221 protein-coding genes, 1 tRNA gene and 1 riboswitch (2 of these 223 only partly in view) are annotated in these 226,246 nt (G+C 63.7%); of the genes, 89 read left to right on the top strand and 133 right to left on the bottom strand.

The window, feature by feature from the left end:
• On the bottom strand, positions 1–406 hold the 5' portion of the coding sequence (gene gcvA, locus JN279_RS02900; protein ID WP_202351944.1) for a transcriptional regulator GcvA. 569 nt of this gene lie to the left of the window's left edge; the window shows 406 of its 975 coding nt (coding positions 1–406); the start codon lies at positions 404–406; its stop codon lies off the left edge, out of view.
• 209 nt (positions 407–615) lie between these two features.
• On the opposite strand from gcvA (JN279_RS02900), the gene speB reads away from it, so the two are divergent.
• From speB to JN279_RS02880, 4 genes are all read left to right on the top strand, one after another.
• Complete coding sequence (gene speB / locus JN279_RS02895) at positions 616–1,677, top strand: agmatinase (protein WP_140889893.1); 1,062 nt, start codon at positions 616–618, stop codon at positions 1,675–1,677.
• Between the two features lie 81 nt (positions 1,678–1,758).
• Positions 1,759–2,568 carry a transporter substrate-binding domain-containing protein gene (locus JN279_RS02890; RefSeq protein ID WP_202351943.1) on the top strand — a complete coding sequence of 270 codons (810 nt, stop codon included), beginning with the start codon at positions 1,759–1,761 and terminating at the stop codon, positions 2,566–2,568.
• A gap of 6 nt (positions 2,569–2,574) precedes the next feature.
• Positions 2,575–3,231: an amino acid ABC transporter permease gene (locus JN279_RS02885; RefSeq protein ID WP_202351942.1), complete on the top strand. Its 657-nt coding sequence runs from the start codon at positions 2,575–2,577 to the stop codon at positions 3,229–3,231.
• The gene (locus JN279_RS02880) at positions 3,228–3,875 is read left to right on the top strand and encodes an amino acid ABC transporter permease (RefSeq protein ID WP_202351941.1); all 648 of its coding nucleotides are present in this window, start codon (positions 3,228–3,230) and stop codon (positions 3,873–3,875) included. The genes JN279_RS02885 and JN279_RS02880 overlap by 4 nt, the downstream gene beginning before the upstream one ends.
• 444 nt (positions 3,876–4,319) lie before the next feature.
• Here the strand turns inward: JN279_RS02880 and JN279_RS02875 are convergent, their stop codons facing one another.
• The 4 genes from JN279_RS02875 to JN279_RS02860 form a co-directional block, all read right to left on the bottom strand.
• Positions 4,320–5,129, bottom strand: coding sequence for a metallophosphoesterase family protein (locus JN279_RS02875; protein ID WP_096452520.1), 810 nt, complete (start codon positions 5,127–5,129; stop codon positions 4,320–4,322).
• A gap of 15 nt (positions 5,130–5,144) precedes the next feature.
• Positions 5,145–6,071 (bottom strand): diacylglycerol/lipid kinase family protein, encoded by a 927-nt coding sequence (locus tag JN279_RS02870; protein ID WP_096452522.1) that lies wholly within the window; start codon positions 6,069–6,071, stop codon positions 5,145–5,147.
• On the bottom strand, positions 6,068–6,670 hold the full coding sequence (locus JN279_RS02865; RefSeq protein ID WP_244734383.1) for a phosphatase PAP2 family protein: 603 nt from the start codon (positions 6,668–6,670) through the stop codon (positions 6,068–6,070). The genes JN279_RS02870 and JN279_RS02865 overlap by 4 nt, the downstream gene beginning before the upstream one ends.
• A gap of 377 nt (positions 6,671–7,047) precedes the next feature.
• Positions 7,048–8,451 (bottom strand): MATE family efflux transporter, encoded by a 1,404-nt coding sequence (locus tag JN279_RS02860; protein ID WP_096452526.1) that lies wholly within the window; start codon positions 8,449–8,451, stop codon positions 7,048–7,050.
• Between the two features lie 252 nt (positions 8,452–8,703).
• Here JN279_RS02860 and JN279_RS02855 point away from each other — a divergent pair, with 252 nt between their 5' ends.
• The 6 genes from JN279_RS02855 (at position 8,704) to JN279_RS02830 (ending at position 15,151) form a co-directional block, all read left to right on the top strand.
• A complete protein-coding gene (locus JN279_RS02855) occupies positions 8,704–9,621 on the top strand; it encodes an AraC family transcriptional regulator (RefSeq protein ID WP_096458277.1) in 918 nt (305 codons plus the stop codon).
• A gap of 240 nt (positions 9,622–9,861) precedes the next feature.
• Positions 9,862–11,136, top strand: coding sequence for an ABC transporter substrate-binding protein (locus JN279_RS02850; RefSeq protein WP_096452528.1), 1,275 nt, complete (start codon positions 9,862–9,864; stop codon positions 11,134–11,136).
• 189 nt (positions 11,137–11,325) lie between these two features.
• The gene (locus JN279_RS02845) at positions 11,326–12,192 is read left to right on the top strand and encodes a carbohydrate ABC transporter permease (RefSeq protein ID WP_096452530.1); all 867 of its coding nucleotides are present in this window, start codon (positions 11,326–11,328) and stop codon (positions 12,190–12,192) included.
• The gene (locus tag JN279_RS02840; RefSeq protein ID WP_096452532.1) at positions 12,189–13,001 is read left to right on the top strand and encodes a carbohydrate ABC transporter permease; all 813 of its coding nucleotides are present in this window, start codon (positions 12,189–12,191) and stop codon (positions 12,999–13,001) included. Before JN279_RS02845 ends, JN279_RS02840 begins: the two co-directional genes overlap by 4 nt.
• A gap of 15 nt (positions 13,002–13,016) precedes the next feature.
• Positions 13,017–14,063 carry an NAD(P)-dependent alcohol dehydrogenase gene (locus JN279_RS02835; RefSeq protein ID WP_096452534.1) on the top strand — a complete coding sequence of 349 codons (1,047 nt, stop codon included), beginning with the start codon at positions 13,017–13,019 and terminating at the stop codon, positions 14,061–14,063.
• A gap of 2 nt (positions 14,064–14,065) precedes the next feature.
• The gene (locus JN279_RS02830; RefSeq protein WP_202351940.1) at positions 14,066–15,151 is read left to right on the top strand and encodes an ABC transporter ATP-binding protein; all 1,086 of its coding nucleotides are present in this window, start codon (positions 14,066–14,068) and stop codon (positions 15,149–15,151) included.
• Between the two features lie 9 nt (positions 15,152–15,160).
• On the opposite strand, the gene JN279_RS02825 is transcribed toward JN279_RS02830, so the two are convergent.
• The 9 genes from JN279_RS02825 to gcvA (JN279_RS02785) form a co-directional block, all read right to left on the bottom strand.
• Positions 15,161–16,747 carry an FGGY-family carbohydrate kinase gene (locus JN279_RS02825; protein ID WP_096452536.1) on the bottom strand — a complete coding sequence of 529 codons (1,587 nt, stop codon included), beginning with the start codon at positions 16,745–16,747 and terminating at the stop codon, positions 15,161–15,163.
• Positions 16,744–17,427 carry an HAD-IA family hydrolase gene (locus tag JN279_RS02820; protein WP_096452538.1) on the bottom strand — a complete coding sequence of 228 codons (684 nt, stop codon included), beginning with the start codon at positions 17,425–17,427 and terminating at the stop codon, positions 16,744–16,746. Before JN279_RS02820 ends, JN279_RS02825 begins: the two co-directional genes overlap by 4 nt.
• A 15-nt stretch (positions 17,428–17,442) precedes the next feature.
• Positions 17,443–18,921 carry a mannitol dehydrogenase family protein gene (locus tag JN279_RS02815; protein WP_096452540.1) on the bottom strand — a complete coding sequence of 493 codons (1,479 nt, stop codon included), beginning with the start codon at positions 18,919–18,921 and terminating at the stop codon, positions 17,443–17,445.
• 140 nt (positions 18,922–19,061) lie between these two features.
• Entirely contained in the window at positions 19,062–19,832 is a 771-nt protein-coding gene (locus JN279_RS02810) for an L-iditol 2-dehydrogenase (RefSeq protein ID WP_096452542.1), read from the bottom strand.
• Positions 19,833–19,834: 2 nt separating this feature from the next.
• A complete protein-coding gene (locus JN279_RS02805; protein WP_096452544.1) occupies positions 19,835–20,833 on the bottom strand; it encodes an ABC transporter ATP-binding protein in 999 nt (332 codons plus the stop codon).
• 50 nt (positions 20,834–20,883) lie between these two features.
• On the bottom strand, positions 20,884–21,708 hold the full coding sequence (locus JN279_RS02800) for a carbohydrate ABC transporter permease (protein ID WP_096452546.1): 825 nt from the start codon (positions 21,706–21,708) through the stop codon (positions 20,884–20,886).
• Positions 21,709–21,719: 11 nt separating this feature from the next.
• Positions 21,720–22,592: a carbohydrate ABC transporter permease gene (locus JN279_RS02795; protein ID WP_096452548.1), complete on the bottom strand. Its 873-nt coding sequence runs from the start codon at positions 22,590–22,592 to the stop codon at positions 21,720–21,722.
• Between the two features lie 141 nt (positions 22,593–22,733).
• Positions 22,734–24,044 carry an ABC transporter substrate-binding protein gene (locus JN279_RS02790; RefSeq protein ID WP_095203035.1) on the bottom strand — a complete coding sequence of 437 codons (1,311 nt, stop codon included), beginning with the start codon at positions 24,042–24,044 and terminating at the stop codon, positions 22,734–22,736.
• Between the two features lie 202 nt (positions 24,045–24,246).
• The gene (gene gcvA / locus JN279_RS02785) at positions 24,247–25,152 is read right to left on the bottom strand and encodes a transcriptional regulator GcvA (protein ID WP_096452551.1); all 906 of its coding nucleotides are present in this window, start codon (positions 25,150–25,152) and stop codon (positions 24,247–24,249) included.
• A 111-nt stretch (positions 25,153–25,263) separates the two neighbouring features.
• Between gcvA (JN279_RS02785) and JN279_RS02780 the strand changes: the two genes are divergently transcribed.
• Positions 25,264–25,449: a hypothetical protein gene (locus tag JN279_RS02780; RefSeq protein WP_095203037.1), complete on the top strand. Its 186-nt coding sequence runs from the start codon at positions 25,264–25,266 to the stop codon at positions 25,447–25,449.
• Between the two features lie 58 nt (positions 25,450–25,507).
• Here JN279_RS02780 and JN279_RS02775 read toward each other — a convergent pair whose 3' ends face one another.
• Entirely contained in the window at positions 25,508–26,467 is a 960-nt protein-coding gene (locus JN279_RS02775) for a sugar-binding transcriptional regulator (RefSeq protein ID WP_096452553.1), read from the bottom strand.
• A gap of 245 nt (positions 26,468–26,712) precedes the next feature.
• On the opposite strand from JN279_RS02775, the gene JN279_RS02770 reads away from it, so the two are divergent.
• The gene (locus JN279_RS02770) at positions 26,713–27,345 is read left to right on the top strand and encodes an HAD family hydrolase (protein WP_202351939.1); all 633 of its coding nucleotides are present in this window, start codon (positions 26,713–26,715) and stop codon (positions 27,343–27,345) included.
• On the opposite strand, the gene JN279_RS02765 is transcribed toward JN279_RS02770, so the two are convergent.
• From JN279_RS02765 to ureC, 8 genes are all read right to left on the bottom strand, one after another.
• Entirely contained in the window at positions 27,342–28,109 is a 768-nt protein-coding gene (locus tag JN279_RS02765) for a class II aldolase and adducin N-terminal domain-containing protein (protein ID WP_202351938.1), read from the bottom strand. The two genes, JN279_RS02770 and JN279_RS02765, sit on opposite strands and share 4 nt — an antisense overlap.
• Positions 28,110–28,196: 87 nt before the next feature.
• Positions 28,197–28,838 carry an urease accessory protein UreG gene (ureG, locus tag JN279_RS02760; protein ID WP_202351937.1) on the bottom strand — a complete coding sequence of 214 codons (642 nt, stop codon included), beginning with the start codon at positions 28,836–28,838 and terminating at the stop codon, positions 28,197–28,199.
• Complete coding sequence (locus tag JN279_RS02755; protein ID WP_202351936.1) at positions 28,835–29,275, bottom strand: DUF3995 domain-containing protein; 441 nt, start codon at positions 29,273–29,275, stop codon at positions 28,835–28,837. Before JN279_RS02755 ends, ureG begins: the two co-directional genes overlap by 4 nt.
• Complete coding sequence (locus tag JN279_RS02750; RefSeq protein WP_202351935.1) at positions 29,272–29,943, bottom strand: urease accessory protein UreF; 672 nt, start codon at positions 29,941–29,943, stop codon at positions 29,272–29,274. The genes JN279_RS02755 and JN279_RS02750 overlap by 4 nt, the downstream gene beginning before the upstream one ends.
• The gene (gene ureE / locus JN279_RS02745; protein ID WP_096452565.1) at positions 29,936–30,532 is read right to left on the bottom strand and encodes an urease accessory protein UreE; all 597 of its coding nucleotides are present in this window, start codon (positions 30,530–30,532) and stop codon (positions 29,936–29,938) included. Before ureE ends, JN279_RS02750 begins: the two co-directional genes overlap by 8 nt.
• The gene (locus tag JN279_RS02740) at positions 30,529–31,134 is read right to left on the bottom strand and encodes a glutathione S-transferase family protein (protein WP_202351934.1); all 606 of its coding nucleotides are present in this window, start codon (positions 31,132–31,134) and stop codon (positions 30,529–30,531) included. The genes ureE and JN279_RS02740 overlap by 4 nt, the downstream gene beginning before the upstream one ends.
• 44 nt (positions 31,135–31,178) lie before the next feature.
• A complete protein-coding gene (locus tag JN279_RS02735) occupies positions 31,179–31,772 on the bottom strand; it encodes a hypothetical protein (RefSeq protein ID WP_202351933.1) in 594 nt (197 codons plus the stop codon).
• Between the two features lie 81 nt (positions 31,773–31,853).
• Positions 31,854–33,566 (bottom strand): urease subunit alpha, encoded by a 1,713-nt coding sequence (ureC, locus tag JN279_RS02730; RefSeq protein WP_446720392.1) that lies wholly within the window; start codon positions 33,564–33,566, stop codon positions 31,854–31,856.
• A gap of 167 nt (positions 33,567–33,733) precedes the next feature.
• Here ureC and JN279_RS02725 point away from each other — a divergent pair, with 167 nt between their 5' ends.
• Both JN279_RS02725 and JN279_RS02720 read left to right on the top strand, forming a co-directional pair.
• Positions 33,734–34,111, top strand: a complete 378-nt coding sequence (locus JN279_RS02725; protein WP_202351932.1) for a hypothetical protein — start codon at positions 33,734–33,736, stop codon at positions 34,109–34,111.
• Between the two features lie 114 nt (positions 34,112–34,225).
• Positions 34,226–34,720 (top strand): hypothetical protein, encoded by a 495-nt coding sequence (locus JN279_RS02720; protein ID WP_202351931.1) that lies wholly within the window; start codon positions 34,226–34,228, stop codon positions 34,718–34,720.
• 68 nt (positions 34,721–34,788) lie between these two features.
• Here JN279_RS02720 and JN279_RS02715 read toward each other — a convergent pair whose 3' ends face one another.
• Genes JN279_RS02715 through JN279_RS02695 form a run of 5 tightly spaced genes read right to left on the bottom strand, consistent with a single transcriptional unit; the run spans position 34,789 to position 37,161 of the window.
• Positions 34,789–35,094, bottom strand: a complete 306-nt coding sequence (locus JN279_RS02715) for an urease subunit beta (protein ID WP_202351930.1) — start codon at positions 35,092–35,094, stop codon at positions 34,789–34,791.
• Positions 35,095–35,100: 6 nt separating this feature from the next.
• Positions 35,101–35,688 carry a HupE/UreJ family protein gene (locus JN279_RS02710; RefSeq protein ID WP_202351929.1) on the bottom strand — a complete coding sequence of 196 codons (588 nt, stop codon included), beginning with the start codon at positions 35,686–35,688 and terminating at the stop codon, positions 35,101–35,103.
• A 34-nt stretch (positions 35,689–35,722) separates the two neighbouring features.
• Complete coding sequence (locus JN279_RS02705) at positions 35,723–35,977, bottom strand: DUF1272 domain-containing protein (RefSeq protein ID WP_202351928.1); 255 nt, start codon at positions 35,975–35,977, stop codon at positions 35,723–35,725.
• Between the two features lie 10 nt (positions 35,978–35,987).
• Positions 35,988–36,290 (bottom strand): urease subunit gamma, encoded by a 303-nt coding sequence (locus tag JN279_RS02700; protein ID WP_095203050.1) that lies wholly within the window; start codon positions 36,288–36,290, stop codon positions 35,988–35,990.
• Positions 36,291–36,318: 28 nt separating this feature from the next.
• Positions 36,319–37,161, bottom strand: coding sequence for an urease accessory protein UreD (locus tag JN279_RS02695; protein ID WP_202351927.1), 843 nt, complete (start codon positions 37,159–37,161; stop codon positions 36,319–36,321).
• 202 nt (positions 37,162–37,363) lie between these two features.
• On the opposite strand from JN279_RS02695, the gene JN279_RS02690 reads away from it, so the two are divergent.
• The 3 genes from JN279_RS02690 (at position 37,364) to JN279_RS02680 (ending at position 39,762) form a co-directional block, all read left to right on the top strand.
• A complete protein-coding gene (locus JN279_RS02690) occupies positions 37,364–37,618 on the top strand; it encodes an acyl carrier protein (protein ID WP_010912831.1) in 255 nt (84 codons plus the stop codon).
• 4 nt (positions 37,619–37,622) lie between these two features.
• On the top strand, positions 37,623–38,831 hold the full coding sequence (locus JN279_RS02685; RefSeq protein WP_202351926.1) for a beta-ketoacyl-[acyl-carrier-protein] synthase family protein: 1,209 nt from the start codon (positions 37,623–37,625) through the stop codon (positions 38,829–38,831).
• A gap of 226 nt (positions 38,832–39,057) precedes the next feature.
• Positions 39,058–39,762: a glutathione S-transferase family protein gene (locus JN279_RS02680; RefSeq protein ID WP_202351925.1), complete on the top strand. Its 705-nt coding sequence runs from the start codon at positions 39,058–39,060 to the stop codon at positions 39,760–39,762.
• 47 nt (positions 39,763–39,809) lie between these two features.
• Here the strand turns inward: JN279_RS02680 and JN279_RS02675 are convergent, their stop codons facing one another.
• The 4 genes from JN279_RS02675 to JN279_RS02660 all read right to left on the bottom strand — a co-directional run bounded on the left by JN279_RS02675 (position 39,810) and on the right by JN279_RS02660 (position 44,073).
• Positions 39,810–40,118 carry a hypothetical protein gene (locus tag JN279_RS02675; RefSeq protein ID WP_202351924.1) on the bottom strand — a complete coding sequence of 103 codons (309 nt, stop codon included), beginning with the start codon at positions 40,116–40,118 and terminating at the stop codon, positions 39,810–39,812.
• Positions 40,119–40,211: 93 nt separating this feature from the next.
• The gene (locus JN279_RS02670; protein ID WP_202351923.1) at positions 40,212–40,823 is read right to left on the bottom strand and encodes a nucleoside triphosphate hydrolase; all 612 of its coding nucleotides are present in this window, start codon (positions 40,821–40,823) and stop codon (positions 40,212–40,214) included.
• A 96-nt stretch (positions 40,824–40,919) separates the two neighbouring features.
• Positions 40,920–42,014 (bottom strand): hypothetical protein, encoded by a 1,095-nt coding sequence (locus JN279_RS02665; RefSeq protein WP_202351922.1) that lies wholly within the window; start codon positions 42,012–42,014, stop codon positions 40,920–40,922.
• Between the two features lie 244 nt (positions 42,015–42,258).
• A complete protein-coding gene (locus JN279_RS02660; RefSeq protein WP_202351921.1) occupies positions 42,259–44,073 on the bottom strand; it encodes a methyl-accepting chemotaxis protein in 1,815 nt (604 codons plus the stop codon).
• A gap of 391 nt (positions 44,074–44,464) precedes the next feature.
• Here JN279_RS02660 and JN279_RS02655 point away from each other — a divergent pair, with 391 nt between their 5' ends.
• The 3 genes from JN279_RS02655 to JN279_RS02645 all read left to right on the top strand — a co-directional run bounded on the left by JN279_RS02655 (position 44,465) and on the right by JN279_RS02645 (position 47,012).
• Positions 44,465–45,358 (top strand): D-alanyl-D-alanine carboxypeptidase family protein, encoded by an 894-nt coding sequence (locus tag JN279_RS02655; RefSeq protein WP_202351920.1) that lies wholly within the window; start codon positions 44,465–44,467, stop codon positions 45,356–45,358.
• Between the two features lie 395 nt (positions 45,359–45,753).
• Positions 45,754–46,677 (top strand): DUF1003 domain-containing protein, encoded by a 924-nt coding sequence (locus tag JN279_RS02650; protein WP_202351919.1) that lies wholly within the window; start codon positions 45,754–45,756, stop codon positions 46,675–46,677.
• Positions 46,678–46,935: 258 nt separating this feature from the next.
• Positions 46,936–47,012, top strand: a tRNA-Arg gene (locus JN279_RS02645).
• A 38-nt stretch (positions 47,013–47,050) separates the two neighbouring features.
• Here JN279_RS02645 and JN279_RS02640 read toward each other — a convergent pair.
• The 7 genes from JN279_RS02640 to JN279_RS02610 form a co-directional block, all read right to left on the bottom strand.
• The gene (locus tag JN279_RS02640) at positions 47,051–50,170 is read right to left on the bottom strand and encodes a type I restriction endonuclease subunit R (RefSeq protein ID WP_202351918.1); all 3,120 of its coding nucleotides are present in this window, start codon (positions 50,168–50,170) and stop codon (positions 47,051–47,053) included.
• Complete coding sequence (locus JN279_RS02635; RefSeq protein ID WP_202351917.1) at positions 50,170–50,685, bottom strand: hypothetical protein; 516 nt, start codon at positions 50,683–50,685, stop codon at positions 50,170–50,172. Before JN279_RS02635 ends, JN279_RS02640 begins: the two co-directional genes overlap by 1 nt.
• Positions 50,682–51,095 carry a restriction endonuclease subunit S gene (locus JN279_RS02630; RefSeq protein ID WP_202351916.1) on the bottom strand — a complete coding sequence of 138 codons (414 nt, stop codon included), beginning with the start codon at positions 51,093–51,095 and terminating at the stop codon, positions 50,682–50,684. The genes JN279_RS02635 and JN279_RS02630 overlap by 4 nt, the downstream gene beginning before the upstream one ends.
• A gap of 76 nt (positions 51,096–51,171) precedes the next feature.
• Complete coding sequence (locus tag JN279_RS02625) at positions 51,172–52,050, bottom strand: restriction endonuclease subunit S (RefSeq protein ID WP_202351915.1); 879 nt, start codon at positions 52,048–52,050, stop codon at positions 51,172–51,174.
• Positions 52,047–53,882 (bottom strand): type I restriction-modification system subunit M, encoded by a 1,836-nt coding sequence (locus tag JN279_RS02620; protein WP_202351914.1) that lies wholly within the window; start codon positions 53,880–53,882, stop codon positions 52,047–52,049. Before JN279_RS02620 ends, JN279_RS02625 begins: the two co-directional genes overlap by 4 nt.
• Before the next feature lie 105 nt (positions 53,883–53,987).
• Entirely contained in the window at positions 53,988–54,584 is a 597-nt protein-coding gene (locus tag JN279_RS02615) for a hypothetical protein (RefSeq protein WP_202351913.1), read from the bottom strand.
• Between the two features lie 128 nt (positions 54,585–54,712).
• The gene (locus JN279_RS02610) at positions 54,713–55,816 is read right to left on the bottom strand and encodes a LacI family DNA-binding transcriptional regulator (protein ID WP_202351912.1); all 1,104 of its coding nucleotides are present in this window, start codon (positions 55,814–55,816) and stop codon (positions 54,713–54,715) included.
• Between the two features lie 606 nt (positions 55,817–56,422).
• Here JN279_RS02610 and JN279_RS02605 point away from each other — a divergent pair.
• From JN279_RS02605 to JN279_RS02580, 6 genes are all read left to right on the top strand, one after another.
• Positions 56,423–57,385: a sugar-binding protein gene (locus tag JN279_RS02605; protein WP_202351911.1), complete on the top strand. Its 963-nt coding sequence runs from the start codon at positions 56,423–56,425 to the stop codon at positions 57,383–57,385.
• A 172-nt stretch (positions 57,386–57,557) separates the two neighbouring features.
• The gene (locus JN279_RS02600) at positions 57,558–59,096 is read left to right on the top strand and encodes a sugar ABC transporter ATP-binding protein (RefSeq protein WP_202353626.1); all 1,539 of its coding nucleotides are present in this window, start codon (positions 57,558–57,560) and stop codon (positions 59,094–59,096) included.
• Positions 59,097–59,156: 60 nt separating this feature from the next.
• Positions 59,157–60,152, top strand: a complete 996-nt coding sequence (locus tag JN279_RS02595; protein WP_096452611.1) for an ABC transporter permease — start codon at positions 59,157–59,159, stop codon at positions 60,150–60,152.
• Between the two features lie 83 nt (positions 60,153–60,235).
• Positions 60,236–61,015: an SDR family NAD(P)-dependent oxidoreductase gene (locus JN279_RS02590; protein WP_202351910.1), complete on the top strand. Its 780-nt coding sequence runs from the start codon at positions 60,236–60,238 to the stop codon at positions 61,013–61,015.
• Entirely contained in the window at positions 61,012–61,602 is a 591-nt protein-coding gene (locus tag JN279_RS02585; RefSeq protein ID WP_244734381.1) for an SDR family oxidoreductase, read from the top strand. Before JN279_RS02590 ends, JN279_RS02585 begins: the two co-directional genes overlap by 4 nt.
• Positions 61,603–61,731: 129 nt before the next feature.
• On the top strand, positions 61,732–62,763 hold the full coding sequence (locus JN279_RS02580) for a substrate-binding domain-containing protein (RefSeq protein WP_244734380.1): 1,032 nt from the start codon (positions 61,732–61,734) through the stop codon (positions 62,761–62,763).
• 147 nt (positions 62,764–62,910) lie between these two features.
• Here the strand turns inward: JN279_RS02580 and JN279_RS02575 are convergent, their stop codons facing one another.
• Genes JN279_RS02575 through JN279_RS02560 form a run of 4 tightly spaced genes read right to left on the bottom strand, consistent with a single transcriptional unit; the run spans position 62,911 to position 66,740 of the window.
• Positions 62,911–64,098, bottom strand: a complete 1,188-nt coding sequence (locus JN279_RS02575; protein WP_202351909.1) for a mandelate racemase/muconate lactonizing enzyme family protein — start codon at positions 64,096–64,098, stop codon at positions 62,911–62,913.
• An 8-nt stretch (positions 64,099–64,106) separates the two neighbouring features.
• Complete coding sequence (locus JN279_RS02570; protein ID WP_202351908.1) at positions 64,107–65,096, bottom strand: transketolase family protein; 990 nt, start codon at positions 65,094–65,096, stop codon at positions 64,107–64,109.
• Positions 65,093–65,941, bottom strand: coding sequence for a transketolase (locus JN279_RS02565; RefSeq protein WP_202351907.1), 849 nt, complete (start codon positions 65,939–65,941; stop codon positions 65,093–65,095). The genes JN279_RS02570 and JN279_RS02565 overlap by 4 nt, the downstream gene beginning before the upstream one ends.
• 4 nt (positions 65,942–65,945) lie before the next feature.
• Positions 65,946–66,740: an SDR family NAD(P)-dependent oxidoreductase gene (locus JN279_RS02560; RefSeq protein WP_202351906.1), complete on the bottom strand. Its 795-nt coding sequence runs from the start codon at positions 66,738–66,740 to the stop codon at positions 65,946–65,948.
• A 119-nt stretch (positions 66,741–66,859) separates the two neighbouring features.
• Here JN279_RS02560 and JN279_RS02555 point away from each other — a divergent pair, with 119 nt between their 5' ends.
• The 11 genes from JN279_RS02555 to JN279_RS02505 all read left to right on the top strand — a co-directional run bounded on the left by JN279_RS02555 (position 66,860) and on the right by JN279_RS02505 (position 80,270).
• Complete coding sequence (locus JN279_RS02555; protein ID WP_202351905.1) at positions 66,860–68,080, top strand: mandelate racemase/muconate lactonizing enzyme family protein; 1,221 nt, start codon at positions 66,860–66,862, stop codon at positions 68,078–68,080.
• 139 nt (positions 68,081–68,219) lie between these two features.
• A complete protein-coding gene (locus tag JN279_RS02550) occupies positions 68,220–70,613 on the top strand; it encodes a thiamine pyrophosphate-dependent enzyme (protein WP_244734379.1) in 2,394 nt (797 codons plus the stop codon).
• A 31-nt stretch (positions 70,614–70,644) separates the two neighbouring features.
• Positions 70,645–71,655 (top strand): C-terminal binding protein, encoded by a 1,011-nt coding sequence (locus tag JN279_RS02545; RefSeq protein WP_202351903.1) that lies wholly within the window; start codon positions 70,645–70,647, stop codon positions 71,653–71,655.
• A complete protein-coding gene (locus JN279_RS02540; protein ID WP_202351902.1) occupies positions 71,652–72,380 on the top strand; it encodes an E3 binding domain-containing protein in 729 nt (242 codons plus the stop codon). The genes JN279_RS02545 and JN279_RS02540 overlap by 4 nt, the downstream gene beginning before the upstream one ends.
• 82 nt (positions 72,381–72,462) lie before the next feature.
• Complete coding sequence (locus tag JN279_RS02535) at positions 72,463–73,227, top strand: GntR family transcriptional regulator (protein WP_202351901.1); 765 nt, start codon at positions 72,463–72,465, stop codon at positions 73,225–73,227.
• Positions 73,228–73,519: 292 nt separating this feature from the next.
• Positions 73,520–74,584 (top strand): sugar ABC transporter substrate-binding protein, encoded by a 1,065-nt coding sequence (locus JN279_RS02530; RefSeq protein WP_202351900.1) that lies wholly within the window; start codon positions 73,520–73,522, stop codon positions 74,582–74,584.
• A gap of 163 nt (positions 74,585–74,747) precedes the next feature.
• On the top strand, positions 74,748–75,815 hold the full coding sequence (locus JN279_RS02525) for a substrate-binding domain-containing protein (protein ID WP_202351899.1): 1,068 nt from the start codon (positions 74,748–74,750) through the stop codon (positions 75,813–75,815).
• A gap of 68 nt (positions 75,816–75,883) precedes the next feature.
• On the top strand, positions 75,884–77,386 hold the full coding sequence (locus JN279_RS02520) for a sugar ABC transporter ATP-binding protein (RefSeq protein WP_244734378.1): 1,503 nt from the start codon (positions 75,884–75,886) through the stop codon (positions 77,384–77,386).
• Between the two features lie 36 nt (positions 77,387–77,422).
• Complete coding sequence (locus JN279_RS02515; protein WP_244734377.1) at positions 77,423–78,421, top strand: ABC transporter permease; 999 nt, start codon at positions 77,423–77,425, stop codon at positions 78,419–78,421.
• Positions 78,418–79,386, top strand: a complete 969-nt coding sequence (locus JN279_RS02510) for an ABC transporter permease (RefSeq protein WP_202351896.1) — start codon at positions 78,418–78,420, stop codon at positions 79,384–79,386. The genes JN279_RS02515 and JN279_RS02510 overlap by 4 nt, the downstream gene beginning before the upstream one ends.
• Before the next feature lie 2 nt (positions 79,387–79,388).
• Entirely contained in the window at positions 79,389–80,270 is an 882-nt protein-coding gene (locus JN279_RS02505; RefSeq protein WP_202351895.1) for an SMP-30/gluconolactonase/LRE family protein, read from the top strand.
• A 103-nt stretch (positions 80,271–80,373) separates the two neighbouring features.
• Here the strand turns inward: JN279_RS02505 and JN279_RS02500 are convergent, their stop codons facing one another.
• From JN279_RS02500 to JN279_RS02450, 11 genes are all read right to left on the bottom strand, one after another.
• Positions 80,374–80,589 (bottom strand): hypothetical protein, encoded by a 216-nt coding sequence (locus JN279_RS02500; RefSeq protein WP_202351894.1) that lies wholly within the window; start codon positions 80,587–80,589, stop codon positions 80,374–80,376.
• The gene (locus JN279_RS02495; protein WP_096452645.1) at positions 80,586–81,341 is read right to left on the bottom strand and encodes a COG4280 domain-containing protein; all 756 of its coding nucleotides are present in this window, start codon (positions 81,339–81,341) and stop codon (positions 80,586–80,588) included. Before JN279_RS02495 ends, JN279_RS02500 begins: the two co-directional genes overlap by 4 nt.
• 178 nt (positions 81,342–81,519) lie before the next feature.
• Positions 81,520–82,149 carry a phosphonate metabolism protein/1,5-bisphosphokinase (PRPP-forming) PhnN gene (gene phnN / locus JN279_RS02490; RefSeq protein ID WP_202351893.1) on the bottom strand — a complete coding sequence of 210 codons (630 nt, stop codon included), beginning with the start codon at positions 82,147–82,149 and terminating at the stop codon, positions 81,520–81,522.
• Positions 82,146–83,285, bottom strand: a complete 1,140-nt coding sequence (locus JN279_RS02485) for an alpha-D-ribose 1-methylphosphonate 5-triphosphate diphosphatase (protein ID WP_202351892.1) — start codon at positions 83,283–83,285, stop codon at positions 82,146–82,148. Before JN279_RS02485 ends, phnN begins: the two co-directional genes overlap by 4 nt.
• A 31-nt stretch (positions 83,286–83,316) precedes the next feature.
• A complete protein-coding gene (locus tag JN279_RS02480) occupies positions 83,317–84,024 on the bottom strand; it encodes a DUF1045 domain-containing protein (RefSeq protein ID WP_202351891.1) in 708 nt (235 codons plus the stop codon).
• A 152-nt stretch (positions 84,025–84,176) separates the two neighbouring features.
• Positions 84,177–84,989, bottom strand: a complete 813-nt coding sequence (gene iolB, locus JN279_RS02475) for a 5-deoxy-glucuronate isomerase (RefSeq protein WP_202351890.1) — start codon at positions 84,987–84,989, stop codon at positions 84,177–84,179.
• 4 nt (positions 84,990–84,993) lie between these two features.
• Positions 84,994–85,212: a DUF3329 domain-containing protein gene (locus JN279_RS02470; protein ID WP_202351889.1), complete on the bottom strand. Its 219-nt coding sequence runs from the start codon at positions 85,210–85,212 to the stop codon at positions 84,994–84,996.
• A 43-nt stretch (positions 85,213–85,255) separates the two neighbouring features.
• A complete protein-coding gene (gene iolE / locus JN279_RS02465) occupies positions 85,256–86,173 on the bottom strand; it encodes a myo-inosose-2 dehydratase (RefSeq protein ID WP_202351888.1) in 918 nt (305 codons plus the stop codon).
• An 82-nt stretch (positions 86,174–86,255) separates the two neighbouring features.
• Complete coding sequence (gene iolD, locus JN279_RS02460) at positions 86,256–88,106, bottom strand: 3D-(3,5/4)-trihydroxycyclohexane-1,2-dione acylhydrolase (decyclizing) (RefSeq protein WP_202351887.1); 1,851 nt, start codon at positions 88,104–88,106, stop codon at positions 86,256–86,258.
• Between the two features lie 33 nt (positions 88,107–88,139).
• Complete coding sequence (locus tag JN279_RS02455) at positions 88,140–90,074, bottom strand: bifunctional 5-dehydro-2-deoxygluconokinase/5-dehydro-2-deoxyphosphogluconate aldolase (RefSeq protein WP_202351886.1); 1,935 nt, start codon at positions 90,072–90,074, stop codon at positions 88,140–88,142.
• Positions 90,075–90,231: 157 nt separating this feature from the next.
• On the bottom strand, positions 90,232–91,077 hold the full coding sequence (locus JN279_RS02450; protein ID WP_096458306.1) for a MurR/RpiR family transcriptional regulator: 846 nt from the start codon (positions 91,075–91,077) through the stop codon (positions 90,232–90,234).
• A 238-nt stretch (positions 91,078–91,315) separates the two neighbouring features.
• Here JN279_RS02450 and JN279_RS02445 point away from each other — a divergent pair, with 238 nt between their 5' ends.
• A complete protein-coding gene (locus JN279_RS02445; protein WP_202351885.1) occupies positions 91,316–92,425 on the top strand; it encodes a Gfo/Idh/MocA family protein in 1,110 nt (369 codons plus the stop codon).
• A gap of 12 nt (positions 92,426–92,437) precedes the next feature.
• Here JN279_RS02445 and JN279_RS02440 read toward each other — a convergent pair whose 3' ends face one another.
• Positions 92,438–93,133, bottom strand: a complete 696-nt coding sequence (locus JN279_RS02440; protein WP_096452664.1) for a helix-turn-helix transcriptional regulator — start codon at positions 93,131–93,133, stop codon at positions 92,438–92,440.
• A gap of 128 nt (positions 93,134–93,261) precedes the next feature.
• Between JN279_RS02440 and JN279_RS02435 the strand changes: the two genes are divergently transcribed.
• The gene (locus JN279_RS02435; protein ID WP_096452666.1) at positions 93,262–93,897 is read left to right on the top strand and encodes a LysE family translocator; all 636 of its coding nucleotides are present in this window, start codon (positions 93,262–93,264) and stop codon (positions 93,895–93,897) included.
• 48 nt (positions 93,898–93,945) lie between these two features.
• Here the strand turns inward: JN279_RS02435 and JN279_RS02430 are convergent, their stop codons facing one another.
• From JN279_RS02430 to JN279_RS02415, 4 genes are all read right to left on the bottom strand, one after another.
• Entirely contained in the window at positions 93,946–95,037 is a 1,092-nt protein-coding gene (locus JN279_RS02430) for a 3-deoxy-7-phosphoheptulonate synthase (protein WP_096452668.1), read from the bottom strand.
• A gap of 206 nt (positions 95,038–95,243) precedes the next feature.
• Positions 95,244–95,534, bottom strand: coding sequence for a hypothetical protein (locus tag JN279_RS02425; RefSeq protein ID WP_202351884.1), 291 nt, complete (start codon positions 95,532–95,534; stop codon positions 95,244–95,246).
• Positions 95,535–95,549: 15 nt separating this feature from the next.
• Entirely contained in the window at positions 95,550–95,972 is a 423-nt protein-coding gene (locus JN279_RS02420; RefSeq protein ID WP_096452671.1) for a type II toxin-antitoxin system VapC family toxin, read from the bottom strand.
• Positions 95,969–96,235, bottom strand: coding sequence for a type II toxin-antitoxin system Phd/YefM family antitoxin (locus JN279_RS02415; RefSeq protein ID WP_096452673.1), 267 nt, complete (start codon positions 96,233–96,235; stop codon positions 95,969–95,971). The genes JN279_RS02420 and JN279_RS02415 overlap by 4 nt, the downstream gene beginning before the upstream one ends.
• Before the next feature lie 76 nt (positions 96,236–96,311).
• On the opposite strand from JN279_RS02415, the gene JN279_RS02410 reads away from it, so the two are divergent.
• Entirely contained in the window at positions 96,312–96,455 is a 144-nt protein-coding gene (locus tag JN279_RS02410) for a hypothetical protein (RefSeq protein WP_202351883.1), read from the top strand.
• On the opposite strand, the gene JN279_RS02405 is transcribed toward JN279_RS02410, so the two are convergent.
• The 6 genes from JN279_RS02405 to JN279_RS02380 all read right to left on the bottom strand — a co-directional run bounded on the left by JN279_RS02405 (position 96,419) and on the right by JN279_RS02380 (position 102,671).
• A complete protein-coding gene (locus JN279_RS02405) occupies positions 96,419–97,213 on the bottom strand; it encodes an SDR family oxidoreductase (protein ID WP_202351882.1) in 795 nt (264 codons plus the stop codon). The genes JN279_RS02410 and JN279_RS02405 overlap by 37 nt on opposite strands.
• Positions 97,214–97,243: 30 nt before the next feature.
• On the bottom strand, positions 97,244–98,239 hold the full coding sequence (gene iolG / locus JN279_RS02400) for an inositol 2-dehydrogenase (protein WP_096452677.1): 996 nt from the start codon (positions 98,237–98,239) through the stop codon (positions 97,244–97,246).
• Positions 98,240–98,352: 113 nt separating this feature from the next.
• A complete protein-coding gene (locus tag JN279_RS02395; RefSeq protein ID WP_096452679.1) occupies positions 98,353–99,120 on the bottom strand; it encodes an ATP-binding cassette domain-containing protein in 768 nt (255 codons plus the stop codon).
• Between the two features lie 2 nt (positions 99,121–99,122).
• Positions 99,123–100,199, bottom strand: a complete 1,077-nt coding sequence (locus JN279_RS02390) for an ABC transporter permease (protein WP_202351881.1) — start codon at positions 100,197–100,199, stop codon at positions 99,123–99,125.
• Positions 100,200–100,299: 100 nt separating this feature from the next.
• Positions 100,300–101,241 (bottom strand): sugar ABC transporter substrate-binding protein, encoded by a 942-nt coding sequence (locus JN279_RS02385; protein ID WP_096452683.1) that lies wholly within the window; start codon positions 101,239–101,241, stop codon positions 100,300–100,302.
• Positions 101,242–101,639: 398 nt separating this feature from the next.
• Positions 101,640–102,671: a LacI family DNA-binding transcriptional regulator gene (locus JN279_RS02380; protein WP_202351880.1), complete on the bottom strand. Its 1,032-nt coding sequence runs from the start codon at positions 102,669–102,671 to the stop codon at positions 101,640–101,642.
• Positions 102,672–102,837: 166 nt separating this feature from the next.
• Between JN279_RS02380 and JN279_RS02375 the strand changes: the two genes are divergently transcribed.
• The 3 genes from JN279_RS02375 to JN279_RS02365 all read left to right on the top strand — a co-directional run bounded on the left by JN279_RS02375 (position 102,838) and on the right by JN279_RS02365 (position 105,571).
• Positions 102,838–103,929: a fatty acid desaturase family protein gene (locus JN279_RS02375; protein WP_202351879.1), complete on the top strand. Its 1,092-nt coding sequence runs from the start codon at positions 102,838–102,840 to the stop codon at positions 103,927–103,929.
• Between the two features lie 92 nt (positions 103,930–104,021).
• Positions 104,022–104,336 (top strand): MocE family 2Fe-2S type ferredoxin, encoded by a 315-nt coding sequence (locus JN279_RS02370; RefSeq protein WP_096452689.1) that lies wholly within the window; start codon positions 104,022–104,024, stop codon positions 104,334–104,336.
• Positions 104,336–105,571 carry an NAD(P)/FAD-dependent oxidoreductase gene (locus JN279_RS02365; protein WP_202351878.1) on the top strand — a complete coding sequence of 412 codons (1,236 nt, stop codon included), beginning with the start codon at positions 104,336–104,338 and terminating at the stop codon, positions 105,569–105,571. The genes JN279_RS02370 and JN279_RS02365 overlap by 1 nt, the downstream gene beginning before the upstream one ends.
• Positions 105,572–105,578: 7 nt before the next feature.
• On the opposite strand, the gene JN279_RS02360 is transcribed toward JN279_RS02365, so the two are convergent.
• The 5 genes from JN279_RS02360 to hslV form a co-directional block, all read right to left on the bottom strand.
• A complete protein-coding gene (locus JN279_RS02360) occupies positions 105,579–106,538 on the bottom strand; it encodes a DUF1402 family protein (protein ID WP_202351877.1) in 960 nt (319 codons plus the stop codon).
• 172 nt (positions 106,539–106,710) lie between these two features.
• A complete protein-coding gene (hslU, locus tag JN279_RS02355; RefSeq protein WP_096452693.1) occupies positions 106,711–108,021 on the bottom strand; it encodes an ATP-dependent protease ATPase subunit HslU in 1,311 nt (436 codons plus the stop codon).
• 3 nt (positions 108,022–108,024) lie between these two features.
• On the bottom strand, positions 108,025–108,624 hold the full coding sequence (locus tag JN279_RS02350) for a DUF2585 domain-containing protein (RefSeq protein WP_096452695.1): 600 nt from the start codon (positions 108,622–108,624) through the stop codon (positions 108,025–108,027).
• A gap of 4 nt (positions 108,625–108,628) precedes the next feature.
• The gene (locus JN279_RS02345) at positions 108,629–109,150 is read right to left on the bottom strand and encodes a GNAT family N-acetyltransferase (protein WP_202351876.1); all 522 of its coding nucleotides are present in this window, start codon (positions 109,148–109,150) and stop codon (positions 108,629–108,631) included.
• Positions 109,140–109,691, bottom strand: a complete 552-nt coding sequence (gene hslV, locus JN279_RS02340; RefSeq protein ID WP_202351875.1) for an ATP-dependent protease subunit HslV — start codon at positions 109,689–109,691, stop codon at positions 109,140–109,142. Before hslV ends, JN279_RS02345 begins: the two co-directional genes overlap by 11 nt.
• 225 nt (positions 109,692–109,916) lie before the next feature.
• Here hslV and hisB point away from each other — a divergent pair, with 225 nt between their 5' ends.
• Genes hisB through coaA form a run of 8 tightly spaced genes read left to right on the top strand, consistent with a single transcriptional unit; the run spans position 109,917 to position 115,415 of the window.
• The gene (hisB, locus tag JN279_RS02335; protein WP_010912875.1) at positions 109,917–110,516 is read left to right on the top strand and encodes an imidazoleglycerol-phosphate dehydratase HisB; all 600 of its coding nucleotides are present in this window, start codon (positions 109,917–109,919) and stop codon (positions 110,514–110,516) included.
• 3 nt (positions 110,517–110,519) lie between these two features.
• Positions 110,520–110,996 carry a DUF2628 domain-containing protein gene (locus JN279_RS02330; protein ID WP_202351874.1) on the top strand — a complete coding sequence of 159 codons (477 nt, stop codon included), beginning with the start codon at positions 110,520–110,522 and terminating at the stop codon, positions 110,994–110,996.
• A gap of 1 nt (position 110,997) precedes the next feature.
• Positions 110,998–111,648, top strand: coding sequence for an imidazole glycerol phosphate synthase subunit HisH (gene hisH / locus JN279_RS02325; protein ID WP_096452703.1), 651 nt, complete (start codon positions 110,998–111,000; stop codon positions 111,646–111,648).
• Between the two features lie 50 nt (positions 111,649–111,698).
• Positions 111,699–112,448: a 1-(5-phosphoribosyl)-5-[(5-phosphoribosylamino)methylideneamino]imidazole-4-carboxamide isomerase gene (gene hisA / locus JN279_RS02320; RefSeq protein WP_096452705.1), complete on the top strand. Its 750-nt coding sequence runs from the start codon at positions 111,699–111,701 to the stop codon at positions 112,446–112,448.
• A complete protein-coding gene (locus JN279_RS02315) occupies positions 112,445–113,281 on the top strand; it encodes an arginase family protein (RefSeq protein ID WP_202351873.1) in 837 nt (278 codons plus the stop codon). Before hisA ends, JN279_RS02315 begins: the two co-directional genes overlap by 4 nt.
• Positions 113,278–114,072, top strand: coding sequence for an imidazole glycerol phosphate synthase subunit HisF (gene hisF / locus JN279_RS02310; protein WP_202353623.1), 795 nt, complete (start codon positions 113,278–113,280; stop codon positions 114,070–114,072). The genes JN279_RS02315 and hisF overlap by 4 nt, the downstream gene beginning before the upstream one ends.
• A gap of 35 nt (positions 114,073–114,107) precedes the next feature.
• The gene (locus JN279_RS02305; RefSeq protein WP_095203115.1) at positions 114,108–114,431 is read left to right on the top strand and encodes a phosphoribosyl-ATP diphosphatase; all 324 of its coding nucleotides are present in this window, start codon (positions 114,108–114,110) and stop codon (positions 114,429–114,431) included.
• Positions 114,432–114,455: 24 nt separating this feature from the next.
• Positions 114,456–115,415 carry a type I pantothenate kinase gene (gene coaA, locus JN279_RS02300; protein ID WP_095203116.1) on the top strand — a complete coding sequence of 320 codons (960 nt, stop codon included), beginning with the start codon at positions 114,456–114,458 and terminating at the stop codon, positions 115,413–115,415.
• A gap of 73 nt (positions 115,416–115,488) precedes the next feature.
• Here coaA and JN279_RS02295 read toward each other — a convergent pair whose 3' ends face one another.
• The 4 genes from JN279_RS02295 to JN279_RS02280 all read right to left on the bottom strand — a co-directional run bounded on the left by JN279_RS02295 (position 115,489) and on the right by JN279_RS02280 (position 120,003).
• A complete protein-coding gene (locus JN279_RS02295; RefSeq protein ID WP_202351872.1) occupies positions 115,489–117,030 on the bottom strand; it encodes a DegQ family serine endoprotease in 1,542 nt (513 codons plus the stop codon).
• Positions 117,031–117,227: 197 nt separating this feature from the next.
• Entirely contained in the window at positions 117,228–117,947 is a 720-nt protein-coding gene (locus JN279_RS02290; RefSeq protein WP_202353622.1) for an MBL fold metallo-hydrolase, read from the bottom strand.
• Between the two features lie 35 nt (positions 117,948–117,982).
• Positions 117,983–119,149 (bottom strand): diphosphate--fructose-6-phosphate 1-phosphotransferase, encoded by a 1,167-nt coding sequence (locus JN279_RS02285; RefSeq protein WP_096452713.1) that lies wholly within the window; start codon positions 119,147–119,149, stop codon positions 117,983–117,985.
• A gap of 86 nt (positions 119,150–119,235) precedes the next feature.
• Complete coding sequence (locus JN279_RS02280; RefSeq protein ID WP_202351871.1) at positions 119,236–120,003, bottom strand: L,D-transpeptidase; 768 nt, start codon at positions 120,001–120,003, stop codon at positions 119,236–119,238.
• A gap of 240 nt (positions 120,004–120,243) precedes the next feature.
• Between JN279_RS02280 and JN279_RS38645 the strand changes: the two genes are divergently transcribed.
• Complete coding sequence (locus JN279_RS38645; RefSeq protein WP_274608645.1) at positions 120,244–120,366, top strand: hypothetical protein; 123 nt, start codon at positions 120,244–120,246, stop codon at positions 120,364–120,366.
• 148 nt (positions 120,367–120,514) lie between these two features.
• Entirely contained in the window at positions 120,515–121,138 is a 624-nt protein-coding gene (locus tag JN279_RS02275) for a LysE family translocator (protein ID WP_202351870.1), read from the top strand.
• A 51-nt stretch (positions 121,139–121,189) separates the two neighbouring features.
• Here the strand turns inward: JN279_RS02275 and JN279_RS02270 are convergent, their stop codons facing one another.
• Complete coding sequence (locus JN279_RS02270) at positions 121,190–124,036, bottom strand: autotransporter family protein (protein WP_202351869.1); 2,847 nt, start codon at positions 124,034–124,036, stop codon at positions 121,190–121,192.
• A 227-nt stretch (positions 124,037–124,263) separates the two neighbouring features.
• Here JN279_RS02270 and JN279_RS02265 point away from each other — a divergent pair, with 227 nt between their 5' ends.
• Entirely contained in the window at positions 124,264–125,586 is a 1,323-nt protein-coding gene (locus JN279_RS02265) for a tetratricopeptide repeat protein (protein ID WP_202351868.1), read from the top strand.
• An 81-nt stretch (positions 125,587–125,667) separates the two neighbouring features.
• Positions 125,668–127,122 carry a xylulokinase gene (gene xylB / locus JN279_RS02260; RefSeq protein ID WP_202353621.1) on the top strand — a complete coding sequence of 485 codons (1,455 nt, stop codon included), beginning with the start codon at positions 125,668–125,670 and terminating at the stop codon, positions 127,120–127,122.
• Between the two features lie 191 nt (positions 127,123–127,313).
• On the opposite strand, the gene JN279_RS02255 is transcribed toward xylB, so the two are convergent.
• Positions 127,314–127,676, bottom strand: a complete 363-nt coding sequence (locus tag JN279_RS02255) for a nuclear transport factor 2 family protein (protein ID WP_202351867.1) — start codon at positions 127,674–127,676, stop codon at positions 127,314–127,316.
• A gap of 113 nt (positions 127,677–127,789) precedes the next feature.
• Between JN279_RS02255 and xylA the strand changes: the two genes are divergently transcribed.
• The 3 genes from xylA to JN279_RS02240 all read left to right on the top strand — a co-directional run bounded on the left by xylA (position 127,790) and on the right by JN279_RS02240 (position 130,343).
• Positions 127,790–129,115: a xylose isomerase gene (gene xylA, locus JN279_RS02250; RefSeq protein ID WP_096452729.1), complete on the top strand. Its 1,326-nt coding sequence runs from the start codon at positions 127,790–127,792 to the stop codon at positions 129,113–129,115.
• 202 nt (positions 129,116–129,317) lie between these two features.
• Complete coding sequence (locus JN279_RS02245; RefSeq protein ID WP_096452731.1) at positions 129,318–129,521, top strand: hypothetical protein; 204 nt, start codon at positions 129,318–129,320, stop codon at positions 129,519–129,521.
• A gap of 48 nt (positions 129,522–129,569) precedes the next feature.
• On the top strand, positions 129,570–130,343 hold the full coding sequence (locus tag JN279_RS02240) for a TIGR01458 family HAD-type hydrolase (protein WP_202351866.1): 774 nt from the start codon (positions 129,570–129,572) through the stop codon (positions 130,341–130,343).
• Here the strand turns inward: JN279_RS02240 and JN279_RS02235 are convergent.
• Positions 130,324–131,304 carry a GlxA family transcriptional regulator gene (locus tag JN279_RS02235; protein WP_096458315.1) on the bottom strand — a complete coding sequence of 327 codons (981 nt, stop codon included), beginning with the start codon at positions 131,302–131,304 and terminating at the stop codon, positions 130,324–130,326. The genes JN279_RS02240 and JN279_RS02235 overlap by 20 nt on opposite strands.
• 79 nt (positions 131,305–131,383) lie before the next feature.
• Here JN279_RS02235 and JN279_RS02230 point away from each other — a divergent pair, with 79 nt between their 5' ends.
• From JN279_RS02230 to JN279_RS02200, 7 genes are all read left to right on the top strand, one after another.
• Positions 131,384–132,307, top strand: coding sequence for a 3-keto-5-aminohexanoate cleavage protein (locus JN279_RS02230; protein ID WP_032933947.1), 924 nt, complete (start codon positions 131,384–131,386; stop codon positions 132,305–132,307).
• Positions 132,308–132,322: 15 nt separating this feature from the next.
• The gene (locus tag JN279_RS02225) at positions 132,323–132,952 is read left to right on the top strand and encodes an HD domain-containing protein (protein ID WP_096452735.1); all 630 of its coding nucleotides are present in this window, start codon (positions 132,323–132,325) and stop codon (positions 132,950–132,952) included.
• Positions 132,949–134,061: a carnitine 3-dehydrogenase gene (locus JN279_RS02220; RefSeq protein ID WP_096452737.1), complete on the top strand. Its 1,113-nt coding sequence runs from the start codon at positions 132,949–132,951 to the stop codon at positions 134,059–134,061. Before JN279_RS02225 ends, JN279_RS02220 begins: the two co-directional genes overlap by 4 nt.
• 4 nt (positions 134,062–134,065) lie before the next feature.
• Positions 134,066–135,229, top strand: a complete 1,164-nt coding sequence (locus JN279_RS02215; RefSeq protein WP_096452739.1) for an acyl-CoA dehydrogenase family protein — start codon at positions 134,066–134,068, stop codon at positions 135,227–135,229.
• A 64-nt stretch (positions 135,230–135,293) separates the two neighbouring features.
• Entirely contained in the window at positions 135,294–137,372 is a 2,079-nt protein-coding gene (locus tag JN279_RS02210; RefSeq protein ID WP_096458318.1) for an acetate--CoA ligase family protein, read from the top strand.
• Positions 137,365–138,147, top strand: coding sequence for a carnitinyl-CoA dehydratase (locus tag JN279_RS02205; protein ID WP_096452741.1), 783 nt, complete (start codon positions 137,365–137,367; stop codon positions 138,145–138,147). Before JN279_RS02210 ends, JN279_RS02205 begins: the two co-directional genes overlap by 8 nt.
• A 216-nt stretch (positions 138,148–138,363) precedes the next feature.
• Positions 138,364–139,302: an alpha/beta hydrolase gene (locus JN279_RS02200; RefSeq protein ID WP_096452745.1), complete on the top strand. Its 939-nt coding sequence runs from the start codon at positions 138,364–138,366 to the stop codon at positions 139,300–139,302.
• A 34-nt stretch (positions 139,303–139,336) separates the two neighbouring features.
• Here JN279_RS02200 and JN279_RS02195 read toward each other — a convergent pair whose 3' ends face one another.
• The 5 genes from JN279_RS02195 to JN279_RS02175 all read right to left on the bottom strand — a co-directional run bounded on the left by JN279_RS02195 (position 139,337) and on the right by JN279_RS02175 (position 144,391).
• Positions 139,337–140,995, bottom strand: coding sequence for an FAD-binding dehydrogenase (locus tag JN279_RS02195; RefSeq protein WP_096452747.1), 1,659 nt, complete (start codon positions 140,993–140,995; stop codon positions 139,337–139,339).
• A gap of 40 nt (positions 140,996–141,035) precedes the next feature.
• A complete protein-coding gene (locus JN279_RS02190; RefSeq protein WP_096452749.1) occupies positions 141,036–142,025 on the bottom strand; it encodes a Gfo/Idh/MocA family protein in 990 nt (329 codons plus the stop codon).
• Positions 142,026–142,106: 81 nt separating this feature from the next.
• Positions 142,107–142,682 carry a YceI family protein gene (locus tag JN279_RS02185; protein WP_096452751.1) on the bottom strand — a complete coding sequence of 192 codons (576 nt, stop codon included), beginning with the start codon at positions 142,680–142,682 and terminating at the stop codon, positions 142,107–142,109.
• 69 nt (positions 142,683–142,751) lie between these two features.
• Positions 142,752–143,324, bottom strand: coding sequence for a cytochrome b (locus JN279_RS02180; protein WP_096452753.1), 573 nt, complete (start codon positions 143,322–143,324; stop codon positions 142,752–142,754).
• A 176-nt stretch (positions 143,325–143,500) separates the two neighbouring features.
• Entirely contained in the window at positions 143,501–144,391 is an 891-nt protein-coding gene (locus JN279_RS02175) for a LysR family transcriptional regulator (RefSeq protein ID WP_096452755.1), read from the bottom strand.
• Positions 144,392–144,488: 97 nt separating this feature from the next.
• On the opposite strand from JN279_RS02175, the gene JN279_RS02170 reads away from it, so the two are divergent.
• Positions 144,489–145,484 (top strand): aldo/keto reductase, encoded by a 996-nt coding sequence (locus JN279_RS02170; protein WP_202351865.1) that lies wholly within the window; start codon positions 144,489–144,491, stop codon positions 145,482–145,484.
• A 222-nt stretch (positions 145,485–145,706) separates the two neighbouring features.
• Here JN279_RS02170 and JN279_RS02165 read toward each other — a convergent pair whose 3' ends face one another.
• From JN279_RS02165 to JN279_RS02135, 7 genes are all read right to left on the bottom strand, one after another.
• A complete protein-coding gene (locus JN279_RS02165; RefSeq protein ID WP_202351864.1) occupies positions 145,707–146,309 on the bottom strand; it encodes a nucleotidyltransferase family protein in 603 nt (200 codons plus the stop codon).
• 83 nt (positions 146,310–146,392) lie between these two features.
• Positions 146,393–148,801: a phenylalanine--tRNA ligase subunit beta gene (gene pheT, locus JN279_RS02160; protein ID WP_202351863.1), complete on the bottom strand. Its 2,409-nt coding sequence runs from the start codon at positions 148,799–148,801 to the stop codon at positions 146,393–146,395.
• The gene (locus JN279_RS02155; RefSeq protein WP_096452763.1) at positions 148,798–149,220 is read right to left on the bottom strand and encodes a GFA family protein; all 423 of its coding nucleotides are present in this window, start codon (positions 149,218–149,220) and stop codon (positions 148,798–148,800) included. Before JN279_RS02155 ends, pheT begins: the two co-directional genes overlap by 4 nt.
• Complete coding sequence (gene pheS, locus JN279_RS02150) at positions 149,217–150,314, bottom strand: phenylalanine--tRNA ligase subunit alpha (protein WP_202351862.1); 1,098 nt, start codon at positions 150,312–150,314, stop codon at positions 149,217–149,219. The genes JN279_RS02155 and pheS overlap by 4 nt, the downstream gene beginning before the upstream one ends.
• Before the next feature lie 147 nt (positions 150,315–150,461).
• Entirely contained in the window at positions 150,462–150,863 is a 402-nt protein-coding gene (rplT, locus tag JN279_RS02145; RefSeq protein WP_006201247.1) for a 50S ribosomal protein L20, read from the bottom strand.
• Between the two features lie 92 nt (positions 150,864–150,955).
• Positions 150,956–151,159, bottom strand: a complete 204-nt coding sequence (rpmI, locus tag JN279_RS02140; protein WP_006201248.1) for a 50S ribosomal protein L35 — start codon at positions 151,157–151,159, stop codon at positions 150,956–150,958.
• A 182-nt stretch (positions 151,160–151,341) separates the two neighbouring features.
• Complete coding sequence (locus JN279_RS02135) at positions 151,342–151,968, bottom strand: methyltransferase family protein (RefSeq protein ID WP_202351861.1); 627 nt, start codon at positions 151,966–151,968, stop codon at positions 151,342–151,344.
• Positions 151,969–152,036: 68 nt separating this feature from the next.
• Between JN279_RS02135 and JN279_RS38640 the strand changes: the two genes are divergently transcribed.
• Positions 152,037–152,162 (top strand): hypothetical protein, encoded by a 126-nt coding sequence (locus JN279_RS38640; protein WP_274608644.1) that lies wholly within the window; start codon positions 152,037–152,039, stop codon positions 152,160–152,162.
• Positions 152,163–152,191: 29 nt separating this feature from the next.
• On the opposite strand, the gene infC is transcribed toward JN279_RS38640, so the two are convergent.
• Positions 152,192–152,728, bottom strand: a complete 537-nt coding sequence (gene infC / locus JN279_RS02130) for a translation initiation factor IF-3 (RefSeq protein ID WP_010912915.1) — start codon at positions 152,726–152,728, stop codon at positions 152,192–152,194.
• 220 nt (positions 152,729–152,948) lie between these two features.
• Here infC and JN279_RS02125 point away from each other — a divergent pair, with 220 nt between their 5' ends.
• The 4 genes from JN279_RS02125 to JN279_RS02110 all read left to right on the top strand — a co-directional run bounded on the left by JN279_RS02125 (position 152,949) and on the right by JN279_RS02110 (position 156,338).
• A complete protein-coding gene (locus JN279_RS02125) occupies positions 152,949–153,734 on the top strand; it encodes an alpha/beta hydrolase (protein ID WP_202351860.1) in 786 nt (261 codons plus the stop codon).
• Positions 153,735–153,736: 2 nt separating this feature from the next.
• Positions 153,737–154,879, top strand: coding sequence for a benzoate/H(+) symporter BenE family transporter (locus tag JN279_RS02120; RefSeq protein ID WP_202353620.1), 1,143 nt, complete (start codon positions 153,737–153,739; stop codon positions 154,877–154,879).
• Positions 154,880–154,996: 117 nt separating this feature from the next.
• Positions 154,997–155,479: a DUF2852 domain-containing protein gene (locus tag JN279_RS02115; RefSeq protein WP_096452769.1), complete on the top strand. Its 483-nt coding sequence runs from the start codon at positions 154,997–154,999 to the stop codon at positions 155,477–155,479.
• A 100-nt stretch (positions 155,480–155,579) separates the two neighbouring features.
• Positions 155,580–156,338: a M48 family metallopeptidase gene (locus tag JN279_RS02110; RefSeq protein WP_096452771.1), complete on the top strand. Its 759-nt coding sequence runs from the start codon at positions 155,580–155,582 to the stop codon at positions 156,336–156,338.
• Here JN279_RS02110 and JN279_RS02105 read toward each other — a convergent pair whose 3' ends face one another.
• Positions 156,339–156,557, bottom strand: a complete 219-nt coding sequence (locus JN279_RS02105; RefSeq protein ID WP_202351859.1) for a hypothetical protein — start codon at positions 156,555–156,557, stop codon at positions 156,339–156,341.
• Positions 156,558–156,678: 121 nt separating this feature from the next.
• Here JN279_RS02105 and JN279_RS02100 point away from each other — a divergent pair, with 121 nt between their 5' ends.
• The 6 genes from JN279_RS02100 to JN279_RS02075 all read left to right on the top strand — a co-directional run bounded on the left by JN279_RS02100 (position 156,679) and on the right by JN279_RS02075 (position 162,449).
• Positions 156,679–157,338, top strand: coding sequence for a phosphoribosylanthranilate isomerase (locus JN279_RS02100; protein WP_202351858.1), 660 nt, complete (start codon positions 156,679–156,681; stop codon positions 157,336–157,338).
• An 87-nt stretch (positions 157,339–157,425) separates the two neighbouring features.
• Positions 157,426–158,676, top strand: a complete 1,251-nt coding sequence (gene trpB / locus JN279_RS02095; protein ID WP_202351857.1) for a tryptophan synthase subunit beta — start codon at positions 157,426–157,428, stop codon at positions 158,674–158,676.
• A 2-nt stretch (positions 158,677–158,678) separates the two neighbouring features.
• On the top strand, positions 158,679–159,518 hold the full coding sequence (gene trpA, locus JN279_RS02090) for a tryptophan synthase subunit alpha (protein ID WP_096452779.1): 840 nt from the start codon (positions 158,679–158,681) through the stop codon (positions 159,516–159,518).
• 48 nt (positions 159,519–159,566) lie between these two features.
• Positions 159,567–160,493 carry an acetyl-CoA carboxylase, carboxyltransferase subunit beta gene (gene accD, locus JN279_RS02085; protein WP_096452781.1) on the top strand — a complete coding sequence of 309 codons (927 nt, stop codon included), beginning with the start codon at positions 159,567–159,569 and terminating at the stop codon, positions 160,491–160,493.
• 181 nt (positions 160,494–160,674) lie between these two features.
• Entirely contained in the window at positions 160,675–162,000 is a 1,326-nt protein-coding gene (locus tag JN279_RS02080) for a bifunctional folylpolyglutamate synthase/dihydrofolate synthase (RefSeq protein ID WP_096458327.1), read from the top strand.
• A gap of 29 nt (positions 162,001–162,029) precedes the next feature.
• Positions 162,030–162,449, top strand: coding sequence for a VOC family protein (locus JN279_RS02075; RefSeq protein WP_096458330.1), 420 nt, complete (start codon positions 162,030–162,032; stop codon positions 162,447–162,449).
• Positions 162,450–162,491: 42 nt separating this feature from the next.
• Here the strand turns inward: JN279_RS02075 and JN279_RS02070 are convergent, their stop codons facing one another.
• The 13 genes from JN279_RS02070 to JN279_RS02010 form a co-directional block, all read right to left on the bottom strand.
• A complete protein-coding gene (locus JN279_RS02070) occupies positions 162,492–162,773 on the bottom strand; it encodes a cupin domain-containing protein (protein ID WP_096452783.1) in 282 nt (93 codons plus the stop codon).
• Between the two features lie 134 nt (positions 162,774–162,907).
• A complete protein-coding gene (gene trxA, locus JN279_RS02065) occupies positions 162,908–163,231 on the bottom strand; it encodes a thioredoxin (RefSeq protein WP_096452785.1) in 324 nt (107 codons plus the stop codon).
• A 77-nt stretch (positions 163,232–163,308) separates the two neighbouring features.
• Positions 163,309–166,821, bottom strand: coding sequence for a double-strand break repair helicase AddA (addA, locus tag JN279_RS02060; RefSeq protein ID WP_096452787.1), 3,513 nt, complete (start codon positions 166,819–166,821; stop codon positions 163,309–163,311).
• The gene (addB, locus tag JN279_RS02055; protein ID WP_096452789.1) at positions 166,818–169,952 is read right to left on the bottom strand and encodes a double-strand break repair protein AddB; all 3,135 of its coding nucleotides are present in this window, start codon (positions 169,950–169,952) and stop codon (positions 166,818–166,820) included. The genes addA and addB overlap by 4 nt, the downstream gene beginning before the upstream one ends.
• A complete protein-coding gene (locus JN279_RS02050) occupies positions 169,949–170,674 on the bottom strand; it encodes a nucleotidyltransferase family protein (RefSeq protein ID WP_274608643.1) in 726 nt (241 codons plus the stop codon). Before JN279_RS02050 ends, addB begins: the two co-directional genes overlap by 4 nt.
• Positions 170,671–172,182 carry a tRNA (adenosine(37)-N6)-threonylcarbamoyltransferase complex ATPase subunit type 1 TsaE gene (gene tsaE, locus JN279_RS02045; protein WP_096452791.1) on the bottom strand — a complete coding sequence of 504 codons (1,512 nt, stop codon included), beginning with the start codon at positions 172,180–172,182 and terminating at the stop codon, positions 170,671–170,673. Before tsaE ends, JN279_RS02050 begins: the two co-directional genes overlap by 4 nt.
• An 8-nt stretch (positions 172,183–172,190) precedes the next feature.
• A complete protein-coding gene (locus JN279_RS02040; protein WP_096452793.1) occupies positions 172,191–174,746 on the bottom strand; it encodes a sensor histidine kinase in 2,556 nt (851 codons plus the stop codon).
• 199 nt (positions 174,747–174,945) lie between these two features.
• Positions 174,946–176,346: an adenosylhomocysteinase gene (ahcY, locus tag JN279_RS02035; RefSeq protein WP_027040652.1), complete on the bottom strand. Its 1,401-nt coding sequence runs from the start codon at positions 176,344–176,346 to the stop codon at positions 174,946–174,948.
• A gap of 181 nt (positions 176,347–176,527) precedes the next feature.
• Positions 176,528–176,824, bottom strand: coding sequence for an HPr family phosphocarrier protein (locus JN279_RS02030; RefSeq protein ID WP_096452795.1), 297 nt, complete (start codon positions 176,822–176,824; stop codon positions 176,528–176,530).
• A complete protein-coding gene (locus JN279_RS02025; RefSeq protein ID WP_027032585.1) occupies positions 176,821–177,222 on the bottom strand; it encodes a PTS sugar transporter subunit IIA in 402 nt (133 codons plus the stop codon). Before JN279_RS02025 ends, JN279_RS02030 begins: the two co-directional genes overlap by 4 nt.
• A 164-nt stretch (positions 177,223–177,386) precedes the next feature.
• Entirely contained in the window at positions 177,387–177,848 is a 462-nt protein-coding gene (locus tag JN279_RS02020; RefSeq protein WP_095201014.1) for an HPr kinase/phosphorylase, read from the bottom strand.
• Positions 177,849–177,992: 144 nt separating this feature from the next.
• On the bottom strand, positions 177,993–179,774 hold the full coding sequence (locus JN279_RS02015) for a sensor histidine kinase (RefSeq protein ID WP_096452797.1): 1,782 nt from the start codon (positions 179,772–179,774) through the stop codon (positions 177,993–177,995).
• Positions 179,775–179,858: 84 nt separating this feature from the next.
• On the bottom strand, positions 179,859–180,560 hold the full coding sequence (locus JN279_RS02010) for a response regulator transcription factor (RefSeq protein WP_010912942.1): 702 nt from the start codon (positions 180,558–180,560) through the stop codon (positions 179,859–179,861).
• A 343-nt stretch (positions 180,561–180,903) separates the two neighbouring features.
• On the opposite strand from JN279_RS02010, the gene JN279_RS02005 reads away from it, so the two are divergent.
• Positions 180,904–182,514: a phosphoenolpyruvate carboxykinase gene (locus JN279_RS02005; protein WP_096452799.1), complete on the top strand. Its 1,611-nt coding sequence runs from the start codon at positions 180,904–180,906 to the stop codon at positions 182,512–182,514.
• Between the two features lie 81 nt (positions 182,515–182,595).
• Positions 182,596–183,033 (top strand): alternative ribosome rescue aminoacyl-tRNA hydrolase ArfB, encoded by a 438-nt coding sequence (gene arfB, locus JN279_RS02000; RefSeq protein ID WP_056569055.1) that lies wholly within the window; start codon positions 182,596–182,598, stop codon positions 183,031–183,033.
• A gap of 78 nt (positions 183,034–183,111) precedes the next feature.
• Here arfB and JN279_RS01995 read toward each other — a convergent pair whose 3' ends face one another.
• Positions 183,112–185,229, bottom strand: coding sequence for a TonB-dependent siderophore receptor (locus JN279_RS01995; RefSeq protein WP_244734376.1), 2,118 nt, complete (start codon positions 185,227–185,229; stop codon positions 183,112–183,114).
• Between the two features lie 321 nt (positions 185,230–185,550).
• Between JN279_RS01995 and JN279_RS01990 the strand changes: the two genes are divergently transcribed.
• Complete coding sequence (locus tag JN279_RS01990; protein ID WP_096458339.1) at positions 185,551–186,168, top strand: alpha-ketoglutarate-dependent dioxygenase AlkB family protein; 618 nt, start codon at positions 185,551–185,553, stop codon at positions 186,166–186,168.
• A 234-nt stretch (positions 186,169–186,402) separates the two neighbouring features.
• Here the strand turns inward: JN279_RS01990 and JN279_RS01985 are convergent, their stop codons facing one another.
• The 9 genes from JN279_RS01985 to JN279_RS01945 all read right to left on the bottom strand — a co-directional run bounded on the left by JN279_RS01985 (position 186,403) and on the right by JN279_RS01945 (position 195,891).
• Positions 186,403–187,995, bottom strand: a complete 1,593-nt coding sequence (locus JN279_RS01985) for a hypothetical protein (protein WP_202351856.1) — start codon at positions 187,993–187,995, stop codon at positions 186,403–186,405.
• Between the two features lie 219 nt (positions 187,996–188,214).
• A complete protein-coding gene (locus JN279_RS01980; protein WP_202351855.1) occupies positions 188,215–189,684 on the bottom strand; it encodes a nucleotidyltransferase family protein in 1,470 nt (489 codons plus the stop codon).
• Entirely contained in the window at positions 189,677–190,357 is a 681-nt protein-coding gene (locus JN279_RS01975) for a glycosyltransferase family 2 protein (protein WP_202351854.1), read from the bottom strand. Before JN279_RS01975 ends, JN279_RS01980 begins: the two co-directional genes overlap by 8 nt.
• Positions 190,357–191,112: a glycosyltransferase family 2 protein gene (locus JN279_RS01970; protein WP_096452809.1), complete on the bottom strand. Its 756-nt coding sequence runs from the start codon at positions 191,110–191,112 to the stop codon at positions 190,357–190,359. Before JN279_RS01970 ends, JN279_RS01975 begins: the two co-directional genes overlap by 1 nt.
• Positions 191,112–191,849 (bottom strand): glycosyltransferase family 2 protein, encoded by a 738-nt coding sequence (locus JN279_RS01965; RefSeq protein WP_244734374.1) that lies wholly within the window; start codon positions 191,847–191,849, stop codon positions 191,112–191,114. The genes JN279_RS01970 and JN279_RS01965 overlap by 1 nt, the downstream gene beginning before the upstream one ends.
• Positions 191,850–191,863: 14 nt before the next feature.
• Positions 191,864–192,913 carry a serine kinase gene (locus JN279_RS01960; protein ID WP_202351852.1) on the bottom strand — a complete coding sequence of 350 codons (1,050 nt, stop codon included), beginning with the start codon at positions 192,911–192,913 and terminating at the stop codon, positions 191,864–191,866.
• A 32-nt stretch (positions 192,914–192,945) separates the two neighbouring features.
• On the bottom strand, positions 192,946–193,374 hold the full coding sequence (locus tag JN279_RS01955; RefSeq protein ID WP_096452813.1) for a PqqD family protein: 429 nt from the start codon (positions 193,372–193,374) through the stop codon (positions 192,946–192,948).
• Between the two features lie 146 nt (positions 193,375–193,520).
• Positions 193,521–194,621: a hybrid-cluster NAD(P)-dependent oxidoreductase gene (locus tag JN279_RS01950; protein ID WP_202351851.1), complete on the bottom strand. Its 1,101-nt coding sequence runs from the start codon at positions 194,619–194,621 to the stop codon at positions 193,521–193,523.
• 22 nt (positions 194,622–194,643) lie between these two features.
• A complete protein-coding gene (locus JN279_RS01945) occupies positions 194,644–195,891 on the bottom strand; it encodes an aromatic ring-hydroxylating oxygenase subunit alpha (RefSeq protein ID WP_202351850.1) in 1,248 nt (415 codons plus the stop codon).
• 116 nt (positions 195,892–196,007) lie between these two features.
• Positions 196,008–196,208: riboswitch (cobalamin riboswitch) on the bottom strand.
• Between the two features lie 495 nt (positions 196,209–196,703).
• Between JN279_RS01945 and JN279_RS01940 the strand changes: the two genes are divergently transcribed.
• The 3 genes from JN279_RS01940 (at position 196,704) to JN279_RS01930 (ending at position 197,495) form a co-directional block, all read left to right on the top strand.
• Positions 196,704–196,901, top strand: coding sequence for a DUF680 domain-containing protein (locus JN279_RS01940; RefSeq protein WP_096452817.1), 198 nt, complete (start codon positions 196,704–196,706; stop codon positions 196,899–196,901).
• A gap of 73 nt (positions 196,902–196,974) precedes the next feature.
• Entirely contained in the window at positions 196,975–197,187 is a 213-nt protein-coding gene (locus tag JN279_RS01935; protein WP_096452819.1) for a DUF680 domain-containing protein, read from the top strand.
• Between the two features lie 68 nt (positions 197,188–197,255).
• Positions 197,256–197,495 carry a DUF680 domain-containing protein gene (locus JN279_RS01930; protein ID WP_096452821.1) on the top strand — a complete coding sequence of 80 codons (240 nt, stop codon included), beginning with the start codon at positions 197,256–197,258 and terminating at the stop codon, positions 197,493–197,495.
• A gap of 103 nt (positions 197,496–197,598) precedes the next feature.
• Here JN279_RS01930 and JN279_RS01925 read toward each other — a convergent pair whose 3' ends face one another.
• The 5 genes from JN279_RS01925 to JN279_RS01905 all read right to left on the bottom strand — a co-directional run bounded on the left by JN279_RS01925 (position 197,599) and on the right by JN279_RS01905 (position 204,140).
• The gene (locus JN279_RS01925; protein ID WP_202351849.1) at positions 197,599–198,711 is read right to left on the bottom strand and encodes an ABC transporter ATP-binding protein; all 1,113 of its coding nucleotides are present in this window, start codon (positions 198,709–198,711) and stop codon (positions 197,599–197,601) included.
• A gap of 29 nt (positions 198,712–198,740) precedes the next feature.
• Positions 198,741–200,405 (bottom strand): beta-galactosidase BglA, encoded by a 1,665-nt coding sequence (gene bglA, locus JN279_RS01920; RefSeq protein ID WP_202351848.1) that lies wholly within the window; start codon positions 200,403–200,405, stop codon positions 198,741–198,743.
• Between the two features lie 4 nt (positions 200,406–200,409).
• Positions 200,410–201,564, bottom strand: a complete 1,155-nt coding sequence (locus JN279_RS01915) for a carbohydrate ABC transporter permease (RefSeq protein ID WP_096452827.1) — start codon at positions 201,562–201,564, stop codon at positions 200,410–200,412.
• Position 201,565: 1 nt separating this feature from the next.
• Positions 201,566–202,579, bottom strand: a complete 1,014-nt coding sequence (locus tag JN279_RS01910) for a carbohydrate ABC transporter permease (protein WP_096452829.1) — start codon at positions 202,577–202,579, stop codon at positions 201,566–201,568.
• Positions 202,580–202,784: 205 nt separating this feature from the next.
• A complete protein-coding gene (locus JN279_RS01905; protein WP_202351847.1) occupies positions 202,785–204,140 on the bottom strand; it encodes an ABC transporter substrate-binding protein in 1,356 nt (451 codons plus the stop codon).
• 121 nt (positions 204,141–204,261) lie between these two features.
• On the opposite strand from JN279_RS01905, the gene JN279_RS01900 reads away from it, so the two are divergent.
• Entirely contained in the window at positions 204,262–204,486 is a 225-nt protein-coding gene (locus JN279_RS01900) for a hypothetical protein (protein WP_202351846.1), read from the top strand.
• Between the two features lie 16 nt (positions 204,487–204,502).
• Positions 204,503–205,525, top strand: a complete 1,023-nt coding sequence (locus tag JN279_RS01895; protein WP_096458348.1) for a substrate-binding domain-containing protein — start codon at positions 204,503–204,505, stop codon at positions 205,523–205,525.
• Positions 205,526–205,551: 26 nt separating this feature from the next.
• Here the strand turns inward: JN279_RS01895 and JN279_RS01890 are convergent, their stop codons facing one another.
• From JN279_RS01890 to puuE, 14 genes are all read right to left on the bottom strand, one after another.
• Positions 205,552–206,997 carry a S8 family serine peptidase gene (locus tag JN279_RS01890; RefSeq protein ID WP_096452833.1) on the bottom strand — a complete coding sequence of 482 codons (1,446 nt, stop codon included), beginning with the start codon at positions 206,995–206,997 and terminating at the stop codon, positions 205,552–205,554.
• Positions 206,987–207,655: an anti-sigma factor gene (locus tag JN279_RS01885; protein WP_202351845.1), complete on the bottom strand. Its 669-nt coding sequence runs from the start codon at positions 207,653–207,655 to the stop codon at positions 206,987–206,989. The genes JN279_RS01890 and JN279_RS01885 overlap by 11 nt, the downstream gene beginning before the upstream one ends.
• On the bottom strand, positions 207,652–208,218 hold the full coding sequence (locus JN279_RS01880) for a sigma-70 family RNA polymerase sigma factor (protein ID WP_096452837.1): 567 nt from the start codon (positions 208,216–208,218) through the stop codon (positions 207,652–207,654). Before JN279_RS01880 ends, JN279_RS01885 begins: the two co-directional genes overlap by 4 nt.
• Positions 208,219–208,339: 121 nt before the next feature.
• A complete protein-coding gene (locus tag JN279_RS01875; protein WP_096452839.1) occupies positions 208,340–209,179 on the bottom strand; it encodes an alkaline phosphatase family protein in 840 nt (279 codons plus the stop codon).
• 84 nt (positions 209,180–209,263) lie between these two features.
• Entirely contained in the window at positions 209,264–210,850 is a 1,587-nt protein-coding gene (locus tag JN279_RS01870; protein ID WP_096452841.1) for an ABC transporter substrate-binding protein, read from the bottom strand.
• 108 nt (positions 210,851–210,958) lie between these two features.
• Positions 210,959–212,614 (bottom strand): ABC transporter ATP-binding protein, encoded by a 1,656-nt coding sequence (locus tag JN279_RS01865; protein ID WP_096452843.1) that lies wholly within the window; start codon positions 212,612–212,614, stop codon positions 210,959–210,961.
• Positions 212,614–213,438: an ABC transporter permease gene (locus JN279_RS01860; protein ID WP_096452845.1), complete on the bottom strand. Its 825-nt coding sequence runs from the start codon at positions 213,436–213,438 to the stop codon at positions 212,614–212,616. Before JN279_RS01860 ends, JN279_RS01865 begins: the two co-directional genes overlap by 1 nt.
• 9 nt (positions 213,439–213,447) lie before the next feature.
• Positions 213,448–214,407, bottom strand: a complete 960-nt coding sequence (locus JN279_RS01855) for an ABC transporter permease (RefSeq protein WP_096452847.1) — start codon at positions 214,405–214,407, stop codon at positions 213,448–213,450.
• 16 nt (positions 214,408–214,423) lie between these two features.
• Positions 214,424–216,010 (bottom strand): ABC transporter substrate-binding protein, encoded by a 1,587-nt coding sequence (locus tag JN279_RS01850; RefSeq protein WP_096452849.1) that lies wholly within the window; start codon positions 216,008–216,010, stop codon positions 214,424–214,426.
• 153 nt (positions 216,011–216,163) lie between these two features.
• A complete protein-coding gene (locus JN279_RS01845) occupies positions 216,164–218,149 on the bottom strand; it encodes a CocE/NonD family hydrolase (RefSeq protein WP_096458351.1) in 1,986 nt (661 codons plus the stop codon).
• A 95-nt stretch (positions 218,150–218,244) separates the two neighbouring features.
• The gene (locus tag JN279_RS01840) at positions 218,245–218,838 is read right to left on the bottom strand and encodes a nucleoside deaminase (RefSeq protein ID WP_096452851.1); all 594 of its coding nucleotides are present in this window, start codon (positions 218,836–218,838) and stop codon (positions 218,245–218,247) included.
• A 15-nt stretch (positions 218,839–218,853) separates the two neighbouring features.
• Complete coding sequence (locus JN279_RS01835; RefSeq protein ID WP_038651561.1) at positions 218,854–219,345, bottom strand: ureidoglycolate lyase; 492 nt, start codon at positions 219,343–219,345, stop codon at positions 218,854–218,856.
• Positions 219,342–220,205 (bottom strand): bifunctional allantoicase/(S)-ureidoglycine aminohydrolase, encoded by an 864-nt coding sequence (locus tag JN279_RS01830; RefSeq protein ID WP_096452853.1) that lies wholly within the window; start codon positions 220,203–220,205, stop codon positions 219,342–219,344. Before JN279_RS01830 ends, JN279_RS01835 begins: the two co-directional genes overlap by 4 nt.
• 10 nt (positions 220,206–220,215) lie before the next feature.
• The gene (gene puuE / locus JN279_RS01825; protein ID WP_096452855.1) at positions 220,216–221,634 is read right to left on the bottom strand and encodes an allantoinase PuuE; all 1,419 of its coding nucleotides are present in this window, start codon (positions 221,632–221,634) and stop codon (positions 220,216–220,218) included.
• Between the two features lie 185 nt (positions 221,635–221,819).
• Between puuE and uraH the strand changes: the two genes are divergently transcribed.
• The 4 genes from uraH to xdhC all read left to right on the top strand — a co-directional run.
• Entirely contained in the window at positions 221,820–222,194 is a 375-nt protein-coding gene (uraH, locus tag JN279_RS01820) for a hydroxyisourate hydrolase (RefSeq protein ID WP_096452857.1), read from the top strand.
• A gap of 3 nt (positions 222,195–222,197) precedes the next feature.
• A complete protein-coding gene (xdhA, locus tag JN279_RS01815; protein WP_202351844.1) occupies positions 222,198–223,679 on the top strand; it encodes a xanthine dehydrogenase small subunit in 1,482 nt (493 codons plus the stop codon).
• Positions 223,679–226,024, top strand: coding sequence for a xanthine dehydrogenase molybdopterin binding subunit (gene xdhB / locus JN279_RS01810; RefSeq protein WP_202353619.1), 2,346 nt, complete (start codon positions 223,679–223,681; stop codon positions 226,022–226,024). The genes xdhA and xdhB overlap by 1 nt, the downstream gene beginning before the upstream one ends.
• Before the next feature lie 62 nt (positions 226,025–226,086).
• Positions 226,087–226,246: the start of a xanthine dehydrogenase accessory protein XdhC gene (gene xdhC, locus JN279_RS01805; protein WP_202353618.1), read on the top strand. The gene runs 749 nt beyond the window's last position; only the first 160 of its 909 coding nucleotides appear in the window; it begins with the start codon at positions 226,087–226,089; the stop codon falls past the right edge of the window.

Here is a 226,246-nt window from a genome sequence, read left to right as displayed (position 1 = left end):
TATCCTTGGGGTCGTTGGAGGGGATGAGCGTCAGCTGGATATCGGGATATTGCGCGGTGAAGCTGCCGAGCCTCGGCGTCATCCACAAAAGCAGCAGCGCCGGCACGCAGGACACCGACAGCGCGCCGCTGCTGGCCGGCCGCGTCAGCCGCTGCGTGGCGGCGGCGATGCCGTCGAAGGCCGTCGATACCGCCGGCAACAGCTCCGCGCCATGCGGCGTCAGCCTGACCCGCTGGCCGACGCGCTCGAACAGCTTGACGCCGAGCGACTGCTCCAGCGCCTTGATCTGGTGGCTGACGGCGCCATGCGTGACATTGAGCTCACTCGCCGCCTTGGTCAGCGAGCCATGGCGCGCCGTTGCCTCGAAGGCGCGCAGCGGGTTCAGGGGTGGCAGGCGCTTGACCATGGATGCCCGGCTTCGTTGTGAGATTTTCTCACAGGAAACACCCTAACAATATCAATTGATTTTTCAATGCGGCTGCCGGACACTTCGGTGGAAAATAGCATCAAGACTTGAAATCTGCAGGCAGCCAGCGGGACAGCGACCCGGCCGGATGACGGTCGGTTCGCCAAACGTCAACGGTGGGCTGGCGGCATCAATCGAGGAGGACGGATATGGGTTACGATCGCGGCAAGCTCGACGCCTTGCGTCGCAAATATGGCGAGAGCCATGGCGGCGAGATGTTCGACCCGAAATTCCGCAAGGTCGCCGACAAGATCTTTTCCAAGTCGGGCACCAGGCTGGCGCCCTATTCCGGCATCCCGACCTTCCTCGCCGCGCCCTACCGCGAAATCGCGGCCGAGAATCCGGATTTCGGCGATTTGCAGGTGGCAATTATCGGCGTGCCGATGGATCTGGGCGTCACCAACCGGCCGGGCTCGCGCTTCGGGCCGCGGGCGCTGCGCGCCATCGAGCGCATCGGCCCCTACAATCACGTGCTGGAATGCGCGCCGACGCATGAGCTTCGCGTCGCCGACATCGGCGATACGCCATTCCGCAGCCGCTATCGGCTGGAAACCAGCCATGAGGACATCGAGCGCCGCACCAACCAGATCGTCGATGCCGGCGTGCTTCCCCTCTCTGTCGGCGGCGACCATTCGATCAGCCATCCGATCCTGAAGGCTGTCGGCAAGAAGGCTCCGGTCGGCCTCATCCACATCGACGCCCATTGCGACACCAGCGGCCTGTTCGACATGACCAAGTTCCACCACGGCGGCCCGTTCCGCAACGCGGTGCTGGACGGCGTGCTCGACCCGACGCGCACCATCCAGATCGGCATCCGCGGCTCGGCCGAGTACCTCTGGGAGTTCACCTACGAGTCCGGGATGACCGTGGTCCACGCCGAGGAGGTGACCGGTCTCGGCATCCCGGCCATCATCGAGAAGGCGCGCAAGATCGTCGGCGACGGCCCGACCTACGTCTCCTTCGACATAGACAGCGTCGATCCGGCGTTCGCGCCGGGCACCGGCACGCCGGAAGTCGGCGGGCTGACGACGCGCGAAGTGCTTGAGCTGCTGCGCGGCCTCAAGGGCCTCAACATCGTCGGCGGCGACGTCGTCGAGGTGGCGCCGCAATATGACGCCACCACCAACACGGCGCATGCCGGCGCGCAGGTGCTGTTCGAGATCCTGAGCCTGATGGTGTTCAGCCCGGCCATCACGGGCAAGGGCGCCTGACAGCTGAAACGAAAAGGCAGCCGCCGCGCTGGAGCCGGCGGCCGCCTCAAACGATCAAAAGCTTCCAGAAGGGGAATACCAATGACAATCCACTCGACACTGAAATCGTCCATCGCCGCCATCCTGGTGGTCGGCGCCGCCGGCCTCGGCATCGCCACCCAGGCGGCCAATGCCGACGCGCTGGCCGACATCACCAAGGCCGGCACCATCAATGTCGGCGTCTTCGCCGACTTCCCGCCCTTCTCCTCGGCCAGCGCCGATATGAGCCTCAAGGGCTATGACATGGATGTCGCGCAATACATCGCCGACACGCTGAAGGTGAAGCTCAATCCGGTCGCCGTCACCGGCCAGAACCGCATACCCTATCTGAACGACCATCGCGTCGACATACTGATGAGCGTCGGCTACTCCAAGGAGCGCGAGCAGGTCATCGACTTTGCCGCCGCCTACGCGCCCTACTACATCGCGGTGATCGGGCCGGCTGCGATGACGGTCAAAGGCAAGGAAGACCTTGCCGACAAGTCGATCGCCGTCAATCGCGGCACGCTCGAGGACACCTCGCTCACCGAGGCCGCACCTGCCTCGGCCGACATCAAGCGCTTCGACAACTACAATTCGGTCATCCAGGCCTTCATCTCCGGCCAGACCCAGCTGATGGTCGTCGGCAACGACGTCGGCGCCCAGGTTCTGGCCAAGCAGGATGCGCTGAAGCCGGAGCAGAAATTCCAGCTGCTGACCTCGCCCTCGCATATCGGCCTCAACAAGAACGAGGACGGCTTGAAGAAGGCGGTCAATGACGCCATCGCCAAGATGCTGGCCGACGGCAAGCTGGACGAAAGCTCGAAGGCCTGGCTGAAGACGCCGCTTAACCCCGACAACCTCAAGGATTGAGTTTCCGTGGCCTTTGCCTGGCTCCCGGGTGCCTTGGGCGACATCGCGCATGGTGCGGTCACGACGATCCTGCTGATCGCCGTGACCACGCTGGCCGGGACGCTGCTCAGCATCCTCGGCGCCGCCGGACGGCGAAACGGCCCCGCGCTGCTCAAGCGGGCCATCGCCTGGTATGTCGAGGTGATGCGCAACACGCCGTTCCTGGTGCAGCTGTTCTTCATCTTCTTCGGCCTGCCGAGCCTCGGCATCAGGCTCGACCCGATCCTGGCCGCCATGCTGGCGATGACGCTCAACATGGCGGCCTATACGATCGAGATCGTCGGCGCCGGCCTTGACGCCGTGCCGGGCGGGCAGACGGAAGCCGCCCTGGCCTTGGGACTCAGGCCCCGCCAGGTGTTCATCAAGATCGTGCTGCCGCAGGCGCTCAAGATCATCTATCCGGCGCTGACCAGCCAGATTGTCATCATGATGCTGGAATCGGCCGTGGTCTCGCAGATCGCGGTGCGCGAGCTGACCTATGAGGCCGACATGCTGCAGGCACGCACCTTCCGGTCCTTCGAGACCTATTTCGTCGTGACGCTGGTCTACCTCGCAATGTCGATGGCCTTGCGCCGGCTTCTGGTCACCGGCGGGCGCCGCGCGCTCGGAGCCGGCGTGTCATGATCGAATTCACCTTCTGGGATATCGTGCGCAACCTTCTGCTGGCTGCCCGCTGGACCGTGCTTTTGTCGCTGGCTGCCTTCATCGGCGGTGGCATCGTTGGCATGGTCGTGCTGTTCTTCCGCATCGCCAAGAATACATGGGGCCGGCGCATCGCCTCCGGCTACATCGCCCTGTTCCAGGGAACGCCGCTGCTGATGCAGCTCTTCCTGATGTTCTTCGGCCTGCCGATGCTCGGTCTGCGCATCGAGCCATGGACCGCGGCGGTGCTCGGCCTCACCTTCTTCGCCAGCGCCTATCTCGCCGAGATCTGGCGCTCCGGCGTCGATGCCTTGCCGCGCGGCCAGTGGGATGCCGGCGCCAGCCTCGGCCTGCATTATCTGCAGGAACTGAGGCTGATCATCCTGCCGCAGGCGTTTTCGATCACCCGCGCGCCGACAGTCGGCTTCTTGGTGCAGCTGATCAAATCGACGGCGCTGACCTCGATCATCGGCTTCGAGGAGCTGGTGCGGACCTCCAACGCCATCAACAACGCCACCTTCGAACCGTTCAAGGTCTATGGGCTGGTGGCGCTGATCTTCTTCCTCATGTGCTTCCCGCTGACGCAATATGCCCGTTCACTCGAACGGCGCGCGGCGACCCGCTGAGCCACGAGGATATCGCATTGACTGGAATCGGCGGCCACTGCAAACCAGGTAGCTGTCTCCACGGTTAGGGCTCAAATGCGTTCTCTGGGTCGGAGCCGGACATTGGCGAATGGCAGGTCCCGATCCATAGGCGAACTTCGTGAGGTCCTCACCCAACAGCGGCTTCGCGCCTCTTGTCGGCCGTTCAGAGCGGCTTACGGCAATCCCGATAGCTGCCGTTGGAGTGGAAAGAATTATGGCCCGAAGCTTGTCGGGGATCGCGCCATGCACGTTCAGCCGCAGTCGAAGTCGTATTGAGCGTCACAAGGATGGCGCGAAGATTGTCAGCGCTATGACATCTCGCAAGTCGGTTGGAGATTGTACGCGAGCCTTCTCAGGGCTGGGGCAGCGACATAACGCGGTGTCTCCCTTGCGGATGAGTAAGACGCTGTGCCTGATCGCCCTTCAAGCAGCTTCCCACCCGCTTGGACCGTGCCGAAAGGAATAACTGGCTGAGATTTCGAACCCGGCCCTCGAAGGCTGCCAGGCTCGACATTCGACGGAGATCCTTGGGTGGTCGATGCGAATGATGTTAAACGAATTTGCAGCGTGGCGAAGCCGCGATGAAACCGCCGTTCCCGCTTGAATTAGCAGCGCGGCATAGCCGTCGATAAGGTAACGCCTTGCGCTCGAGCCGGTGCGGTGAAGATGCTGGTGGCCAGACAATATGATGTCTACGCCGCTGCGCGAGAAGGCATCCATTGCCAGATCCGCGCGGCCAACGATGCCTTCGTCGCTTTCCAAATCCAGCCCTTCAAAAGGATGATGAGTGACCACTACCCGGGTAATGTCGTCGGACATATTTGAGAATTTCTCTGTCGCCGCCTCGAGCTGGCGAACATTGATCCTGCCATCCTTGATCGTCAGGGATCGTGCTGTGTTGATCCCGACGACAGCGACTTCGCTGTCGGCATAGAACGGCTCGGTGTCCGCCTCGATGTAGCGCTTGTAACGCGATAGAGGCGTCCATGCGCGCGCGAGGACATTCCAAAGCGGCACATCGTGATTGCCGGGCACTACGATGCGGGGGCCAGGAAGGGAATCAAGGAAGGCCCGCGCCTGCAGGAATTCGTCTTTCCGGGCGCGCTGCGTCAGATCCCCGGATACGACGAGCAGATCAGATTCGACGGCGCGAACCTCGGCCGCGATCGCTACCACAAGCTGGCTCTCTGTTCTTCCGAAGTGCAAATCCGAAAGGTGCACGAGGGTTTTCACTGAGGTTCTCCGCTTTCAGCCACGTCCACCAGTTCTGGTCATTTTGGCAGGTGCAAGGACCTGCAAGGCCGCTGGTCGAATCTGAAAGTTCAGGGGCATGTCGATACTGACGGCTTCGCCGTCCAGGGAAACCAGCATGGCGTGGCGATGCGATGTGATTTGGAGTGAACTAGCCCGATAGATTTCAAGATCTCGTGTGGAGTCGATCATGCCAAACGCGATTTTGAACGGAAGCAATGCCAGTCCAAACCAGGACTGCTGCTTGACGACGTAAACGCACAGCTCTTTTGACGACAGGCTGCGGCGGCGGCCAAGATCAGCGATGTCGTAGAAATTGTTGCCAACAAACACACAGGGCGTCCGAAGTCTTTCGCGGGTGCCCTGAGCAGCGACGTGGACAGCCTGCCACGAGGCGGATCTCAACGTTCTCATGAGAGCGGGTCCGATGGCGGCGAGCTTGCCGAACCCGCGGCGCCGCTGCTCGGCTGAACGCTTTGCAACAAAGAAGGGATAGATCCCAATCGATGAGTTGTTAAGAAAGACGCGGCCGTTGACCTCGGCGACATCGACTGCGAGAGGCTTACCTGTCGCGATTGTATCGATCGCCGCTGTGAGGTCGAGCGGCACACCCAAATCCCGGGCAAAGTGGTTTAATGTGCCGAGCGGAAGAACACCGAGCAACAGATCAGTCCCCACCAACGCCGAGGCCGCGCTGCTGAGGGTGCCGTCGCCACCGCCCACGACCAATATTGATCCACGACCGGACCTCGACTTGTTTTCGCTAACAAAGCGCCGAGCTAGCTCTCCAACCTCTCGTCCGTCCACCAATCGCACATCCGCCTCAATGCCACGTTCGGCGAACCCATCCCGTACGGCTCTCTCTATGTCGCCCTTGCGTGCCGCAGCGCCGGCATTTTTGTTGATGAGGGTCAGAACCTTCAAGTTTCCGGCCCCCGTTTGGGCCTTTCCTGGAACCATAACGCGACTGTCCAACACAGGATCGCCCAGCCAGAACCAATGCACCACCCGGCCAAGACATCCGTGGGATAGTGGACCGCGAGATAGACCCGGCTTATCCCAACGGCCACCGTCAGAAACACGGCGATCGACATGAAATACGCTTTGAGACGCAGCTCCTGATTTGCGTGTGAAAGGAGTGCGCCCACGGTCAGGAACGCGATAGCCGAAAGCATTGCATGTCCACTCGGGAAGCTTGCCGTGAATACTCGCGTGACATGAGGGATCTCCGGCCTGGGCCGGTTGAAGCTCAGCTTTAGGATTGTGCCGAGCAGTTCGCCGCCAACCACCGCCACCGCCATCCAGATGGCGAGAGCCCGCTTGTGGATGAGAAGAAGATAGACAACTCCTGCCAGCAACACGAAGCTAAGAAACACCACGCTGCCGACTGAGGTCACATCCCTGGCCGCTTCCTGAAGCCATGGTGGACCTATCGGAGAGGCCGGATCGGTCGCGCGAAGAGCCGACATAATGGCAAGGTCAAATTTGGTCGTGTCGCCTTCCAGGACGTCCTCGGCGAGCACCCCGAAGCCGACAACGGGGCACGATACGAGCATCCCCGCAACAAGCCTGTTCTTGCCTTGCGCGGACGCACTGCTAATTCGGCACGGCGGGCGAGGCCGGTGACTCCCTAGGCGCCCACGCTCGGTATCTGGGACTGGTTCGTTCAAGCGCAGGACCTCGATCTATAGCCCACAACGGCTTCGCATGAACCGGGTTCCCCAATCATCAATGCGGTCCACGCCCCGGTCCATGCGTATGGCCGGCCGGCTGCATGGAGCTGAGGTCAAGATTGCGGCTGCGGGCGCACCCGGCTAGCTATTGGTCAGTCTCCGAAAAGGCTCCGTTTAACGAGATGTAACTTCAGGACATGACGACCGCAAACCGACGGCCGTTAGGTTCAATGCCCGAACGCCAGCTGCGGCGCGATGCGATCCCGCCGCAGCCAGCGCGCCAGGAGCAGCGCCGCCACCACGGCCAGCCCCGTCGATAGGCCCATCCAGATGCCGACGCCGTGGAAGCCGAAATGGAAGGCGAGCAGCACGCCGAGCGGCAGGCCGACGCCCCAATAGCCGATCGCGGCGTAGATCATCGGCACCTTGGTGTCGTGCAGGCCGCGCAGCATGCCGGCGGCAACCGCCTGCGCACCGTCGAAGACTTGGAACAGGGCGGCGAAGGCCAGGAACGAGACGGCAAGCGTGATCACCCGGGCATTGGCCGGGTTGGCGAGATCGATGAAGGCGCTGATCAGCGGATGCGGCCACAGGATCATCACCAGCCCCATCAGCGCCATGAAGGAGACGCCGAGGACAAAGGCCGTCCAGCCGGCGCGCGATACGCCTTCCGGATTGCCGGCGCCATGCGCCAGCCCGACGCGCACCGTCACCGCCTGGTTGAGGCCGAGCGGCACCATGAAGGAGATCGAGGCGATCTGGATGGCGATCGCATGCGCGGCCAGCGAATCCGCGTCGATCAGGCCCATCAGCAGGGCAGCCGCGTTGAAGATCGTCACCTCGAAGGCGAGGATGCCGGCAATCGGCAAGCCAAGCCGCAACAGGCCCTTGAAGCGTGGCCAGTCGGACCGCCAGAAGCGGCCGAACAGGCGGTAGCGCCGGAACTTCTTCTCCAGCATCACCACCGCAGCCATGCCGATGAACATCAGCGTGCTGGACAGCGATGTCGCAAGGCCCGAGCCGGCAATGCCCATGGCCGGGAAACCGAGATTGCCGAACATGAACACCCAGTTGAAGACGGCGTTGCAGGCGACGGCGACGAAAACGATGATCAGCGCCCAGCCCGGCCGCTCCAGCGCCGAGATGAACGAGCGCAGCACGATATAGCCGTAGAAAGGCAGCACCGCCCATTCCAGCCAGCGCAGATAGATGCCGGCCTGGTGCGCCAGCGCGGGTTCCTGGCCCATGGCCAACAAAATCGCCTCGCCGTGCCAAAGCACGAGCCAGATCGGGATCGAGATCAGGATCGCCAGCCACAGGCCTTGGCGCACGGTGCGGCGCAGATCGCGCACCGAATGGCGGCGGCGGCCAAGTTCGGTGGCGATCATCGGCGATGTCGCCAGCATCAGCCCAAGGCCGAAGATCAGCGGCATGAAATAGAGGTTCGCGCCAAGCGCGCCGCTGGCCAGCGTGTCCGGCCCGAGCCTGCCCATCATCATCACGTCGGTGGCCGTCATCGCGGTCTGGCCGAGATTGGTCAGCACCATCGGCCAGGCCAACGCCAGCGTCGCCCTGATTTCCTGACGCCAAAGATTTTCCGGCGCGCGAGCGCCGGCTTCGATCGCAGACATTGTTCCGCTCTTTCCAGGCGCGGCACGTCGGCAAAAGAGCCGGAAGCCGCATGACAAACGGCGAAACCTTCGGTTTCGCGGCGTTTGCGTCAGCTTTTGGACGAAACGCGACATGAAGGCAAGGGAGGAGGAGCGGGCACCGATTGAGCCAGCGCCCTTCCAGGGGGGCCGTTGCCGCGTTCCCTTGCCGGCAATGGGCTGCTACGGATTGCCTTGGAGATCGGCAGCCAGCGGACCCGCCGGGAGAAATGGATGGCGTTCAGACAGCGAAAGAACACGGCCGCGATCCCGCGCACGGCGCCGGCCTTCGAACATATCGTCACCGAGGCCAGCGACAGCTTCCTGTGGCGGCTGGATGACTATCCCTGGGAGCGCAATGTCTGGAACTTCCATCCGGAATACGAGATCCATCTGCTGCGGAAATCCTCCGGCGTGGTTCTGGTCGGCGATCACATCGGCGAATTCGGGCCGGGCTATCTGACCATCGTCGGCGGCGGCCTGCCGCATGACTGGGTGACGGCGGTGCAGCCGGGCGAGTTGATCGAAGGCCGCGACATCGTCCTGCAATTCGACGCGCAGAGGTTGCGCGGCTCGGCGGGCCTGTTGCCGGAACTGCGCGAACTCGAGCCGTTCCTCGAGCGGTCGCTGCGCGGCATGGTCTTTCATGGCCGCACGGCGCTGGAAGGCGCCGAGCTGATGGAGCGGATGGGAACGGTGCATGGGCTCGCCCGCCTCTGCCTCTTCCTCGAACTGGTCGACCTCCTGGCCAGGACCGACGAATACGAGCTCCTGTCATCGCCGGATTTCTCGCCGGTCCTCGACGCCGCCTCGCTCGACATCATCCAGCGCACGCTGACCTATCTCTTCCAGCATTTCGCCGAGGATCTGAAGCTGCCTGATGTGGCCGAACGCGCCGGGATGAGCGAGAGCACATTCTCGCGCTTCTTCCAGAAGAACACCGGCAACGCCTTCAGCGACCACCTCGCCAAGCTCCGGCTCTGGCAGGCCTGCAAGCTCCTGGCCGACACCGATATCGCGATCACCGACATCTGTTTCCAGGTCGGTTACATGAACATCTCCAACTTCAACCGCGCCTTCCTGCGCAAGCACAAAATGACGCCGTCCTCCTATCGCAAGCTGTCGCGGCAGCGGCTGACGATGCGCGCATAAGCACACCCTAAATCAGCGGCTTGGACAAAATCGATACTCATGTGACGGAAGCCGTGGATGGTTGCCGTATTTTGCGCTGCACAATGCATAAAAGTACATGTTTGCTGCAACGGGGCTTCTAGCTTGCCCCGGTTGAACGCCGCATTTTGGCGATGGGTGGCATGTCATTCGGGCGATGGTGAGGATCGCAGACCCCGAGGACTTCCGCTTCCTGCGAGTGTTCCTGGAGGAGAAAAATCAATGAAACCAATTCGGCTCGCTGCGGGCTTGGGCGCAGCTTTCATGCTTTCCGCTACCGTATCAACCATCGCGCTGGCGCAGGCGCCGGTCTGCTCGGCGCCGGTCAAGGTGCTGGCGCAGCCGCGCGACGGCCTGACGCTTCTGGAGGACTCCAAGGCCGAGTTCGAGAAGCTCGCCGGGGCGGGCTTCCAGATCGACTATCTCAACGAGAACGACCGCCGGGCAAAATCGCGCGCCGATGCGTCCACCGTCGGCAACTACAACGTCTACTATGTCGACGAAGCCAACGTCGCTCTGTTTGCCTCGTCGAAATGGATCGTGCCGTTGACCGATTATTATCCGGCTGACTATGACTATGCCGACTTCGATCCCGGCCGCCAGAAGGTCGCCACCTATGACGGCAAGGTCTGGTTCGCGCCGCTGACCGGCGGCGGCGACCTGATGGTCTACCGCAAGGACGTGCTAGAGGCCGCCGGCATCCAGCCGCCCAAGACGCTGGACGAGCTGATCGCCGACGTGCCGAAGCTGACCAATGCGGACAAGGGCATGTATGGCATCGCGCTGCGTGGCGCACGCGGTTCGGGCGCCAATGTCTGGCGCTGGATGCCCTTCTTCAAGGCTTATGGCGGCCAGTGGTTCGATGGCGACAAGCCGGTCTTCAACTCGGACGCCGCCATCAAGGCGACCGAGACGTACCTCAAGCTGTTCAAGGATTCGGCGCCCGGCACGCAGACCGGCAGCTGGGATGAATCGACCGGCGCTTTCCTGTCGGGCCAGGTCGCCATCCTCGTCGAATCGACGCCGCTGTCGGGCATGGCGGTCGATCCGAAGACCTCGCAAGTGGTCGGCAAGATCGGCTTCCTGCCACCGCCCTCGCCGCTGCCCGGCGGCGGTTACGGCCATGGCCTTGCCATTGCGGCGAAGGCCAATGCCGACGACGCCTCGAAGAAATGCGCCGGTCTGTTCATCGCCTGGGCGACATCGAAGGAAAATGAGAAGCGCCGGCTCGATGCCCACCAGTTCGGCGAGCTGAACCGCACCAGCATCCTGTCCAGCAAGGAATTCGCCGACATCTACGGCGCCGATCTGGGCCAGGCGCTGGCAGAGACCGGCAAGGTCACTGCGGTCAACTTCTGGCAGGACCCGCGCTGGCCCGATCTCGGCGACCGCTGGGGCATCATCCTCGAGGAACTGGTGACCGGCACCCGCACCGACATCAAGGGCGGCCTCAACGAGCTCGAGGCCTATGCCACCGAGCTGGCGAAGAAGAAATAGAGCCCATCCTCCCGCCCGTGGCGCGCGGTCCGCGACATTGTCCGCAATGCCGGGACCTGCGCGCCGCGGGGACTTTGCTCCCTAGAGCAATTCCAGGAAAAGTGTGATCGGTTTTCCGTCCGGAATTGCGTCAAAACTCTAGGAGAAACCATGCCGACACGATCGAGACGCAAGCGAGGATAGATGCCAATGGCCCGACGCACGTCGCTCCCTGTCACCTTCGTCGTTCCGACCATCGCCATCCTTCTGGTGCTGTCGATGGTGCCGACGCTCTACGCCATCGTCATCGCCTTGCAGAATCGCGAGTTGAGCACGCCTGATTATTCCTGGGTCTGGCTGTCGAACTTCAGCGACCTGTTCCTCGACCGCCGCTTTCTCAACGCGGTCTGGGTGTCGGTGAAATGGGAGATCGTCACCGTCGTCGCGACCATGGTGGTGGCGATCGGGCTGGGGGTGCTGATGTTCGAGGTCGCCAGCCCCCGTCTGCGCAATGCCTACTGCCTGCTGTTCATCATTCCGGTGCTGTTGCCGCGCGTCTCGGCCGCCTTCGTCTGGAAGTTCGCCTATCATCCGCTCTACGGCATCGCCACCTATCCCTACAGGCTCATTACCGGCGGGCTGATCTTCGACCCGCTGTCCAAGCCGGCGACGGCCTTGTTCGCCGTCGCGTCGGTCGATGTCTGGCAATGGGGGCTGTTCTTCGCCGTCATCGTGCTGAAGCTGCTCGAAACCCTGCCGCCGCAGCCGATCGAGGCGGCCCGGCTCGACCACGCAAAACGCTGGCAGATCCACGCCTATGTCACCTTGCCGATGCTGAAGGCGCCGCTGATCAGCCTGATGTTCGTCAAGATGATCGAATCGCTGCGCTCCTTCGACCTGATCTATGTGATGACCCGCGGCGGACCGGGCGTGGCCACCGAAACGCTCGACATGTACGCCTTCTCGCAAGGCTTCATCGAGTCCGGCAAGGTCTCCTACGCCTCGGCCATGGCCGTGCTGATGATGATCGCCACGGTCATCACCTTCACCATGCTGTGGAAGCGGGTGCAGGCATGAAGCCCGGCAGGCTCATCGGCAGGATCGTGCTGGCCTTTGCCGGCTTCATGGCCGTGTTCCCGCTGTTGTGGACGGCGCTCAATGCGCTGAAGAACAATGTCGACATCATCACCCGCGTGCCGCGCCTGGTGTTCACGCCGACATGGGCCAATATCGGCTATATCCTCGGCCGCGACAGCGTGCTCACCGGGCTCTACAACTCGGTCGTCGCCTGCGGCTCGGCCGTGCTGATCGGTGTCGTGCTCGGCCTGCCGGCAGCTTACGCGGTGGCGCGCTATCCCAACCGCTGGGCCGGCGACATACAGTTCTTCGTGCTGTCGCTGCGCTTCCTGCCGCCGGTGGCGGTCGCCATCCCGCTGATGGTGATCTGGCTGCAGGTCGGCCTCTACGACACTTTGCCGGCGCTGATCATCACCTATTCGCTGCTCACCATCTCGGTGATCATGTGGCTCGCCATCCCCGCCTTCCAAGGCGTGCCGAAGGAGATCGAGGAAGCCGCCTTCGTCGATGGCTACGGCGCCTATTCGGTGTTCTGGCGCATCGCGCTGCCTGTCGCCGCCCGCTCCCTGGCAGGCGCCGTCGCCTTCAGCTTCGTGCTGGTCTGGAACGAATTCCTGATCGCCCTGATGCTGTCGAGCTCCAACGCCAAGACCTTGCCGATCGTCGCCTCCGAACTCTCCCAGCAAGGCATGAATGTGCCATGGGGCATTCTCAACGCCTCGGTCGTGCTGCTGTCGCTGCCGCCGCTGCTGTTCCTTGGCGTGCTCAGCGGCTTCCTGAATTCCATTTTCCGGCAAAAAAAGAGTTGATGTGAGGATTTCCCGATGCGGGCACTGGTGCTTGAGAAAAAAGGCGAACTGTCGCTGCGCGAGGTCGCGCTGCCGCTCGATGTCGGGCCGGACGACGTCAAGATAGCCATCCATACTGTCGGCGTCTGCGGCAGCGACGTGCACTATTACACCCATGGCGCCATCGGCAGCTATGTCGTGCGCGCACCCATGGTGCTCGGCCACGAAGCCGCGGGAACCGTCGTCGAGACCGGCGCCAATGTCGTGACTTTCAAGGTCGGCGACCGCGTCTGCATGGAGCCGGGCGTGCCGAACATGTCGTCGCGCGCGACAAAGCTCGGCATCTACAATGTCGACCCCGACGTCCGTTTCTGGGCGACGCCGCCGGTGCATGGCGTGCTGGCGCCCTATGCGGTGCATCCCGCCGCCTTCACCTACAAACTACCGGACAATGTCTCCTTCGCCGAGGGCGCGATGGTCGAGCCCTTCGCCATCGGCATGCAGGCGGCAAGCCGTGCCCGCATCGTCCCCGGCGACGTCGCCGTCGTCGTCGGCTGCGGCCCGATCGGCATCATGATCGCGCTTGCCGCCCTGGCCGGTGGCTGCTCGAAAGTGCTGATTTCCGATTTCTCCGCGCCCAAGCTCAAGATCGCCGCGCAATATGCCGGCATCGTGCCGGTCAACATAGGCGAGCAGTCGCTGGTCGACGCGGTCGCGGCGGCGACCGACAATTGGGGTGCCGATATCGTCTTCGAGGCCAGCGGCAGCCCGAAAGCCTTCGCCGACCTGTTCGATGTCGTGCGGCCGGGCGGCGCTGTGGTGCTGGTCGGCCTGCCGGTTGAGCCGGTGGCCCTCAACGTGCCTGCGGCGATCTCCAAGGAAGTACGCATCGAGACGGTGTTCCGCTATGCCAACATCTTCGACCGCGCCTTGCAGCTCATCGCCTCCGGCAAGGTCGACCTCAAGCCGCTGATCACCGGCACCTATGACTTCGCCGACAGCATCGAGGCCTTCGAGCGGGCCGCCCAAGGCAATCCGGAAGACGTCAAGCTGCAGATCCTGCTCAGCGGCGAGAAGGGATGATCATGTCCGCGATCGTTTGCTCCCATGTCGACAAGGCCTATGGCGCCACCACGGTCATCCGCGACCTCAACCTCTCGATCGAGGAACATGAATTCGTCGTGTTCCTCGGCCCGTCCGGCTGCGGCAAGTCGACCTTGCTGCGCATGCTGGCAGGGCTGGAGGACATCAGCGGCGGCGAGGTCTCGATCGGCGGCAAGGTGGTCAACGATCTCGATCCGGGCGACCGCGGCATCGCCATGGTGTTCCAGAACTACGCGCTCTATCCGCATATGACGATCTTCGACAACATCGCCTTCGGGCTGCGCCGGCAGAAGGTGCCGGCGGCCGAGATCCACAAGCGGGTCGAAGCGGTGTCGGGGACACTCGGGCTGCAGCCCTATCTCGGCCGCAAGCCGGCCGAGCTTTCCGGCGGCCAGCAGCAGCGCGTCGCCATCGCGCGGGCGATGATCAAGACGCCAAAAGTGTTCCTGTTCGACGAGCCGCTTTCCAATCTCGATGCGAAGCTGCGCAACCATATGCGTGTCGAGATCGCGCGCCTGCACCAGTCGCTGAAGACCACCACCGTCTATGTCACCCATGACCAGCTCGAGGCGATGACGCTCGCCGATCGCATCGTGCTGCTCAAGGACGGTGTAATCGAGCAGATCGGCTCTCCGGCGGAAATCTACCGTCGGCCCGGAAACATGTTCGTGGCCGGTTTCATCGGCACGCCGAACATGAATTTTGTCGATGTGACGGTCAGCCGGGCCGGCAATGGCTGGACATTGACTGGCGCCGGAACGGTGCTTTCGATAGATGGCTCGGGCTTTCATCTTGAGGCAGGCCACCGCGCCGTGCTGGGTATCCGGCCGCCGGACCTGAAGACGGCCGGCGCCGGGACCGCCGGCATCTTGCAAGGCACGGCAGATCTCATCGAATTTCACGGCAATGACGCGCTGGTGACGTTCGGCTCCGGCGGCAAGGAGGTCAGCGCGCTGGTTCCGGCCCGCGAATGCCCGGTGCTGAATGCTCCTGTCCGCTACACATTCGAGGAAGAAAGCATCCATTTGTTCGATGCGACGTCGGGCGCGTCGCTGCGCAAGCAATAGCGCAAAGACCTAACGGATCGCGTCGAGCGCCTGGCGCTGGCGGTGCATTTCCAGGAAAATCCGGTAGTCGCGATCAAATCGAACGCCGGCGGCCTTGTTGGCGGCACGCGTCTTGCCGCCCTGCTGCATGGCAAGACAGGCGGCGTTGAGGTCGGGGAAAAGCCCCGCGGCGGTGGCGGCGACCATGCCGGTGCCGAGCAGCACCGCCTCGTCGGCCAGCGGCTCGACCACCGTGCAGCCGGTGGCGTCGGCATAGAGCTCCATCAGCAGCGGGTTCTTGGTGTGGCCGCCGGTGACATGCAGCGTGTCGATCAGATAGCCGTTCTCGTTCAGCGCCTCCAGCACATGGCGCACGCCGAGCGCGATGCCGACGGCGGTGCGCCAGTAGAGCTTGCACAGGCTGTCGAAGGAGGAATCCAGCGTCAGCCCGCTGACGACGCCGACGGCATGCGGGTCGGCAAGCGGCGAGCGGTTGCCGTGAAAGTCCGGCAGGACATGCAACCGTGCGGCGAGGTTCTCGCCCTCGGTGGCGCGCAGTTCGGCAACCCGCCTGGCGATCTTGGCATGCATGGCGGCATCCGGCTCGCCGCCGGCGCCGTGCCAGCGGATGATGTGGTCGAGCAGGGCGCCGGTGGCCGACTGGCCGCCTTCCGACAGCCACAGCTTCGGCAGCGCCGCGCCGTAATAGGGACCCCAGACCCCGGCGAAAGGCTGCGGGTCGGGCGACATCGCCATCACGCAGCTCGACGTGCCCGCGATCAGCGCCAGATGCCGGCCGATATCCTGCTCGTCGCCGGCAAAGCCGCCAAGCACGCCAAGCGCGCCGGCATAGGCATCGATGACCCCGGCGCCGACCCGGCAGTTTTCGCTCAGGCCGAGCTCCGCCGCCGCTTGCGCCGTCAGCGGACCAATGTCGGCGCCGACCGGGCTGGCCCGCTCCGGCAGATTGCCGTGCTCGAAGAGATCGCCGAGACCGACGATTTCGAAGAAATCGCGCTGCCAGGCGCTTTCCTCATGCGCCAGATAAGTCCATTTGGCGGTCAGCGTGCATTGCGAGCGGGCCAGCGAACCGGTTGCCTGCCAGGTCAGGAAATCGGCCAGGTCGAATAGATAGCCGGCTTCCTTCCAGGTATCAGGCAGATTGCGCTTCAGCCACATTAGCTTCGGCGTCGCCATCTCCGGCGACATCACGCCGCCAATATAGTTGAGCACCTCGTGGCTGCTCTCTGTGCATTCGTCGGCTTCGGCAATGGCGCGGTGGTCGAGCCAGACGATGGTGTCCCAACGCTTGTCGCCGGTGGTCGAGACGCTGAGCTGATCGCCTTGCCGGTTTCGGACAACAAGCGAGCAGGTGGCATCAAAGGAGATGCCGACAATGTCTTGTGTCGCGACGCCGGCCTTTTCGCGGGCGGCGCGCACGGCGGCGCAGACGGCCGACCAGATATCGCGCGAATCATGCTCGGCGTGATCGGGCTTTGGCTGGTTCATGGCGATCGGCCGATCGGCGCGGCCGAGCAAGGTACCACTGGCGTCGAGAATGCCCGCGCGAGCGCTCCCGGTGCCGACATCGACCGCGCAAACAAACTGTTTCGTCAAGATGCTCTAACTCTCGCTCCCAGGCCTGCAATCAGATCGGGCAATTGCAGCATGTCAGCGAATATAAAGTCCGGTTCACTCGACGCAAGCCGCGCTTTCAGTGCGGGGTTGCCGGCGTGTGCGCCACCGGTGAAGGCAAAGACGCGCATGCCCGCCGCGCGCGCCGCCGCGACACCGGCCGGGCTGTCCTCGATGACGAGGCATTTGCGCGGATGCGCCCGCATGCTGGCGGCGGCATGCAGGAAAAGGTCGGGCGCCGGCTTTCCCTTGGCGACCATGGCGGCGCTGAACAGATGCGGTTCCATCAGCCCGAGCAGGCCGGTGACCTCGAGCGCATAGCGGATGCGTTCCAGCGTGCCGGAGGAGGCGACACAAAACGGCAGGCCAAGCTTCGGCAACATTTCCTTGATGCCGGGAATCGGCCTCAGCTCCTCGCGGAACTTTTGCATCAGGTCGACGCGCATCGCGGTCAGATGCTGATCGGTGATCTCCAGGCCGAAGTCGCGGCCAAGGATCTCGCGCACGCTTTTCATGCTCTTGCCGAGGAAATGCTCGTAGGCGGCGTCCTCACTGACGCTGCCGCCGGCAAGTTCGATCATGCCGAGCAGCGCCGAGACGGAAAGTGCTTCGCTGTCGACCAGCACGCCGTCGCAGTCGAAGATGACCAGTTCAGGCGTCATGATGGCTGATAGCTCTCAGAGCTTGCCGGCGATGTAGCGGGTCAGCGTGGCGCGCGCGCCATTCGCCCACAGCACGTTGAGCGCATGGCCGAAGGCCTCGACGAAGGCTGTGGCGCGGCCGACATCGCCATAGATGTCCTCCATGGCGAGCCAGGCGGCGGGGGCGTCCTTTGCCGCCCTTGCCGTCGCCTGCAGCCGGTCCCAGCTCGGGTCGTTGGGTTCGATGACGGCGCCGCTGTCGGTCGTGCCGAAGCAGTAGCGGCACCAAAGTGCTGATTCCAGCGCCAGGCCGGCAACACCTTTTCCGGCCTTCAGCCGGTCGGCGATGGTCGGGATGATGAATTTCGGCTGGCGGTTGGAGCCGTCGAGGCAGAGCCGGCGGACGGTGTCGCCGATCTTGGGATTGGAGAAGCGCTTCTCGATGAGCTGGTAATAATCCTCCAGCACCGTGTCCGGCACCGGCGGCACCGTCGGGATGATCTCGTCATGCTCGAGCTTGTCGAGAAAGCCGCGCACCAGCGGCTCCTGCATTGCCTCATGCACGAAATGGATGTCCATCAGCCCGGCCGGATAGGCAATGGTGGCATGGCCGCCATTGAGGATGCGGATCTTCATCAATTCGTAGGGGGCGACGTCCTTGACGAACTGCACGCCGACCTTTTCCAGCGGCGGACGGCCATCGGTGAAACGGTCCTCCAGCACCCATTGCCGGAACGGCTCACAGAACACCGGCCAGGCGTCCTCGACGCCGAAATCCTTGGCCAGGATGCCGCGCTCGCGGTCGGTGGTGGCAGGCGTGATGCGATCCACCATGCCATTGGGAAAGGCGACATGGCCGCTGACCCAGCTGGCCAGATCCTCGTCGATCAGCCGCGCCAGACCGATGACGCCGTCCGAGGTGACATGGCCATTGTGGGGGATGTTGTCGCAGGACATCACGGTGAACGGCACGGTGCCTTCGTCGCGCCGGCGCACCAGTCCGGCGAGGATGATGCCGAACACCGTCTTTGGCGTCGCGCCGGGCTGCGCGTCGGCAACGATATCCGGATGGGCCGGGTTGAATTTGCCCGACGCCGGATCGATGAAATAGCCGCCTTCGGTGATGGTCAGCGAAACGATCTTGATTGCAGGATCGGCCAGGCGATCGATGATGCCGGCCGCATCGCCCGGCATCAGGAAGTCGATCATCGCGCCGGTAACGCGTGCGCTCATATGGCCGTCATCCTGCTCGACCACCGTGGTCAGCCAGTCCTGCGCTTCCAGCTTGCCGCGCCCGATCTTCTCGCCCTCGAACACGCCGGCGCCGACCAGCGCCCAGTCATGGCCGATGCCCGCATTGAACAGATCGTCGAGATAGACGGCCTGGTGCGAGCGATGGAAATTGCCGACGCCGAAATGCACGATGCCGGCCTTCAGCCTGGCACGGTCGTATTTCGGACCCGCGACCTTGGCGGGGAGGTTGGCGAGAGTGGCGGAAGAGAGTTTCACGGTCATCTGTTTTACCCTTTGGCCGGGATCCGGCCTCTTTAACTCCGCCTCTCCCCGTTCTGTCGGGAGAGGCTAAGGGACGGCACATGCCTCTGATGTTGGCCTCTGCTCCCCGCGGAGGAACGAGAAGCAGAGGCCGTCCCCCCTCAACTCATCCACTGGCCGCCATCGACATTGTAGGTCTGGGCGACGATGTATTCGGCGTCGGCGCTGGCCAGGAACACCGCCATGCCGGCGAGGTCTTCCGGTTTGCCCATCCGGCCGTAAGGCACGCCCTCGCCAACCAGTCTCTTCTTCTCGCCCTTCGGCCGGTTCTCGTATTTGGCGAACAGCGAATCGACCTCATCCCACATATCGCTGTCGACGACACCGGGTGCGATACCGTTGACGTTGATGCGGTGCTTGATCAGGTCGAGCCCCGCCGACTGGGTCAGCGAAATGACCGCGGCCTTTGTGGCGCAGTACACAGCCACCAGCGGCTCACCACGCCGTCCGGCCTGGCTCGCAATGTTGATGATCCTGCCGCCCTTGCCCCGCGCGATCATCGAGCGGGCGGCAGCCTGCAGCATGAACAGCGTGCCGGCGACATTGACGGAGAACAGTTTCTCGTAGCTTGCCCGCGAGATCTCGACGATCGGCGCCAGGTCGAACAAGGCGGCGTTGTTGATCAAGATGTCGAGGCCGCCGGCCTTGCTCTCCACCGCCTTCACCGCGGCGTCGATGGAGACCTGATCGGTAACATCGAGTTTGACGGCATAGGCATTGGCGCCGATCTCGGAGGCGGTCTTTTGCGCGGCCTCAAGGTTGATGTCGGCGATGGCAACCGTGGCACCTTCGCGCGCATAGGCCTCGGCAAACGCTTTGCCGATGCCACGGGCCGAACCCGTGATCAGCGCCGATTTGCCGGCCAGGCGCATGCTCACATTGCCTTTCCGTCGGCACCGAAGCGATGCAGCTTGGCCTTGTCGGGCGTCAGGTAGATGGTGTCGCCGTGATGGACGGCGAGCTCGCCATCGGCGCGCACCGTCAGCGGCCCGACGCCGTCAGTTTGAACGTGCAGGAACGTGTCGGAGCCCAGATGCTCGGCAACGCCGACGGTGGCTTTCCATTCGCCCGCCGTGGTCGAGATTTCCATGTGTTCCGGACGGATGCCGATGGTCTTGGCGCCGTATTTGGCCGCCGGCGCGCCTTCGATGAGGTTCATCTTTGGCGAGCCGATGAAGCCGGCGACGAACAGGTTCTTCGGCGTCTTGTAGAGTTCCATCGGCGAGCCGACCTGCTCGATATTGCCGGCATTCAGCACCACGATCTTGTCGGCCATGGTCATGGCCTCGACCTGGTCGTGGGTGACGTAGATCATGGTGGTCTTGAGCTGATGATGCAGCTCGCTGATCTCCAGCCGCATCGTGCCACGCAAGGCGGCGTCGAGGTTGGACAGCGGTTCGTCGAACAGGAAGGCGGTCGGCTGACGCACGATGGCACGACCGATGGCGACGCGCTGGCGCTGGCCGCCGGAAAGCTGGCCAGGCCGGCGTTCCAGGTAGTTGGTGAGGTTGAGCACCCGCGCCGCGTCTGCCACCTTCTTGTCGATGGTGGCCTTGTCTTCACCGGCCATCTTCAGCGGGAAGCCGATGTTCTTGGCCACCGTCATGTGCGGATAGAGCGCGTAGGACTGGAACACCATGGCGAGCTTGCGTTTGGCCGGCGCTTCGCCGGTGACATCACGGCCATCGATGTTGATGCTGCCGCCGCTGGTGTCCTCCAGCCCGGCGATCAGCCGCAGCAGCGTGGACTTGCCGCAACCCGACGGGCCGACGAAGACGACGAACTCGCCATTCTCGATCACCAGGTCGAGGCCGGGGATGATAGACGTCGCCCCGAAGGACTTGGAGACGTTCTTGAGCGTGATGTTTCCCATGGTTTCCTCCCCGAGGGGTTATTGTCCGTCGTCGGTTGCGTGCGGCGGTATTATTTCACGGCGCCAAAGGTCAGGCCGCGCACCAGCTGCTTTTGGCTGAACCAGCCCATGATCAGGATTGGCGCGATCGCCAGCGTCGAGGCGGCCGAAAGCTTGGCCCAGAACAGGCCTTGCGGGCTGGAGAACGAACTGATGAAGGCGGTGAGCGGAGCGGCATCCGTGGTGGTCAGGCGGATCGTCCAGAACGCCTCGTTCCAGGCCAGGATGATGTTCAAGAGCATGGTCGAGGCAATGCCGGGCACCGCCATCGGCGTCAGCACATAGATGATCTCGTTCCACAGCGAGGCGCCGTCCATGCGCGCCGCCTCCAGGATCTCGCCGGGGATCTCGCGGAAGTAGGTGTAGAGCATCCACACCACGATCGGCAGGTTGATCAGCATCAGCATGACCATCAGGCCGACGCGGCTGTCGAGCAGGCCGGTGTCGCGGAAGATGAGGTAGATCGGGAACAGCACCGCGACCGCCGGCATCATCTTGGTGGACAGCATCCACATCAATATGTCCTTGGTCCGCTTGGTCGGCGAGAACGCCATCGACCATGCCGCCGGTATGGCGACCAGCAGGGCCAGGATGGTCGAGCCGACCGAGAGCAGCACCGAATTGAAGAAGAACTTGAAGTAGCCGCTCTGCGCCTGGACCTCTGTATAGCTCTCGAATGTCCCCGACGGGATCAGGGCGAAGCCCTGGATCGCCTCTTGTTCCGACTTGAACGAGGTGATGATCGTGTAGAGGATCGGGAAGAAGATCAGCAGGGCGACGATCCAGGCGGCGCCTGTCGCAATGACCTTGTGTTGGGTGGTGACTGCACGTGCCATCTTATCCTCCCTTACTTGTCGAGGTTCTTGCCGACCGCGCGCATGGCGAAGAAGGCGACGATGTTGGCGAGAATGACGGCGATCACACCGCCCGCGGATGCCTGGCCGATTTTGAACTCCAGCAGTGCCTTCTGGTAGACGAGGAAGGGCAGGTTGGTGGAGGCATAGCCGGGGCCGCCATTGGTGGTGACCAGGATCTCGGCATAGACCGAGAGCAGGAAGATGGTCTGGATCAGGATGACCACGGTGATGGCGCGCGACATGTGCGGCAGCGTCAGATAGATGAAGCGGCTGATGAAGCCGGCGCCGTCCATTTCGGCGGCTTCCTTCTGTTCGCCGTCGAGCGATTGCAGCGCGGTCAACAGGATCAATGTCGCGAAAGGCAGCCACTGCCAGGCGACGATGATAATGATCGCCGTCATCGGATGTTGCCCGAACCAGTCGATCGGTTGCGCCCCGAAGAAGCGCGCTATGTCGGCGAACACCCCGTATTGCGGGTGCATGATCATGTTCTTCCAAACCAATGCGGCCACCGGCGGCATGACGAAGAACGGTGAAATGACGAGGATGCGCACGATCCCCTGTCCCCACATCGGCTGATCGATCAAAAGCGCCAGCAGGATGCCGCCGATCACTGTGATCAACAGCACGCTGACCACCAGGATCAAAGTGTTGAGGATCGATTGCAGGAAGGCGGGGTTGGAGTAGAACAGCGCGTAGTTGGAGAAACCAACGAAGCCGTCGCGGATCGGGTTGAGCGGATTGTACTGCTGGAAGGAGAACCACAGCGTGATGACCAGCGGCACGATCATCCAGACGAACAGCAGCACGACGGATGGCGCCATCATGAAACGGGCAAGCGAACGGGTCTGCTGAGTAGCCATGACGGTCACCCTCCAAAGGTCAGCTGGATTTTTAGAGTTGTGCCAGAAATTCCAGGATTGTGAAGATGGCCGCCCGAACTGGGACTCGGGCGGCCACTGCCGGTCATGGTGCGCGACCGGCATTCGGCACCGGGAGGAGCCTTACTTGATATACCCGCCTTCGGTCATTGCCGCGGTGGCAGCGTCCTGGGCCTGCTTCAGCGCATCGTCGACGCTCGACTGGCCGGCAAGAGCCGCCGAGAAGAGCTGGCCGACAGTGGTGCCAAGACCCTGGAACTCAGGGATGGCGACGAACTGGACGCCGACATAGGGCACCGGCTTGACGGTCGGATGCGTCGGGTCGGCGGCGTTGATCGAGTCCAGCGTCATCTTGGCGAACGGAGCCGCCTTCTGGTACTCGGCATTGGCGTAGAGCGAGGAACGCGTGCCCGGAGGAACGTTGGCCCAGCCTTCCTTCGAAGCGACGAGTTCGGCGTAATGCTTGCTGGTCGCCCAGGACACGAACTTCTCGGCGGCGTCGGCCTTCTTGGTGCCGGCCGGAATGGCCAGCGACCATGCCCACAGCCAGTTGCCGCGCTTGCCCAGGCCATTGTCGGGCGCCAGCGCATAGCCGACCTTGTCGGCGACGGTCGAGTTCTTCGGATCCGAAACGAAGGACGCCGCGACGGTGGCGTCGATCCACATGCCGCACTTGCCCTGCTGGAACAGCGCCAGGTTTTCGTTGAAGCCGTTGGAGGACGCGCCTTCCGGGCCGTCGGCCTTCATCAGGTCGACATAGAACTGCAGCGTGTTCTTCCATTCGGGCTGGTCGAATTGCGGCTTCCAGTTCTCGTCGAACCAGCGGGCGCCGAAGGAGTTCGACATGGCGGTCAGGAAGGCCATGTTCTCGCCCCAGCCGGCCTTGCCGCGCAGGCACACGCCGTTCACGCCATTGGCGCGGTCGGTCATCTTGTCGGCGGCCTGCTTGATGAAGTCCCAGGTCGGCGCATCGGGCATCTTCAGCCCGGCCTTTTCCATCAAATCCTTGCGGTACATGACGAAGGAGCTTTCGCCGTAGAAGGGCGCGGCATAGAGCTTGCCGTCGACCGAAAGGCCGCCGGCAATGGCCGGGATGATGTCCTTGGCGTCATAGTCGTCGCCGAGCTTGTCGAGCGGCAAAAGCCAGCTCTGCTTGGCCCAGATCGGCACTTCGTATGTGCCGATGGTCATCACGTCATACTGGCCACCCTTGGTGGCGATGTCGGTGGTAACGCGCTCGCGCAGCACGTTCTCTTCGAGTGTGACCCAGTTGAGCTGGATGTCGGGGTTCGCCTTGGTGAAGTCTTCGGTCAGCTTCTGCATGCGGACCATATCGCCATTGTTGACGGTGGCGATGGTGATGGATTCGGCATGTGCGGCAAAAGCGAGAGCGCTGGCCGACAACAAGCCCAGGGTGAGCGTGCGCAGTTTCATCAAATTCCTCCCATGAACCAAGATGAGCATTTGCCTTGGCTATGAGCAATTACTCACTTGCCGTGAATTATGTCAAGCCGGATTCGATGCTGCAGCGCAGCACTCGGCCAGCCGATAGACCGACGACAAGCAGTCCGCGTGCCGGATATCAGGCGACGGGATAGGGAGGGCGTGGAGGCTTGGATCGAGTGAAAAGCGCCTCTCAGCAGGCGATCTCGGCCAGCAGCCAGTCGCGGAAGGCGCGGATCTTCGGCACGTTGCGGCGCGCTTCGGGATAGACCAGCCAGTAGGCATGGCCATCGTCGCCGACCAGGTCGAAAGGCTGGATCAGGCGGCCATCGGCAAGTTCCGCCTTGAACAGCGCCCTGGTCAGGATCGCCACGCCGTGGCCTGCTATGGCGGCATTGGCCTCATAGGCCTGCGCGCCCATGCTGCTGCCGGGCCGCTTGGCAAGGTCGTGCGCATGCACGCCGGCGGTCTCGAACCATTGCGTCCACCAGACATCGCCCGGATCCAGGATCGGCAGCCGCAACAGGTCGGCCGGCTCCTTGATGCCGCCGATGCTCGCCGCGAGCTTCGGGCTCAGCATCGGCGTGAAATCGGCATCGAGCAGCTTGTGGGCTTCCAGTCCTGGCCATTTGCCGCCGCCCGAACGGATGGCGAGATCGACATCCTCGCGGGCGAAATCCGTCAGCCGGCTCGATGTTTCGAGCCGCACGGCAAGGGCGGGATGAGCCATCTGAAACGAGCCCAGATGATGCGCCAGCCAGTTCGAGGCGAAGGTCAGCACCGTGGTGACGCACAACAGGCCGTCCGCGCCGCCACGCGCGGCGGCATAGGCCTGACTGAGAATGGCAAAGGCCTCGCTGACCGCCGGCGCCAGGCGTTGGCCGGCTTCGGTCAGCTCGATCTGCCGCGGCCGGCGCAGGAACAGCGGTGACCCGACACGTTCTTCCAGCACCTTGATCTGATAGCTGACGGCAGCCTGTGTCATGGCGAGTTCCACCGCCGCCTTGGTGAAGGAAAGATGCCGCGCAACCGCTTCGAACACCCGGATCGCCTGCAGCGGCGGGAGTTGCGAAAGCTGTGGCGAGCTCAGATCCGGCATAAGGCCTCCTTATGGGTCCTTATCGACGTTCGATTGGCAAAGCCGGCCGGCAAGACCGACATTCAGGGTCAACCCGTCATTCGGGTTCAAGGATAGCGAAGGTTGACGATCATGACCATGGCGCAGCAAAAATGCACTCCCGCTCCAGATCACCGCTGGATTTCGTGGCTCACGGACGGATTCGGCTGGTTCGCGATCAGAAAAAGGGCGCATCTCGACATCAGGGATCTGTCGCCGCATCTGCAGCGCGACGTCGGTTTCCTCGATGGCAATGATCCTTTCGGCCGGCACCGATAGACTTGTCGGCTTTATCGCAAAAAGCAGTCGCCGCTGCCGCACCTGGCAGGGTCTGCGGTCAGATGCTGGCCAGCAGGGCGGTCGCCGTCCGCTCATCGGTGATGAGCCCATTGACCAGCCTGCGGTTCACGGCCGCCAGGATTCCCGGCAGCTTGCGCTCGCCCATGGCCAGCGCGATGACCAGCGACTTTTCACGCGACGGCAGCGATGCCGACGACACCCGGTCATTGGTGATGCCCTCGATCATGCGGCCATCGCGATCGAAAACCCAGCCGACGATCTCGGCGATGCCGCCTGCCTTCTGCAAGGCTTTCAACTCGCTTTCGGAGATGAAGCCGTCCTCATAGAGCGGCGCCTTGGGACCGAGGTCGCCAATGCCGATGAAGGTGACGTCGGCTTCCGCCGCAAGCGCCAGCGTCGGCTGGATCATCGGCTGGTTGAGCAGCATCTCTCGCTCCTGTGGCGAGGAGGCGATGACCGGCAGCGGCATCGGGAAGGAGCGCGCCTTGACCCGGTCGGCCATGGTGAAGATGACGTTGTAGAAGGCGGCCGAACCATCAGGCGAAATGTTGCCGGTCAAGGACACCACCTTGTGCTGCGGACATTCCATCGGCGGCAATTGCTCGATCGCCGCCTTCAGCGTGCGTCCTGTGCCGATGCCCATGACGATCGGCGTCGGAGAGCGCAGCCGCCGCTCGATCTCGGCGGCCGCCGCCTCGGCGATGCCGATCGTGGTGGAGGATGAATTCGGATCGCTCGGCACCACCTCGACCAAATCGAGCGCGAAGCGCGATCTCAGCCGGGCCGCGAGGTCGAGACAGTTGGCGATCGGATGATCGACACGGACCTTGATCAAGCCTTCCGACACCGCCAGCGACACCAGGCGCTGCGCCGTCTGCCGCGAAATGCCGAGCGTGGCGGCGATCTGGTCCTGTGTGTTGCCGGCAACATAATAGAGCCAGCCGGCGCGCGCCGCGTCGTCCAGCCTGTTGCTGCCGCCATCCTGCCGGGTATTCACGTCCTGCCTCCCAAGGCCGCCGGTTATCAAGGCGGTCCACTCTCAGTTTCGCAGGGAACGGCGTCCTGCGCAATTGTCAATATCAAGAGCAATTGTTCGCAGCTGCGAGATTGAGATTGTCCCACCGACAATCTCTGACCGCGTAGAGCAAGCCGGCTTCGGTTCCAGTCACGGCCGCCTTCTGTGATCCTGACGGTTTATCTCCCGGCGCAAACCCTTTAAGGGGATCGCAAAAGGAGCACTGCATGACACCGAAGGCGGTTTTCTGGGACATGGACGGCACGCTGGTCGACAGCGAACCGCTGCATGAGGCGGCCCTTGTGGCGGCAATGCGCAATGTCGGCCTCAAGCCGCCCGCCGACCTGCATGAGCGTGTGCTCGGTGTCGCCGCCTGGCCGGTCTACGAGATGATGCGCGACGAGTTCGGCCTCGATCTTCCCTTCGACGATTGGATCATGCGCAAATACGAGCATTATCTGCCGCTGGTCGAAGGCCTGAAGCCGCGCCCCGGCGCGATCGAGGTCTTCAACGAATTACGAGCGCTTGGCGTGCAGCAGGCGGTGGTCTCCAATTCGGACCGGATGATCGTCGACGCCAATCTGCGCATGGTCGGCCTTGTCTATCCCGGCATGAAGACGGTCAGCCGCAACGATGTGCGCGATGGCAAGCCGCACGCCGAACCCTTCTTGCGCGCCGCCTATCTGGCCGATGTCGATCCCGCGCACGCGGTGGCGGTCGACGACAGCTGGCCGGGCGCCATGGCGGGTCTGGCGGCGGGCATGAAGACGATCTTCTGGCCGGAAAAGCCGATGGAAGGACCGCCCGGCGCCACCGTCATCAACAGCGCCGAGGAACTGCGGGCTCAGCTCGGGCTCTAATTGCGGTAGACGGGTTCCTGCTCGTCGAGGATCGCCTTCAATTCGGCGAGGTGACGCTCGGCCTGGCCGGGATAATCATCCATCTCGCTCGCCGTCTTCTCGGCGATGGCATCGGACAGCGTGCGCAGCGGCCGGCCGGTCCACAGCGCCTTGATGTAGGTCTCGGCGGCGCGCTCGAAATAGAACATACGGTTGAAGGCATCGGCCACCGTGTCGCCGATCACCATCACGCCGTGATTGCCCATCACCATCACCTTGACCTTGGGATCGGTGAGAAGCTGCGAGCAGCGCTCGCCCTCTTCCTCGAAGGCCAGCCCGCCATAATGCGCATCGACGACGTGGCGGTTGAAGAACATCGCCGAATTCTGGTCGATCGGCGGCAAAGTCGAATCGGCGAGCGAGGCCAGCACCGTGGCGTGGATCGAATGCACATGCATGGCGCAGCGCGCATGCGGCACGTTGCGATGGATGGCGCCGTGCAGGCCCCAGGCCGTCGGGTCGGGCGCGTTGGGGCCGGAGAGCGTTTCGGGATCGTTGGCGTCGATCAGCAGCAGATCGCTCGCCTTGATGCGCGAGAAATGCACCTGGTTCGGGTTCATCAGGAATTTGGTGCCGTCGTCGTTGACGGACAGCGAGAAATGATTGGCCACTGCCTCATGCATGTTGAGCCGAGCTGTCCAGCGGAAAGCGGCGGCGAGATCGACGCGCTCTTCGTAGTAAGGCAGGTTGCTCAGCGGCTCCTTGTGCAGGCGGGTGATGCTCATCGAAAATCCTCCGGTTTTGGCCAGAATGCCGTGACCCACAGCGGCCCGCAACGGGTTTCGGTTGGTGCAGGCAGAAGCCGCTGACTGTCAGGCCGCCGTGCTGGCGGCGGTCGCGGCCCTGAGCCCGCCATGCTCGACGATGAAATCGATGACCTCCCGCAACCCCTTGCCGCGCGACAGATCGGTGAAACCGAACGGCCGCTTGCCGCGCATGCGGCCGGCGTCGCTCTCCATCACGTCGAGGTTGACGTTCACATAGGGTGCGAGATCGCTCTTGTTGATGATGAGGAAGTCCGAGCGGGTGATCGCCGGCCCGCCCTTCCTTGGGATTTCCTCGCCCTGGCAGACCGAGATGACGTAGAGCGTCAAATCCGCGAGGTCCGGCGAGAAGGTGGCGGCAAGGTTGTCGCCGCCGGATTCGATGAAGATGATGTCGAGATCGGGGAATTTCCGGTTGAGCTCGGCGATCGCCTGCAAATTGATCGATGCGTCCTCGCGGATGGCGGTGTGCGGACAGCCGCCGGTCTCGACGCCGACAATGCGCTCCTCCGGCAGCGCCTGCAGCCGAGCCAACATCATGGCGTCTTCCCTTGTGTAGATGTCGTTGGTGACGACGGCGATGGAGAACTCGTCGCGCAGCGCCTTGCAGAGTTTCTCTGTGAGCGTCGTCTTGCCGGAGCCGACAGGGCCGCCGATGCCGATGCGAAGGGGACCGTTGGTTTGGGTCATGTCGGGAACTCCATGATGGCAAGGATAGCGAAGCCGAGCCCGATCAGCAGGCACAGCGGCGAATAGTAACGCACATCGAGCCGCGCGAAAGGCTGCTCGGGCGCCAGCCGCCGCCACCACGGCGTGAAGCCGGCAATGCCGCGTCCCAGGAACACCAGTCCGATGAGCAGCGAGGTGGCGGCAAGGCCTTCCCTGGGGAAGGGCGAGGCAAAGAAGCCGATCAGCGCCAGCGGCCAGAGCGTCGCCAGGCCGAGACAGGCGGCGACCGCGAAACTGGCGAAGGGCGTCGGCATCTCGTCGACGCCGCGAAAGCCGACGACCGCGCGGGCGCAGGACGGGGAATCGCTGCCCGGCCAGATGCCGCCAATGCCCCAATAGACATGCAGCGCCGTGATCAGCAGCAGGACGAAGGAGAGGACAAAGGCGAGGGCGATCATGAGCGGAACAATCGCGAATACTGGGTTTCGTGCTTCATCGCCATGACATCGGAGACGAAGGCGCAGCCGCCGAGATCGTCCACTGTCGAACGGGACGCGCGGTCGGCGGTCGAGAGCGCCAGCGGCTCGAAACCGGCCAGCAGCGTGGTGGCCTCGCTCTGGCCGACGACACCCAGCCTGATCGCCGCCTGGACGAGATTGGAGAAGAAGGCTTGCAGGAAGGCGGACAGCGCGTCCTGCAGCGCGATACCGTTGCCGCCGGCAATGGCGCCGACGGCGACGCAATAGGCGCATTCGGCCGGCAAGCGTTCCAGCACAGGATTGGGCCAGGCGGCGGCCGCTTTCAGGAAGGCGGCACCTTGCAGCATGGTCTCAGTATGGCGTTCCCGCGATCCGGCGAGCGCCTCGGCCAGTGCGGCCATTTCTTCGAGATCGCCGGAGTTGCGGGCGCGGCGCCAGCTCTCGGAAAACAGCACGGCATCGTTCCAGCCCGAGCCCATCTCGACCAGCGTTCCCAACCAGTTGGCCAGGCTCCCGGCATCGGCAACCAGCCCGTCATGCACCGCCCGTTCGAGACCGTGGCTGTAGGCAAAGCCGCCGACCGGAAAGGCCGGCGACAGCCACGCCATCAGCCGCAGCAGGGCGATGTTCGAGGGCTGGTCAGTCATGATCGTGATGATGGCCGTCGTGAGAATGGCTGTGCGAATGGGAATGCGATTCGCTGTGCGCGTGCGAATGCGCTTCCGCGTGGCTGTGCGCATGGCCGTGATCATGGCCATGTCCACCGCCATGCCCGGAATAGGCGCCGCGCACCGGCTTGAACGGTTCGGAAACCTCGCGCACCGTGGCGCCGAGCCCCTCCAGCATCGCCTTGATGACGTGGTCGCGCAGGATGACGATGCGATCCGCCTCGATGCCTGCGGCGAGATGGCGGTTGCCGATATGCCAGGCCAACTCGGTCAGATGCACGGCGTCGCGGGCGCGGATGTCGTAGACCTCTTCGGGCGCGGCCAGGATCTCGATGTGGCGGCCGTCCTCCAGCACCAGCCGGTCACCGTCGTTCAGGGCGACGGGCTCGGGCAGGTCGACCAGTACCTTGCTGCCGTCGGACAATTCGATGGCACGGCGGCGCAGATGCCGCTCGTCGTGAGGGAGAACCGCTTGGCCGGAGGGCGCTGTGGATCCCACACTGCCAGCGGGCAGCACGGAGACGGCGCGCGGGAATTTGGTGAAGTCGGTGTTGAGGTTGAGCTTCATTTCAAGGAGCCTCCGTTGGCTTGTGCCCGCGCACGGGCGGGCCGCGCCAGAACGCGGTCGAAATAGGCGTTGACGCGGTCGGACTCGATCGGGAATTTGCCGGCGCGGGCCCAGCCGCCCATGTCGCCGAGCAGCACGTCGACGGCGGAAAACCGGTCGCCGAGCGCAAACGGCCTGTCGCCCAGCCGGCGGTCCAGCGCCTTGGCCTCCGAGGCGAAATCATAGGCCGCGGCAGGGCCGACATCGACCCGAACCTCCTTCGGCAGCAGGAAGCGGTGGCGCAATTTGTTCCACAGCGGCGCCTCGAACTCGCTCTGGGCAAAATGCATCCAGGAATCCATCTCGGCACGGCCGGCGACACCCGGATTGGCGCCCATCCCTCTGTCGGCGTGCTTGTCGGCCAGGTAGACGCAGATCGCCGCCGAATCCGTCACCGTCAGCTCGCCATCGATGAGGATCGGCACCTTGCCCGACGGATTGAGCGCATAGGCTTCCGGCGAGCGCAATTTGACTTCGACGAATTCATAGGGCTGCCCGAGTTCCTCGAGCATCCAGAGAACGCGACTGACCCGGGATCCCCGTGATCCGACGGCCTTGTACATGGTTGAACCCTACCTTTTCCTGGACTCTAGACCATCCGACACAGTCATACGATCGTGTCGAAGAGCCGCAGGATGAACGATATCTGGTAGATCAGCGCCGCCGCGACAAAGGCGATGTGAAAGCGGCGGTCGCTCACCACGATCGCGGCGATGCACAGCGCCACGAAGACCGGCGTGCGGAACAGATATTCATTGCCGAAGCGGGCGAAATGCTCCGGCCCTTTCAGCAGCGTATCGATGACGTCGAGCAGATAGGTCGCCGCCAGCAGGCCGAAGAACCAGGCACGGCGCGAATAGAAGAAATCCTCGTAGCTGGTGTAGTCCAGCATGGAGTCGGGAAACAGCAGCGCGCAGAGCAGGAACAGCGTGATCGCGTAGAAGATGATGAACAGGTATTTGCCGAAGGTCCAGGTCTCGATGGCGTAGAGGCCGAACTCCCACCACCAGAAGTGCACCAGCATCAACAGCACCGAGGCGACCCAGGCCAGATGCACGGGATAGAGCCGGTATTGGCCCGGATGCTGGACGATGCGCGCCACCCCCGACAGCAGGCGGGCAACACCAAGCCCGATCACCATGCCCATGACGATGCGGATATGCGGGAAAATGTCGTGGGGAGAGGCGAGTTCGGTGGCCATGCCTGATCATGATGCGGTTTCAGCTCGGCCGCATATTGCGGCCTATGCATGCCAGCCGCAACGGAATTTGGCCGGCCGACCTCAGAACAGAAAATACCGCTGCGCCATCGGCAGCACCGTCGCCGGCTCGCAGGTCAAGAGCTCGCCGTCGGCGCGGACCTCGTAGGTTTCGGGATCGACCTCGACATGCGGCGTGGCGTCGTTGAGCACCATCGAATGCTTGCCGATGCCGCCGCGGGTGTTTTCGACGGCGACGAACTGTTTGTCGACACCAAGCCTTCCATGCAGGCCGGACTCGAGTGCCGCCTTGGAAACGAAGGTCACCGATGAGTTGGTCCGCGCCTTGCCATAGGCGCCGAACATCGGCCGGTAATGCATCGGCTGCGGCGTCGGGATCGAGGCATTGGGGTCGCCCATCGGGGCGGCGGCGATCATGCCGCCGATCAGCACCATGTCCGGTTTCACACCGAAGAAGGCCGGGTTCCACAGCACCAGGTCGGCGCGTTTGCCGACGGCGATCGAGCCGATGTCTTTCGACAGCCCATGCGCGATGGCCGGGTTGATCGTGTATTTGGCGATGTAGCGGCGGACGCGGAAATTGTCGTTGTCGCCGGTTTCCTGCGGCAGCGAACCGCGCTGGCGCTTCATCTTGTCGGCGGTCTGCCAGGTGCGGATCGCCACCTCACCGACACGCCCCATGGCCTGGCTGTCGGACGAGATGATCGAGAAGGCGCCGATATCGTGCAGGATGTCTTCCGCCGCGATCGTCTCCTTGCGGATGCGACTTTCGGCAAAGGCGATGTCTTCTGGGATCGACGGCGACAGATGATGGCAGACCATCAGCATGTCGAGATGCTCGGCCAGCGTGTTGACCGTGTAGGGCCGGGTCGGATTGGTCGAGGACGGGATGACGTTGGGCAGGCCGCAGACCTTGATGATGTCGGGCGCATGGCCGCCGCCGGCACCCTCGGTGTGGAAGGCGTGGATGGTGCGGCCCTTGATCGCCGCTACGGTGTTTTCGACAAACCCTGACTCGTTCAGCGTGTCGGTGTGGATCATCACCTGCACGTCGTAATCGTCGGCCACCGACAGGCAGCAGTCTATCGCCGCCGGCGTCGTGCCCCAATCCTCATGCAATTTCAGCGAACAGGCGCCGCCCAGCACCATTTCCTCCAGTGCGGCAGGCAAGGAAGCATTGCCCTTGCCCGACAGGCCGATATTCATCGGAAAGGCATCGAAGGACTGGATCATGCGCGCCATGTGCCATGGTCCTGGCGTGCAGGTGGTGGCCAGCGTGCCATGCGCCGGGCCGGTGCCGCCGCCGAGCATGGTGGTGATGCCGCTCATCAGCGCTTCCTCGATCTGCTGCGGGCAGATGAAGTGGATATGCGCGTCGAAGCCGCCGGCGGTCAGGATCTTGCCCTCGCCGGCGATGATTTCCGTGCCGGGACCGATGATGATGGTGACACCGTCCTGCGTGTCCGGATTGCCGGCCTTGCCGATCGCCGCGATGCGGCCGTCCCTGAGGCCGATATCGGCCTTGAAGATGCCGGCGCTGGCATCGATCACCAGCGCATTGGTGATGACGGTGTCGACCGCGCCCTGGGCGCGGGACACCTGGCTCTGTCCCATGCCATCGCGGATGACCTTGCCTCCGCCGAATTTTACCTCTTCGCCGTGGATGGTGAGGTCCTTTTCAACCTCGATGAAGAGTTCGGTGTCGGCCAGCCTGACCTTGTCGCCGACAGTCGGCCCATACATCTGGGCGTAGGCGGCACGCGAGATTCTGGCCATCAGCGATTGCTCCCGAAATGCGGTGTGGTTGAAGCGAGGCTGCACATTGCCGCCATCCAATGGTCACGCAATGACCCGCTCGGCGACACCTTCTGATCCCATTTGGCGGTTGAGGTTGGCAGGTCACCCCAAAACGACCGTTTGCCAAATCGATGGAAGGAAAATCCATGCGCAAAACGATAATTCTTGCAGCCGCCGCCAGCCTGATGCTGGCCGGTGCCGCCAGTGCCCAGCAACAACCCGCTCCGGCCGCGCCTGCCCCGAAGGCGACGACACCCACCCCCGGCGGTCAGCAGGCCGCGCCGGCGATCCAGAGCGTCAACATTGTCGACATCACCGAGCTGCCGAAGGACACCCAGACGCAGGTCAATCAGGTGATCGCCCAGCGCGGTGACGCCGGTCTGCAGAAACTGCGCAGCTCGATCGACGCCACCCCCAAGGTGAAGTCTGCCCTCGAGGCCAAGGGAATGACCTCGGCGCAGGTGGTCGCGGCCAGCATGGAGCCCAATGGCGCGCTGACCTTGATCACCAAGAAGGCCAGCTGAGGACGCAGCTCGGCGGGCCGGTGCCCGGTCCGCCGACTGAATCGTGAAGGGAACCGTGGCAGGGCTGGAGTCGTTTCGCTTACTGATTGTTGATACAAACTGCGAAAGCGAACGATGAACTCCACCACCTTGGCCGACGCCCGATGGCTGCATGCCATTGCGGCGGCCGTGTTTCTGGCCGCGAGCTCCCCCCAGGCAGCGCTGAACGCGCAGGGTCTTGAAAGCCCGGAGACCGTCGACCGGATCGTCGGCTCGCAAGTCAACGAGGAACAGGCCAAAACAACAGCTGAAATCGGAAAAGTCAGTTCCGCGATCGACCGCACGCGCGAAAACATCAGCACGGTGCGCAAGACTTCCAAGCTCGATACGGTCGATATCGTGTTCCTGACTGACGCGGCACGCAGCGAAGGCGGCCCGCCGCCGGCCATCGAGAACAAGGTCCGGCAGTACAAGGAAGATGTCGCGGAACTGCGCAAGGAGATCGAGGCCAACGCCCTGCTCTACAACGCCATCGATTCGCGGCGGTTGGCTGCGCAGGATGTCCTCGCCGTCGAGTTCGACGATCCCGGAAAGATCGTCATCTATGCGGCTGCCAAGCCGTCGAACTGAGTCGAAAGCACTGCTTGCCGCAAAGCCGGTTACCATCCTTGCGCGATGCACATGAGACGCCACCGGTCTCACAGCTTGCCCATCACCTTCTGCTGGAATCCGTAGACCTCGCGCTTGCCGCCGAGCGGCACCAGTGTGACGTCGCGTTCCTGGCCCGGCTCGAAGCGCATGGCGGTGCCGGCGGCGATGTCGAGGCGCATGCCGCGTGCCCGCTCCCGGTCGAACTTCAGCCCCTCATTGGTTTCGAAGAAATGGTAGTGGCTGCCGACCTGGATCGGCCGGTCGCCGCTGTTGGCGACTTTCAGGGTGACGGTCGGCAGGCCCTTGTTGAGCTCGATGTCGCCTTGGACGGAGATGATTTCGCCGGGGATCATCTGATGTCACACGACGCCGAAGGCGAGGCCGACGCCGATCGCCGCGCAGGCCGCACCGGCGGCGCGGGCCAGACCCCGGAACCTCATGCCAAGGCTCAGCCCCGCGGCGATGCCGACGGCATGCAGCAGCACGGTGGCGACGGCAAAGCCGGCCATGTATTCGAGCCCACCGGCATTTTCCGGCACTTCGGTGCCATGCGCGTGACCGTGGAAAAGCGCGAACAGGCCGATAATGGCGACGCCGGCCGAGACGGGCAGATCGATCGCCAGCGCCACCAGTAAGCCGAGCGCCACGACGGAGGCCAGTATACCCGGTTCGATGAAGGGCACCGGCACATGCGCTATGCCAAGGGCCGCGCCGCCTAGCATGACGCCGACAAAGGCGGCCGGCCAGGCCCAGATCGCTCTGCCGCCCTTGAGTGCCGCCCACAGGCCAACGGCGACCATCACGGTCATATGATCAAGGCCGGACACGGGATGCATGAAGCCGGCTGTGAAGGACGAGGTGGTGCCGACGCCGACATGGGCGTAGGCAGGCATGGCCGCGGCCAGAAACAGGATGGCTGAGAGGGACAGTCGTTTGGCAGGGATCATTTCTATTTGCCTTCCGTTTCCGGTGTCACGGTGTTCACGCGGCCTTGCGCGGGCCGCAGCCCTCGGCCTTGAGGATGCGCTTGGTCGAAGCCGGATATTTCTTCAGCATCGCGGCAGGGCGGATCGGCCGGGCCGAAAAATTGCCACCGCAATTGGGGCAGACGCCGCCCAGCACTGTTTCAACGCAATCGGCACAGAAGGTGCATTCGAAGGTGCAGATCAGCGCATCCGCCGCCTCGGGCGGCAGATCCTTCTCGCAGCACTCGCAGTTTGGGCGCAGCTCGAGCATCTCTGCCTCCTCACCTGATGGGCTCGTGCACGGTCACCAGCTTGGTACCGTCGGGGAAGGTCGCTTCCACCTGCACGTCATGGATCATCTCGGCGATGCCTTGCATCACCTGCGCACGGGTGACGACATGGGCGCCGGCCTCCATCAGTTCGGCGACCGGGCGGCCGTCACGGGCGCCCTCGACGACGAAATCGGTGATCAGCGCGATGGCTTCCGGATGGTTCAGCTTGACGCCGCGCTCCAGCCGCTTGCGCGCCACGATCGCCGCCATGGCGATCAGCAACTTGTCTTTTTCCCTTGGCGTCAGGTTCATGCGGTTTCCAGAGATGAGGCAGACAGGATCACAGTGACCATAATTTGGGCAGCCCCGCCTTTCCGTTGAGCAATCCGACGAGCGGAACCAGCCGCTGGCGCAGTTGGTAGCCGTCCTCGGCGTAAAGCCTCGCAAGAAGCTTGCCAGATGCTCTCACGCTCCAGGCGCTGGCACCGCCCTGGTCGCCAACGATCTCCCGGACCGGATCGAGCAGAGCTTCGGCCCGTGACGACACCAGCAGCAGCGTTGCCACCGCGATCGCGCCGCCGCCGGCCGCCGGACGTGCCAGGGCACCAGTGATATCGGGTCCGATGCGGAAATCCTCGGCATGGATGAGCAAACCATCCTGGCGAACACGCCAGCGGTCACGGAAAGTGCCTTGCGCGGCGCGTTCGCCCATGGCCAGGCGGCCGAAGACGGTGGCCTCCAGCACCAGCGCCTCGGCCCCCACGGTAAGCTCGACATCCAATGTGCGGGCAAAGGCCGCCCGGTCAAAGACGATGGTCTCCTGCGGCAACCAGGCGATGCGGCCGTTCTCGCCGACGCTCAGCCTGACCCGCACCTCGGCCTGGTCGGATGCGGCGCGGTAAACCTTCTCGCAGGCCTGCGTCGTTATCGACGCCGAGGCTTCCGTGCCGACATCCACATCCCAGCCGATGCGGTCGCCGCCGGTCAGTCCACCGGCGGTGTTGATCAGCACCGCCTCCAGCGGGTCGGCCGGAACGGCCGGCAGCCTTATCTTGGCGGAACCGTCCTGATAGAGACGCCGCAGCCGCGTGCGGCCGTCCGCGCTGGCGCAGCCCAGCTGCGCCAGACCCGCGGCGCGCTGGGCCAAAGGGGCCGAAAACTTGGTATATTCGATCGTATCCACGCCGTCAGGTTAAGCACTGCGGCGGTTTTGTCGATATATAGCTTGTTGCTTGATGGCGTTTCCGTTTCTATAGAGGGAGCCACCTCGGTACGGTCAGGCGATGCTTGGCGGGGGTAGAAGGCGATGATCGCGGCCTGATATCGAGGACAAGAAGGCGCTGTTCAGTTGGCGTCGGGAAACGACAAAGTGGGGAAGAGACCGAATGGCTGACCAACTGGCAACGGATATCATCGAAAAGATCAAGGCCCATGCCGAGCCGGGCGGTGAAGAAATCACCACCAGCACCGAATTGACGTCGCTGGGCATCCATTCGCTGGAGTTGACGGAGATCATTTTCGACCTCGAGGAGCAGTATGGCATCGAGATCGAGATGAACACCGTCGATGCCTGGAGCAATCTGAAGAATGTTGGCGACATGGTCGAGGCCGTTCGCGCGCTGATCGCGAAAAAAGCCTGACCGAATGCTGAAACGCGTCGTCATTACCGGCATTGGCGGGCTGTGCGGACTTGGCGTCGATGCGCCGGCCATCTGGGCCGAAATGCGGGCCGGCCGTTCGGCCATCGGCCCGATCGACAATCCCTTCCTGCATGACCTGAAGGTCAAGACCGGCTGCGAGATCAAGGCGCTGCCCGATCACGGCATCGAGCGCAAGCAACTGGTGTCGATGGACCGCTTCAGCCTGCTGGCGGTGATCGCTGCGAAGGAGGCCATGCAGCAGTCCGGCCTGGCCCCGCATGCCGACAACACCTATCGCATGGGAACCATTGTCGGCGTCGGCGTCTGCGGCTTCGAGACCGTCGAGGAGAACTATCGCGCCATCCTGGTCGAGGGCAAGAATCGCGCCGGCATCTTCACCGTGCCCAGGGTCATGCCAGGCGCTGCTGCCGGCCAGGTCAGCATGCATCTTGGCCTGCGCGGACCGGTCTTCGGCGTCACGTCGGCCTGCTCGTCGGCCAACCACGCCATCGCCACGGCGGTCGACCAGATCAGGCTCGGCCGTGCCGACGTGATGGTCGCCGGCGGCACCGATGCGCCGCTGGTCTGGGGCGTGCTCAAGGGCTGGGAGGCATTGCGCGTGCTGTCGCCCGACACCTGCCGGCCGTTCTCGGCCGACCGCCAGGGCCTGGTGCTCGGCGAAGGCGCCGGCATGGCGGTCCTGGAAAGCTACGACCACGCCATGGCGCGTGGCGCCACCATCCTCGCCGAAATCGCCGGCGCCGGCCTTTCAGCCGATGCCTCCGACATCGTCGCTCCGACCATCGAGGGGCCGGAGGCGGCGATGCGCTTCTGCTTGGCCGATGCCGGGCTCAATCCCGAGGACATCGATTATCTCAACGCGCATGGCACCGGCACCAAGGCCAACGACCAGATCGAGACCAACGCGATCAAGCGCGTCTTTGGCGAGCACGCGCGTTCGCTGTCGATCTCTTCGACCAAGTCGATGCATGCCCATTGCCTGGGCGCGTCGGGCGGGCTGGAGATGATCGCCTGCGTCATGGCGATCCGCGAGGGCGTCGTGCCGCCGACCGCGAATTACCGCGAACCCGATCCCGATTGCGATCTCGACGTGACGCCCAATGTCGCGCGCGAACGCAAGGTGCGCGCCGCGATCAGCAACGGTTTTGCTTTCGGCGGCACGAACGCGGTGCTGGCATTCAAGGCCATTTGAATCCGGGCGGTCAGTACCTGCCCCGGGCGGTAACCACCGCCCCGGGCGGTTATACCTGCTCAGGCGGTCGCCCGAGGAATTAACGTCCGTCCACGATTCGGTTGACTATTCGTGCGTGGCGAAACTGGCGCCGCTATATTGATCCTGCCTGGCCGAGCGCCTAATTCTTGGCCAACCCGCCAACACCGCGCCTCTCGGCGCCAAAATCCCCGCTCAGGAGTTTTCGATGGCCGATCTGTCCGCCTTTCCGATCGCAACACGCTGGCCGGCCAAGCATCCGGACCAGATCCAGCTTTATTCATTTCCGACGCCCAACGGGGTGAAGGTCTCGATCGCCCTGGAAGAGATCGGCCTGCCCTACGAGCCGCATGCCGTCAACATCGGCAAGGACGAAAGCTGGACGCCAGAATTCCTGTCGCTCAATCCCAATGGCAAGATCCCGGCGATCATCGATCCCAACGGCCCGGACGGCAAGCCGATCGGCCTGTTCGAATCCGGCGCCATCCTGCTCTATCTCGCCGAAAAGACCGGCCTGCTGCTGCCGGCGGACGCGGCGCGGCGCTACGAGACCATCCAGTGGGTCTTCTTCCAGATGGCCTCCGTCGGGCCGATGTTCGGCCAGCTCGGCTTCTTCCACAAATTCGCCGGCCGCGAGATCGCCGACAAGCGCCCGCTGGAGCGCTACCGCGACGAATCACGGCGGCTGCTCGGTGTGCTCGACGGCAGGCTGAAGGGCCGCAAATGGATCATGGGCAATGACTACACCATCGCCGACATCTCGCTGCTCGGCTGGGTGCGCAATTTGATCGGCTTCTACGAAGCGCGCGACCTCGTCGGCTTCGATGATTTCGCCAATGTCGCGGCATGGCTGGAGCGCGGCCTGGCGCGGCCGGCGGTGCAGAAGGGCCTGACCATTCCGGCAAGGGGCTGAAACGAGCCCGTAGGGCTATTGCCTTGGCGGACGCTGCAGGCCCTTTTCTACTTCGCCTTCGCCTTCGAACCGCCCCTGCCGATCACCGAGGCGGCCAGCGAGACGGCGCCACGTGCGGTAGCGACCACCGCGCCGGCGGCGACATTCGCCGCCGTCCGAACCGCACCGGGCTTGGCCGGCGCCGTTTTCCGCGAGCTGGCGGTCTTCGCGGCCGGGACGACCTTTCTGGGTGCGGCCTTGCCGAAAGCGCCCTTGGCGTCTTTAGAACGTTCTGCAATCGCCGGGCCAGCACCGGCCTTCGCCTGAGTTGCCTTCGCAGGCCTCGTCTTTGCGGGTTTTTTTGCCTTGGTTGCCATTGGAAAATCCCTTACGCCGGACAAACGGGTTGTCAGGCATAACGGCGTGAAACTCTTAAGGTTCCCGTCCAAAAATACCGAAAATTAAGCGTGTTAACCAATGACCAGGTCGGCTGCCCGGCGCCGGGCCAGCACGCGTTCGATGTTGGGCATGTCGTTGGAGGCGATCCAGGCGCGCGCGTCCTCATCCGAACGGCCATGGCCGTGCCAGCGCTCCATCAAGCGGCGCTCGAGTTCATTGCGCGGCACGTCGACGAAGATAGAGAAATCGAACAGCGGCGCCAGCCGCGACCATGGCTCTTCGTCGAGCAGCAGGTAATTGCCTTCGACCAGGATGAACTTGGTCTCGGTTCCGATGATCGCCGCGGCGGCGCGCGACAGCTCCATGCTGCGGTCGAAGACGGGAATGGCGATGTCGGGTTCGCCGGCCCGGATGCGCTTCATCAGGGCCTCGAAACCGGCAAAGTCGAAGGTTTCCGGCGCGCCCTTGCGCGCGCGCAGGCCGCGCGCGTTGAGCACGATGTCATCATAGTGGAAGCCGTCCATCGGCACGACCTCCACCGCTCCTTCCGGCAAAAGGTCATGCAGGCCGGCCGACAATGTCGACTTTCCCGCCCCCGGCGGTCCTGCAATGGCGACGATGAAGCGCTTTGCCTTGCCGGCGCGCTTGAAGATGGTGGCGGCGAGGTGAGCAATCTCGGACATGGGGGCCTCACTTGCCTGAAGGATAGGCACTGTATTTTCGTCCTATCTTGGCGGCAGTCGATAGAAATTTCAAACCCGCGCTCGCACAATCCCCGCTCAGGCGGCGACAGGCTGGCCAATGCGCAGGAACGCGCTGTCGAACGGCACTCCCTTGGTGGCGCCGCCGGCCGAGAGCCGCATCTGGCCGTCGGCCGTGATGATCTCCTGCGGCGGGGTGCCGCCGGGCAGCGCACCGATGACATGGCGGAACGAAAAGCTTCGACCTTCGCCGAGCGCAAAGGCGGTCGCCACGCCCTCGCGCTTCAGCCAGTTGTCGCCGATCGAGGCGGCATGGCCGACGGCGGCGCGGCCGTCCTCGATGCCGAGCACGCCGAGATGCCGGCCGCTCCAGGGCGCATAGTCGCGCCCGCCATTGCTCAGCCACAGCATGGTGATCGGCAGCTCGGCCGGGTTCTTCAGCACCAGCACCAGATCGTCCTCGGGCTGGCGTGCCAGCGCCGTCCAGCCCGGTCCGCCATGGTCGGCCTCGACCAGGGTGATGAAATCCTCGCGCCGATCCTCCATGCGGTATTGCGTCAGGTCGGCCGTACCGCCGTCGGCGGCGGGAAAATGGGCGAGGTCGGCCGAGCGCGCCGGGTAGGCCAGCATGAAACGACCGCGCGCGGGATCGGGCTCCAGCGGATCGGCCAATGTCGCGGCAAAGCGCTTGCGCGAAAAGGCCAGCCTGCCGCCGCCTTTCATCACCGTCATTGGGTGATGGGCGACGGAAATCGCGCCGGACCCGCCGGAAAACACATGTTCCTGGTAGAGGAAAGGATGGCCGTCACGCAGCGTGAAGATCTTGTCGACGCTGGCGCCCATGACCTTGTGCCGCAGCCGGAAGACCGCGCGCCAGCCGCCATCCGTGGCGGCGCTGTCGATGACATCCCAGGCGCTGTTGGCGGTCCAGCCATGCAGCGGCGCGTCCTCGACATCGCTGCGCGAAAACGGCGCGCAGAGGAAATCGCCGGACAGCCGGACCGTGCCTTGCGGCAGGTCCTTCGGCAGTGTCTCGCCGGCATCGACCCAGGGCGCGCGGTGCAGCGGCTTGAGCTGGCGTCCGCCGCTTTCGACGACCATGTCGGCGATGTGGCCGACGGTGAGGTCGAGCGAAACCGAAATGCCCTTGGCCTTGGTCGTGCTGATGGTCATTGCGTGGTCACCGATTCTGAAGGCGCAAACAGAACTGTTTGGCGCGAGTTGCGCAAGCGTGATGTCGCGCATTTCGCATCAGCTTGCCTCACCCTCCCCCTTGTGGGGAGGGTCGGCGAGCGGTCGAAGCGAAGCGGAGATCGTTCGACGGGGTGGGGGTCTGGCGCCGGCGTCACCCCCACCCCGGGCGAGCCACGGGTCTCGCCCGTCCTTCGGACCCCCACAAGGGGGAGGGTAAGCAGAGCTACTGGCGCTTATACTCCCGCACCGGCGATTTCGTCCCGTCCGTGTAGGTGACCTGCACCGACATCGATTTCACGCTGTCGGCGACCTTGAAATAGCCCTTGGCGTCGTAGGGGATGGCGTAGGGGTCCTTCTTGTCGCAAGGCGGTATCTCGAGCGACTTGTCGAGCGCGGCACCGTTCAAGCTGTAATGGACCTCCTTGATGGCGCAGCGGTAGGATAGCATCTGGGTGAAATAGACCAGGCCGTGATTGCCGCCGGAGTCGAAGGCAATCCACGACGTCCAGAACTGGTCGAGGATCTGCTTGTCACCTTGTTGCAGCGCGGCATCCGGGTCGAAGCTTATGTCGAACGGGCCGGTCTCGCGGCCCCTGATGTCGAGATACTTTATCGCAATCGTGGTCGCCGCCGTGCTGTCGGGCAATTCGAAGCTCGGATTGGCCATCGGCTTGCCGGTGGTCTGGTCCTTCATCGCCAGGAAGCCGGTGTCGGTGAAGGGACCGCTGGTGCCCAGGCGCCAGGAAATCGCGGTCGCCGGCTCGGGCAGCGAAATGGTCATCGACCAGCCCTGGTTGGAGCGCATCGGCGTCAGCGAAGGCGCGAACCGCGCGGGGTCGAGCACGTCGCCAAGCGCTACCAGCCGGCTGCGGCTGCGGTCCAGCCAGTCGGCGAGCTGCGTCTGGTCGACGAAATATTTGAGCAGCCCGCCATCCCTTTCATAGGACACGAACTTGGTCAGCGCCTGGGCTTCGTTGCGCTTGTCGGCCAGCGTCTGGCTGCCGAGGCGGTCTTCCGAAAATTCCTGCGCCTTGAGGAAATAGGCCGGCGCGTAGTCGGGATTGGCCGCGATGAAGGCGTTGAGCTTGTCGAGCCGCTGCACGTCCTCGAACTGCAATATATGCACCAGCTTGATCGACAGCGCCTTGCCCTTGTCGGCCAGCTGCCCGAACACTTCGCGCGCGCCGGCCTTGCCGTCTTGGACCCTGAGCAGCGTGGCAAAGCGCGTATAGGGATCGATGGCGTCGACATCGAAGCCGGCAAAGGCGAGGTAGGAGCGCCTTGCATTGAGCATGTCGCCGGACAATTCATAGACGCGGGCATTGTGATAGAACTCGTCCGGCCGCTTCGGCTCGGCGATCGCCCCGCCCTGCGCCGCAAGTTGGGCAAACCCCTTGGCGATGGTGTCGATCGAGGCGGCGATCTGCTCGGTCGTCGCCTGCAGCTTTTCCGCCTGGGCCTGCTGCTGTTGCTGGCCGGCGGCGAGCGTCTCGGTCGTCTGTTTGACCGCTTCGACGGTCTTCTGCGTCTCAGCGCCCTGCTGCGTCTGCTGCTGCTGGGTGGAGGCGATCTGGTCGGTCTTCTGCGCCACCGTGTCGGTCGTTTTCTTGACCTCTTCGACGGTCTTTTGCGTCTGCGTCACCGTCTGCTCGATCTTGGCCACCTTTTCGGAGACGATGCCCATCGATTGCTGCAGCTGCGCGATCGCCGGCACTAGGCTGGCGATGACGCCGTTCTGCGAATTGGTCTCCTGTTGCACGGCATAGACGCCGCCGGCGACGGCCGCGGCACTGGTGGCGAATATCAGCGCCGGCAGCGCCTTGGTCGCCAGCACCAGCTTGAGCACAATGGCGATGGCGATGATGACCGCGGCGATTGCCGCGACCAGCGCGATATAGGCGGCGAACGGCGCCAGCGGATTGAGCACATCGCCAACGGCGCCGCTGATGAAAGCGACGCTGCCGGCCCATTTGCCGGTGCGGCTGAGCGATGCCTTGATAAGCGAAGGCGCTGCGCCCCCGGCCCCGATGTCCGTCATGTCACCCCCCAAGCCAGCCAATGCCACGCCCCTTCCCACAGGAAACGCGGTTCTGGCAAGGAAAGACACAAAAACAGGCCTTTTCGGGGCAGATAAAGGCTCAAGTTCCTCGCCCCCACGTGAGTGGGGGAGAGGTGGCTCGGCGAAGCCGAGACGGAGAGGGGGCTGCGCCGACGGATACCGGTTAGGATCTGGTTGCCAAGCCGCGTCCTACGAATTCCCCCTCTCCGGCCGCTTCGCGGCCACCTCTCCCCCGCCCTTGGCGGGGGCGAGGAAGCAGGTCGGGCTCGACAATCCTGGGACTAACCGCCATTAACCAAATGGACGCATCAAGCGCGTTACGTTAGCTTCGCCTCATCTCAGCAACAGCATCGCCAGAACAGTCCCGCCCTTGTCCAAATTGCGTCCCTTTCCGCTCCTCCAGAGAGTTTTCGTCGCCCTCGGCCTGTTGCTGCTGGTCGCCGGCTGCTCGACCACGACCCCACCGGACCAGGTGCTGGCAGTGCCGGCACCGCCGCAGAAATATGCGGCGATCGTCGTCGATGTGAAGACCGGCAAGCAGATGTTCGAGGTCAACTCGACGGCGCAGCGCTATCCGGCCTCGCTGACCAAGATGATGACGCTCTATCTCCTGTTCGAGGCGATGGAGTCCGGCCGCGTCACCAAGGAAACGCAAATCCCGGTCTCCGACCACGCCGCCTCGCAGCCGCCGACCAAGATGCGCTTCCGGCGCGGCGAGACGATCGATGTCGATTCCGCCATACGCGCCATCGTCGTCAAATCGGCCAACGACGTGGCGGTGGCGGTCGGCGAGTATCTCGGCGGCTCGGAGGACCAGTTCGCCGCCATGATGACATCCAAGGCGCGCGCGCTCGGCATGACCAGCACCACCTTCCGCAACGCTTCCGGCCTGCCCGACGACAGCCAGATGACGACGGCGCGCGACATGGCGGTGCTCGGCATGGCGCTGCGCCAGCGCTTCCCCCAGCACTTCCACTATTTCTCCGAAAGCGATTTCATGTTCCGCGGCAGGCTGGTGCGCGGCCACAACGACATGCTCGGCCGCGTGCGCGGCGTCGACGGCATCAAGACCGGCTATATCAGAGCCTCAGGCTTCAACATCGTCACCTCCTACAATGCCGACGGCCGCCAACTGATCGTGGTGGTGATGGGCGCCGACTCAGCCCGCCAGCGCAACGACCATGTCGAAGCCCTGATCCAGCGCAGCCTGTCGCCGACCATGGACGGCACCAAGACCAGGCTGATGTTCGCCGAACAGCAGTAGCGAGAGAGGGCCAGCGGAGCCTCCCTCGATTCGTCATCCACGGGCGGAGCAAGGAGCGCAGCGACGCGGCGCAGACCCGAGGATCCATGCCGGGACCTCAATGCGCCGTAGCGGTGCAGAATTCCGCTCCGCTGCACTCTGCGGTCGCCGTCCCGGCATGGATCCTCGGGTCTTCGCGACGCCGCTTCGCGACTGCGCCGCCCGTGGATGACGACGTCGAGGGCGCCTCGGCCAACCCGCGAAGCACTGCCAAAACCCCACAGCCGGCTATTGTTATCCTGTTGTCACGCAATCGTTGGGAAGCCATGGCATAGGCAGCGCAATCCGACAGTGGATATGCCCCGTCGCCTTGGCGTATCCTCAGATACAGCAGCGCCACAGCAGGAGCCCGCACCATGAGCACCGTCCCCAAGGCATCCGATCAGCAGGCGGCGGACAATGAGCACGACAGCGGCAGCGAATATTTCGAGGCGCCGATCTCGCCGGAGGATTTGCACGAGGTTTCGGACGAGCATTTCGACACGCCCGAAGTGCCTGACTCAGAACCCTCCGGCCTCGGCGCCTCGCGCATAAAGCCGAAGAAAAAACCGTCGGCGATCTCCGGCCGCAAATTCCACAAGCGCGACCTGGTGCGCATCGACACGCTGCGTCCGAGCCTGGCCGACCGCATCCGCTCCGACCATCCCGATCTGCCCAGGGGCGCCCGCATCAGCCGCGAGGAGCTTGGCCGCTACCGCATGCGCTACATGGAGGAGCTGCTGCAGCAGGAGCACGGCGAATTCTCCGAACTCGACCGCCAGGTGGTGGAATCGATCGCCAGGCAGGACACGATTTCCGAAAACTCGGAAGAAGAATTCGAGGAGCACCGCACCTTCCCCGACCGCGTCTCCGACAACATGGCCGCCTTCGGCGGCAGCTGGTGGTTCCTGATCTCGTTCGCCACCGTGCTCCTGGTCTGGATCGGCATCAACCTGTTCGAGGGCATGGGCGGCGCCTTCGACCCCTATCCCTTCATCCTGCTCAACCTGCTGCTCTCCTGCATCGCCGCCATCCAGGCGCCGGTCATCATGATGAGCCAGAAGCGCCAGGAGGTGAAAGACCGCCTGCGCTCCTTCAACGAATACCGCGTCAACCTCAAAGCCGAGCTCGAAGTGCGCCACCTGCACGAAAAGCTCGACTACCTCATCTCCCGCCAATGGACGCGCCTGGCCGAAATGCAGCAGATGCAGCTCGACGCGATGAACGAGCTGGCGGGGACGAAGAAAGTGAAGCGGGCGGTGCGCGGAAGGCGTACCGTGAAGAGTGAGGCGGGAGAGTGACGCTTGGGTTCCTCGCCCCCACGGGAGCGGGGGGTCCGAAGGACGGGCGAGACCCGTGGCTCGCCCCGGCAAGGTGGCTCGGCGAAGCCGAGACGGAGAGGGGGAGCGCCATATCCAACAAGCGCACCCCTCAGAGGACCATCCACCTCACCGGACGCCACCCAATCGCCAATTGCCCGTTGAAGCCCGCGCCGGCTTCCGCTAAGAAGCCGTGACTTGCCGGTTCACCGGCTGGTTCGTTTTCCGGTTTCCCGGGAAGCACCCGTAGCTCAGCTGGATAGAGCGCTGCCCTCCGAAGGCAGAGGTCACAGGTTCGAATCCTGTCGGGTGCGCCAAGGCTCTCCGAGTAGGTTCGAAACTCAAAACATTGGGTTTATGAAGCGTCGGTCTCTTCCTGCTGAGAGCGCAAATCCTCCCACAGCTTTCCCGGCCCTAACAACACATCCTTGAGACCCTCACGGATTTTGGCCGAGTCCAGCGCCTGCTTGCTCATCGTCGTGTGTGCCTCGAAGGCGTCGATAATGGCATCGAGGATCGCCTTCGACAGGTCTGGTGAGTTCGCGAACTGCTCCTTGGTGTTGTTGGCAGCTTGCTGGGCCAGCGTCTCGGACTCCATCAGCTTACCCTTGATGACGTTGTTGACGTAGATGAGTTGATCATCGTCGGTCACGTCGCCTTGAAACAGGTCGTTCAGCTTGGCGACGATCTCCGCCAGCAGCGCCTTCTGCTTCTCCTGTAGTGATCCGGAACCCGCGTCATAGATCGGCTGCAACGGTTCTCCGAAGCCACCCAATGCCAGCGTACGCTTCCCCTTATCGGCCAGCTTGTGGTGGGTCAGCACCAGCCCTGACACGTCGATCTCCTGCCGCTCGCGCCCGAACTCAAGCAAGGGAATGAGGCGGCGGAAGAAGATATGGCGGCTTTCTATGGCGGTGTTGCCGTAGTCGAATATCTGGGACAGGAACGCATAAAGGCGCACGAACGCGCCCATGTCGGCACGGAACAACACGAGAGCGTCCATCGTGTCCTGAGCGTCCTTGGCTGCCTTAGCGTCATCTTTCGATCTGGCTATGCGTAACCGCTCCTGAGCATCCCTGTAGGAGCGCAAGAGCCGGTCGGTGACAGGCGTGATAGCGGCGACGAGGTCGCCCTGCTTTGATGCCGAGTCCAACTCGACCTTGACCACACGCTCGACCTCGAAATCGTCGTAGTACCCCAAGGCGTCCAGCTTGGCCCGCAGGTCGAAGACGAGATTGGGGTCGGTCACATTCTCCAGCGCGGCAGTCTCGTAGTAGGTCTGGAAAGCCTTGAGGATGTCGTCGCTGCTGTTGACGAAGTCGAGGACATAGGTCGTGTCCTTCCCGGGATGCGCACGGTTGAGCCGCGACAGTGTCTGCACCGCCTGTATGCCCGCCAGCCGCCGGTCGACATACATGCCGCACAAAAGGGGCTGATCGAACCCGGTCTGGAATTTGTTGGCCACTAGCAGGATGTGATATTCGGGCAGCTTGAAGGCCTCGCGGATGTCGCGCCCGTTCAACCCCGGGTTCAACTCCTTGCTGGTTTCGCTGAAAGGGTCAGGCCCGCTTATCTGATCGTTGACCTCGCCAGAGAACGCCACCAGCGTCCCCAACTTGTAACCCTTTTCCTTGATGTACTTGTTGATGGCGAGCTGCCAGCGCACGGCTTCGATGCGGCTGCCCACCACCACCATCGCCTTGGCCCTGCCGTCGAGCAGTGGCTGTACAAGCGACCGGTAATGCTCGACCACCACCTGCACCTTCTGGCTGATGTTGTAGTCGTGGAGCCGCACCCAGCGCATCAGCGACTTGACCGCAGCACTGCGCTCGACCTCGGTGTCGTCAATCTCCTTGCCCTGATGGGCAAGTTTGAAGGCAAGGCTGTAGGGCGTGTAGTTACGCAGCACATCGAGGATGAAACCCTCCTCGATCGCTTGTCGCATGGAATAGACGTGGAAGGCCGCCGGCAGGTTTGTCTCGCTGGCAGCCTGATCTGGAAAGGGGCGACGGCCAAACAGCTCAAGGGTCTTCGCCTTGGGCGTGGCAGTGAAGGCAACATAGGTGATCCCTTTGTCGCTTGCCCGGGCAGCCATCTGGGCTGCGAGAATGTCTTCGGAACTGATCTCTCCGCCGTCGCCGAGATCGGAAAGTTCCTCGGGGGAAAGCACGGCCTTCAGCTTGGCCGCCGCCTCGCCAGTCTGGCTGCTGTGCGCTTCATCGGCAATGACCGCGAACCGCTTTCCTTGCGATGCTGCCAGCTCCTGCACCGCCTTGAGGGCAAAAGGGAAGGTCTGGATGGTGCAGACGACGATCTTCTTGCCGCCAGCCAGCGCCTCCGCCAGTTGCCCGCTTTTCGCGCCGCTGTCGCTCTTGATGGTGACGACGACGCCGGTGGTCCGCTCGAAGTTGAAGATCGCTTCCTGCAACTGCGTGTCAATGACGTTGCGGTCGGACACCACCAGAACCGTGTCGAAGACCTTCTGATGTTTCTCGTCATGCAGATCGGCAAGAAAATGCGCGGACCAGGCAATCGAGTTCGTCTTGCCGGAGCCCGCCGAATGCTGGATCAGGTATTTGCCGCCAGCGCCCTCGGCCAGAACGGCGGCTCGAAGCTTGCGTGTAGCGTCGAGCTGATGGAAACGCGGATATAGGAGGCCCTTGATCTTCTTCTTGGCGTCGCGTTCGGCGACCATGTAGCGTCCGAGGATTTCCAGCCACGAGTCCCGCTGCCAGATGTCCTCCCACAGATAGGCCGTCGGATGACCATTGGCATTCGGCGGGTTTCCCTTGCCGCCGTCATTGCCCCTGTTGAAGGGCAGGAAGCGCGTCTGCGGGCCTTCCAGCCTTGTCGTCATCATTACTTCGGCATTGCTGGCGGCGAAGTGAACCAGCGCCCCGCTGGGGAAGGTCAGCAGCGGCTCAGGGGCCTGGCCCTTGGGGTTTGGCAGGCGGTCGAACTTGTACTGGTCCACTGCATCAGTGATGGATTGCGTGAAGTCGGTCTTGAGTTCCACGGTAGCGACCGGCAGGCCGTTGAGGAACAGCACGAGGTCGATGGCGTTCTCGTTGGCAAGGGAATAGCGCACCTGCCGCACGACGCGCAGCCGGTTGGCCTGGTAGCGAGCAAGGATGTCGGCGTTCATCGCCAATGCTGGCTTGAACTGGGCGAGCGCCAGGGGTGCCCTGAGGCCTATCATCTCGACGCCATGGCGCAGTACGTCGAGCGTGCCGCGTTCGTCGAGCTGTTTGCGGATGCGGTCGAGCAGCGTGGCTTCGGCGGCAGCGCCGTGGGATTTGGTCAGCGATGCCCAGGCGTTCGGCTGGCTTGCCTGAACCCATGCTACGACATCGGCGGGAAACAGCGCACGGGTCCGGTCATAAGCGGCGGCATCGCCCTCGGCATACAGCCAGCCGTTCGCGGCAAGGTGAGCGCAGACTTCCGCCTCGAAGCTGATCTCCTTGTGCAGGCTCATTACTTTGCCTTGAGCCCCAGTCCCGAAAATGCTTCAGCGACGTCGGGTTTCATCTTCCAGCCGCTTTGCTCGGCCCACTCCGCAAGAATACCGCTGAAGAAAGCAGCGTTGCGCACGACAGCGTTCTCTGCTGGCCAGAGCCGGGTCTCTCGTTTCTTGCACATCTCACCGAAGTGCATGTGCCAGCTTTGAGCGCCCCAACCGAGCTTCTGGCTCAGGCCTTCCGACGACAGGCCAGGGTTATCCAGAAGGACCTGGATGATCTTGCGTTCCGTTTCGGACATTGGCTGATGAGTGAAGGCCTCGATCACGCGCCGCGCGATTGGCAACCGAGAGACCTGCTCGGAGAGGACATGGGCGTCAAGTTCGATCTGGGCATCCAGTGCGTTGATTACGCGACGAGCATCCTCTCCGCTACTGGGATGGCTGAGCCTAGCCTCGGCGTTGTTGCGAATGTTCGCCCGTTTCTGTGCGTCCATGGTTGGAATGGCGGCAAGAATTGCGTCGACACTCATGCCATTGCCACTTTCTTGGCGCTCGCTGCGCCTGCAATATTTGTCCGTGAGACGTCACGTACTTCGATCTTGCCGGTAACGGCAGCAGAAATGATTGCGGTGCGACGCTCACGTAGGAGTTCCATCGCCCGCTCGGCTTCGCCAATCAGTAGATCCATTTTGCTAGTTGCCTCCCGCAAGAAGTTGGCGATCTCAGTTTGCTCGTCGGGCGGGGGTACCGCGACCACCAAGTTCATAGCCGTTCCGATGTTGAAGTGCTGCTGAATAGCTCCTCCCGACCCCTCAGCAAACTGGCGGACGGCAACGTCAGACGCGAGAGACCAGCACAGGAACCATTCGGAGCCGAAAGTCGGCTTTCTGATTATGATGAGGTCAATGCAGTTGGCGCCATCGAACTCCTCGGGGACCACCGCAGTCGTTCCTGGCTGCCCTGACCGAACAGCAACGAGATCTCCTGCCTTGATCTGCGACTTGGCCAGAGCTTCGTTAGCCTCTACCGAAATATACCAATCCCTCGCTGTTGATCCGACCTGGCCTTACGTTGAGTGATCGCAAAGCGGGCACGCCACTTTCCGCGTAGTACTTGGATGGTTCAACGACGATACCTACGGTGATCTGCGGGGTAAGAGCCTTGAGTTTCTTTACCTCCCAATGCTCCGGCACCTCGCCCAGCCATTCGACGCCCGAGGCCTTCATCGCGGCATCGGGGTTGAGCCCCTTGGTGACCGCATGGGAAATGACGGCCTGACGCTTCTCCCTGAGCAGGTCGATCAGCCGCCTCTGCTCCTCCACCAGCGCATCGATCTTGCCCGTCTCGCGGTCGAGGAAGTTAGCGATGGCGGTTTGCTCGGGGAGAGGTGGCACCGGCAAGACGAGATTGTCGAGGTCGTATTGGCCAAGTCCAACGCGGGTCAGCCCGTTCGCTCGAACCTGAACACTCGCTTTCAATGAACGCGAGCCAAACCACCACACGACGTAGGCACCGTCCATCTTGCCACTTGGCCGCACCATCGCCAAGTGATAGCCGCAGACGACCCCGGGCAAGTCCTCGGGCACGTAAGCAGCTATGGCTATGTCGTCTGCGGTCTCTGAGTCTTTAGTTATAATCGTATCGCCTGCCCTGAGGCCGAAGCGTTCAATCTGGTCGGGCGTTGCGGTTGCTTCCATAAACTGAAGGCCACGAGTGATCCGGTCATTATAGTAAACGTCCGTGTAGTTGCAGAGGAGGACCGAAGGGTCCCCTTCGTAGGACTTCTTGTCCACGTTGCTCGGGAAGACCTCGCATACTTGCTTGAGCCTCCGAACGCGCCAGTGGGGAGGCAGAACCTCGCCCCACTCCAGATCCGCCCCACCAGGTTCGGTCATGCTGACAACTCCCGGATCATCGTCAGAATACGGTCGGTGACTTGCTTCAGGTCCGCGTCAATCTCGGCAAGCGGACGCGGCGGCTCGAAGACATAGAAGTGCCGGTTGAAGGGGATCTCATAGCCGACCCTGGTCTTTTCGTGATCGATCCAGGCATCCCCGGCATGGGGCAGCACCTCGCGCCGGAAATAGGCGACGACATCCTCGGACAGCGGCACGTTCTCGGTGTCCCTCAGCGCACTGTCGGCCTGCGGCTTGCCCTTGTTCTTGCCACGCTCGCCGAGGACGATCCGCCCCCTGTCGTCACGCAAGGGGCGCTCGACGGTGATCGTGCGGTAGCCGAACGCCTCGTTAGGGAAGACCAGCGACAGCGGCGCGAGCCTGACCTTGCCGCCCTCGGGAGCCCCAGGGGACTGCTCGCCCTCCAGCACCACCCGCCGCGCCGTTTCGTTGCCATCAGCGTCCAGCACGGTCGCGAGCTTCGCCGCGTGGAAACCGCCGAACAGTTTCGTGACGGTTGCGATGTCGTCGTCTCCCATCTCCTTGCGCTTGGAACCGAGGCTCTTGCGCATCTTGCGCCAGAAGCTGGAGGCGTCGATGAGCTGCACCTTGCCCTTGCGGTGGGCTGGCTTGCGGTTGGACAGCACCCAGACGTAGGTGGAGATGCCGGTGTTGTAGAACATATCGGTGGGCAGCGCGACGATGGCCTCGACCAGATCGTTCTCAAGCACGTAGCGCCTGATCTCACTCTCGCCGCTGCCAGCCCCGCCGGTGAATAGAGGCGAGCCGTTCAGCACGATGCCGAAGCGGCTGCCGCCATCGACCGCCGGTCGCATCTTGGAGAGGAGATGCATGAGGAACAGCAGCGAGCCATCGGACACCCTGGGCAACCCGGGGCCGAACCTGCCGTTGAAGCCTTGGCTCTCGTGTTCGGTGCGGACGGCCTTCTCGACCTTCTTCCATTCGACGCCGAAGGGCGGATTAGAAAGCATGTAGTCGAATTTTTCGTGCGGATGGCCGTCGTCGGACAGTGTGTTGCCGAAGACGATGTTGGCGACATCCTGCCCCTTGATCAGCATGTCGGCCTTGCAGATGGCGTAGGACTCGGGGTTCAGCTCCTGCCCGTACATGACAAGCGAGGCCTTATCGTTGTGTTCGACCAGATGCTCACCGGCCACCGACAGCATCCCGCCGGTGCCAGCGGTCGGGTCGTAGATGGTCCGCACCACGCCGGGCTTCGACAGGATGGCGTCGTCCTCGACGAACAAAAGGTTCACCATCAGGCGGATGACCTCGCGCGGCGTGAAGTGTTCACCAGCGGTCTCGTTCGAGAGTTCCGCGAACTTGCGGATCAGTTCCTCGAACACGAGGCCCATCTGGTGGTTGTCGACCTTGCTAGGGTGCAGATCGATGCGGGCGAATTTCTCGGTGACCTGATAGAGCAGCCCTGCCTTGGCGAGGCGGTCCACCTGTACCGCGAACTCGAACCGCTCGAAGACGTCGCGCACATCCGGCGAGAAGGCCTGGATGTAGGCGAACAGGTTCTGGGCGATGTTGTCCTGATCGCCCATCAGCTTGCGCATGTCGAGTTTTGACGTGTTGTAGAAGGTCTGCCCGGCCTTGCGCAGAACGAAGGGTTCGGGGTTCATGCCTTGGGCAGTCTTGGCCGCATGTTCTGCCAGCACGGCTTCCTTGGTCGGCTCTAATACGCAGTCCAGACGCCGCAGCACTGTGAAGGGAAGAATGACTTTTCCGTAGTCGGCCTGCTTGTAGTCGCCTCGAAGCAGGTCCGCGACGGACCAGATGAATGCCGACAATGCTTGCTGGTTCAACTACAAGTACCCCCAAATCAGTCCGGGGAGACTAAAGACCACGAGTCTTTAAATGGCAACGATGAAGCGCTAGGAGCAGCCGCCCTACCAACCGCCGCACCCCCCTCAAGTCGAAGGCACCCGCGGCTCCTCCACCAGATAAAACCGGTCCTTCGGCGAGAAATCCGTCACCAGGAACGAAAACGACGCGCTCTCCAGCGGGTCGACCTTGCCTTTGCTGAACAGCAGCCGGTCATAGGGTTCGAAGTCGCGTTTGAATTCGGCGAAGCTGTCGGATTTGATCATGTTGTCCACGCGCTGTGCCTGGTCGAAGGACAGCCCGTCGCCATAGTCGCTCGGCACGTTCAGGATCGACTGCAGCTCGAAGCCGAATTCAATCCAGGCGTCGCCGCTGTTGTTGCGGGCGACGATCTTCAGCGGCAGAAAGCCGGTCGCATAGTTGCCCGACGATCCGAACGGCTGGATCGGCCGCGCCGCACGGATGGTCAGCGTCACCGGGTCGGCGGTGTCCAGTTCCTCGGTCACCACGATCGGGTCGGCGCGGGTCCCGGTGCCCGTGGCCGAAAGGATCCGGAAGCCGCCGCGTTCGTCGGAGAAGGAGTAGGCGCCGGCTTCGAAGATCCCGCCTGCTTCGGCGCGCGGGCAACTCGCGGCCAGCAAGGCCGCGAACACCTGCACACAGCGCAAGCCCGGACGCGTCATGGCCCGAGTATGGACGACAATTGCCCGGCCGCATACTGGCGGGCGACATAGTGGAATGACGATGGCTTTGGCGGCCGGTGAAAGAATGCCACCGCTTCCGCGCAACGGATTGGCTCGGCCGCCTAACCTCAGCCCCCCGCCACCGCCCTTACACTGTCCCGCTCCACCAGCGGGCACTCCAGCTTGGTGATGGGGTAGCGTCCCTGCCCGGGCGCCGCCGGCGCCTCGAGCTGTTCGATCGCCCATTGGCCCATCGCCATATGCGGCAGGATCGAGGTGGTCAGCGGCGGGAACAGATGCCGGGCGATTTCCTCGTCGTCGTAGCCGACCACGGAAATATCCCCGGGAATGTGCAGGCCGGCCTCCTTGAGCGCCTCGTAGCAGCCGATCGCGGTGCGGTCGTTCTGGCAGAAGATGGCGGTCGGGCGGTCTTTCAGCGCCAGCAGCTTCACGGTCGCGGCATAGCCCGCGCTGGCCGACCAGTCGCCCTCGACCACCAGCTCCGGGTCGAAGGGGATGTCGGCGGTGGCGAGCGCGCGCCGATACCCTTTCAGCCGGTCCTGCGCGGCCTGCATCCACGGCTCGCCGGTGATGGTGGCGATGCGGCGGTGGCCGTGGCTGATCAGATGCCTTGTCGAGCTCTGCCCGCCTGCGATCTCGGAGGGCACCACGGCCGGGAAGGCGTAGTCGGCCGTGTAGCAATTAAGCAGGATCACCGGAATGTCGAGGCTGTAGAGGAAGTCGGGCGCCGTGATCTCGCGGGTGAAGATGGTCATGTAGATCAGCGCCGAAATGCCCCGCCTGGTCAGCGCCTGGATGGCGCGCGGCTCCATCACGGCGTCGCCCATGGTCTGCGCCACCAGCAGCACATTGCCGGCATTCCACGAGGCCTGGCGCGCGCCTTCGATCGCCACCACCGCCTCCGGGCTGGTCGCCAGCTGGTCGACGGCAAAGCCGATCACCCCGTCCAGCCCGTCAAAGGCGGCAACCGGCTTGCGCAGCGCCGAGAAAGCGGGCGCGCTGTAGCCCAGCGCCCTCGCGGCCTCGATCACCCGCTCGCGGGTCTGCTGCGACAGTTTTATCCCGGGCGAATTGTTGAGCACAAAGGAAACGGTCGCCTGCGAACAGCCGGCGGCCCGGGCGATATCGGTCATCGTGACCCGCCCCTTGGGCTTGGCCGGCGCCTTGCGGCGCCTCGCGGTCTCAATGGCCGGATCCGTCGTATCGCTCATGGCATTCGTGTCCCCAATCCCAGCCTGTCTAGCGGCAGCGTGCCGGTCCGACAAGATGGCGCGGCGGCGTCGATTTATAGAAACTGTCGTTACGTTTATATCTATTAGTTGCCGCGCGGTCCATCGATCATAAGGCTCCGGATGTGCAGGGAAAGCTTTGACTGCGGGGCTTTGAGTGCCGTCCAGTCATGGCATGGGTTCGTCAATCATCGTTCGCGGTGGCGCCACGGCGTGCTCGGATGTCGGCTCAAAACTAATAGTGTTTACTAATACAAAGATGCGCTGTAACGTCAATCCGTCGTGTCCGGCCTATTGGGTTCCGGGGCGGCGGGAAAGCGAACGTCGATGGCCCGATGGCGAGCGGAGATTGCCTCCGCGAGCCTTGTAGCAGATATGTGATATGTCAGACAAATCGGACTATTTACGAGCGGAGAATGAGTCTCTAAAGTCCGTGACCGTGGCTGGAACGAGGCCATTCTTGTGAGTGCCGGGAAACCCTGAGGAGGAGGGGGCATCCAAGCCGCGAACGGCAAATTCAGGTAAGCAGGCAATTCTAGTGAGCAAGACCGGTCAGCCCGACGGCTGGACCATAAAGGGAGGTTGAACATGAAATCCTTGATACGCAATGCATCCGTGGCCGCTGCGGCCCTGGTTGTCGGCCTGACGGCGACGGCCATCGCGCGCGCCGACGACAAGCCGACGCTGGCCTTCGTCGTCAACGGCGCTTCCGATTTCTGGAAAGCGGCCGAAGCCGGCGTCAAGAAGGCGCAGGGCGAACTGCCCGACTACAATCTCGAACTCAAATATCCCGAGCAGTCGTCGGTCGCCATCCAGCAGCGGCTGATGGACGATCTGGTGACGGCCGGCGTCAAGGGCATCATGGTCTCGGCCGTCGATCCCAAGACCTCGACCGATGGCCTGAACAAGATCGCCTCGCAAACCGCGCTGTTCACCACCGACAGCGACGCGCCGCAGACCAAGCGCGTCGCCTATATCGGCTCGTCCAATGTCGACGCCGGCAAGCAGGCGGCCGAAATTGCCAAGAAGGCGATGCCCAATGGCGGCAAGTGCCTCGGCTTCGTCGGCCTGCTCGGCGCCGACAATGCCAAGGAGCGCATCCAGGGCATGAAGGATGGTCTCGCCGGCACCAAGATCGAGCTTGTCGACGTGCGCGGCGACGATATCGACCAGGCGCGCGCCAAGAAGAATGTCGAGGACGCGCTGGTCGCCAGCCCCGACGTCACCTGCATGGTCGGCTTCTATTCCTACAACACGCCGCGCATCTATGAAGCGCTGCGCGATGCCGGCAAGCTCGGCTCGATCACGGTCGTCGGCTTCGATGACGATCCGATCACGCTGGGCGGCGTCAAGGAAGGCACCGTTGCCGCCACCGTCGTGCAGCAGCCCTTCGAATGGGCCTATCAGGGGATGAAGCTGATGGCTGCCTACCTAAAGGGCGACAAGTCGGGCATCCCGGCCAACGGCCTGATCATCATCCCCACCAAGATCATCGGCAAGGATGATGTCGACGCCTATGCCGCCAATCTCAAGGCGATGTCCGCCAAGTAAGACCACAGGCAGTTCAGCCGGCTCAACATCGCTTGAGCCGGCTGCGCGCATTGACGAACCCTTCGAGGATCGTCAGTCTGCCGGAAGCCGTAAGCATGATCCCGAAAAGTGGGAACCGGTTTTCGGAAAAGATCATGCCTTGGAATTGGCCCGCTAACTGCTGTCAGGCATGATGAACTATTCCGATACATCCATCGCAGCGACGACGCCGTTCCTCAGCCTCGAGAACGTGCGCAAGACCTATCCGGGCGTCGTCGCGCTGGATGGCTTCTCCATGGAGGTCCGGCCGGGCGAGGTCATCGGCCTCGTCGGCGAGAACGGCGCCGGCAAATCGACCCTGATGAAGATCCTCGGCGGCGTCACCACGCCGGACACCGGCACCATCACCGTCGACGGCACCGCCCACAACAGCTTGACCGTCGAAGGCAGCCTGGGCTCGGGCATCGCCTTCGTCCACCAGGAACTCAATCTGTTCGAGAATCTCGACGTCGCCGCCAACATCTTCTTCGGCCGCGAGCCGCTGCGCGCCGGGCCGCTCAAGCTTGTCGACCGCACGAAGCTGCGGGAAATGGTGGCGCCGCTCTTGAAGCGCGTCGGTGCCAATTTCTCCGCCGACACCCAGGTCGCCGCCCTGTCGCTCGCCCAGCAGCAGATGGTCGAGATCGCCAAGGCGCTGTCGATCAAGGCACGGCTGGTCATCCTCGACGAGCCGACATCGAGCCTGCCGATCGCCGAGACCGACAAACTGCTCGACGTCATCAAGGCGCTGAAGGCCGACGGCATCAGCGTCATCTTCATTTCGCACCGCCTGCACGAGGTCGAGCGCGTCGCCGACCGCGTCGTCGTGCTGCGCGACGGCATGCTGGCCGGCACGCTGGGCAAGCGCGACATCGGCCACGACCAGATGGTCAAGCTGATGATCGGCCGCATGCTGAAGGAGCGCGAGAAGGCCTCCGAGGCCGCGCGCGCCCCTGGCGCCGTGGCCCTTGCCGCCAAGGCCATCCGCACCCCCACCTATCCCGGCCGGCCGGTCGACCTCGATGTCCGGCGCGGCGAGATCCTCGGCCTTGCCGGTCTGGTCGGTTCCGGCCGCACCGAGCTGGCTCGCGTGTTCTTCGGCATCGATTCCAGCCTTGGCGGCACGATCGAACTCGACGGCAAGACGCTTGTGCTGGGTTCGGCCGCCGATGCCGTCGCGCACGGCATCTTCCTGGTGCCGGAAGACCGCAAGCTGACCGGCATCCTGCTCGACCTGTCGATCGCGCAGAACATTTCGCTGCCCAATCTGCCGGCACATGCGAAGCGCTCGCTGGTGTCCGCAAGTGCGGAGACCGCCACCGCCGAGAAGCAGAAAAAAGATCTCGGCATCAAGGCGCCTTCGGTTCAGACGCGCACCGGCACGCTGTCGGGCGGCAACCAGCAGAAGGTCGTGCTCGGCAAATGGCTGGCCATGAACCCGAAGGTGATGATCCTCGACGAGCCGACGCGTGGCATAGACATCGGCGCCAAGGCGGAAATCTACGGGCTGATGCGCGCGCTGGCCGATGCCGGCGTCGCCGTGCTGATGATCTCCAGCGACATGGAGGAGGTGATCGGCGTGTCCGACCGCATCGCCGTCATGCATGAGGGCCAGATCTCGGGCATTCTCGACAAGGACCAGTTCAGCCAGGAAAACGTGCTGCTGCTGGCGGTGGGCAAGCAGCCGAAATAGTTTTTGCGCCGGGGTCGCGAGACCGCGCAACCTGCTCAGGCAGGCATTGGGGAGAAGACGATGAGCAAGAAAGATCTCGGCCTGCTGATCCTGATCCTGGTGGTCGGGGCGATCGTTGCCCTCATCAATCCGCGCTTCCTCTTGCCGATCAACCTCGCCAACACCTCGAACCTGATCGGCCTGTTCGGCATCCTGTCGATAGGCCAGGCCTTCGTCATCATCACCGGCGGCATCGAACTGTCGGTCGGCTCGGTGGTGGCGCTGCTGGGAACGCTGTTCATCGACTTCATCGCCGTGCGCGAATTGGACTGGCCGCTGGCCTTCGTGCTGATCATCGTGCTTGGCGCCATCATCGGCCTGGTGCATGGCTGGCTGATCACGCGGCTGAAGCTGCAGCCCTTCGTCGTCACCTTGTGCGGCCTCTTGATTTATCGCGGCGTCGCCCGCTTCTACACCGCCGACGGCACCGCCGGCTTCGCCTTCGGCCAGAATTTTCCCGAGCTCGAATTTCTCACGGCGGGCCGTTCCTATGGCGTGCCGAACAGCTTCATCGCGCTGATCGTCATCGCCATCGTCATGTGGGTGGTGCTGCACCGCTCGGTGTTCGGCCGCTATCTCTACGCCATCGGCAAGAACGAGGAGGCGGCGAAATATTCCGGCATCCGCACGGGCCGTATCGTCATGGCTGCCTATGTCATCTGCGGCGTGCTGACGGCGCTGTCGGCGATCTATTTCGCCATGTACACGCGCTCGATCTCGCCGGCCAGCCACGGCCAGTTCTACGAGCTCTACGCCATTGCCGCGGCCGTGCTCGGCGGCTTCTCGCTGCGCGGCGGCGAGGGTTCGCTGATCGGCGTCATCCTCGGCACCGTGCTGCTGCAGGAGCTGCAGAACCTCGTCAATCTGCTCGGCATCCCGTCCTCCCTCAACTTCGCGGTGATGGGCGGCGTCATCCTCATCGGCGTGCTGGTCGACCAGCAATGGGGCGTGTTCCGGGCCAGGCGATTGATGGTCGATGCCGCTCGCAAAAACGTTGCCGGCGCACCGGCGGAATAACCGTGAGGGTGACGCTGCCGCTTGCCCGACTCCTATAGATATTATAATAGCATAACCCGGCAACGCTCGGGGGTGGACGGTACATGCGCTGCGATTTGCGAGGCAAGGTAGCGCTGGTCACCGGGGCCGCGGGCGCCATTGGCAGTTCCATCGCCAGACGCTTGTCCGACAATGGTGCCGCGGTCGTCGTCGCCGACATCAATGGCGAGGGCGCAAGCCAGGTCGCGGTCGGTTTGAGCGATGCCATGGCCTGCGCCACCGACATCCGTGACGCCGCCTCGGTCGACGGCGCCATCGCCGCGATCATGCAGCGCTACGGCCGCCTCGACATCCTGATCAACAATGCCGGCGTCAACACGCTGGCGCACCGCGTCACCCTGGACGAATTTCCGCCCGAGGAATGGGACCGCATCACCGGCATCGATCTCGATGGCCTCTACATCATGAGCCGCGCGGCACTGAAGCCCATGCTCGCCGCCGGCAAAGGCGGGCGCATCGTCAACATCGCCTCGGTGGTCGGGCTTGCCGCGATGCGGCTGCAGAGCCCGTTCGTCGCCGCCAAGGCCGGCATCATCCATCTGACGCGATCGATGGCGATCGAACTCGGCGGCAAGGGCATCCTGACCAATGCCATTGCCCCGGGCTCGGTGATGACGGCACTGACCGCCAAGCTGTTTTATGGCGACGAGGGCAAGTTCGCCGGCCGCACCCAGGAGTTCCTCGCCCATGTGCCGCTCGGCCGCCCGGCCGAGCCGCGGGAGATCGCCGAGGCGGTGCTGTTCCTGGCCTCGCCGGCCGCCAGCTACATCAACGGCCAGGTGCTGGCCGTCGATGGCGGCTGGACGGCGGGATACATGATGTGAGCAACGCGATGGAAATCGATCTCAATGGCGCCGCGGTGGCTCTCGATGGCGAGACCAATCCGATCGTCGACGCGGCGTTCACCGCGCTGCGTGCCAATGGCGGCACATTTGTCGAAACAACTGATACCGCCGACATTCTGCTGATGTCCAATCCGCTGCGCCCGGGAACGACGGCGCAGGATCCCCGCTGCCAGCATGCCGATGCGCGCAAGGCGGCCTTGGCCATGGCCGAGCGCGGCGGCGGACGCATTGTCTTCCTGATCTCGGCCACCGCCGGCATGCCGATGCGCCGCCATCCGCGCTTTTCCATGGAAAATGCCTCGATCCTGGCCGGCATGCGTACGCTGGCCATGGAGTTCGGCCCGAAAGTGCTGGTCAATGCCGTTGGCTTCGGCGCGGTCGAGGATGGAACCATGGTCTCGGGCGACAAGGCGATGCTCAGCCACACGCCGGTCGGGCGCGCCGGCTGCATCGAGGAAGCGGTCGCGGCCGTGCTGTTCTTCTGTGATCCGCTCAACACCTACACGACGGGCCAGATGCTGAGCGTCGACGGTGGATGGACGGCAGGTTATGGACGCAATTTCTGAACTCGTGATGCTCGCTATCCCTGCCGGGTCCGTCGCTGGAAACCGTCCGCCACAACAGCTATGAATGACCGCTTACGGCGCGATAGGCAGAACATTGCTTTGCTGGCTGCGCTCTCTTGGAGCATGGTGATGACCGACAGACCGCCGGCGGGTGAGAAGAAGCGGCAGCGTCTTGGCGTCCGCGAGATCGCCAAGCGGGTCGGCGTCGCGCCGATGACGGTGTCGCGTGCGCTCTCCAATCCCGACATGGTCTCGCCGGAGACGCGCGCCAAGGTGCTGGAGGCCATCGAACAGGCGGGCTTCGTACCCAACCGGCTGGCCTCCAGCATGCGCGGCAATGGCCGCATGATCGGCACGGTGGTGCCGCCGCTGATCAATTCGGGCATCGCCGAACAGGTGCAAGGCATGTCCGACGAATGCCATGAGAGCGGCTATTCGATGCTGCTGGTGCAAGGCGAATTCACGCAGGAGGCCGAGGAGCATTCGATCCGCAATCTGCTCGGCTGGCGTCCGGTCGGCATGATCCTGCAGAGCTTCGTGCAAAGCGAGACCGCGCGTGCGCTTCTGAAGAGCAGCGGCGCGCCGGTGGTCGAAATATCGGAGATCAAGGGCCGCAAGCCGATCGACATGGTGGTCGGCGTCTCCAACTTCGAGACCGCCTATGCCATGACCATGCATCTGGCGGCCAAGGGCTACAAGCGCATCGGCTTCGTTTCGACGCCGATCCACGGCAATGACCGGCTGCAGCAGCGCCGCACCGGCTATCACGCCGCACTCACCGAACTCGGCATCAAGAACCATGCCGACATGGAGGTCGAGGTGCCGATCACCGCTCAGGGCGGCGCCGAGGCGTTGATCACGCTGACCTCCCGCCACAGGGATATCGATGCCATCTTCTTTTCCAGCGACACGCTGGCCGTCGGCGCCGTGCAGGAGTGCCATCGCCGGCGCTGGGCGGTGCCGGGCAAGATCGCCATCGCCGGCTATGGCGACATGGATCTCGCCGCGCAGCTTTTTCCGCCACTGACCACGGTGAAGGTCAACCGCTACGAGATGGGCAGGCGCGCGGTGCGGCAATTGCTGGCAAGGCTCGGCGGCGACACCAAGGTGCCGACCATCACCAGCCTCGGCTTCGAGATCGTCGACCGCGAGAGTGCTTGACAATCTCCTTGTTGGCCGCAGCCTTCCCCAGCTTCGTCATCCTAGGGCGGAGCAGCCGCGAAGCGGCGTCGCGGACACCCTAGGGTCTGCGCCGCGTCGCTTCGCTCCTTGCTCCGCCCTAGGATGACGACGAAGGGGGAGCATCGGCTAGTTTAAGGACGTCGTCTTCCCCGTCTCTTCCCGCCGCCCCAGCCGCTTCTCCCAACCTTCCGCATGGACGTTGAGATAGGCGTTGGGATCGTAGGGGTGTTCCTTGATCGCATCGATGTTGAGATCGATGCCGAGCCCCGGTGCATCCGGCAGTGACAGATGGCCGTTATCGGCATTGACGGTCGGGTGCCAGGTCACGAGGTCGCGTGTCCAGGGGTCGTTGAAGGCGTCGAAATGCTCCTGGATGAGGAAGTTCGGCACCGCCGCGGCCAGTTGCAGGCACACCGCCGTCGCCACCGGGCCGCCACTCTGGTGCGGCGCGATGTAGCTGCCATGCGCGAGCGCCAGATTGGCCACCTGCATCGACGGCGCAATGCCGCCGAGCGACATCGGCTCGGGCTGGAAGATATTGACCCCGCCGCCCGCCGCCAGCGTGTAGAACTGGCCGACCGTGTCGTACATTTCGCCGGTCGCCACCGGGATCGGCGAGCGATGCGCCACTTCGTGCACCGTGTCCTGTCGGTCGCGCGAGGTCGGCTCCTCCCACCAGTAGATATCTAGATCGGCGAATTTTTGCGCTGCCTGCAGGGCGGCGATCTCGGTGAAGCGGGCATGCACATCGATCAGGATCCGCGTGTCCCCAGGCAGTTCATCACGCAGTTTCCGGCAGATCGCATAGGAAAGCTCCAGTTCCTCGCGCGAGATAAAACCTTGCGCCGTGCCGAATGGGTCGAGCTTGAAGGCCCTAAAACCTTTGGCCAGCACCGCCTTGGCGGCTTCGAGAAAAGCCTCCGGCGTGCGCTCGGTGCGATACCAGCCATTGGCGTAGCCGAGCACGCTGTCGCGCACCTGGCCACCGAGCAGTTGGTGGATCGGCACGCCGAGGCTCTTGCCCAAAATATCCCAGCAGGCGACCTCGACCGCCGCGATGACAGTGCGATGGATATGGCCGCCGTCGAGCGAGACGCTGTCCAGCATGCGCTTAGCCAGCGCATTGATGCGGCGCGGATCCTGGCCGATGGCGAGATGCTTGAGCTCGTGCACGCCGGCTTCGGTGGTCTTGATGAAGCCGTTCAACGTGCCTTCGCCGATCCCATGGATGCCCTTGTCGGTATGCACTTTGACGAACAGCCAGTTCTTCCAGCCGGCGCCGACGGCAAAGGTCTCGATTTCGGTGATCTTCATGCGAAACTCTAGCTTAAACCAGTAATTGTCGCGATGACGGCCGCGGTCGTCAGGCCGTATTTTGCTTGCAAGGTCGGCACCGCGCCGCATTCGATGTAGCGGTCCGGCAGGCCTATGCGCGTCACTTTCTTCGCAATGCCGGCATCGAACAAGGTCTCGACGACCAGGCTCGCCAGACCGCCCACCACGACGTGGTTTTCCGCCGTGACGATATGGCTGAAGCCGGCGGCAAATTCGGCCACGGCTCCGGCGTCGAACGGTTTTATCGTCGGCACATGCAGCACGCCGGCGGAGATGCCTTGTTTTCGCAACGCGTCCGCCGCGTCCAGCGCGCGTTCGGTCATGAAGCCGGTCGAGATGATGCCGACATCGGAGCCGTCACGAATTTGCCGCGCCTTGCCGATTTCGAAACGATAGCCGGCTTCAAATACCACAGGCACGGAACCGCGCAGCAGCCGCATGTAGACCGGCCCGCGATGCGCGGCGATCGCTTCGGTCGCGGCCTCGATCTCGGTGGCATCGCAAGGATCGATGATGGTCAGGCCGGGGATCATGCGCATCAGCGCAAGGTCCTCGATCGCCTGATGCGTGCCGCCATAGCCGGTGGTCAGGCCCGGCAGGCCGGCGACAATCTTGACGTCGAGGTTGGAGTGGGCGAGCGCGATGGCGACGAAATCATAGGCACGCCGTGTCGCGAACACGCCATAGGTGGTGGCGAACGGCACCTTGCCGGTGCGCGCCAGCCCGGCGGCAACAGCGACGAGGTTCTGTTCGGCCATGCCGACATTGAAGAAGCGCTCCGGGAAAGCGTCGCGGAACGGCAATATGTCGGTGTATTTGCCGAGATCGGCGGTCAGTCCGACAATGTCGGGACGGCTCTGGCCAAGCCGCGCCAGTGCCCGGCCGAAAGGCGCCTCCACGCTCCGCCGGCTGCCGCCAACCGCTTCGTCCTGGCCCATGGCCAGCGTGCGCCCGGCCTCCGTCGCCGCGCCGCTCATTGGACTGCTCCCACGGTCTTTTCGAACTCGGCGATGATGCCGTCCCACTGCGCCACGTCGATACGGAAGAAGTGCGATTTCTCAGAGGTTTCGATGCGCGGCACGCCTTTGCCCGGCAGCGTGCGCAGCACGATCGCCTTCGGCTTGCCGTTGCGTTCGCGCGCATCGGCCAGCGCGCCGACCACCGCCTTCATGTCGTTGCCGTCGATCTCCGATGTCTGCCAGCCGAAGGCGCGCCACTTGTCGGCCACCGGTTCCATGTCGAGCACCACCGGCCCGTCGGCTTGGATGCCGTTGCAGTCGATCAGCGCCACCAGCCCGTCGAGCCTGAAATGGCTGGCCGACATCGCCGCTTCCCAGGTCGAGCCTTCCTGCATTTCGCCATCGGACAGTTCGACGAAAACGCGTGCGTCGGATTTGTCGACGCGCAGGCCCAGCGCCTGGCCGACGCCTTGTCCCAAGCCGTGGCCGAGCGAGCCGCCGATGATTTCGACGCCGGGCGTGGTGTCGAGCGTCGACATCTCCAGCCGGCTGTTGTCGGCGCCGTAGGTGATCAGTTCCGAAACCGGGATGATGCCGGCCTCGGCCAGCGCTGCCCAGAGCGCAATGGAATAGTGCCCGGTCGACAGCAGGAAGCGGTCACGGTCGGCCCAGGTGAGATTGTGCGTATCGTAACGCAGTTCGTGGAAGTAGAGCGCGGCCAGCGTATCGGCGATGCCGAGGCCCTGGCCGATATAGCCCTGGCCCTGACCGCGCGCCATGGTCAGCATGTGCCGGCGCAGCCGTGTCGCCTTGCGTTGGAGCGCGCCGATATCGGCGCTGCCGGGTGGAGAATTTCGCAGCATCGGATCAGTCCTTGTCGAGCCCGCCCGACATGTTGAGCCGCTCGGCGGTCATGTATTTCGGCGCGTCGAGGCAGAGCCAGATGACGGCTTCGGCCACCTCGGAAATTTCGGCACGGCGGCCAAGCGGGATGCGGCGCGTGCGCTCGTCGAGGAAGGCCTGCAGATCGTTGCGGCCATTGGCGCGGGCAAGGTCGACCTCGGTCGAGCGCTGCATCTCGGTGTCCATCATGCCGGGCGCCAGGCTGTTGACCAGCACGCCATAGGGCGCCAGCGCCACGGCCGCGGCGCGGGTGATGGAATCGACGCCGGCCTTGCTTGCCGTGTAGGCGGCGTAATCGGGCAGCGCCATGCGCGAGCCCGGCGAGGTGATGTTGATGATGCGCCCCGAACGCTGCTCGCGCATCACCCGTCCTGCCGCCTTGCAGGCCATGGCCAGCGCGGTGACGTTGAGCGCCAGCGTCCGCGTCCACGCCTTGAAGGTGGCGTCGAGGAACGGCTCGATCACGCCATAGCCGGCATTGTTGACCAGGATGTCGATGCCGCCCCATCGCGCCACCACTTTTTCCACCGCCGCTTCTGGCGCGTCCTCCAGCGTGAAATCGCCTGTTATGATTTCGGTTTCCGCACCGGTTTCCTTGATCTGTCGGGCAGTGTCGGCCAGTCCCTCGCCATTGATGTCGGTGACCGCGACGCTACAGCCGCGCCGGGCCAACTGGACCGCCACCTCGCGGCCGAGGCCGCCGGCGGCGCCAGTGACCAGCGCTCTCTTTGGTGTGGTGTTTTGATTTTCGGCAGGCAAGCGAGCACCCTCCCGGTGACCATCTTGACGGAATTGATACCGGTACCATAAATGGCTGTCAACGGCGATGTGCTACTGTCCCATCGACCGTGCGGTCGGTTGGAATGGGGAGAAAAAAGATGAAAGTCGTTGCGCTCGAAACGCTGCAGCTGGCCGAGTTCCCCTTCCTGTTCTGGCTGCGCGTCCATACCGATGCCGGCTTCATCGGCACCGGCGAGACATTTTGGGCGCCGGGGCCGGTTGCCGCCTACATCCACGACAATGTCGCGTCCTATCTGCTTGGCAAGGATCCGCGCGACATCGAGCTGCATGACCGCACGCTCGGCAGTGTCTATGTCGGCGCGCGCGATTCCGGCGCCGAGGTGCGCGGCAATTCCGCCGTCAACATCGCGCTGTGGGATATCTATGGCCAGGCGCTCGGCGAGCCGGTCTGGCGGCTGCTCGGCGGGCGCACCCACAGAAGCGTGCCGATCTACAACACCTGCGCCGGCTACAAACATGTCCGTGCCACCAAGAAGAACGCCCTTTTCGAGCGCGGCGAGGACTGGTCGCTCAAGCCTGGCGATTCGAACGAAGGTCCGTATGAGGACCTGCTCGCCTGGCGCTACAATGCCGGCGACCTCGCCAGGAGCCTGAAATCGGAAGGCATCGGCGCGATGAAGATCTGGCCCTTCGACGTTGCCGCAGAGGCGTCGAACGGCACCCGCATTTCGCTCACCGATCTCGACAAGGCGCTGGAGCCATTCCAGAAAATCCGCGACGCCGTCGGCCGCGACATGGAAATCATGGTCGAGCTGCACGGGCTATGGACCTTGCCGCCGGTGCTGCGCATCGCCGAGGCATTGAAAGCCTACGACGTTGCCTGGCTGGAGGAGCCGATCCGCTACAACGAACTCGACGCCATGGCCGAGCTGGCCCGTCACACCTCGATCCCGATCGCCGCCAGCGAACGGCTGGCCTCGCGGCAGATGTTCAAGCAATTGATCGACAAGCGCGCGGCTTCAGTGATCATGATCGACCTCGCCTGGTGTGGCGGACTCTCCGAGGCGCGTAAGATCGCCAACATGGCCGAGGCCAGCGAACTGCCTGTCACCTTGCACGATTGCACCGGCCCGATCGTCTATGCCGCCAGCTGCGCCCTGTCGGCGACCTTGCCGAACGTCAATTACCAGGAAGCCGTGCGCGCCTATTTCACCGGCTGGTACACCGAGATCGTCGCCGACATTCCGCCGGCCAAGGACGGCCATGTCGCGCCGCTCGAAGGGCCGGGGCTCGGCCTCAGCCTGCGGCCGGAACTGTTCCGGCGGCCCGACGCCACCGTGCGGATCACGAAGATCTAACACCTCGCATGGCTCCGCTCGGAGCCAGTAGACATTATGCTATTATAATCTATGATGCACCGAAGCGAGCGGCCAACAAGCTCGCCGCCGGCGCCCTGCCGCCCGGCGTCGGACGCATTTCAGGGAGGCTTTGGTGGCAATGTCTGCGGCGCGCGCACGCGACGATTTCAAGGGCGCTCCAAACCTGCCCGATCCAAAAATCCTGCTCGATCTGTTCGAACGCATGGTGTTGTTGCGCCGTTTCGAAAGCATCGCCCAGATCGCCTGCCGCAAGGGCGAAACCCCCGGCTTCCTGCATCTCTATATCGGCGAGGAGGCGACAGGCGTCGGCGTCTGCGCACATCTCAGGCCAACCGATTGGGTGACCTCGACCCATCGCGGCCATGGCCATGCGCTGGCCAAGGGCGCCGATCCCGGCCGGGTGATGGCCGAGCTGTTCGGTAGGGTTGATGGCATTTGCGGCGGCCGGGGCGGCACCATGCATCTTTACGACCGCTCGGTTGGCCTGTTCGGCACCAACGGCATTGTCGCCGCCGGCATCGGCCATGCCGTCGGCATCGGCATGAGTGCCCGCCAGCAGGGCCGCGACGATATCGGCGTCGCCTTCTTCGGCGACGGCGCCGCCAACCATGGCGGCTTCCACGAGGCGCTCAACTTCGCGGCCGTGCAGCGGGCGCCGGCGGTCTTCATCTGCGAGAACAACCTCTACGCCACCGCCACGCCGCTGAAGTCGATCACCCTGAACCCAGAGATCGCCACCAAGGCCGCCTCCTACGGCATGCCTGGGGTTGCGGTGGACGGCAATGACGTCTTCGCCGTCTGGCTGGCCATGAAGGAGGCCACCGAGCGTGCCCGCGCCGGCAAGGGCCCGACGCTGATCGAGGCCAAGACCTATCGCACCGTCGGCCACCACGAGGGCGATCCGGTCATCGGCACCTACCGCACGCAGGAAGAGCTCGACGCCTGGATCAAGCGCGATCCGATCGACATGTTCCGCAAGAAACTGATCGAGGACTATGAAATCGCCGATGCCGATGCGCTCGCGGTGATCGAAGCGCGGATCGAGAAGGTGGTCGAGGAGGCGCTGGCCTTCGCCCGCAATTCGCCCGAGCCCGATCCGGAGACGGTGCGCTTGCATGTCTTTGCCGATCCGATCAATCCGCCATCTGCGTTGCAGCCGCGTGCCGTCGGAGAGACGAAGACACAAGGCTGGCTCGAGGCCGTGCGCGACGGCATCGCCGAGGAGATGCGCGCCAATCCGGCGATCCTCTACTTCGGCGAGGGCACCGGTGAGCGTGGCGGCAGTTTCGCTCATACCAAGAACCTCTGGCAGGAGTTTGGCGCCGAGCGCATGGTCGACACGCCGATCTCCGAACAGGGTTTCACCGCTGCCGCCGTCGGCGCCTCGGCCACTGGCGCGCGCACGGTTTCCGACCTGATGTTTGCCGACTTCGCCTTCGAAACCGCCGGCCAGATTTTCCTGCAGGCGGCCAAGCTGCGCTACATGACCAGCGGCCTGATGAGCGCGCCGATGGTTGTGCGCGTCGGCGCCGGCGCGCTACGCAGCTCAGGCCCGCATCACAGCGGCATCTATCACCCGGTCTTCGCCCATATGCCGGGCCTCATCGTCTGCGTGCCTTCCACCCCGGCCGATGCTAAGGGCCTGATGAAGACGGCGCTCAGGGCCGGCGATCCCGTCATCATGCTGGAGCCCAAGGCGCTGTTCGCCTCCAAGGGCGAGGTGCCGGTCGGCGAGCATTTTGTTCCGTTCGGTGTCGCCCGCATTGCGCGGCCAGGCACTGACATCACCATCGTCGCCGCCGGCCAGATGGTGCAACGCGCGCTGGAGGCTGCGGAAGCACTCGCCGCCGAAGGCATCGAGGCTGAGGTGATCGATCCGCGCACCATCATGCCGCTCGATATCGACGCGATTGTCGCCAGTGTCAGCAAAACCCATCGCCTGCTCGTCGTCGATGAGGCCTGGGCGATGTGCGGCCTTGGCGGTGAGATCGCTCAGGCCATCAACGAACTCGCCTTCGACGAACTCGATGCGCCACCCGGAAGGCTGCACACCGCGCCGACCTCGCATCCCTTCGCGCCAGTGCTGGAGCGCGCCATGCTGGTCGACACCGCCCGCATTGTCCAAGGCGCTTGCGATGTCATTGCCGGCAAGCCGCCGGTGCCGGATCACTGGTATACGGTCGGTCTGAAAAATGCCGCGCCGGCTAAGTCGGTACCTGCTCCGGTGAAGCCGCAGCCCGCCGCGCCACCAGTTGCCGCCTCGGCTACTACCGGCGACGACGAGCCGATAACGATGCCGTTCGGCGATCTCACCGTCAGCGAAGGCACGGTCATCAAATGGTTGAAGGCCGTCGGCGATGTGGTCAAGGAAGGCGAACTGATCGCCGAGATCGAGACCGACAAGGCCGTGGTCGAGATCGAGGCACCCATCAGCGGCACGCTCAGCGCCATCGACCAGCCGGTCGGCGCCGTGGTGCCGATGGGCGGCCGCATCGGCGGCATCAAGAAGTAACCACCATACTCATGGAATTCGAAGGGCCAGCATGAAGATCCTGTGCGCCAACTGGCAAGCCGCCGACGAGGCCGAACTCGAGCGGCAGCATTATCCCGACATCGAGTTCATCCTCGCCCGCTCGACCAACGACAAGGCAGCCGCGCTGGATCCGGCCATTTGCGCGGCGGTCGACGCCGTCATCAACTATTCGCCCACCCACAATGTCGCCGCCGCTCCGTCGGCCTTTCCCAAGGCACGGATCGCCGTGCGCTCCGGCGTCGGCTTCGACAACATCGACACAGCAGGCTGGGGGGTGCGGAAAATTCCGGCCTGCAACGTGCCGGACTATGGCACCACCGAGGTCGCCGACCACGCCATCGGCCTGATGCTGGCGCTGACGCGCGGCACCTCGACCTATGGCGCGGAGCTTTCCGGCCATGGCACCGAGGGCTGGCATTTCTCCAAGGCACCGCTGGTGCGCCGGCACAAGGGCGCCACCTTCGGCATTGTCGGGCTTGGCCGCATCGGCCTCGCCACAGCGCGCCGCGCCGCCGCCTTCGATATGAAGGTGGTGTTTTATGACCCGCATCTTCTCTCCGGTGTCGATTTGTCGACCGGCTACGAACGCGTCCATGCGCTGGCCGACCTGATGGGGCGCGCGGATGTGTTGAGCATCCACACGCCGCTCAGTGAGGAGACCCGCAGGCTGCTTGGCGCCAACGCCTTCGCCGCTGCCAAGCCAGGCCTTGTCCTGATCAACACCGCGCGCGGCCCGATCGTCGATCTCGACGCGCTCGAAGCGGCGATGCGCAACGGCACCGTCGCCGGCGCTGGCCTCGACGTCTTGCCGAACGAGCCCGGCGATCTCGATCATCCGCTCCTCGCCGCATGGCGCGCCCGGGAAGCTTGGATCGCCAACCGGCTGATCGTCACCCCGCACGCCGCCTTCTACAGCCCGGCATCGATGCGCGACCTCAGGCTGAAATCGATCGAGGTGGTGCATGCCTATCTTACGGAGGGACGGCTGACCAACTGCGTGAATTCAGAGTTCCTGAAATGAATGCAGCTGTCGCACAGGCAAGCCGTCTTGCGGTTTCGCCCTATGCCCGTCGGCTGGCGCGCGAGCGTTCGCTGCCGCTCGAAGCACTTCGCGGCAGCGGCCCTGGCGGCCGCATCCTGGCCGCCGATGTGCAGGCTTTCGTTGCGGCTGCCGCTACGGTCGTTTCGCCCGCTGCCGTCGCCCCTGCGGTGTCGCCCTCTCCGGCCACGCCCCGCATCGCCGCCTTTGCCACGTCCGTCGCCCTCAATGCGCTGCAAGACCTGCTGGCGGCGCTTGAGAGCGCGGGACATGTGTTCGCTCTCGACGACGTGCTGCTGCGCGCTGCTGGTCGAGCATTTGCCGAGATGCCTGATACCTCCAAGGTCGGCGACGCTTCCGTGGCGCTGGAACTGGCGGGCCGGCAAATCGTATTCACGGTGGTTCCCGAAATGTCCCTGACATCGCTGCGCGCAACGCGGCTTGCGGCATTGGCCGACAGTCGCGACGAGGCGGGCAAACCGGCGGCGCTGTCCCTGCGGCGGCTGCCCACCACCGACATCCGGCCGGTCGTGATGCCGCTGCTGCCTGGCCGCGCGATGCGGCTGGCCGTCTCGCTCAACACGGCCGGCGATCATGCCGAATGCCTGCTGATTGTGGATGCGTCCAGCATGGATGAGTCCGCCGCTGCCGAATGGCTGGCGACCCTGAAATCGGCGATCGAACAGCCGCTTCGGCTCTTCGTCTGAGACGGTTGATCGTCAGCAGCCTTGCCTAGCCTCTTGCGAAAGAAGCTATTATAAAAGCTTCGATACAGGCGTGACGAGGCCCATGGACCACCCCACCATCGACAGTCTTCCCAGGCGCACGCTCGGCCGCGCCAACGGCCCGCTCTATCGCCAGCTTGCCGACATATTGCGTGAGCCGATCGGCAACGGCACCTTCCCCGTCGGCGGCGAACTGCCGAAGGAAGCGACCATTGCCGAGCATTTCGGCGTCAGCCTGATCACCGTGCGCCAGGCGCTTCGCGATCTCGAGGCAGACGGATTGATCAAGAAGCGCTCGGCCAAGCCGGCCGTGGTGGCGGCGCGCAGCCCATCGGTCAATCTGAGCTGGAAGTTCAAGAACTTCGCCGACATGGCGGCCTTCACCAAGGACGCCAAGCTGACGGTGAAATCCTACCGCAAGGAGGTTTCGCCGGTGCTCCAGCGCCATTTCGGCATGGGCAAGGACGAGGCCGGCTATTGTCTGCGCAGCGTGCTGTCGATCGGCGAACAGCGCAAGGCGCAGATCACCACCTACTTTCCGCCCGACATCGGCGCGCGCCTGAAGCGGGAAGATTTTTCCGACGTGCTGATCTTCCGTTCGGTGCAGAAACATCTCGGCCTGCGGCTCGACGTGGCGCATGTCACGGTGCGCGCCGAGATCGCCGACGAGGCTGTCGCGGCCGATCTCGGCATCACGCTCGGCAGTCCGGTGTTGACGGTGGAGATGCTTTACCAGTCGGCGGACCAGCGCAGCATCGAGTTCTCCGTTGCCCGCCACCCCGCCGACATCTTCAGCATCACCTACGACGCGCCCAACGACCTGTCCTGAACCCGGTCGGCGGCATTGGTGTGCGCCGATTTCCTGGTCTCGGCCATGGACAGCCTTATAAAATTATAATAGCATCATAGCTAGGATGAAGGCTGCGCGGAGGACCACGATCCAACGTGGATGCGAAGCCTCATCCGACGCTGAGCATTTGCCTGGTGCATGTCACTCAGGATGCGCTGCGGCTCCGGGGCATGCACAGGAACAAGGTCTGTCGATTGGGGGTGTGCCTGGAAGGCACTTGAAAGGCGGCGGCGTTCGCGCGGCCCGACACCAAACACGGGAGGAGGAAATCATGAGAGCAGGCGCATTTTTCGCCGGGCTTGCGGTGGTCACGGCGACTTGGCTGTCGATCGATGCCGAGCCGGCCAACGCACAGGACAAGAAGCCCTACACCATCTATCTCTCAAACAATTTCGTCGGCAATGATTGGCGCCAGCAGATGCTGCGCAGCGCCGACATCGCGGTCAAGAAGCCGCCGCTTGCCGGTCGCGTCGACCTCAAGGTCGAGGTGGTCGAGACCACGGTCCAGGCGCAGATCAACTCCCTCAACAACATCATTCGCAACAAGCCCGACGCCATCGTCATCGATGCTGGCTCCGGCGAAGCCCTCAACCCGACGATCCAGAAGGCTTGCGATGCCGGTATCTTGATCATTGCCTTCGATCAGATCGTCAGCGCGCCTTGCGCCTACACGATGGAGTCCGACTGGGGCCGGGCGCCGCGTGTCGAGGCCGAGTGGCTGGTCAAGAAGCTTGGCGGCAAGGGCAAGATCCTCGTTGACCGCGGACTTGCCGGCGCGCCGATCTCCGCCCAGTTGCAAGGTGGTTTCGAGGAAGTCATCAAGAAATATCCCGGCATTGAAGTGGTCGGCTATTTCAACGGCGACTATGCGCTGGGGCCGGAACAGGCCGGCGTCGCCAGCCTGCTGGCGGCGCACCCGCAAGTCGACGCCATCTTCGTCCAGGGCTACGGCGCCGGAGCGATCAAGGCGCTGCAGGATGCCGGGCGTCCGATCGTGCCCATCACCGGCAGTCCTTTCAACCTGACGACGACGACCTGTGTTCAGACCCAGGGCGCCCAGTGCATCCTTGCACCCAACCCTGCCTATCTGTCGGCCGAAGCCTTGAAGCTCGCGGTGGAGATCCTCGACGGCAAGAAGCCGGCGGAGAAGAAGATACTGCTGCGCAATGCCTTCCTCACCACCGATCCGGTTCCGTCGGAATTGTATCCCGATGCGACCATGCAGAAGATCGAGGTCGGCAAGAATGCCTTTCCGGAGATGGCACCGGGCCTGTTTCTTCCGGTTAGCCCGGATTGGGTCGAAATCACCCCGGCCGAGGCCGCCGGCTCGAAATGACGATGCCTGCGAAGGGTGACGAAATGGTCGCTCCAGGCCTCTCCAATACGACTTGGCTCAAATTGACAAGGTCTATTGGTACCGGTATCATTTACATGCAGCACCCACCAAGATGGCAAAGTCCGTCACCGGCTGATGCAGGAAACACGAAGGAGGAGAGATCATGAAACTGAAGATAGTTTGCGCCGGATTGGCAGCGCTTGCCATCTCCGCGATCGCCGTCGGCACAGCGCCGAGCCGTGCCGAGGACAAGAAGCCCTACACCATCTATCTCTCGAACAATTTCGTCGGCAATGACTGGCGCCAACAGATGGAGCGTGTCGCCACCGTGTCGGTCAACAAAGGGCCGCTGAAGGGCCGCGTCGACCTCAAGATCGAGAATGTCGAGAACACCGTCCAGGCTCAGATCAACTCGCTGAACAACATCATCCGCCAGAAGCCCGACGCCATCCTCGTCGATGCCGGTTCGGACTCGGCGCTCAACCCAACCATCAAGAAGGCCTGCGATGCCGGCATCGTCGTCATCAGCTTCGACCAGGTGGTGACCGAACCCTGCGCCTTTGCTGTCGCTTCCGACTGGGACCGTATTCCTTCCGTCATGGCCGAGTGGATGGCCACGCAGCTTGGCGGCAAGGGCAACATCATCCTTGACCGCGGCCTCGCCGGCGCGCCGATCTCGGCGCAGCTGCAGGGAGGCTATGAGAAGGTGCTGGCCAAATATCCCGACATCAAGGTGGTCGGCTACTACAACGGCAACTATGCGCTCGGGCCGGAACAGTCGGGTGTCGCGGCCCTGCTTGCCGCCAATCCGAAGATCGACGGCATCATGACGCAGGGCTATGGCTCCGGCGCCATCCAGGCGCTGAAGGATGCCGGCCGGCCGATCGTCCCGGTCGTCGGCTTCTCCTACAATGTCGCCGCCGTTACCTGCGCGCAGACACAAGGCGCCAAGTGCATCCTTGGCTCCAACCCGGCCTATCTCTCTTCGGAGGCGATCAAGCTGGCGGTCGACATTCTCGACACCGGCAAGAAGCCGGCCGAGCGTTCCGTCTCGGTCAAGGGCGACTTCGTCACCACCGATCCGTTCGAGTCCAAGCTCTATCCCGGCACCAAGATGATCAAGATCGCGATTGGCGAGAATGCCTTCCCGGACCAGGCGCCCGGCCTGACGCTGCCGATCACGCCCGACTGGGTCGAGATCACCGCTGCGGAAGCTGCCGGTACCAAGTAACATCCAGTGACCACGACCCTGTCTCCCGGCATCGCAAGATGTCGGGAGCGCTTTTCGAAGGCGCAAGCATGGACCTCGTCACCGTCAAAGGCCTGTCCAAACGCTATGGCGGCATCATCGCGCTGAGCGAGGCGACATTCAGCGCCCGCGCCGGCGAGGTGCACGCCTTGCTCGGCGAGAATGGCGCGGGCAAGAGCACCTTCATCCAGATCCTGTCGGGCGCGGTACAGCACGATGGTGGCTCGATCCTGGTCGATGGCCAGGAGTATCGCCCTGCCAATCCGGATGCCGCACAGGCGCGCGGCATCGCCGCCGTCTTCCAGGAACTGTCGCTGATCCCCGACCTCAGCGTCGAACAGAACATCTGGTTCCGCCACGAGCCGCGCACGCTGTTGCGCACCGTCAATCGCGGCGAAATGCGCCGCAAGACGCTGGCGCTGCTGGACAAGTATGATTTCCCGGCGCTGCGCCCCGACCAGGAACTGCGGCGGCTGACATTGGCCGAACGGCAGATCGTCGAGATCGCCAAGGGCCTGGCCAAGGACCCGCGCATCCTGATCCTCGACGAAGCGACCTCGGCGCTGCCGGCGCGGGAGGCCGAATGGCTGTTGAAACTCACCCGGCAGCTGGCCGCCGAAGGCAGGCTGGTCATCTTCATCTCGCATCGCATGGCCGAAGTGCGCGCCATCGCCGACCGGCTGACAATCTTTCGCAATGGCAGCACCGTCGCCGCGCACGAGGCCAACGCCGTGTCCGACAACGAGATCGTCACCCAGATGATCGGCCGGCATCTCGACCGGCTCTATCCGGAGCGCATCGCGACGGCGACCGATCGCATCGCGCTGAGGGTGAAGAATTTCTCCAGTGGCAGCCGGCTCTCCGGCGTCGATTTTGCCCTGCGCGAAGGCGAGGTGCTCGGCGTTGGCGGCCTGCAAGGCCACGGCCAGCGCGAACTGTTCCAGGCGCTGTTCGGCGCCACCAGAGCGAGCGGCACGATCGAACTGTGGGGCAAACCTGCCACGATCGGCAATCCGCGCCAGGCGCTGACCGGCAGGGACGGCATTGCGCTGGTGCCGGAGGACCGGCGCGGTCAGGGCCTGCTGCTGACCAAGAGCGTGCGCGAGAATTTGACGCTGTCGGTGATCAAGCGTTTCACCGAAAACGGCTTGCTGAGCCGGCAAAAGGAAACCGCGCTGGTCAAGGAGATGGTCGATTTCCTGCGCATCAAGGCCGGCACGCCGGAACAGCTTGCCGGCACGCTGTCGGGCGGCAACCAGCAGAAGGTGATCTTCGGCAAGATGCTGCTCACACAGGCGCGCGTGCTCCTGCTCTACGATCCGACGCGCGGCGTCGATGTCGGCACCAAGGGCGAGATTTTTCAGCTGATGCGCGATCTCGCCGCCAAGGGCTACGCGATCCTGTTCCATTCCAGCGACATGCCGGAGCTTGTCCATGTCGCCGACCGCGTGCTGGTGATGCGCAACGGCCGCATTGCCGCGACGCTGGAGGGAGATCACATTTCGGAGGAGGAAATCCTGCGTGCGGCCATGCTTGAAACCAGGGCGGCGTGAGGCATGGTGATGTCCGCTGCGGAGAGACCATTGGAGATGGTGCAAAGGCCAGCCGAAGAGAAACAAGCAAGGCCAGGCATCGATTGGCGCGGCCGCGCGCTCGACCGTGCGCCGTTCCTGGTCGCTTGCCTGATGCTGGCGTTGATCATCGGCATTTATGGCAGCCTGCAATCCGGCGTCTTCACGCTGGACGAGCTCAACCTCGACACGGCGGCGGCGATGACGCTGATGCTGGCGGCGACCGGGCAGACCATCGTGCTGCTGCGCGGTGGCATCGACCTGTCGATCGGCGGCATGATCAGTCTCGGCACGGTGATCGCGGCAACGTGCTTTACCGATGATCCGTCGAGCACGGCCCTTTGGGCGTTGATCATTCTCGCACTCGGCTTCCTCATCGGCGCGCTCAACGGCCTGCTGATCTCGCTGCTCAAGCTGCAGCCCTTCCTGGTGACGCTCGCCACCTGGTCGATCCTGAACGGCGTCGCCATGATCATCCTGCCGACCGATGGCGGCAGCGTTCCCGGCTGGTGGGTCGGCTTTGCCTCGGCGCAGCTCATCGGCCTGACCAGCCCGGTCTGGATGCTGCTGGCGCTGCTGATATTCTGGTGGTGGTTCCGCGCCACCCGGGTGGGCATCGCCATCCAGGCGACCGGCTCCAACGAAAAGTCGGCCTTCCTGTCCGGTGTCTCGATCACAAGGGTCAACCTCATCACCTATGGCCTGTCCGGCCTGTTCGCGGCCGGTGCGGCGCTGTTCTTGGTGACGCAGACCGGCGCCGGCTCGCCGACCATCGGCAAGGATTACATCCTGCCTTCGGTCGCGGCGGCGGTCATCGGCGGCGTCAGCCTGTTCGGCGGCCGTGGCCATCTCGCTGGCACGCTGATCGGCGCCTTCGTGCTGACCCTGATCGGCAATCTGGTCTTCGTCCTGCATGTGTCGAGCTACTGGCAGCCGGTCGCGTCCGGCGTTATCTTGCTGCTCTCGGTGCTGGCCAGTTCCGTCGCCGAGAAAGCCGCAAGGAACCGCGTCCAATGAGCGCCTTCCTCGCCCGCAACCGCCTCATCGTGCTCGCCTATGCCGGCATGGTCGTGCTGCTCCTGGTCACGGCCTTGTTCTCGCCGGGCTTCCTGTCGGTCTCCAACATGCGCTCGACCGTCGTGCTCGCCGCCTTCGTCGGCATCGTCGCGCTCGGCCAGACCTTCGTCATCATCGGCGGCGGCATCGACCTGTCGGTGCCTTGGGTGCTGAATTCAGCCGCGATCATCATGGCGCTGCTGTGCGGCGGCCAGGATCTGCCGCTGGTCTGGGTCATGCCGCTGCTGCTTGCCGGCGGCGCCTTCATCGGCCTCATCAACGGCGTCGGCGTCGCCCAGTTCGGCGTGCCGCCGATCATCATGACACTGGCCACCAACGTCATCCTGCAAGGCCTGATCCTGGTGCTGACCGGCGGCTCGCCGACCCCGTCGGCGCCGGCGCTGATCCAGTTCCTGTCGGTTGGGCGCATCGGCGGCTTCCCGGTTGTCGCACTGATCTGGCTGGCGCTGACCCTGGTGGCGACGCTGCTGCTCTCCAAGGCGGCGTTCGGCCGCCATCTCTACGCGCTCGGCACCAGCGCCACGGTCGCCGAATTCTCCGGCGTGCCGACCGCGCGCACCACCATCCTGACCTATGTCATCTCGGGCCTTACCGCCGCCTTCGCCGGCATGCTCTTGACCGGCTATTCTGGCCAGGCCTATCTCGGCATGGGCGACGCCTATCTGTTCACCTCGATCGCGGCGGTCGCCATCGGCGGCGCCTCCATCCTCGGCGGCAGCGGCCATTATCTCGGCACCGTCGCCGGCGCCATGGTGCTCACCATCCTCACTGGTCTTTTGCCGGCGCTGAACCTGTCAAGCGGGGCGCTGCTCATCGTCTATGGTGCGGTGATCCTGATCACCGTGTCGATCGGCAGCGAGACTTTCGCCGGCCTCGGCGGCAGGCTGCGCAGAAAGGAGGGCTGACCATGGTTCAAATCACGTGCGTCGTCGATGCCAGGGCCGAACTCGGCGAAGGCACGCTCTGGGACCCCAAGGCCGGCGTGCTGTGGTGGATCGACATCTGGAAGAAGCTGATCCATCGCTACGACCCAGCGACCGGCAAGGACGAGACCTTCGAGACACCGGAATATCTCGGCTGCCTCGGCCTGCGCGAAAAGGGCGGCCTGGTGCTGACCATGACCAACGGCTTCCATTTCTTCGATCCGGCGACGGGCACATTCGAGGCGATCGTCGATCCGGAATCCCATATGCCGAAAACGCGCTTCAACGACGGCAAGCCGGACCGCCAGGGCCGCTTCTGGTCGGGTTCGATGTTCGAGGTGCCGGGCCAGCCGATCGAATTCATCGGCGCGCTTTATAGGCTCGATCCGGACCTTTCCGTGCACAGGATGATCGACGGCATCGGCTGTTCCAACGGCTTGGCCTGGAGCCCGGATTCGAAGACCATGTATTTCTCCGACAGCCATGCCGGCGCGGTGTGGGCCTATGATTTCGACCCCACCACCGGCGACATCGAGAACCGCCGCACCTTCATCGACATGACGATGACCGGCGGCGTTGCCGATGGGGCCACCGTCGATGCCGAGGGCTGCTACTGGGTCACCATCCCGGTGACCAGCAAGGTCTGCCGCTATGACCCTGATGGCGAATTGATGCAGACCGTGGTTCTGCCGACCGACCTGCCGACCTGCTGCGAATTCGGCGGCAAGAACCTCGACATCCTCTATGTCACCTCGGCTGTGCTCAAGCGCCCGGCCAGCCACTTCGTCCGCCAGAAGAATCCTGGCGGATTGTTCGCGCTCGACGTCGGCGTCAAGGGCCTGACCCTGCCGGCTTTCAAGGGCTGACAGCGTCGCTCGGGACGCCGGCATAACCAGCCTCTTCTCGACCTTGGGCGGCGTCGTTCCGGTGACGAAACGATGCCCACGATAGCTACTATTCGGACTGTCTTTACCGATTGGTCGCGCGTGCAGCGCGGCGAACGCTCAGCAGCAGGATGGCGAGACAGCCGACCAGCAGCAGCGCGCCGCCGAGCAGCGGCGGCAGGGCCAACAGCTTCACCGCTGCTGCGACAGCGGCGACCAGCACCAGCGCCAGCAACGCCAGATTGCCGTCATCGACGAACATCCCGAAGAATTCCCTGGCGACAAGACGGATGAGGCTCATCGGGCTAGCCCGCCGGCTGATACGGGATAGGTGCTGCGCAGCCAGCGCACCATGGCAAACGACGCCAGCGCGACGATGGCGAAGATGGCGAGCAGAGCGAGGTCGGCGCCCGGCCAGTCGGCGCCGATGCCTTCGCCGGTCCAAAAGATGCCGAAGCTGGTCAGCATCAGCCCGACCACGAATTTCAGCGCATTCTCCGGCACGCGCGCCAGCGGCCGGTGGACCGCCAGGCCGATCAGCATCACCAGGATGAACGCCGCCAGCGCGCCCAGGCTGGCATAGAGCGTCTGCCCATGGGCCGCGCCGACAGCAATGACGATGAACACCACCTCGACACCTTCGAGCAGCACCGCCTTGAACGACGCCAGCCCGGCGAGGTAGTCGGCGCGGCGGTCATTGGCCTGCTGGTTGAGGGCGGCGGTCTCCTTGGAGAAGGCCGCCTCCTCGTCATGCAGCGCGATGACGCCGACGCTGCGCAGGATGGCCTTTCGCAGCCAGCGCATGCCGAACAGGATCAGCAGCACGCCCACGACGAACTGCAGCGTGGTGATCGGCACCAGCGCCAGCAGCGGCCCGAACGCCAGCACGAGCGCCGCCAGCAGCGCCAGCGCCAGGGCGGCACCGGTCAGCGCCGGGCGCCAGCTGCGCGTCACGCCGACCGCGAGCACGATGGTGAAGGCTTCGACGACCTCGACGAAAGAAGCGAGAAAGGCCGCCGTGACCGTCGAGAGGATGGGCGTCAGCGTCTGCATCGAGGCTTCCTGTCTGTCTCGTCCGACCTGGGTTTTATGAGTCGGGAAAGCGTAGCCGGAATCACTTGCGTGGTCAGCACCACATAGCGCTCCGGAGGCAGCGGGAAAGCAAGCGCCAACCGGCGGTGCTTCGAGCCAGTCGAACGCACACCCTAAGGTCCGTGCATGCACGCTTGGATCAGATCAGGCCAGACATGTCGGAGAAAGCCATCGCCTTGCGCAGCAGCTCGGCAAAGCGTTCGCCGGCCGCTTCGCGCGGGCCGCTGTTGTCGATCGAAGTGACGCCGGGGCCGGTCAGGGTCACATTGGCGCTGCGCGCCAAGCGCGCCAGCACTTCGCCACGTGACTCGCGACCGCGCATCGCCAGCCGCTCGGCCAGCACGTCGGGCGAGGCAGTGATCTCGACAATGGCCAGATTGGCGTAGCGCTCGCGCAACACCGGGATGATCGCGCGCGAAACGTTCGCCACGGCGACATGGCCATTGGCTACCGACCAGTCGACATCGGCCGGCAGGCCGTAGCGCAAGCCATGTGCTTCCCACGAAATCGCGAAGGCGCCGTCGGCCTCGGCCTCGACGAAGGCGGCATCGGCCAGCGTGTCGTGATCCTCGCTCGCGGCATCGCTCGGCCGGGTGATGACGCGGCGCACGAACTCCAGCCGGCTCTCGTCGGCGAACAGCGCGCGGGCGTAGCCGATCACCGTGTCCTTGCCGGCGCCGCTGGGCCCCACGACGGCGACAAAGACGCCATGGCGGATTGGAAACGTTTCAGCGGACAGTTCGCGCTCGATCAAGGCCGACACCATCACGCGACCCGGCGTCCCTGCCGCCAGACGGTGCGCACCACCGGAACATGGTCGTCGACGCGCACGCGCACCAGATCGGCGCGGCGGCCCTGTTCGATGATGCCGCGGTCGGTCAGGCCAACGGCTTCGGCCGGGTTCTTCGAAACCATGGCGACAGCCTGCGGCAGCGAAATGCCTTCGACCATGTCGCCGAGGAAGAAGGCGGACTGGATCAGGCTGAAGGGAATGTAGTCCGAAGACAGGATGTCGAGCAGGCCATCACTGGCCAGCGCGCGCGCCGAGACATTGCCCGAATGTGAGGCGCCGCGCATGACGTTGGGCGCGCCCATCAGCACGCCGAGGCCCGCGGCCTTCGAGGCGCGCGCCGCTTCCTCGGTGGTCGGGAACTCGGCAACGCGCACACCCTGCTCGATCGCCTCGTCGACATGGCCCGATGTGGCGTCGTCATGGCTGGCCAGCACGATGCCACGCTCATGGCAGGCGGCTGCGATCACCGCGCGGTTCGGTGCCGAATTGCGCGCCGATTCCGCCATCCGCTTCTCGCAGAACAATTTGAAGTCGCGATCGCTCAGCTTCAGCTTGCGCTGGTAGTAATAGGCATAGGTTTCGAGATTGACGAACTGGCGCTGGCCCGGCGCATGGTCCATCAGCGAGGCCAGCTTGACCCGGTCGTCCCCGTCGAAATTGGCGAAGGCCTGCAGGCAGTCCGGCGCCGAAACCTCGCAGCGCAGATGCAGGAAGTGATCGGCCCGCAAACGATCCTGCGCGACGCTGTCCTCGATCGCGTCGGCCAGCTTGCGGATATCGGCCAAGGTGAGGTCGGCATCCTCGTCCATGCCGACGCGCAAGGCGTCGAGGACGGTGGTGATGCCGGCCGTTGCCACCTGCGCGTCATGGGCAAGCACGGCGGCAATCGGGTTCCAGCGCACCTTCGGCCGCGGTGCGTAATGGCCTTCGAGATGGTCGGTGTGCAGTTCGACCAGCCCGGGAATGACATAGTCGCCGCCCATGTCCTCGCCGGTCCGGCCAGAGCCTGCATCGATGCCGGCGATAAAGCCGTCACGCAGCACCAGCGACCCCTCGACGATCTCGTCGGCAAGTACGATGCGGGCGTTGGAAAGAACGGTTTCGGCGGTCATTTCGGGCAGTCCTTGTCTGGGTAATGTTTGTTCAGGCGATTTTTCTGGCCGGGCGGCGTCCCAGCGCGTGCTGGGACAGCACCATGAACGGCGCACCGGGTTCGGGTTCGACAAACAGCGTCAGCGCGTCCACCAGCACCGGCTGCCGCAGCACGTCCGCGAACAGGCTGTCGATTGCTAGGCGAAGACGAGGGCTTTCCTGTGGCCCGGCCCGGCCGGACAGTGTCATGTGGAAGCGGAAGGTCTCGAAGACATAGGGGTAACCCCACTGGCAGAGATTGCGGAACTCGGCCGGCTTCAGCGAATCCGGGCTGCGCCGTTCGATCTCGGCCTCGGTCAGCGGCGCGCGAAAGCGGTCGAAATCGCGCACGACGTCGTCGGCGAAGCGGTTGAGCGGCGGGAACGGTCCCTCGGGCACCAGCGCGAAGAAGCTGTCGATCTGGCTGACGACGAGGCGCGGGATCGTCACAACAGGCGTCGCTTCGGCAAAATGGTCGATTGCGGCGCGCAGCGAGGTTTCCGTCTCGTTGGCCGCCAGGCGGAAGGGGGCTTTCAGCGTCGCGTGGAAGCCATAGCGGCGCGCCGAGGCGGTGTGGAAGGCAACTTCCGCCGCCGATAAATCGGCCACGGCCTCGACCGGCCTTGTCGCCGCGCCGAACGGGTCGCGGCCCAGCCAGTTGGCGGCGATCCGCGCCAGCGGTTCGTCCTGCCGGGGGGTGAAGTAGATGGCATAACGCATGGGAAGTCCTCGTCAGTCTCGCTGCCATAGGTGATTTCCATGACGGATTGACGAAGCTTTGACGGGTTTTCGATGGCAAATCGACCTGAGAAGTCCTTAGCCGACGATTTTTCCCAGCTGGACCAATGGCTTCACTCGAAAGACATCGGCGCTCAGGCCTTCATCAACCATTCGTGCTCGGGTGCATTGTGGAATTTCCACGTCCGCTTCGGCCCGGCCATGACGTTGAGATAGTAGAGATCGTACCCATGGCAGGCGGCGCAGGGGTGATACCCCTTGGGCACCAGCACAACATCGCCATCCTCGATCGCCATGGCTTCGTCGAGCGCGCGATGGCCATCCGTGTCGGCGTCTGTATAGACGCGCTGGAAGGCAAAGCCCTGCGGCGGGTTGAGGCGGTGGTAATAGGTCTCCTCAAGATAGGATTCAGCAGGCAGATTGTCCTGGTCGTGCTTGTGCGGCGGATAGCTCGACGTGTGGCCGCCGGGCGTGATGACCTCGACCACCAGCAAGGAATCCGCCGGCTTGCCTTCCGGCAGGATGTTGGTGACGTAGCGCGTGTTGGTGCCCTTGCCGCGCACCTCCTGGCCGAGATCGTCCGGCCCGATCACCCGAACCGGCAAACCACCGCCAAGGCCGGGCGCCGAGCACACCGCGAGCTCCAATTCGGTATCAGCCGTTACCGACCACTCCGATCCCTCGGGCACATAGACCGACCACGGCTTGCCTTCGAAGGGAGACATCCGCTCGCCGAGCAGGCCGAGATCCTTGCCGTCTGCCTTCGCCGTGCCCTTGCCGGTCACGAACACCAGGCAGACTTCGCGGTCGTCCGTCTTCCCCGAAGCGCTTTCGCCGGGTTGCAGCCGATGCAGGTCGAAGCCGACATAGGTCCAGCCGGCGCTTTTCGGCGTCACATGGGCGACGCGGCCATGGCCCTTGTCGGCCTTGACGAGCAGTTTCGACATCGGGTTACTCCTTCGGTTCGGCCTCGGCCGTCGCATTGTTCTCATCGGCCGGCTTGTAGAGGTAGAAGAACTGCCAGACGGCATAACCAGCAAAGCCGAGCGCGATGACGCCCCAGAACGGCGTGCCGGTGGCGAATTCGATAATCGACCAGATGACGCAGACCGCGACGACGGCGACACGCCGCCATAGCGGGCGGAAGAAGGGGTGCTCGTAATCTTTCATCGGGCCAATCTACAGCAACCTGGCTCGCCGTGAACCCATCGCATCAGGCATTCGGGAAGCCTTGCGTCTCGACCGTGTAGCCGGCGGCGGTCATCACCCGCATCAGTTCCTTGTGGCCGACCTCAGCCATCTTGAGCGGCGGGTTCTTCTTCGGGTCCTGCTCGGCCTCGACCACGAACCAGCCTTCATAGCCATAATCGGCGAAGCGTTGCACGATGGCGCCGAAATCCAGCGAGCCGTCGCCCGGCACGGTGAAGGCGCCGAGCGCCACGGCGTCGAGGAAGGACTGCTTGGTGCGGTCGAGCCCGTCGATCACGCCCATGCGCACATCCTTCACATGGACATGGCTGATGCGCTTGTGGTGGTTGTCGATGGCGCGCAGCACGTCGCCGCCGGCAAAGGCCAGGTGTCCGGCGTCAAGCAGCAGCGGAATGCCTTCGCCGGAATGGCGCATGAAGGCATCGAGCTCCGGCTCGGTCTCGACCACAGCCGCCATGTGGTGGTGGTAGGAGAGCGGCATGCCTTGTTCGGCGCACCATTCGCCGAATTCGGTCAGCCGCCTCCCATAGGCCTTCATCTCGTCGCCCGACAGTTTCGGCTTGGTGGCGAGTGGCTTCGAGCGGTCGCCCTGGATCGAGCGGCCGACCTCGCCATAGACGATGCAAGGCGCGTTGACCGCCTTGAACAGGTCGATCATCGGCTGGATGCGATCCTTGTTCCTGCCCATCTCCTCATCGACCAGCGTGCCGGAAAACCAGCCGCCGCACAGCGTCACGTCGGCCGCCTTGAGAATCGGCAGCATAACGGCGGGATCGTTGGGGAAACGCCGGCCCATTTCCATGCCGGTGAAGCCGGCCGAACGCGATTGGCGCAGGCATTCTTCCAGCGACACGTCATCGCTCAGTTCGGCAAGATCGTCGTTCCACCACGCTATGGGGGACATGCCCAGTTTGGCTTTCAAGTCGTCACTCCGGTTTCTTGTTCACCCTCCCCCTTGTGGGGAGGGTCGCTGCGAAGCAGCGGGGTGGGGGGCGGCGCCGACATCAATCGCCGACGCTCTGCATCTGGCGCTTTTCGTCATAGGCCTTGCGTGCCGCATTGACCTGGGGCCGCGCGGAGACTTCCGGCACCGCCACATCCCACCAATGGCCGCCGGCATCGGTGGAAACCAGCGGATCGGTGTCGATGACCAGCACGGTGGTGCGGTCGTTTGTCTTGGCTTTTTGCAGCGCGTTTTCCAGACCGGCGATCGACGGCACCTTTTCGGCGATCGCGCCCATGCTCGCCGCATGCGCGGCAAAGTCGATATCGGGCAGGATCTCGTGGCGCGAGTCCTTCAGGAGATTGTTGAAGTTGGCGCCGCCGGTCGCCATCTGCAGCCGGTTGATGCAGCCATAGCCGCGGTTGTCGAGCAGCACGATAGTCAGCTTCAGGCCTAGCATCACCGAGGTGGCGATCTCGGAATTCAGCATCAGATAGGAGCCGTCGCCGATCATGACGACGACCTCTTCGTCGGGCTTGGCCATCTTGGTGCCGAGCCCGCCGGCAATCTCGTAGCCCATGGTCGAGAAGCCATATTCGGCATGGTAGGAGCCGGGCGCGCCGGCCTGCCAAAGCTTGTGCAATTCGCCGGGCAGGCCGCCGGCGGCATGCAGCAGCGTCACGCCGGAGCCCATGGCGCGCTGCACGGCGCCGATCACCTGTGCATCGGAGGGGAAAGCGGCATTGGTTGAGGCCGTCACCTTGGCCGCGTCGGTCTGCCAGGCCTTCTTGCCCTTGGCCGAATTGTCGGTCCAGGCGGCTGGCGCCTTCCAGCCCTTCAGCGCGGCACCGAGTTCAGCGAGGCCCTCGGCCGCGTCGGCGACCAGCGGCAGCGCGCGGTGCTTGCCGGCATCGAAAGGCTGCACGTTCAATCCGATGATGGTCTTGCCGGAATTCTTGAACAGCGCCCACGAGCCGGTGGTGAAATCCTGCAGGCGTGTGCCGATGGCAAGCACGACATCGGCTTCTTCCGCCAGCCGGTTGGCGGCCGAGGTGCCGGTAACGCCGACCGCCGCCATGTTGAGCGGATGATCGTCGGGCAGCGAGGATTTGCCGCCTTGCGTCTCGCAGACCGGAATGCCGGCGCCTTCCACGAACTTGGCCAGCTCATCGGAGGCCTGCGAATAAAGAACGCCGCCGCCGGCGATGACCAGCGGCTTCTTGGCACCCTTGAGCGCTGCCGCAGCGGCGGCAAGCTCGTGGCGATCCGGGCGCGGCCGGCGCTGGTGCCAGACCCGCTCGGCGAAGAAGCTCTCGGGATAGTCATAGGCCTCCGCCTGCACATCCTGGCAGAGCGACAGCGTCACCGGGCCACAATCGGCCGGATCGGTCAGAACAGCCATGGCGCGGCTCAGCGCCGGGATGATCTGCTCAGGCCTGGTGATGCGGTCGAAATAGCGCGACACCGGACGGAAGCAGTCATTGACCGTCGCCGTGCCGTCGGAAAAATCCTCGGCCTGCTGCAGCACTGGATCGGGAATGCGGTTGGCGAAGACATCGCCGGGCAGAAGCAGGACAGGCAGCCTATTTACATGCGCCAGTGCCGCCGCCGTCACCATGTTTAGCGCGCCGGGGCCGATCGAAGAGGTCGCGGCCATGAAGCGGCGGCGGAAATTGGCCTTGGCATAGGCGATCGCCGCATGCGCCATCGCCTGTTCATTGTGGGCGCGGAAGGTCGGCAGCTCGTCGCGCACCTGGTAGAGCGCCTCGCCGATGCCGGCGACATTGCCGTGACCGAAGATCGCCCAGACGCCGCCGAAGATGGGCACTTTTCTGCCGCCGATCTCGGTCATCTGGCGGCTGAGGAAGCGGGTCAGCGCCTGCGCCATCGTCAGGCGGATTGTCTTGCTCATGGTGTTTTCCTCCGCAGTCCTTGTGCCGCGCCTTTATGCTGCTTTACGGCCACGCGCGGCAAGCCACGCTTCGGTCAGCTGTTCGAAGCGCGTCGCCATGTCGGCGACCGCCTCGTCATCCGACATCTTGCCGGCCAGCCATTGTTCGGCCGCGTGGACGAAGATGGTGCGGCCGACAGCAAAGCCCTTGACGATCGGCGCCTTGGCGGTGGCGGCAAACGCCGCCTCCAACTCATCCTGCGGCGCTTCCAGCCCGAGCAGCACGATGCCGCGGCACCAGGGATCATGCTTCAGGATGACCGCTTCGATCTTGGTCCAGGCACCCGCAGACGCCTGCGGTTCGAGTTTCCACCAATCCGGCTTGATACCCAGCGCATAGAGTTCCTCCAGCGCGCGCGGGATCGTCGTGTCGTCGAGCTTGCCGTGCTTGCCGGCGATGATCTCGATGAGCAGTTCCCGGCCGACTTTCCGCGCCGCCTCGAACAGCGCGCGCAATTTCTGCTGCTGCTCTTCCTTCAGGGCCGCCGGATCGTCGGGGTGATAGAAGCACAGGCATTTGATGCAGTGATCAACCGGCCATTCCACCAGTTGCGAGCCGATGTCCTGCGAGAATTCGAAGCGCAGCGGCCGCGAGCCCGGCAGTTCCACCGGGCGGCCGAGCCAGGCGAGGGAATGCCTGGCGAATTCGAACATCGCCTCGCGGCCATGTTTTTCGTCGATCAGCATGCCGTAGCCGTCGCGGCCGGCAGCGACCTTCGCCGCGGCCTTGACCGCCAGCACCTTGAAATCGCGGATGCGCGCCGGATCGGCGCCGGTCTTCGCCGCCACGTCCTCGAGCTGCACACGGTGGTCGCAGGCGAGCGCCATCAGCGAGGGGATGTCGCGCCGGCGGGTCGTCGCCCAATGGATGTGGTTGATCGCCTCGTCCTTGCGCAGCGCCCTGTATTTGCTGCCGTTCTTGAGGAAGAACTGCAGCTCCTCGAAGGTCGGATATTCCGGCGCGCAGAGCAGCCGCGACACGGCGAAGGCGCCGCAGGCATTGGCCCAGGTCGCCGCGGTCGCATGGTCTTCGCCGCCCAGCCAGCCGCGCAGGAAGCCGGACATGAAGGCGTCACCGGCGCCCAGCACATTGTAGATCTCGATCGGGAAACCCTTGCCGACGACACCGTCCTCGAGATCGTCGCTGATCGGTCCGTCATAGACGATGCAGCCCATGGCGCCGCGCTTCAAGACGATGGTGGCCGCCGACAGCGCGCGGATCGTCTTCAGCGCGCGCAGGCAATCGTCGGCGCCCGAGGCGATCATGATCTCTTCCTCGGTGCCGACGATGAGATCGCAATCGGGCAGCACGGTCTTCAGCTGGGCCGAGACCCTGTCCGATTTGACATAGCGCTCGAAGCCTTCGGCATGGCCGGCGAGGCCCCACAGATTGGGCCGGTAGTCGATGTCGAAGACGACCTTGCCGCCCTTGGCTTTCATGATGCGGATCGCCTTGCGCTGCGCGGCGTCGCTGTTGGGCCGGGAAAAATGCGTGCCGGTGACGACGATCGAGCGCGCCGAAGCGATGAACGCTTCGTCGATGTCTTCCGGCGCCAGCGCCATGTCGGCGCAGTCCGAGCGGTAGAAGATCATCGGCGAAACGCCTTCGCTTTCGACCGAAAGCAGCACCAGCGCCGTCAGCCGTTCCTTGTCGGTCTTCAGCCCGTCTGTGTTGACGCCTTCGCGCTTGAGCTGTTCGCGGATGAAGCGGCCCATCTGTTCGTCGCCAACGCGCGTCAGCAGCGCCGAGCGCAGGCCGAGCCTCGCCGTACCGACCGAAATGTTGGCGGGGCAGCCGCCGACGGACTTGGCGAAAGAAGTGATGTCCTCCAGCCGCGAGCCGATCTGCTGGCCATAGAGGTCGACGGAAGCGCGACCGATGGTGATGACGTCGAGCGGCGCCTGTCTGGCGTCCACGGCTTCGCTCATTTGGAACCTCCCGTCAGTCTTGTTGTCAGGAACAACATTGTTTGGGTAACACGCGCGAGCGGCAGCGTGGTGCCGGCAATATGAAATAATAATTCCAATCCATAGTCAATATGGAATGAGCATTCCCTGACCTAAAATTACCTTTTGGGATAGCCGATCAGGCCTTGCGCTTGCGGCCTGCGTCGCGCCGCTTCTCGCCGACGCCGACGGTCAGCGCCATGGCCAGCGCCATCGTCGCCGACAGCGAACGGAAGCCGGCGAAGTCCGCCTCGGCAACCTCGAACCAGACGCTGGCGAACTGGGCGAGCGGCGAAAACGAGCTGTCGGTGATGGCGACGATCGGCACGCCTTGCTCCGAAATGGTGCGTGCTTCCTCGATGGTAGCGGGCGCATAGGGCGAGAAGGAGATGGCAATGACGGCGTCCGCCGGCGTGGCGAAGGCGATCATCTCGGCGTTGAGGCCGGCGGCCGATTCGATCAGCTGGTTACGGATCTTCAGCTTGCCCAGCGCATAGGCGATGTAGGTCGCCACCGGGTAGGAGCGGCGCTTGGCTAAGACATAGATGGTCTGCGCCTTCGCCAGCAGCGAAATCGCGTCTTCCAGATGCGCGTCATCCAGCGCGCGCGAAATGTCGTTGAGCGAGGTGCTGGCGGCGGCGACGAAGCCGTCGAAGATCGCGCGATGTCCGGCGCCGCCCTCGGCCTTGGCGCGCAGCGCCTGCAGCCGTTCGTCATAAGATGAGTTGCGCTCCCGCAGCCGCTCGCGGAACACCTGTTGCAGGCTGGTAAAACCGTCGAAGCCGAGTTGCTGGGCAAAGCGGATCAGGGTGGAGGGCTGCACGCCGGCTGAGGCGGCGATGCTGGCGGCGGTGCCGAAGGCGATGTCGTCGGGATTGTCGAGCGCGTAGGCGGCGATCTGCGCGATGCGTTTGGGCAGGCTTTCGCGCCGGTCCAGGATGGTGGCGCGCAGCGTCTCGAAGTCGCGAGGTACCCGTTCGTCCATCGTCGGCCCGTCCAAGCTTGTCCAAAGCGCGTCAGCGCGCTTCAGACCGTTTGATTCCATGCATGTCGTTGTCCCAAAACCGCAGCGCACTTTTGGGCGACATGCATTGGAAACGTCCTCTCTGCCCCATCATAGCGAGCCTGCGCAAGAACGCCATAAAAAATGAGGCAGACATTCCATTTCAAGAAGAAATGGACTAATTCATCCATCAAGCGCTTCATGTGGTGGAGAACGGAAAATGGTTGGCGTCGGTCTTATCGGCACGGGCTTCATGGGCAAATGTCACGCCATAGCGTGGAGTGCCGTCGGCGCCGTCTTTTCCGATGTCGCCAAGCCAAGGCTTGTCCATCTCGGAGAGGTCAATGAGGAGCTTGCCCAGCGCAAGGCCGGCGAGTTCGGTTTCGCCAGGGCGTCCGGCGACTGGCGCGCCGTCGTCAACGACCCGGAGGTCGAGATCGTCTCGCTGACCACGCCCAACCAGTTCCATCCCGAGATGGCCATCGCCATTCTCGAGGCTGGTAAGCATCTGTGGTGCGAAAAGCCGATGGCGCCGAGCTTCGCCGAGGCCGAGGCCATGGCTGCCGCGGCGAAGAAATCGGGCAAGATCGCGGCGCTGGGCTATAACTACATCCAGAGCCCGGCCATCCGTCACATCGGCGCGCTGCTCGACGAGAAGATTATCGGCGAGGTCAACCATCTGCGCATCGAGATGGACGAGGATTTCATGGCCGATCCCGAGGCGCTGTTCTTCTGGAAGCATGAGGCGTCTTCCGGCTATGGCGCGCTCGACGATTTTGCCGTGCATCCGCTGTCGCTGGTCTCGGCCCTGTTCGGCCGCATCGCCAGCGTCATCTGCGACATGGCCAAGCCGTATGCCGACCGCAAGCTGGCTAGCGGCGGGCGCCGCGCGGTCGAAACCTACGACATTGCCAGCGTGCTGATGCATCTGGAAAACGGCATTGCCGGCACGTTGCAGGTCAACCGCTCGGCCTGGGGCCGCAAGGGCCGCATCGCCATCCAGATTTTCGGCTCCAAGGGTTCGATCCTGTTCGACCAGGAGCGGATGAACGAAATCCAGCTCTATGTCACATCGGATCGCCCGACCGAACAGGGCTACCGCACCATCTTGGTGGCGCCGCACCACAAGCCCTACGACGCCTTCCTGCCGGCACCCGGGCACGGCCTCGGTTTCAACGACCTCAAGACCATCGAGTGTCACGAGTTGCTGACGCGGCTTGCCGGCAGACCGGCGCGGCTGATCGAGTTCGCCGAGGGGCTGGAGATCGAGCGCACCGTGCACGCCATGGCGCGCTCCTTCCAGGAAAAGCGCTGGGTCGATGTGCGGTAGTACAAGCGCGCCTTAACCGCCGACGGCCGGGGTCTCCCAGCCGTCGACCCAGACCTGCCGCAGGCGGTCGCCTTCGCCCTTGAAGTGCAGCCCTGTCGGCTGACAGTCTTCGATGCGGTCGCTGCGGAAATTACGGATGGCCTGGCGCAGCTCGCACCAAGCCACCGTGTTCACCGCCTCCGCGTAATAGATCAGTGCGATCGGCCGGATGATGCGTTGCGTGGTCCGGCCTGCCTCGTCGCGATAGGAGAGGTCGAGCTTCTCCTCGTCGCGGATGGCGCGGCGCACCAGCGCAAGGTCGATCGTGCCGGCCGAAGGCGCGGCAAAACCCCAGGCATGCAGCGCATTGGCGTCGAATGTCTGGCGCAGCGGCTGCGGCACCGCGCCGGCAATCTTGGCGCTGACACGCTTGGCCGCCTGCTTGAGCTCGTCGTCTCCCGTGCGCTCCAGCAGCGCCAGCGACAGCACAATCGCCTCCATCTCCTCGATCGAAAACATCAACGGCGGCAGGTCGAAACCGGGGCGCAGTATGTAGCCGATGCCGCGTCCGCCCTCTATCGGCACGCGCATCGCCTGCAAGGCCGCGATGTCGCGATAGATCGACCGGATTGTCACTTCCAGCCGCTCGGCAATCATGGCCGCCGTCACCGGCTGCCGCGCCAGCCGCAGAATCTGGATGATCTCGAACAGGCGTGACGCCTTGCGCATTTCCTGACCCGGCTCCCATCCCAACTGACACACCATTGTCAGTTGGGTCTACCTATAGGATTGCCTATCGAATTGAAAATCAACAGGTTCCGCTGCGACTTGGTGGAACGAGGCGACAGGCAACTGACATGGGTTACGCGGAAAATCTCTGGCTGTTCTTTATCCTGCTGTTCGGCATCATCGCCGTTCCGGGCATGGACATGCTGTTCGTGCTGGCCAATGCGCTGACCGGCGGGCGCGACAGGGGCCTTGCCGCGACCGGTGGCATCATGGTCGGCGGCATGGTGCACACGCTGAACGGGGCGATCGGCGTAGGCCTGCTGATGCATTTCGTGCCGATCCTGTTCACGCCGCTGCTGCTCGCCGGCGCCGCTTACATGGCCTTCATCGGCATCACGCTGATGCGCAGCTCCATCACCGTCGGTCACGATGGACCCGTCGGCAGCCGCTCGGCATGGAAGGCGTTTCGACAGGGGCTGGTGACCTGCCTGATCAATCCGAAGGCCTATCTGTTCGTGCTAGCCGTCTATCCGCAGTTCCTGAAGCCGGACTACGGCCCGATCTGGATGCAGGCAACTGTCATGGGCCTGCTGACGGTCCTCACCCAGGCCGCGATCTATGGTGGGCTCGCGATCACGGCCGGTCGCAGCCGCAACCTGTTGATCGCCAATCCGCGGGCGACCATCCTTGCCGGCCGGGCGGCCGGGCTGCTGCTCTTTGCGGTCTCGGTGTTCACCGCCTGGGAAGGGCTGAAGGCGGCGTGATCCCCGACTGAAACGGGGATCACGCCGCTGCCTTTGTCTCCGACCAGATCAGGCGGCGCCCTGCCGGTTCTCCAGCATGGCGCGGCGTGCCGAACGGCGCCATTCGACGGCACCGGCAAGGCCGTGCAGCACGGTCTCGGTGGTCGCCCAGTCGATACAGCCATCGGTGATGCTCTGGCCGTAGACGAGCGGCTTGCCGGGCACCACGTCCTGTCGGCCGGCGACGAGATTGCTCTCGATCATCAGGCCGATGATGCGCTCGTCGCCAGCTGCCACCTGGCCCGCCACATCGGCAGCGACCTTGGGCTGGTTCTCCGGCTTCTTGGCCGAATTGGCATGGCTGACATCGATCATCAGCCGCGGCGCGACACCGATGCGGGCGAGTTCGACCGAGGCCGCTTCGACGCTTGCCGCGTCATAATTGGGCTGGACGCCGCCGCGCAGGATGACATGGCAGTCCTCATTGCCGGTGGTGGTGGCGATGCCGCTGCGTCCGCCCTTGGTTACCGCCATGAAATGATGTGGCTGGGCGGCCGACTTCACCGCCTCGCCGGCGATCCTGAGATTGCCGTCGGTGCCGTTCTTGAAACCGACCGGACAGGACAGGCCCGAGGCCAGCTCGCGGTGGATCTGGCTCTCGGTGGTGCGCGCGCCGATAGCCCCCCAGGCCACGAGGTCGGCAATGTATTGCGGCGTGGTCATATCGAGGAATTCGGTGGCCGCCGGCAGGCCGAGATTGTTGACGGCCGAGAGCACGTTGCGCGCCATCCTCAGCCCCTTGTCGATGTTGAAGCTGCCGTCGAGGTCGGGATCGTTGATCAGGCCCTTCCAGCCGACCGTCGTGCGCGGCTTCTCGAAATACACCCGCATCACGATCTCGAGCCGGTCGGACAGGGTCTCGCGCAGCGCCGCCAGACGGCTGGCATAGTCAACGGCCGCGACCGGATCGTGGATCGAACAGGGGCCGACGACGACAAGCAACCGGTCGTCGGTGCCGTTCAAGATGGCATGGATGGCATTGCGTGACGCGCTCACGGTGCGCGTCGCCGTCAGCGTGCGCGGGATTTCCCGCATCACCTGGTCCGGCGTGCTCAGTTCTCGGATTTCCTTGACCCGAAGGTCGTCTGTGGTGGTCAACACGGCTTTCTGCTCCTGGTTAGGAGACCTGCCGGCTGAAACAAAAAAGCCGCCAGGTCTGGCGGCTGTTCGGATATTGTTGCTGCAATCTTCAGATCGAGCGCAATCCTCCCGCCGCCAGCGAGCTGCTAAAGTACCAATAGGTGGCGGACAGGTGGATCATCCGGCTCATATAATCGAAGCCGAGGCGTTTGTCACGTCCCAGCGTTTCAGTTTGAAATGTGCTCGTGGCCCTGGGGAAACCAGATGCCGCGTCGAAGCCAGCTAGCCCCGCCCAAATTGGGCACGACATGATTTTGGTCGAGATCGTTCATGTCCTTGATGATCGCGATGCTGACAATTTTCGCGGCTGACCCGAAGGCGAGCGCGAAGAGTTGCAGGGCGTCGGCTTCCGACCGGGCGGTGACGCCGACACCAAGACAGCCGCTTAGCGTGATCCAATATGGATGCATCGAGACGTTCTCTTGTGGCACAGGCGCATGACCCCTGAGGTCCGACATGCTGCGCCGGGCGGCTCATGCCGTCCAGGGATCGAAGAGTTCTATTCCGAAGCCTTCGAAATCCCTGGTATTGCGCGTTGCCAAGGTGAGCTGCCGCGCAATCGCCGTGGCTGCGATCAGGCCGTCCATCGATGACAGGCCGCGCCCACGGCGCTTGGCAAGGCCCATCAGGTCGCCCCAGGCCAAGGCAACCGGTTCGTCCACCGGCAAAACCCTTTGCTCGAAGCGCTGCGGCAGGTCCCGAGCGAGCCATTCGGCGAGTGCCTCGCGTTTCCGGCCCTCATCCATCAGGGCGACGCCGCGCCGGATCTCGGCGATCGATATGACGCTGATGAATGAGCGGTCCTCATCAAGCCCGTCCAGCCAGTCCAGAACGCTTGCGTCCGGCGCCGGCCTTGTCACCTCGGACAGGACATTCGTATCGAGCAGCAGCCTCACAGCGGCAGGTCACGCGGCTCGTCGGGCTGACGTTCAAGGTCGAGATCGGCGCCGCGCAGCGGTGACCCCAGCAGGAACTGCGCAAGCGTACCCTTGCGCACGGTCTTCCGCTGCCATTCCTCGGCCGAGACGACAACCACGCTTGGCTTGCCGTTCTTGGTGATCGTCTGCGGCGACGACTGCGCGCGCTCGATAACCTCCGAGAGCCGGGCCTTTGCTCCGGCGACCGTCCAGTTGGTATCCTCTTTGGTCTCAGGACGCATTTCAACCTCCGTGACCATTCTGACTATCTTGACTATATAAGAATGGCGATGAGGCGGCAACAGGGAAGGAGCGAGCATGCCTTTGACTGGTCCGCAACCAGTCACGCTGTCGCTGATATTTTTCGGCTATCTCGGCCAACAGATGGCCGAGATGCTTCTGGCCGTGCGGCTGCTCGGACGCTGCTACTCGCCAATCACTCCGGCAATGTTCTGGTCGTAGTCGACCAGCGACCCGGTCATGACACCGGCCTGCGGGCTGATCATGTAGGTGATCAGCCGGGCGAGCTGGTCCGGCTTGACCAACTGGCCCATCGGCTGCGCGGCCTCGGCTTTCGCCAGCCAGTCGTCCGGCGCGTCATGCCATTTTTTCTGCACGATCGCCTCGCCCTCGGTGTCCATCCATCCGGGCAGCACGGCGTTGCAGCGGATGCGGTTCTTCCGATACGAGCTGGCGACGTTCTTGGTCAGCGTCATCAGCGCGCCCTTGCTGGTCGAATAGGGCGTCAGGAAGGACTGGCCGGCATGTGCCGACATCGACAGCACGTTGACGATCGAGCCCGGTGCCTTGCGCTCCAGGAGATGCGCGACCAGCCCCTGCATCAGGAAGAACGGGCCACGCACATTGGTGTCGAAGATCTGGTCGAAGAGCTCTTCCGAGGTTTCAACTAGTGAGCCGCGTGCCGAGGTGGCGGCTGCGTTGACCAGCGCGTTCAGCGTACCGAAATGCGCGAGTGCGGTCGCCACCGCGCGCTTGCAATCGGCCACCTTTGAAACGTCGGCGCTGATGAAGATGGCGTCGACGCCTGACTTCTTGAGGGTGGCAACCGCCTTGTCGCCCTTCTCCTGCGAGCGGCCGATGAGCGCCAGCGCCCGGCAGCCTTCGTCGGCCAGTGCCTCGGCGACCGCGAAGCCGATGCCTTGGGCGCCGCCGGTGACGATGGCGCGTGTTGTCGAATTGCGATCGGCTGATGCGCTCATCGCTTTGCTCCTGTGGCTCGGGTCCGGTTCTTACTTGTCGAGGCGGACGGTCTTGCCCGTCGTCGCCGACTTCAGCGCCGCATCCGCCAGCTTCAGCGCCACCAGGCCGTCGGCACCGCTCGGAGCCGCTTTCTTGCCTGAGGTCGCGGCGGCGATGAACGAGGCGATCTCGATGGCATAGGCGTCGAGATAGCGGGTCATGAAGAAGTCGTGCAGCGGCGGGCGCGTATAGCCCTTGTCGTTTGCCACTTCGATCGACACCGGCCGCTGGTTTTCAGCTGCGACCATGCCTTTCGAGCCGTGCACCTCGATGCGCTGGTCGTAGCCATAGGTGGCGCGGCGCGAGTTGGAGATGACGGCCTGCTTGCCCGAAGCGGTCTCCAGGATGACGCTGACCGAGTCGAAATCGCCGGCCTCGCCAATCTTCTTGTCGACCAGCACCGAAGCGTGCGCGGAGACCGCCACCGGCTCTTCGCCGAGGAGGAAGCGCGCCATGTCGAAATCATGGATGGTCATATCGCGAAAAATGCCGCCCGAGCGGGCGATATAGTCCAGCGGCGGCGGGCCGGGATCGCGCGAAGTGATGGTGACCATCTCGACGGTGCCGATGGCGCCGTCGTCGATCGCCTTGCGCACCGCGGCGAAATGCGGGTCGAAACGTCTGTTGAAGCCGACCATCAGCGTCGCCTTTGCCTTCTCGACCACGGCCAGGCATTTTTCCACGCGCTTCACGCTCAGGTCGATCGGCTTCTCGCAGAAGATCGCCTTGCCGGCCTTGGCAAAGCGTTCGATCAGATCGGCATGGGTGTCGGTCGGCGTGCAGATGACCACGGCGTCGATATCCGCGGATTTCTCGATGGCGTCGATCGTACGCACCTCGGCGCCATAGGCCGATGCCAGTTCCTTTGCCGCCTTCTCGAAGGCGTCGGCAACGGCAACCAGTTTGGCCTGCGGATTGGAACCAACGGCGCGGGCATGGACCTTGCCGATGCGGCCGGCACCGAGGAGGGCGAAGCGGAGAGTCATGGAATGTCCTTTGAAGGTGGTTCGAAACTGTCGGCGCCGGTCATGGGCGCGGGTGATTTTCCGGTCAAGACAAGATCGACAGGAGGCGATGACCGCCGCCTCCACGCCCGGCGTTAGGCCGCGAGTTCCGCCTCTCCGGTCTTGGCGCCGGTGATGTAGGAGACGATATCCTGGCCGTCGGTGTTCTCCTTGCGCAGATTAGCGACGATCCGGCCGCGCCGGAAGACGACGATGCGGTCGCACAGGTCGAACACCTGGCGCATATTGTGGCTGATCAGGATCAGCGGCTCGCCATTGGCCTTCAGCGTGCGGATGATGTTTTCGACCTGCGCCGTTTCTTGCACGCCGAGAGCCGCCGTCGGCTCGTCCATGATGATCAGCTTGGAGGCGAAGGTCGCCGTCCTGGCGATCGCCACGCACTGCCGCTGGCCGCCCGACATGTGGCGGATGGTGTTGGAGAGATTGGGGATTTTCACCGCCGTGCGCACCAGCGCCGCCTCGGTCGCCTTGCGCATGTATTTGCGGTCGAGGATCGAGAATGGCCCCAGATTGAACAGCACCTTTTCGCGGCCGAGGAACAGGTTCGACGGCACGTCGAGATCATCGGCCAACGCCAGGTTCTGAAACACCGTCTCGATGCCCGCCGTGCGGGCCTCGATCGGGCCGGTGAAATTCACTTCCTTGCCGTCGAACCAGACCTTGCCGCTGGTGCGTTGCTCGACAGCCGTGATCTGGCGCACGAAGGTCGACTTGCCGGCGCCATTGTCGCCCATGATGGCGACATGTTCGCCCTTGCGCAGCTCGAAGTTCGCGCCTTCCAGCGCATGCACGCCGCCATAGCGCTTGGTCAGGTTTTCAGTCTTCAGGACGATGTCTGACATGGTCAAGCCCTCAATGCCCGCAGGCGTTGGCGCCACTGGTCGAGAACGACAGCCCCGACGATGATCACGCCCTTGACCATCTCCTGGTAATAGGCGTCGAGGCGCAGGAAGGTGAAGCCGGAGATGATGACGCCGAAGATCAGCGAGCCGATCACCGTGCCGACGATCGAGCCGCGGCCGCCCGACAGCGAGACGCCGCCGATGACCGCCATGGCGATCGCGTCGAGTTCGTACATCACGCCCATGCCGGACTGAGCGGTGAGGTTCTTGGAGGAAAGCACCACCGCGGCAAGTGAGGCGAGGATGCCGGCGATGACGTAAACCAGGATCTTGTGGTTGGCGATCTTGATGCCGGACATGCGCGCGGCATCCTCATTGGAGCCGATCGCATAACAGTGCTTGCCGTACCTTGTGTAGGTCATGATCAGCTGGAACAGGATCGCTAGCGACAGGAAGATAATGACGGGCATCAGCCCCTTGCCGATCGCCGCGAAACCGTCGGTCGGGAACGAGATCGGCTGCCCCTTGGACCACCATTTGGCGATGCCGCGCGCGGTGACCATCATGCCGAGCGTGGCGATGAACGGTGGAATGCGCGTGTAAGCGATCAATGAGCCATTGACGAGGCCGGCGAACAAGCCGCAGCCGATCGCCACCAGCACCGGCACGATGACCGGCAGGTCGGTCCAGCCTTGTGCCAGGAACATCGCCTTCGGGTTGGGATTGCCGTTGACGGTTGCCACCTGGGCGAAACTCATGGCGATCATCGCCGTCGCGCCGACGATTGAACCCGAAGACAGGTCGATGCCGCCGCAAATGATGACTTGCGTCACGCCGATGGCGATGATGCCGACGATCGACACCTGCAGGATAATGATCTGCAGGCGCGCCTCATTGAAGATCCCCGAGACATCGCTGCGGGTGTTGAACAGGAAACTGTCGCCGAGAAAGATGCGGCCGATCGCTTCGAAGATGACAACGAGGATGACGAGCGCCAGGAAAACGTTGAATTCGGCTGGCCATGCGCGCTTCTTCGCATCGTAGGTGAGCCCTCCGACGCCATGAGATGTCTGTGCCAATCTTCTATCCTCCGTCAGCCGCGGTCGTTCCTCGCGCCTTCAGGCGCTGAGGGAAAGGGGAGCGGCGCTGTCTTTTGCGCGCCGCTCCATATTCCGTGGCTCAGTTCTTCTTCAGGAACTTGTCGATGTTGGCCGGGGTGACGAGCTGGAACGGCACGTAGACCTTGTGCTCGACCTTCTCGCCCTTGGACAGCTTGAGCGCCGCATCCAGCGCACCGGCACCCTGGCCGGCCGCGTCCTGGAACACAGTTGCGTCGAGGTCGCCGGCCTGCATGGCGGCAAGCGCGTCCTGCGTGGCATCGACACCGCCCACGACAACCGACTTCATGTCGATGTTGGCTGCCTTCATCGCCTGGATGGCGCCGATGGCGCTTTCGTCATTGTTGGCGATGACGCCGTCGAACTTCTTGCCGGTCGACAGCCAGTTGGTCATCAGGTTCTGCGCTTCGTCACGGTTCCAGTTCGACGTCTGCTTGTCGATGATCTTGATGAAGCTGCAATCCGGCGTGGCGATCACCTCTTCGATGTCCTTGGTGCGTTGCACGGCGGCTTGGTTGGAAAGCTCACCCATGATCACATAGACATTGGCTTCCTTCTTGCCGGCTTCCTTGAACAGGCGGCAGACTTCCTTGGTTTCGAGCGTGCCGGAATCGGCCTCGTTCGAGGCGACGAAGGCCTGGTTGTCCGGCAGCGTGTTCACGTTGACCGGCTCGCGGTTGACATAGACAAGCGGAATCTTGGCAGCCGCGGCGGCGTCCGACATCGCTTGGGTGGCCGAGGTGTCAACCGGGTTGACGATGATCGCGTCGACGCCCGAAGCGGCGAAGTTCTTGATCTGGTCGAGTTGCTTGGCGACGTCGTTCTGTGCGTCTTCGACCTGCAGTTCGACGCCGCTCATGCCCTTGGCCTGCGCGATCATGCCGTTGCGCAGCACGGTGAGGAAGTTGTCGTCGAACTTGGCCATCGATACGCCGATCTTGGCGGCCATGGCCGATGAACTCATCAGCGCCGCGAAGGCGACGCCCAAAAGCAGTTTCTTCATTGTATCTCTCCTCCACTTTTGGTGTCCGGTTGCACCGATCTATCCGGAATCCCCGATCTCCCCGGGGAATCTCTCCCTGATATCGTTTCGTCCCGCGCGGCATTCCCTGCCTTGGCTGGAACGCCGAGCCCTCTGTTTGAAACAGACGTTCCGGAACGAAAGAACCAAAATGTACAGCTAGTGAAATATTTATTCCATTTCGCCACAAGACGTCAAGGGCGATTCCAAGACCGGATGCGCGATTCTGATGTCGACGCAGACAGGCCATGCGCGAAGCCGCCGGTCGCACGCCGGCTGCGCAGCCAATTCCGCGGTGGATCGCCAGGCGATGCGGCACCTATCAGCCGTGATGGGTTCTTTCATCCGCCGACGGAACGCGGCTGGAGTACTGGAGATCGCTAGATATTTTCGGGCAGGTAGATCTCGAACGGCAGAAAAGTCTGTCCCGGCGCGTTCGCGGCACCTGTCTCGATGGCATGCGCCATCAGATCCAGCAGTTCGCGGCAAAGCGCCGGCAGCGGCGTCGAGATCACCATCGTCAGGATGCCGTCCGCCAACGCCGAACGCGAAACCGCCGTGATCTCGTTGCAGACGACTGCCGGCATCTCGGCTGGCCTCGCCTGCCTTAGTGCGGCGACCGCGCCTTCCATGCCGCCGCCGGCGACATAGCAGCCGACCAGATCGGGGTGGCGGCCGAGAAGCTCGAGCAGCGTGTCCTGCGTGATCTGGTTGGCCTCGAGATTGACCAGCGTTTCCAGCAAGGTGAAGTCAGGCGCCTGTTCGCGGAAGAAAGAGCGGAAGCCGATCTCGCGCAACTCATGCCCGTGGAAACGGTGGCTGCCGACGAACAGCGCCACCTTGCCCGGCCGCCTCGCCGCCTTCGAGATCATCCAGGCCGCGGTTCTGCCCACCTTGCGGTTGTCGAGGCCGACATAGCCCTCGCGGATGCCGGCGGCGAAGTCGGACAGCAACGAAAACACCGGCAGGCCTTTCGCCTTCATCTCCTCGACGGTGACCGTCAGTGTCGGGTGATCCGGACCGACCAGCGCGACCGCCCTGCATTTGGCGGCCAGCTTGCGCGTGCGCTCGACGATTTCGTCCGGCGTCAGCGAACTGGCGAAATCGACGATCGCGACGCCGCGGAAACGCTGCGACTGCGCCACCGCAAGTTCGAGCTGCCGCGCGAACTCCGTGTAGAACACATCATTGCCTCTCAAGAGCAGGAAGCCGAGCCGGTACTCCGGCAGTTCATGGCGCATCCGCTGCTTGATCAGCCCGGCCGCGTGATAGCCGATCTCGGTCGCGGTCTCGTAGACGCGGCGCGCGGTCTCTTCGCGCACCGGCAGACGGTTGTTGAGCACCCGGTCCACCGTGGCAACGCTGACGCCGGAGATGCGCGCCAGATCGGTGATGGTCGGCCGTTTCGCCATGATCGCCCTCGTTCGATTGCGGGACAAGGGTACATCATTCTGATAGGAAATGATAGAAACTATCTTTGTGATATTGAGTCTATCATGGCTCAGCGGTATTTTCACGCTCGAAGCCAATGGGCAAGCGGCATTCGCTTGGGCGGGTGCCTTGCCGAGGGAGGCAATCATGACCGCAGCGCCGTCCCGGCGTGACTACAGCCTGATCGGCCGCGACGCCAAGCTCGCCGTCGAAAACGGCCTGTCGGCGGCCGAGTGGTATCACACCGACATTCCCCGCAAGCAGATGAAGGAGCTGATGCAGCGCTCCGACGGCCCGGCGATCCGCGACACCGCGATCTGGCTCGCCGCCCTCCTCGTCAGCGGCGCCGGCAGCGCCTGGTTCTGGGGTACGTGGTGGTGCGTGCCGTTCTTCTTCGTCTATGGCGTCCTCTACGGCTCGTCGACGGATTCACGCTGGCACGAATGCGGCCACGGCACGGCGTTCCGGACGCAGTGGATGAATGATGCGGTCTATCAGATCGCCTGCTTCATGATCATGCGCAACCCGGTGACCTGGCGCTGGAGCCACACGCGCCATCACACCGACACCATCATCGTCGGCCGCGACCCGGAAATCTCGGTCATGCGGCCGCCGGACCTGGTGCGCGCGCTGCTCGGCTTTGTCGGTGTAACAGATGCCTGGCATGCTATGTCGGACATGCTGCGCAACGCCGCCGGCAACATCAGCGCGGCCGAAAAGACTTTCATTCCCGAGCAGGAGCAGCCCAAGGCGATCCGCATTGCCCGCATCTGGACCGCGATCTATGCCGCGACCATCGCCCTGGCGCTCTACACCGGCTCGTTCCTGCCCTTGATGCTGGTTGGCCTGCCCAGGCTCTATGGCGCCTGGCATCACGTCATGGTCGGCCTGCTGCAGCATGGCGGCCTCGCCGACAATGTCATCGACCATCGGCTGAACAGCCGCACCGTCTACATGAACCCGGTCAGCCGCTTCATCTACTGGAACATGAACTATCACGTCGAGCATCACATGTTCCCGATGGTGCCCTACCATGCGCTGCCGAAGCTGCATGAACTGATCAAGCATGATTTGCCGGCGCCGACGCCGTCGATCCTGGCAGGCTACCGCGAGATGATCCCGGTTTTCCTCCGCCAGCTGCGCAACGAGGACTATTTCCTCAAGCGCGAACTGCCGCCGACCGCCAGGCCGTACCGCGAGGAATTCCACAGCGATGCCGTCGCCGCCGCGGCGGAATGATCGCGGCGATCCGATCTGGATCCTTTGTTTCAACGAAATTCCGGACGGAAAGCCGCTCGCACTTTTCCTGGAATTGCTTTTGGGAGGACTGAATGAGCGACTGGGTCGAGGCCTGTGCTGCCGACGACATCGATGAAGAGGATGTGATGCGCTTCGATCATGGCGGGCGCACCTTCGCCATCTATCGCAGCCCGGACGACGAATATTTCGCCACCGACGGGCTTTGCACGCATGAGAAGGTGCATCTCGCCGACGGGCTGGTGATGGACGACATCATCGAATGCCCCAAGCACAATGGCCGCTTCAACTACAAGACCGGCGCGGCCAGGGGCGCGCCGGTCTGCGTCAACCTGAAAACCTATCCGGTCAAGGTCGACGCCGGCAAAGTCCTCGTTCAGATCGGGTGATGGATATGGCGCGGGGAATGGTCATCATCGGCGCCGGCGAATGCGGCGGGCGGGCAGCCCTTGCGCTGCGCGATCTCGGCTATGACGGGCCGGTGACGCTGGTCGGCGACGAGCCGCATCTGCCCTACGAACGGCCGCCTCTGTCCAAGGAGGCGATGGTCAGCGACGCGCCGGAAATCAAGGCGCTCGCCAGCGACGCGATCCTGGCCGAGAAATCGATCCGGCATATCCGTTCCGTCCAGGCCGTTGCGATCGATCGCATGGCGCATATGGTGCGCCTCTCGGACGGTTCGGTGCTGCCCTACGACAAGCTCCTGCTGGCCACCGGCTCGACCCCGCGCAAACTGCCGATGCCTGGCCTCGGCGCGCGCTGCGTCTACCTCAGAACTTTCGCCGATGCGCTGGCCATTCGCGCCCATCTCAGCGCCGGCAGCCGCATCGCCGTCATCGGCGGCGGTTTCATCGGCCTCGAACTTGCCGCCGCTTCCCGCAAGCTCGGCGCTTCCGTCACCGTCATAGAGGCGCAGCCGCGCATCCTGATGCGCGGCGTTCCGGCCGAAATCGCTGAAATCATCCATCAGGCGCACGTCGCCGAAGGCGTCGACATACTGTGCGGTGACGGCATCGCGTCCATCGCCGACGACGGCAAAGAGGTGCGCGTGACGCTTGCCGGCGGACGCGAAATCACAGCCGATCTCGCCATTATCGGCATTGGTGCCGTGCCGGCGACCGGGCTCGCGGCGGAAGCCGGCCTGACGATCGACAACGGCATTGCGGTCGATGCCGAGCTGCGCAGCAGCGATCCCGACATCTTTGCCGCCGGCGACTGCTGTTCTTTCCCGCTTGCCGTCTATGGCGGCCGCCGTGTGCGGCTCGAAGCCTGGCGCAATGCGCAGGAACAGGGCGCGCTGGCCGCCAAAAACATGCTCGGTGCCCGCGAGGCGCATGCGGCGGTGCCGTGGTTCTGGTCGGATCAATATGGCTTGTCGCTGCAGATCGCAGGCCTTTCGGACGAAGGCCGAAGCACCGTGCGCCGCGATCTCGGCGACGGCGCCTTCATCCTCTTCCATCTGGCTGGGGACGGCAGGCTGGTCGCCGCCAGCGGCATCGGTCCCGGCAATGCGGTTGCCCGCGACATCAGGCTGGCCGAAATGCTGATCGGCAAGCAGGCAAGGCCGGCGCCGGAAGCGTTGGGGTCGCAGGCCGTCAAGCTGAAGTCGTTGCTGGCGGCCTAAGGCGCGCCTAGAACAGCGCTTTCAGTTCCGGCAGTTTGTCGTTGACCAGCCAGCCGTAATAATTCTCCTCCGGCAATTTTTCCGGCTCACCGGCGGCGCGGCGCTTGTCGTTCTCCGCCTTCAGTGCATAGGCGCGCTGCTCCGGGTTGCCGACATTGTAGAGCGTGGCGGTCAGTCCCGGATTGCCCGAAATGTCGAAGCCGGCAATGCTCTTGTAGGCATCGATCGATTTCCTGATCGTCGCCGCGACGTAGGGCAAGGTCAGGTCTGGATCCATGATCGTCTTGTAGACCGAATTGGGGTCGCTGACGTCGAGCTTCGGCAAGCCCGACACCTTGTGCACGAGATCGCTCATCTGCAGGGCGGTCAAGGGGTTCAGCTGGCCGAGGCCGAAAGTCTGGCCGGCATAATAGGGCTGGAAGAAGGTGGCGCCGAAGCGGTCGTCGGGAAAGTCCTCGCCGCCAACATTCTTGCCGCGAAACGCATGGTTCCACACCTGCTCGCGGCATTCCCACAGATCATAGCTGTCGGACATAGCAGCGCATTTCTTGAATTCCGGCCGCTGCACGAAATCGGTGATGTCCTCGCCCTCATAGGCGAAGGACAGCTTGCTGGAGAGGTAGGAGATCGCCTTGACGTAATAGGTCTGCAGCCGGTCATAGGCGTCGACATTGTAGGTGTGTTCGCCGACAATGGCGCCGACGATGTGCATGGGATCGATGCCATAGGCGGCAGCGGCCTTCTTGATCTTGCCGCGCAGATCGGGGTCGTTCTGCAGCAAGGCATAGACCTTGCGGTATTTCGCCTGGAAGGTGGTGTTGGTCGCCTGCGTGCGCCGGCTCGAGGCACCGGGAATGTCGGGCTGCTCGGCATTACGGTTTCCCGGCGGCACCAATGTCGCGGCATCGGCGGCGAACAGCGTCGCCGCCAGCGTCAAGCCGAGAAGGACCAGGATGAGTTTTTTCATGCGCCGCCGCCTGCAGATTTTGCGGGCAAACTAGGTAAAGCTCAGAGTTGAGTCGAGAGCGCCCCTTCACCCGGCAAGACGAAAGGTGGCCAGATGGTACCATCTGGCCACACATGGTTCTGTTCGCCGGAATATTGCCTAAGCCGGCACCGGAATGACCCGCTACCGTCGTTTAAAGGATGAAACGCGACAAATCTGTGTTTCGCGCGAGATCGCCGACATGCTTTTCCACATAGGCGGCGTCGATGGTGACCGATGTGCCGTTGCGGTCGGGCGCGTCATACGAAATCTCGTCCAGCACCCGCTCCATCACCGTCTGCAGCCGCCGGGCGCCGATATTCTCGACGCTGGCGTTGAGGTCGACGGCGATGCCGGCCAGCGAATCGATGGCATCGTCGGTGAAGGTGAGGTCGACGCCCTCGGTCTTCATCAGCGCGATATACTGCTTGATCAGGCTGGCTTCCGTCTCGGTCAGGATGCGGACGAAATCCTCCTTTTCCAGCGCGCGCAGCTCGACGCGGATCGGCAGGCGGCCCTGCAATTCGGGCAGCAGGTCGGACGGCTTCGAGACATGGAACGCACCTGAGGCGATGAACAGGATATGGTCCGTCTTCAACGGCCCGTATTTGGTCGCCACCGTCGTGCCTTCGACCAGCGGCAGCAGGTCACGCTGCACGCCTTCGCGCGAAGGCCCGCCGGAGATGTCGGATCTGGCCGCAATCTTGTCGATCTCGTCGAGGAAGACGATGCCGTCATTTTCCGTCGCGTCGAGCGCCCGGCGCACCACCTCGTCCTGGTCAAGCAGCTTGTCGGACTCGTCGCTGACCAGCAGATCGTAGGATTCCTTCACCGTCGTCTTGCGCGACTTGGTCTTCTTGCCGCCCATCGCCTTCGACAGCATGTCGTTGATGTTGAGCACGCCGATATTGGCGCCCGGCATGCCGGGGATCTCGAAGCCAGGCATGCCGCCATTGCCAGTGTCGGCCACTTCGATCTCGATTTCCTTGTCGTCGAGTTCGCCGTCGCGCAGCTTCTTGCGGAAAGAGTCACGCGTCGCCGGGCTCGCCGTCTTGCCGACCAGCGCTTCCAGCACGCGTTCCTCGGCGTTGATGTGGGCGCGCGCCTTGACGTCCTCACGCATCTTCTCGCGCACCAGGCCGATGGCGATTTCGACGAGGTCGCGGATGATCTGCTCGACGTCGCGGCCGACATAGCCGACTTCGGTGAACTTGGTCGCCTCGACCTTGACGAAAGGCGCACCGGCCAGCCGCGCCAGGCGGCGCGAAATCTCGGTCTTGCCGACGCCGGTCGGCCCGATCATCAGGATGTTCTTCGGCATCACCTCTTCGCGCATCTGACCTACCAGCTGCTGGCGGCGCCAGCGGTTGCGCAAGGCGATGGCCACGGCGCGCTTGGCGTCCTTCTGGCCGATGATGAAGCGGTCGAGTTCCGAAACGATTTCGCGGGGAGAAAATGTCGTCATAATCTAAATTCCACTTTGCCACTGCTTGATGGCCTCGAACGGATGCAGCAGCATGATCACGTTGAGTGTCAGATTGTCCCGGATGAGATAGCCAGTACCCAGTTCGAAAAGGATGGCGAGGCTGACGATCACCCATATAGGTAGCCTTCGCGCCATCACAAATCCCAGCACCATGGCCAGTGTGTCGGACACCGAATTGATGATGCTGTCGCCGTAATAATCGAGCGAGATGGTGCCGGCGCGGTAGCGGTCGATGATGAACGGGCTGTTCTCCAGCAATTCCCAGCCGCCCTCGATGAGGACGGCGAAGGCCAGCCGCAAGCCGACCGGCGACCGCGGGAACAGGAACTTCGCCAAGGCATAGAACAGGAAGCCGTGGATGATGTGCGAGAAGGTGTACCAGTCGGAAATGTGCTGAGAATTCTCCGAACTGTTCACCACGCCATGCCAGAGTTTGACGTAGCCGCAGGTGCAGATCGGTGTCCGGCCCATGCCATAGAGAGCTCCGGCCTGGAAGATGAGCAGGCCAAGGACGAGCAGAAGACCCATGCGCCAGCTGTCTTCATAGGCCGAATAGCCATCGTCCGCGGCTGGTGTGTTCATCTGGTTATTTCCCCTCTTCATCATCGTCGGCATCGATCGCCATCAGCACGACGTCGCCATAGACCGATTGCCTGCGGTCTATGGCCCGGAATCCGGCCTTTTCATAGGCGCGGGTGGCCCTGAGATTGGCCGGATCGGGGTCAATGATGACGCGGGGCACACCTTCCTCGAACAGATCTTCGACGAACTGGCGCACGATCGCCGAACCATGGCCGATGCCGACCAGTTCCGGCCGGCCGATTGACAAATCGATGCCGAGCGTGCCGAACGGCTGGTCGGCATAGGGATGGTCGTCTTCCAGATGCGGGTCGTAGCTCTGCAGATAGGCGATCGGCTTGCCGTCGAGTTCGACGATCAGCGGCTCGACCGAAATCGAGTCGATATGATCGCGAATCTCGGCGATTTCCGTCTCCGGATCGTCCCACCACTCGGCCACATGCGGCTCGGCGAGCCAGCCGGCGATCATCGGCAGGTCCTTTTCAGTCACCGGCCGAAAATCGTAGAGCACCACCTTCTCAGGCGGCATCGAGCGTTTCGATGACGAAATTGTTGTTTGTGTAGACGCAGATGTCGGACGCGATCTGCATCGCCTTGCGGGCGATCTCCTCGGCGTCCTTGTCGGTGTCCATCAGCGCGCGAGCGGCGGCCAGTGCGTAATTGCCGCCCGAACCGATGGCCATGACACCATGTTCGGGTTCGAGCACGTCGCCGGTGCCGGTCAGCGCCAGCGAGACCGACTTGTCGGCCACCAGCATCATCGCCTCCAGCCGGCGCAGATAGCGGTCGGTGCGCCAGTCCTTGGCCAGCTCGACGCAGGCGCGCGTCAGCTGGTCGGGATATTGTTCGAGCTTGGCTTCCAGCCGTTCCAGCAGCGTGAAGGCATCCGCGGTGGCGCCGGCGAAACCGGCGATCACATTGCCGCCCTTGCCGATGCGGCGGACCTTGCGGGCATTACCCTTCATGATGGTCTGGCCAAGGCTGACCTGGCCGTCGCCGGCGATCACCACCTTGTTGCCCTTGCGCACCGTCACGATGGTCGTGGCGTGCATGGTCAGTTCATTTGACATTCCTGGCTCCGATTCGCGCGATCCCAAAGAGGCGATTGGCGCGGTACGAGTAACTTCGATCGGCCATATGTATGCACGGGACCAATGATTGCAAACCGCTCGATAGCGGCCGGGATGGCAACTGGCAATCGCCGGATCATGCTGCTAGAAGGCTTTCGTTTTCAAGCCGGGGAATGCTCGAAGCTCGTCTCTCGAGCTTTGAAACCCTGAGACAAGGACAAGGTCATGGCGCCCCGATCCGCCGAAGCCAGCCGCAAGACCAAGGAAACCGACATTTCGGTGTCGGTCCATGTCGACGGCTCGGGCAAATCCGATATCGCCACGGGCGTCGGCTTCTTCGACCACATGCTGGATCAGCTTTCGCGCCACTCGCTGATCGACATGACGGTCAGGGCCAAGGGCGACCTGCACATAGACGACCATCACACGGTCGAGGACACCGGCATCGCGCTTGGCCAGGCCTTGACCAAGGCGCTGGGCGAACGGCGCGGCATCATGCGCTATGCCTCGATCGACCTTGCCATGGACGAGACGCTGACGCGCGCGGCGATCGACGTGTCCGGCCGGCCTTTCCTGGTCTGGAACGTGTCCTTTTCGTCGCCCAAGATCGGCACCTTCGACACCGAACTGGTGCGGGAATTCTTCCAGGCGCTGGCCCAGAATGCCGGCATCACGCTGCATGTCACCAACCATTATGGCGCCAACAACCACCACATCGCCGAAACCTGTTTCAAGGCGGTGGCGCGCGCGCTGCGCGCGGCACTCGAGCCCGACCCGCGCCAGCCGGACGCGGTTCCCTCCACCAAGGGATCGTTGAAGGGATAGGTCATGGCCACCTATGTCGTGATGGAACCGCCCGGCCGCAGTGAGAAGGTCGACACAACAGCCTTTATCCGTGACGGCTTCACCTGGCTCGGCCTGCTGGTGCCGCCGCTGTGGCTCGTCTGGCACCGGCTGTGGATCGAAGCAGGACTTGCCTTCATCGTCATGAGCCTGCTCTCGATGGCTGGCCAGGAACTTGGCCTCGGATTGGCCAGTTCGCTGCTGTCGCTGCTGGTATCGCTCTATGTCGGCCTCGAAGGGCAGGGGTTGCGTATCGCGGCGCTGCGCCGGCGCGGCTGGCATGAATGGGGCGTGGTTCAGGCCGGCCGGCTCGACGATGCCGACATCCGCTATGCGCTGGAGGTCGAGAGGCATGCCGAGGAGACCACTCCCGCGCCGCGCATCGTTCCGGACGCTGCCCTGGCGCGCCCGGCGCAGCCGGGCATGGCGCTGGGCCTGACCCACATACCGGGACGGCGCTGACATGCGGGTAGCAATCATCGACTACGGCTCGGGCAATCTGCGCTCGGCCACCAAGGCCTTCGAGCGCGCCGCGCGCGAAGCCGGCATATCGGCCGAAATCGACCTGACGGCGGATGCCGACCGGGTGCGCAGCGCCGACCGCATCGTCCTGCCGGGCGTCGGCGCCTATGCCGACTGCGCGGCAGGCCTGCGCGCCGTCGACGGCATGTGGGAAGCGGTCGAGGATGTCGCCATCGCCAAGGGCCGGCCCTTCCTTGGCATCTGCGTCGGCATGCAGCTGATGTCGCAGCGCGGCCTGGAAAAGACCGTCACCCATGGCTTTGGCTGGATATCCGGCGACGTCAAGGAGATCACGCCGGCCGATCCGGCGCTGAAGATCCCGCAGATCGGCTGGAACACGATCGAGCTCAGGCGCCAGCATCCGCTGTTTGCCGGCATCCCGACCGGACCAGCGGGGCTGCACGCCTATTTCGTCCATTCCTACCATCTCGATGCACGCAAGGCGGACGAGGTTCTGGCAGTCGCCGACTATGGTGGCCCGGTGACGGCGACCGTCGCCCGCGACAATCTCGTCGGCACGCAGTTCCATCCCGAAAAGAGCCAGGCGCTGGGGCTGGCGCTGATCACCAATTTCCTCCGTTGGAGGCCATAGACCATGATCCCGAAAAGTGGACACCGGTTTTCGTTGAGGGCGCCTGAATCGTGATCCTTTTCCCTGCCATCGACCTCAAGGACGGCCAATGCGTGCGCCTGAAGCACGGCGATATGGCGACCGCGACCATCTACAATGATGATCCCGCCGCGCAGGCAAAGGCCTTCGAGGATCAGGGCTTCGAATGGCTGCACGTCGTCGACCTCAACGGCGCCTTCCAGGGCCAGAGCGTCAACAGCGCGGCGGTCGGCGCCATCCTCAAGGCGACGAAGAACCCGGTGCAGCTCGGCGGCGGCATCCGCACGCTGGCGCAGATCGAGGACTGGCTCGACCGCGGCCTCGCCCGTGTCATCCTCGGCACGGTGGCGGTGCGCGATCCCGAGCTGGTCAGGCAGGCCTGCAAGGCTTTTCCAGGCAAGGTGGCCGTCGGCATCGACGCCAAGGGCGGCAAGGTGGCGGTCGAGGGCTGGGCCGAGGCGTCGAGCCTCGGCGTCATCGAACTGGCGAGGAAATTCGAGGGCGCCGGCGTCGCCGCCATCATCTACACCGACATCGATCGCGACGGCGTGCTGACCGGCATCAACTGGGACTCAACCATCGGTCTCGCCGACGCCGTCTCGATCCCGGTCATCGCGTCGGGCGGCCTTGCCTCGATCGCCGACATCGTGCGCATGACCATGCCTGACGCGCAGAAGCTCGAAGGCGCCATCTCGGGCCGCGCGCTCTATGACGGCCGCATCGATCCCGCCGAGGCACTGGCGATCCTGCGGGGCCGGTCGGCGGCGGAGGCAAAATCGTGAAAATCACCATTATCCTCGCCTCCTATGACAGCGGCCACTATCACGGCGGCATGGGCCAGGGTCCGGATGCGCTGATATCAGGCGGTCTCGTCGACGCCCTGACTATGGCCGGCCACGACGTCGCGGTCGAGGATATCGGCAGGGTCGGTGCCGAGCAGGAGCGCGAGATCGCCACCGGTTTTGCCGTCTGCAACGCCGTCTCGGGCGAGGTCCGCATTGCCATCGATAGGGGACGGTTCCCCATCGTGCTGGCCGGAAACTGCCTGACATCAGCCGGCGCGGTCGCCGGCGAGGGCGCCGATGCGATCATCTGGGCCGATCAGCATGGCGACCTCAACACGCCCGAGACATCGGTATTTGGCTTTCTCGACGGCATGGCGCTGGCGACCGTGCTTGGCCTGTGCTGGCGCCCGATGGCGTCAGCCATTCCTGGCTTCAAGCCGATCGACCCGTCACGCTGCGTGCTCCTCAACGCCCGTGATCTCGATCCGGCCGAGGAGCAGATCCTCAACACCTTGCCGGTGATTCGCACCGAATGTGCCGGCGTGGCGCAAGCGACGCAAAAGCTGCAGGCCGCAGGTGCCAAAAGCGTGCACATGCACCTCGATCTCGACGTGCACGACCCCAAGGATCTGCAGGCCAACCGCTATGTCACGTCTGGCGGGCCGAGCCCCGAACAGTTGCGCGACGCCGCCTGTGCGATGGCGCTTGCCATACCGGTCGTTGGCATCACCGTTTCCGCTTACGATCCGGCTTTCGACGCGCAGGCCGACGTTCCGCCGCAGGTCGGCAAGCTGCTCAACGATCTCATCGCCACGATAGAGGGCCGCTGATGCTGAAAGCCCGCGTCATCCCGTGTCTCGACGTCAAGGACGGCCGTGTCGTCAAGGGCGTCAACTTCGTCGATCTCATCGACGCCGGCGACCCGGTCGAGGCGGCCAAGGCCTATGACGCCGCCGGTGCCGACGAGCTCTGCTTTCTCGACATCACCGCCTCGTCCGACAACCGTGAAACCATCTTCGATGTCATTGCCCGCACCGCCGAACAGTGCTTCATGCCGCTGACCGTCGGCGGCGGCGTGCGCCAGGTCGCCGACATCAGGAAGCTGCTTCTGGCCGGCGCCGACAAGGTGTCGATCAACACGGCGGCGGTGAAGAACCCGGATTTCGTCGCCGAAGCGGCCGATAAGTTCGGCAATCAATGCATCGTCGTCGCCATCGACGCCAAGAAGGTCTCCGGCGCCGGCGAGGCCGACCGTTGGGAGATATTCACCCATGGCGGACGCGAGAAGACCGGCATCGACGCGGTCGAATTCGCCCGCAAAATGGTCGATCGCGGCGCCGGCGAGATCTTGCTGACCTCGATGGACCGCGACGGCACCAAGGCCGGTTATGATATCGCGCTGACACGTGCGATCGCCGATGCGGTGCGCGCGCCGGTCATCGCGTCGGGCGGCGTCGGCACGCTGGATCACCTGGTCGAAGGCATTCGCGACGGCCATGCCGGCGCCGTGCTGGCGGCCTCGATCTTCCATTTCGGCACCTACACGATCGCGCAGGCCAAGGCGCATATGGCCGCCGCGGGGTTGCCGATGCGGCTGGACTCCTCGGGCGAACGGCCCTAGAGGCTTTCCGGCTAAGAAAAAGGCTCTCAGGCGCCATGGCTGAATTTTCGCTGTCCGATCTGGAAAAAATCGTCCATGAGCGCGCTCATTCCGGCGATCCGGACTCTTGGACAGCGAAACTATTCGCGCGCGGCATCGACAAGGCGGCCCAAAAGCTTGGCGAGGAGGCGGTCGAGACGGTGATTGCCGCCGTCAAGGGCGACAGACAGGGCCTCGTTTCCGAAAGTGCCGATCTTATATATCATTGGCTTGTCGTTCTCGGCCTCTCGGGTGTTCCGTTAAGCGACGTGCTCAAGGAGCTCGAAGGCCGCACCGGGCGTTCGGGCATCGCCGAGAAGGCGTCACGGCCCAAGGGCTGACCGCGAGGGAGGGCAGGTATCTCGATGGATCAGCTCGCGCCAACCGAGAAATATTCCCCCTTTCGTTTCTTCTCCGCCGAGCAATGGTCGCGATTCCGCGCCGACACACCGCTGACGCTGAGCGAGGACGAGTTCCGCCGGCTGCGATCGCTCAACGATCCGGTCGACCTCGAGGAGGTCAAGCGCATCTACCTGTCGCTGTCGCGGCTGCTGTCCGCCCATGTCGAGGCGAGCCAACTGCTGTTTCGACAGCGCCAGGCTTTCTTCAACGCCGTCGATATCGTCAAGACGCCGTTCATCATCGGCATTGCCGGCTCCGTCGCGGTCGGCAAATCGACCACCGCACGCGTGCTGAAGGAGCTTCTGGCGCGCTGGCCATCGAGCCCCAAGGTCGATCTCATCACCACCGACGGTTTTCTGCTGCCCAATGAGGTTCTGCGCCGCGAAAACCTGATGGAACGCAAGGGTTTTCCCGACAGCTATGATGTCGGGGCGCTGCTGCGCTTCCTGTCAGGCATCAAGTCGGCGCTGCCCGATGTCCGCGCGCCGGTCTATTCGCACCTTACCTATGACGTCATTCCCGGCGAGTTCGTCACCATCGACCGGCCCGACATTCTGATCTTCGAAGGCATCAATGTCCTGCAGCCGGGCAAGCTGCCGCAGGACGGCAAGATCGTGCCCTTCCTGTCCGACTTTTTCGACTTCGCCATCTATATCGATGCCGACGAGAAGCTGATCCACGAATGGTACATCTCGCGCTTTATGCGGCTGCGCGAGACCGCTTTCCGCAATCCGGACTCGTTCTTCCACCGCTACTCGCAGCTTTCGGAGGAAGCGGCGCGCGCCATCGCCGAAGGCCTGTGGACCAACATCAATCTGAAGAATTTGCGCGAAAACATTCTGCCGACGCGCGCCCGCGCCGATCTCATTTTGCGAAAGGGCGCCGACCACCTGATCGAGGAAGTGGCGCTGCGCAAACTTTAGCCGGACACCGATGTGGCGGGCTCGTCACCGACAAGCCCGCCACATCGACCTTCATATCCATCCGTGTCGCGGCTCAGCCATTGGCGAACGGCACCGCGACATAGATCTGGCCACCGTCGCGTTCGACCAGCAGCAGCACCGACTTGCGGCCGGATCTGCTGGCCTGCGCGATCGCCTGCGTGACCTGCTTGGCGCTCTTCACCGGGGCCTGGTTGACCGCGACGATGATATCGCCCGGCTGGATGCCGGCAGCGGCCGCCGCCCTGTCGGGATTGACGCGCGCAACCAACGCGCCATGCTCGTTGTCGGCGAGGTTCATCTGCTGGCGAATGTCTGATGTGAGGTCCATCAGGCCAAGGCCGATCGCCGGCGCGCGGGAGCCCTGTTCGGTGCTCGGCGTGCCGGAATTATCGGTCGATGCCGTCTTCACATCGTCGCTGTTTTGCCCGACATCGACGGAAATCTGCATCGCCTTGCCCTTGCGCCAGACATCCAGCATCTCCTTGGCGCCAGGCGCGACATCGGCGACGGCGCGCGACAGATCCTTGGGATCCTTCACATCCTGTCCGGCGAAGCCGGTGATGACGTCGCCGGCTTCGACGCCGGCGCTGGCGGCGGGCGAGCTGTCATTGACCTTGGAGACCAGCGCGCCGCTGGCATGATCGAGCCCGATGGCGCTTGCCACGTCAGGCGTCACCGGCTGGATTTCGACGCCGAGATAACCGTACTGGATCGAGCCGTCCTTCATCAGCTTGGCGACGACCTTTTGGGCCTGGTCGGACGGGATGGCGAAGCCGACGCCGACACTGCCGCCATTGGGCGAATAGATTGCCGTGTTGATACCGACGACATTGCCGTTCACATCCACCAGCGGGCCGCCGGAATTGCCGTGGTTGATCGGCGCGTCGATCTGGATGAAATCGTCGAACGGCCCGCTATGCAGGTCGCGGCCGCGTGCCGAAACGATGCCGGCCGTCACCGTGGTGCCGATGCCGAACGGATTGCCGATCGCCAGCACCTGGTCGCCGGTCATAAGCTTGTCGGAATCGCCCCATTTGACCGTCGGCAAGGACTTGTCGGTCTTGACCTTGAGCACGGCAAGGTCGTTCTTGGCGTCACGCCCGACAAGCTTGGCGGGAAGTTCGGTGCCGTCGTCGAGCGTCACCTTGATCGAGGAGGCGCCGTCGACGACGTGATTGTTGGTGACGATCGTGCCGTCGGCACTGACGATGAAGCCGGAACCGAGCGCTTCGGCCCGTGGCGCCTGCTGCGGGGGTGTCCGCGGAGCGGGCATGCCCTGGTCGCCGAAGAACTGGCGGAAATACTGGTCGAACGGCGAGTTGCCGAGAGGCATGCCGTCGTCGTCATTTGCCGTCTGCGCTTTCATCACGGTTGTGACCGTGACCACCGCCGGTTTGTCGGCCGCCACGATCGGCGCGAACGAGCCATTGGGGGCGGTGATGCCGGCAACCGGCGTCTGGGTCGTCGCGACAATTTTGCTGACGCCGGTGCTGTTCGCGCTCTGGGCGAACGAGACGACGACGGGGGAGATGATCAGCGCAGCGCCCAGCAGGGCGGCGACGCGATGCCTACGAAGAATACCAAGAGGTGACATGGTCGTTCTGTCCGGGCGAGGGTTGATCTGGCGCCGCGGGTATCTTGGGAGGAAGCACCCGTCGGCGTGTCGACGACCGGATTGCCTGTCTCGCCGTACATGGCGGCCGGCCGGATCGACACCAGGGTATCTAGGGTGCCGATCGGCCCGAATTAGGGTTTTTGGGCGACCTTACGAAGATTTAATTCAGGGAACGCTTACGGATCGTCATGCCGGCGCAGATAATCCGTCGCGATCTCACGCATGCGCTTGCCGTCGAAACTCGGTCCGTGGCCGCCATGGCCGATGCGGATCGGCAGGTCGAGCAGCCGCTGCATGGTGCTGATATAGGCGGCACGGTCGGAATCCGGCAGCGAGTCGATCAGCGTGTCGTCATAGATGGCGTCGCCGCTGAAAAACAGCCCGTCGGTCTCGTCGAGAAGCGCGATCGAATCCGGCGAATGCCCGGGCAGATGCAGGACGCGGAATTGCCGGTCGCCGAGATCGATGAGATCGCCCTCGTCAAGCGTCCGCGTCAGCGGTGCCGAGGGGATCTTGTAGTCGGCTGCCTTCCAGCCCGGCGCCGGCAATTTCGACACAGCGCCTTCGAGATCATGGAACATGTAGGCGTAGGTCGCCGCCTCATCCATGCTCTCGAAATGCGCGGCACTCATCTTCGGCCCCGCCCGCCACGGAAATTCGTGCAGCGAGCCGACGTGATCGAGATGGATGTGCGTGGCGACAACCAGCAGCGGTTTGCCCCGAGGCATCTCGATCTCCGGCGCCAGCGGGCAGATGCCCATGCCGGTGTCGACCACGAGGTCGGCGTCGCGGCCGCGCAGATGCCAGATATTGGCACGCACATACTCATGCACGAACGGCTCGGTCAGCATCGTCGTCCTGTCGTCGACGATGCTCTTGCTGAACCATTCCGGCATCACAAGTGAGCCCGGCATCAGGTGTGAGCCTGACATCAAACGAACGGCTTCCCGACCTTGTACTTTTCCGGCACCAGCCGCTTGAGATAGGCCATGCCGGCCTCCGACAGCTGGTTGACGTCGGGTTTCATGAAATTGTCCGGCATGTGGCGGGTCTTGCCGGCGACGTTTTTCAGCGGCACCTTCTTCAGCACGGTTTTCGTGCCGTCAAATTGCAGCGCCACCGAGCCGCCACCCTGTTCGGCGACGGAGACGGCGAAGGCGCCGGCATCGAATGCCTCCTGCGCGTCGACGGCGCTGATGGCGCCGACATAGCCGCGCGGCATGTAGCCGAGTGCGTCGACGCGGGCCCGCTTGCCCGGCAGCCCCTCGGCCAATGCACGTTCGAGTGCGGCCGGCAGGTCGCTGCCCGACAATTTGACGTTGCCATGCGCGTCGCGCTCGAGCTTTTCCGGCGGCACCAGGCTTTCGACCAGTGCCTTGCCGTCGGCGGTGCTCACCCCTTCCGACACGGCGACGATGCAGCGCTTGTGGCGGTCGAGCGTGGCGCGCACGTCGTCTATGAAGCCGGCCGCGGAGAATGGTCGTTCCGGCACGTAGACCAGATGCGGTCCGCTGTCTGGATCGAGTTGCCAGGCCGCGGCGGCTGCGGTGAGAAAACCGGCATGCCGGCCCATGACGATGCCGACATAGATGCCGGGGAGCGCACGGAAATCGAGATCGACGGACAGGAAGGCGCCGGCGACGAACTCGGCCGCCGAGATGAAGCCCGGCGTGTGGTCGTTTTCCTCGAGATCATTGTCGATCGTCTTCGGCGCATGGACGAAAGCGATGGAGCCGCCGGCGGCATCGGTCAGGATCTGCTGCGTGCCCGACGTGTCGTTGCCACCGATATAGATGAAGGCATCGGCGCCGGCTTTCTTCAGCCCGTTGAGGATCACGTCGCAATAGGCGGCATCCGGCTTGTCGCGCGTCGAGCCGAGCGCTGCACTCGGCGTTCCGGCAATCAGCCGCAGCCGGTCTTCCGGGATGGCGGAGAGGTCGACATAATTGCCGTCACGGATGCCGCGCACGCCATGGATGGAACCCAGCACCTTGGCGCCGGGATGCCGCTTACGGATCTCCAGCGTGGCACCGACCACAGTCTGGTTGATGACGGCGGTCGGGCCGCCGCCTTGCGCGATAACAAAAGTTCCAGCCATTCCTGACGTCTCCCGAGCGATGGTTTTCAAGGCACCTTGGCCTGTCTTGCCGCATCACGCAACGGGAGAAACAGAGGGACAAAGGATCACATGACGACGACCGGGTTTTTCTTCGAAACGCGGCTGTAGAGGTCGATAATGTCCTGGTTGATCAGGCGCACGCAGCCCGACGACATCGCCTGGCCGATGCTCCACCATTCGGGCGAGCCATGGATGCGGTAGCCAGTATCCTTGCCGTCCTGGTAGATGTAGAGCGCGCGCGCCCCAAGCGGATTGGTGAGGCCGCCGGGCTGGCCGCCTTGCCACTTCACCAGTTCGGGCTTGCGCTGGATCATTTCCGGCGGCGGCGTCCAGGTAGGCCATTCCCTGCCGTACTGGATGTTGGCGCGGCCGGACCAGCGGAAGCCGTCCTTGCCGATGCCGACGCCATAGCGGATGGCGTCACCACCCGGCTGGACGAGATAGAGCATGCGCTCCTTGAGGTGGACCACGATGGTGCCGGGCGCCTCGCCGGTGGTGTCGACGACGATCTGGCGGCGGAATTCCGGCTTGACCTTCAGATACGGCACCTCGGGCACGTTGAAACCGTTGTCCGTCAATCCGGCATACATCAGGTCGGGGCTGGTGACGTTCTTGTCGACGCTGATCGCCGGCCGCATCGGCGGCACGGAACCGGTGACCGTATTGTCTAGTTCCAGCGCCGGCATGCCGTCACCCGAGGTCGAACAGCCGGCGGCGCTGAGCAGTGCCAGCGCGCCTGCTCCGGACAGGATGGCGCGGCGGGAAAGAAGATGATCGGTATCGATTGCGTCGCCGTTTCGTGGCGGCGTCAGACCTTGCGGCAACTCACGCATATACCCAAACCCTACGCTGTCGGCGGGAAGCACGGTCCGGCCGGATAGCGGGCATTTTCATCATTCATGGTTGATAAAGCGTGAATGCCTTGCGCCGCCTGCATTTGCGCCTTGCCTGGCAGTCTCAGGCCGTCGCGAATGATGCGCCAACCGGGCGCTCCTGCACAAAAACACCCAGTTCGGGTCATAATCCCGGCACCGGCCTCTCCTACCCCATCAGGCGATCAGCGAGGGGCCTCCATGTGCAAGACGTTAAAAACCGACATCACGCTTTTTGCCGCTGCCATTGCCGCGGTCGCATTGGTTCTCGGTGCCGATGTCAGCCTGGCCGATATCGTGAGCACGCTGGGCGGCGCGAACTGACGCCGACCTGCCTTTGGCGCAATTGATATCGCGGCAATTCCGGCGCGGCGGGTTGCCTTCCGGAATTGCGTAAAAACAAAAATCAGGCCTCTTTACATTCTCCCTGGGCTGAGGATTTATCCTTTTCCTTAACCCAAGGGAGACAGACATGTCCTTCGAGAACTGGGCCGCTTTCGCCGCCGCGTCGACCATCCTCCTCATCATTCCGGGTCCGACCATCCTGCTGGTCGTGTCCTATGCGCTGGGCCAGGGCTGGCGCACCGCCCTGCCGATGGCGGTCGGCGTGGCGTTGGGCGACTTCACCGCCATGACCTTGTCGATGCTCGGCATTGGCGCGCTGCTCGCCGCTTCGGCTGGTGTCTTCACCATCCTGAAGCTGATCGGCGCCGGCTATCTGATCTATCTGGGCGTAAAGCTGTTCCGCGCCGGCGGCGCGCTGAAGGCAGAACCGCGAACCGATGCGGTATCCTCGGCCAAGATGATGGCGCATGCTTGGCTGGTCACCGCGCTCAACCCGAAAAGCATCACCTTCTTCGTCGCCTTCCTGCCGCAGTTCCTCGACCGGCATGTCAATTTCTGGACGCAGATGCTGATCTTCGAGACGACCTTCCTGGCGCTCGCCTTCGCCAATGCCTTCGGCTATGCGCTGGCCGCGGCACGCGCCCGCAATGTCGTGCGCAATCCCAAGGCAATCCGCATCTTCAACCGCACCGGCGGCACGCTGCTGGTCGGCGCTGGCATCGCCACAGTGGCGATGCGTTCGGGTAACTAGCCCGTCTATATTCGATCATCCGAAACCGGTTCCGGTTTCGGATGATCTGGTTCACCACTTGACGCTGATCCCGAGATTGCCCTCGAGGATGCGGCGCTTGTCGCCGCCGAGATTGGTCGTGTAGTCGCCGGTGGCAAAGAGGCTGACCTTGTCGGTCAGCTTGGCGACCACGCCGCCACCGAACTCGAAGGAGGTCGATCGGCCCTCGGTCGAGATGTCGGTGGTGCCGAAATTGACATGGCTGGTGCTGCCGAAATCGTGCCAGATGTTGGCTTTGAGGTAAGGCTGCAGCGCCATGCCATTGATCGTGGTCTCGCCCTGAAGCCGCGCACCCAGCCGGCCGCTGACGCTGTTGTCGGTGCCGAAGGAAACCGACGAGAAGCGGTCGTTGGTGTCGTCGAGCGACAGATGCCGCCAGACCAGCTGCGCCTGCGGTTCCAGCGTCCAGCCCTGCGCCAGCGCGATGGGATAGCCGCCTTCCAGCGAAGCGGTGACGCCTGTTCCGCCGACATCGATGCCGATGTCGCGCGACGACGTCGTGTCGCCGCCAAAAAAGGTGGCCATCAAGACACCGTCAACGTACCAGCCGCCCTGGCCGATGCGTGTCCAGTAACCACCGACGCTGGTGCCGCTGACATCGAGGCTGCCGACGGACAGATCGTTCCATCCCAGCGCCTGGCCGCGCACATCGCCCTTCATGCTGGCATAGGCTACGAACAGGCCGGCGCGATCGATCCCGCCTGAGGCGGTCTCGCGTCCGAACACGTCGAACCCCGCCTGGAGGCCGAACAGCGTGCCGTCGTAGGAGGGCGACACCGTTCCCGACCAGCCCATCTTGGCGTCCTGGCCAAAAATGCGGCCCCAGACCGGCGACAGCTCCGGGTCCGATAGCAGGCTTTGCTCACCCCGCCGTTCGTGGAACGTGCCGAGCGTCGTCATCGCCAGGTGCTCGGCCACCGGCGGCAAGGCCGAATAGACCGGCACCTCGATGCGGTAGAGCGGGATCACGGCTGCCTGCACCGCGGTCGCTCCCGGTGTCGGCGGCGTCGGCTGGACCGGTGGCGGACCGGGCAGCGTCGGCACCGGCAGCACGGGCGCTGCGGTCGGCACCACCGGCGGAGGTGGCGGCGGATCGGCGGGTGGCGCCGGTGGTGGTGGCGGTGGCGGCTCCGGTTCCGGGTCGCTGGCCTGCACCGGCGGTGTCGGATCGACCGGCGGGGTGTTGATGTCGCCCTCGGTCGGCGGTGGTGTCGGCGGCAGTTCCGAGGGCGGCGGTGGCGGCGGTTCCGCCGCGGGCGGTACCGGTTCCGGCGGCGGCGTGGGTTCGAGCGCCGGCGGGGCTGCCGCCGGCGTCGCCGGCGTGGTCAGCGTCGAGCGCAGGTACCAGTTTTCTTCGCTGCCGGCGCTGACGCCGCCCTTGAACAGGTAATATTCGAACGCGCCTGCGGCGACCGGCGCGTCGAGCGCGAAGGTCGTGGCGCCCGAGGTGGCGCCGTTGATGGACTGGACGACCATGATGCCGTCCTGCGCGGTCGCGGCCCCCGCGCCGCCGACATTGACCACTGAAATGCCGGTCGAGCCTGAGGCTGTGCCGCCCGACAGGACCAGCCTGTCGGATGCGGAGGTGTCGTCACCGAGTTCGGTCTGGACAAGCAGCAGGCCACCGGCGCCGACATAATTGCCGGAGATCGTCAGCCGGTCGGTCGCGCCCGTGGTGCCGTTGGTCAGGTCGATCCGCCCGGCATTGGTGACCTGCGCCAGCTGGCCCGCTGTGAAAGCCTGGATCGCGGCGTTGAAGCCGCCGCCATAGAGCGTGCTCGATGCATCGACGCTGAGCGAACCCGTGCCGGTGCCGCTGTCGCCGAGCACGAGATTGCCGTCGAGCGTCAGCTGTGTGTCGTTGGTGGCGCCGATGCTTTCCCAATTCTGAACCCGGCCGATCCCGTCCAGTTTGACGTTGTCGAAGGTCAGCGCATCGGTGCCGAGGCCGCCATTTATAGCATCCGTGCCGCCGAGATTGGCGTTGGTGAGGTTGCTGAGCTTGGCGGTATCATTGTCGGCGCCGAGATCGACCGCGCCATAGATGATGCCGCCGCCATTCCAGACGAAACTGTCGGAACCAAAGCTCATCAGTACGTCGCCGCCGACGGTACCGCCGGTGATCGTGACGCTGTCATTGCCGCCGCTGACGCTGATGTTGCCACCGATCGTGCCGCCCGACAGGATGATGGTGTCCTGATCGAAGCCGGTGACGAGGTTGCGGTCGATGGTGCCGCCGGACATGTTGAAATAGTTCTTGTCGAGCTTCATGTTGACCCGGCCGATGCGGCCGCCGGTCATCACGGCACGATCGCCATCGTCGAAGAAGTCGACGATGCGCCCGCCTGTCATAGTGAATGTGTCTAGTCCGTCGCCCTGGTTGAGCGATCCGATCTGGCCACCGCTCATGTTGAAATCGTCGATGCCGGCGCCCTGCTGGACATTGCCGGTGACAGTGCCGCCGCCGATGGTGAAGAAATCGGTGCCGTCGCCCTGGTCGACCGTGCCGGTGATGGTGCCGGACTGCATGTTGATGCGGTCCGTGCCGGCGCCGAAGATGACGTTGCCGCTCACCTGCCCGGTGCCGCCGGCGGGAAAGGTCAGCGTATTGTCGCCGCTGGTATCGGTAAGACTGCCGCCCGAATCGCCGCTGTCGCAGGTGAAGGTGGTATTCCCCGCCGACGGAACCAGCACACAGGCCGCCAAGGCCGCGGAATTGGGCAGCAACGCAAATGCTGTAGTTGCAAGTAAGCTAATAAACCATGGATGGATTTGCCGTGGGCCTCGCCGCAACAAAGAAATCGAGTCACTAGCGTATTCCGAACAGCCGTTCGGACGCTGTATTTCAAAATGCCGCATCGCGTCCTCTCTCAGATCGCGATTACAAGCCCTTCGCCGCGCCGCAATGAAGCCACAATTCGTTCGGTTTTACAAAGCCTAATCTGCGTTAAATGGTTGATGAACTGCGAAAGCTACTGGAATAGACCTTATAGAGTGCGCGATTGGCACGTCTGTGGCCCATGCTTTAAGATCGCCTTGGCCCGAAGGGCCGAGGGGCTCATCCCGGGTCGATCAGAGGATGTTGCATGGGAATCAGGGACACATTCGGCCTGACATTTTCAGGCGCCACCGAAGCGGGGTTCACGCCATACAGTCAGGCCGTGCGTGAACTGGCGTGCTTCATCGGCGATCCCGTCGCCTCCGTCGACCGTGCCATATCGGAGGATCCCGGTTTCGTCATGGCGCATGTCTTCAAGGGCTATCTCTTTGGCCTCGCCACCGAGCGCGACGCGACGGCGGTGGCCAGGGCCTGCCATGAGGCGGCGCTGCCGCTTGCCGCGACGGCGCGCGAAGCGGCGCATGTCTCAGCCCTCGGCCATCTCGCCAATGGACGCTGGCATGACGCCGCCAGAATCCTTGAGGATATCGCCATCGAGACCCCGCTCGACGCCGTGGCGCTGCAGGTCGGGCACCAGATCGACTTCTTCACCGGCAATGCCCGCATGTTGCGCGACCGCATCGCCCGCGCCTTGCCGTCCTGGCAGAGCGGCATGCCTGGCTACCACGCCATCCTCGGCATGCAGGCCTTCGGGCTGGAGGAGATGGGCGACTATGCCAGGGCCGAAAAGCTTGGTCGCGCGGCGGTCGAGCTCGAGCCGCGCGACGGTTGGGCGCAGCATGCGGTCGCGCATGTCATGGAAATGCAAAGCCGGCAAAGGGACGGCATCGCCTGGATGCGGGCCAATCCCGACGCCTGGACAAGAGAGAGCTTCCTGCAGGTGCACAATTGGTGGCACCTGGCGCTGTTCCACTACGATCTCGGCGAGACCGACCAGGTGCTGGCGCTCTATGACGGACCGATCTATGGCACGCCATCGGCGATGGCGTTGAACATGGTCGATGCGTCGGCACTCCTGTGGCGGCTCCATCTCGGCGGCGTCGATGTCGGCGACCGCTGGACCGCGCTCGCCGCCAATTGGCCCAAGGCCGGCCTCGGCGACTACGCCTTCAACGATGCGCACGCGATGATGGCCTTCGTCGGCGCCGGCCTCGACGGACCCGCCCTTGCCTTGCTGGAGACGCAGCGCGAGGCGATGCGTGGCAGCGGCGACAACGTCGCTTTCACCCGCGATGTCGGCCATCCGCTGACACGGGCGATCAAGGCATTCGGCGAGGGCAAATACACCGAGGCCGTGCAGCTGATCCGGCCGATCCGGGCGATCGCCAGCCGTTTCGGCGGCAGCCACGCACAGCGCGATGTCATCGACCTGACGCTGATCGAAGCGGCCTTGCGGGCCGGTGACCGCGCGTTCGCCGGGGCGCTCACGGCGGAGCGTTCGATGGCGCGGCCGGACAGTCCGCTGTCGGCGCTGCTTGCACGACGCGCGGCCGATTTGTCAGAGAATTGACCGCAAGCGGATCTTGCCTTAAAAACTGGCTCAGCCAGATTTTTTCGAGATCCGAAAAAAATAATGGCATGGGAGGAAAACATGTATCTCGGCCTCGACCTGGGCACGTCGGGCGTCAAGGCGCTGCTGATCGATGCCGGACAGAATGTCGTCGGCTCCGGCCATGGCGCGCTTGACGTTTCGCGGCCGCATCCCGGCTGGTCCGAACAGGATCCGTCGCACTGGATACGCGCCTGCGAAGACGCGATCGCCGAACTGAAGGCTTCCCATCCCAGAGAGTTCGCGGCTGTGAAAGGCATCGGCCTGTCCGGCCAGATGCATGGCGCCACCTTGCTCGATGCGGCCGATCACGTGCTGCGCCCCTGCATCCTGTGGAACGACACGCGCAGCCATGTCGAGGCGGCGGCACTCGACGCCGATCCGCGCTTTCGCGCGCTCACCGGCAACATCGTTTTCCCTGGCTTCACCGCGCCCAAGCTTGCCTGGGTGAAGAACAACGAGCCCGCTGTCTTCGCCAAGGTTGCCAAGGTGCTGCTGCCGAAGGATTTCCTGCGGCTTTGGCTCTCCGGCGAGCACATTTCGGAGATGTCGGATTCGGCCGGCACGTCCTGGCTCGATGTCGGCAAGCGCCGCTGGTCGCCTGAACTGCTGGCGGCTACATTGCTTGACGAAAAGCAGATGCCGTCTCTGGTCGAGGGGACAGAGAAGGCCGGCGGGTTGCGCAGCGAATTGGCGTCGAAATGGGGCGTCGAGGCCGGCATCCCGGTTGCCGGCGGCGCCGGCGACAATGCGGCTTCCGCCTGCGGCATGGGCACCGTCGGCGCCGGCCATGCCTTCGTCTCGCTCGGCACGTCGGGCGTGCTGTTTGCAGCCAACGCGTCCTATCTGCCCAACCCGGCAAGTGCGGTCCACACCTTCTGCCATGCGCTGCCCGACACCTGGCACCAGATGGGCGTCATCCTGTCGGCGACCGATTCGCTCAACTGGCTGTCGGAGATCACGGGCAAAGGCGCCGGCGACCTGACATCGGAACTCGGCGACACGCTGAAGGCGCCGACCGGCGTGTCCTTCCTGCCTTACCTCTCTGGCGAGCGCACGCCGCACAATGATTCGGCCATTCGGGGTTCCTTCACCGGGTTGGCGCATGAATCGAGCCGTGCGGTGCTGACGCAGGCAGTCCTCGAAGGCGTCGCCTTCGCCTTCCGCGACAGCCTCGAAGCCTTGAAAACAGCCGGCACCACATTGACGCGCGTCACGGCGATCGGCGGCGGCTCACGCTCGCGCTACTGGCTGAAATCGATCGCCACTGCGCTGCAGGTGCCGGTGGACATTCCCGCCGACGGCGATTTCGGCGCCGCCTTCGGTGCTGCCAGGCTCGGCCTGATCGCGGCGACGGGTGCGGATCCGTTGGCCGTCTGCTCAGCGCCCAGGACGGATGCCACGATCGAACCGGATGCCAAGCTCGGCAGCGCCTATGCGGACGCTTATCACCGCTACCGGGCGCTCTACCCGGCGATCAGGGCGGTAACCGCGTGAGCATGTGCGAGGCCCCCCTCTCTGCCCTGCCGGGCATCTCCCCCTCAAGGGGGGAGATTGGCAGTGGGGGTGCCCCGCTCATTTCTGCAACGCAGGAGATTGGCGAAAGCCGACGCGACATCCGATCTCCCCCCTTGAGGGGGAGATGGCCGGCAGGCCAGAAAGGGGGGCCTCGCGCCGCCTCTACGCCCTCACTGCGCCGGCACCTTGTCCAGAAACCCGGTGACGCTCTTGAGCCGCCCATTCTCGATGATGCCGATATCGGTGCCTTCGATGACCGAAGGGGCGCCCTCAGGCCCGAGATTCCAGGAGAAGCGGATCTTGTCGGCGACGCCGTCCGGCGTGCCCTTCAGCGAGAACCGGAAGCCGGCAAAGCGCTGCTGCACCCCGTCGATGAGCGCCGCGACGCCTTCATGGCCGTCGCCCTGCATCAGCGGATCGCGATAGCTGACGTCTTCGGTGAAAGCGGCCTTGAGCAATTCCGCACGGCGGCTGGCATCGCTTTCGTTCCAGGCGGTGATGTAGCCCTCGGCGATTTTGTTGAGGTCGGTCATGGTCTGTCTCCTTCGTTGAGTGGCTTTGACACGACCCTTTTCACCCCACGGCAGAGCGAAACCAATTACGCCTGAGGTAATCAGGGCGAACTATTCGAGAGAGGACAGAAATCATGAGCAGCGGATTTTTCGGCGACATCCAGAAGATCAAATATGAGGGGCCGGATTCGACCAATCCGCTGGCCTACCGCTTCTACAATCCCGACGAGGTGGTCGCCGGCAAGCGGCTGGAAGACCATCTGCGCTTCGCCGTCGCCTACTGGCACTCCTTCGCCTGGCCGGGCGGCGATCCCTTCGGCGGCCAGACCTTCGACCGTCCCTGGTTCCCCAAGGCGGGTGGCATCGACACGATGGAACTGGCGAAACTCAAGGCCGATGTCGCCTTCGAGATGTTCTCGCTGCTCGGCGCACCCTATTTCTGCTTCCACGACGCCGACGTGCGGCCCGAGGGTAAGGATTTCTCCGAAAGTGCGGCCCGCCTCGACGAGATCGCCGATTACTTTGCCGGCAAGATGAAGCAGACCGGCGTCAAGCTGCTCTGGGGCACGGCCAACCTGTTCTCCAATCGCCGCTTCATGTCGGGCGCCGCCACCAATCCCGATCCGGATGTCTTTGCCTATGCGGCGGCGACGGTGAAAAGCTGCATCGACGTCACCAAGCGGCTGAAGGGCGAGAACTACGTGCTGTGGGGCGGGCGCGAGGGCTATGAGACGCTGCTCAACACCGATCTTGCCCGCGAGCAGGAACAGGCCGGTCGCTTCCTCAGCCTCGTCGTCGACTACAAGCACAAGATCGGCTTCAAGGGCACCATCCTGATCGAGCCGAAGCCGCAGGAGCCGACCAAGCATCAGTACGACTACGACGTCGCCACGGTCTATGGCTTCCTCAAGCGCTTCGGCCTGGAGAAGGAAGTAAAACTCAACATCGAGCAGGGCCATGCGATCCTGGCCGGCCATTCCTTCGAGCACGAACTGGCGCTGGCCAATGCGCTCGGCGTCTTCGGCTCGATCGACATGAACCGCAACGACTATCAGTCGGGCTGGGACACCGACCAGTTTCCCAACAACGTGCCGGAAATGGCGCTGGCCTATTACCAGGTCCTGCAGGCCGGCGGCTTCAAGACCGGCGGCACCAATTTCGACGCCAAGCTGCGCCGCCAGTCGCTCGATCCGCAGGACCTGCTGATCGGTCATATCGGCGGCATGGATTCTTGCGCGCGCGGCCTCAAGGCGGCGGCGAAGATGGTCGAGGACAAGGCGCTGTCAGGTCCGCTCGCCGAACGCTACGCCGGCTGGAACACGGCGGAGGGCAAGGCGATGCTGTCGGGCAAACGCACGCTGGAGGACATCGCCGAACGCGTGGTGAAGAAGAAGATCGAGCCACAGCCGCGCTCCGGCCGCCAGGAATTGCTGGAAAACATCGTCAACCGCTACGTCTGACGCCGGACTCGCTGATTTCTACCGTTTCCCGGGCGGCGGGATGGCCAAACCGTCGCCCGGAACGCCTTTGCGCACGAGGCGGACCTACAACAAGGTTCTGCCCAGAACTGCCCCTCAATCGCCCCGCTCTTGCCTTCAAACAGCCGTCACGTACCTCGTATAGTGTTGGCATGTGGCGGGAAGGAAAGAAGGAGGCGAACACATGCAGCATGAGCGCGAAATCGACGCCCTGCTCTCTCCTGGCGAGGCCGGATCGATCATCGATCGGCTGATGGCGCTGCCACATTCGAAGGACAGTGCCCGCAAAGCAAATGAATGGGATCGCGCGGTCGCCGCGCGACTTGAAACAGTGCTGGCCAATAGCATGCGCTCGCGAATTGTCGGCGAAAGTCGCGACGCCGCCTGATAATCCCAATGATTTGACGAACGGAGGCAGTTTCTCCATCCTTCACCCATGATACGCGCGGTGCTCCTGGATATTCTGGGTGTCATCTATGATGCCGACACCCCGATCGCGGGCGCCGTGGCCGCGGTCGAGCGCCTGCGTCGGGCCGGCTTGCCGCTCCGCTTTGTCAGCAACACGACACGCACGCCGCGCGAAGCAATGATCGAGCAGCTTGCCGCTCTGGGAATCGAGGTGACCGATGCGGAATTGCTGACGCCGGCCCGTGCCGCTGTCGAATGGCTGCGCCGCCATGAATGCCGGCCCCATTTGCTCGTCCATCCTGACTTGGAAGCCGAGTTCTCCGGACTGGAGGGCGGGAACGGGTGTGCTGTCGTCGTCGGCGATGCCGGTGACGCCTTCGACTATGCTGGTCTCAACCGGGCGTTTCGCGAACTTGTTGCCGGCGCCGATTTCGTGGCGCTTGCCACCAACCGTACCTTCAAGGATGCGGACGGCCTGTTTAGCCTCGACGCCGGCGCGTTTGTTGCGGCGCTCGAATTCGCCAGCCGCCGTCCCCCCGTAGTGCTCGGCAAGCCGTCGCCGGATTTCTTCCTTTCGGCGCTCGCCGACGTGAACTGCCCGGCGGCCGATGCGGTCATGGTCGGCGACGATGCGGAAAGCGATGTCGCCGGCGCGCTGCGTGCGGGACTTGGCGCGGCACTGCTCGTTCGGACGGGCAAGTATCGCCCGGGCGATGAAACACGCTTCGATCCGCCCCCGACGGCGATCGTCCACGATCTCGCCGCTGCGGCGGATTGGATACTCAACCGCGCCGCAGCCTGACCGGCGCTTCGCCGAACGCTCTTGAAAACGCTCTTGAAAATGCCGCGGCGGACGAGAAACCTGTCCGCCCGGCAATGTCGGCCATGGCCACCCTGGTGTCGACCACCAGCCTGCGCGCGGCACCCAGGCGCAGCCTGAGATAATAGGCACCTGGCGTCTCGCCGATCGACTTGCGAAAAATGCTTTCCAGGGTGCGTGCCGTCACCCCGGCACGCTTGGCGATGGCCTCTATGGTCAGCGGCTGGTCGACATGCGCTTCCATCAGCCGGATGGCCTGCGCCAGGCGTGGATCGTAGCCGTCGAGCCGGCCAAGCGAGACCAGCGGCTGCGCATCGGTCGCCACGCGCGCCTGGTCGTAGATGAAGGCGCTTGCCACATCGAGCGCCACAGCCATGCCGAGCCGGGTGCGGATCAGGTGCAGCATCAGGTCGAGCGTCGGCGACGCACCGCCCGTGGTGAAGACCGGCCCATCGATGATGTATCGATCGGGGCGCACGTCGACGCCGGGAAAAGCCGACGAAAAATCCTCCATGTCTTCCCAATGGGTGGTGGCGCTGCGCCCTTCCAGCAGTCCGGCGCGCGCCACCAGCCAGGTGCCCGCCTCGACGCCGCCGCAGGCGCGGGCCGACCGTGCCGCGCGCCGCAGCCCGGCGAGCAAGGCTGACGTGGCATAGTTCTGCGTGCCGAAACCCGCGACCACGACCAGGACGTCGGTAGGCTCCGTCGCATCGAACCGGCCGCTGACCGCCACGGGCAGCCCACATGTCGTGACCGGGGCCTCCCCGGTCACCGAAACCAGTTTGAAGTCGAACAGCGTTTCGCCGGCGATGCGGTTGGCGGCGCGCAGCGGATCGACGGCGCACGCCACGCACATGATGGACGCCCCGGAAAACACCAGCAGCGTCACCTTCAGCGGCGACTGCTCAGCGCGAAAGATTGTCGCTTTTTCGTTTTTTATCATGTCGCCTTCGTAAAGCGCAAAGCAACCTCCCGCAAGTCGCGCAATGTTATGCCTCTGTTCGAATTGGGAGGAGAATTCCATGCCGCTTGCGATGAACCGTGAGGTTTTCATTACCTGTGCCGTGACCGGGTCCGGCGGCTCGCAGGATCGCTCTCCGCATGTGCCGCGTTCGCCCAAGCAGATCGCCGATTCGGCCATCGACGCGGCCAAAGCCGGTGCGGCGATCGTCCACTGCCATGTGCGCGATCCAGAGACCGGCAAGCCCAGGCGCGATGTGCATCTCTACCGCGAAGTGACCGAACGCATCCGTGATGCGAATGTCGACGTCGTGCTGAACCTCACTGCCGGCATGGGCGGGGACATGGTATTCGGCTCGCCGGAGGCGCCGCTGCCGCTCAACGAAAAAGGCACCGACATGGGCGGCGCCACCAACCGCATGGAACATGTGCGCCAGTGCCTGCCGGAAATTTGCACGCTCGACTGCGGCACCATGAACTTCGCCGAAGCCGACTACGTCATGACCAACACGCCGGGCATGCTGCGCGCCATGGGCGGCATGATGACGGCGCTCGGCGTCAAGCCCGAGATCGAGGCGTTCGACACCGGCCATCTGTGGTTCGCCAAGCAACTGGTCGAGGAGAAGGTGCTCAACCCCGACGCGCTGGTGCAGCTCTGCATGGGCGTGCCGTGGGGGGCGCCGGACGATCTCAACACCTTCATGGCCATGGTCAACAATGTCCCGTCGACCTGGAACTGGTCGGCTTTCGCCATCGGCCGCAACCAGATGGCCTATGCGGCGGCGGCGGTGCTCGCCGGCGGCAATGTCCGCGTTGGTCTCGAAGACAATCTCTGGCTCGACAAGGGCGTGCTGGCGACCAACGCGCAACTGGTCGAGCGCGCCGCCAGCATCGTCACCAATCTCGGCGCCAGGATTTTGGGGCCGGAGGAAGTGCGCAAGAAGCTCAACCTGACCAAGCGAGCGCCGATCGCAGCCGCGGCATAAAGACGGGAGCGCACCATGGCTACCGTCAAATTCACCGCGATGAAGGATGGCGACAAGGACGATTACGAGTTCCTGACCGCCCATGAAATCGACTATGCCGCCAAGACCGGCGAGCGGCTGCTCGACGCGCTGGTGCAGCTCGACGAAGGCTTGTCGGGCTACAAGATCACCCGGCTTGGCCATTCGCTGCAGGCGGCGACGCGCGCCTGGCGAGACGGCGCCGACACCGACTGGATCGCCTGCGCGCTGCTGCACGACATCGGTGACATCTACGCGCCCTACAATCACGACGAATACGCCGCTTCGATCCTGAAGCCCTTCGTGCGCGAGCAATGCACCTGGGTGGTGGAAAAGCATGGCGATTTCCAGCGGCTCTATTACGCCCACCATCTTGGCGGCAACCGCCATGCCCGCGACCGCTTCGCAGGCCATGCCTTTTTCGACGATTGCGACCAGTTTTGCGAACGCTGGGACCAGTCGAGCTTCGACCCCGATTATGAGACGCTGCCGATCGACTTCTTCCGGCCCTTCGTGCTCGAAGTCTTTGCCCGCAAGGCTTACGACCCGGCCGTGATCCGCGCCGGCGAGCGTGTGCCTCTCATCGATCCCGAAACTGCCAGGACAAGAACCGGAGCCTCAGCATGAGCATCATCAACAAGGCGGCCGCCATTGGCGGCGGTGTCATCGGCGCCGGCTGGGTGGCGCGGCTGCTGCTCAACGGCATCGACGTCTCGATCTTCGATCCGGATCCGGAAGCCTCGCGCAAGGTCTCGGAAGTGATGAAAGGTGCACGCCGCGCCTATAAGCAGATGGTGCCCGGCGGTCTGCCGAAAGAGGGCAAGCTGACCTTAGCCAAGACCATCGCCGAGGCGGTGGCCGATGCCGACTTCATCCAGGAAAGCGTGCCGGAACGGCTCGACCTCAAGCACAAGGTGCTGGCCGAGATCGATGCCCATGCCCCGGCCAATGCTATCGTCGGCTCGTCGACCTCCGGCATCAAGCCGACCGACATGCAGGTGGCGATGAAGAAGCACCCCGAGCGGCTGGTCGTCGGCCATCCGTTCAATCCGGTCTATCTCCTGCCGCTGGTCGAAATCGTCGGCGGTGATCAGACCTTCCCCGAGGCCATCGAGGTCGCCAAGGAGATCTATGGCTCGATCGGCATGAAGCCGGTCGTCATCCGCAAGGAGATCGAAGCTTTCGTCGGCGATCGCCTGCTCGAAGCGGCCTGGCGCGAAGCGCTGTGGCTGATCAAGGACGGCATCTGCACCGTCGAGGAGCTCGACGACATCATGCGCTACGGCTTCGGCCTGCGCTGGGCGCAGATGGGCATGTTCCAGGTCTACCGCGTCGCCGGCGGCGAAGCCGGCATGCGCCACTTCATGGCGCAGTTCGGCCCGTGCCTGAAATGGCCGTGGACCAAGCTGATGGACGTGCCGGAGTTCAATGACGAACTGGTCGACCTGATCGCCACCCAGTCGGACGACCAGGCGCATGGCCTGTCGATCCGTGAGCTGGAAAAGATCCGCGACGACAATCTGGTCGCGATCATGGATGCGCTGTCGAAGCAGAACAAAGGCAAGGGCTGGGGCGCCGGCGCCTTGCACAAGGATTACACCAAGCAGCTGGCCAAGCTGGCGGCGAAGAAGCCGGCGGCTTCCAAGGCCGCCGAGAAGGCCAAGGCCTCCAAGCCGGTGAAGAAGGTGGAAAAGCCGGCAAAGGGCGGCAAGGCGAAGAAAAGCAAGAAAGGCTGAGACGATGGATTTCGGTCTTTCGGAGGAACAAAAACTCATCGTCGAGACGACGCGCGCCTTCGTCGAGAACGAGCTTTACCCGCATGAGCGCGAGGTCGAGCGCACCGGCGTGCTGCGCCGCGATCTGATCGAGGAGATCAAGGCCAAGGCGATCGAAGCGGGCCTTTACGCCGCCAACATGCCGGCGGACGTCGGTGGCGCGGGCCTCGATACGGTGACCTGGCTGCTCTACGAAAAGGAACTCGGCCGCGCCAACTACGCGCTGCACTGGACCTGTGTCGCGCGGCCTTCCAACATCCTGCTCGCCGGCACGCCGGAGCAGCGCGAAAAGTACCTATTCCCCTGCATCCGCGGCGAGAAATGGGACTGCCTGGCGATGACCGAGCCCGGCGCCGGTTCCGACCTGCGCGGCATGAAGGCATCAGCCGTGCAGGATGGGGACGACTGGGTGCTCAACGGCACCAAGCATTTCATCTCCCACGCCGATCTCGCCGATTTCGCCATCGTCTTCATGGCTTCCGGCGAAGAGGATTCGCCGCGCGGCAAGCGCAAGAAGATCACCGCCTTCTTCGTCGACAAGGGCACCAAGGGCTTTGCGGTGCGCGACGGATATCGCAATGTCTCGCATCGCGGCTACACCAACGCCATCCTCGAATTCGACGATTGCCGGCTGCCGGCAAGCCAGGTGCTCGGCGAAGTGCACAAAGGCTTCGAGGTCGCCAATTCTTGGTTGGGCGCCACCCGCCTGCAGGTTGGCGCCACCTGTCTCGGCCGGGCCGAGCGGGCGCTCGGCCACGCCATCGAGTATTCCGCGCAGCGCCAGCAATTCGGCCAGCAGATCGGCAAGTTCCAGGGCGTGTCGTTCAAGCTTGCCGACATGGCCACGGAACTGAAAGCCGCCGACCTGATGGTGTTCGAAGCCGGCTGGAAGTACGATCAGGGCACCGTCACCGACCAGGACATGGCCATGGCCAAGCTGAAGGCCACCGAAATGCTGGCCTACGTTGCCGACGAAGCGATCCAGATCCATGGTGGCATGGGGCTGATGGACGACCTGCCGCTGGAGCGCATCTGGCGCGACGCCCGCGTCGAGCGCATCTGGGAAGGCACGTCGGAGATTCAGCGACATATTATTTCGCGGGCGCTGCTGCGTCCGTTCGGAGCTTAGAGCATGATGCGCCAAAGCCGGGATTCGGCTCTGGCAGACATCGCGCTCAAACGAAAAGATGACCATGCATAAACTTGAACGTCTCCTGCGCCCGAAATCGATCGCCGTCTTCGGTGGCGTGCAGGCCGCCGCCGTCGTCGCGCAATCGATCAAGATGGGTTTTGCCGGCGAAATCTGGCCGGTGCACCCGACCAAGGACGAGGTTGCCGGCCGCAAGGCCTATCGCTCGGTTGCCGATCTGCCCGGTGCGCCGGACGCCGCCTTTGTCGGCGTCAACCGGCATCTGACCATCGAGGTCGTCAAGGCGCTGGCCGAACGCGGCGCCGGTGGCGCCGTCTGCTTTGCCGCCGGCTTCCTCGAGACCGAGGCCTATGATGACGATGGCGAACGATTGCAGGCCGAGCTCGTCGCGGCAGCCGGCGAGATGCCGATCATCGGCCCAAACTGCTATGGCCTGATCAACTATGCCGATGGCGCGCTTTTGTGGCCGGACCAGCATGGCGGTATCAGGCTGGACGAGGGCGGCAAGGGCGTCGCCATCATCACCCAGTCCTCCAACATCGCCATCAACATGACGATGCAGAAGCGCGGCCTGCCGATCGCTTTCCTGATGACGGCCGGCAACCAGGCGCAGACCGGCCTGTCCGAAATGGCGCTCGGCCTGATCGAAGACGATCGTGTCACGTCGCTCGGCCTGCACATCGAAGCCTTCGATTCGGTAGCCGGCTTCGAACGGTTGGCCGCCAGGGCGCGCGAGCTGAAGAAGCCAATCATCGCCATGAAGGTCGGCCGTTCCGAGCAGGCGCGGCAAGCGACCGTCTCGCATACCGCGTCACTGGCCGGTTCGGATGCGGCCTCGGGCGCTTTCCTGAGGCGGCTTGGCATTGCGCGCGTCGATTCCATTCCCGCCTTCATCGAGGCGTTGAAGCTGCTGCACATCACCGGCCCGCTGCCCGGCTACAGGCTGTCGTCGATGAGCTGTTCGGGCGGCGAAGCCTCCGTCATGGCCGACAGTGCCGAAGGCCGCTGGGTCAATTTCCCGGTTCTGACGGAAACGCACCGCGCCCATGTCAAATCGACGCTCGGGCCGCTGGTCGCGGTCGCCAACCCGTTGGACTACCACACCTTCATCTGGAACAACGAGCCGGCGATGACCGCCACCTTCACTGCCATGGTGTCGGGTGGCTTCGACCTCAACATGCTGGTGCTCGACTTTCCGCGCCCCGACCGCTGCTCGGTCACCGACTGGTGGGCGACGTTGCGTGCCTTCGAATCGGCGCTGAAAACCAACAAGGCGCATGGCGCCATCGTCTCCTCGCTGCCGGAAAACCTGCCCGAGGAATACACCGCCGAACTGATGGCGCGTGGCATGGTGCCCCTGTTCGGCATTTCCGAGGCGATGGATGCCGCAGGCGCAGCGGCCTTCATCGGCTGGGCGTGGGCTGAACCGCAGGCGCAGCCGATCGACACGTCTGCTTCCGGCGCTGCCGGCGGCGAGCATGTCACGCCCGACGAGGCCGAGGCCAAGGCGAGGTTGATCAAGGCCGGTCTTCCGGTGCCCAAGGGCGAGCGCGCCGGCAATGCGGTCGAGGCGGTGATCTCGTCGATGGCGCTCGGCTTTCCCGTCGCTCTGAAGGCGCTGGGTGTCGCCCACAAATCCGAGGTCGGCGCTGTCAGGCTCAACCTCAAGGACGCCGAATCCGTGAGCACGGCGGCGCATGATCTGCTGCCGCTCGGCACCGGGCTTTATGTCGAGCGCATGGTGCGCGACGGTGTCGCCGAACTGATCGTCGGCTTCACCAGGGATCCGATGTTCGGAGCGGTGATGACGCTGGGCACAGGCGGCGTGCTGGTCGAGTTGCTGCGCGACAGCGTCACGCTGATGCTGCCGGCGACCCGCGACGACATCGAGGCGGCATTGCGCGGCCTCAAGCTGTTCCCGCTGCTCGAAGGCTATCGCGGCCGGCCGAAGGCCGATGTCGCGGCCGCCATCGACGCCATCGCGGGCATTGCCGGCTTCGTGCAGAAGAATGCCGGCGAGATCGAGGAACTCGACATCAACCCGCTGATCGTCTGCGTCGAAGGCAAGGGTGCCTGGATCGCCGACGCGCTGCTGGTGCTGGGAGAGAACAAGAATGTCTGACGTCATTTCGACCCGCCGCGAAGGCTCGATCCTCGAGGTCACGCTCGACCGGCCCAAGGCCAATGCCATCGACCTCAAGACCTCGCGGCTGATGGGCGAGACCTTCAAGGCGTTCCGCGACGATCCGGAGCTTCGCGTCGCCATCGTCAAGACCGCCGGCGACAAGTTCTTCTGCGCCGGCTGGGACTTGAAAGCTGCTGCCGGCGGCGATGCTGTCGATGGCGACTACGGCGTCGGCGGCTTTGCCGGCCTGCAGGAGCTGCGCGACATGAACAAGCCGGTCATCGCCTGTGTCAACGGCATGGCGGTCGGCGGCGGCTTCGAACTGGCGCTGTCCTGCGACCTCATCTACGCCTCCGACCACTCTTCCTTCGCGCTCCCCGAAATCCGCGCCGGCACGCTGGCCGATGCCGCGACGATCAAGCTGCCGAAGCGCATTCCCTACCACGTCGCAATGGACCTTCTGCTCACCGGCCGCTGGATGGATGTCGCCGAAGCGCATCGCTGGGGCCTAGTCAACGAGGTGCTGCCCAAGGAAAAGCTCGAGGATCGCGTCTGGGAGATCGCCCGCCTGCTCGCCAGCGGCCCGCCGCTGGTCTTCGCCGCCATCAAGGAGACCGCGCGGGTGGCCGAAGCGCTGACCTTCCAGGACGCGATGAACAGAGTGACGCGCCGCCAGCTGGCGACGGTCGATGCGCTCTACGGTTCGGAAGACAATATGGAAGGTTTCCGCGCCTTCGCCGAAAAGCGCGACCCGGTGTGGAAAGGGAAGTGACTCTGCGGAAATGACAGCGCGAAGCACCCCCCTCTGCCCTGCCGGGCATCTCCCCCTCAAGGGGGGAGATTGGCAGCTTCGGTCTCGGCACTCTTCTTGCGACGCAAAAGATTGGCGAAAGCATCCACGACATCCGATCTCCCCCCTTGAGGGGGAGATGTCCGGCAGGACAGAGAGGGGGGCCTGGGCGCCATCACCTGAAGTTGGTCACCCTGCATGACCGACTACAAAACCCTCATTGACGCCGAGACCTGGGCCTTCATCGAGCGGACCAATTCCTACTATCCGCCCGATACGATCGACTACACGATCGCGCAGCAGCGCGAAATCTACGACCGCATGTGCCGGGAGTTCTTTGCCGGCTATCCCGCAGGTGTTGTGGTCGAAACCTCAACCATTGCCACACCCACGCACGGCATCCCGATCCGCATCTACCGAAGCGCCCCGCAACCGGCGGCGACGGTGCTCTACATCCATGGTGGCGGCTTTATCCTTGGCGGGCTGGACAGCCATGACGATGTCTGCGCCGAGCTTTGCGCCCGCACCAGCTATGAGGTTGTCTCGGTCGACTACCGCCTGGCGCCGGAGCATCTGCATCCGGCCGCCTTCGATGACGCCATGAGCGCATACGAATGGGCTGCGTCCAGCCGCGATCGGCCCATCCTGCTCTGCGGTGACAGTGCCGGCGGCAATCTCTGCGCCGCCGTTGCGCACGCCACACGCGGCCGCGCGAAGCGGCCGGTCGGCCAGGTGCTGATCTATCCCGGCCTCGGCGGCGACCGCTCGCAAGGCTCCTATGTGACGCATGCCGAAGCGCCGATGCTGACCATGCGCGACCTCGAATTCTACAAGCACATCCGCACTGGCGGCGCGGACCGGGCCGGCGATGCGACGCTGGCGCCGTTGGCCGACACCGACTTCACCAACCTGCCGCCGACAGTTCTCATCACCGCCGAATGCGATCCGCTGTCTTCAGACGGCGAAACCTATCGCGACCGGATCACCGACGCGGGCGGGCGGGCCACTTGGTTCGAGGAGGCGGGCCTGGTGCACGGCTATCTCAGGGCCCGCCACACCGTCGGCCGAGCTCGCGAAAGTTTTACGCGTGTCGTCGATACCGTAGCCGCCCTAGGGAAGGGCACCTGGCTCTGGTGAGCGGATTCGCGTCTCACCACGGACCAAGGTCGGCTCACGCCACCGAGCGTCCTGATGCCCGGCCGGCGCTGCGGCCGGAGAAGATACAGCCGCCGAGGAAGGTGCCTTCCAGTGCGGCATAGCCATGCACGCCGCCGCCGCCGAAGCCGGCCGCCTCGCCAACGGCATAGAGGCCGGCCACCGCTTGGCCGTCAGCGCCCAGCACGCGGCTGTCGAGGTCGGTCTGCAGGCCGCCCAGCGTTTTGCGAGTCAGGATGTTGAGGCGCACCGCGATCAGCGGGCCGTTCGCCGGGTCGAGCATCTTGTGCGGCTTGGCCGTGCGGATGAGCTTGTCGCCGAGATAGGCCCGAGCCCCGCGCAGCGCGGTGATCTGCATGTCCTTGGAGAACGGATTGTCGAGTTGCCTGTCGCGGGCACGGATCTCACGCTCGACCTCAGCGACATCGAGCAGCGGCTCGCCGCCGGCCAGCGCATTCATGCGCGCCACCAGCGTCGAAAGATCGGCCTCGACGATGAAGTCCTCGCCCTTCTCCATGAAGGCTTTTACCGGCCCCGGAATGCCTGAGGTGGCGCGGCCGAGCACCTGGCGCCAGCTTTTTCCCGTCAGGTCCGGGTTCTGTTCGGAGCCCGACAGGGCGAACTCTTTCTGGATGATTTTTTTGGTCAGGATGAACCAGGAATAGTCGAAGCCGGTGCTCATGATGTGGCTGAGCGTGCCGAGCGTATCGAAACCGGGATAGAGCGGCACCGGCAGGCGTTTGCCCTGCGCGTCGAGCCACAGCGAGGACGGGCCGGGCAGGATACGGATCGCATGCTCAGTCCAGATCGGCGCCCAGTTCCTGATGCCCTCGACATAGTGCCACATGCGGTCGCGGTTGATGATCGAACCGCCGGCAGCCTCGGTGATCGCCAGCATCCGGCCGTCGACATGGTCGGGCACGCCGGTGATCATGCGCTTGGGCGCGGCGCCCAGCCGCTTGGGCCAGTTTTCCCGCACCAGTCGATGATTGGCGCCGATGCCACCGGAGGCGACGATCACGGCTTGCGCATGCAGCTCGAAATCGCCCGATATGTCGCGCGAGCTCTTATGGCCGCGCTCGACCGTGCTCGGCTGGAGGATATCGCCGTGCACGCCGGTCACGACGGCGCCCGTTCGCGTCAGTTCATTGACCCGGTGGCGAAACCTGAAGCTGATCAATCCACGTTTTTGCGCCTCGCGCACGCGCAGGACAAAAGGTTCGAGCACGCCGGGGCCGGTGCCCCAGGTGATGTGGAAGCGTGGCACCGAATTGCCGTGGCCGATGGCATTGCCGCCGCCGCGCTCGGCCCAACCGACGACGGGAAAGAATTTCAGGCCGCGCTGCAGCAGCCAGGAGCGCTTCTCGCCCGCGGCGAAACCGACATAGGCTTCCGCCCATTTGCGCGGCCAGAAATCCTCCGGCCGGTCGAAAGCAGCAGTGCCCATCCAGTCCTCGAGCGCCAGATCATGCGAATCGCGGATGCGCATCCGCCGCTGCTCGGGCGAATCGACGAGGAAAAGCCCGCCGAACGACCAGAACGCCTGGCCGCCGAGCGACTGTTCCGGTTCCTGGTCGACGATAATGATTTTCTTGCCGGCCTCGGCAAGCTCGGCGGCGGCAACCAGCCCGGCCAGGCCGGCGCCGACAATGATCACGTCCGCATCATCAGCCATTTTCCCTCCCAGGATTAGCCGGCTATTTTAATGCAGGCAGTTAGACGGTCTCCCAGTTGCCGTCCCTGCCGCCGGCGCGGAAGATGGCGTCGATGACCTTCTGGTTGAGCACGGACTCCTCCAGCGTGAAGACACGCTCCTTGCCGCCCTGTGCGGCGCGCGCGAAAGTTTCGACCTCCAACCGGTATTGCTGTGTGCCGGGAAAGCGGAACACTTGTGCTTCGGTGTGGTTCTGGTTGTGCAGTTCGACGCGGTGATGGTCGTAGAGCCCGGCATTGAACGGCGAAAACACCTCGATGAAACCCTTCTCGCCGTGGAACACCATCACCTGGCGTGCCGCCATCTGCGTCGACAGATAGAAGGACAGTTCGAAGTCGCCGAAATCGGCGCGGATCGAGGAATAGATGTCGGTGCCGAATTTCTTATCGCGCTCGATTGTCGCTTGCACGCGTAGCGGCTCCTTGCCGGTCGAAAATCGCGTCGACACGGTCGGGTAAACGCCGATATCGGGCAGCGCGCCGCCGCCGAGATCGAGCTGGTTGCGCATATTGTTGGGATCGACATTGTAGTAGGAGAACGCGCCCTGCACATGGCGCAGCCGGCCAATGGCGCCGCTGGCGATGAGGTCGCGCACCTTGATCCATTGCGGGTGGTAGATGACCATGAAGGCTTCGCAAACCAGCACCTTCCTGGCATCGCGCAGCTTGATCAGCGGCGGGATATCCTTGACGTCGAGCGCCAGAGGCTTCTCGACCAGCACATGCTTGCCCGCCTCAATGGCCTTTGCCGTCCATTCGACATGCTGCGAGGTCGGCAGCGGGATATAGACGCCGTCAACCTCCTTGGAGGCGAGAAGCTCCTCATAGGAGCCGAAGGCATGGCGGGCGCCGAAACGGTCTGCCAGCGCCTTGGCCTTCGACAGGTCGCGGCTGGCGATCGCCGAAAGCACGCCATTCTCCGCTTCGACCATTGCCGGCAACAAATGCTCGCGGCCGATCTTGGCCGTCGACAACACACCCCATCGGAACATCACGCTTCTCCATGTCGATTTACAGGCGACGAGGTTTGCCCGAAATCGACAGAAAAGCCAATGACCGAAGGCAGACCCGGGTCAGCCCCGTTTCCCCGTCAGCGTCATGTCGAAGTCGACGACGTTGGAGTAGAGCGGCGTGCCGACATCCATGCCGTAGCGCGACCGCAGCACCTTGCCGGTGACGTGGAATTTGATCGTGCCGCCCTTCAAACCGTCGAGCTCTGCGGTGAACTTTTCCGCAAACGTCTTGCCGCGCGCCGTCAACCTGCCGGTGACAAGCGCCGACGTGTCGCCGGTGCGGGTCACGCTGGTCGAGCGAAACTGGATCTCCGGGCTGTTGGCCGCATCGAACACCGCGTCGGAGCGCAGAAAGGCGTCGATGCGGCTCTGGCCGGTGCCGACGCTTTCCGGATAGATGGTGAGATCGACCTTCGAGCGCCCGACATCACCATTGTCGATGCGGATCGTGCCCTTGAAGCGGGCGAAGGCGCCGTCGAAGCCGCCGCCGCCGGCCTTGCCGATGGTGAAACGGATGCTGGAGCCTGCCGGACTGACGGTGTAGCTGCCCGCGGCGTCGCTCAACGCCACTGCCGCGGCTGCGGGCACGGCAAGGCATGCGGCAAAAGCCGCGAATCCAAGGATGCGCGCATGCATGGGATTGTTCCTTTCCTGGAGGCAACGCTTGTTCGCGTCCTCACCTCACAAACGCGCCGGCCGCCCGCTCTATTCCCCGTCTGACGAAGGTGTGATCATACGCCTGAGCACGCTGTCGCGCAGCAGGAAGTGGTGGCGCAGCGCGGCTGCGGCATGCAGCGCGACGAGAGCGATGCCGGCATAGGCGAGATACCAGTGCGCCGCCGCCCAGAAGCTTTCGGCGGCATCGGATTCGGTGAGCGGCAGATTGGGCATCACGAACAGGTTGAACGGCATGGTCGGAATTTCCAGGGTCGAAACCGAAACCAGCGCCCAGCCCGACAAGGGCAAGGCGACCTGGAAGGCATAGAGCGCCAGATGCGCGAGCGGCGCCGTCCGCCGCTCCAGAACGCCGACCGAAGCCGGCAGAGGCGGCGCCGCATTGCCGAGCCGCCAGGCGATGCGCAGGATGATGAGGCCCAACAGCAGAAAGCCCAGGGATTTGTGCAGCTGGATCAGCTCGAAGGCCGTGCGCTGGCTCTGGGTCCTCACCATGATGAAGCCAAGGGCGAACTGGCCGATGAAGACGACGCCGATCAGCCAGTGCAGGAGGATCGTCGCCCAGCCGTAGCGGGTTGGCGTGTTGGTGATTGAGGTTTGCATGGAAGGCGAACGTTGCAGAGCCGCGCTTTCTTCCACCCTCCCCCTTGTGGGGAGGGTCGGCGCGAAGCGACGGGGTGGGGCAGCGCCCTACGAGACCCCCATCCCGTCTCGCAATCTCCGCTTCGCTGCGACTGCGAGCCGACCCTCCCCACAAGGGGGAGGGTGAGGGGCGCTCCCTATCGACTCACCTTGAAAAAATCCACAAACGCCCTGAGCGCTGGCCGCATCTGTCGGCGGCTGGGATAATAAACGAAGAACCCGTCAAAGGGCGGGCACCAGTCCTCCAGCACGCGGATCAGCCTTCCGTCGGCGAGCGGGGCCTGGACATACGGCTCGAAGACGAAGGCGAGCCCGGCGCCGTCGCTCGCTGCCTGCGCGATCAGATGGTCCTCGTCGAGGATCAGCGGCCCTTGCGCTGATATCTCGATCTCCTCGCCGTCTTTCTCGAACTCCCAGCGGTAGAGGATGCCGCTGGAAAAGCGGAAGCGGATGCAGCGATGATCGGCAAGGTCGCGCGGATGGCGCGGCTTGGGGTTCGCCGCGAAATAGGATGGCGCGCCGACCACCGCGCCGCGCATGTCCGGCCCGATGCGCACCGCGATCATGTCGCGCTGCAGGCTCTCGCCAAGCCGCACGCCGGCGTCGAAACCGCCCTCGACAACGTCGGTGAAGCGGTCCTCGATGACGATCTCCAGCACGATGTCGGGATAGGCCCTGGCAAAGGCGCCGAGCCGCGGCGTCAGCACCAGATGCGCCGCCGTGCGCGGCACGCTGAGCCGCAGATTCCCGGCCGGTCGCTCACGCGACTCGACCGCCGTCTCCAGAGCCAGGTCGATCTCGGAAAGGGCCGGCCGCAGCCGCTCCAAGAGTTGCGCGCCTTCTTCCGTCGGCGCTACACTGCGGGTGCTGCGCGCCAGCAGTCGCACGCCGAGCCGCGCCTCCAGGCTGGACACCGCATGGCTGACCGCCGATGGCGCGATGGCCAATTCCCTGGCCGCGCCGCGAAAACTGCCGCATTGAGCTACAGTTGCCAGCACGGCCAGTTGTGAGAGATGCGCTCGGTTCATTGATCTATTTCTTAGAACGACCCGTGCGCAGATGAGCCGATTATCGAGCATGGCGCAAGGCGCTACATCAGCGGCATCACAACAAGGAGATCTCGTGATGCAAACCCGCAAGCTAGGAACTGAACTGAACGTCTATCCCGTCGGCCTCGGCTGCATGGGCATGAGTTTCGCCTATGGCGGCCAGCCGGAGGCAGAGGCGATCTCCACGCTGCACCGCGCCGTCGAGATCGGCGTCAACTTCTTCGACACGGCGGAAGTCTATGGCCCTTACGAGAACGAGATCCTGCTCGGCAGGGCGCTGAAATCGGTGCGGAACAAAGTGACGATCGCCACCAAATTCGGCTTCAAGATCCTGGAGGAAGGCACCGGCCTCGACCGCATGGCCGGCGTCGACAGCCGCCCCGAGCACGTCAAGGCGGTGGCCGAAGCCTCGCTGAAGCGGCTCGGCACCGATGTCATCGACCTCTATTACCAGCACCGCGTCGACCCCAACGTGCCGATCGAGGACACGGTCGGCGCCATGGCCGAGCTGGTGCGCGAGGGCAAGGTACGCGCGCTCGGCCTCTCGGAGGCAAGTGCCGCCACCATCCGCCGGGCGCATGCCGTGCATCCGATCGCGGCCGTCCAGAGCGAATATTCGCTGTGGAGCCGAGACCCGGAAGAGGAGGTGTTTGCCGTCTGCCGCGAACTCGGCATCGGCTTCGTTCCCTACAGCCCGCTCGGCCGCGGCCTGCTCACGGGCACCATCGCCAAGCCCGAAACGCTCGATGACGGTGACTGGCGCCGCACCTTGCCGCGCTTCCAGGCCGAGGCCATGGAAGCCAATGCCAAGGTGATCGCCACGCTGGAAAGGATGGCAGCGGAAAAGGGCGTGACCTCGGCGCAGCTGGCGCTCGCCTGGGTGCTGCACCAGGGCGATTTCATCGTGCCGATCCCGGGTGCGCGGAAAATTCGTCATCTCGAGCAGAACACAGCGGCGGCGAGTATCGAGCTGAGTGCTGCCGAGATCGCGGCGATCGGCGATGCGCTGTCGCCGGATAAGGTGATCGGCAAGCGCTACACGGAGGAGTTGCTGGCGCTGGTGAATGGGTAGGCAATGGGGCGCTTCGGCGCCCCATTTTGTTGAGACGCCAACGCGAGGCGCCCCCTCTGTCCTGCCGAACATCTCCCCCACAAGGGGGGGAGATTGAATGTCGTCGCGGCTTTCGCCAATCACCAGCGCTTGAAGGAAGGGCGGCACGGCCAAGCTGCCAATCTCCCTCCTTGTGGGGGAGATGGCCGGCAGGCCAGAGGGGGGCGCCTCGCGCCTACGTCTCTACCACGGCACCAACTCAATCTCAGGCCAGTTCTCCTTTGCCCGCTTCCCCTTCGCCTCATGGGTCTGCCGGTTGTCCATCATCCGGTTCGGCGTGATGCGAAACGAAAAAATGTCGCTCAGCCCGAACGGCGCCACCAGCTCCAATTGCCCGTCAGCATCGTATCGCACCCCAACCGCATGCGTCTTCGAGGCGAAATGGCTGACGGATTGGCTTGAACTGGTGTAGCGCGGGCAGGGCTGCCCGAACTTTTGCGGATACCACAGATGCACCCGCGCCTGGTTGCGCACCTCGACGGGCAAGGGCAGCCCCTCGAAATGTCCTGCCGCCCGGCGGATGACCGCATCCTCAGCCTCGTAAGACAGGTCCGACTCGTCGAAATAAAACAGGTCGACATCCCTAATGCCGTAACCTGACGGCTTGCCGGTCAGATGGTTCCAGACGCTGTTGTAGAGCGCGCCGGAAACCACCAGCCAGTCCGGCAGAGCCAGCGCGCGAGCCCGCACCAGCGCGTCGCGAACCAGCGGGTCCGCCGACACGATGTCGAGAAACGCCTCTCGCTGTGCTTCGAACGGCAGCCCGGAATAGCGCAGATGGTCCATCACCCTTTGGAGGGCGATTCGCCATCTGCTCGCAATCCGTAGTTTCCCGTGGGAAAACCGCTAAGCACTTTTCCTGGAATGCTTCAGCCGCGCAGCACGCCACCGGTCTGCTTGCCGACATTCTCGACGACGCGCTTGGCCAGCGCCTCGAAATCCTCGTCGGTCAGCGTCTTCTCGACCGGCTGGATCGACACTTCGATGGCGATCGATTTTTTGTCGGCGCCGAGCGACGCGCCTTCGAAGATGTCGAAGACCGAAACGCCCGTGATCAGCTTCTTGTCGGCGGCCAATGCGGCGCGCACCAGCGTGCCGGCTTCCACCGTCTTGTCGACGACGAAGGCGAAGTCGCGCTTCACCGCCTGAAAGGCGGAGAGCTCCAGCTTCGGCTTGGTCTTCGTTGGCTTGGCCTTCGGTTCCGGCACGGCATCGACGAACACTTCGAAGCCGCACAGCGGCCCGGACACATCGAGACCTTCCATCGTCTTGGGATGGAACTCGCCGAACGTGCCGAGCACGGTTTTCGGCCCGAGCTTGATCGTGCCGGAACGGCCGGGATGATACCAGGCCGGACCGCCCGCCTCGATCTGCAGCCGCTCGACCGGCGCGCCGCAGGCTTCCAGTGCCGCGATCGCATCGGCCTTGGCATCGAACACGCCGACCGGACCTGAATTGCCGGCCCAGTTGCGGCCGGAGCCGTCGAGCTTGGCGGTGCCGCGGCGCACACCGGCGGCCACGCGCCGCTGCTGGTCGGCGCCGTCGCCCTCATAGGTGCCGGACACCTCGAACAGCGCGACGTCGCCAATGCCCTTGTCGGCATTGCGCTGGGCGGCTGCGATCAGCCCCGGCAGCAGCGACGGCCGCATGTCGGACATGTCGGCGGCGATCGGGTTGGCAAGCTTCAGCGCCGTCTGCCCACCGCCGAACAGTTCGGCGTGTTTGGCCGGGATGAACGACCAGGTGACGGCCTCCATCATGCCGCGCACCGCAAGCGCCCGCTTGGCCGTGCGAGTGCGGACCTGCAGTGTGGTCAGGATTTTCGAATTGACCGCGTCATGAGCGCCGAGCGGCTGCGGCGCGATGTTGTCGACGCCGTGAATGCGCATCACTTCCTCGACGAGATCGGCCTTGCCGTCGACATCCGGCCGCCAGGAGGGCACCTTCACCTTGACGATGTCGCCCGAGCCCTGTGGCTCGAAGCCGAGGCGAGTGAGGATGTCGAGGCTTTCCGCCTTCGGCACCTCGATGCCCGTCAGCCGCTTCACTTCCGACAGCGGGAAGGACACGATCTTCGGCTTGTGCCCGGCATAGCCGGCCACTTCCATTTCCGTCGGCGTTCCGCCGCAGAAATCGAGCACCAGCCTGGTCGCGAGTTCGACGCCCGGCACCATGAATTCGGGGTCGACGCCGCGCTCGAAGCGATAGCGGGCGTCGGTGATGATGCCGAGCGCACGGCCGGTGCGGGCGGTTGCGATCGGGTCCCACAGCGCTGATTCGATCAGCACGTCAGTGGTGCTCTCATCGCAACCCGAATGTTCGCCGCCCATGATGCCGGCGATCGATTCGACGCCGTTGTCGTCGGCAATCACGCACATCTCCGGCGTCAGCGTGTATTCGCGGCCGTCCAGCGCCAGCACTTTTTCGCCGTCCCTGGCGCGGCGCACCACGAGGTTGCCGGCCACCTTCGCGGCGTCGAACACATGCAACGGCCGGCCGCGGTCGAAAGTGACATAGTTGGTGATGTCGACCAGGGCGCTGATCGGGCGCAAACCAATGGCGATCAGGCGCTGCTGCAGCCATTTCGGTGACGGGCCGTTCTTGACACCCCTCACCATCGTCAGCGCGAAGCCGGGGCAGAGTTCCGGCGCCTCGATCGTGACCTTCACGGGGCACAGCCCGTCGCCGACATGCGGCATGATCGCGCCACCCACGAGCCGTCCGAGGCCGCTTGCCGCCAGATCCCTGGCGATGCCGTAGACGCTGGTGGCATCAGGCCGGTTCGGCGTCAGATTGATCTCGATGACCGGATCGTCGAGATGCGCATAGGATGCAAAGCTGGTGCCGACCGGGGCGTCGGCCGGCAAATCGATGATGCCATTGTGCTCGTCCGACAGTTCCAGCTCGCGCTCGGAACACATCATGCCATGGCTCTCGACGCCACGGATCTTGCCGACCGTCAGCGTCACATCGATGCCGGGCACATAGGTGCCGGGCGCGGCGAAGGCGCCGATCAGGCCGGCGCGGGCGTTCGACGCGCCGCAGACGACCTGGACGGGGGGCTTGCCGTCGCCGGTGTCGACGGTGAGCACGCGCAGCCGGTCGGCATCGGGATGCTGCACCGCCGTCAGCACCTTGGCGATGACGAAGGGTTTCAGGCTCGACTTGTCGTCGACATGCTCGACTTCGAGGCCGATCGAGGTCAGCCGTTCGACGATCTCGTTGAGCGTGGCGTCGGTCTCGAGATGATCCTTGAGCCAGGAGAGGGTGAATTTCATGGGACTGTTCCGTCTGGTCTTTTGACGCTTGATTTCAGGTGTCTAGGCAGGTCGTCGGACATATGCAGGAAGGGAAGCTGCTCGCTGACATAGGCATGCAGCCTTGGTTTGAAATCGGCCGGCGCGTCCATGGCGCCGAGCATGAAGTAGATGTCATCCTCCAGCCGCTCGTCGACATAGGCGATGGGCGAGCCGCAGACGCCGCAAAACGAGCGCGTCACCGGGCCGTTCTCATACATCTTCAGCGCCTTGCCGGTGAACGCCACCTGGTCAACCAGGAAGCCGACAAAGGCCGAGACCGGCGCGCCGCTCGCCCGCCGGCAATCGCCGCAATGGCAATAGCTGACGTGATGCGGTTCAGCCGAAGCCTCGAACCGCACGGCGCCGCAGCGGCAGCCGCCGAGATGGGGCGCTGTCACGCGCTCAGGCCTCCGAACAAAGTCGGCATGTCGAGCGGCCGGAAACCGTAATGCGACAGCCAGCGCACATCGGCGTCGAAGAAGGCGCGCAGGTCCGGCATGCCGTATTTCAGCATGGCGATGCGGTCGATGCCCATGCCCCAGGCAAAGCCCTGATACTCGTCCGGATCGAGCCCGCCGGCGCGCAGCACATTGGGGTGCACCATGCCGCAGCCCAGGATCTCCATCCAGTCTGAGCCTTCGCCGAAGCGCACTTCGCCGGGCCGCGAGCGGTCGCACTGGATGTCGACCTCGAGGCTTGGCTCGGTGAACGGGAAGAAGGACGGCCGGAAGCGCATCTTGACCGAGGGCACCTCGAAGAAGGCCTTGCAGAATTCCTCCAGCACCCACTTCATGTTGGCGACATTCGCCGTATTGTCGATCACCAGACCCTCGACCTGATGGAACATCGGCGAATGCGTGGCGTCGGAATCCTGCCGATAGGTCTTGCCCGGAATGACGATGCGGATCGGCGGCTTCTGCTTCTCCATGGTGCGGATCTGCACGGGTGAGGTGTGGGTGCGCAACAGCTTGCGCTCGCCCTTCTCGTCCGGCTGGAAGAAGAACGTGTCGTGCATCTCGCGCGCCGGATGCCCCTCGGGGAAATTCAGCGCGGTGAAATTGTAATAGTCGGTCTCGATATCGGGACCTTCGGCGATGGCGAAGCCGAGATCGCCGAAGATCGCGGCGATCTCGTCGATGACCTGGCTGATCGGATGGATGCGGCCGCGCTCGGCCGGCGACTGCCGCACCGGCAGCGTCACGTCGACCTTTTCCGCGGCGAGACGTGCTGCGATCGCCACGTCCTTCAACTCGGCCTTGCGGGCCGTCAGCGCCTCGGTGACGCGGTTCTTGAGGCCGTTGATGACCGGGCCCTTGAGCTGGCGCTCCTCGGCGGTCATGGCGCCAAGCGTTTTCAGCATTTCGGACACGGTGCCCTTCTTGCCGAAGGCGGCGATGCGCACAGCCTCGATGGCCGGCTCGTCGGCGGCCGATGCGATGTCGGCCAGAAGTGAATCTTCCAGGGCTTCAAGATTTCCAGCGGTGGCGTTCACAGTGAAGCTCTCTCGATAGGGCGACCGACACCATTTTGGTTCGTCGTCACCATTTTGGTTACATCAGGGTCAAAAAAGAACCCGCGCCAGCCGTGCCAGCGCGGGTTCCCCATAATCAGAATTGCGAATGCTTGGGAAGCGCTGGTCTTAGGCGACAGCGCTTTCAAAAGCGTTCGGCGTGGTGTTCTTCAGATATTCGAGCGCCACCTTGGCCTTGGCCACGAGCGCGGCGAAAGCCTGCGGCTCATGGATGGCCATGTCGGACAGGATCTTGCGATCGATCTCGATGCCGGCCTTGTTGAGGCCGTCAATGAAGCGGCCATAGGTCAGGCCATGCTCGTGGGTCGCCGCGTTGATGCGCTGGATCCACAGCGCGCGGAACGAGCGCTTGCGGTTCTTGCGGTCGCGGTAGGCATACTGCAGCGACTTTTCCACCGCCTGCTTGGCGATGCGAATGGTGTTCTTGCGACGGCCGTAGAAGCCCTTGGCGGCTTTCAGGACCTTCTTGTGCTTGGCGTGCGAGGTGACGCCTCTCTTTACGCGTGCCATGTCATGATCTCCTTAAAAGCAATTCCAGGAAAAGTGTCTTGCGGTTTTCCGTTCGGAATTGCGTAAAACTAATACGTGTCCAGACCGAATGCTCAGAGGCCGTTCGGCAGAAAATTCTTGATGACCTTCTTGCCATCCGGTTCAGCCAGAACCATCGTGCCGCGGGCATTTCGAATGAACTTGTTGGAACGCTTGATCATGCCGTGACGCTTGCCGGCCGCAGCCGACAGGACTTTACCCGTACCTGTGATCTTGAACCGCTTTTTGGCGGCCGACTTGGTCTTCATCTTGGGCATTTTGCTACTCCGTATTGTTGGCGCACTATCGCGCTTCTTGTTCGCTCCGGGCCGACCAAAGCCCGAAAAGCAAATGAAACCGCCACGGCATGCCCTGCCGGGCGGTTTTCTTGAACGGCGGTCCTATACGTCAAAGACGGCCTGTGCGCAACACCTGAAGCCGTGCGACGCTCTGTCCCCACTCAGGGCAGCGTGAACCACACCGGCAGCATGCCCGACTGCTGCGCGCCGTCGATCAGTTCGAAGGCCGGTAACGCAACCAGGAACACCAGGCCGTCGAGCAGCGTGGTCAACAGCAGGCGTGGCTTGAAGCTGCCTGTGTCGCCCTCCTGGTAGAGGGAGAGCTTCGGGAAGAAGCGCGGCACCTTGTTCAGATAGGCCTGATAGGGAGCGCCGAGCGCTTCCTTGAGGAATTTCTCTTCGCGCAGGATGACGATATGGAAGGCGCCCGCGCACAGCACCGCGAACAGGATGATGCCGGAAAACGAGCCGATCTGTGCGCCGACGCCGGCCGCGGCCACCGTCGAGAACACATAGAGCGGGTTGCGGGTGATCGAATAGGGCCCGCCGGTGACCACCTCGGACGATTTGCGCCCGCCTATATAGAGCGTCGCCCAAAGCCGTCCGACGATGCCGAGGAAAATCAAGAGCACGCCGAACATCTCGATCGTTTCATGCACCGGCGTGTCGGGCGGGAAGGTCGACTGGCCAAACAGCAGCGCCAAAAACAGCACCACCACGAGCACGGCAAGCACCAGCCGACGCATTTGCTGGTAATTGCCCAGCCCGTATTTGAGTTCGTTGTCCAAGAGGTGTCCGATCGTCGAAGAGCCAATTGCATGTCGCCCAAAAGTGGGTCCGGTTTTGGGAGGACGACATGCATAAAAACAAAGCCGGCGATCGCAGCTTTAGCCGAGAAACAGGCGTCCCGCCGATCGCCGGGACGCTCTGCAAGACAATTCAGGCGGATTTGGAGCGCTGGCCACGCCTGACTTTATCGTGATCTCAGGTGGTGTTGATATTCAGCACACCTTAGCGCGGCGCCAGCACCATCATCATCTGGCGGCCCTCGAGCTTCGGCTCCGCCTCGACCTTGGCGATGGTCGCCACTTCCTCGCGCACCTTGTTCAGAAGCTGCATGCCGAGTTCCATATGCGCCATCTCGCGGCCACGGAAGCGCAACGTCAGCTTGACCTTGTCGCCTTCCTCGAAGAAGCGGCGCACCGCCTTCATCTTGGTCTCGTAGTCATGGCTGTCGATGTTCGGGCGCATCTTGATCTCCTTGATCTCGATGACCTTCTGATTCTTGCGCGCCTCGGCCGCCTTCTTCTGGTTGGCGTATTTCAACTTGCCGAGATCGAGGATCTTTACGACGGGGGGCACCGCATTGGGCGATATCTCAACGAGATCGAGCCCGGCCTCTTCGGCGAGCAGCAATGCGTCGTTGATGGAAACATCGCCGCGGTTCTGGCCTTCGGCGTCGATAAGCTGGACCCGGGGAACCCGGATGTCACGGTTGGAGCGCGGCCCATCCTTGGTCGGCGCCGCTGCTTTGAAAGGTCTGCGAATGGTCGTGGTCTCCTTGGCCGTTTCGTTCAGGATTTGTCGGTTTGATGCGTGGACGCGCCAATGTGGGGAGCGCGCGGGCGGAGTCAATAGCACAGCATTGACAGAAAATCACCCTGATCACCGCCTGCACCAAACAAAGAAACAGCACGAGCACTTTTCGCCACGCCCGTGGCTGTGCCACAAGAACCCCGAGCCAGAAGAGGGGCCCGAGGAAAAAGCCATGACCGTCACGCCCCCAACCGTTCTCCCCCCGACCTTTCTCGATGTCGATGGGTCCCGCATCGCGGTGCGCCATAGCGCGGGCTCGGCGCCCGGCATCGTCTGGCTGGGCGGCTACAAATCGGACATGCTGGGCACGAAGGCCGAGACGCTGTCGGACTGGGCGGCAAAAGAAGGCCGCGCCTTCCTGCGCTATGACTATTCTGGCCATGGTGAATCCGGCGGCGCCTTTGCCGACGGCACGATTTCAAAGTGGCTTTCGCAGAGCCTTGCCGTGTTCCGGCACTTCAGCAGCGGCAGCCAGATCCTGGTTGGCTCGTCGATGGGCGCCTGGATCGCGCTGCGCATGGTGCAGGAATTGCGTAAGGCGGGTGAGACCAATGTCGTCGGCCTGGTGCTGCTGGCGCCGGCGCCGGATTTTACCGCCGAACTGGTCGAACCGGTGCTGACCGCGGCGCAAAAGCGCGACCTCGCCGAAAAGGGGTTCTTCGCCGAGCCCTCCGACTACTCCACGGAGCCGTATATCTACACGCGCGCCCTGATCGAGGACGGTCGCGACAACAGGGTGATGACCGGGCCGATCGACACGCATTGCCCGGTCCACATTCTGCAGGGCCTGGCCGATCCGGACGTGCCATCGAGCCACGCGCTGAAGCTGGTCAGCCTGCTGCCGGCCGATGACGTCACGCTGTCGCTGATCCCTGACGGCGATCATCGCCTGTCGCGGCCGCAGGATCTCGACATGCTGGTGCGGGCGGTCGGCGACATGGCCGGGCGGGGCAAGTGACGATGCGCCTTTCGATCCCGATCTCCGCCTTCGTCGCGGCCATCGTTGGCTTCGGCGGCACGCTCGCCATCGTCATTGCCGCCGCCCACGCGGTCGGTGCGACGCAAATTCAGACGGCGAGTTGGGTGACGACGATTTGCCTGGCCATGGCGATCGAGAGCCTGTGGCTGTCCTGGCGCACGAAAATGCCTGTCATCACCGCATGGTCGACGCCAGGCCTGGCGTTGATGGCGGCGTCGACCGGCTTTTCGATCGGCGAGGCCGTCGCCGCCTTCATCGTCACCGCCATCCTGTTGATCGCCACTGGCCTGTTCCGGCCCCTGACGCAATTGATCTCCAGGATACCGCCCTCCGTCGCCTCAGGCATGCTCGCCGGCATCGTCGTCACCTTCGCCCTCAATGCGGTCAAGACCGTTCCTGTCGACCCCTGGCTGATCCTGCCTCTGATCACGGCCTTCTTCTTGATCCGCCTGTTCCACCCGGCGCTGTCGGTGCTGTCGGTGCTGATCGGCGGCGGTCTCGCCGCGTTTCTTACCGGCCGCGTCGGCGGCCTGCCGACACCCGAACTGTCGACTCTGACGCTGATCGCGCCCGATTTCACCGTCAAGGCAATCATCGGCCTGGCGCTGCCGCTCTATCTCGTCACCATGGCTTCGCAGAACCTGTCGGGCCTCGCCGTGCTGCGCGCCGCCGGTTATCATCCGGAGCCCGGCCCGCTGATCGGCGTCACCGGCCTGTTTTCCCTGCTGTCGGCGCCGTTTGGCGGCTCGACCACCAACCTGGCGGCGATTTCGGCGGCGATCTGCACCGGGCCTGACGTCCATCCCGACCCTGCCGAGCGCTGGAAGACCGGCCCCTTCTATGCGCTCGCCTATCTCATTTTCGCGATTTTCGGCGCGTCGCTGGTGGCGATCTTCGCCGTCCTGCCGCAGAGCCTGATCGTGCTGGTGGCGGGTCTTGCGCTGATGGCGTCGCTTGCCAATGCGCTGGCGATCGCGCTGAAGGACGAGGCCGACCGCATGGCCGCCACCGTCACCTTTGTCGTCACCGCCTCCGGCCTGACCCTGTTCGGCGTTGGGGCCGCATTCTGGGGGCTGATCGCCGGGCTGGTCGTGCTTTTCCTCGACAGGCTCAAAAAGCGATAATCATTTCAGCCGCTTGTCCGGTTTTGGCGGACCTTGTCTTGAATCGCCGTTTTTGCCTTCCCATTTCGATTCCACGCAGCCGGTCCTGGCTGTCTCCAACCGAAGGAATGGGAGAAAATGAACACATCTGCATTGATCCGCCCGGCCTGGACGCCGGCAACCATCGCGTTGATGGTGATCGGGTTCATGGTGTTCTGGCCGCTCGGCTTCGCCATGCTCGCCTACATCATCTGGGGCGACCGGCTCGACGGCTTCAAGCGTGACGTCAACCGCGCCACCGACGGTATCTTCGCCGGCTGCCGCCGCGGTTCCGACAAGGCCGCGCGCTGGGGCAATGGCTCCGCCCGCACCGGCAACGTCGCTTTCGACGACTGGCGCGAAAAGGAGCTTGAGCGCCTCGCCGAGGAACGCCGCAAACTCGACGACATGCTGACCGAGTTCGACGACTATGCCCGCGAACTGCGTCGGGCCAAGGATCAGGACGAGTTCGATCGCTTCATGGCGAACCGCAACAAGTCGACCGCTCCGGCAAAGACCGATCCGAGCACCGGCACGACCCCGACCAAGCGTGGCAAGGGCTCGAACCTGCTTGACGACTGAGGCCGAGCGACAGGCCCGATCGTGAAAAAACGGCGTCGCGCGAGCGGCGCCGTTTCTTTTTTGTTCTAGTCGTTTTTCTCGAATCGCGTATCGTCCCGCCATGACCATCGGATTCTTCCGCAATCTGACGAAGCCCAAGGCCACGCCAGTCGTGGAGCGCGAATATTGCGTCGCTGGCCGCACGCTCCCGCTCAAGATCGTCGAGAGCGCCCGGGCCCGGCGCCTGACGCTGCGCATCGATTCCGGCGGCCAGGGCCTGCGCATCACCGTGCCGCCCGGCCTGCGCCGCGGCGAGGTGGACAGGTTCCTCGACCGCCATCAGGACTGGCTGGAGCAGCGTCTCGCCAAAGTGCCGACGCGGCCACAGGTGCGGCCGGGCATCAAGATTCCGATCCGCGGCGTGCCGCACCGCATCGTCCATGAGCCGTCAAAGCGCGGCACCGTGACGGTATCGCGCGACGAGCGCGGCCCGCTGCTGATCGTCCATGGCGACCGTGTGCACCTGCCGCGCCGCATCGCCGACTTCTTGAAGCGCGAGGCCAAGAAGGAGATCGAGAAGCTGGTGGTCAAACACACCGAGGCGCTCGGCAAGCGCGCCAAGGCGATCCGCTACAAGGACACGTCAAGCCGCTGGGGCTCCTGCACCTCGGAAGGCAATCTGTCCTTCTCCTGGCGCATCATGATGGCGCCGCAACCGATCATCAACTACCTCGTGGCGCATGAGGTGGCGCATCTCAAGGAGATGAACCACGGCCCGAAATTCTGGAAACTGTGCGAAAAACTCTGCCCCGACACCGACCGCTGCAAGGACTGGCTGAAGCGCAATGGCGGCGCGCTGCAGGCGATCGTGTTCGAGTAGTCAGTCGTCATTCGCGGCATTGAGCTCATCCGGCCGCAGGCCCTCATCGCCATGGTGCGGCCACGGCAGGAAATTCCGGTCGAATTCATCGCTGCCGAAATAATCCAATGCGCGATGCGCTTCGGCGCCGTTGAAGGCGGCCTTATCCATCAGATGGGCGATCACCTCGCGCGCCTGCGCGACCTTCTGCTTGAGTTCCGCAACCGTTCTGTCGGCCATGATCGTTCTCCCACCCGGTTTGCTGTCAATCCCGTCCATCAATAGGTAGCGCCTTTGGCCTTGCCGGCAAACAGCATGCTTTTTCTCGACTCTGTCGCGATTTCATGCCAATTCCCGCGCCATGGCGCTCGACATCAAAATCTGCGGCTTGAAGACCGACCAGGCGATGGCCGCGGCGCTCGCCGGCGGTGCCAGCCACGTCGGCTTTATTTTCTTTGCCAAGAGCCCACGCTACGTCGAGCCGGTGGAAGCGGGCCGTCTGCGCGAAGCGGCGCGCGGCAAGGCCTTGGCGGTCGCCGTCACCGTTGACGCCTGCGATGCGTTCATCGGTGAGATCGTCGAAACGATGCAGCCCGACATGCTGCAGCTGCACGGCTCGGAAACACCCGAGCGGGTGGCCGAACTGAAAGCCCGCTATGGCCTGCCGGTGATGAAGGCGTTGCCGCTCAGCGAGGCTGCCGACCTCGGCCGGGTCAAGCCTTTCATCGGCATTGCCGACCGGTTCCTGTTCGATGCCAAGCCGCCGAAAGGCTCCGAGCTGCCGGGTGGCAATGGCGTCGCCTTCGACTGGCGCATCCTTGCCGGCCTTGACGCCGGCGTCGATTACATGCTTTCCGGTGGGCTCAACGCCGCCAATATCGGCGATGCCCTTCGGCTTGCGAATCCGCCCGGAATAGACATTTCTTCCGGCGTGGAAAGCGCGCCGGGCGTCAAGGATCCGGCGTTGGTCGAACAGTTTTTCCGGGCCGTCCGGGCAGCACGCGACGACCGCGCCGCCTAAAGCCTTAAATGAGAGCATGTCCCGGAAAAGTGGGAACCGGTTTTCCGACAAGGACATGCTCAAAACATAAGATGCAGGAGATCGGCGATGAACAAGCCGGCGACACCCAATTCCTTCCGCACCGGACCCGACGAGCAGGGCATGTTCGGCATTTTTGGCGGCCGTTTCGTCGCCGAAACGCTGATGCCGCTGATCCTCGACCTCGAACGGCACTGGAATGAGGTCAAGAACGATCCGGATTTCAGGGCTGAGCTGACCGACCTTTCGACCCATTATGCCGGGCGGCCGTCGAAGCTGTATTTTGCCGAAGGCCTGACCAGGCATCTTCGTGAGGTTTCCTCGGCGAAGGGCCTCGGGGGCGGCGCCAAGGTCTATTTCAAGCGCGAGGACCTGAACCACACCGGTTCGCACAAGATCAACAACTGCCTCGGCCAGATCCTGCTGGCCAAGCGCATGGGCAAGAAGCGCATCATCGCCGAGACGGGCGCCGGCCAGCATGGCGTCGCATCCGCCACCGTTGCCGCCCGCTTCGGCTTTCCCTGCGTCGTCTATATGGGCGCTACCGACGTCGCCCGCCAAAGCCCCAACGTCTTCCGCATGAAGCTGCTCGGCGCCGAAGTGCGACCGGTCACCGCCGGTCACGGCACGCTGAAGGACGCCATGAACGAAGCCCTTCGTGATTGGGTGACCAATGTCGAGGACACCTATTACCTGATCGGCACCGCCGCCGGTCCGCATCCCTATCCGGAGCTGGTGCGCGACTTTCAGTCGGTCATCGGCACCGAGGCACGCGCGCAGATCCTCGAACAGGAAGGCCGGCTGCCCGACACCATCATCGCCGCTGTCGGCGGCGGCTCTAACGCCATCGGCCTGTTCCATCCTTTCCTCGACGACAAGGAGGTCAAGATCATCGGCATCGAAGCCGGCGGGCGTGGCCTCGACGGCATCGAGCATTGCGCTTCGATGAATGCGGGCGCGCCGGGCGTGCTGCACGGCAACCGCACCTATCTCCTGCAGAATGCCGACGGCCAGATCATGGACGGCCATTCGATCTCGGCCGGTCTCGATTATCCCGGCGTCGGCCCGGAACATTCCTGGCTGCGCGACTCCGGCCGTGTCGAATACGTGCCGATCCTCGACGACGAGGCGCTGGAAGCCTTCAAGTTGACGACGCGCGTCGAAGGCATCATCCCGGCGCTCGAATCCGCGCACGCCATCGCGCATGCGGTCAAGATTGTGCCGGCCATGGACAAGGACCAGATCGTCATCGTCAACCTGTCGGGCCGTGGCGACAAGGACGTGCATACGGTGGCTTCGATGCTGGGCATGGAGATTTGATTATGACCACCCGCATCGACCGCCGCATGGCAAAGCTCAAATCCGAAGGCCGCCCGGCGCTCGTCACCTATTTCATGGGCGGCGATCCGGATTATGAGACATCCCTGTCGATCATGAAGGCGCTCCCCGGCGCCGGCTCCGACATCATCGAACTCGGCATGCCGTTCTCCGACCCGATGGCTGACGGCCCGGCGATCCAGGCTGCCGGCCTGCGCGCGCTGAAAGGCGGCCAGACGCTGGTCAAGACGCTGAAGATGGCGGCCGAGTTCCGCGCCGGTGACAACGAAACGCCGATCGTGCTGATGGGCTACTACAACCCGATCTACATCTACGGCGTCGACCGTTTCCTGAAAGACGCACTGGCCAGCGGCATCGATGGCCTGATCGTCGTCGACCTGCCGCCGGAGATGGATGAGGAACTCTGCATTCCGGCACTGAAAGCCGGTATCAATTTCATCCGCCTGGCGACGCCGACCACCGACGACAAGCGGCTGCCCAAGGTGCTGCAGAACACGTCGGGCTTCGTCTACTATGTGTCGATGACCGGCATCACTGGCTCCGCACTTGCCGACACCGGCAAGGTCGCCGCCGCCGTCAAGCGCATCAAGGGCCACACGGACCTGCCGGTTTGCGTCGGCTTCGGCGTCAAGACCGCAGAGCAGGCCCGTGTCATCGGCGCCAATGCCGATGGCGTCGTCGTCGGCACCGCGATCGTCAACGCGGTCGCCAATGTGCTGGGGCCGAAGGGCGAAAAGACTGCCGACCCGGCGGAGGCCGTCGCCACACTGGTCAGCGGCCTGGCGCAAGGCGTGCGCTCGGCCCGCCTTGCTGCTGCCGAATAGTTTTCCTACGTTTTTAGCCAACTCTTCGTCAGGACAGGAGCCGAAGCGATGAACTGGATCACCAATTACGTCCGCCCGAAGATCAATTCGATGCTCGGCCGGCGCACCGACATGCCCGAGAATCTCTGGATCAAGGATCCGGAGACCGGCGAAATGGTGTTCCACAAGGATCTGGAATCCAACCAGTTCGTCATCCCGTCTTCCGGCCACCATATGAAGATCTCGGCCAAGGAGCGGCTGAAATTCTTTTTCGATGACGGCAAGTACGAGACCCTGGACAATCCTAAGGTCATGCAGGATCCGCTGAAATTCCGGGACGAGAAGCGCTATGTCGACCGGCTGAAGGATGCCAAGGCCAAGACCGGCCTCGAAGACGCGATCATCAACGCGCTGGGCACCGTCGAGGGCCTGCCGGTGGTGGTAACAGTGCAGGACTTCGCTTTCATGGGCGGTTCGCTCGGCATGGCCGCCGGTGACGCTATCGTGCACGGCTTCGAAGTCGCCTTGCAGCGCAAGCGGCCGCTGATCCTGTTTGCCGCGTCCGGCGGCGCCCGCATGCAGGAAGGCATCCTGTCGCTCATGCAACTGCCGCGCACGACAGTTGGCGTTGACCGGCTGAAGGAAGCCGGCCTTCCCTACATCGTCGTGCTGACCAACCCGACCACCGGCGGGGTCACGGCTTCCTACGCCATGCTGGGCGACGTGCACATTGCCGAACCTGGCGCGCTGATCGGCTTTGCCGGACCGCGCGTCATCGAACAGACCATCCGTGAAAAGCTGCCCGATGGTTTCCAGCGCTCCGAATATCTGATGGAGCACGGCATGGTCGACATGGTTGTGTCGCGGCTGGAGATGCGGGCCACGATCGCGCGCCTGCTGAAGATGCTGCTCAAGATACCGGAGGCGGAAAAGCCGCTGGAGCCGGAAATCCTGCCGCCGGCGGTGATCGCCGCCGAAGCCCGGCCGCAGGCCTGACGCGACACTGTGCATGTCGCCCAAAAGTGACCTCGGTTTTGGGAAAACGACATGCACAAAACACGACTTTGCTCGCCGCTAACAGCGATTGCGCCATGTCTATGGCGCGCTGTAGCCTTTTGATTGCCATGGCCGTTCCGGGAGCGATTCTGGCTCTCGGGCCATGCGCGAGGATTCTGTCATGACAACGCTCGCCGCCGACCGCGAAATCGAAGCCCTGATGGCGCTTCACCCGAAAGGCTTTGACCTTTCGCTCGACCGTATCACGCGGCTTCTGGAGCGGCTGGGCAATCCGCAGGACTTGCTGCCGCCGGTCATCCATATCGCCGGCACCAACGGCAAGGGCTCCTGCGCCGCCTTTTCCCGTGCCCTGCTTGAAGCCGCCGGCCACCTTGTCCATGTCCACACCTCGCCGCATCTGGTGAACTGGGCCGAGCGCTACAGGCTCGCCGCCGAGGGGGGCGGCAAGCTTGTCGACGACGAGACCTTCGCCGAGGCCATTGCCCGCGTCGCCAAGGCCAATGACGGCCAGAAGATCACCGTCTTCGAGATCCTCACCGCCGTCACCTTCATCCTGTTTTCCGAACATCCGGCCGAAGCCGCCATCATCGAGGTCGGCCTCGGCGGCCGCTTCGACGCCACCAATGTCGTCGCCAGGCCTGCGGTGTCGGTGATCATGCCGGTGTCGATGGATCACGAAGCCTATCTCGGCGACCGTGTCGAACTGATCGCGGCTGAAAAGGCCGGCATCATGAAGCGCGGCTGCCCGGTGGTCATCGGCGCGCAGGAAAGCGAAACGGCGCTGCAGGTGCTGATCGAGACCGCCGAGCGGCTGGAGTGCCCGACCTTCGTCTACGGCCAGGATTTCCTCGCCTTCGAGGAAAACGGCCGCATGGTTTACCAGGACGAGGACGGCCTGATGGACCTGCCGCCGCCGCGCCTGCCCGGGCGCCACCAGTTCGCCAATGCGGCCGCCGCGATCGCCGCGGTCAAGGCGGCCGGCTTCGAGATCAGCCACCGCGCCGCCGAGAAGGCGATGACCCATGTTGCTTGGCCCGGCCGCATGCAGAAGCTGATGCAAGGCCGGCTGGCGGAGCTGGCGCCGAAGGGCGCCGACATCTGGCTCGACGGCGGCCACAATCCGGGCGCCGGCGTGGTCGTTGCCGAAGCATTGGCCGAGCAGGAGGAGAAGAACCCGCGCCCGCTCTTCCTCATCTCGGGCATGATCAACACCAAGGACCAGAGCGGCTATTTCCGCGCCTTCAAGGGCCTCGTCCGGCATGTCTACACCGTGCCGGTCAGCCTGAGCGACGCCGGCGTGCCGAACGACGAACTGGCGATCCGCGCTACGGAAGCCGGGCTGACTGCCGAGCCGGTGAGTTCCGTCGCCAACGCACTGATGCTGCTGCGAGACACCTGGGATGGCCCGGCGCCGCGCATCCTGATCGGCGGATCGCTTTATCTGGCCGGCGCCGTGCTGGCTGAGAACGGCACGCCGCCGACCTGAGAGAGCCTGGCCTGCACGAGGAGCTCATGATGATCAAGGTGAAGCAACTCGCCCATGTCTGCATCTTCGCGCAAGACCTGGAAGCGACGCGCAGTTTCTACCGCGACGTGCTCGGCATGGACACAAGGTTCAATTTCCTGCGCGACGGCAAGATTTTCGGCTTCTACCTGGATTGCGGTGGCCGAAGTCATGTCGAGGTGTTCCAGAAAGACGGCACGAGCTTCAACGAGCTCAATCAGATCAACCATTTCTGCCTGGAAGTCGAAGACATCGACGCCGCGATCGTCCATATCAAGTCGAAGGGCATCGACGTGACCGCCAAGAAGCATGCCTGCGACGACACCTTTCAGGCCTGGATCCGTGACCCCAACGGCGTGAAGATCGAGCTGTTCGAATACACGGCAAAAAGCGCGCAGTTCACCGGCGGCGACCGCATCGCCGACTGGTGACCGCACTTCAGGTCCCACCAGTCCGGGCACGGTTTTGGCGCATTACTTCAGCTCGATCTCGATGAAAGCATATTCGCCGTCATTGGCGCTGATGACGTCGTGCTCGACGCCCTCCTTGCGGAAATAGGGCGCGCCTTTCTTCATCTCGGCGAAGGTCTCGCCATCCTTGGTCTTGAGCTTCACTTTGCCGTCCATCAGCGGCACGACGACATAGTCGTGGCCATGGCGATGCCAGCCGGTGTTGTCGCCGGGCTGGAAGCGGTACTCGGTGACGATGACGCGCTCATTGTCGATGAAGACGGTGGCCTTGGCGGATCCGGTCATATCGCTCTCCCTGTTTCTGCTGCCAGCAGAAGACATGGCGCGCCCCGATGTGAGGGCCAGAGGGGGTTAGCGATGACGCCAACAAAAAGCCCGGCGCGATGGCCGGGCTTTTGATATCGTGAAGTTCAGTTGGATCAAAGGCTGCCATTGATCCAGTGCGACAGCGCAGTCTTGGGCGCGGCACCGACCTTCATATCGGCGACTTCGCCGCCCTTGAAGATCATCAGCGTCGGGATCGAGCGCACGCCGAACTGCGCGGCAAGCTCGGGATTCTCGTCGATGTTGAGCTTGGCGATCTTAACCTTGCCGCCGAGCTCGTTGGCGATCTCTTCCAGCGACGGGCCGATCATCTTGCACGGGCCGCACCATTCAGCCCAGAAATCCACCACGACCGGCTCCTTGGCGTTGAGCACGTCGGCCTGGAAATTGTTCTTGTCGACCTTGACGGTGGCACCCATGCGGAAAATTCCTTTCGAGAGTTCTTTGTCGCACCAAATGTGGTGGCTGTCGCGCCCTTCTTCAAGCAGGTCTTGTGTCACGCTCCTGTGAGTCGGGCAAGGGCGTCATCCATGGCCCCGGCCGGCAGTTCGATCAGTCGTGGCGCTTCAGTGAACAGCAGGGCGGCCTTGACCTCACGCCCGGGATAAAGCGGCTGCAGCAGGGCGCGATAGAGCGCCAGCTGCAACAGATAGGCCGGGGGAATCTCGGCCAGCGTGGCGGGGGCCGGCCGATTGGTCTTGTAGTCGACGATCGAAACCGTGTCCGCGGTCACCGCCAATCGGTCGATCTTGCCGGAAATCGAACGCGTTTTACCCCTGACCTGCAGGCTACCCGTGATCGCGACCTCGGCGCGCGACGATGGCGCGAACAGCTGGCCGAGGCGTGGATCGGCAAGAATGGCGATGACCGACGCCAGGGCCTTTTCGCGCTCTGAGGGCGGCCATGCGGCACCTGTTCGCGCGAGATAACGCTCGGCCGCGCCCTGGCGTTCACCCTCGGCAAGGCCGGGCAGCATCTGCAGCAGCTTGTGCAAAGCGAGCCCGCGCAGCACGGCAAAGCCGGGTTCGGCGTCGGCGTCCAGCACCGGTGAGGCCTTGTCGACGACCGCTTCCTTGCCTTCGTCGATCAGCGCCGAGGCGCCGGATGGCGACAGCGGACGTGGTAGATCCTCGAAAGGCGGCAAGGGCCGGAACAGGGTTCCAGGCAACGGCTCGAAAGCATCGGCCTGCCGCGCCTGTTCATCGGCGCTCGCCGCGACGGGCGCCAGCCTGGTGACGTGGAAACGGTGCACCGGCTCGCCGCCGGCGGGGTGCGCACGCTGTTCGCTTTCCGGCGCGCCGATCAGCGCGCGGCTGACGATCGAATGCCAGGTGCCGGTGTTCGGCGCCCGCTTGCCGTGATAGCCGCAGACGATCAGCCGGTCCTCGGCGCGCGTCATGCCGACATAGAGCAGCCGGCGGTATTCGTCGTCCGCGAGTTCCCTCGCCCTAGCGGCAGCCGTTTTCGAGAAGCCGTTGGCGACGTCGCTGGCCGAACGCCAGAGATAGCCCTTGCCGTCAAAATTGCGGCCCGAGCCGTCGAAAGGCATCAGCCGCGGTAGATGCTGGTCGCTGAACGGGGCGGAGCCGCCATCGACCAGGAACACCACCGGCGCCTCCAGACCCTTGGCGGCGTGCACGGTCATGACACGGACCTCGTCGCGCGTCTGGTCCATCTCGCGCTTGATCTCGGGGCCGGCATTTTCCAGCGTCGACAGAAAAGCTTCCAGCCCGGGTAGGCCGGTCCGTTCCTCGGCCAGGCAGAAACTCAGGAACTCATCGAGAATATCGCCGGCTTCCGGCCCGAGCCGCGCGATCATTTTTCTGCGCACGCCATCACGCGCCAGCAGGCCGGCATAGAATTCGAACACCGGCTTGAAAGCGGCCTCGTCGGTCCAGATGTCGAGTTGCGCGACGATCTTCGCCAGGCGTTCGTCTCCTTCGGCACGCTGGCGTAGTGACGCGGCCAGCGACAGGCCGGGCGGCCTCTGCGCGGCGAGCGTGAACAGCGCCTCCTCCGGCAGGTCGAAGATCGGGCTGCGCAGCACGGCGGCGAGCGACAGATCGTCCTGCGGCTGGATCAGCAGATGGCCGAGCGCGATCAGGTCCTTGACGGCGATATGGCCGGGCAGGCTCAGCCGGTCGGCGCCGGCGACCGGAATGTCGCGGCGTTTCAAGGCGCGCGTCAGCGCATGGACAAAACTGTCGCGCTTGCGCACCAGCACCAGCACGTCGCCCGGGCGCAGCCTCTTGCCGCGGCCTTCGATGATCTCCCCCTTGCCGATCCAGCCGGCAATGGTCGCCGCCACGTTCTCGGCGACCCGCACCGCCGGCGCATGGGCGTGGTCGATGGCTTGCGTCCAGTCGTCGGGCTCATCGACGACATCGGCGCCGATGGATGGCCAGACCTCGACATAGCCCGGCGCATCGGTGCGGATCGCCTTGTGGTTCAGCGGATCGGGATCATGGCTGATGCCGCGCCGCACGATGGGATCGGCAAAGACGCGGTCGACGGCGGCCAGCACATCGTCGGTCGAGCGGAATGACCAGGTGAGCTTGAGATCGGCAAAGGACGCTTCGGCGTCGCGCACTCTGCCGGCGAACAGCAGCCGGCTGTCGGCGAAAGAGTCCGGCGCTGCGCCCTGGAAGGAATAGATCGACTGCTTTTCGTCGCCGACGGCAAACACCGTGCGGTGGACCCGGTCGCGCGCGCCGAAGCCGGCGAAAAATTCCTCCGCCAGCCGCTTCACCACCTCCCATTGATCCGGGCTGGTGTCCTGCGCCTCGTCGAGCAATATGTGGTCGATGCCCTGGTCGAGCTTGTATTGCACCCAGGGTCCAGCATCGGGCCGCGCCAGAAGGTTGACCGTGCGGGTGATCAGATCGTTGAAGTCGAGAAAGCCCCGGCCGCGCTTCAGCACTTCGTAGCGGGCGATCAGCCAGTCGGCGATGGTCAGTGCCGCGCGTGTGCCTTCCAGCATGCGGAACAGCGCCAGCCGGTCGACGGTTTCGATGATGGCGCTCGACGCCGAGAGGTAGCGCTCGGCCAGATCAGGCAATCGGTCGGTCAGCGCCTTCTTGAAGGCCTTTGCCGGGTCGTAGGGATCACCATCGGTCTTGAGGAAGGCTCTTGCCAGCAGTTGCAGGCGGCGAATGGGATCGTTCTCGGCAAAGGCCTGGCGCGCGTAAGGCAGGATGTTGTTCAGCACCGATCTGGCGTCGGTGGATTCGGCGGCTTGGGCAAAGCCGGCAAAATAGTCGGGCAGGAAGCCGGGCAGTGGCCAAACCGATGCTGCTATCCCTTCGGCGGTCTGCCCGGGGCGGAAATGGAACTCATCGAACAATGGCTGGAAGCCGTCACGCCCGACCGCATCGAGAAAATGACGCAAGCCGTCGCGCTTGCGCACGATTTCGCCGAGCAAGGCATCGAGACCGGCCTCGCCGCCGCGCTCCAGCACGGTGGCGAAGGCGTCGGCCAGATCCGGGTTGCCGGCAGCCGTACCGGAAATCATCTCGCGGCGCGCGGCGGCGAACAGCGATGCTTCCATTTGGCCGTCGAGCATCTCGAAATGGGCCGGGATGTTGGCTTCGAGCGGGAACTGGTGGAGCACCGATTCGCAGAAGGCGTGGATGGTCTGGATCTTCAGCCCGCCCGGCGTTTCCAGCGCTTCGGCGAACAGGCGCCGCGCCCGGCGCATGGTGTCCCGGTCGGGCCGCCGCCCTTCCAGGGCTTCGATCTTCGTGGCCAGTTCGGCGTCGCCGAGCACCGTCCAGTCCGACAGTGTGGAAAAGACCCGGTTCGACATGTTGGCGGCGGCGGCGCGCGTATAGGTCAGGCACAGGATCTTCGACGGGTCGGTGCCGTTGAGCAGCAGCCGGATGACGCGCTGGGCCAGCACATGGGTCTTGCCGGAGCCGGCATTGGCCGACACCCAGGCGGAATTTCGCGGATCGGCGGCGCTGGCCTGGCTGTTGGCGGTGTCGCTCGGGATGGGATAGGCCTTCTTCATGCCTCCCCTCCTTCGTCGCCGGCATCGCCGCCGGCCGACCATTCGAGCACGCGGGCGAGATGGTCGTAGTCGCCATCGGTCTCGCCCTCGCGAAACGGCAGCGCGCGCGACAGATAGAAGGTCTGCGGATCGGCATAGTGGATCAAAAGCTTTTCCAGCCGTGCCCACGCCTCTTCGGCAAGATCGGCGGCGGTTCGCGGCTGGCGATTGTGCTCGAGAATGGACTCCTCGAACACCTCGCCATTCGGCTTCAGCCTGATGAAGGCCAGTTGCGACGGTTCGCGCGTGCCCAGATCCTTGAAGGCGCCGCGCCGCAGCAGCGCGCCTTCCAGCGCCAGCTGCGGCGCAAGCAGCGTGTGTGCCTGCGCCTTGGAGGGCGAGGAGCCCGTCTTGTAGTCCAGAATATCGGCCATGCCGCCGGCCAGCAGGTCGACGCGGTCGGCATAGCCCGACAGCGTCACGCCGGATTGGCCGACGGGGGTCTTCCCGGCACGCTCCTCGGCATGGCGCCGGACCACCGCATCGGCGCGCGTGCGCTCCCATTCGACGATGTTGGCCGCAAGCTTCTCGAAGCGCGGCCACCACACCGCCTCGACATCGGCCGGAAGGGCGGCCTCGGCAAAGCAGGCGCGGCCGGCGGCGATGAGGCGGGCCAGCGCTTCCGGCGCACGCGGATCGGCAACGCGCGACGAGAACAGGTGCAGGATGGCGTGGAACAGCGTGCCACGCTCGGCCGCACCGGGATCGCGGATTAGCGGATCGAGCGGCATCAGGCCGAGGATTCGTCTGGCATAGACGGCGTAGGGATCGCGGCGCAACGTCTCGATCTCGGTGACCGAGAAATGCGTCGGGCGTACCGCCAATGGCGGCTTCGGCTGCGGCCGCGGCGCGAAATCCTGCTTTGGGCCGGTGTCGAGCGCGCGTGCCCAGGCGAGCAACTCGTCGCCGCGCCGGCGAAGGCTTGCCGCCTGTTCGCTGCCGATGAAGGTGAGCAAGCGCTGCAGCCAGCGCGACGGCACGGCGGGTGCGTCGCCGGCACGCGCCGAACGGGCCAGCACCACGTGTTGCGCGCCCATGGCCATCTGGAAATCATGCGCGGCGAGGCCGATGCGTCGCTCCGGCGGTTCGAGATCGATGCCGGTCTTCATCAGCCGTGACATGAAGCGGTCGCTCTCCGGCTTGCGCGGCCAGACACCTTCGTTGAGCCCGCCAATGACCAGCGTGTCGACATCCTGCAACCGCGCTTCGAGCGCGCCCCAGATGGCGATGTTCCTGTCGGTGCCTTGCGCCGGCTTCACCGTCTCGGGCGCGATCAGCGCGTCCATCACGTCAGGCCATTCGCTCGCCGCGATCGACAGCGGTGCCGACGCCGCGACCAGCCCGCGCAGCAATTCGGCAAGTTTTTCGCCGGCATCACCGGCATAGAGCTCGCCCAGGCTGCCATCGGCGGAGCGGCCGAGGTTTTCCAAGGCCACGATGCTGGCTTTGACCAGCGCGGCAAGATCGGCATCCGACTGGTCGCGAAAGGCCGAAAGCGGCGACAGCGCTTCTGTCAGGCGTGCGAGCAAGTTGCGAGCGTCCTCGATAGAGCGGACGGTCAGGCGGGAAAGCCAGAAGGGCGGCCGGCTGTCGTCGCCGAGACCGGTGAGGCGGGTTTCGAACAATTCCGGCAGCGAAACGATGTCTGGACGGCCGGTGCCGCCGCGCAGCGCCACCAGCTCGACCAGTTCCGCCGCGTGGCGCACAGCGGCGCGTTCGAGGCCGAGGCCAAGCAGCGGATGCTTGAGCAGCGACAAAAGGCCGACCGGATCGCCCGGCCGGAATACAGCCTCGAGCGCCAGCCGGAGCAGGCTGGCTGCTGGGCTGTTGGCGAGCGGCGTGCCGCCGGAATCGTCGGCAACCACGCCGAAGCGTTTCAGTTCGACCGAGACGCGCCGCGCCAGCGCGCGGTCGCCAGTGACAAGGGCTGCCCTTTGGCCAGGGGCTTCCACGGCCTGCTTCAGCGCGACGGCAATGGCGACGGCTTCATCGCGCTCGCTGGCGGCTTCAAGCAGTGTCACGTCGGCGAACGCGCCGGCAATATCGGACGCCGAAAACCCGCTGCGCGTCTCGGCCCACAATTCGGTGGTCTCAGCCGGCCTCAGCGCCTCGCCGACAAGCGCGGCGCGAAGCGCAAGGTACGGCTCGGCAGCGCCGATCTCCTCGACATCCGAGCGCAGCACGCCGATCTTGCCGATCAGCCTGGCCAGGCCATATTGCGGGTGGCCAAGTACGGCCGGGCGCGCGCCGGGGGCGACAAGCGCCTGGAACGACGCTTCGTCCAGTGTCCGGTCGAGCCCGGGCAGCACGATGGCGCCGCCGGGCAGGCGGGCGATCGCGGCAAGCAGCTCCGCCGTGGCCGGGATGGAGCCGGTCGAGCCGGCGGCGATGACCGGTCCGGCCGGTGGATTGCGCCGCAGCCGCGCCGCTTCGGAGCGGATCAGCGCGCTGCGATGCGCGGCCGGATTGGAGCGGTCGCTCTCGCTCAGGAATTTCGGCCAGGCCTCGGTGACGATGCCGAGGAATTCGAGCGTCACCTGCCACCAGCCTGCGAGATTGCCGGTCACCAGGCCTGCAAGCTTCGCCCAGTCGGTGCCTTCCGTCTCGATCTCGTCCATCAGCCCCGCAAGATCGCGCGCCAGCCAGATCGCGTCGGCGGTGGAGGCGGGAATGACGATTTCCTCGGCGAAGAGCTTCGCCACATGCTCCGGCAGCCGGCGTTTCCAGGCGCGTACCAGCGGCGTCAGCAGCAACAGGCGTTCGGTCGCCGCGATCGGTGGCGCGAGATCGATCGCTGCCGATGGCTCGGCGTCGAACGCGGCCTCATCCTCGTCGAACTCGCCGAGCGGGCGGATGACGGGCAGGATCGCCGAACCGCCGCCGCCGCGTGCCTTCAAACTGTCGACGAAGACACCGCGCAAGGCGCGCGCGGCGCGGCGCGTCGGCACATAGATGGTGACATCGGCCAGAGCGAGCGGGTCACCGTCAAAGCGAAATCCCGGGACCAGGCGGCCGGCAAGCAGCGCCTCGGCCAGCGTCGGCAGAAACGGCGCTCCGGGCGGGATCGAGAAAACGCGGCTTGAGCCGCTCATTGCGACTCGGTTAGCGCGCCGGCGACCGCTGCTTCCGCCTGTGGAATGGCATCGGGCGTACCGACGGTGATCCAGTGGCCGTGCATCGGCATGCCGAACAGCCGGCCGGCGGCAATCGCTCTATCGAAATAAGCGTTGAGCGAATGCGGTTCGGCCAATGCGTCCTTGAACAGGCGCGGATGGATGATCGCCGCACCGGCATAGATCAGGCCGGCCGGATCGCCTTTTGAACGCCGCAAACCGCCGTCCGGCGCTACCAGGAAATCGGTGCTGCCACAGTGTCCTGTCGCCTGATGGAGATCCGCCAGCATCAGCAGAATATCCATTTTCGCGGCGTCCCATGCAAGGGCGAGCCGCCCGAGATTGAGCGGGCCGTGGTCGATCCAGAAGGTGTCGGCGTTGAGGATGTAGAACGGCTGTTGACCGAGTTCCGGCAGCGCCTTGACGATGCCGCCGGCGGAATCGAGCAGCCGGTCGCTCTCATCGGAAATGATGATCCGCGGAGCGCTGCGCGCGGCGACATGGGCAACGATCTGTTCGGGCAGATAATGGACGTTGACCACCGCCTTGGCGACGCCGGCGGCGGCGAGGCTGTCCAGCCCCCAGTCGAGCAAGGTCTTGCCGGCGATCCTGACCAGCGGCTTGGGGATCGTATCGGTGATCGGCCGCATGCGCTTGCCAAGCCCGGCGGCGAGCACGATGGCGGTATCCGGTCTTGTCACAGTGTTCGTTCCTCAAGCAGCCCGTGCGTGTCGTAGAAATCCCGCAGGCTGGCAAGCGCCGGGTGGGACAGCGCCCGGCGCAGATAGTCGCGGATGCGCGGCAGGTGCTTCAGATAATAAGGTTTGCCGTCGCGTTTTTCGAGGCGCACGAAAATGCCGAGGATCTTGGAGTTGCGCTGCGCGGCCATGATTGCATAGGCTTCCAGAAAGCTTGCTTCGTCGAAAGCGCCGGCCGCATGACGCGCCGCGACATAGGCGTCGAGCGTCTGCTTTTCGATCTCGGGCGATAGGGTGACGCGGGCATCCATGGCCAGCGAAGCGACGTCATAGGCTGAAGGCCCGATCAATGCGTCCTGGAAGTCGACGATGCCCAGCCGGTCATGGCCGGCGCGGTCGCCACGCCAGATGATGTTGGGCGAATGGAAGTCGCGCAGCATCAGCGTGTATTCGCTGCCTTGCAGCCGGTCGAAAAGCGCGTTCCATCCCCTAGCGTAACCTGTGCGCAGATCGTCGCTGGCCGGGCCGCCCGATATCGCCGGCACATACCAGTCGACCAAAAGATCGGCTTCGATCATCATCGCGTCGCGGTCGAAGGGCGGCACCTCGTGGAAGCTGCCGGGGCCGGCTTGCAGGCGCCGTGGCCAGGTCTTGCCATGCATCATGGCCAGCAGTTCGGCCGCTGCCGCATAGCGCTCGGCCACCGGCTCGCCATCCTTGCCGAGAAACCCCTCGGAGCCCAAATGTTCGAGCAGCAAAAAACCCTGGTCCTGGTCCTCGGCATGGATTTGCGGAACGCTGACGCCGCCGGCCTTCAAGGCGCGGTCGATGGCGACGAAGGCCGAGACCGACTGGGCGGTGTGAGCGATGACCGCATAGGGTTTGCCGTCGCGCACGGGCGGGCCGAGCACCAGTCGCGGCGAGTTCATCAGAACGCGCTGCTCCTGGCCGGCAAGCGTCACGATCTCATAGGAGCGGGCGGAGGCATCGCCGATGAAATGGCGGCGCCGCGCTTCGCCCCAGCCGGCAGTCTCGAGGAAATCGCGCATCGCCACCGACCGCGCCGCGCGGTCGAAGGCTGGCCCTTGTCCCGACAGCCGTGCCAGCCGGCCTTCGCCATGCTGGACGAGCTCGATCAAGAGCGTCGTCTTCGGCAAATAGCCTTCAGCCCGCTCAGGCCATTCGACCAGAGCAGCACCTTGCGTCAGCGCCTCGTCGAAGCCGAGCTCATCGAGTTCGGCTGCCGAGGACAGGCGGTAGAGGTCGAAATGATGCACCGGAATGCGCGTGTCGTAGCTCTGCACCAGAGTGAAGGTCGGGCTCGGCACATCGAGGCCGGCATCATCGGCCAGTGCCCGGATCAACGCCCGCGCCAGCGTCGACTTGCCGGCGCCGAGATCGCCCTTGAGCGCCAGCACATCGCCGGCACGCAGCGCCAGCGCCAGGTCCTCACCCAGCCGCGCTGTCTGTGTCTCATCGGTGAGCAAACGCTCCAGCACCAAGCCTGTCATCGAGCGGGCTACTCGGCCGCGGCGCGGATGCCCGGCATGTCGGGGAAGGTGCAGATGACGGTCGTGCCCTTGTCCTTGCCGGTTTCGATGCGAACGTGGCCGCCATGCAGTTCGACGAAGCTCTTGACGATCGACAGGCCGAGCCCGGCACCGCGCCGGCGGCCACCATTGGTGCGCGGTTCGAAGCGGCGGAACACCGAATCGAGCACATCCGGTGGCATGCCGGGACCATCGTCATGCACCGAGAATTCCACCCCGTCCGCCAGATGCCGGCAGGCGAGCCGGATGGTGCTGGCTTCCGGCGCGTAATTGGCGGCGTTGCTGAGCAGATTGTAGAGGATCTGGCGGATGCGGGTCTCGTCGCCGTGGAAGGTCTTCGGTGCCGCGGCGGCATCGACCTCGAGCCGGATCGAATGCTCCTGCAGCCGGTCGGCAACCAGTTCAGCAGCCGCCGCGATGGTGCGGTCGACATGCACCTCGGAAATGTCGAGCTGCATGATGCCCGCATCGACGGTCGCAAGGTCGAGTATGTCGTTGACGATGGTCAGCAGCACCGAGGAGGACGAGCTGACATGCTCGACATATTCGCGCTGCTTTTGATTCAGCGGTCCGGTGGTGGGCAGTGAAAGCAGTTCGGTGAATCCGATGATGTTGGTCAGCGGCGAACGCAGCTCGTAGGACACGTGCTGGACGAAGTCGTTCTTGAGCTGGTCGGACTTTTCCAGCGCCTCGTTCTTGTCCTTCAGCGCACGTTCGACATGCACGCTGTCGGTGACGTCGACGAAGGTCATCATCACTTGCCCGTTGGGCAGCGGAATCACGGCATAACGCAGCACGGTGCCGTTGTTGAGCTCGGTCTGGCCGTGGCGTTCGCGGCGTTCGTCGTCGAAACCGGTGATGGCGGCGACAAAACCGGGCCAGGGGCTGTCGACCGCCTGCCGGTCGCTAAGATCGCGGATCGTGGAAACGTGCACATTGGGCTTGGCGGCCTCCGTGCCTAGGCCCCACAGCGTGGCAAAGGCCGGGTTCGACAGCCGCAGCCGGCCGTCGGGGCCGAACACCGCCACGCCCTCGGCGAGATTGTCGAGCGTCTCGCCTTGGACCCGCACCGCGGTCCGGTAGCGGCTTTCCAGGTCCATCTTTTCGGTCAGGTTCTCGAACACCCAGGTGACGCCGCCCTTGGGCTGCGGGTTGGCGACGACGCGGATGGTCTTCCCATCAGGCAGATGCCACCAATGCTCCTGCGATTCCACCGCGCGGTAGGCACCGAGCAGGCCTTCCTTCCAGCGGCGCCATTCGGGCTGCTCGGCGATCTTGCCTTCGCTGCGCAGCCGGTCGAGCAACAGCGCATTGTCGGGCGCGCTGTGCAGGAAGCCGCTGTCGAGGCCCCACAGTTTCTGGAACGCCTGGTTGAAAAAGCGCAGCTTCTCGTCGGTGTCGAAGATGGCGACGGCGGTGTTGAGCTGGTCGAGCGTGTCGGCGTGGCTGCGCACCGTGCGCTCATATTCGCCGCGAATGGTCTCAATGGCGCTGGTGTCGCAAGCAAGGCCGGCCGAACCGTCCGGGCCGGCGAAGTCGGTCACCGCGAAGACACGGCGGTCGCCTTCGATGACGGTGGATAGCGACTGCTCGAAGACGGGATGCGATTTGTGCTGGGTGTCGATTGCCTCACGCGCCTGGCCGCCGAGGAATTCCTTGGCGTCGCGGACGGCGGCCTCCGCGCTTTCGGCTTCGACCGCGTCGGCATAGGCCCGGTTGACCCATTTCAGGCGCCCGTGCTCATCGCGCAGCCATGCCGGCATCTTCAGCGCCTCGAGCAGGCCGATCATCGTGTCATGGTCGGCGGCCAGCCGCTGGTTGTCGATCTTCAGCCGGGCCTGGCTGCGCTGGGTCTCGGAAAGCGAGACGAACCGCACCAGTATGTGCGCGGCGCTCTTGCGGCCATGCACCTCGAGCGGTGCGCCGGCTTGCGATTCGATGACCAGGTCGAAGGGCCGGGCCTTTTCACGCAAGCCCGCGACGGCATGCTCGAGCGCCGCCGCCGAGCGCGGCATCAGCCAGCGGCCGAAGGCGAGGAAAGCTGCCCGCTCCTCCGGCGCGCCGCTTTCGACCGGCAATGTGCCGATGAGTTCGGGTTTCTTGGTTTCCGAGGCCCAGACGACCACACGCTGGTCGCGCAGATTGAGCAGCGCTTCCGAACGGCGCAGCGCCGCGTTGACGTCGGCGACGCGGCTTCTCAGTTCGACATTTTCCGCCGAGGTACGAGCCCGTTCACGGATGAGAACGATGGCCGACAAAAGCGCCGCGCCCGTCACGCCCACGAACACCGCAAGCTGCATGACTTCGACTGTGCTGATCGACAGGCCGGCCGTCGCCACGGCGGCGTTCTCGGCATGCGCCACGGCGCTGGCCAACGGATAGGCAAGTGCTGAACTGGCCAGGAACAGTCCCGCGCGGGCACGCCATGAAAGGCGCCCACCCTGCGTGGCCGAGCCTATGGTCCCCGAATCGTCATGGCCGCCGGAAACGGCCGATCCCGCTCCGTGCGGGTTTTGCCCCGGCATGTCTTGGTCCTCTCCGCCGCCTGAATGCAAGACCGCCCTGAAACGCGCCTCTCTGATCCCCTCTCGGGCCGGAAGCGTCGCGAATCACCTGACAATAAACCCTCGCCGAATCGCCGTGAAGGCCGATCGCGCGCAAAAATAAAGCCGGGCGAAAAGTCAATCGCCCGGCGTCAATATCTGGTAGTAAATTTAGCTTTGGTTAATAGCGGTAGTGTTCCGGCTTGAACGGACCCTGCGGCGTGACGCCGATATAGGCGGCCTGTTCACCCGACAGTTCGGTCAGGCGGGCACCGAGCTTGTCGAGGTGAAGGCGTGCGACCTTCTCGTCGAGGTGCTTGGGCAGGACATAGACCTGGTTCTGGTACTGCTCACCCTTGCTGAACAGCTCGATCTGGGCCAGCACCTGGTTGGTGAAGGACGCCGACATGACGAAGCTCGGATGGCCGGTGGCGTTGCCGAGATTGAGCAGGCGGCCTTCCGACAACAGGATCATCCGCTTGCCGTCCGGGAAGGTGATCATGTCGACCTGCGGCTTGACGTTGGTCCACTTCAGATTGCGCAGCGACGCCACCTGGATCTCATTGTCGAAGTGGCCGATATTGCCGACGATCACCATGTCCTTCATCGACCGCATATGGTCGAGGGTGACGACGTCCTTGTTGCCGGTGGTGGTGATGACGATGTCGGCGGTCGGAGCCGCGTCTTCCAGCGTTACGACCTCAAAGCCATCCATCGCCGCCTGCAGCGCGCAGATCGGATCGACTTCGGTGACCTTGACGCGGGCGCCGGCACCCTTGAGCGAGGCCGACGAGCCCTTGCCGACGTCGCCATAGCCGCAGACGACCGCGACCTTGCCGGCCATCATCGTGTCGGTGCCGCGACGGATGCCGTCGACCAGCGATTCCTTGCAGCCATACTTGTTGTCGAACTTCGACTTGGTGACGGAATCGTTGACGTTGATGGCCGGGAAGGGCAGCAGGCCCTTCTTCTGCAGCTGGTAAAGCCGGTTGACGCCGGTGGTCGTCTCTTCGGTGACGCCGCGGATCGCCGCCTTCTGCTTGGTGAAGAAGCCGGGCGAAGCCTTCAGGCGCTTCTTGACCTGTGCGTAGAAATATTCCTCTTCCTCGCTCTGCGGGTTGGACAGCACATCCTCGCCGGCCTCGGCGCGGGCGCCGATCAGGATGTACATGGTGGCGTCGCCGCCATCATCGAGGATCATGTTGGAGAGGCCGCCATCGGTCCACTGGAAGATACGGTCGGTATAGTCCCAATACTGTTCGAGGCTCTCACCCTTGACAGCGAAGACCGGAATGCCGGCCTCGGCAATGGCGGCTGCCGCGTGGTCCTGGGTCGAGAAGATGTTGCAGGAAGCCCAGCGGATATCGGCGCCGAGCGCCTTCAGCGTCTCGATCAGCACCGCGGTCTGGATGGTCATGTGGAGCGAGCCGGTGATGCGTGCGCCTTTCAGCGGCTTCTTGGCGCCGAATTCCTCGCGGCAGGCCATCAGGCCCGGCATTTCGGTTTCGGCGATATCCAGTTCCTTGCGGCCCCAGCCGGCAAGCGAGATGTCGGCGACCACATAATCCTTGCTACCCGTCATGGCAGTGCTCCGTGCAATTTGATGTGCTTGCGAATTGGTTGCGGATGCGCCCGCGCCGGTCGTCGCGTCGAAGGGCGCGAATTGCCGGCCTGACTAGCAGATCGGTATCGAGACGACAATGGGATATAAAGAAATCTTTATCCCTGCATGTCTCCCGGGCATGCCCGGGCGGAGTGCGGGATCAGCATTCCTCGCCGAAACGGGAGGCGACAAGCTGCTCCAGCGCGTCCATGACCTCGAGCGCCTCCGGCCCGCTGGCGGTGACGCGGATCGAGTAGCCCGGGCTGGCGGCAAGCATCATCAGGCCCATGATCGACGTGCCGCCGACCTTGAGGCCGTCCTTCTCGACATGCACCGAGGCGTCGAAGCCGCTGGCGAGCTGGACGAATTTCGCCGAGGCACGGGCGTGCAGGCCGCGCTGGTTGACGATCGGAAACTCCCGGACAATCTGGTCTTTTTCCGGGGATAGCGCGTTCATTTGCTGCTCAGAAGCTGGCTGGCGACGTTGATGTATTTGCGGCCGGCTGCCTGCGCCTCGTCGAGCGCGGCCGCCATGTTGTCGCCCTTGCGGATCGAGGACAGCTTGATCAGCATCGGCAGGTTCATGCCGGCGATCACCTCTGTGCGGCCGGACTCCATCACCGAAATGGCGAGGTTCGACGGTGTGCCGCCGAACATGTCGGTCAGCACGATGACGCCTGTTCCGGTGTCGACGCGGGCGACGGCGTCGACGATGTCGCGACGACGCTGTTCCATATCGTCGTCGGCACCGATCGCCACGGTTTCGAAATTGTCTTGTGGCCCGACGACATGTTCGACGGCATGTCGGAACTCGGTGGCCAGTTGACCGTGCGTTACAAGCACGAGTCCGATCATTCTTTGGTGGCTCCCGTCATCGCCGCTTCACAGGCGCATTTTATGCTCGCCAGCCATTCCAGGCGGCGGGAGCGCTATCTTGTCGACGCGCGGCCCGTTGACAAGCCCAAAATTGCGCCGGCCCATGCCATTTTGACGCATTGCAGCAAAAAATCGGGAGCGGATCATAGAAAAGGCGCGATCGACAGCCGCGCCATCACGGCGGGCAGGGCCGTGGCGGCGTTACGCTCGGCAAGGTCGATACGCGGCACCGGGCAGCCTGCGACCGGCTCGCTGATTTCCTCCTGGAAACGGGCCATCTCTGGCTTTGGCACCAGCCTCACATGCAGGTCGATCACCCCGCCCGGCTCGAACGGCAGCGGACGCGGCATGAACCCAGGCACTTCGGCGAGACCGGCGATGGTCGCCGGCACGCGACAGACCAGCCGCCCGGCGTGGGCCGTGGCAAGCAGCCTATCGTCGCCGATCAGCCGCGAGAACAACCCACGCGCGCGACAATGGTCCAGGAGTGTCAGCGCCAGCGTCGTCTTGCCGGCACCGGACGGCCCAGTGATAAGGACGCCGCGCTCGCCGATCAGGATCGCGGTTCCATGGATGTTTTCAGGCGGAGCGACAGGATCAGGCACGATCATGCCCGATCACGTCTTTGGATGAGGCATGATCTCTGGACGAACGGAACCGTTCGTCCGAGAAAACCGGTGTCCACTTCGGGATCATGTCTTTTGGATGAAGCATGATCTTATCCGCAAACCGGTTTCCACTTTGCGGGATCATGCTTCTGCCGGCAGCGTCACGACGAAGCGCGCGCCCTTGATCTCGCCGGGCTTGGTGCCGGGGATGTTCTCGGCGGTCAGCGTGCCGCCATGGGCCTCGACGATCTGCCTGGAGATCGACAGGCCAAGGCCCGAATTCTGACCGAACGCCTCGCCGGCCGGCCGGTCGGTGTAGAAGCGTTCGAAGATGCGGTCGATGTTGTCGGCACGAATGCCGGGACCATTGTCGTCGACGGTCAGGATGTTGAACTTGCCGGCGCGCGCCAGCGACAGGCTGATATGGCCATGGTCTTCGGGAACGAAGGAGCGCGCATTCTCGATCAGATTGGTGACGACCTGGCCGATGCGCAGATCGTGGCCGGCGACGAAATAGCCTTTGACGCCCTGTGGCAGCTTGGCGACCTTGAGTTCGATCTCGACCGCCTTCTTGTTGCGGGTGGTTTCGCGCGACACGGCGACGAGGTCGGTGATGAATTTCTTCAGGTCCACCGTCCCGGCATCTTCGCGCGCCAGCTCGGCATCGAGACGGGAGGCGTCGGAAATATCGGTGATCAGCCGGTCCAGCCGCCGGACATCATGCTGGATGATGTCCATCAGCCGGTTGCGCGAATTGTCGTTCTTGGCCAGCGGCAGGGTTTCCACCGCGCTGCGCAGCGAGGTCAGCGGGTTCTTCAATTCATGCGACACGTCGGCGGCGAAGCTTTCGATCGCCTCGATGCGGGCATAGAGCGCGTTGGTCATGTCGCGCACGGCGACCGACAAATTGCCGATCTCGTCCTGCCGGTCGGAAAAGTCAGGAATTTCCTCGCGGCTCTTGACGCCGCGCCGGACCCGGACCGCCGCGGCGGAGAGCCGGCGCAGCGGGTTGGCGATGGTCGAGGCCAGAAGCATCGACAGGATAGCGGTGACCAGCGCCGCGATGCCGAAGACGCGCAGGATCGCCTTGCGCTCGGCAGCGACGATCTTGTCGATGTCGCCGCCTTCGGTCGATAGCATCAAGACGCCGAGAACGGCGCGGAAGCGCTGGATCGGCACCGCCACCGAGACGATCTGCTCGCCCTGTTCGGAGACGCGCACAATGGTCGACGGGCTGCCGGTCAGCGCCTTGACAACTTCCGGGAAGGCAGCGCCATTGCCGCCAGGCTGTTCATGATAGACAGGCAGGTCGGTGTTGCGGAAGAAATCGAAGATGAATTTCTGGACGCGCTCGACAAGGTCGGGCTCTTCCTCCTCGACCGGCGGCAGGTCGTAGCGCAGGATCTGGCCGCGCGAATAGAGGTGGCGCGAATCGAGCAACAGATTGGCGTCGCGGTCATAGATGCGGGCCCGCGTCCGGGTCGGCGAGATCAGCCGCCGCAGCACCGGCGCGACACGTTCGGGATTGATCGGGAAATCCAGATTGTCGAGCTGGTCCGAGCCCGGCCCCAGGCTTTCGCCGGCCTGCAGCTCGAGCAGCTTTTCCGGGTCGATGCTGATCGAATCGGTCTCGACCGTCGCCGACGCCGCGATTGCCCCGGCGATGATCTCGCCCTGGGTCATCAGGCTTTCGACGCGGGCATCGATCAGCCCGTCGCGGAAGGTGTTGAGATAGAGGATACCGGTGACCAGGACGGCGAGGCCGGCAAGGTTGAGGAACAGGATGCGCCGCGTCAGGCTGGAAAAGATGTGGTGACCGAGGAAGCGGCGCATCGGCACCGTGATTTTCGATACGAAGGACGGCATGATGCGCGACGGCCGCCTGGCGCCCGTCGGCCTGCTTCGCTGTGCTTCCACTGCCATCGAATAGCAGTCCCTGCTTAGTCTTCGGTTCGATGCATGCCGCAGCCCCTGGGCCGGGGCCGCGTTTGCTCGACATACATCAAATTACGCTTCGCGGAACCGGTATCCGACTCCGTAAAGGGTTTCGATCATTTCGAAGTCGTCGTCGACGGCCTTGAACTTCTTGCGCAGCCGCTTGATGTGGCTGTCGATCGTGCGGTCGTCGACATAGACCTGCTCATCATAGGCTGAATCCATCAGCGCATCACGGCTTTTTACGACGCCGGGACGCTGCGCCAGCGAATGCAGGATCAGGAATTCGGTGACGGTGAGCGTCACCGGTTCGCCCTTCCAGGTGCAGGTGTGGCGTTCCTGGTCCATAACGAGCTGGCCGCGCTCGAGCGAACGGGCCTGCTGACTGGGCGCCTTTGCCGCAGCCTCGCGGGCGCTGGCACGGCGCAGCACGGCGCGCACCCGCTCGACCAAAAGGCGCTGCGAGAACGGTTTGCGGATAAAATCGTCGGCGCCCATCTTGAGGCCGAACAATTCATCGATCTCGTCGTCCTTGGAGGTCAGGAAGATCACCGGCAGGTCGGACTTCTGGCGCATCCGGCGCAAGAGCTCCATGCCGTCCATGCGCGGCATCTTGATGTCGAGGATGGCAAGGTTCGGCGGACGTGCCGCCAGGCCTTCCAGCGCGGACGCACCATCCGTATAGGTCTCGACGCGATATCCCTCGGATTCGAGGGCGATCGACACCGACGTCAGAATGTTGCGGTCGTCATCGACAAGCGCGATTGTTGCCATTTCAAGCGGCTCCCTCATGAGCTGTCCCTTCTTTCGTAGAGAAGGGGCTTTTGCAGGACAAATTAGGTACAAAATGTGGCATAGGGCTTGTCCGCTGTCACGCGCGGGGTGCCGCAGGCCACAATCCTACCTCGACATGGATTGGACGAACGAACAGCGCCAATCCTTTGGGCAACCGTGAAACTTTTCGCATATATAAACGATTTAAACAACTTTCAAAATATTTAAATCGATTAATGATTTGATATCATTTGGCTTTTCTGGTTTTGACCATCTCAGCCCGCACAGCGGGTGTGCCGGAAATACGCCGGCAAAGATGCGGCAAATCCAAGAAGGGACACCAATGTCGGAAGTCGGCAAACGCAATCCTGCTTGCCCGATCGATCGTATCGGCCTGAAAACCACCGGTGTGGTGCGCTACAATTTCGGCGCGGCCGCCCTTTACGAGGACTCGATCCGGCGCGGCGAGGCCCGGTTGACCGCGCATGGTGCGCTGGTCGCCGAGACAGGCCAGCACACAGGCCGCTCGCCCAAGGACAAGTTCGTCGTCCGCGACGGCGCCACAGAGGCGCATGTCTGGTGGGACAACAACAAGGCGATCTCGCCGGCCCAGTTCGAAACGCTGTTCGCCGATTTCCTGGCCCACGCCGCGGACAAGGATCTCTACGTGCAGGACTTGGTCGGCGGCGCTGATGCCGAGCTGAATCTGCCGACGCGCGTCATCACCGAATTTGCCTGGCACTCGCTGTTCATCCGCAATCTGCTCATCCGCCCGGACAAAGCCGAACTCGAACAGTTCGTGCCTGAGATGACGATCATCGACCTGCCGTCCTTCCGCGCCGACCCCGCCCGCCATGGCAGCCGCACCGAAACGGTGATCGCCGTCGACCTCAGCCGCAAGATCGTGCTGATCGGCGGCACCTCCTATGCCGGCGAGATGAAGAAGTCGGTGTTCACCATGCTCAACTATCTCCTGCCGCAGAAGGGCGTAATGCCGATGCACTGCTCGGCCAATGAGGGGCCGGCCGGCGACGCCGCCGTCTTCTTCGGGCTTTCCGGAACCGGCAAGACGACGCTGTCGGCCGATCCGTCGCGCACGCTGATCGGCGACGACGAGCATGGCTGGGGGCCGCACGGCATCTTCAATTTCGAAGGCGGCTGCTACGCCAAGACGATCAAGCTGTCAGCGGAGGCCGAGCCGGAGATTTTCGCCACCACGCAGCGCTTCGGCACGGTGCTGGAAAATGTCGTGCTCGACGCCGATGGCGTACCGGACTTCAACGACGGCCGGCTCACCGAAAACACACGCTGCGCCTACCCGCTCGACTTCATCCCCAATGCCTCGAAGACCGGGCGCGCCAGTCATCCGAAAAACATCATCATGCTGACCGCCGACGCCTTCGGCGTGATGCCGCCGATCGCCCGGCTGACCCCGGCGCAGGCAATGTATCATTTCCTCTCCGGCTACACGGCCAAGGTCGCCGGAACCGAAAAGGGCGTCACCGAACCAGAAGCGACGTTCTCGACCTGTTTCGGCGCGCCGTTCATGCCGCGCCACCCCTCGGAATACGGCAATCTGCTGCGCGAACTCATCGCCAGCCACGACGCCGATTGCTGGCTGGTCAACACCGGCTGGACCGGTGGCGCCTACGGCACGGGCAAGCGCATGCCGATCAAGGCGACGCGCGCTCTGCTCGCCGCCGCGCTCGACGGCTCGCTGAAGACAGCCGAATTCCGCACTGATGCCAATTTCGGCTTCAAGGTACCCGTGGCCGTGCCTGGCGTCGACAGCGCCATTCTCGATCCGCGCTCGACCTGGGCCGACAAGCCTGCCTATGACCGCCAGGCCGCAAGACTGGTCGGCATGTTCGCCGTCAATTTCGAGAAGTTCGAGCCGCATGTCGACGCAACCGTCATGGGTGCGGCGCCCCGGATGCAGGAAGCGGCGGAGTAATAGCCACGTCGCTCAGCACCATTGAAGGCCCGGTTTCGATCGGGCCTTTTCTTTTGTCCGCCGCCGCGCCATGACTGCGGCATGCCGATCGACGACAACATCATCATATCGGACGAAGCCGTGATCCATCCGGGCGATCTGCACGAGGATTTCATCCGCTCGTCCGGCCCCGGCGGCCAGAACGTCAACAAGGTGGCGACCGCGGTGCAACTGCGCTTCGACGCGGCCAACGCGGCCGGCCTGTCGGAACGCGTGCGGGCGCGCACCATCAAGCTCGCCGGCCAACGCGCAACCAAGGACGGCGTCATCGTCATCGAGGCTGGGCGCTTCCGCACCCAGGAACAGAACCGGGCGGATGCCCGGGCAAGGCTGACGGCACTGGTCGCCAAGGCCGCCGAACCGCCGCCGCCGCCACGCAAGAAGACGCGGCCTTCGAAAGGCGCTGTCGAGCGGCGGCTGAAGAGCAAGGCAGGGCGCGGCACCATCAAGAAGCTGCGCGGCCGGGTGGAAAACGATTAGGCACCAGACCAAGCGCGTGCTCGACCATGTCTGACAAGGGCATTTGCGCGTCCAGAAGACGCGCAAACACATCAGACCCTACCAGCTGCGCTTCAGCGAAGCCGTGATGTTGCGGCCCTGGCCCAAATAGCAATAGCCGCTGTTGCACACGACAGGACGTTCATCGGCGATGTTGCGGACGGCGAAGGCGGCGGAAACACCTTCATACTTCCTGTCGATGGCGCCGAAATCATAGGACGCAGAGGCGTCGAGATAAACCGCCGCATCGTTCTTGGCGGTGTTGGTGGTGTCAGTGTAGGTCGCGCTCTGCAGCCTTGCACCCGCACCGACCGAAAGGCCAGGCGCGGCACTGCCCTCGTCGAACTTGTAGTTGGCCCACAGGCTCGCGACATGCGCGGGCGTGACCGCTGGAACCTTGCCGATCTCCGCAGCCACGTCGTCAGTGATCTCGGCGTGGTTGTAGTTGTAGGCAGCAATCACATCGAGCCCGTCGGTGATGGCCGCGCGGGCCTCCAGCTCAAGGCCATTGCTGGTGACTTCGCCCAACGCTCGGTACGTTCCCGCATTGGGATCGACCACGACCGGCTTGTTCTTCTCGATGAGATGATAGGCAACCGCCGACAGCAGGATGTCGGTTCCCGGCAGTTGATATTTGACGCCCAGCTCGAACTGCTCCCCCTCCGTCGGCTTAAGGATTTCGTGTGACGCAGTTTGGTTAGTGACCGGCTCGAACGAGGTCGCATAGCTGGCGAAAGGCGCGACGCCATTGTCGAACAGATAGAGGGCGCCGGCCTGGACGCTGAAAGCGTTCTTGTTCAAGCCCTCGGAACTGCCGCTACCGTATTCGCGCGTCTGCTCGACCCAGGTCTGCCGGCCACCGAGCGTAAAACGCCATTTATCCAGTTCAACCTGATCCAGTGCGTAGATGCCGGTCTGGCGCAGATCCGCATCGGAAGTCGTGACATTGTAATCCGGCGTCGGGCCGGAAACACCGTATGTCGGATTGGCGATGTCGAAATCATAGGCAGGATTGACGGGACCCGCGCCATAGCCGAAGGACGAGGTCAGGTTGGTGTAGTCAAGGCCGAGAAGCACAGTGTGGGCCAGCGCCCCAGTGTCGAATTTGGCCTCGATCTGGTTGTCGGCCTGGAAGACGTTCATTTCGTCGCGGATCGAATTCGCATACCGATGTGCGACGGTGCCCGTCCAACTCGCGACCGCAAGGTAGCGCGACCTCAGGTCGAGATGGGAATACCGAACGTTCTGGCGGAACGTGATGCCGTCGCCGAAATCGTGCTCGAATTTGTAGCCGATCTGCTGCTGCCGGATCTTCTGATAGTCGTAGTCCGGATCGCTTGAGCGCAAAGCATGGACCTTGCCCGACGGATCGGTGATCGCGGCGACACTGGTATCCGTCTCGTCGGCCTGCACCAGGCTGTAGATGGTGAAGGAGGTCGCGGCATCGGGGTTCCAGGTCAGCGACGGCTGCAGGAAATAGCGGTCGTCGGCGATGTCGAAATTGGTGTCGCCGTTTCGCGCCAGGCCGACGATGCGGTAGAGGAACTCGTCGCTGCCTTCGGTGACGGGCCCGCCGAAATCGAAGGCCGCCTGCGCCCTGTCCTTGGTGCCATAGAGCAACTGGACTTCGCGGATCCTGTCCTCGGTCGGCAGCTTGGGCACCTTGTTGACGATGCCGGCCGGCGTTCCCGCGCCGTAAAGCACCGAGACCGGTCCCTTGATCACCTCGACGCGTTCGAGCGAATAGGGGTCGGTGCGGAACGTGCCGTAATTGATGTAGGGCTGGCGCAGGCCGTCCTTGTAATCGCCGAGCGTGGTGGCGTCGTAGCCTCTGATATAGATCTGGTCGAAGCGCGGATCGAAGCCATAGGCGCCGGTGCTGACGCCCGCCGAATAGCGCACCGCCTCGATGATGTCCTGCGCGCCGCGCTCCTCGATCTCCTTGCGCGTCACCACCGAGACGGAGCGGGGCGTTTCGATGAGCGGCGTATCCGTCTTGGTCGCGCCGGAGCTGCGCTTGGCGGCCACCGTCTTGTCGCCATCCCGGGAAGTGACACGGCCGCCCTTGCCGCTGACCGTGATCGGCTCGAGCGTGCCATCTTGCGCCTGGGTGGTGGCTTGCTGCGCAAGCGCCTGATGAACACAAAGCAGCGCCGCCAGGCACGTCGTGGCGAGCAATCCCCGGCACCAAACCCTGCCACCTCTGACCACGTTAGACCCCTCATGAAACGTCACGTCGACATGCCTCGCTCTTTGCCATTCGCCGCCGGCGACCTCTCCCTCTCGCTGGCATCAAAATTGTTGCGTCAAACACTCAAGTTAAAAACTTGACTATGGAATTCATATTTGTCCGTCAACCGCCTTTCGCGATGCCAGGCGTGAATTCACCGCTCATGCCGCGTCGACAACCGCTATGAGGTCGGCGGCGGCTTTCGGGTCGCCGTTTTCCTTCGATGGTGGCATCCTTGCGGGCCGAACCATCTCAAGGTGCGCTATTCCATGCTTGTTCTGCCCAAGGGCGTCCGCCACATGCCGGCCTATCTCTCCCGCACCGTGCAGGAGGCTCTGGTCGAGGCGGTGAGGGGTATCGTCCAGCAGGCTCCGCTGTTCGTCCCGGCCATGCCGCGCACCGGCAAGGAGATGAGCGTGCGCATGACCAATTGCGGCCCGCTCGGCTGGGTCACCGACAAAGAGCGGGGCTATCGCTACCAGCCGACCCATCCGCTGACCGGAGAGCCCTGGCCGCCGATCCCGGAGAGCCTGCTCGATCTCTGGCGGCAGGTCTCGGGCTATGCGAATCCGCCGGAGGCCTGCCTGATCAATTTCTACACGGCCGACGCCAAGATGGGCCTGCACCAGGATCGCGACGAGGCCGATTTCTCGGCACCCGTCGTCTCCGTCTCACTGGGCGACGATTGCCTGTTCAGGGTCGGCCAGACGACGCGCGAGGGAGCCACCAAGTCGTTCAGGCTGAAGAGCGGCGACGTCGTCGTGCTCGGCGGCGAGGGTCGGCTCGCCTTTCACGGCGTCGACCGCATTTACCCGTCGACCTCGGCACTGCTCAAGAACGGCGGCAGGATCAATCTGACACTGCGGCGGGTGACGAAAGCCGAGTGAGCGAGCTAATGCATGTCGCCCAAAAGTGACCTCGGTTTTGGGAGAACGACATGCATAAAAACAAAGATCTAAGGCGCGTCGCATGGATCCGGTTCAACGCGACGTGCTTTAGAGCAATTCCAGGAAAAGTGTGAAACGGTTTTCCCGGGAAAAGCGCAGAGCGCTTTCCCTTGGGAGTTGCGTCAAAACAAAGAGTTAGAGCAGATCGCCGTTTCCGTAAAACGGCGAACTGCTCTAATGGGCGTCCGAGCGCCGTGCATAGACTTCAATGTAGTCCCCGCTGGCGATTTCCTCATAGCCTTCCATCAGGGTTTGGAAATCCGCGTTCTGACGCATCCACACGATCCAGATTGGCGGAAAGTCCGCCGTGAGCGACCACGCTGACTTTTTCTTGTTCATCCGATCCATCAGGATGATATCGGGCTTGTTGTCGCGGATCAGCGAATTGACGTAGCGCGTATAATCATCAAGGTCCTGCCGTGCGATGCGCTCGTCTTCACCTTGGTACGTACCCCGCATCAGCCCCCAAAGTGCATAGGTGCCGACCCAATCATGGGCATAGGCCGACAGCCAGCGACCATTGCTCATCCTTGTCAGTGGGTTGCCGACGGAAAGATCGGAACTGACCTGAACGATCGATGGCGAGGCGTAACGGCTCTTGATGGCATCGACCAGGCTTTTCTCGGGCAGTTGGTAGAACTGGTGGTGCGTTACCGAAAGCGCGGCGACCACGGCCAGCCAGGCTGCGGCATGGAGCTTGACGCTGGTGATCTCAGGGGCGGCTTCGGCGTTTGCCAGGCCAAGCGCCATTCGCCATCGTGATGCCACAGCCAGCAGCATCGCGAACACCAGCGTGGTCTGGAAGGGATATTGGTGATTGGGCCAGTATTTTCCAAGATACACCATGGAAACAAAGAGGCCGCCGGCACTCGCCATCGCCAGCGCGACGTCGTCTCGCCAGACAGATTTACGCATCTGGAAAACCGCGAAGACGACAAAGATCGCAAAAGTCGGCAATGCGGCGACGATATTTATGTTGGCTCGCAGGCTGACATAGTAGCGCATCAGCACTTGCAGGAAGGTGCCGAGAAACTCGGGAAACCATATGTACACGCTGGCGAGATAGGCAGCGCAAACCGTGAAGATGACGACGTTTTCAGCCGTCAGGCACGCCATCAGCGAGCGTCTGCGCCAAGCGATGAAGAGGTACGGGACTACAATGCCGGTTGCCCAGTGCGGCTTGACCAAAAGCAGCACGCTTCCAGCCAGGCCAACCGCTACGGCGAGGCCGAGAGGAACCGGCGCATGGGCACGGTTTTCAAACCGCCACATCATCAGGAACAGCATCGGCATGAACAACATCGTGCCGATATGTTCGCGCTGGCCGAAAACATTCCCAGGCATGATGAGGAGCAAGACAGCCAGCGCGGGATAGATCCATGGCGTCTTCAGATCGGCAAAGATCCGGCCTCGTTCGATGACCATGGCCGACAGCGCAATCGAAACGAAAAAGACCAGATAGATGAAGCACTCGATTGCCGATTCCGGCGAGATGCCGAGCCTGTTGGCCAGCCATACCGGCCCAATATAGAGGGCAACGGAGAAAGGCGGATTGGTTTCCAGAATGTCGACATAGAGCTTCTGGCCATCAAGGACTTTTTCGCAGATGACGATGAGCCAGCTGACGTCGGTATTGTCGCCTGCTGTCCACGGCATGAAAAAAGAGAACACCACCACGGCCGCAACGAGCCAGACCGGCGACAAGCTTCCAATCGAAGACGCAAAGCCGGTCGTTGTACTGATGTTTCGGACACTTCCCATGCTCATCGGACCGCCCCAGCAAAGATCAATTTTACGCAGTACGACGAAATCATGGGCGGGTGCACAGCCGCGCCTGCCTGGCGTCGCAAGCTAGCCGGGATTGCCTAAAGTGCAGTTAATCGTGCCGTTACAGTCTGCGATGTTCGTCAGCATCGCGTCGAGAACTTGGTTGTCCGTGCAAGACTGTTGCAACAGGCCGGGCGATGCTTGGTCGGTGCTTCCGTCTCAGCGCAGTGGCGAAAAAATCGCCGAGATCAGATGGAAGGGCAGTGCGCCATAGGCAGCCACTGTCGCCTCATCGTCCCATTGACGAAATTGCCTGGAAGGTCGCGCCTCCAGCGTCAAGGCATGCTTTTGCCCGTCAAGCGTCACCTTGCCGCGAAAACGCAGCACCCGTTCCCCGCCGGATCGGCTGATGGCCATGGCGCGCAGGCGCGCAATATGGTCGTCATCGGCGTTGATCTCCATCTCGATGCGGCGGCGGACCGGTGGAACACGGATCCTGACCGTGATGTCCAGCATCATCTCGCCTGCCGTTGGCGGGCACGGTATGGCCTGTGAGAACACCGATGGCGGCAGCGTTTGCGACGGCTCGTTGCGGGCTGGCCTGCCGCGCCAGGCCTTGGCTGGCGGCTCCTGCCGCAGCCGGCCGCTCTTACGCCGCAGCCGCAACTGCTTGGCAAGGCCGCGCGACAGCCAGACCAGCCTGCCGAAATCGGTCCGTGGCTTGGCCTGCAGCACCGCCGACCAGCGCGAAAGGCCGCTGCGGTCGGCCATGTCAAGCACGCGCGCCAGCACCCTGTCCGGCACCGCCACACCTGTTTCGAGCGCCAGATAGGAGAGCGCCACCGCCGAGGCCACGGCAAGGCCGCGCCTGGCGACAACATCGAGGAACACATCCCAGTCGACATCGCTGCCGCGAATGGCCACCGCGCAATCGACCAGCCAGTCGCTGTGTGTGTGGGCATCGAGCCCGCCATGCGCGATGGCAAGCGCGATGCGGTCGGCCGGTGACGGCACCAGCACGCCGACGCCGCTGAATTCGGCGCTATCGGCCCGTTGCCAGATGGCCAGGTCGTCTTGCTCGCTGCGCTGCGAACCGTCATAGGCGAGCTGGTGCAGGTCGATGTCGCCAAGATTACCCTTGAAGAAGTTCATCGAGCGCAGCGACGCCAGCCTTGTCCTCAGATATTGCGGGCTCACACCCGTGGCGATCTGCCAGTCGCCGTCGCGCAGCACGTCGAAGGCCGTCTGCATGTCCTGCGGCCGCACCAATATGTCGATGTCGTGCGCCACCCGGCCGCGCTGTGCCGAGGCGTTCAAGGCAATGCGGCTGGCGCCCTTGATCAGCATTACCTTGCATCCCGCATCCGTCATCGCCTTCAGCGCCGGTTCTGCTTCCCGCATCGCCATGCGCGATTTGGTCCACAGCATCTTCTGCAGGCCGACAAGGCGCGGATAAGCGGAATGGCCGGCGAGCTTCCTCCCGAACCTGTCGGAGATCGCGGCCAGCAGCCGGTGCTCGCGAAACGAGACATGATCGATATCGTTTTCGTCCAGCCAGCGGCCGGCGCAAGCGGCGGCGGCATCCTCGTCCGGAAGAAGCGCGGCCTTGAGCAACTGGTCGAGCCCGCCCGTCGGCCAGGACCAGCCATAGTCCGGGAAGCGACGCTCGATACGGCGAATATCAGCCATCAGCCGGGCCGGCCTTGTTGCGAGCCCGCAGCATGGCGAGCCGTGCCACTTCGAGATAGCCGCGGTCGCGGGCCGCATCGCGTCCATAGGACAGGCTGCCCGGCCGGATGCGGCGCAACGCCAGCGCCTCGTCCAGCATGTCGAGGGCAAGGCCCGCCTCGCGCGCCCGGGCGATCCAGTCGATCATTTCGCCACGCCCGCCCGGCGGGTCGACGATCGGTCCAACCGTCTCGGCGACCTCACGGCGGATCATCATGGTGGTCCGCGACCAGCCGGGCACGGCCGTGGTCTCGGGCGCGTCGAGCTGGTCGTTGCGGAAATTCCGCCAGTGACAGAAAACGCCCGATGTTGCGGGACTTCTCTCGAGATGCGCGAGCTGTCTTTCAATCTTGTCCGGCAGCCACAGATCGTCCGCATCGAGCGTCGCTATGAGCGGCGTCGACAGCGCCGCGATACCCCTGGTCGTGGCGCTGCCAGGTCCGGCATTTGCCTGGCGCATCAGCTGCACCGGCAGGTCTGTTCCGCCGATCGCCGAAGCGAGATCGTCGGTCGAGCCGTCATCGACGATCACCACCAGGTCCGGGCGAACCGTCTGGGTGGCGACCGATCGCAGCGTCTCGGCGATGGTACCGCTTGCGTTGAATGCTGGAATGACGACGCTGTAGCCACTCATCACATGAACCGCCAGTCAGCGAGCTTCTTGAGTTCGAAGATGCCCTCGATCCGCCGCAAGGTCGGATCTGCCTTGCGGCGGGTCATCGACTTGTAGATGGCACGCATGAATTCACGCGACTGGACCTCGGTCTGTCTGGTCATGTTGCCGGGGTGGCGTCTGTAGTAGAGGGCCACGGTCTCCGGCATGACATATCTTGGTCCGCTCTCGAAGGTGCGCAGCAGGTAGTCGGTGTCCTCCGCCTGGTTGAAGGCTTCGTCGAAGACGCCGATGCGTGCGATAAGCCGGCGCGTGAAGATCGCCGCCGACAAATGGATGCCGCGAACCGTGATGCTACGGCTGTCGGCGGTGGGTTCCAGGTGCTCGTCGTCGATCTTGTCGACCAGCATCATCCTTGAATAGGTGAGATCCAGACCCGGATCGTTGCGGAAGAGTTCGATATCGGCCGCAAAGCGTCCGACCGGCGAAATGTCGTCCGAATCGAGAAAGGAGACAAGGTCGGTCTCCGGTTCAAGCAGTCCCAGCCCGGTGTTGCGCGTCCGGGTCACGCCCATGTTGGGTTGTTGAAACAGGCGGATGCAGGGGTTCTCCACCATCAGCGACCGCACCGCTTCGGCCGATCCATCGGTCGAGCCGTCATCGATGACGATGATGTCGAGATCGGCGGCGCCACGCTGCCTGAGCAGTGAGCGTAGTGCCGGGCCCACAAGGGTCTCGCGGTTATGGACCGGCATGATCACGCTCAGCCTCGGCATCACATCATCCGCCAATCAGCAGATGGGTTCTTCAGCTCGAAAATACCCTGAACCTCGCGCAGCGACGGATCGGCCTTGCGCCGTCGCATCGACTTGTGGATTGCACGCAAATGGTTGCGGACCCGGCTGTCATGTTCCTTGGTGATATTCCCGGCGTGGCGCCGGTAGTAGACCGCGACGTTGTCCAGCAATTCGTAGTTCGGACCCGTTTCGAAAACCCGCAGCAGATAGTCGGTGTCCTCGGCCTGTTCGAACTCCTCGTCGAATTGGCCCGTTCGCTCGACAAGGCTCCGGCGGAACAGAGCAGTGCTCAGCGAAATGCCCCGCATCGTCATGGTGCGGCTGTCGACCGCAGGCTCCAGCCTCTCGTCGTCAATCCGCTCGACCAGCGTCATCAGCGAATAGGTTAACTCCAAGCCGGGGCTCGCGCCGAAACGCGCAAGATCGGTCTTGAAGCGCCCGGCCAGCGAGATGTCGTCGGAATCCAGGAACGAAACGAACTCGGCGTCCGCAGGCAATTGCCTCAGCCCGGCATTGCGTGTCCTCGCGACACCCATATTCTCTTGCCGGAACAGCCGGATGCAAGGGTGCTCGACCATCATCGAACGCACGGCCTCGGCCGAGCCGTCGGTCGAGCCGTCGTCAATGACGATGATGTCGAGATCGGCGGCATCGCGCTGGCGCACCAACGAGCGCAAGGCCGGAACGACATAGCGCTCGCGGTTGTAGACAGGCATGATCACGCTCAATTTCACGAAACAACTCGCGTCAGAAAATCCGCAAGCGTGCCGGCGATCTCCTCGGGATGCGTTCCCAGGGACAGACGGTAGCTTGGCAACTGGCGGGTAAGATCACCGAAGAAGCGGAAGCCGCTTTCGCGTTCCCCCGGCATCTGCATGATGCCCGACGGTGCTAGTGCGATCATGGCGTCTCGACGCGACACTGGCACAATCGAACTCATCTCGCCACCGCCGATATGTGGCACCACCAACGCAACGATGTCCAGCGCTGCTGGCACCGGCCGGGGCGCGATGTCGGCAATGTGAAACGTGTGCTTGCCCTGCCAGTTCAAGGGGCTCTCGATCCTCAGTCGCTGCTTCAAGCCCAGCCGTGCGAAACCTTGCGGGTCCTGCTTCAGTGTTGAAAACAGCGGCCGCGCGGTCACGCCGCCGGCCAGATCGATCAGCACATAGTCATCGCCGACGCTGTCTAGTCCGTTGAGCAGGCCGGCGGCGACGGTGCCGGATTTGCCGGCACCGCCCGCGCCGGCCAGCAGCACGCCTTTGCCATTGGCGCCCAGCGTGCCCGCATGGGTCAGCCGCATGCCGCGCGCCGCATATTCCCAGTGCAGGAAGGCTCGCAGCGGCGCTGTCGGCTCCCAGGGCGGAAAGGCATCGGGCGAGGTCATCAGCTGGACGCCAATGCGGCGCTCCGGATCGTAGACCTGCCAGAAATCCAGATCGTGAAAATAGTGGCCGCGCAGCCCGACCCCGGCGAGCCGTTCGGCAAAGCCGTATTCGGTGAAATGCGCGTCGCCCCACTGCGCCGGCTCAGGGATGCCGCCGATGCCGGGATGAACGGTGAAGATGCGGCATGTCGATGGCTCCGACAGGTCATCCTCGGCCTCCACGAAGGCGTCGCCAAGCGCATCCGCAAGCACGCCGGGAGCGACATGCGCGGTCAGTTCCAGCCTGGGCAGGCGGACCGTCCGCGTCGCCGGATAATGTGTGGCGGCTTCTTCAGCGGCGGTGATGAGATACCGGGCGTAATCCGGCAAGGTTTCGAGCGTGACGCGCGGCATCCTGCGCCCCTGTCCCAGACGCGACCGGCTCGTCAGGATGCCTGCTTGACTGCCGGCCAGCCGAGGGGTTCCTCGACCTCGTGAATGGGATCCACGATGATCAAATCGGCGAGGTCGTCGTGAGTGCTCACCGTGAGCGGTTCGCTCGTGGCGGCAAGCTCGGCAGGCAACTCGCCCGGCAGCGGTCGCGCCGCCGCTTCCGAAGGCACCAGCAACCCCAGTTCGAGCAATTGCGATATGAAGTGTTCCAGTTCAGCCGCGCCGAGTGTCGAACCGCCAGCGTTCAGCCCGATCAGGGTCCGGGCATCGACCCCGGACGAGAGCGCCTGCCAGACCCTGCTGCCGGAATCGGAGAAGCCGAAATACTTGCCGTTGGCAAGGTTGAGCACCACGGCCTCGCCATCGAAGGATTCGAAGACGATGTCCCTGCTCGCAACCGAATAGGCGTCGGAATCGCGCATTATTGTTGCCCCGCCTCGCAGTTCCCGCCCTCCGGCAGGAACGCTTCCACTGACAACGCCTGTAAACGCTCGGTTCTTCGTTGGCAAGGCAAGCGGTGCCGGCAAGACGTCGGCCGTTTTGGGGGAACAGCTGGATCGCGAACCGTTCACGCCTCGATTTCGAGAGCCGACAGCGGCTTCGAGCAACAGGCGAGGATGAAGCCGTCGTCGATCTCGTGATCGAGGATGCCGCCATTGTGGCTCATTTCGACGGCGCCGGAGACTTTCTTCACCTTGCAGGTCCCGCACAGGCCGAACTCGCAGGCCGCCGGAATCCGCACGCCCGAAGATCGCGCGGTCTGCAGGACGGTCTGGCCGGCGACGCACTCGGCGTCGACGTCCGAAAGCGCGAAGCGGATCGGTGTTTTGGCTTCGACCGGAACGGCAGCATCGTCTTCAGCCGGCAATGCGAACGGCGCCTGGATTTCCTCCACCGCGGGCGCGGCAAAGCTCTCCTGGTGGTATTTCGTCATATCGAAGCCGGCGGCGTCCAGCATGCCGCGCACGGCGCGCATGAAGGGATCCGGACCGCAGCAGAAGATCTCGCGTTCGCGGAAATCGGGCGCCAGCAGCGGCAACCGGATGGCGTCGATGCGGCCCATATGGCCGTACCAGCCCTCGCGGCTCGACCGCTCCTCGATCATGAAGCCGAGCGACAGGCCCGGCATATGGCCGCCGAGCAGTTCGAGCTCCTTGCGGAAGATGATCTCTTCGGCGCGCCGCGCGCAGTTGACGAAGCCGACATCAGTCCATGGCGCGCAATCGTTCAGCCAGCGCAGCATCGACATCATCGGCGTCACGCCGGAACCGGCGGAGATGAACAGATATTTGGCCGCCGGGTGGCTGTGCAGCGAAAAATCGCCGGCCGGCCCGTAGGCCTTGACGTGGGAACCTGGCTTCAGATTATCGAACATCCAACGCGTACCGATACTGCCGGCCTGCGCCTTCACCGTCACGGCGATCGAGAACGGCCGCGACGGCGAGGACGACAGCGTATAGGTGCGCATCAGCGGCCCATCCGATGTCGGCAGTTCCAACGTCACGAACTGGCCTGGCTTGTAGCGGAACCAGGTCTGGTTATCGGAGCGAAAGGTGAAGGTCTTGACGTCAGGCGCCTCGTCGCTGACGCCGATCACTTCCAGCACCTGCAGCCTGTCGTTCCAGGGCGCCATCTGGTCGAGATGGCGATAGAGCCCAAGATCCGTCATCGCATTCATCCCTCAACCTCTCTCAAGCAACGCTGCGCAGGGCCGGCCGGCCATCGTCGGCAAGGCGCGGGCCGATGAAACGGGCGTACCAGTCGACGAACTGGATCACGCCGCCCTCGTGCAGCTCCGAATAAGGACCGGGTTCATAGGCAGGCGACAGGATGCCGAAGGCGTTTTCCTCGACGATGCGGCGGTCCTGGTCGTTGGTCTCGGTCCAGACATGGGTGAGTTCGGCAAGATCGTAATCGATGCCCTCGACCGCATCCTTGTGCACCAGCCATTTGGTCGTCACCGCCGTTTCCGTGGCGCTGATCGGCAGCACGCGGAAGGTGACGGCATGGTCGATGAGGATATGGTTCCAGGTCGTCGGGTAGTGATAGTGCATCAACGTGCCGATACGGTCGGCGGAGACCGTGTCGGAGAGGTTCTTCTTCACCGCCCGCTTGCCGTTCATCGTGTAGCTGACCGCGTCGCGCAGCAGCGGCGCCCTTGTGGCGCGGTATTGCCCGGCCGGGTCGATGCGGAACTTGCTCGGCAGGCCGGCCGCCTCACATTTGGCCCAGTGCGCCAGCATCTCCGGATCGCTGTCGGCGCCTTGCACGCCGGTCACAGTCGGTGCTTCCGGGAAGGTCTTGCACAGTTCCGGGTGATTACCGGCGCAATGGTAGCACTCGCGGTTGTTTTCCCAGACGAGCTTCCAGTTGCCCTTCTCGACGATCGTGCTCTCGAAGGCGATCTTTGCTTCGCCGAGCCGGTGCGGCTTGAGATAGGGTTCGATCATCGCCCGCATCGGCGCGAAGTCGGCGGGTACCTTGGCCAGGCAGATGAAGATATAGCCGGCCACGCTTTCGCAGGCGACCGGCTTCAGGCTGAACTGGCTCTTGTCGAAACCGTCGGCCATCTGGCGGGCAAACAGCAGCCTTCCGTCCAGCTCATAGGTCCACTGGTGATAGGGGCAGACCAGCTTGGCGGCCGTGCCCTTGTCGGTGTTGCAGACACGGCTGCCGCGATGGCGGCAGGAATTGTGGAAGGCGTTGATCTTGCCCTGCTGATCGCGCACCAGCACGACCGGATAGTCGCCGATCTGCACGGTGATGAAACTGCCGGGCTTCGGCAGTTCGCAATCATGGCCGACGAACAGCCAGTCGCGATACCAGATCAGCTCCATGTCGAGCTTGAAGAAATCGGGATCCGTGTAGAAGGGCTGCTCCAGCGAGAAGCCCTCTCTGCGGCTGTTCAAGAGCCTCAGCATATCGTTGCGCGCATCCATGTCCTGTCCTCTTCTATTTAAGGACTGACTATGGTGGTGATTGAGGAAGGATCGGACGCAGGCCGGCGAAAGCCGGGCATGCGCCATCCGCCTCTTGACCGCCCACCGCGATCAGTCGAGTCTAGATATCTCGGGCTGGTTTCCGGGCTCTGGAGTGTCCTTGCGGACGGTCGCGACACCTTCCCAGGCTCTCGCCCAGTGGTCTCCCGTTGCGACTTGAACTCCACCACCGTTGCGGGGGCAGCGCCGGACTTTGACCGGCTTCCCAATTCTCCGCCTCGTCGTCACGAAGCGGCACCTGAGATGCCATGATCTAATCACGACAGCGTTTGCGACATCGGCATGAAAGCGACATCGCATCCATGTGGCGCGACACGCATGCGCAATGATCGGGTCAAGCACAGCGGTCACGAAAAATCGTTTTCGTTGACGGCAGTGCCCGCCGTCAGAATCGGTCCGGAATGGGCGCCTAAAAGGTTAACGGTTTCGAAAAGTGACTATTAGCAGATTCTAAAATCGAACCGAACGGTTCGTTTCTGTTGACGGTGCGTGCAGGACGGTGTGAACGCTGAGGCTTCGATACAGTTGGTGATCGCAGCGCTGGTTTCACCTAACATGCTGATATCAAAGAGTGAAATATCTGACGTAGAAGGCCATGGTACAATTTCAAGTGGTGGATTCTTGGTCCACGGCAAACAACTTCGTGATTGGAAACGGCTAGCTGGCTTTCCCACATCGGGCCTGTCCGAACGACGCGATTTTAATCCCAAGACACGCCGCTAGACGGACAGAAAAATACTGGAGTACCAAAAATGAAAAAGATTGTTCTCACTGCCGTCGCCCTTCTGGCCATTTCCGGCAGCGCCTTCGCTGGTAGCGACCACTATGGTTCGAATGCCGCTGCAGCAACGGCTGTCGACAGCCAGCACACCGCTTCGACCAAGAAGTCGGAGCCGGCTGCTCAGGCGCCGGTCCAGGGTGCTGACCGCAACCTCTTCGGCAACAACTAACAGCCGATCCCGGCCAATGGCGGGTTTTTCGCCTCGCCGCTCTGGCCGACCTCAAGAAATTCAGGAGACTCGAATGAAGAAGATCATCATTGCTGCCGCCGCCGTTCTGGCCATTTCCGGCAGCGCTTTCGCCGGCAGCGACAACTATGGCTCCAATGGCGCCAACCAGCCTGCTGCTGCTTCGAACGACAGCTCGTACACCGCTTCGATCAAGAAGTCGGCTCCGGCCACTCAGGCGCCTGCGCAGCAGGGCGCTGACCGCAACCTTTTCGGCAACAACCAATAGCCGGTTCGCAGCGGGACGGTGGGCGTGCCCACTGTCCCGGCGAAATCCAGAAATTCAGGAGACTTGAAATGAAGAAAATCATCCTTGCCACCGCCGCCGTTCTGGCCATCTCCGGCAGTGCTTTCGCCGGCAGCGACAATTATGGCTCCAATGCCGCCAACCAGCCTGCCGCGACTTCAGTTGACAACTCGCGTACGGCTTCGATCCGCGACAGCGGTTCGCCCGTCTACAAGTTGCTCAATTCGTCGGGCGACGCGCAGAAGTCGGCGCCTCAGGGCAGCGACCGGAACCTCTTCGGCAACCACTAAGAGCTGAAGCTAATCTTCCAAAAAAGAGCGGCGGGCTTGGCCCGCCGCTCTTTTTGTGTCGCCTCGACCCGGCAGGACTCTCGACCCAGCAAGACTGGCGGCCTCAGGCCGCTTTTGCTTCCGGCTTCTGCAGCGCGAAGGAATGTCCGTCCGCATCGAAGATATGCAGGTCCTCGGCATTGGCACTCAGCCGCAGCGTCGAACCGCGCTTGACCTCGACATTGCCAGGCAGCTTGGTCACCAGCGGCAGGTCAGCGCGGCCGATGTCGACATAGACAAGCTGGACCTCGCCGAGTTGCTCGACATAGTCGACCGTTCCCTCGAACAGATAGTCCACGCCGGTGGCGACCATGAGGTCTTCCGGCCGCACGCCGAAGCTGACCGCCGCACCCTTCGCCGAGGCGGGCGTCGTGATCGGCACCGTCGCCTTGCGCCCACCGACATGGCTGACGACGGTCGGGTTTCCGGTCTTGTCGATGGTCGCTGGCAGGATGTTCATGGCCGGCGAGCCGATGAACTGGGCAACGAACAGATTGCCGGGCTTCTTGTAGAGGTCCATCGGCGTGCCGACCTGTTCGATATGGCCGTCCTTAAGCACCACGATGCGGTCGGCCAGAGTCATTGCCTCGACCTGGTCGTGGGTGACGTAGATCATGGTCGTGGCGGGCATCGATTCCTTCAGCTTCGCGATCTCGATGCGGGTGGCGACGCGCAGGGCGGCGTCGAGGTTCGACAGCGGCTCGTCGAACAGGAACACTTTCGGATTGCGCACAATGGCGCGGCCGATGGCGACGCGCTGGCGCTGCCCGCCCGACATCGCCTTGGGCAGCCGGTCGAGATATTTGGTCAACTGCAGGATTTCCGCCGCCTGGCGCACGCGGCGGTCGATCTCGGCCTTGTTCTCCTTGCCGATCTTCATCGAGAACGCCATGTTGTCGTAGACGGTCATGTGCGGATAGAGCGCATAGGACTGAAACACCATGGCGATGCCGCGCTTGGACGGCGGCACATCGTTTACGACCTCACCAGCGATCTTGAGTTCGCCGGAGGTGATTTCCTCAAGCCCGGCGATCGACCGCAGCAAGGTCGACTTTCCGCAGCCCGACGGGCCGACGAAGACGATGAACTCACCCGATTTGATATCGAGGTCGATGCCGTGGAGAATGTGCAGGTTGCCGTAGGATTTCTTCACTTGTCTCAGATTGACATCGGCCATTGGTTTCCTCCCAGTGATGTCTCAAAAATTCAGTCGATCCGTCCGAACCAGGCGCCGTAACCGCCGAGCTCGATCGGACCGGGGCTCGCCTGCCCGGAAAACCCGTGTCCTGGCAAAGGTTGCAGTGATCGGTTGCCAAGGTCAACCTTGGCCGGCTTGGCGCCGAGGTTGAAGACGCAGACGACCTGCTCATTGCCGGCGCGGCGGGTGAAGGCGACAGTGTCGCCCTCGCTTTCGATGAAGGTGATGTCGCCCTTGGCCAGTGCCGGATGGGCGCGGCGGAAGGTCAGGAAGCGCCTGTAGTGCTCGAGCAGCGAAGCCTGATCGCCCTGCTGGACATTGACCGCCTGCGCCAGATGCTTGGCCGGCACCGGAAGCCAGGGCTTTGCCTGGGAGAAGCCGCCATTCTTGGCGTCGCCATCCCAGACCATCGGTGTGCGGCAGCCGTCACGGCCTTTGAATTCCGGCCAGAAACGGATGCCATAGGGATCCTGCAGATCCTCGAAACGCAGTTCGGCTTCGCCGAGCCCGAGCTCTTCACCCTGGTAGAGGCAGACCGAGCCGCGCAGCGACATCAGCAAGGCTGAGATAACCTTGAGATAGGCGATGGGATCCGCTTCGCCGGCGGCCCAGCGCGAGGCCGGGCGCATCACGTCATGGTTGGAAAAAGCCCAGCACGACCAGCCGTCGCTGGCGACCTTGCCGAACGCTTCGAGCACCGATCGGACCTTGTCCGCGCTGATCTTTTCCGGCGCCAGGAAGTCGAAGGAATAGCACATGTGCACGCGCTTGCCGCCGGCGGTATAGGCTGCCACTACTTCGAGCCCGCGCTGCGAATCGCCAACCTCGCCGACCGCTGCGGTCGCCGGATATTCGTCGAGCAGCGCGCGGAAGCGTTCGAGGAAGCCGAGGTTTTCCGGGCGGCTCTTGTCGTAGATATGGTCCTGGTAATTGTAGGGATTGACCGCCGGCGCGGTCTGGTCGTTGCGCTCTTCCGGCGGCAGCGGCGGGTTGTTTTCCAGGCCCTGGCTGTGGAAGTAGAAATTGATCGTGTCGAGGCGGAAGCCGTCGACGCCGCGCTCCAGCCAGAAGCGGGTGACCTCGAGCAGCGCGTCCTGGACTTCGCGGTTGTGGAAGTTGAGGTCGGGCTGCTCGGCCAGGAAATTGTGCAGATAATATTGCTGGCGGCTGGTGTCCCACTGCCAGGCCGAGCCGCCGAAGATCGACAGCCAGTTGTTGGGCGGCGCGCCGTCGGGCCTGGCGTCCGCCCAGACATACCAGTCTGCCTTAAGATTGCCGCGGCTCGACCGGCTTTCCTTGAACCACGGATGGCTGTCGGCCGTATGCGACAGCACCTCGTCGATCATCACCTTGAGGCCGAGCCGGTGCGCCTCCGCCGTCAGCGCGTCGAAATCGGCCAGCGTGCCGAACATCGGATCGACGTCGCAATAGTCCGAGACGTCGTAGCCGAAATCCTTCATCGGCGATTTGAAGAAGGGGGAGATCCAGATCGCATCCGCACCGAGCGCGGCGATGTAGGGGAGCCGTTGAATGATGCCCTTGAGATCGCCGATGCCGTCGCCGTTCGAATCCTGGTAGCTGCGCGGATAGATCTGGTAGATCACCGCGCCCCGCCACCAGTCGCGATCGATGGCGAGGTCAGGGTTCGAACTGGCTTTCAAAGCGGATTGCATGGTCTCAGCCTCCTTTCACCGAGCCGGCAAGCAGCCCGCGGACGAAATAGCGCTGCAGCGAGAAGAAGACGATCAGCGGCACGATGATGGTGATGAAGGCCGATGTCGTCAGGATCTCCCAGTTGCCGCCGCGAGAGCCGAGCAGCGCGTTGAGCTTGGCCGTCAACACGATCTGGTCGGGTGCCGTACCAAGGAAAACCATCGCCACCAACAGATCGTTCCATACCCACAGGAATTGGAAGATGGCGAAGGAGGCCAGCACCGGGAAGGACAGCGGCAGCACGATCTTGACGAAGATCTCGAAGTCGCTGGCGCCGTCGATGCGGGCCGATTCCATGATCTCGCGCGGCAGGCCGGCAATATAGCTCCTCAGCAGATAGATGGCGAAAGGCAGGCCGAAGCCGGTATGCGCCAGCCATATGCCGAGATAGGTCTTCGACGGGACGCCGAAGAACGCACCGACATTGTTGTAGAGCTTGAGCAGCGGGATCAGCGACATCTGCAGCGGCACGACCAGGAGGCCGATGATGACCGCAATCAGCAGCGCCCGGCCGGGAAAGCGCATCCAGGCCAGTGCGTAGGCGGCAAAGGCGGCGATCAGGATCGGGATGACAGTCGCCGGTATGGTGACGGTCAGCGAATTCATGAACGAGCGGCCGATGCCTTCCGAAAACAGCACGGTATCGTAGTTCTCGGTGGTGAATTTCGGCGGCGCCGACGAGGCATAGTAGAGGCGCTGGCCGCGGTCGCCTTCGAACGCCTTCGGCGAGGCCATGACGAAACTGCCATCGGCATTGACCTGCAGGGTCACGCCGTCACCGAGGTCTGCCGATGTGCCGGCCGGATATTGTGTGGGGGCCGCTGCTTTGACGCCGAAGGCGCTGATATTGCGCTTGGCGCCGTCGCCGAAGATGTTGCCCTCGAGGACGAACTTGCCGTCCTTCTGGGTCTGCGCCGAGGCGGACGGCAGGCGCCCGGCCTCGGTCTGGCTGGAGCTGGAGAACGAGTTCCACCAGCCCGAGGCGACGATCTGGTCCTTGTCACGCAGCGACGAGACCAGGATGCCGAGTGTCGGAATGGTCCAGATGGCAACGAAGACCAGCACCGCTATGTGGACGCCGAAACGGCTGGCGAAGGAATTTCCGGTCGCGACGGCCATCTCAGTGTCCTCCCGTCTCTTTGTTCGCCTGGCGGATGTTCCAGACCATGATCGGGATGACCGCGATCATGATGATGATGGCGATTGTTGCGCCGCGGCCGAAATCGCCGCCACCGCGGAACATCCAGTCGAACATCAGATTGGCCAGCACCTGGCTGTTCCACTGGCCGTTGGTCATGGTCAGCACGATGTCGAACACTTTCAGCACCAGAATGGTGATCGTGGTCCACACCACCGCGATGGTGCCCCAGATCTGCGGCACCATGATCTTCCAGAAGATCTGGAACGGATTGGCGCCGTCGATGACGGCGGCCTCCAGTGTCTCCTCCGGAATACCGCGCAGCGCCGAGGACAGGATGACCATGGCAAAGCCGGTCTGGATCCAGATCAGGATGATCATCAGGAAGAAATTGTTCCAGAACGGCAGCGATATCCACACCTGCGGCTGGCCGCCGAAGTGCTGGATGATGGCGTTGAGCAGGCCGATCTGCACCTGGCCCTCGCCGCGATATTCGTAGATGAACTTCCAGATCACGCTGGCGCCGACGAACGAGATGGCCAGCGGCAGGAAGATCAGGCTCTTGGCAATCGTGCCCCACCAGATCTTGTCGGTGAGCACGGCGATGATCAGGCCGAGGAAGGTACAGGCGGCCGGCACCACTGCCAGCCAGAGCAGATTGTTCAGAATCGAGCGTCGGAGATCTGGATCACGTAAAGCCCACTCGTAATTGGCGAGCCCAACGAAACTGGTGCCGCCGCGGTCGAGGAAAGAGAGCCACAATGTCGCGATCACGGGGTAGATCAGGTAGATGGTGAGAATGATCAGCGCCGGACCGACGAACAGCCATGGCCGCACCAGGCCCTGCCGACGCAGATTGTTGATGGCAGCCGTGCCGGAGACCCCGCGTGAAGGGAAGGTCAGGTCGAGCAGTTTGTTGGCGCCCCAAAAATAGGCGACACAGCCGCCGACGCCGATGATGATGACGAATATGGCCGAGAAAATCTGAGCCGCCATGGGTCCCTCTCCCTGCGCATGATCAGCCAGGCTTGGAACGGCCTTGGCGATGTGGCGATGCGCCGATTCAGTTAATCGGAACGAGCGAACGCAAATCGGTCCGGCGTGCAGCGCCGGGCGGATCCGGGCCGACACGGCCCGGATCCAGTCTGTGGATCAGGAAGTTTCCAACCGCAGCCGAAGCGGCTGCTTACTTGCCAGCTGGCTACTTGATGGCGTCCCAGCTCTTCTGGATGTCGGTGGCCACATCCTGGGCGGATTTGCCGCCGACCAGATCGATCATGCCGGTCCAGAATGAGCCGGCGCCGACCTTGCCGGGCATCAGGTCCGAACCGTCGAAGCGGACCGTCGTCGCTCCGACCAGGATCTCGCCCTGCTTCTTCAGCGCATCGCTGCCATAGGCGTCCTTGTTGGCACCCTTGAAGGGCGTGACAAAGCTCTTCTGCGCCATCCACAATTCATGGGCGAGCGGCATCTCGAGGAACTTGATGAATTCGCGCGAAGCCTTGGAATCCTTGGTGATCATCACCAGCGTTCCGGCGACTTCCAGCGGCGTGCCAAGTTCCGGCTTGGAGGCGTAGGGCGGGTAGGGGAAGAAGTCCGCATCCTGGCCGAGCTTTACGCCCTCCGGAAAGAAGGAGGGGATGAACGATGCCTGATGGTGCATGTAGCACTTCGGCGGCACGGTAAAGAGGCCCTTCGGGCTGTCGCGGAAGTCGGTCGCGGCCACCGCCTTGGCGCCGCCATCCACCATCTTGTCGTCGGTGGCGATCTTGCCGAAGATGTCGATGGCGTTGACCACTGCCGGATCGGTGAACGGAATCTCGTTCTTTGTCCACTTGTCGTAAACTTCGGGCGGCTGCGTCCTGAGCATGATGTCCTCGACCCAGTCGGTCGCCGGCCAGCCGGTCGCGCCGCCGGAGCCAAGCCCGATGCACCATGGCTTGCCGCCATCGGCGATGATCTTCTTTTCGAGCTCGGCCAGTTCCTCCTGGGTCTTCGGCACCTTGTAGCCGGCTTCCTGGAAATTGTCAGGCGAGTACCAGACCAGACCTTTCACGTCGATCTTGTAGGGAAAGGCATAGAAAGCCGACTTGCCGTCCTTGCCCGTATAGGTGCCGAGTTTGGCCCAGGAGTCGCCGGCGGCGTAGTTCTCCTTGATCCAGGCGGCGACGTCGTCGCCCAGCGGGGTCAGCACGCCTTTGGAAGCGAGGTCCTGGATCAGGCCCGGCTGCGGCAGGACGGCGATGTTCGGCGGGCTGCCGGCCTGGGTGTCGATGACAATCTGCTGCTCGTAATTTTCGGATGAGGAGTATTTCACCTCCGCCCCGGTCGCCTCGGAGAAATAATCGAGCACCGAACGGACAAGCGTCTCATCCTCGCCGCGCCACGGCCCGAAGATGGTCAGCGTCTCGCCCTTGAGATCGACTTTCTTGAGGTCTTCAAAATTCGCCCAGTGAAACTTCGGATCCTCGCCCGGCTTGAACTTCAGTTCAGCATGCGCGGGGGCGCCAAGGGCGAGCGCACCAAACGCAACACCCAGCAAAAGCATTTTCTTCATCGGTATTCCTCCCAGTGGGTCACATACACCGGACGGAACCTCCATTCCGCCCGCCGACGCCGCAGGACTGTGACTCAGTCGCAAGGGAACCGCAACCTTTCGAAGAGTCTTCCAAAGCGCTTTGGCTTTTTCGATCACGCCATTGAATCATCCGGAAGTCAAGAGGCTCGGTAAACTAATCGATTTAATTTTGCGAATTTGTGAGCTGAAAAGTGCAGCGCAGCATGCTTTTTGGCAGCGCAACAGCAATTTTCTGTTTCAAACCGGCCTCAACCCCGACTATGGTCGTCCCGATGCCGTCGCGCCCTTGCGGCACTTGGGTCGATTCAACTTAAAAGCGCTTTGAGGGAATGGAGGCCGTTGTGAACCTCAAGCAGCTCGCGCAAATGCTGGCGCTCTCCCAGACTACGGTAAGCCGGGCACTGAACGGCTATCCGGAGGTCAACGAGGAGACGCGCAGGCGCGTCATGGATGCCGCCAAGCGCCATGGCTATCGCCCCAATCCGAGCGCGCGGCGGCTGGCGACCGGCAAATCCGGCATGATCGGCTATGTCCTGCCGACGGGGGCGGCCGTCGACATCGACCCGCATTTCGTCGAGTTCCTCTCCGGTCTCGGCGACTATGCCCGCTCGCACGAGCTTGATCTCGTGCTGTCGCCGGCCGACGCTGACGACCAGGAGACGACCTATCGGCGCATCGTCGCCAACCGGCAGGTCGATGCCGTCTACATCTCTTCGCCGAGGCCGCGGGACAGTCGGGTGTCGCTGGTCAGCACGCTCGGCATTCCTTTCCTCGTCCATGGTCGCAGCGAAGGCTTCGACTTCGACTATCCCTATCTCGACATCGACAATGAGGGTGCTTTCCACGAGGCGGCGCGCCTGCTGGTGCAACTCGGCCACCGGCGGCTGGCGCTGATCAATGGCGACGACCGCGAGACATTCGCCATCCATCGCGAGCGCGGCGTGCGCCGGGCGCTTGCCGCAAGCGGGCTGACCTTGGGCGAACGCCACGTCTGCTCCGTGGTCATGACCGAGGAGAACGGCTATCGGGCCACCAGGCGTCTGCTGGAGGAGAGCGATGCGCCGACAGCGATCGCCTGTTCCAGCTTGATCATGGCGCTGGGCGTCGTGCGCGCGGTGCGCGACCTCGGCCTGACGATTCCCGGCGACGTGTCGTTGATCGCCCATGACGACGTCTTTCCCTGGCTGAAGCCGGAGAATTTTTCCGTGCCGCTGTCGACGACGCGCTCGTCGATCCGCCTTGCCGGCGCCCGCGTCGCCGAACGGCTGGCCGCGCGGATATCGGGACTGGAAGAAGGCGCTCGCGGCGAAGTCTGGCCGGTCGATCTGGTGGTGCGCGGCTCGGTCGCCGGCGCGCCGGCGTAGCTAGGCAGGCTGATAGCGGCAGACAACTACTTCGCCGCGTCCGCCGCCTTGATGTCCAGCAGCCCATAGCCGAAATCATTGTCGCGCCCCTTCGGGCCGAGATCTTTCGCCGTTGCCGCCAGTGCTTTCTCGATGTCGTCGGCCGAGCGGTCGGGCGAAGCATGGAGGAGATTGGCGATGGCGCCGCTGACAATCGCCGCTGCGAACGAGGTGCCGGTGACCACGTCCGAGCCGGCGCCGCTTGGCGCCACCATCTCGACGCCGGGCGCCGAGATGAAGACATAGGCGCCGCGATTAGCTTGCGGCATCAATCCGTCCTTTGCGTCTGTTGCGGTCACCGCGATGACGCCGTCGAAGGCTGCCGGGTAGCCATAGGGCGCCTTTGGCCCGTTATTACCGGCGGCGGCGACCAGCACCATGCCGAGTGCCCTTGCATTGCGGCAGGCGGCGCCGAGCAAATCGTTCTTCGGCCCGACGAAGCTCATATTGATAATGCTGACATTTTGCTCCGCCGCCCAGTCGAGCGCCGACAGGATGACATCCATGGTCGACTTGCCACCCTCGAAGGCGCGGGCGTGATAGATCCTGGCGCCCGGCGCCATGCCTTCCAGCGTGCCGACGCCGGCGATCAGCCCGTCAACCGAAGTGCCGTGGTCGCGCTTCTCGATCGGCACGTCGGGCATGGCATCGAACTGCGCGGCGATGACGCCGGCCAGTGCCGGATTGGCGTCGTCGATGCCGGTGTCGATGACGGCAACCCTGACGTTTTCGCCGCTGGCCTGCTTGGAATCGAGTTCGATGCGGCCGAAGGCATAGTTCACGATGCCCGCGGCCTGCTGCAGTGTATAGATATGATTGGGTTCGCGCCGCTGGGTGCGCCCGTCTGCGGCAAGCTGCGCCAGCACGACGCCGACGGGACGGCCGTCGGGAATGCCGAAGCGCACCAAAGTGGTGCCGAGCAGGCGGGACTGGCGCTGCGAGCGCACTTCAAGGCCGAAGGAGGCAGCGATCTGCTGCACGGCACCGGCATCGCCGTCGACGGTCACCAGCACCTCGTCGGGCACGAACTCGCCGGCCACCGCGCGCGGCGGCTGAACGGCAAAGAGATCGGTCGGCGAGATGATCGGACCGCCGGCCGGCGGGCCGGCCTGGTTGTTGCCGGGTGGCGTCGCCGGTTCTGGCCGTGGCGTCGGCACCGGTGCCGGAGGCGCGACCGGATTGGGAAACAGGTCGACGATCAGGGCGGGAAGAAAGACGGTGCCGGCCTGGGCAGGACCCGCACCGCCGGCATTGTCGCTGGCGCCGCTGCCGTCCTTGGCGCAGTTGGCGCCGGCGGCATTGGTGCCGTTGCGGCAGTCGATTTTCGTCTGGTCGCTGTTAGCGGCGTTGGTCTGTGCCGACGCAGGCACGGCGGCGATTGTCATCGCCGCCGCAAGGATTGCCGCAAATCGAAGGGCCGCCTCAGCCGCCATCAGCCGGTTTCCTTCCCTCGATCACAGTGTCCGCGAACGGCTGGGCAGCAATAAGGCTAAGCTGCTTGGCGTAATCGGCCGCGTTGATCGCGGGAACGCCGAGCCGGAACACGCCGTCGGCGGTCGGGCCACCGATGACCTTCAGACCGTTGCTGCCGAGGAATACCGAAATGTCCGATATCTTTGCATCCGGTTTGAACTTGACCAGCGCGAACGGCATTTTGGCCAGATCGTCTTGCGCGCCAGCAATCTCGAAATCCTTGCCTTTGCCACCGGGCTGAACCAGGGACTGCACCGCGATCAGCGCCAGCAGGACGGCGGCCGCTGCCCAGGCGACGCCGACCGGCACCGCCATGAAGCGGCCCCAGGCCTGCGTCAGCCAGGACGAGCTTGCTGGCTTGCGTGCGGGTCCGGCCTCGGCATCGAGCGCCCTGGCGAAGCGGCTGAGCGCATCGGCGGGCGGGCGGATGGCTTCATTGGCGGCCGACGTGCCGGAGAACTCGGCCTCGGCTTCCCCAAGGGCTGCCATCGCCGCCGGATCAGTCGCCAGCCATTCCTCGACAGCTTCGAGGTCGGAACCTTCCAGCGAGCCGTTCAGATAGAACGGGAGCAGCGTTTCCATTTCGTCGCGGCGCGACATCTTTTCAGCGGCGCTCATGGCCACCCCCTGTCGTAACCGGCGGCCTTGAGGGCCTCGCCGAGTTTCTTGCGGGCGTAGAACATCCGGGTCTTGACGGTCGCGACCGGGATGGCGAGCACCTCGCCGATCTCGGTCACCGATTGCCCGTGATAATAGGCGAGGTCGATCACCGTGCGATGCTCTTCGGGCAAGGCGTCGATGAAGCGGCGCAAGGCGGCGGCCTTGTCCTCTTTCATCGTGACGACCTCCGGCGTGTCGGCGCCGTCGGGCACCGCGGCGGCGGCCTCGTCGTCGATCCAGTCTTCCTTCTTCTTGCGCAGCAGCGACAACGCCTTGAACCGGGCGATGCCGAGCAGCCATGTCGAGACTTCGGAGCGCCCTTCGAAGCCTGGCGCCTGGCGCCACAGTTCGAGGAACACCTCGTTCGCGATATCGTCAGCCATCATTTCCGATCCCGTCTGGCGCGCCACGAAGCGGTAGACCCGCGCGTGGTGACGCATGAACAGGAGCCGAACGGCGGCACGGTCGCCCTTCGCGACCCGGTCGACTAGCGCGCGATCGGTATCCGTCGCTGCCGTCATGGCCGGTCGAGCCGCCTGGCTCCTGTCTGCTCTGTCGCTGATCGGTCCAAAAAGGTTCATCCTCCGCCAAGGAATTTGCGGAGGCTAACCGAAGAAAGGGGAGGTTGCCAGAGCCGCCGGCTCAACTCAAGAAAGGCTTCGCCTTCATCGTCGCCGGAATAGCCACACCCAGCCGGCTCAGCACCGTCGGCGCCAGCTGCAGCTGGTCGAGCAGCGTATTGCCCTCGGGACCTTGCGCAGGGCCGAAATAATACAGCGCGAAATCCTGCATCTCGTCGTCGTGGCCGCCATGGTGGCCGCGGTCGGTCTGGCCGTGATCGGCGGTGACCATGACCTCGTAGCCGGCCGCGATCCAACCCGGCAGGAAGGCCGCCAGCATGCCGTCCATCGCATAGACGGCATGGTCCATCTCGTGGCAGTCGTGACCGAAGCGATGGCCCATCGAATCCAGCGTGCAGGTGTGCAGGATGCCGTAGTCGATGCCGTGGCGTTTGGTCAGCATGGTCAGCGTCGCGAACAGATCGACATCGCTCGGCGTCATCTGGTTGCGGGCGTTGTAGCCGGTCATGGTGTGGAAGCGGCCATGCGTGATCGGCTCGCCGGGCTCGTCATACTCGATGTCCTCGACCAGATCGAACGGATAGGACCGGAAGAATTCCGACCAGTAGGAGTGGGTCACCGCCCCGGTCTTGCCGCCGGCCTTGCTGACCTCCGAGAAGATGTCCGGTTGCCTGACGCGAAAACGGTTCTCGTTGGAAAGGATGCCGTGCACCTGCGGCGACACGCCGGTGTGGATGGAGGCGTAGCAGCAGGCCGAGGTCGACGGCAGCACCGAGCGCATCTTCCACACCCGCGCCTCGCCCGATTGTACCCAGCCTTCGAGATTGCCCATCAGCCGGCGCCAGTTCCGGTAAGGTACGCCGTCGAGGATGATCAGCAAAAGCTTGGATTGGAGCGCCATGGGCTGTTTCCCCGCGATTGTCCGTTGAAACGAGAGCGCCGCGTGTCGCACGGACACGCGGCGCCTGTCAGTGTCAGCTCGAAGCTAGGCGTTTAGCCAGCATTCGTTCAATGCATAGCCGTCCATCATTTCGCCATTTGGGTTCTTGACGTAGCCACTGATCTTGTTGGTGGCGGCAGCGTCGATGAACTGGTTGAAGAACGGCACGATCAGTCCGCCTTCGTCGCGCATCAGCACCGCCATGTCATGGTAGATCGCCTTGCGTTTGGCCTGGTCGAGTTCGGCGCGGGCGGTGAACAGCATCTTATCGAATTCCGGCCGCTTGAAGCGGGTGTCGTTCCAGTCGGCGGTCGAGACATAGCCGGTGGAATACATCTGGTCCTGCGTCGGCCGGCCGCCCCAGTAGGAGAGCGAGAAGGGCTGCTTGTTCCAGACTTCCGACCAGTAGCCGTCGCCGGGTTCGCGCTTGATCTCGATCTTGATGCCGGCCTTGGCAGCGCTCTGCTGGTAAAGCTGCGCGGCATCGACGGCGCCCGGGAAAGCGACGTCGGAGGTGCGCAGCAGGATCGAACCGCTATGGCCCGACTTCTTGTAGGCCGCGGCCGCCTTTTCCGGATCGAACTTGCGCTGCTCGATGGCTGTAAACAATGGATAGGCTTCGTTGATCGGGAAGTCGTTGCCGACCGAGCCGTAGCCGCGCAGGATCTTCTCCAGCAGTTCGTCGCGGTCCATGGCGAGCTTCAGCGCAATTCTGAGGTCATTGTTGTCGAACGGCGCCGTGTCGCAGAACATATTGAACGGATAGTAGCCACGGCCCGAGACGTTCTCGATTGTGACACCGGGAATGCGCTTGACCAGGTCGACGACCTTTGGCTCGACGCGGTTTATCATGTGCACCTGGCCGCCTTGCAGCGCGGCCAGCCGCGCCGTCGCGTCATTGATGACGACGATCTCGACCTGGTCGGCGTGGCCTGCCTTGTCGCCGCGCCAGTAATTGGCGAAGCGCTCGCCGCCATGGCGCACGCCGGGCTGGTTGACGGTGACCTTGTAGGGGCCGGCGCTGATGCCGGCATTCGGATTGTCCTTGCCGCCATTCGGCTGGATGACGAGATGGTAGTCGGCCATCAGATAGGGGAAGTCGGCATCGGCGTCGCCCAGTGTGACGACCACTTCCTTGCCGCTCGGCTTGATGCCTTTGATGTTCTTCAGCACGCCCAGCGCGCCCGACTTCGACTTCTCGTCGGCGTGACGTTCGAGCGTGGCCGCGACGTCTTCGGCGGTCACGGTCTTGCCATTGTGGAATTCAATGCCGTCGCGCACCTTGATCGTCCAGGTCTTGGCGTCGGCGGAAGCGCCGATCTCCTCGGCGATGAGGTTCTCCACGCCGCCATCCGGCTTGAGGCGAACCAGGAATTCACCCCACTGCTTGCAGAAACTGAAAGTGACCTGGCTGAGGTTCAGCGCCGGGTCGAGGCTGTTGGTCGACTCGCCGCCCTGCAGGCCGGCCTTGAGGATGCCGCCCTTGACCGGCGTCTGTGCGAAGGCTTTCCCGGCCAGCGTCGTTGCCAGTGCGGCCGACACACCCAGAGCCGCCGTGCGGCCAAGGAAATCGCGACGCGATATCCGGCCCTGGCCGGCGAGATCGGCGAGATGGTCGAGTTCAGTCTTCATGTCCTACCCCTTGTTGAAAACAACGTCACGAGCAGCGCCCGTCCGCAAGGACGTGTGGCGCTTTAGTGTTGCATACCGATGACGAAAGCCGCCTCTGACCAGCGGTCGCTAGTTCCCGGCGCTGGCCATGCGCCGTCCCTTGATCGCCTTTTCCAGCCAGCCGATCTCCATCTCCGGGACCGACGACAGGAGAAGGTCGGTGTAGTCATCGAAGGGCGGGGTCAGTACCTTGCTCTTCGGCCCATAGCGCACCACTTCGCCGCGATACATCACCGCGATCGAATCGGCGATCGACTTCACCGTGGCAAGGTCGTGGGTGATGAACAGATAGGCGACGTTCTCCTCCTTCTGCAACTCGAGCAGCAGCTCCAGGATGCCGTGCGCGACCAGCGGGTCGAGCGCCGACGTTACCTCGTCGCAGATGATCAGCTTGGGCTTGGCGGCGAGCGAACGGGCAATGCAGACACGCTGCTTCTGGCCGCCGGAAAGCTCGGCCGGGTAGCGGTCCGAAAAGCCTTTGCCCATCTCGATCTTGTCGAGCAGCTCGGCAACGCGCCGGTCGCGTTCCTTACCGCGTATGCCGAAATAGAATTCGAGCGGCCGGCCGATGATGGTACCGACGGTCTGGCGCGGGTTCATCGCCACATCCGCCATCTGATAGATCATCTGCAACTGGCGCAGATCTTCTTTCGGCCGGTCGGCCAGCCGGTTAGCCAGCGGGCGCCCGTCGAAAGTGACGGTGCCTTCCTCTGGCGGCAGCAAACCGGTGATGGCGCGCGCCAGCGTCGACTTTCCGGAGCCGGACTCACCCACCACGGCCAGCGTCTGGCCGGGATAGATGTCGACCGAAACGTTCTTCAGCACCTTGATGTGGCTGCGGCCGTAGGCAGCGGTGACGTTCTTGACCGACAGGAACGGTGTGGTGCCGGGTTTCTGTTCGGCATGTTCGATCTCATGCACCGAGACCAGCGCATTGGTGTATTCCTGGCGTGGTTCCTTGATGATCTGCCTTGTGCCGCCCCATTCGACCAGTCGGCCATGGCGCAGCACCATGATCTCGTCGGAGACCTGGGCGACGACAGCAAGATCGTGGGTGATGTAGAGCGCCGCCACATGGGTGTCGCGGATCGCATCCTTGATCGCCGCCAGAACGTCGATCTGCGTCGTTACGTCGAGCGCCGTGGTCGGCTCGTCGAAGACGATCAGGTCCGGTTCCGAGCACAGCGCCATCGCCGTCATCACGCGCTGCAGCTGGCCGCCCGAAACCTGGTGCGGAAAGCGTTCGCCGATGGTTTCGGGGTTTGGCAGGCTGAGCTTCTTGAACAGCCCGACGGCGCGCTTCTCGGCCTCGGCGCGCGTCGCCGTGCCGTGCAGCAGAGTGGCTTCCACCACCTGATCCATCAGCTTGTGCGCCGGGTTGAAGGCCGCCGCCGCCGATTGCGCGACATAGCAGACCTCGCGGCCGCGCAGCTTGCGGAAACCTTCCTTGCCGCCCTTCAGGATATCGCGGCCGTTGAGGATGACCTCACCACCGGTGATCCGCACGCCGCCACGCCCATAACCCATGGACGACAGGCCGATGGTCGACTTGCCGGCACCGGATTCGCCGATCAGGCCCAGCACCTTGCCCTTTTCCAGCGTCAGCGAAACATCGTGCACCAGCACGATGTTCTTCGGCGGCTCGCCGGGCGGATAGACGGTGGCCTCGATGCGCAAATTGCGGATGTCGAGGAGCAGGCCAGGCTTCGCTTTGCTGTCGGCCATCACCCGCGTCCCCCCTTCAGGCTTGTCGTACGGTTAAGCACCCAGTCGGCGACGAGGTTGACCGAGATCGCCAGCATGGCGATCGCCGCCGCCGGGATCAATGCCGCCCCGATGCCGAAGACGATGCCGTCCTTGTTTTCCTTGACCATGCCGCCCCAGTCGGCATCCGGTGGCTGCACGCCAAGACCGAGGAAGGACAGCGTCGACAGGAACAGCACCGCATAGATGAAGCGCAGGCCGAGTTCGGAAACCAGCGGCGACAGCGCATTGGGCAGGATTTCGCGGAAGATGATCCAGGCGCTGCCTTCGCCACGCAGCTTGGCGGCTTCGACATAGTCCATGACATTGATGTCGACGGCCACCGCTCGCGACAGGCGATAGACGCGTGTCGAATCGAGAATGCCCATCACCATAATCAGCGTCACCAGGTTGGTCGGAAGCACCGACAACACGACCAGGCCCATGATCAGCGTCGGGATCGACATCAGGAGGTCGACGAGGCGCGACAGGATCGTGTCGAACCAGCCGCCGAACACCGCCGCCGAGAAGCCCAGTATGGCGCCGAGCGAGAACGACAGCGCGGTGGCCAGCACCGCGATGAACAAAGTGATACGGGCGCCGTAGATCATGCGTGACAAGAGATCGCGGCCGAGATTGTCGGTGCCCAGCCAATGCGCCGCCGACATCGGCTCCCAGACATCGCCGACGATCTCGGCATTGTCATGCGGAGAGATCCACGGCGCGAAGATCGCCGCCAGCACGAACAGTGCCGTCAGGATTATGCCGATCAGAGCGGGGATGGGGATGCGTTTGATATCGAGCATGCCCGCCCCCTATTTCGGATGTCTGAGGCGCGGATTGGCGATGATCGCCGCTATGTCCGCGATGATGTTGAGGCTGATGTAGACGGCGGCGAAGATCAGGCCGACGGCCTGCACCACCGGCACGTCACGCTTGGTGACGTGATCGACAAGATATTGTCCCATGCCGGGATAGACGAAGATCACCTCGACCACGACGACGCCGACGATCAGATAGGCGAGGTTGAGCATGACGACGTTGATGATCGGCGCGATGGCATTGGGGAAGGCGTGCTTGCGGATGACGTTGAAGGCCGACAGGCCTTTCAGTTCCGCCGTCTCGACATAGGCCGACTGCATGACATTGAGGATCGCCGCGCGCGTCATGCGCATCATGTGGGCGAGCACCACCAGCGTCAGCGCCGTCGCCGGCAGCGCGATCGCCTGCATCCGCTCACCGAACGGCATGCCGTCATAGACAGTCGAGATACCGGGAAAGATCTGCCACTTCACGGCGAAGAAGTAGACCAGCACATAGCCGATGAAGAATTCCGGGAAGGAGGTCGACGCGAGCGCCAGTCCGGAGATCAGCTTGTCGACCCAGCCATTGCGGTAACGCACCGCGATCAGGCCGAGGATGATCGCCAGCGGCACGGCCACGATCGCCGCCCAGAAGGCGAGGAACAACGTGTTCCACAGCCGGCCCTTGATCGAGGTGGCGATATCCTGGCCGCTCGACATGGCCGTGCCAAGGTTGCCGGTCAGCACGCCGCCGAGCCAGTGGAAATACCTGACATAGGCAGGGTCGTTCAGCCCGAGCTGCTCGCGCAGATTGGCGAGCGACTCCGGCGTCGCCGATTGTCCCAGAATGGCTTGCGCGACGTCGCCGGGCAGGATTTGCGTGCCGGCGAAGATCAGGACCGAAATGGCCAACAAAAGGAGGATGCCCAGCGCGATGCGCTGGGCAATTAGCTTCAAGATGGGTGAAGACATCTCTGCAAAGCCAGACTCAGGCCTGCAGCCAGCACTTCGCCAGGGCGTAACCGTTCATCAGTTCCTGATGCGGATCGTCCACCCAGCCATCGACCTTGGCGCCGGTGGCGTCGATGAACTGGTTGAACATCGGCAGGATCAGGCCGCCTTCGTCGCGCACCATGACGGCCATGTCGTGGTACATCTGCTTGCGCTTGGCCTCGTCGAGTTCGGCGCGCGCTGCCAGCACCATCTTGTCGAAGTCCGGGCGCTTGAAACGCGTGTCGTTCCAGTCGGCGGTCGATAGATAGGCGGTCGAGTACATCTGGTCCTGGGTCGAACGCCCGCCCCAATAGGAGGCGCAGAAGGGCTGCTTGTTCCAGACCTCGTTCCAGTAGCCGTCGCCGGGTTCGCGCTTAAGTTCGATCTTGATGCCGGCCTTGGCCGCGCTCTGCTGGAAGAGCTGCGAGGCATCGACCGCGCCGGGGAAGGCGACGTCGGAGGTCCTGAGCAGCACGGTGCCGTCATGGCCGGATTTCTTGTAGTGGAACTTGGCCTTGTCGGGATCGTACTTGCGCTGCTCGATCTCGGTGAACAGCGGATAGGACGAGTTGATCGGGAAGTCGTTGCCGAGCGAGCCATAGCCGCGCAGCACCTTGGTCAGCATCTCCTCGCGGTCGATCGCGAGCTTCAGCGCCATTCTGAGGTCGTTGTTGTCGAACGGCGCCGTGTTGCAATGCATGATGAAGACATAGTGGCCCGGACCCGCATGGTTGCGGATGGTCACGCCCGGCACGCGCTTGATCAGGTCGACGATCTTCGGCTCGACGCGATTGATCATGTTGACCTGGCCGCCCTGCAGGGCCGCCGTGCGCGCCGTCGCATCGTTGATGACGATGACTTCGATCTGGTCGGCATGGCCCATCTTGTCGCCCTGCCAGTAATTGGCGAAACGCTCGCCGCCATGGCGCACGCCGGGCTCGTTGGTCTTGACCACATACGGGCCGGCCGAGATGCCGGCGTCGGGCTTTTCCTTGCCGCCGTTCGGCTGGACGATCAGGTGATAGTCGCTCAGCAGGTAGGGAAGGTCGGCATTGGCCTCCTTCAGCGTCAGCACCACTTCCTTGCCGCTGGCCTTGATGGTCGCGATGCCCTTCATGTAGCCGAGCGCGCCGGATTTCGACTTCTCGTCCGAATGACGCTCGAGCGTGGCGGCCACGTCCTCGGCGGTCACGGTTTTGCCGTTGTGGAATTCGACCCCGTCGCGAATTTTCAGAGTCCAGGTCTTCGCATCGTCGGAGGAGCCGATCTCCTCGGCGATACGGTTCTCGAGCTTGCCGTCCGGCGAAAGCTCGACGATCATTTCGCCCCAGCACTTGCCGAAGGCGAACGGCACCTGCGTCATCATCAGCGCCGGGTCGAGGCTGTTGGTGGATTCACCGCCGACCAGGCCGGCCTTCAGCGTGCCGCCCTTGACCGGTCCTGCCGCCCGCGCCGCGCTTGAAAGCAGCGAGTTGGCGAAGGGCGCGGCGATGCCGAGCGCTGCCGCCCGGCCGAGAAAATCACGACGGCTCAGCTTGCCTGCTGCAACCCGCCGGCTAAGGAATTCCAGTTCGTTTGACATTTGAGTTCCTCACTCTGTTGGTTCGACTCTGCGGTCGATTTTCTTGCTTCTTGTGAGGGGAATAATGACCGTAAGGGAAAGCGGTAAGCAAGACCGAATGCGACATGCCGTGGCGTAAATCGTACGTCGCATTTGGACCAACGGTGTCAGCGCTCAAACAAGCGCGCGCGGAATCTTTTCCTCGAAATTGCGTTCGAAGACGATTTTTTCGCCCTCATAAGCCTCGATTCTGGCGCTGACGATGAAGTTTTGTTCGTCCGATCGCATCTCGGCCCATGTCTCGGTGCGCACCGACCATCCATTTCGCGACAGCGTCTGCGTCCAGTGTGTTTTTCCCGCGGCTGACAATGGATTGTCAGGATGGATCGTCCAGGTCTCGCGGGCAATGCTGCCATTGACCAGGCCGTGGTCGAGATCGCGCACCGCGCCGAAATCATCCGCTATGGAAAGCGTGACGATTCCCGTCTTTTCGTCACGATCGACATGGCGTTCGGAATTGGCGGGCCGAACAGTCTCGGTGGCCCACGGCGCAGCCCCTTCCGGCTCGGCGAACGTCGCTTCGTTGCCTTTTGCCAGCGGCCGTAGCGGCAAGGCCAACGTCGCAGCCGACAAGGTCAGCTGGACCGGCTCCGGCGAGGGCCAGATCATAGGCCAATAGGCGTTCGACACGGCAATGCGCAGGCGATGGCCGGCCGGCACGCGGTAGGCGCATTGATCGAGCACGACACGCGCCGACACGGTCTCGCCCGGCACCAGGGCGTGGGGGAATTCGTGCGAGTCGCGATGCGTCAGGTTGAGCACGCCATAGGAGATCAGTTCCGAAGCGCCGTCAGGATGCACGTCGCAGAGGCGAACAGCGATATTGGCCTGCGGGCGGTCGGACGAGAAGATGACCTGGACTTCCGGCGCACCGACGATGTCGATGGCGTCGGAGAGTTCCGGCTGGTCGAAACAGACCGACAGCGCATCGTCGGGACGCTGGTCGCCCGGCAATTCCGGGCCGAAGGTGAACGGGAAATACTCGCCGCCGGCGAGGCCACAATTCTGCGGCGAGGCGACGATGGCCGGTTTGCTCCCCTTGGGCAGCAGATCGATGGTCTGGGTCTTGATGGCGGGCGACGGCCATTCTTGCTCCGCCGCCCAGCGGCCCGGGCGCTCCGGGTGCCAGCGGGCCGGGCGCACGCTGTCCATCACATAGGCGCGGTAGTCCGGATCGGCCTCGACGCCGGTCTCGGCACCCTTCAGCCAGCGGTCCCACCAGCGCAGCGCTTCCTGCAGGAAGCCGATGGCCGGCTGAGGCCCGGCATAATGCGGGTATTTGTGGATCCAGGGGCCGACAATGCCCTTGACCGGCGCCTCGATGTTGCTGACGAGGTGCGAGATCGTGTTGCGGTAGCCGTCATGCCAGCCGCCGATCGACAGAACGGCGGCCTTGACGGCGGAAAAATCCTCGCAGATCGAGCCACGCTTCCAATAGGCGTCGCGATGCTGGTGGCTGAGCCAGAGCGGCAAAAGGAAGGACTGGTTTTCCAGCCGGGTCAGCCACAGATCACGCCATCTGTTGTCGCCGGCGATCAGCGGATCCGGCGGCCGTGACGAATAGGACAGCATCGTCGAGGCCCAGCCGAAATTCTCGATCAGCAGGCAGCCGCCCTTGTAGTGGATGTCGTCGGCGTAGCGGTCGACGGTCGAGCACAGGCTGATCACCGCCTTCAGCGCCGGCGGCTGCTTGGCGGCGACCTGCAGGCAGTTGAAGCCGCCCCAGGAAATGCCCATCATGCCGACATTGCCGTTGCACCAGGGTTGGCTGGCCGCCCAGGCGATGACGTCGCAGGCATCCTGCAATTCCTGCTCGGAATATTCATCGTCCATCAGCCCTTCGGAATCGCCATTGCCGCGCATGTCGACGCGGATCGAGGCGTAGCCATGGCCGGCGAAATAGGGATGCGTCAGCTGATCGCGAAAGATGGTGCCGTCGCGCTTGCGGTAGGGCAGGTGCTCGAGAATGGCAGGCACCGGATCGTCGCCGGCATCCTGTGGCATCCACACCCGCGCCGACAGCCGGCAGCCATCCGGCATGACGATGCCCATATCGGGAAATTCGACGACCTTGCGGGGAAATTCGGTGACGGTTTTCATGCCGCGCATAACGCCCCGCGGCGCGGCAAGTTTCAATCGCCATTCGCGACTGGAGCAGCGAATTATGCGACCTGTGCCGCCACCTGCTTACACGCTCAATTCAGCGGAATGTCGTTTTCGCTCTTGTTTGCCTGGTAGGCGACGGACAGCTCGTCGTAACGTGCCGAGATCTTGCCGATGCGTGTCTCCAGCCGCTGGCGTTCGGCCTCGGGCAGCGCCCGCACCAGCCGGCGTATGGAAAAGCTCTTCCAATAGGCATTCTCGGCATTGTAGCCGCCTGGATCGAGGGTGAAGACCTCTTTCAGGATCTTCAGGTCGTGCGGGATGGCAAAACTGTCGCGCGAATCCTCGTGGCTGAACAGATAGTAGAATTTGTCGAAGCCGGTCCAGGTGATCGCCGACAGGCAGAGCGAGCAGGGCTCATGCGTGGCGATGAACAGCGCATCCTTGGTGTCGACGCGCTCGGCTTTCGGCATCTCGTAAAACCGTTTCAGGCAATGCACCTCGCCATGCCAAAGCGGGTTCTCGATCTCGTTGTTGGTCTCGGCCAGCACCAGCGAGCGGTCGTCCTTGCGCAGGATCGCCGCGCCGAACAGCTTGTTGCCATGGGCAACGCCGTCAGCCGTCTTCGGCACGATGTCGTGCTCGATGACGTCGAGCAGGCGGTCGATCAGGGAAATGTCGGTCATGGGAATCGAAAGCTTTCAAGGGAGATGGATCTCGTAGGCGTGCGAGAAATGAAACTCTTCGAGGTTGGAGCCGTCGCCGCCACGATCAACGATCAGGAAATCCTGGGGTTCGCCGAGCGGCGTCAGCACGCCGTGCCAGAGATTGCGCGAATAGTTGATGCCTTGTCCGGGCGCGGTGATGAAGGCGTGCGGCTCGCCCGGCCCCTCCTTGCCGTCATGGCAGACGACGACCAGGAACGGGCGCGGCGACAGCGGAATGAAGGCCTGGCTGCCGAACGGATGCCGCTCGACCATGGTCAGTTTCAGCGGCAGTTCATAAGGCGTGCCGCGCACCATCGAGATCAGCACGCGCGCGTTCGGTCCGGTGGCCTCAGCGGTGGCCAGATCATGGTAGCGCTCGGCCTTGCCGCCATTGATCGGGTAGTGGTTGTCGCCGCCCATGTCGATGACATCGCCGAAGGGAGCAAAGGCCTCCCTGGTCAGCTTCTGCGCTGTGATGCGGGTCACCGCGCGCGACCGCCGATATCAGCCCCGCCCAGCTTGGCGTGCCGGTTGACGTCCTTGTAGAGCAGATAGCGGAATTTGCCTGGCCCGCCGGCATAGCAGGCCTGCGGGCAGAAGGCGCGCAGCCACATATAGTCGCCGGCCTCGACCTCGACCCAGTCCTGGTTGAGGCGATAGACCGCCTTGCCTTCCAGCACATAGAGCCCGTGTTCCATGACATGCGTCTCGGCGAAGGGAATGACGGCGCCGGGCTCGAGCGTGACGATGGTCATGTGCATGTCGTGGCGCAAATCGGCCGGATCGACGAAGCGTGTCGTCGCCCAGCGGCCCTCGGTGCCCGGCATCGGCGTCGGCGCTATATCCTGTTCATTGGTGAAGAAGGCTTCCGGCACGTCGAGACCGTCAACCACTTCGTAAGCCTTGCGAATCCAGTGGAAACGAACAGCCGCCTTGGCCTCGTTGCGAACGGTCCAGCCGCTCGCCGGCGGCAGGAAGGCAAAGCCGCCCGGCCTTAAGCTATGCTTCTTGCCGCCGAGCAGAACGGTCAGTTCGCCCTCGACCACGAACAGGGCGCCTTCGGCGCCGGCATCGGGTTCCGGCCGATCGCTTCCGCCGCCAGGCTCGACCTCGACAATGTATTGCGAAAACGTCTCGGCAAAACCGGACAGCGGCCTCGACAGGATCCAGACGCGGGTCTTGTCCCAGAACGGCAAGGCGCTGGTGACGATGTCCTGCATCACGCCTTTGGGGATGACGGCATAGGCCTCGGTGAAGACGGCCCGTCCAGTCAGAAGCTCGCTCTGGCCGGGATGGCCGCCATGCGGTGCGTAGTAGGTGCGCTCTGGCATCCTGATCGTATCCATGGGTTCAAACCTATTGCGGTAGCATGTCTCTGAGGCGGAGCAGCGCGATTCGCTCGACCTGTTTGCAGGCGGTCTCGAATTCGACGCCACGGCTGTTGCCGATGCGCGCCTCGAATTCGGCGAGGATTTCCTCCTTGGTCTTGCCCTTCACCGCGATGATGAAGGGGAAGCCGAAGGTGGTGACGTAGGCGGCGTTGAGTTTGGAGAACAGCTCGCGCTCCTTGTCGGTCAGCGCGTCGAGGCCGGCCGAGGCTTGTTCCCGCGTAGACTCCGCCGTCAGCCGCCTGGCCTTGGCCAGCTTGCCGGCAAGGTCGGGATGAGCGTTGAGCACGCCGAGCCGCTCGGTCTCGCTGGCGGAACGGAAGATGCGGCAGAGCGCATTGTGCAGGCCGCCGGCCGTGTCGTGGGCCGGGCCGAGCTCCAGCTCGTAGGCCCGCTCGGCAATCCACGGCGAATGTTCGAACACGCCGCCGAAAGTGTGGACGAATGTCTCGAATTCCATCTTCGATGGCCTGAGCGCCGCCGGCTTGTAGGGATGGTTCTCCTGCCAGTGCCTGGCGATGTCGATGCGCCGCGCCAGCCAGACCTTGTCATGCGACTTCACATAATCGACGAAGCGCTTCAGCGCCGCCACCCGGCCCGGCCGCCCGACGAGCCGGCAATGCAGGCCGATATTCATCATGCGCGGCCGCCCGGCCTGGCCTTCGGCATAGAGCGTGTCGAAACTGTCCTTGAGATAAGCGAAGAACTGGTCGCCCGAATTGAACCCCTGCGGCGTGGCGAAGCGCATGTCGTTGGCGTCGAGCGTATAGGGGATGATGAGCTGCGTGCCGCCGCTGTGCTCGAACCAGTAGGGCAGTTCATCGTCATAGGTGTCGGAGACGTAGTCGAAGCCGCCCTCTTCAGCCACCAGCCGCACCGTGTTGACCGAGGTGCGGCCCGTATACCAGCCGGTCGGGCGCTGGCCGGTCACCTCGTAATGCAGCTTGATCGCCGCTTCGAGGTCGCGGCGCTCATCCTCGGCGCTGTGGTCGCGGTAGTCGATCCACCGCAGCCCGTGCGAGGCGATCTCCCAGCCGGCGTCCTGCATGGCCGCGACCTGGTCGGGTGAGCGGGCGAGTGCGGTGGCGACGCCGTAGCAGGTCACCGGGACCTGCGATTCACTGAACAGGCGCAGCAGCCGCCAGAAGCCGGCCCGCGCGCCATATTCGTAGATCGATTCCATGTTCCAGTGACGCTGGCCCACCCAGGGCGCGGCGCCGACGATCTCCGACAGGAAGGCTTCCGAAGCCTTGTCGCCGTGCAGCACGCAATTCTCGCCGCCCTCTTCGTAGTTGACGACGAACTGCACGGCGACATGCGCGCCGCCCGGCCATTTCGGATCCGGCGGATTGGCTCCGTAGCCGCGCATGTCTCTTTCGTAACGCATTACCCCTCCCTGCCGGACGCTGCCGCAAGTTATGATCAGGATATCCAAAGGGTGCTTCTCGCATTCCCCCGAAAATTTTTGAAAGTGTTTTTGTCGCACTCCGCTCGACCGGGACTTATGCATCGCCTTTAATTGGCGCACAATTCATCACTGTTGTTCTGATGTACCTGGATGGGAGGCGGCCAATGGCAGAAACGTCGAAAGCCGATGGCGGGCGTCTGACGACCCATGTCCTCGACACCGCGACCGGCAAGCCGGCGGCTGGATTGTCGATCGCGCTCTATCGTCTCGATGGTTCGGCCAGGACACTTTTGAAGACGGTCGCAACCAATGCCGACGGCCGTTGCGACGCGCCGCTCTTGGCGGGCGCTGAGTTTCGCGCCGGCGAATACGAACTGGTGTTCGCGGCCGGCGACTATCTGCGTGGCCAAGGCACAAAACTGCCCGAGCCGGCTTTCCTTGACAGCGTGCCGATCCGCTTCGGCATGGCGGAAGCGGTGCACTATCATGTGCCATTGCTGATCTCGCCCTACGGCTATTCGACCTACAGGGGGAGCTGAGGCATGGCCAAGGTCACTATCCGCAACGAAATCCGCTTCATCCTGAATGGCAGGGATGTCACGCTGTCGTCGGTGGCGCCAGACGCGACCCTGCTCGACTGGCTGCGGCTCGACCGTTCGCTGCGCGGCACCAAGGAAGGCTGCGCCGAGGGCGATTGCGGCGCCTGCACCGTGCTGGTCGGCAGACTGTCTGCCGGCGGCCTGGTCTATGAAAGCGTCAATGCCTGCATCCGCTTCCTCGGCTCGCTCGACGGCACCCATGTCGTGACGGTGGAACATCTGCGCGGCGCGCCCGGCCAATTGCATCCGGTGCAGCAGGCGATGGTCGATTTCCACGGCTCGCAATGCGGCTTCTGCACGCCGGGCTTCGTCATGTCGCTCTATGGCCTGTGGATGAAGTCGCCGGATCCGTCGAACGCGGCGATAGAAAAGGCCTTGCAAGGCAATCTCTGCCGCTGCACCGGCTATGAGGCGATCATGCGCGCCGCGCATGCCATCTCCAGCTACGGCAAGGTGGCAAAGGATCCGCTGGCGGTGGAGCGCAAGGCGATCACGGCGAGGTTAGAGACCATGCGGGACGGCGCCCGGATCGAGATTGGTTCGGCCAAGGCGCGGCTCATCGTGCCGGCTGATGTCGATGATTTCGCCACCGCGCTGGACAAGGAACCCGGCGCCACCATCGTTGCCGGTTCGACCGATGTCGGCCTGTGGGTGACCAAGCATATGCGCGACATCTCGCCGGTGATCTTCATCGGCAATCTCGACGGGCTGTGCACCATCTCCGAAGACAAGGGCGTCATATCGATCGGCGCCGGCGTCACCTACACCGAAGCCTTCTCCACGCTCGCCAAACGCATCCCGGCGCTCGGGCCGCTGTTCGACCGCATCGGCGGCGAACAGGTGCGCAACATGGGCACGATAGGCGGCAACATCGCCAACGGCTCGCCGATCGGCGACACGCCGCCGCCCTTGATCGCGCTCGGCGCGCGCCTGACGCTGCGCAAGGGCAAGAAGCGGCGCACGATCCCGCTGGAAACCTTCTTCATCGCCTATGGCAAGCAGGACCGGCAGCCGGGCGAATTCGTCGAGGCCGTGCACGTCCCTGTCCCGGCCAAGGGCGCGAAATTTGCCGTCTACAAGATCACCAAGCGCCGCGACGAGGACATCACCGCCGCCCTCGGCGCCTTCTTCCTGACGCTTGCCAAGGACGGCACGGTCGCGGATGTGCGCATAGCCTATGGCGGCATGGCGGCGACGCCGAAGCGGGCGTCTTTTGTCGAACAGGCATTGCTCGGCAAACCCTGGACCGAACAGACGGTCGAGACGGCGATGGCCGAATACGCCAGGGATTTCACCCCGCTCACCGACATGCGGGCGTCAGCCGAATACCGGGCTCTTGCGGCGAAGAACCTGCTGTTGCGCTTCTTCGTCGAAACCACCGGCACAAGGGCGCCCTTCCAGGTGTCCCGCAACGAGGCGGCATGATGAATAAGCACGCCACATCCAATCTCAAGGCCGAGAAGATCGTCGGCGGTGTCGCCACTGATCAGCGGCATGATTCCGCGCACAAGCATGTCAGCGGCACCGCCGTCTACATCGACGACATGCCGGAACCGGCCGGCACGCTGCATGGCTGCCTCGGGCTCTCGGCCGCCGCGCATGCCATCATCACCCGCATGGACCTTTCGGCGGTGCGTGCCGCTTCCGGAGTCGTTGATGTGCTCACGGCAAAGGATGTGCCGGGCGAGAATGACATTTCGCCAACCGGTCGGCACGATGAGCCGGTGCTCGCCGACGGCAAGGTCGAGTTCTTCGGCCAGCCGATCTTCTGCGTTATCGCCGAAACCCGCGAGCAGGCACGCCGCGCCACCAGGCTGGCCAAGGTCGAGTACAAGCAATTGCCCTTCGTCACCGACATTGGCGAACTCGATCCAAGGAAGGATAAGCTCGTTACGCCGCCGCTTACCCTGAAGCGCGGCGACGCCGCCGCTGCGATCAAGGCGGCGCCGCGCCGGTTGAAGGGAAAGATGCGCGTCGGCGGCCAGGAGCATTTCTATCTTGAAGGCCATATCGCCATAGCCGTTCCCGGCGAGGATCAGGACGTCACCATCTATTCCTCGACCCAGCATCCGAGCGAAGTCCAGCACATGGTGAGCCATGCGCTCGGCGTACCCAGCAATGCCATCACGGTGGAGATCCGCCGCATGGGCGGCGGTTTCGGCGGCAAGGAAACGCAAGGCAACCAGTTTGCCGCGCTCGCGGCCATCGCTGCCAAGAAACACCATCGCGCCGTCAAGATCCGGCCCGACCGCGACGACGACATGATTGCCACCGGCAAGCGCCACGATTTCCTCGTCGACTACGAAGTCGGCTTCGACGACGGGGGCAACATTCTCGGTGTCGATTTCATGTTCGCCGCGCGTTGCGGCTTTTCGTCGGATCTGTCAGGCCCGGTCACCGATCGCGCGCTGTTCCATTGCGACAACACCTATTTCTGGCCGGCGGTGCACGCGCAATCGGCGCCGCTCTACACCAACACCGTGTCGAACACCGCCTTCCGTGGCTTCGGCGGCCCGCAAGGCATGGTCGGCGCCGAACGGGTCATCGACGAGGTTGCGTTCGCGCTCGGCAAGGATCCGCTCGAAATCCGCAAGAAGAATTTCTACGGCACCAGCGACCGCAACATCACGCCCTACCACCAGACGGTCGAGGACAACATCATCCAGCGCATCGTCGCCGAGCTCGAGGAGAGCGCCGGCTATGCGCGGCGGCGGCGCGAAATATCGGCCTTCAACGCCAACAGCCGTTTCATCAAGCGCGGCCTGGCGCTCACGCCGGTCAAGTTCGGCATTTCCTTCACCGCCACGCACTACAACCAGGCCGGCGCGCTGGTGCATGTCTATACCGATGGTTCGGTGCATCTGAACCATGGCGGCACTGAGATGGGGCAGGGGCTCTACCTCAAGGTCGCGCAGGTGGTGGCGGAAGAATTCCAGATCGATCTCGATCAGGTGAAGATCACCGCGACCACCACCGGCAAGGTGCCCAACACCTCGGCCACCGCGGCATCGTCCGGCTCCGACCTCAATGGCATGGCGGCGCAGAACGGCGCCCGCCAGATCAAGGACCGGCTGACCGATTTCGCCGCCGAGAAATACCAGGTGTCGCGCGATCAGGTGCTGTTCCTGCCTAACCGGGTGCGCATCGGCAACCAGGAGATCGCCTTCGCCGATCTCGTCAAGCAGGCCTATATGGCGCGCATCCAGCTCTCAGCGGCAGGCTTTTACAAGACGCCGAAGATCCACTGGAACCGCGACAAGGGACAGGGCCGCCCTTTCTACTATTTCGCCTACGGCGCCTCCTGCTCGGAAGTCTCGGTCGACACGCTGACCGGCGAATATGTGGTCGAGCGCACCGATATCCTGCATGAGACCGGCCGCTCGCTTAACCGCGCCATCGACCTTGGCCAGATCGAGGGCGGCTTCATCCAGGGCATGGGCTGGCTGACGACGGAGGAATTGTGGTGGGACGACAAGGGCCGGCTGCGCACCCACGCGCCGTCGACCTACAAGATCCCGCTCGCCTCCGATCGGCCCAAGATCTTCAACGTCACTTTGGCCGACTGGCCGGAAGCCGCGGAGCCGACGATCCATCGCTCCAAGGCGGTCGGCGAGCCGCCCTTCCCGCTCGGCATGTCCGTGCTGCACGCGCTGTCGGATGCGGTGGCCAGCGTCGCCGATCACAGGATCTGTCCGCGCCTTGACGCGCCGGCGACGCCGGAGCGTGTGCTGATGACGATCGAGCGGCTGAAAGGCGAGGCGAAGGCCTGAATCCGGCAAAACGTGCAATTCAGGCCGAAAAACCCTATGTTTCCCGCACGGGAATGCGAATGATGACTTCGAAAGTGCAAAGCCTGAAAGACTTCCTGGGTGGCCAGGGTCGCATCGCTTTGGTCGAAGTGGCCGGCACCAGGGGCTCGACCCCGCGCGAGAAGGGCGCCTTCATGCTCGTCTCGCCGTCGGCGACATCAGGCACGATCGGCGGCGGCCAAC

The organism is Mesorhizobium sp. 113-1-2, from assembly GCF_016756475.1.
In the GTDB taxonomy this organism is placed as follows: Bacteria; Pseudomonadota; Alphaproteobacteria; order Rhizobiales; family Rhizobiaceae; genus Mesorhizobium; species Mesorhizobium loti_C.
The sequence above is the reverse complement of the archived record's forward strand: the minus strand, read 5'-3'. Positions and strand labels throughout refer to the sequence as shown.

What these genes read in the sequence shown, in the direction of transcription:
- speB (WP_140889893.1), top strand. Translation starts at nt 616, where the DNA reads ATGGGTTACGATCGCGGCAAGCTCGACGCCTTGCGTCGCAAATATGGC.
- JN279_RS02890 (WP_202351943.1), top strand. Translation starts at nt 1,759, where the DNA reads ATGACAATCCACTCGACACTGAAATCGTCCATCGCCGCCATCCTGGTG.
- JN279_RS02880 (WP_202351941.1), top strand. Translation starts at nt 3,228, where the DNA reads ATGATCGAATTCACCTTCTGGGATATCGTGCGCAACCTTCTGCTGGCT.
- JN279_RS02860 (WP_096452526.1), bottom strand. Translation starts at nt 8,451, where the DNA reads ATGTCTGCGATCGAAGCCGGCGCTCGCGCGCCGGAAAATCTTTGGCGT.
- JN279_RS02855 (WP_096458277.1), top strand. Translation starts at nt 8,704, where the DNA reads ATGGCGTTCAGACAGCGAAAGAACACGGCCGCGATCCCGCGCACGGCG.
- JN279_RS02850 (WP_096452528.1), top strand. Translation starts at nt 9,862, where the DNA reads ATGAAACCAATTCGGCTCGCTGCGGGCTTGGGCGCAGCTTTCATGCTT.
- JN279_RS02845 (WP_096452530.1), top strand. Translation starts at nt 11,326, where the DNA reads ATGGCCCGACGCACGTCGCTCCCTGTCACCTTCGTCGTTCCGACCATC.
- JN279_RS02840 (WP_096452532.1), top strand. Translation starts at nt 12,189, where the DNA reads ATGAAGCCCGGCAGGCTCATCGGCAGGATCGTGCTGGCCTTTGCCGGC.
- JN279_RS02835 (WP_096452534.1), top strand. Translation starts at nt 13,017, where the DNA reads ATGCGGGCACTGGTGCTTGAGAAAAAAGGCGAACTGTCGCTGCGCGAG.
- JN279_RS02830 (WP_202351940.1), top strand. Translation starts at nt 14,066, where the DNA reads ATGTCCGCGATCGTTTGCTCCCATGTCGACAAGGCCTATGGCGCCACC.
- JN279_RS02820 (WP_096452538.1), bottom strand. Translation starts at nt 17,427, where the DNA reads ATGACGCCTGAACTGGTCATCTTCGACTGCGACGGCGTGCTGGTCGAC.
- JN279_RS02815 (WP_096452540.1), bottom strand. Translation starts at nt 18,921, where the DNA reads ATGACCGTGAAACTCTCTTCCGCCACTCTCGCCAACCTCCCCGCCAAG.
- JN279_RS02810 (WP_096452542.1), bottom strand. Translation starts at nt 19,832, where the DNA reads ATGCGCCTGGCCGGCAAATCGGCGCTGATCACGGGTTCGGCCCGTGGC.
- JN279_RS02805 (WP_096452544.1), bottom strand. Translation starts at nt 20,833, where the DNA reads ATGGGAAACATCACGCTCAAGAACGTCTCCAAGTCCTTCGGGGCGACG.
- JN279_RS02800 (WP_096452546.1), bottom strand. Translation starts at nt 21,708, where the DNA reads ATGGCACGTGCAGTCACCACCCAACACAAGGTCATTGCGACAGGCGCC.
- JN279_RS02795 (WP_096452548.1), bottom strand. Translation starts at nt 22,592, where the DNA reads ATGGCTACTCAGCAGACCCGTTCGCTTGCCCGTTTCATGATGGCGCCA.
- JN279_RS02790 (WP_095203035.1), bottom strand. Translation starts at nt 24,044, where the DNA reads ATGAAACTGCGCACGCTCACCCTGGGCTTGTTGTCGGCCAGCGCTCTC.
- gcvA (WP_096452551.1), bottom strand. Translation starts at nt 25,152, where the DNA reads ATGCCGGATCTGAGCTCGCCACAGCTTTCGCAACTCCCGCCGCTGCAG.
- JN279_RS02780 (WP_095203037.1), top strand. Translation starts at nt 25,264, where the DNA reads ATGACCATGGCGCAGCAAAAATGCACTCCCGCTCCAGATCACCGCTGG.
- JN279_RS02770 (WP_202351939.1), top strand. Translation starts at nt 26,713, where the DNA reads ATGACACCGAAGGCGGTTTTCTGGGACATGGACGGCACGCTGGTCGAC.
- JN279_RS02765 (WP_202351938.1), bottom strand. Translation starts at nt 28,109, where the DNA reads ATGAGCATCACCCGCCTGCACAAGGAGCCGCTGAGCAACCTGCCTTAC.
- ureG (WP_202351937.1), bottom strand. Translation starts at nt 28,838, where the DNA reads ATGACCCAAACCAACGGTCCCCTTCGCATCGGCATCGGCGGCCCTGTC.
- JN279_RS02755 (WP_202351936.1), bottom strand. Translation starts at nt 29,275, where the DNA reads ATGATCGCCCTCGCCTTTGTCCTCTCCTTCGTCCTGCTGCTGATCACG.
- JN279_RS02750 (WP_202351935.1), bottom strand. Translation starts at nt 29,943, where the DNA reads ATGACTGACCAGCCCTCGAACATCGCCCTGCTGCGGCTGATGGCGTGG.
- ureE (WP_096452565.1), bottom strand. Translation starts at nt 30,532, where the DNA reads ATGAAGCTCAACCTCAACACCGACTTCACCAAATTCCCGCGCGCCGTC.
- JN279_RS02740 (WP_202351934.1), bottom strand. Translation starts at nt 31,134, where the DNA reads ATGTACAAGGCCGTCGGATCACGGGGATCCCGGGTCAGTCGCGTTCTC.
- JN279_RS02735 (WP_202351933.1), bottom strand. Translation starts at nt 31,772, where the DNA reads ATGGCCACCGAACTCGCCTCTCCCCACGACATTTTCCCGCATATCCGC.
- ureC (WP_446720392.1), bottom strand. Translation starts at nt 33,566, where the DNA reads ATGGCCAGAATCTCGCGTGCCGCCTACGCCCAGATGTATGGGCCGACT.
- JN279_RS02725 (WP_202351932.1), top strand. Translation starts at nt 33,734, where the DNA reads ATGCGCAAAACGATAATTCTTGCAGCCGCCGCCAGCCTGATGCTGGCC.
- JN279_RS02720 (WP_202351931.1), top strand. Translation starts at nt 34,226, where the DNA reads ATGAACTCCACCACCTTGGCCGACGCCCGATGGCTGCATGCCATTGCG.
- JN279_RS02715 (WP_202351930.1), bottom strand. Translation starts at nt 35,094, where the DNA reads ATGATCCCCGGCGAAATCATCTCCGTCCAAGGCGACATCGAGCTCAAC.
- JN279_RS02710 (WP_202351929.1), bottom strand. Translation starts at nt 35,688, where the DNA reads ATGATCCCTGCCAAACGACTGTCCCTCTCAGCCATCCTGTTTCTGGCC.
- JN279_RS02705 (WP_202351928.1), bottom strand. Translation starts at nt 35,977, where the DNA reads ATGCTCGAGCTGCGCCCAAACTGCGAGTGCTGCGAGAAGGATCTGCCG.
- JN279_RS02700 (WP_095203050.1), bottom strand. Translation starts at nt 36,290, where the DNA reads ATGAACCTGACGCCAAGGGAAAAAGACAAGTTGCTGATCGCCATGGCG.
- JN279_RS02690 (WP_010912831.1), top strand. Translation starts at nt 37,364, where the DNA reads ATGGCTGACCAACTGGCAACGGATATCATCGAAAAGATCAAGGCCCAT.
- JN279_RS02685 (WP_202351926.1), top strand. Translation starts at nt 37,623, where the DNA reads ATGCTGAAACGCGTCGTCATTACCGGCATTGGCGGGCTGTGCGGACTT.
- JN279_RS02680 (WP_202351925.1), top strand. Translation starts at nt 39,058, where the DNA reads ATGGCCGATCTGTCCGCCTTTCCGATCGCAACACGCTGGCCGGCCAAG.
- JN279_RS02675 (WP_202351924.1), bottom strand. Translation starts at nt 40,118, where the DNA reads ATGGCAACCAAGGCAAAAAAACCCGCAAAGACGAGGCCTGCGAAGGCA.
- JN279_RS02670 (WP_202351923.1), bottom strand. Translation starts at nt 40,823, where the DNA reads ATGTCCGAGATTGCTCACCTCGCCGCCACCATCTTCAAGCGCGCCGGC.
- JN279_RS02665 (WP_202351922.1), bottom strand. Translation starts at nt 42,014, where the DNA reads ATGACCATCAGCACGACCAAGGCCAAGGGCATTTCGGTTTCGCTCGAC.
- JN279_RS02660 (WP_202351921.1), bottom strand. Translation starts at nt 44,073, where the DNA reads ATGACGGACATCGGGGCCGGGGGCGCAGCGCCTTCGCTTATCAAGGCA.
- JN279_RS02650 (WP_202351919.1), top strand. Translation starts at nt 45,754, where the DNA reads ATGAGCACCGTCCCCAAGGCATCCGATCAGCAGGCGGCGGACAATGAG.
- JN279_RS02640 (WP_202351918.1), bottom strand. Translation starts at nt 50,170, where the DNA reads ATGAGCCTGCACAAGGAGATCAGCTTCGAGGCGGAAGTCTGCGCTCAC.
- JN279_RS02635 (WP_202351917.1), bottom strand. Translation starts at nt 50,685, where the DNA reads ATGAGTGTCGACGCAATTCTTGCCGCCATTCCAACCATGGACGCACAG.
- JN279_RS02625 (WP_202351915.1), bottom strand. Translation starts at nt 52,050, where the DNA reads ATGACCGAACCTGGTGGGGCGGATCTGGAGTGGGGCGAGGTTCTGCCT.
- JN279_RS02615 (WP_202351913.1), bottom strand. Translation starts at nt 54,584, where the DNA reads ATGACGCGTCCGGGCTTGCGCTGTGTGCAGGTGTTCGCGGCCTTGCTG.
- JN279_RS02610 (WP_202351912.1), bottom strand. Translation starts at nt 55,816, where the DNA reads ATGAGCGATACGACGGATCCGGCCATTGAGACCGCGAGGCGCCGCAAG.
- JN279_RS02605 (WP_202351911.1), top strand. Translation starts at nt 56,423, where the DNA reads ATGAAATCCTTGATACGCAATGCATCCGTGGCCGCTGCGGCCCTGGTT.
- JN279_RS02600 (WP_202353626.1), top strand. Translation starts at nt 57,558, where the DNA reads ATGAACTATTCCGATACATCCATCGCAGCGACGACGCCGTTCCTCAGC.
- JN279_RS02595 (WP_096452611.1), top strand. Translation starts at nt 59,157, where the DNA reads ATGAGCAAGAAAGATCTCGGCCTGCTGATCCTGATCCTGGTGGTCGGG.
- JN279_RS02590 (WP_202351910.1), top strand. Translation starts at nt 60,236, where the DNA reads ATGCGCTGCGATTTGCGAGGCAAGGTAGCGCTGGTCACCGGGGCCGCG.
- JN279_RS02580 (WP_244734380.1), top strand. Translation starts at nt 61,732, where the DNA reads ATGACCGACAGACCGCCGGCGGGTGAGAAGAAGCGGCAGCGTCTTGGC.
- JN279_RS02575 (WP_202351909.1), bottom strand. Translation starts at nt 64,098, where the DNA reads ATGAAGATCACCGAAATCGAGACCTTTGCCGTCGGCGCCGGCTGGAAG.
- JN279_RS02570 (WP_202351908.1), bottom strand. Translation starts at nt 65,096, where the DNA reads ATGAGCGGCGCGGCGACGGAGGCCGGGCGCACGCTGGCCATGGGCCAG.
- JN279_RS02565 (WP_202351907.1), bottom strand. Translation starts at nt 65,941, where the DNA reads ATGCTGCGAAATTCTCCACCCGGCAGCGCCGATATCGGCGCGCTCCAA.
- JN279_RS02555 (WP_202351905.1), top strand. Translation starts at nt 66,860, where the DNA reads ATGAAAGTCGTTGCGCTCGAAACGCTGCAGCTGGCCGAGTTCCCCTTC.
- JN279_RS02550 (WP_244734379.1), top strand. Translation starts at nt 68,220, where the DNA reads ATGTCTGCGGCGCGCGCACGCGACGATTTCAAGGGCGCTCCAAACCTG.
- JN279_RS02545 (WP_202351903.1), top strand. Translation starts at nt 70,645, where the DNA reads ATGAAGATCCTGTGCGCCAACTGGCAAGCCGCCGACGAGGCCGAACTC.
- JN279_RS02540 (WP_202351902.1), top strand. Translation starts at nt 71,652, where the DNA reads ATGAATGCAGCTGTCGCACAGGCAAGCCGTCTTGCGGTTTCGCCCTAT.
- JN279_RS02535 (WP_202351901.1), top strand. Translation starts at nt 72,463, where the DNA reads ATGGACCACCCCACCATCGACAGTCTTCCCAGGCGCACGCTCGGCCGC.
- JN279_RS02530 (WP_202351900.1), top strand. Translation starts at nt 73,520, where the DNA reads ATGAGAGCAGGCGCATTTTTCGCCGGGCTTGCGGTGGTCACGGCGACT.
- JN279_RS02525 (WP_202351899.1), top strand. Translation starts at nt 74,748, where the DNA reads ATGAAACTGAAGATAGTTTGCGCCGGATTGGCAGCGCTTGCCATCTCC.
- JN279_RS02520 (WP_244734378.1), top strand. Translation starts at nt 75,884, where the DNA reads ATGGACCTCGTCACCGTCAAAGGCCTGTCCAAACGCTATGGCGGCATC.
- JN279_RS02515 (WP_244734377.1), top strand. Translation starts at nt 77,423, where the DNA reads ATGGTGCAAAGGCCAGCCGAAGAGAAACAAGCAAGGCCAGGCATCGAT.
- JN279_RS02510 (WP_202351896.1), top strand. Translation starts at nt 78,418, where the DNA reads ATGAGCGCCTTCCTCGCCCGCAACCGCCTCATCGTGCTCGCCTATGCC.
- JN279_RS02505 (WP_202351895.1), top strand. Translation starts at nt 79,389, where the DNA reads ATGGTTCAAATCACGTGCGTCGTCGATGCCAGGGCCGAACTCGGCGAA.
- JN279_RS02500 (WP_202351894.1), bottom strand. Translation starts at nt 80,589, where the DNA reads ATGAGCCTCATCCGTCTTGTCGCCAGGGAATTCTTCGGGATGTTCGTC.
- JN279_RS02495 (WP_096452645.1), bottom strand. Translation starts at nt 81,341, where the DNA reads ATGCAGACGCTGACGCCCATCCTCTCGACGGTCACGGCGGCCTTTCTC.
- JN279_RS02485 (WP_202351892.1), bottom strand. Translation starts at nt 83,285, where the DNA reads ATGACCGCCGAAACCGTTCTTTCCAACGCCCGCATCGTACTTGCCGAC.
- JN279_RS02480 (WP_202351891.1), bottom strand. Translation starts at nt 84,024, where the DNA reads ATGCGTTATGCCATCTACTTCACCCCCCGGCAGGACGAACCGCTGGCG.
- iolB (WP_202351890.1), bottom strand. Translation starts at nt 84,989, where the DNA reads ATGTCGAAACTGCTCGTCAAGGCCGACAAGGGCCATGGCCGCGTCGCC.
- JN279_RS02470 (WP_202351889.1), bottom strand. Translation starts at nt 85,212, where the DNA reads ATGAAAGATTACGAGCACCCCTTCTTCCGCCCGCTATGGCGGCGTGTC.
- iolD (WP_202351887.1), bottom strand. Translation starts at nt 88,106, where the DNA reads ATGAGCAAGACAATCCGCCTGACGATGGCGCAGGCGCTGACCCGCTTC.
- JN279_RS02455 (WP_202351886.1), bottom strand. Translation starts at nt 90,074, where the DNA reads ATGAGCGAAGCCGTGGACGCCAGACAGGCGCCGCTCGACGTCATCACC.
- JN279_RS02450 (WP_096458306.1), bottom strand. Translation starts at nt 91,077, where the DNA reads ATGGACGAACGGGTACCTCGCGACTTCGAGACGCTGCGCGCCACCATC.
- JN279_RS02445 (WP_202351885.1), top strand. Translation starts at nt 91,316, where the DNA reads ATGGTTGGCGTCGGTCTTATCGGCACGGGCTTCATGGGCAAATGTCAC.
- JN279_RS02440 (WP_096452664.1), bottom strand. Translation starts at nt 93,133, where the DNA reads ATGCGCAAGGCGTCACGCCTGTTCGAGATCATCCAGATTCTGCGGCTG.
- JN279_RS02435 (WP_096452666.1), top strand. Translation starts at nt 93,262, where the DNA reads ATGGGTTACGCGGAAAATCTCTGGCTGTTCTTTATCCTGCTGTTCGGC.
- JN279_RS02425 (WP_202351884.1), bottom strand. Translation starts at nt 95,534, where the DNA reads ATGTCGGACCTCAGGGGTCATGCGCCTGTGCCACAAGAGAACGTCTCG.
- JN279_RS02415 (WP_096452673.1), bottom strand. Translation starts at nt 96,235, where the DNA reads ATGCGTCCTGAGACCAAAGAGGATACCAACTGGACGGTCGCCGGAGCA.
- JN279_RS02410 (WP_202351883.1), top strand. Translation starts at nt 96,312, where the DNA reads ATGCCTTTGACTGGTCCGCAACCAGTCACGCTGTCGCTGATATTTTTC.
- JN279_RS02405 (WP_202351882.1), bottom strand. Translation starts at nt 97,213, where the DNA reads ATGAGCGCATCAGCCGATCGCAATTCGACAACACGCGCCATCGTCACC.
- iolG (WP_096452677.1), bottom strand. Translation starts at nt 98,239, where the DNA reads ATGACTCTCCGCTTCGCCCTCCTCGGTGCCGGCCGCATCGGCAAGGTC.
- JN279_RS02395 (WP_096452679.1), bottom strand. Translation starts at nt 99,120, where the DNA reads ATGTCAGACATCGTCCTGAAGACTGAAAACCTGACCAAGCGCTATGGC.
- JN279_RS02385 (WP_096452683.1), bottom strand. Translation starts at nt 101,241, where the DNA reads ATGAAGAAACTGCTTTTGGGCGTCGCCTTCGCGGCGCTGATGAGTTCA.
- JN279_RS02380 (WP_202351880.1), bottom strand. Translation starts at nt 102,671, where the DNA reads ATGGCGAAACGGCCGACCATCACCGATCTGGCGCGCATCTCCGGCGTC.
- JN279_RS02375 (WP_202351879.1), top strand. Translation starts at nt 102,838, where the DNA reads ATGACCGCAGCGCCGTCCCGGCGTGACTACAGCCTGATCGGCCGCGAC.
- JN279_RS02370 (WP_096452689.1), top strand. Translation starts at nt 104,022, where the DNA reads ATGAGCGACTGGGTCGAGGCCTGTGCTGCCGACGACATCGATGAAGAG.
- JN279_RS02365 (WP_202351878.1), top strand. Translation starts at nt 104,336, where the DNA reads ATGGATATGGCGCGGGGAATGGTCATCATCGGCGCCGGCGAATGCGGC.
- JN279_RS02360 (WP_202351877.1), bottom strand. Translation starts at nt 106,538, where the DNA reads ATGAAAAAACTCATCCTGGTCCTTCTCGGCTTGACGCTGGCGGCGACG.
- hslU (WP_096452693.1), bottom strand. Translation starts at nt 108,021, where the DNA reads ATGACGACATTTTCTCCCCGCGAAATCGTTTCGGAACTCGACCGCTTC.
- JN279_RS02350 (WP_096452695.1), bottom strand. Translation starts at nt 108,624, where the DNA reads ATGAACACACCAGCCGCGGACGATGGCTATTCGGCCTATGAAGACAGC.
- JN279_RS02345 (WP_202351876.1), bottom strand. Translation starts at nt 109,150, where the DNA reads ATGCCGCCTGAGAAGGTGGTGCTCTACGATTTTCGGCCGGTGACTGAA.
- hslV (WP_202351875.1), bottom strand. Translation starts at nt 109,691, where the DNA reads ATGTCAAATGAACTGACCATGCACGCCACGACCATCGTGACGGTGCGC.
- hisB (WP_010912875.1), top strand. Translation starts at nt 109,917, where the DNA reads ATGGCGCCCCGATCCGCCGAAGCCAGCCGCAAGACCAAGGAAACCGAC.
- JN279_RS02330 (WP_202351874.1), top strand. Translation starts at nt 110,520, where the DNA reads ATGGCCACCTATGTCGTGATGGAACCGCCCGGCCGCAGTGAGAAGGTC.
- hisH (WP_096452703.1), top strand. Translation starts at nt 110,998, where the DNA reads ATGCGGGTAGCAATCATCGACTACGGCTCGGGCAATCTGCGCTCGGCC.
- JN279_RS02305 (WP_095203115.1), top strand. Translation starts at nt 114,108, where the DNA reads ATGGCTGAATTTTCGCTGTCCGATCTGGAAAAAATCGTCCATGAGCGC.
- coaA (WP_095203116.1), top strand. Translation starts at nt 114,456, where the DNA reads ATGGATCAGCTCGCGCCAACCGAGAAATATTCCCCCTTTCGTTTCTTC.
- JN279_RS02295 (WP_202351872.1), bottom strand. Translation starts at nt 117,030, where the DNA reads ATGTCACCTCTTGGTATTCTTCGTAGGCATCGCGTCGCCGCCCTGCTG.
- JN279_RS02290 (WP_202353622.1), bottom strand. Translation starts at nt 117,947, where the DNA reads ATGCCGGAATGGTTCAGCAAGAGCATCGTCGACGACAGGACGACGATG.
- JN279_RS02285 (WP_096452713.1), bottom strand. Translation starts at nt 119,149, where the DNA reads ATGGCTGGAACTTTTGTTATCGCGCAAGGCGGCGGCCCGACCGCCGTC.
- JN279_RS02280 (WP_202351871.1), bottom strand. Translation starts at nt 120,003, where the DNA reads ATGCGTGAGTTGCCGCAAGGTCTGACGCCGCCACGAAACGGCGACGCA.
- JN279_RS38645 (WP_274608645.1), top strand. Translation starts at nt 120,244, where the DNA reads ATGTGCAAGACGTTAAAAACCGACATCACGCTTTTTGCCGCTGCCATT.
- JN279_RS02275 (WP_202351870.1), top strand. Translation starts at nt 120,515, where the DNA reads ATGTCCTTCGAGAACTGGGCCGCTTTCGCCGCCGCGTCGACCATCCTC.
- JN279_RS02270 (WP_202351869.1), bottom strand. Translation starts at nt 124,036, where the DNA reads ATGCGGCATTTTGAAATACAGCGTCCGAACGGCTGTTCGGAATACGCT.
- JN279_RS02265 (WP_202351868.1), top strand. Translation starts at nt 124,264, where the DNA reads ATGGGAATCAGGGACACATTCGGCCTGACATTTTCAGGCGCCACCGAA.
- xylB (WP_202353621.1), top strand. Translation starts at nt 125,668, where the DNA reads ATGTATCTCGGCCTCGACCTGGGCACGTCGGGCGTCAAGGCGCTGCTG.
- JN279_RS02255 (WP_202351867.1), bottom strand. Translation starts at nt 127,676, where the DNA reads ATGACCGACCTCAACAAAATCGCCGAGGGCTACATCACCGCCTGGAAC.
- xylA (WP_096452729.1), top strand. Translation starts at nt 127,790, where the DNA reads ATGAGCAGCGGATTTTTCGGCGACATCCAGAAGATCAAATATGAGGGG.
- JN279_RS02245 (WP_096452731.1), top strand. Translation starts at nt 129,318, where the DNA reads ATGCAGCATGAGCGCGAAATCGACGCCCTGCTCTCTCCTGGCGAGGCC.
- JN279_RS02240 (WP_202351866.1), top strand. Translation starts at nt 129,570, where the DNA reads ATGATACGCGCGGTGCTCCTGGATATTCTGGGTGTCATCTATGATGCC.
- JN279_RS02235 (WP_096458315.1), bottom strand. Translation starts at nt 131,304, where the DNA reads ATGATAAAAAACGAAAAAGCGACAATCTTTCGCGCTGAGCAGTCGCCG.
- JN279_RS02230 (WP_032933947.1), top strand. Translation starts at nt 131,384, where the DNA reads ATGCCGCTTGCGATGAACCGTGAGGTTTTCATTACCTGTGCCGTGACC.
- JN279_RS02225 (WP_096452735.1), top strand. Translation starts at nt 132,323, where the DNA reads ATGGCTACCGTCAAATTCACCGCGATGAAGGATGGCGACAAGGACGAT.
- JN279_RS02220 (WP_096452737.1), top strand. Translation starts at nt 132,949, where the DNA reads ATGAGCATCATCAACAAGGCGGCCGCCATTGGCGGCGGTGTCATCGGC.
- JN279_RS02215 (WP_096452739.1), top strand. Translation starts at nt 134,066, where the DNA reads ATGGATTTCGGTCTTTCGGAGGAACAAAAACTCATCGTCGAGACGACG.
- JN279_RS02210 (WP_096458318.1), top strand. Translation starts at nt 135,294, where the DNA reads ATGCATAAACTTGAACGTCTCCTGCGCCCGAAATCGATCGCCGTCTTC.
- JN279_RS02205 (WP_096452741.1), top strand. Translation starts at nt 137,365, where the DNA reads ATGTCTGACGTCATTTCGACCCGCCGCGAAGGCTCGATCCTCGAGGTC.
- JN279_RS02200 (WP_096452745.1), top strand. Translation starts at nt 138,364, where the DNA reads ATGACCGACTACAAAACCCTCATTGACGCCGAGACCTGGGCCTTCATC.
- JN279_RS02195 (WP_096452747.1), bottom strand. Translation starts at nt 140,995, where the DNA reads ATGGCTGATGATGCGGACGTGATCATTGTCGGCGCCGGCCTGGCCGGG.
- JN279_RS02190 (WP_096452749.1), bottom strand. Translation starts at nt 142,025, where the DNA reads ATGTTCCGATGGGGTGTGTTGTCGACGGCCAAGATCGGCCGCGAGCAT.
- JN279_RS02185 (WP_096452751.1), bottom strand. Translation starts at nt 142,682, where the DNA reads ATGCATGCGCGCATCCTTGGATTCGCGGCTTTTGCCGCATGCCTTGCC.
- JN279_RS02180 (WP_096452753.1), bottom strand. Translation starts at nt 143,324, where the DNA reads ATGCAAACCTCAATCACCAACACGCCAACCCGCTACGGCTGGGCGACG.
- JN279_RS02175 (WP_096452755.1), bottom strand. Translation starts at nt 144,391, where the DNA reads ATGAACCGAGCGCATCTCTCACAACTGGCCGTGCTGGCAACTGTAGCT.
- JN279_RS02170 (WP_202351865.1), top strand. Translation starts at nt 144,489, where the DNA reads ATGCAAACCCGCAAGCTAGGAACTGAACTGAACGTCTATCCCGTCGGC.
- JN279_RS02165 (WP_202351864.1), bottom strand. Translation starts at nt 146,309, where the DNA reads ATGGACCATCTGCGCTATTCCGGGCTGCCGTTCGAAGCACAGCGAGAG.
- pheT (WP_202351863.1), bottom strand. Translation starts at nt 148,801, where the DNA reads ATGAAATTCACCCTCTCCTGGCTCAAGGATCATCTCGAGACCGACGCC.
- rplT (WP_006201247.1), bottom strand. Translation starts at nt 150,863, where the DNA reads ATGGCACGCGTAAAGAGAGGCGTCACCTCGCACGCCAAGCACAAGAAG.
- rpmI (WP_006201248.1), bottom strand. Translation starts at nt 151,159, where the DNA reads ATGCCCAAGATGAAGACCAAGTCGGCCGCCAAAAAGCGGTTCAAGATC.
- JN279_RS38640 (WP_274608644.1), top strand. Translation starts at nt 152,037, where the DNA reads ATGCATAAAAACAAAGCCGGCGATCGCAGCTTTAGCCGAGAAACAGGC.
- JN279_RS02125 (WP_202351860.1), top strand. Translation starts at nt 152,949, where the DNA reads ATGACCGTCACGCCCCCAACCGTTCTCCCCCCGACCTTTCTCGATGTC.
- JN279_RS02120 (WP_202353620.1), top strand. Translation starts at nt 153,737, where the DNA reads ATGCGCCTTTCGATCCCGATCTCCGCCTTCGTCGCGGCCATCGTTGGC.
- JN279_RS02115 (WP_096452769.1), top strand. Translation starts at nt 154,997, where the DNA reads ATGAACACATCTGCATTGATCCGCCCGGCCTGGACGCCGGCAACCATC.
- JN279_RS02110 (WP_096452771.1), top strand. Translation starts at nt 155,580, where the DNA reads ATGACCATCGGATTCTTCCGCAATCTGACGAAGCCCAAGGCCACGCCA.
- JN279_RS02105 (WP_202351859.1), bottom strand. Translation starts at nt 156,557, where the DNA reads ATGGCCGACAGAACGGTTGCGGAACTCAAGCAGAAGGTCGCGCAGGCG.
- JN279_RS02100 (WP_202351858.1), top strand. Translation starts at nt 156,679, where the DNA reads ATGGCGCTCGACATCAAAATCTGCGGCTTGAAGACCGACCAGGCGATG.
- trpB (WP_202351857.1), top strand. Translation starts at nt 157,426, where the DNA reads ATGAACAAGCCGGCGACACCCAATTCCTTCCGCACCGGACCCGACGAG.
- trpA (WP_096452779.1), top strand. Translation starts at nt 158,679, where the DNA reads ATGACCACCCGCATCGACCGCCGCATGGCAAAGCTCAAATCCGAAGGC.
- accD (WP_096452781.1), top strand. Translation starts at nt 159,567, where the DNA reads ATGAACTGGATCACCAATTACGTCCGCCCGAAGATCAATTCGATGCTC.
- JN279_RS02080 (WP_096458327.1), top strand. Translation starts at nt 160,675, where the DNA reads ATGACAACGCTCGCCGCCGACCGCGAAATCGAAGCCCTGATGGCGCTT.
- JN279_RS02075 (WP_096458330.1), top strand. Translation starts at nt 162,030, where the DNA reads ATGATCAAGGTGAAGCAACTCGCCCATGTCTGCATCTTCGCGCAAGAC.
- JN279_RS02070 (WP_096452783.1), bottom strand. Translation starts at nt 162,773, where the DNA reads ATGACCGGATCCGCCAAGGCCACCGTCTTCATCGACAATGAGCGCGTC.
- trxA (WP_096452785.1), bottom strand. Translation starts at nt 163,231, where the DNA reads ATGGGTGCCACCGTCAAGGTCGACAAGAACAATTTCCAGGCCGACGTG.
- addA (WP_096452787.1), bottom strand. Translation starts at nt 166,821, where the DNA reads ATGAAGAAGGCCTATCCCATCCCGAGCGACACCGCCAACAGCCAGGCC.
- addB (WP_096452789.1), bottom strand. Translation starts at nt 169,952, where the DNA reads ATGAGCGGCTCAAGCCGCGTTTTCTCGATCCCGCCCGGAGCGCCGTTT.
- tsaE (WP_096452791.1), bottom strand. Translation starts at nt 172,182, where the DNA reads ATGACAGGCTTGGTGCTGGAGCGTTTGCTCACCGATGAGACACAGACA.
- JN279_RS02040 (WP_096452793.1), bottom strand. Translation starts at nt 174,746, where the DNA reads ATGCCGGGGCAAAACCCGCACGGAGCGGGATCGGCCGTTTCCGGCGGC.
- ahcY (WP_027040652.1), bottom strand. Translation starts at nt 176,346, where the DNA reads ATGACGGGTAGCAAGGATTATGTGGTCGCCGACATCTCGCTTGCCGGC.
- JN279_RS02030 (WP_096452795.1), bottom strand. Translation starts at nt 176,824, where the DNA reads ATGAACGCGCTATCCCCGGAAAAAGACCAGATTGTCCGGGAGTTTCCG.
- JN279_RS02025 (WP_027032585.1), bottom strand. Translation starts at nt 177,222, where the DNA reads ATGATCGGACTCGTGCTTGTAACGCACGGTCAACTGGCCACCGAGTTC.
- JN279_RS02015 (WP_096452797.1), bottom strand. Translation starts at nt 179,774, where the DNA reads ATGGCAGTGGAAGCACAGCGAAGCAGGCCGACGGGCGCCAGGCGGCCG.
- JN279_RS02010 (WP_010912942.1), bottom strand. Translation starts at nt 180,560, where the DNA reads ATGGCAACAATCGCGCTTGTCGATGACGACCGCAACATTCTGACGTCG.
- JN279_RS02005 (WP_096452799.1), top strand. Translation starts at nt 180,904, where the DNA reads ATGTCGGAAGTCGGCAAACGCAATCCTGCTTGCCCGATCGATCGTATC.
- arfB (WP_056569055.1), top strand. Translation starts at nt 182,596, where the DNA reads ATGCCGATCGACGACAACATCATCATATCGGACGAAGCCGTGATCCAT.
- JN279_RS01990 (WP_096458339.1), top strand. Translation starts at nt 185,551, where the DNA reads ATGCTTGTTCTGCCCAAGGGCGTCCGCCACATGCCGGCCTATCTCTCC.
- JN279_RS01985 (WP_202351856.1), bottom strand. Translation starts at nt 187,995, where the DNA reads ATGAGCATGGGAAGTGTCCGAAACATCAGTACAACGACCGGCTTTGCG.
- JN279_RS01980 (WP_202351855.1), bottom strand. Translation starts at nt 189,684, where the DNA reads ATGGCTGATATTCGCCGTATCGAGCGTCGCTTCCCGGACTATGGCTGG.
- JN279_RS01975 (WP_202351854.1), bottom strand. Translation starts at nt 190,357, where the DNA reads ATGAGTGGCTACAGCGTCGTCATTCCAGCATTCAACGCAAGCGGTACC.
- JN279_RS01970 (WP_096452809.1), bottom strand. Translation starts at nt 191,112, where the DNA reads ATGCCGAGGCTGAGCGTGATCATGCCGGTCCATAACCGCGAGACCCTT.
- JN279_RS01965 (WP_244734374.1), bottom strand. Translation starts at nt 191,849, where the DNA reads ATGCCTGTCTACAACCGCGAGCGCTATGTCGTTCCGGCCTTGCGCTCG.
- JN279_RS01960 (WP_202351852.1), bottom strand. Translation starts at nt 192,913, where the DNA reads ATGCCGCGCGTCACGCTCGAAACCTTGCCGGATTACGCCCGGTATCTC.
- JN279_RS01955 (WP_096452813.1), bottom strand. Translation starts at nt 193,374, where the DNA reads ATGCGCGATTCCGACGCCTATTCGGTTGCGAGCAGGGACATCGTCTTC.
- JN279_RS01950 (WP_202351851.1), bottom strand. Translation starts at nt 194,621, where the DNA reads ATGACGGATCTTGGGCTCTATCGCCATCTCGACCAGATGGCGCCCTGG.
- JN279_RS01945 (WP_202351850.1), bottom strand. Translation starts at nt 195,891, where the DNA reads ATGGATGCGCGCAACGATATGCTGAGGCTCTTGAACAGCCGCAGAGAG.
- JN279_RS01940 (WP_096452817.1), top strand. Translation starts at nt 196,704, where the DNA reads ATGAAAAAGATTGTTCTCACTGCCGTCGCCCTTCTGGCCATTTCCGGC.
- JN279_RS01935 (WP_096452819.1), top strand. Translation starts at nt 196,975, where the DNA reads ATGAAGAAGATCATCATTGCTGCCGCCGCCGTTCTGGCCATTTCCGGC.
- JN279_RS01930 (WP_096452821.1), top strand. Translation starts at nt 197,256, where the DNA reads ATGAAGAAAATCATCCTTGCCACCGCCGCCGTTCTGGCCATCTCCGGC.
- JN279_RS01925 (WP_202351849.1), bottom strand. Translation starts at nt 198,711, where the DNA reads ATGGCCGATGTCAATCTGAGACAAGTGAAGAAATCCTACGGCAACCTG.
- bglA (WP_202351848.1), bottom strand. Translation starts at nt 200,405, where the DNA reads ATGCAATCCGCTTTGAAAGCCAGTTCGAACCCTGACCTCGCCATCGAT.
- JN279_RS01915 (WP_096452827.1), bottom strand. Translation starts at nt 201,564, where the DNA reads ATGGCCGTCGCGACCGGAAATTCCTTCGCCAGCCGTTTCGGCGTCCAC.
- JN279_RS01910 (WP_096452829.1), bottom strand. Translation starts at nt 202,579, where the DNA reads ATGGCGGCTCAGATTTTCTCGGCCATATTCGTCATCATCATCGGCGTC.
- JN279_RS01905 (WP_202351847.1), bottom strand. Translation starts at nt 204,140, where the DNA reads ATGAAGAAAATGCTTTTGCTGGGTGTTGCGTTTGGTGCGCTCGCCCTT.
- JN279_RS01890 (WP_096452833.1), bottom strand. Translation starts at nt 206,997, where the DNA reads ATGGCGGCTGAGGCGGCCCTTCGATTTGCGGCAATCCTTGCGGCGGCG.
- JN279_RS01885 (WP_202351845.1), bottom strand. Translation starts at nt 207,655, where the DNA reads ATGAGCGCCGCTGAAAAGATGTCGCGCCGCGACGAAATGGAAACGCTG.
- JN279_RS01880 (WP_096452837.1), bottom strand. Translation starts at nt 208,218, where the DNA reads ATGACGGCAGCGACGGATACCGATCGCGCGCTAGTCGACCGGGTCGCG.
- JN279_RS01875 (WP_096452839.1), bottom strand. Translation starts at nt 209,179, where the DNA reads ATGGCGCTCCAATCCAAGCTTTTGCTGATCATCCTCGACGGCGTACCT.
- JN279_RS01870 (WP_096452841.1), bottom strand. Translation starts at nt 210,850, where the DNA reads ATGAAGACTGAACTCGACCATCTCGCCGATCTCGCCGGCCAGGGCCGG.
- JN279_RS01865 (WP_096452843.1), bottom strand. Translation starts at nt 212,614, where the DNA reads ATGGCCGACAGCAAAGCGAAGCCTGGCCTGCTCCTCGACATCCGCAAT.
- JN279_RS01860 (WP_096452845.1), bottom strand. Translation starts at nt 213,438, where the DNA reads ATGCTCGATATCAAACGCATCCCCATCCCCGCTCTGATCGGCATAATC.
- JN279_RS01855 (WP_096452847.1), bottom strand. Translation starts at nt 214,407, where the DNA reads ATGTCTTCACCCATCTTGAAGCTAATTGCCCAGCGCATCGCGCTGGGC.
- JN279_RS01850 (WP_096452849.1), bottom strand. Translation starts at nt 216,010, where the DNA reads ATGTCAAACGAACTGGAATTCCTTAGCCGGCGGGTTGCAGCAGGCAAG.
- JN279_RS01845 (WP_096458351.1), bottom strand. Translation starts at nt 218,149, where the DNA reads ATGAAAACCGTCACCGAATTTCCCCGCAAGGTCGTCGAATTTCCCGAT.
- JN279_RS01840 (WP_096452851.1), bottom strand. Translation starts at nt 218,838, where the DNA reads ATGACCGACATTTCCCTGATCGACCGCCTGCTCGACGTCATCGAGCAC.
- JN279_RS01830 (WP_096452853.1), bottom strand. Translation starts at nt 220,205, where the DNA reads ATGGATACGATCAGGATGCCAGAGCGCACCTACTACGCACCGCATGGC.
- puuE (WP_096452855.1), bottom strand. Translation starts at nt 221,634, where the DNA reads ATGCGTTACGAAAGAGACATGCGCGGCTACGGAGCCAATCCGCCGGAT.
- uraH (WP_096452857.1), top strand. Translation starts at nt 221,820, where the DNA reads ATGGCAGAAACGTCGAAAGCCGATGGCGGGCGTCTGACGACCCATGTC.
- xdhA (WP_202351844.1), top strand. Translation starts at nt 222,198, where the DNA reads ATGGCCAAGGTCACTATCCGCAACGAAATCCGCTTCATCCTGAATGGC.
- xdhB (WP_202353619.1), top strand. Translation starts at nt 223,679, where the DNA reads ATGAATAAGCACGCCACATCCAATCTCAAGGCCGAGAAGATCGTCGGC.